Consider the following 166,918-nt stretch of genomic DNA (forward strand, 5'->3'; position numbering starts at 1 on the left):
CCGGTGTTGAGGTCCCAGACCCGTACGGTCTCGTCTTGGCTGCCGGTGATGGCGATGGGTCGGTCATCAAGGTGGCCGAATGCGACCGCGTTCACTGCGTGGGTGTGTCCGGTGAGGGTGGGACCGTGTTGGGTGCCGGTGGTTAGGTCCCAGACGCGCGCTGTCCGGTCGTCGCTGCCGGTGATGGCGATGGGTCGGTCGTTGAGGTGGCCGAATGCGACCGCGTTCACCCATCCGATGTGCCCAGTGAAGATGCTGCGCTGGAAGCTGGTTTTAAGCTCCCATACCAGCATAGTCTGGTCGTCATTGCTAGTGATGACGATAGGGTGGTCGTCCATTTGTCCGAATGCAACCGCATTTACCCATCCTCTGTGTCCAGTGAAAATGATGTGTGGGGTGCCGGTGTTGAGGTCCCAGACCCGTACGGTCCTGTCCCGGCTGCCGGTGATGGCGATGGGTCGGTCATCAAGGTGGCCGAATGCGACCGCGNNNNCGTACGGTCCTGTCCCGGCTGCCGGTGATGGCGATGGGTCGGTCATCAAGGTGGCCGAATGCGACCGCGCTAACTAGTCGAGTGTGTCCGGTGAGGATGGGACCGTGTGGGGTGCCGGTGTTGAGGTCCCAGACTCGTACGGTCCTGTCCCGGCTGNCGTACGGTCCTGTCCCGGCTGCCGGTGATGGCGATGGGTCGGTCATCAAGGTGGCCGAATGCGACCGCGGTCACTGATTCGGTGTGTCCGGTGAGGGTGGGACCGTGTTGGGTGCCGGTGGTCAGGTCCCAAACGCGAGCTGTCCGGTCGTGGCTGGCGGTGATGGCGATGGGTCGGTTATCAAGGTGGCCGAATGCGACCGCGCCCACTGATCCGGTATGGCCGTTTAGCAGGCCGACCATCGCAGGATGGAGGTCACCTCCTATCGACCACTGCAGATCCCATGCCCCCGAGGAAGTAACGGTGTCGGGATCGATACCGATACGAAGGAAGTCACGGCGGATCGTGGCGGCTCGCTGCTTGATATCCGTGGCAGTCCGGTGCTCAGAGGCCGCGTATCGATAGGCGTTGGCGGCGAGGCGAGCTTCAGGGGCCTGGACACTCCAGAGCACCGGCATGAGGTGTTCTGGATCGGCGTTGGGCAGGAAGTCCCGTTGCTGGATCAACTCGTCGAGGAGACCGGCATCAGCGGCGTGCTCGGCGGTGTGCCGTTTGAGGTAGGCGTTCGCGTTCGACCAGTCGGCCTCCCCGGCAGCGTCCATGAGTGCTCGGGTGACGGCTTCCGAGTCTTCGGGTGAGACGCTCAATTGACGATCTCCGTTTCGGCCGGTTTCCGGGGATGGGCGAGAAGATGGTCGACCAGTGATTGGTGGAACAGGCGGTACAGCGTCTCGCCGCTGTCGGGGTCGACCGAGGTGCGCAGGTAGATCTTGATGTCGGTGCTGCGCAGCAGTGCGGCTGTGTCAAGGTCGTCCCCGCCGTTGAAGACCTTGACCGCGAGCAGGCCCGCGATCGAGGCCGGCATTCCTTCGCCTCGGGCGTGAGCCAGCGCGGCCAGGACCGACCTTCGATCGAGTGACGAGTATTCGTAGTGCGATTCGAGCAGGTCCATCTCCAAGACTTGCGGTAGCGTCCTGGGAATGGTCGCCAGAGCCTGCTCCGGTCTGTCGAGGAGACCAGTCCTTTGGAGGTGCCGGGCGTAGAGCTTGGCGACCAGGAACGCCCCATACCCGATGTCCCGATGCGCCGCCGATTCGTCGTCTTCGGCACTCCCGGCCAGCGTGTCCGCCGTCGCCTCGGCGATCCGTTTGGCGTTCAGCGTGATTCCGCCTGTGGGCGGTTCGAGCGCCTTGTGCATGAATTCGGACAGGTCGACATGCAGCTCGTCGGTGGGCGTGCGGTCGAGGTCGTGGGGAGTCGGCTCGGTACTCGCCGTCTGGAGGCGCGTCAGCAGCTGCTTCTGAGCGGTGGTCTCGTTGCGGCAGGCGATGAGGAGTCGGCAGACCGGCCTGCCGTCGTCTCGCTTGGCTTGCTGGAGCAGACCGCGCAGCAGGGTGTCGGCGATCTGCTCCGGTCCTATGGCCTCGTCAAGTGCGTCGACCAACAGTAGAGGAGGCTCATCGAGTGCTTTCAAAGCTGCGATGAGGCCGTCCGGTGTCGGCTCGTCCGGCATCGCCCCCGGCCGAAGTTGGCGGGCGAGTTGCTTCGTGATCGAGGCGGTGACTTGCTCGATGCGCATCTGCCTGGCGTGGACGGCCGCGATCGGGAACGGCAGGCGCGCGTAGTTGAGGGCGGCAGGGTACTGCTTGCGCAGGGCGCGCCCCAACTGCCCGTACTCGGGATTCTCGATGATCTGCGGGTGCTGCGTGAGGACGATCGCCCCCAGCACCGCCGACTTGCCGACGCCTCCGCTGCCGGTCACGATCGCCAGGTTCGACCGGCCCCCGGTGTCGGTGAACCACGAGCCGAGTTCGCGCAGCACGGTGCGGCGGCCGGTGAAGTGCGCGCCCACGCGGTTGTCGAAGTGCTCGACGTCCAAGCCGTCGTCGAGGTACTCGTGCAGGGCGGGGTCGAATTTCGAGCGGCTGTCGCGGCGGCTCGCGACCTTGTCGTCGTAGTTCCGGTTCCGGAAGATCTTCGATGAGGGGTCGGGTATGGCGGAGAACTTGCCGACCAGCTTCGGCCTGGGGCCGTACGTGCCGGTGTCGACGCCGAACCTTCGAAGATGGGTGCCGAACATGTCGCGGAAGGTCTGCATCGACACGTACGCTTCGCCGGGGTCGGTGTTGGTCCTCCCGGCCGCGATGTCGTTCAGCGTCGCGGTGAACGCCCGTGTGAAGACGCCGTCATAGGTCGGTTGGCTCGGTGTCGCAGCCGCCGCTATCCAGACGTGGTCGAGTTGTTCGAGTCCCAAGCGGTCGACCGCCGCCCCCGCTTGGCAGACGTCGATTACCAGCAGCATTTCGCGGTCTTCGGATTGCGCACATGCGGATTGAGCGACCGCGCAGAGGTTCTGGAGGATGGTCCGGTCATCGGTCAGGCCTGATGGGGGAATGAGGTGCAGGAACCCGTCCCTGTCGATCTCGCCGTGTCCGACCACGTGGACGATCTTCAGATCCGTCGATTCGCGCACCTGTCTGCGGAGGTTGTCGAACCGATCGACATCGGCGTCTCCGACCATCTCGATCTGGTCGAGGTCGAAACGCAGCTTGTGCTGAACCACGGTGCCCAGCTCGGTGAGGAGGCCCTCGAACTCCAAGCGGACTCGTGGAGTGGACCGCAGCGGATCGGTTCTGGGCGCGAGCGAGCTGACGTGGATGGCGCGAGGGGGACGCTCCGGCACCGCGATCTCCGAATCTCCAAGGGGCCCTCATGCCACCTTACGGCAGTCCGGCCCGGGGTGCTCGACTCGCGTGCGCGGCTGCGCTGGTCGCGTGCGGTGCGTCCAGCGTGAGTCGAACCGGTGGCGGACAGCGGTGTCGGCTCGAACCGGTGGGGGACAGCGGTGTCGGCCGCCCCCGACCGGGGCCCCTGCCGACATGCCGCGTCCAGGCCCACTTGCAGACGTTGCATAAACTGGTTCGGCATGAGCGAAGGCGTTGTGGACCAGCGGAAACCGCTGAGGAAGCGGTGGTGGTTCTGGCTTGTCGTCGCAGGGATTCCGGCGGTTTTCGTGGCCCTCTTCGTGTGGTTGGCGCTGTGGCTCGTCGTCTCCGACGAGCCGCTCGGGGCCGATGGGGAGCCGACCGACTGCGCAGGCGTCCTGGACACCGCCGGGCTCACCACGCTCCCGGTCGAGCAGTCCGAGGCAGAGTGCACGGAGGGCGGTTTCCAGGACGCGTTCGAAACCGTCGACTTCACCGCGCCGCAGGCGGACGTCGACGCCTGGCTCGCAGACGAGCTGCCCGGCTTCGAACCGGTGACCGAGTCGTGCACGGACGCCGATGCGTGCCTGGAGATCTCGTGGGACGAGCCGAACGCCCCGCAAGACGAGGGCTGGCACCTCGACATCGAGCTGACCGAGCAGGGTGACGGGACCACCGCCGTCTCGGTCATGGTGTTCACGGTCTGACCGCGCCCCACACGGTCCGCGCTCGCGTCGCGTGCGCCCGCGCCGGGATCACCGAGGACGGCATCTACGCACGGTCCGCGCGCTCGAGTCGCGTGCGAGGTCCGGCCGTCCCATGCGCGGAGCGGCCCCGAGGAGGCCGGGCCACCGATGCGTCCGATGCGGGCTCCGCTGGTGCGGATCGCGGGGACGGCGACGCCGGTGCCGTGTCGGCGAGAAATTCCGGTTCGACGCCGGGGTTCGCCTCTCCGACCGATACGGTGGATCGATGAACCGATTCGAAGGCAAAGTCGCCGTCGTCACGGGCGGTGCCAAGGGCATCGGGGCGGCCTGCACGGCCCGCCTCGCGAGCGAGGGCGCGGCCGTCTACGTCGCCGACATCGACGAGGAGGCGGGGAACCGCATCGCCGAGGAGACCGAAGGATCGGTCTACTTCGTCCGGTGCGACGTGTCCAGGCTCGCCGACTGGGAGGCGCTGGCCTCGGCCGCGCTCGACGTCCACGGGCGCATGGACGTCCTGGCCTCCAACGCCTTCACCAGCACCAACGGCGCGCCCCACGAGCTGTCCGAAGAAGACTGGGACCGGACCCAGAGCGGCACGCTCAAGGCCACCTACCTCGGCGTCAAGACCCTCATCGAGCCGCTGCGGGCCGCGCGCGGCGCGGTCGTGGCGATCACCACCGTCCACGCCCACCGCTCGCAACCGGGCTACACCGCGTACGCCGCGGCGAAAGGCGGGCTCAGCGCGCTCGTCCGGCAGCTCGCCGTCGAATACGCACCCGACGTGCGGTTCAACGCGGTCGCGCCCGGCCCCATCTACACCACGCACTGGGCTGGCACGACAGATGAGGAGATGGTCTACGCCGGGAACACCACCCTTGTCGGCCGCGTCGGCCGAGCCGACGAGGTCGCCGCCGCCGTCGCCTTCCTCGCCTCCGAGGAGGCGAGCTACGTGACCGGCGCCGAACTGCCCGTGGACGGCGGCTGGCTCGCCAAGAAGGACTGACCCGCCGCCGGGCCGCTCGCCTTCCGAGGCGGTCGGCGGCGAATCGGCTTCCAGTGAGCGAACGGCGCCCCGGCGGAACCGCCGGGGCGCCGTCGTATGCGAAGGCTCAGTGGCCGAAGGAATCCGAGTCGGCCGCGGCCTCCTCGCCCTTGTCCAGGCCCGAGATCGCGGCGACGTCCTCGCTGCTCAGCGAGAAGTCGAAGACGTCGAGGTTCTGCGCCAGACGCTCCGGATCGCTCGACTTCGGGACCGCCGTCAGGCCCAGCTCCATGTGCCAGCGCAGCACGATCTGCGCCGGGGTCTTCCCGTGGCGCTCGGCCAGGTCGACGATCACCTGCTCTTTCAGGACGTCGACGCCCTCGCCGCCGATCGGCGACCACGACTGCGTCACGATCCCGTGCTTGACGTGGAAACTGCGCGGCGCCTCGCGAGTGACACCCGGGTTGAGCTGGATCTGGTTGACGTCCGGGACCACGCCGGTCTCGTCGATGAGCCGCTCCAGGTGCGACGGTTTGAAGTTCGAGGTGCCGATCGCCTTCACCCGGCCCTGTTCGAGCAGCCGCGCCAGGCCCTGCCAGGCCTCCACGTACTTGTCCTGGGCCGGGTTCGGCCAGTGGATCAGGAGCAGGTCGACGTAGTCCACGCCCAGTCGGTCGGCGCTGCGCTCGAAGGCCTCGGCGGCCAGCTCCACGCCGTGCCACTTCTTGTTGAACTTGGTGGTGACGAACAGGTCCTCCCGGGCCGCCCCGGAGGCCTTGAGGCCGCGGCCGACGCCGCGCTCGTTGCCGTAGTTCTCGGCGGTGTCGACGAGGCGGTAGCCGATCTCGATCGCCTCGGCGATCACGCGCTCGGCCTCGGCGTCGTCCATCGGCCAGGTGCCCAGGCCCAGGCGCGGCATCGCCGCGCCGTGCGGGAGGGTGACGGTAGGTGCGGTCGTCGGTGACATCGTTCAGCCCGTCTACTCGGAATCGCTGTACAGCCCACCATCCTCCTACCGCAGCCCCCCGACGCAAGGGAGGCGTGCCGCAGATCACGCCGCTCTGCGCGGGGATGAGCTCAGAGCTGGTCTGAGTCCGGGGCCGATGAGGGACCACGCCGCTCTGGGTGGGGGACGACCTCAGAGCTGGTCTGAGTCCGGGGCCGCTGAGGGACCACGCCGCTCTGCGCTGAGGGCGATTGCCACCGGGGAGCCGCTCCACGTCGTCGGCTCGATCACGCCGCTCTGCGCGGGAGGCGATCCCAGACCCGGGCGACCCGGATCGAGCCGACGAGATCATGCCGCTCTGCATGCGGGGCGATCGGATCTCTTTGTACCGATGCAAATCGTGTTCTGTACCGGCATGTAATTTCGACGCCATGGAGAACCCCGTGCTGCGCGTCCCGCCCGCTTCGCCCGCGGACGCCCTCGCCTACTTCACCTCGCAGCTCGCCTTCCGCACCGACGTCTCCGACGTCCATGCGGCCCTGGAGAGCGGCGAGCCCGGTTTCACGCTCGTCGACACCCGCGGCCGGGCCGCCTGGGACCAGGGCCGCGTGCCGCAGGCGGTCCACCTGCCCACCGACGACATCGCCGCGAAGGCGCCCGAACTCGTCGACCGCGCCGAACCGGTCGTCGTCTACTGCTGGGGCCCCGGCTGCAACGGCGCCATCCGCGCCGCCGCCGCGTTCGCCCGGGCCGGATACCAGGTCAAGGAGATGCTCGGCGGCATGGAGTACTGGATCCGCGAGGGCCTGCCCGTCGCCACCGACGAAGGCGTCAGCGCCCGCGAACCCGATCCGCTGACCGTTCCCGCCGCCGGAGTCTCCTGCGCCTGCTGAAGCGAGGCATACTGATCCACATGGCCGAACTGCTCGAGATGCCGACCGACTGGACCCGCGCGCTGGCGATCGTGGCCCACCCCGACGACATGGAGTACGGCGCCGCGGCGGCCGTCGCCGCCTGGACCGGCGCGGGCCGCGAGGTCGCCTACCTCATGGTCACCCGCGGCGAGGCGGGCATCGACACCCTCCCGCCCGCCGAGTGCGCGCCCCTGCGCGAGGCCGAGCAGCGCGCCAGCGCCGCGATCGTCGGCGTCGAGCAGGTCGAGTTCCTCGACCACCCCGACGGCGTCATCGAGGGCGGCGTCGCACTGCGCCGCGATCTGGCCGCCGCCATCCGGCGCCACCGGCCCGAGCTGATCGTCACGCTCAACCCCCGCGAGTACTTCCAGCCCGGCGGCTGGAACAGCGCCGACCACCGCGCCGTGGGCGAGTCGGTGCTGGACGCGGCCGTGGACGCGGGCAACCGATGGATCTTCCCCGAGCAGCTCGACGGCGAGCTCGAACCGTGGGCGGGCGTGCGCTGGGTGGCCTTGGCCGCCTCTCCGCAGGCGACGCACGCGGTCGACACCACCGAGACGATGGAGGCCGGGATCGCCTCGCTGCTGGAGCACCGCACCTACATCACGGCGCTCAGCGACGTCGAGCCCGAGACCTACGCCCGCGGCTTCCTGGAGAGCTTCGCCGCCGCGAGCGGCGAGCGGTTCGGCACGCGCTACGCCACGACCTTCGAGCTCATCACCCTCCAGGGCTGAGCGCCGCCGCGGCCCATGGTCACCACACAGGACATATGTCATGACCTGTCCGGTGCTCGGCGCTCGGCGGATGCGGAGGCCCGCGGTCACCACATAGGACATGTATGATGACCTGTCCGCGCTCGGCGGATGCTGCGGTTTACGGTTGCCATACAGGATATATGTTACGACTCGCCCCGCACTCGGACGGCCGTTCGGCGAAGCACCGTCGTTTCCGATAGGTTCGATCCTGACGAAGGACGGAACCGGACCTACACCTGAGGGAGTTCGCATGGCCTTCATCCACCGCACCACCATGACGCCCGGCAAACTGGAGCTGCTCACCGGCTGGCTGCCGAAACAGCCCTGGTACGCGGGCGAGTCCGCGGCGCCGGAACTGGCCAAGGCAGGCGGCTTCCGTCTCGACGACCCCGAAGGCGAGGTCGGAATTGAGTTCATGGTCGTGGCGGACACCGCTGCGCGGGAACCGGTGGCGTACCTGGTGCCGATGGCCTACCGCGGCGCGACCCTGGAGGGCATGCCCGAGGAGTCGCTGATCGGCGTCTCCGAGCACGGCGTGCTCGGGCCCCGCTGGATCTACGACGGCGCCCACGACCCGGTGGTGACGGCGCAGCTGCGCGCCCTCCTGCGCGGCGAGGCGATCCCGCAGCACCAGAGCGAGAGCGACACCCCCGACCCGACCGTCACCGTGCACGGCACCGGCCCCGCCGAGGGGGACGAGGTCCGGATCGAGCGCGTCCTGCGGCCCGGGGAGGCCGCGCAGTCGTCGGGGCATGTCGCTGCCGGATGGACCCGGCCGGACGGGACGGCCGTGCGAGGAGTGTTCGCGACCGTCGCGCAGCGGTAATCGCACAGTGGTGGTCGCACAGCGGTGAGCGCCGACCACTCAGCGGTCGGCCCGGCCCCGCCGTCGTCACGTCGCCGGTGCGACGTCGCCGACGACCGTGCTCGGGCCCGCCGCGGAGGCGGCCTCGACCACGAAGTAGTCGCCGTCGGTCTCCCTGGGCCCGTCGCCGTGGTCGTACTGGCCCGAGAGGATGTACTCGCCGGGCTGCACGGTCTGGCCCTCGACGAGCGTCCACCGGAAGACCAGGTAGCCGTCCTCCTCGAAGACCTCGGCGCGCTCGAAGTACACGTCCGAGGTCGTCCACGAGCCGGTGAACTCGACGTCCGCGCCGATCACGACGTGGAGCTCCACGGTCAGCTCGGTGATCGGCTCGTCGGTCCGCAGCGTCACCTCGCTCTGCGACCAGTAGTCGTTGATGTTGCCGTTGATCCGCGCCCCGCCGGTGAGGTAGTCGACCTCGTCCACCGATTCGGGCCGCTCCGAGGGCTCGACCGCGTCGGACGGCTCGGCCTGCGAGCTCGTCGGCGGCCCGGCCGGGGCGATCCGATCGCCCACGGGGCTGATGACGTAGCCGGCGAACACGATCGCGCCGATGAGCACCACGACCGCTCCGGTGGCGATCGCCAGATGCGGCAGCCGCGAGCGCCGGCGCACCGGCTCGGCCTTGACCGCGGCCGGCTCGGCCATCCCGTCGGCGACGCGGTTCCACATCCGCTCGCCGTCCGGCTCGAAGTCCTCGGCGGCGGCCCGCAGCCGCCCAGGCAGGTCGTCGCTCATTGCCCTACCCCGTTCGGTATTGAGCCCCAAGCGGACCCGCCACGGCCACCGGTGGGCGGCCCCAGTATCTTCCGCAGCTCGGCCAGGCCCTTCGAGGTCTGGCTCTTCACCGTCCCGACCGAGACGCCGAGCGCCTCGGCCGTCTCGAGCTCGGAGAGCCCGAGCGAGTGGCGCAGCACGACGCAGGCCCGCTTGCGGAACGGGAGCCGGGCCAGCGCCCGGCGCACGTCCACGACGGCCGCGATGTTCGGCTCGCTCGCCGCCTCGCCCGGCCGCAGCCAGAACAGGGCGTTGCGGCGGCGCTCGCGGACGGCCGAGCGGATCCGGCTCTTGGCCAGGTTGGCGACGATGCCGCGCGCATAGGCGATCTCGGACGACGAGCGCTCGACCCGGCCCCACTGCCGCCACACTGCTAGCATCGCGTCGGCCGCGAGGTCTTCGGCGGCCGCCCTCTCGCCGAGGAGCAGCCACGCGAACCGGGCCAGTTCTGCGTGGTGCCGTTCGAAGAAGGCGCGGAAGGCGGCTTCTTCTCGAGGGGCGGGGACATCCAACTCGGCCCTCCGGATGCGGGAAGGTATAGGGGAGCCGGATTTTAGCAGCGGAGCGCGCGCGGGCGGAAGTCCGCCCGCGCACGCCCGCTCTTCGGCGCTCGCGCGAGTCGTTGCCGGGCGGTGCGTGCCCGTCGACGCGGCGCCGGTCGCGTCTTGCTCGTTCGCCAGGAGACCTACCGCGTGCCTATGCCCGTCGGTCCCCCGATCAGCTACGGCGATCGAGCCTTCGGCGGACGCGTACGCCTGGATGGCGGCGTTGTCGGGACGCCTCATCTTCATCCGATCCGAAGTCGTTGTGTTTGTGGGTGCGGCGGAGCCGGGTTGCCGCACCTACGGTGCAGTCGCCGCCGGGGCCGCAAAGGTTGCCGCGAATCGGAGAATTTTTTCGCGTCCGCCTCTACTGCGCCCCGGAAAGGCCCGCCGAGCCTCTCGGTGCCCGCCGTGCGGAACGCGCCCGTTCCAGACTGCGGCGGCCCTGCCGCATCGTCACGGCCGGTGCGCCGACTCCATCCCTTCGAGGTGGCTCACCGAGGCGATCTCGACGACCTCCAAGCCCCGCAGCGTCGTCACCGCGCCCGACGGCACGCCCTCCCGCAGCAGCGACTCGGGCACGCCGTCGTCCCCCAGCAGGGTCCGCAGCAGGTCGACCGTCACGCCGCCGTGGCACGCCACCGCCAGCACGGCGTCGCCGCCGCCGTGTTCGACCAGGAACTCCCGGAACCGCGCACCGGCCGCCCTGGACGAGTCCCCGACCGAGGGCACGAAGTCCCGGTCCCGGCTCGCCCGCGACCACTCCTCCAGGAACGCCGCGATCGGCAGGCTCCCGTCCCAGTTCATGCGCTCGGTCAGCCGCGCGTCGGTCCGCACCTCCAGGCCGGAGGCCGCCGCCACCGCCTCGGCCGTCTCCCGCGCCCGCCGCAGCGGACCGGCGAACACGCCCGTCAGACCCGCGCCGCGCAGCCGCTCGGCCGCGAGCGCCGCCTGCCTCCGCCCCCGCTCGGTCAGGCCCGGATCACCGGCCGAGCGCTCCTTCTCGCCGTGCTGCACAACGTAAAAGACCGCCATGGGACCGGATCGTATCGCCGCGGAGGTAAGGCTGTCCCCACCTTTATTCGGCCAGCGCGCGTCACTGTGATCGGGCGAGAAACTCCATAGCGTGGAAGGCATCCGACAGCGCCCCGACGACGCCCCCGGAACCGCAACGCCCCCAAGCGATGACGGCTCGGAACCGCGTCATTCGCTCGACGGCGCGCGACCGCAAAGGCCACCGCACATGAACACCGCTTCCGCACCAGCAGTTCCCCTCCGCTGGCACCGCCCGCTGACCGCCACCGGCATCGGCCTCGCCGCTCTCGCCGTCTTCGCCCTCGCCGCGATGCTCGTCGACGACCGCACGCTCATGGGAGAGTCGGTGTGGGTCAAGGTCTTCAAGTTCTCCTTCGCCTTCTCCGCCTACAACCTCACGCTCGCCTGGCTCATCGGCCACATGACCCGCGCCAGGCGCTTCGGCTGGTGGTCCGGCACCGCGTTCGCCGTCATCAGCGTCTTCGAGGTCGGCGTCGTCGCCATGGCCGCCTCCCTCGGCACCTACAGCCACTTCAACACCTCCGAGGAGCTGTCGAACACGATCGTCCAGGGCGCCTTCCAGTACGGCGTCCCGACCATGTTCATGATCAACATCGTGATGGCGATCGTCGTGCTGTGGCAGCGCATCGGCGACCGCGCCGTCACCGCCGTCATCCGCTGGGGCCTGCTGCTCTCGACCCTCGGCATGGCCGCCGCGTTCTTCATCCTCGGGGTCGCCGAGCAGGAGCGCCGGGTCGCCGAGGACGCCTACGGCGACCCGGTCGAGCTCAGCGCCGGGCACGGCGTCGGCGACCCGGACGGCAACGGCATGTTCCTCACCGGCTGGAGCGTCACCGGCGGCGACCTGCGGGTGCCGCACTTCCTCGGACTCCACGGCATCCAGGTGCTCATCGTGGCCGCGCTGGTGCTCGGCGCGCTGGCCGNCCGCTCGGCCTGGCTGCGCGACGAGCGGGTCCGCGCCCGCATCGTCCACTCGCTCGGCCTGGGCTACCTCGGCGTGTGCGTCACGACCGTCTGGCAGGCCGCCCGCGGCCAGTCCCTGATCGACCCGGACGCCGCCACTCTCGCCGCGTTCGCCGCCTCGGCCGCGGTCGCGCTCATCGGCATCGCCGTCACGATCGCGACGGCCCGCAAGAACGCACCCGCCGAGGAGCAGATCCCGGCGGACTTCGCACGGGAGGCCGAGGCCGTCACCGACGACGACTGGGAGCCCGCCGTCCCGCTCCGCTGACAACGCACGGAAACAGGCCGCAGGCCATGGCTCGACGGGGCCATGGCCTGCGGCCTGCCCGCCGCCGCTGAGATATAACGTTTGCCTAGATCATTGTGCCGCCGCCGCCACGGCCGTAGTCTGGCTGTGGCCCAAGCCCACGGTCCTCTGGAGGCAGACACCATGCAACCGCTCCGTCCCAAGCGCCTGCACCCCGGCGACGTCGTCGTCATCGCCGCCCCCTCGGGGCCCTTCATCCCCAGCCGCCGCGACGAGCTCGACGCCGCCGTCGAGACCGTCAAGGAGATGGGCTTCACGCCCCGGCTGTCCGGCCTCGTCGAATCCGCCGCCAAGCACTTCTGGAACTCCGGGACCCCGGCCGAGCAGGCCGCCGAGCTCAACGCGCTGCTGGCCGACCCCGAGGTCCGCGCGATCGTGCCGTTCGCGGGCGGCAACGCCACCACCGGCTACCTCGACCGGATCGACTACGACGCGGTCCGCGCCGACCCCAAGCCGCTGCTCGGCTTCTCCGACATCACCGCGCTCCACCTCGCCATCCACTCCCAGACCGGCCTGATCGGCTTCCACGCCGACTTCGCGGCCATCGGCTTCGGCGACACGTGGCGCCACGCCGCCCCCGAGCGCCGCACCGAGCTGCTCGAGCTGTACCGCGACCTGCTGACCGGCCGGCTGAACGAGGTCGAGCTGCCCGCCGAGACCGAATGGGAGACCTGGCGGTCCGGCGCCGCCACCGGCCGCCTCGTCGGCGGCCTCCTCGACCGGCTCATCCGCCTCCAGTCCACCCCGTACGCCCTCGCCCCCGAGTGGTTCGACGGGGCGATCCTCTTCTGGGAGGACGTCGGCAGGGCCCTCGGCCACATCTGGAACGACCTCCACACCCTCCGCATGCAGGGCGTGTTCGACCGCGTCGCCGCGATGGTCATCGGCATCCCCACCAGGATCGAGGGGCCGCCCGAGCAGTACGGGCCGGCGACGATCGAGGACGTCGTCGACGACGTCCTGGCCGACTACGACCTCCCCGTCCTGGCGGGGGTCGACTTCGGCCACACTGGACCGAACCTGCCGATGCCGATCGGAGTGGGCGCCGCCGTCGACGCCGACTCGCGCCGACTCCGACTGCTGGAGTCTCCGGTCGCCTAGACACTTCGTGCACACGCGTCGCGCAGGCGGATTTCTATCCGATTTAGTGGTTGCATTCCCATTGACCTTCAGGCACGGTTGGTAGACATGAAGATTCGAACGGCCGGCCCAGCCGATGCGGACGAGATCGTGCAGGTCAAGGTGGCGTCATGGCGCGCGGCCTACAGCGGCGTCATGGACGCCGACGTGCTCGACAACCTGCGAGACGAACCCTCCGAGCCGTTCGTGATGAACCTGAGTTCGCCGCCGCCGTTCTGGCTGACCCTGGTGGCCGAGCGCGGCCCCGACGTCATCGGATCCGTCACGATCGGCTGGGACACCCGGGAGATCCCGCGCGGCGAGGCCGGTCCGGGGCAGCCCGGCGAGGTGTGGAGCCTGTACGTGCACCCCGACCACTGGGGCCGCGGCGCCGGATACGCGCTGATGCGCGAGGCGCACAAGAACCTGGGCGAGTTCGGGCTCTCGCCGATCCGCGTATGGGTGCTCGAGGGCAACGAGATCGGCACGCGGTTCTACGAGCGCTACGGCTTCGTCGCCGACCACGAGCGGACCGACTACGCGATCGGCGAGCACACCTACCCGCTCGTGCGCTACACGCTCCCCAAAGACCGCCTCGTCGACGAACTCGCCTAGGGATCGCCCCGGATCACCGATCCCCACGCCCCGAGCGCCTGCGGCGTCAGTGATTCGACGTCGGCGTCCACGACGGCCGCCGCTGCCGCCGGCGACGCGTGGACCTGCGCCAACGCGATCCTCTGCATGGTGAGTTCGCGGTCGAACCGCAAGCTGAGGCCCAGGTCGTCCAAGGCCTCGAACAGCAGCTGCTCTGCGCGCCGGCAGTGCTGCGGGCCGTTCATCCGCCCTCCGGAATCGTCGTCGGCGCCTCGCTCACTCCGGCAGCCGGATCGTGGCGAGGACCGGCGCGTGGTCGCTGCCGTCCTTCTCGAGCACCTCGAAGTCGCTCACGGCGATCCGCTCGTCGACCAGCACGTGGTCGAGCGTCACCGCGGGCGGGCGCACGAACCCGCCCAGGTAGCCGCCCTCGATCGGGCGCCACGTCGCGGCCAGGCCCTCCCCGGTCGTCTCGGCGGCGTCGGTGTAGCCCCACTCGACGGCCTCGCGCAGCAGCCGGTGGTCGAGCGTCGCGTTGAAATCGCCCGCCAGGACCCACGGCACGTCCCCGACCGGCCGCGGGAGCTGCGCGAAGTCGGCCTCCCACTGCGGGATCCGCTCGGGCCGCGCCGGCGCGGCGGTGTGCACGGCCATGAAGCGCGCCTTCGAGCCGTCGGGCAGGGTCGCCTCGGCGGCGATCTGGTAGAAGATCCCGTCCGGCTCGGAGGACTCGAGCCGCTCGAGCGGGTGGAGCGAGTACAGGCCGGTCCCGACGGCCAGCTCGGCGGGCTCGGCGATGACGTGCGGCATCCGCTCCTCGAGCCCCAGGTCGGCCAGCTCCTCATAGGCGCCCGGCGTGAGCTCCTGGATGCTGAGCAGATCCGGCTCGTAGCGGTCGACCAGCTCGACGATGTACTCCAGGTTCGCCGTGCCCACATAGGCGTTGACCGACAGGACGCGCAGCTCGGCGCCCTCGGCCACGGGCTGCTCGTCGGGGAGCGCGCGAGGGGCGATCACGGCCGCCATGGCCAGGGCGGCCGCGACGGTGACGATCGCGGCCCGCCAGTGCCGCAGCGCCGCCTGGATCCCCGCGCCGATCAGCGCCGCGCCCGCGACGTACGGGACGAACGCGATCGTCGTGACCAGGATCCACCCCGTCTCGAGGCCGAACAGGCGGATCAGCGCGTAGACCCACACCGCGGCCGTCGCCGCCCATGAGCACCACCGGAGGGCGCGGCTGCGGTACCACGGGGTCCGCGCCGCTTTCACCTGCGGCGCTTCGGCTTCGTCGAGTCGCACCGACGCGTCGTCGGTCTGGGGGTCGCTCATCGAGCCGAGACTAGTCGACGTGTCCAAGCCGAGCGCGTCGTCGCGTCGCGCCGACCATGCGGGCGCGGTCGCCGAAAGCCCCGCTGAAGCCCGGCCCGTCGGATCGTTCAGTCGCTCACGGCGTCGACGTCGCGTTCGATCCAGTACCGGTGCAGCCGCTCGGCCAGCTCCCGCGGCCGGCTCAGCGCGACCATGTGGCCGCCGTCGATCTCGTCGGCGACGACCCCCAGGCGCTCGGCGGCGTGGGCCCGCGCGAACGCTGGTGGGAAGCAGTGGTCGTCGCGGCACAGCAGGTACCGGGTCGGCACCTCGGGCCAGGCCTGGAGCGGCGACGGATCGCCGAAGCCGCCGGCCTGGTCCCGCTCGTGCTCGAACGCCTCGGCGACGAGCTCGGGCGGCAGGTCGTTGAAGAACGTGTCGATGGTCTCCTGCTCGGTGCCCATGCGGACGTCGAGCTTGTCGTGCCCGGTGGCGGACCACCACTCGTTCCCGGTCTCGCCGGGCTTCGGGATCATCGCGGCCACCATGACGAGGAGCTCGGCGTCGGTGCGCGAGCAGACCACGGGGGCGACGAGGCCGCCGAAGGAGTGGGCCGCCACGGCCAGGTTCGGGCGGCCCGCGCATTCGGCGAGGACGGCGTCGGCGTACTCGGCGATGCCGTTCGCCTCGTCCTCGATGGGCAGGTCGACGGCGATGACGTCGTGCCCGAGCTCGGCGAGGTGCGGCACGAGCAGGTGCCAGTCCCATGAACTGCCGCCGCCGCCGTGGACGAGGACGAAGGTGGCCGAGGCGCTCGCATCCATTGGCGCTCCCTTTCGAGCCGAGCCGATCCGGATGTCCGCGAACGTACCAGCCCGCACCGACACGAAGGCCGATCCGCTCGCCCGTCCCGCGGCACGGGCGTGGCGCGGCGGCCGGAGCCGCCGCGCCACAGGTGCGGTGTCGTCGAAGGAGCGGACGTCAGCTACAGGAGACCGACGGCCAGTTCCAGTTGCCGTTGTGCCGGATGGTGACGCCGAAGGTGTTGCCGTTGCCGTTGGGCGTGGCGATCATCTGGGTGGCGGTGGGCCAGGTGGGGCTGCAGTTCCAGGTGGCGATGATCCTGGCGGGGTCCGGGACGTTCATGACCACCCTCCAGTCGCTCTTGCCGGAGACGGAGCAGCTGAGGTTGTAGCGGTCGCTCCACTGCTGCCCGCCGGACAGCGTGACGCTGCAGTTGCCGCCCGGGTCCGGATCGGGGTCCGGGTCCGGGTCCGGGTTCCCGCCACCGGAGCCGACCGTGATGTTGGAACTGCCGCTGCTCTGGTAGCCCTCGGTCGCCATGATCATGTAGTAGCTGAAGCTGCCGAGGTTCATGCCGGCGCGCGCCCAGGCGTCGAAGTGCTCGCCGGTGTTGATGGTGCCGGAGCTGCGGTGGTTCTGGCGGACGCTCCAGTACTGCTGGAAGGTCCTGGTGCCCTCCACGGACGGGGCGTTGGTGCGCGTCGACTCGCCAAGCCAGTAGCTGCCGCTGCTGGTGTTGAGCGTGCCGCGGCTCTGGGCGCCGCTGCTGGGGTTGTACGGGCCGTGGGATTCGACGATGTAGTACTCCACCAGCGGGTTGGAGGTCCAGCCGTACAGGGCCAGGTAGCCATTGCTGCCGTGGTTGACGTTGCCGCTGTAGGTGACGGTGCGGCGTCCGCCGTTGGCCCAGCCCTTGCCGCCGACCCAGTTGTTGGTGCCGTTCCACTGGGAGCTGTAGTTCCCGCCGGGGCCCAGGGTCATGGACACCGAGCCTTGCGTGTCGGTCCAGAACGAGTAGTAGTAGCCGTCGTGCGTGCCCTCTTGGTTGGTGGTGATGACCTGCTGAGCCTGGGCGGTGCCGGGGAGCATCATCCCCGTGGCGCCGAGCGCGAGGGCCGCGGAGCCTCCGAGCAGGACGCTCCTGCGGCTGAACGGGCCGCCGCGTGCGTCGTTGTCCATGGACGTCTTCCTCCTTGTGAAGGCCGGCGGGGAGCCGGCCGGCGCGGTGCGGCCCGGCGGCGGCCGGGGCGTGGCCGCCGCGCGTCGTCGCCGCGTGACGCAGTGGTTCTCATCTGGTCGCCGTGAGGGCGACGACCGACCGGGCCGCAGCAGCGACTCGGATCGACAAATGTCTATGTCTATCGATGGGACCAGTATGGAGTGGAGGTGAGGGCATGTCAATAATTTCCGGAACATTTTCGAGAATAGTTCACTCGATTTGGGAGTGACGATGCGCATATAACGCCTGTATATGGACATTATTCGAACAGTAGGCATCGTTTGATATGTATATTATGTCCTATAAATACGAACTGTCTAATTTGTGTTATGTCGAAACTTCCGAAAGAATTCCGATTCGCTTGGCGGCTCCGCGCCGCCGGCACGGGGCGTGATTCGAAGACGCGGCCCGCGGCGCGGGGCCTCCCGCGCCACGGGCCCTGAACGAGGGCCCGCTGCCGCCCCTGCGCCCGGTCCGGCGACCCGCTCCCGGCGGACACGCCGACGGCTCGCGGCGCAGGGGTGCCGTCCTGCGCCGCGAGCCGCGTCTCTGGTTTCCTCTTTAAGCCGTGGTGGCCGCCGCCGGGGCGGCCCCCGCCCCGCTCTCCTTGCGGGACTCGAGGATCTTCTTGGCACTCCTGCCGGTCGCCTCGGTGAGGCCCATGACGAACAGGGCGTTGATCGCGTGGAGGCCGAAGATCAGCTGCCCCGCCGTCGTCCCGCCGACGCTGATCACCGCGATCAACGACTGCACGACCATCAGGCCGAACACGCCCGCCGCCATGCCCACGAGCCTCCCGCCCGCGCGCGACAGCGCCGCGAACAGGATCGCCACCAGCGCGAGCAGACCGAGAAGCCGTCCGTTCATGATGTGCAGCTCGAAGGACTCGGCCGTGTCGCCGGTTCCCAGGGCGCCGTAGCCGGCCAGGAAGATCTGGATCCCGATCAGGATCTGGATCAAGGCCATCCAGATTCGGAAGAATTTAAGCATCGATGGTTCCCATCTCAATCAGGTTGGATTGCATCTGGTCGACGGCCTGCATCACCGCGAAGCCGAAGACGAAGACGGTGGAGTGGTCGGACAGGGCGCCGGCGCGCCACACCGCGACGGCGTCGTCGTCGATCGAGCCGGGGTCGAGCGCCGCCGCCGCCACCAGGCGGGCGCCCAGCGCCGCCCGGTCGGGCAGGTCCTCGATCCCGCCGACCGCGATCGGACCGGTCACCAGCTGCGAGCCCCACCAGCCCACCGACCGCTCGATCGCCTGCTCGGCGCTGTGCGCCACCTGCTCGTCCAGCAGCCTGCGCCCGCAGCTCGCGACCGCCCGCAGGTGCGCGTACGCGCGCCCGACCGGCGATGCGCCGCCCCAGTCGGGAACGGTGAGGTCGAGCGTCGGCCACCGCCCCTTGAGCCACGGCTCCCTCCGGTCGAGCAGCGGCAGGCTCAGTCCCGGCTCCAGGTCCGCCGCCACCGCCTCGCGGACCTGCCGGGACGCCACCGCGCGCCCCAGCTTCGTGGCCGTGACCGGATGCGGCGAAGCGTTGTGCGCCAAGACCTTCACCAGGCGGGTGATGAACTCGAAGACCAGCGCCGTCCCGATGAACCGCGGCGCGGCCGAGGCGCTGAACGGCCCGTCCAGGCTCGGCGCGGCGGCCCACTCGGCGAGGTCGGCGTGCGCGTACGGCGCCCCGCCGTCCCGGACGGCCTCGGCGAGCTCGTGCTCCCCGGCGGCGTGCAGCATGAGCGCGTGCGCGTCGGCGCAGAAGCGGCAGGCGTTCTTGACCGCGATCGTGGTCGCCACGACCTCCTTCGCGGTGCGCTCGGCCGGACCGCCGACGAGCAGCGACTCGCGCAGCAGCGCCCACATCGGCGCGAGCAGTTCGGGAGCGGGGGAGAGCATCATGAACGGCGGGCCGACGGTGATGCCGAGTTCGGCCTTGGCCTGCCGGTAGACCTCCGCTACGAGGCCGTCGGCGGCCTCGGGGAGTACGGGGGTGACGTGTCGGACGGTGGGTGCCATCGCATTGGGCTCCTCGGGTGGGTTCGAGGCACAGGATTTCGCGCCTGCATCGAGAATCCTCTGCCGCGGCGGGGATGTCGTCGGCTCAACGTCGGCAATCCGCCCCCCTGTGTACGTCGCAACGCTGTCGGCCGCGTACGCCCATGGGCGTACACCACTCATGGAACCGCTGGTCGACGCTGCCGTCGGTGGCGCTGCCTAGGATGGAACGATGCTGAAGCGCTTGACCGTCCGGAGGGCGGACATCGTCCTCGGGGCCCTGCTCCTGGCGCTCTCCGAGCTGGCCGCCGTGGTGAGCCACTACTACATCGGCAACCCGCTGCCGGCCTACGCCTGGGTGGTGCTGCTCATCGGGCCGATCGCGCTGGTCTTCAAGCGCGACTACCCGCGCGTCGTGGTCACCATCGCGGTCGTCGCCATGGTCGTCCTCGCCCACCTCGAGCTCGGCCTGCTGCCCGCCGTCCCCGCCCTGGTGGCCATCGCCACCTCGATGTACCTCGGCTACCGCTCCTGGACCGTCACCGTCGTGCTCGCCCTGTCCGCGGTCATCGCCTTCGGCTACTGGTGGTCCGCCGATCGGAGCCTCAACGGCGAGGTCATCCGCAACACCCTGCTGTTCGTCGGCTGGCTGCACGTCGCGATGATCTCCGGTGAGGGGCGGCGCCAGCGCGACGCCTACATCGAGGAGGCCGAGCGCACCAAGGAGGAGGCGGTCAAGCGCAAGGCCGCCGACGAGCGCGTCCGCATCGCGCGCGAGCTGCACGATTCGCTGACGCACTCCATCTCCGTCATCCGCGTCCAGGCCGGCGTCGCCGTCCACTTGGCGCGCAAGCGCGGCGAGCAGCCCGCCGAGGCGCTCCTGGCCGTCGAGGAGGCCGCGAAGGACGCTACGAGGGAACTGCGGGAGACGCTCACGATGCTGCGCGACGACGACGGGCTGCGGCTCGGCCGCGTCAAGGACCTCGCCGAGCGCTACCAGGGGCTCGGCATGGAGATCGGCCTCGAATGCGAAGGCGTCGAAAGCCTCGACATCGACCCGGAGGCGGACCACGCCGCCTACCGGATCGTGCAGGAGGCGCTCACCAACGCCGTCCGCCACTCCGCGGGCGGCCGCGTCGAGGTCCGCATCGGCCGCCTCGGCGAGCTGCTCGACGTCGAGGTCGTCGACGACGGCCGCGTCGACGCCTTCGAGCCCGGCCGGGGCATCACCGGCATGCGCGAACGCGTCGACTCGCTCGGCGGCACGCTCATGGTCGGCCCGGACCCGCGCGGCTTCGCGGTCCGAGCCCAGCTCCCGGCGAAGGCCGAGGCCGGTGCGGAGCGGGAGGCGCTGCAGTGATCCGGGTGCTCCTCGCCGACGACCAGCCGCTCATGCGAGGCGGCTTCCGCGCGCTCATCGACGCCGAGGACGACATGACCGTCGTCGCCGAGGCCGCCGACGGGGTCGCCGCGGTCGAACTCGCCCTCGCCCACCGGCCCGACATCGCGCTCCTCGACGTCGAGATGCCCGGCGGCAACGGCATCCAGGCCGTCCGCGAGATCGCCGCGCTGGAGGCGCTGTCCGGGCTGCGCATCGTCATGCTCACCAACTACTCCTTCGACGCCTACGTCTTCGACGCGCTGCGCGCCGGGGCGGCCGGGTACCTCGTCAAGGACACCGAACCCGAGGAGCTGCTGCGCTGCGTCCGCGCCGCCGCCTGCGGGGAGACCCTGCTGTCGCCGGCGATCGCCGCGAAGCTCGTGGCCGAGTACGTGGCCCATCCCCCGGCGCGGCTGGCCGGGAAGGTCGAGGGCCTGACCGGCCGCGAGACCGAGATCGTCGCGCTGGTCGCGCGGGGGCTGACCAACACCGAGATCGCCGAGCGGCTGTTCATCAGCCCGGCCACGGCCAAGACGCACGTCCACCGGGCGATGATGAAGCTCGGCGTCAGGGACCGCGCCGGCCTGGTGGTCTTCGCCTACGAATCGGGCCTGGTGCAGCCCAAGGGCGCCGAGTGAGGGCTCAGCCGATCCCCGATTCCTCGGCGCTGTCCCCGCTGCGCTCCCCGGCGTTCGCCGAGACGTTGTACTCGGAGCCGAACAGCAGGACCGCGTTGGTGATCCACAGCCACACCAGGAAGACGATGACGCCGCCGAGGGTGCCGTAGGTCTTGTCGTAGTTGCCGAAGCTCGCCACGTACAGGCCGAACGCCGCCGAGGCTACGACCCACAGGACCACCGCCACGATCGCGCCGGGCGCGCGGAAGCGGAACGTCGAGCGCTTCGCCGGGGCCAGCCAGTACAGCAGCGCGACGATCACCACCACCAGGACCAGGATGATCGGCCACTTCACCCACTGCCAGACGGTGACGGCGGTGCCGCCCGCGCCCACCGCCTCCCCGATCGCGGTGGCGACGGCGCCGCCGGTGGCGGCGACGAGCGCGCACGCCGCCGTCAGCGCGCCGACGACCAGCGTCAGCACGACGCGGACGATCAGGACGGTCCACCACTTGCGGGTCTCGCCGGTGCCGTTCACCTCGTTGAGCGCCCGCGAGAACGCGGCGATGTAGTTGGAGGCGGCCCACAGCGCGGCGGCGAGGCCGATCAGGGCCATGACCCCGGCGGTCGCCGGATTGGTCTGGAGGCCGGTGACCGCGTTCTCGATGATGGACATGGCGTCGGCGGGGGCCACGTCCTCGACGCCGCTCAGGAGCTCGCGGGTGGCGTCCTCGTCGAGCATGCCGATGAGCGAGGTGCCCACCAGGATCGCCGGGAAGAGCGACAGCACCGAGTAGTAGGTCAGCGCCGCGGCGTCGTCCAGGCGGTGCTCCGACAGGAACCGCTTCGCCGCGGCCACGAAGGATCGACGGCCCATGCTTCCCACCGTGCCAGCTGGGGGCGGCGTGCGCGCCTAAACGGACGATTCCGTCATCGGCGTCGCCGGTGTCCTCGCCGAGCTGCGTGGTGACCGCCCAGATGACGAAGACGTCGAGCACGATCACCAGCGCTGACCACAGTGGGTACCGCGGTGCGAGGAGGCACTGGTTCACGGCGGAGACGGCCGCGACCACCAGCGCCAGCGCCGCCTTGCCGCGCAGGCGGCCGAGGCGCCCGCCCACCCCGATCAGCGCGAGCCCCAGGACGATCCCGCCGAGGCCGATGCCGAGGTTGACCCAGCCCAGGGCGTCGTCGGCGCGGTACCAGTAGCCGCCGCCCGAGAGGTCGAAGGTCTCGCCGCCGACCGCGTCGCAGCCGAGGAAGAGCTGCGAGACGCTGATGAGGAGCAGCAGGACCCCGGTGAAGGCCGGTACGCCGCGCGGTCGGCGCCGAGGCGGCGGATTCCAGTCCTGGCGAGTCAAGTGCGTCCCTTGCGTGCCGTGAAGCGCTCTGCGGCGGATGGTCGGTGCCGCCTCAGCCTATAGACGAAGCGAGTTCCTATGTGGTCTGGCGCGCCGAGTCCGGGAGGCGTCTCAGCCAGTTGTCCAGCAGGGCGCTGCCGTCCTCGGTGAGGATCGACTCCGGGTGGAACTGCACCCCCTCGACGTCGAGGTCCCTGTGGCGCAGCGCCATGACGACGCCGTCGTCGGTGGTCGCGGCGATCGCCAGCGGAGGGGCGACGGTATCAGGCTCGACGGCCAGGGAGTGGTACCGGGTGGCGGTCAGCGGGTTCGCGCAGCCGGCGAACAGGCCGAGCCCGTCGTGGTGGATCGGGGAGGTCTCGCCGTGGCGCAGCTGCGGGGCCCGCGAGACCGTCGCGCCCCAGTGCTCGGCGATGACCTGGTGGCCCAGGCACACCCCGAGCATCGGGATCGAGGCGGCGAAGCGGTCGAGCAGCTCGTGGCCGAGCTCGGCCTCGTCGGGGCGCCCGGGGCCCGGGGAGAGGAGGATCCCGCCGGGGCGCAGCGCCTCGGCTTCGGCGAGGGTGACCTCGTCGGAGCGGCGGACCTCGACGCGCGCGCCGAGGGCGCGCAGGTAGCTGACGATGGTGTGGACGAAGGAGTCGCGGAAGTCGACGACCAGGACGCTACCCATCGCCCTCCGCAGTCTCGGCGTCATCGGGTGGCGTCGCGGTCTGGTAGTCCTCAGGGTCGAAGCCGGTGTGCTGGCAGTCGACGCCCTGGGTGCAGGTGGGTTCGTCTCCGGCAGGCTGGTCATCGCCGCCCTCCTCGTTCTCGACGGTGCCGCCGACGTCGACGTTGCTCCACGGCATCATGGGGCGGATCGCCGGGAACGCCACGTACCACAGCAGCGCGAAGACCCCCGCCGCCAGTGCCAGCGAGCCTATGAGCTTACCCGGCAGGCCGCCCGGGATGCGCCTCCAGATCCATGAGTACACGTCAGGCCTCCGCGTCGATCGCTTCGTCCGGCATCTCGCCGTCGGGATCCCGCTCGTAGGTCTCCACGAGCTGGGAGTACACGACGTACCGTTCGTAGTTGTCCCACAACGGATGGCAGGTGAACAGGGTCAGCCAGTAGTCGTCCTCGCCGGGCTCGACGCCCGGCTCGCCCGGCACGGGCTCGGTGATCTCGACCTGGGTCTCGTCGACGACGACGTGCTCTTGGACCTCGTAGACGTAGAAGTGGTCCATGGTCTCGATGACGACCTTGTCGCCGGCCTCGAGCTCGCGGATCTTCTGGAAGATCGCGGGGACGTTGTGCCCCGCGAGGGTGAAGTTGCCCTGCTCGCCGGGGTAGGCGCCGTCGAGGTAGCGGCCGGGCGCGTACTCGATGTCGGCCAGGTCGGTGCCCTCGACGATGACCCACGACTCGGGGCGGATGTCCGGCGCCCACATGCGGGCGAAGGCGTCGCCGAGCTCGGGGACGGGGGCGGCGTCGCCGTCCTCCCCGCCCTCGGTGTCCCAGAGGACGTCGAGCTCGCTGGAGAGGTCCTCCTGCTGGTTGTTGATCTCGGCGCTGACGCCGAAGACCTCGTAGGCCGCGTAGAGCAGGACGACGACGCCGAAGGTGATGAGGACCTCGCCGACGCCGCGGACGGTCTTGCGGGTCTTGCCGGCGGCCTCGCCGTCGCGGTGACGCTTGACGGTCTGCTTCTTGCGCGTGGCGGACTCGGCGCCTTCGGGCGCGGGGACGGGGGCGTCCGGGATCTGGGGGAGGATCGCGGTGGCGTCGGGGGCCGGGATGAGGTCGGGCCGGCCTTGCTTCTTGGCCGCCGAGGGCGGCCGCAGCGGCGCGGTCTGGTCGTGCGGAGGGTGCGGTCGGGGCGACGGGCGCGCCGCAGGGTCGGGCGCGGGCACGGTGGCCCGGCCCGCGCTCGGGGCGGGCCGCGGCGGGGAGGAGGAGAGCTCCTCGCCGAAGGGCGACCAGTCCTGATCGTTCACCTGGGAACATCGCCTCCGTCAGATCATGTGTTCGACTCGTTGGGGGATGGTTTCGCAACCATAACGCCCCACGCCATCCTAAGGTGACGCCTCGAATCCAAGTATCGCCCGAACGGGCCCGTGAGCGGGTACCACCGCGCCATCGAGGCGGGCTCCAGGCCCGATTCCACCGAAGAGACAGTCCCGCAGCCGCATCGGACGGCCGCATGGGAACACCCTACGGCGCACCGTCAAATCCGCACCGTCGAACTCGCGAACGGCGCACGCGGTCGTCCCGCGATCCCGGCTCCGAATCGCGGCCCGCCCGACTCCGCTCCGAGCGGTGCGCCGGCGCGCGGTGACTCGACGCCGAGCTCCGCTCGGACACGGATCTCCCGAGCGCTTTCCGGCCGCGACGCCCGAGCGAAGCGGCGCCGCCGCCGCGGGAACGCTCCCGGACCGGCCTGGGGCGTGGACATCGACGAGGCGGGCGGTACCCTGAACTTCGGATATTTCCCTCAATTGGAGAACCGCCGATGCCGAAGTCACGTGTGCGCAAGAAGAAGGTCTACTCGAGCCCTTCGGGAAAGAGCTCCCAGGGCGGCGAGAGCTACAACGATCCCAGCCCGCTGTGGGTGCCGATCACCGCTGTCGCGCTCATCGTGATCGGCATCGGCTGGCTGACGCTGTTCTACCTCTCGGGCATGGCGTACCCCGTCGCCGCCTGGGGCTATTGGAACCTCGCGGTCGGCTTCTCGGCCATGGTCGCGGCCCTGCTGGTCCTCTCCAAGTGGAGATGACCACCGAACCGCGACCTTGAACGCTCGCCGCGCGCGACCTATGGGATGACGACCCCGCCTACAGGAGCTCGAACACCGTCGCGTTGGCCATGCCGCCTCCTTCGCACATCGTCTGGAGGCCCCGCCTCGCGCCGACGTCGCGCATGTAGTGCAGCATCGTCGTCGCCAGCCTCGCCCCCGAGGCTCCCAGCGGGTGTCCCAGCGCGATCGCCCCGCCGCGCGGGTTCAACCGCTCCTCGTCGGCTCCCGTCTCGGCCAGCCATGCCAGCGGGATCGACGCGAACGCCTCGTTGACCTCGAACACGTCGATCTCGTCGAGGTCCAGCCCGGCCCTGCGCAGGATCCGCGCCGTCGCGGGGATCGGCGCGTCCAGCATCATCACCGGGTCCGAGCCGACCGTCGTCGCCGCCGCGATCCGCGCCATCGGCCGCACCCCGAGCCGGCGCGCGTGCGCGTCGGTGGTGATCACCAGCGCCGCCGCCCCGTCCGAGATCTGCGACGACGAGCCCGCCGTCACCGACCCGTCCGCTCTGAACACCGGCTTCAGACCGGCCAGCTTCTCCATGCTCGTGTCGCGCCGGATCCCCTCGTCGGCCACGACGCCGGCCAGCGGCGCGATCTCCGAGGCGAACACGCCCTTGTCGGCCGCCGCCGCGGCCCGCTCGTGGCTGGTCAGCGCGAACGCGTCCATCGCCTCCCGGCTCACCCCGTAGCGCTCGGCCACCAGCTCCGCCGCGACGCCCTGATTGAACGGCACCGCCGCGGCGGCGTCCACGCGGTCGCCGTAGCGCTCGCGCACCGCCGGGCCGTACGGCTCCCCCGCGCCCGTGCCGACGTTCGAGCCCATCGGCACGCGCGTCATCGACTCGACGCCACCGGCGACGACCACGTCCGCGTGCCCGGCCATGACCGCGGCGGCGGCACTGCTGATCGCCTGCTGGCCCGAGCCGCACTGCCGGTCGAGCGTCGTCCCGGGGATCGTCTCGGGCCACCCGGCCGCCAGGACCGCGTTGCGCGCGATGTTCCAGGACTGCTCCCCGACCTGCGAGACGCAGCCGAGCACGACGTCGTCGACCGCGTCCGGCTCCAGCCCGGAACGCTCCAGCGCCGCTCCCAAGGCGTGCGCCGCCAGGTCGACCGCGTGGACCCCCGAGAGTCCGCCGCCGCGCTTGCCGACCGGAGTGCGCGCGGCGGCGAGGACGACGGCCTCAGGCATTGCGGTACACCGGGGTGATCAGGCCCCTGGCCAGCACGTTGAAGGTGATGTTGAACGAGCCGAACGCCATCGACGCGTCGGAGGGCACTCCCACCTTCTGCTGCAAGGCGTGGACGGCGAAGATGTAGCGGTGCGGGTAGTCGCCCGGCGGCGGGGCCGCGCCCGCGAAGCCGGCCTTGCCCGAGTCGGTGCGCAGCTGCACCACGCCGGCGGGCGGGTCGAGGTCGGCGCCGGTGGGCAGCTCGGTGACCGTCGGGTCGAGGTCGAGCATCATCCAGTGCCACCAGCCCGAGCCGGTGGGCGCGTCGGGGTCGAAGCAGGTCACGGCGAACGCGGCGGTCTCCTCGGGGAAGCCCGACCAGGACAGCTGGGGTGAGACGTCCCGGCCCGACAGGTGGGCCTCGGGGAGCGTCTCGCCGTCGGCGACGTCGGCGGACGTCACCTCGAACGATGGAACTTGCGGAAGGAAGTCGTACGGCCAGGGTGCCTGCGGACGGTCGAGCGTCATCGTGTCCTCCTACTGATCGGCGACGGGTGCCGAAAGCCGGGAAGCCATGGCGAACCCGCTGAGGCCCAACAGAGCCCCACTACAGCACACCGTAGCGCCCCGCGCGGCCGGGCGCGGCCAGGGCCGCCGTGCGCCGCGGGCGGCGCGCATGCCGCTCGACGCTGCCGGGGAGCGGCGCATACGCTGGTGGGCATGCCGAACACCGACGTCATCTCATTCTCCAGGGGCGCCCCGTCGCTCGACATCGTCGACACCGAGGGCCTCAAGACCGCCGCGGCCGCCGCGCTCGACGCCGACCCAGCGCGGGTCACCGGCTACGGCACCTCCGTGGGCTACCCGCCGCTGCGCGAGTGGATCGCCGCGAAGCACGAGGTCGAGCCGGAGAACGTGCTCGTCACCAACGGCTCGATGCAGGCCGACGCCTTCCTGTTCGACGAGCTGGTGGAGTCCGGCTCGCCCGTCGTCGTCGAGCGGCCGACCTACGACCGGACCCTCCTGGGGCTGCGCCAGCGGCGCGGCGAGCTGCACCCGGTGGCCGTGCAGGCCGACGGCCTCGACGTCGACGAGCTCGAAGCCGTCCTCAAGGGCGGGGTGCGGCCGAGCCTGGCGCACATCATCCCGAACTTCCAGAACCCCGCCGGTGTGACGCTCTCGGGCGACAAGCGGCGCCGCCTCCTCGAACTCGCGGACGAGTACGACTTCACGATCTTCGAGGACGACCCGTACCTGGACATCCGCTTCCGCGGCGAGCAGTTCCCGACCATGCTCTCGCAGGACGCGCAGGGGCGCGTGGTGTACGCGTCCTCGTTCTCCAAGACCGTGTGCCCGGGGCTGCGCACCGGCTACCTGGTCGGCCCGGCCGAGCTCATCGGCCGGATCGCGAAGGCCGCCACGAACACCTACATCGCGCCGAACATGTTCGCGCAGGCGACGATCTACCAGTTCGCGCAGGCGGGCGCGCTCGAGCGTTCCATCGCCACGGTGAAGGCGGCGCTGGAGGAGCGCGTGGACCAGCTCTCGGCCTCGCTGCGGGCGCACCTGCCGAACGCCGAGTTCGTGGTGCCCGACGGCGGCTACTTCCTGTGGGTGGACCTGGGCGAGGGCGTCGACTGCGAGAAGGTCGCCTCGGCCGCCGCCGACGAGGGCGTGCAGGTCGTCAAGGGCACCGACTTCGTGGTCGACGGCGGGGAGTCGTGCCTGCGTCTGGCCTACTCGGCCGTGCAGGCCGACCGGATCGACGAGGGCGTGCGCCGCCTGGCGAAGGCCGTCGAGTCCGCCCGCGCCTAGGCGTTCCTCGCCGCCGGGAGAGCAGCGAAAGCGCCTGCCGGGGGCCGGGTTCGCCTGCGCCTAGGGGGCGTTGAACGGTCCCGGCCGGCCTGAATCCGGCCCGCCCGTCGAGCCCACCACCACAAGGGCGCCGCTGCGCGGCGCCTGGCCGTGTGCCCGTCGCCCACTGCCACCCGACATCGTGCTCGCTGCGCTCGCTCGGTAAGGGAAGGCTGCGTTGTCGGGGTGCCTGGATCCAACACCGGGCTCTGGCACCCCTCCGCTCTCTTGGCGACGCTTGCGAGCCATGACTTGGCACTGCGAGCGAACAAACGGACTCGGATACCGCCTCGCCCTGATTCACAGGACAGGTCCTGGCCTGTTCGCAAACCCCCGACGGGCGCTATCGGGCCCGCCGCCATCCGAACCGGCTAGCGCTGCGCCCGTTCACTGTGTTGCAGGGGTCCCAGATCCGAACACCGGTATCAGGGAGCCCCTCTACCCCCTTGGCGAAGCTCATGTGCAGCTCGCGAGCGAATGGACTCTGATGCGGCCTCGGCCTGGTACGAAGCGCGGCCTGGAGCGCATCGCCTTGTGAGGCGGTGAACGCCTCACTCGTCGAGGCGGGCCGGGACGGGGAGGGCCTTCCGTCTTCTCGGCGAAGCCCGCGAACGACGAACCGGCAATGCCGGCGAACGGCGCGGCACCGGCTCCCCGTCGGGGCTCGGTGGTCGGCGCCGCCCTCGGCATCGCGGTCCGGTGCCCCGAAACCCGGACTGCCCTGCGAACCCGTGGGAAGTATGTCCACATTGTGTGGATTGGCGGGGTGTCGTCGCGACCGCTGCGAACCGCGTGGGGGCATGGGATGCTCGCCGCCCGCCGCCCATGATCGACACTTTCCGTAGCGACTGCGGCACGCCTTGTCGACGAAGAGTGGCGGTTATGCGACATGGCGTATAACCGCCACGGCCAAACCCTTCACATTGGGCGCACCGGGCGCGAGAATCGTCTCGTGATCGCGGCACTTGCCGCGCGGAAGGCCGTATTCCCGCCCCCATTGGCGCCGGATCGGTGAACTCGCCCACTCCCCCCCGGGGCGAGGCACCGGTCCGGCGTTCAACTTCTCCCAGCGGACCGGGCACTGTGCGGCGCGGTCCGCGCAGCCGGAAACACCTCCGACCGGCGGGTCACGCAGGTCGAGGCATGGCGCGGTGAGCCGCGCCCGAACGGTCCGCGCCCGCTCAGCGGCGCGCGTGCTCGATCAGTTCCTCGTTGATCGCCTCATCGGTGATGCGGGGATTCTGCTCGGTGTCGTCGAGCAGCTCATCAGCCAGCAGCGACTCGCCGATCGTCTCGGTGCGCCGGCGGTACCACATGTACGCGGCGGCTCCGCCCGCCGCGACCCCGGCGCCGATCGCGCCGACCACCCACGGCCACCTGTTGGGGCGCTGCTTCCTCAGGCCGACCTTCGTCAGTACGACGTTGACCTTCGGCGTCGCCGCCTCGCGCGTCCCCCGCGCGGCGGCCACCCCTGCGTTCTTGAGATAGACCGCCCCCTGGGTGAGGTTGTCCTTGACCTCCCTGGCGGGAGTCGTGGAATTCCGGCTGAAACCCATCGTGATAGCCCTCCTCTAGGTGCTCGTAGTCTCATGTTGCACCGCTCTGGGAGACCCGTCGAGGGAAACGGGGGAGAAAGTTGGACCAACCTGACGCGTCTGGCACCATTGACGCCATGACAAAGGCGACTCTGAAGACCAACGTCGGCGACATCAAGATCGACCTGTTCGACAACCACGCGCCCAAGACGGTCGCGAACTTCGTCGGCCTGGCCGAAGGCACCAAGGAGTACACCGACCCCAACACCGGGGCGGCCGGTTCGGGCCCCTACTACGACGGGGTGATCTTCCACCGCATCATCTCCGGCTTCATGATCCAGGGCGGGGACCCGACCGGCACCGGCCGCGGCGGCCCCGGCTACCAGTTCGCCGACGAGTTCCACCCCGACCTGCACTTCGGGCAGCCCTACCTGCTGGCCATGGCGAACGCCGGGCCCGGCACCAACGGCTCCCAGTTCTTCATCACCGTCTCGCCCACGCCGCACCTCAACGGCCGCCACACCATCTTCGGCGTCGTCTCCGACCAGGACTCCCAGGCCGTGGTCGACCAGATCGCCAAGACCCAGACCGGTCCGATGGACCGTCCGGTCAACGACATCGTCATCAACAGTGTGAGTATCGAGAAGTAGATGAGCGACGAGCAGTCGGCCCCGGTCTGCTATCGCCACCGGAATCGCGAGACTTATCTGCGGTGCGTCCGCTGCGACAAGCCGATCTGCGCCGACTGCCGAATCGACGCCCCCGTCGGGTTTCAATGCCCCGACTGCGTCGCCGCGGGCCGGCGCAAGGAGCGCCGGGCCCGCTCGGCCTTCGGCGGGCGCGCCGCCACGGCCTTCGGCGGATCCTCCGCCGGATCGGCCGGCACGGTCACGAAGACCATGATCGGCATCAACGTCGCCATGTTCGTGCTGACGCTCCTCGTGGGCGGCATGAGCGCGGTCGGCGGCGCCAGGACCGAACTCCACAACGCGCTGGCGCAGGCCTCCATTTTCGTGTACCAGGGCGGCTTCTACTCGACTCACATTCCGGTCGAGCTCTTCGGAACCGTATACGACCTCCCCGGCGTCGCGAGCGGCGGCGAGTACCGGCTGCTGACCTCCACGTTCATGCACTACGGGGCCATCCACCTGCTCATGAACATGGTGGTGCTGTGGATCCTGGGCCGGGTGCTGGAGAAGGACCTGGGGTCGCTGCGGTTCCTGGCGGTGTACCTCATCTCGGGTCTGGCCGGGAGCGTGGCGACGTACCTGTTCGCCGCGCCCGAGACGATCAGTGCGGGCGCCTCGGGGGCGATCTACGGCCTGTTCGGCACGCTGATCCTGGTGAACCGACGCCTGAGCCGGGACAACACCGGGATGTACATCCTGCTCGGACTCAACCTGGTGATGACCTTCGCCCTGCCGGGCATCTCGATCACCGGCCACCTGGGCGGTCTGGTCGGCGGCCTGCTGTGCGGAGCGGTACTGGCCTTCACGCCGAGGGAGCAGCGGCGAGTCCTGCACTGGGTCGGTTTCGCCGCGATCCTGGCGTTGATGGTGGCCCTGACGGTGTGGCGCACCGGCGTGATCGTGAGCGAATTCGGCATCACCTGACGCCGAAGCCGCCCTCACGACCGGCTCTCAGTGCCGCCGCTCTGGGGCTGGTGGCGCTTCCGTCCTCGCGGTGTCTTCCGCCCTCACGACCGGCTCTCAGTGCCGCCGCTCTGGGCGCCGATGGTGTTCCCGTCCCTGCGGTGCCTTCCGCCGCTGGTTCGCCGATCACCTCCGCCAGATCGTGGTGCCCTCCTCTCTGCGGTGCCTTTCGCTTCAGCAGCCCTCGGCGGTTTTCAGGCAGTCCGCCCATGCGCGGGCCTGTTGCAGGTCTTCAGGGGTGTCGCAGTCGAACCACGGCGGAGGCCCCGGCTCGTTCCAGTACACCCCCTCCACGCCGATGCCGTTGAACAGGATCCTCGCCGCGTCGCCCGGCATCGCCTTCGCGGCGTTCGCCCGCACCGCCTCGGTGGGCCAGACCCCGCACAGCCACTGCCTGCGCCCCGCGTCGTCGCAGTACACCGCGCCCGCGTCCCTCCCGGCCTCCTCGGCCCGGCGCAGCAGCACGAGCAGCGCCTCGGGGCACATGAACGGCAGATCGCCCGGCAGGATCGCCACCCGCTCACAGCCGGCGGGCACGGCCTCCAGTCCCGAGGCCACCGCCCTGGCGGGCCCCGAGCCCGGCGGGTCCTCCAGCACCGACACCACGCCTTCGGGCAGCGGCTCGGCCGTCTTCGGACGCGCCCCGACCACCACCCGGCGCGCGGCGTCGGCGCAGGCGGTGAGCATCCGCTCGAGAATGGTGCGGCCGTCGACGACCAGTTCGCTCTTGGCGGTGCCGGCGAATCTCCGTGCCCTGCCGCCGACGAGGAAGAGTGCGGCGAAGCCGTCCTTCCCTCGCTCGCCGCCCGAACCGGAGTGACCACTGCCCGCAACGGGGGTGTCTCCCATATCTCCAGCCTAGCCATCGAGAGCCTCGCTCGCTTTCCCGCTGCCGATTCCGGCCAGCGTTCCTGGTGGGATTCCGGCCTGGAGCGCGGCCATCAGCATCTGCGCCAGGCGGTAGTTCGGCCGCGCCCGCAGCGCCAGCTCCAAGGCCTCGAGCGCCAGGACGCCGTTGCCGAAGCGGTAGGCCGCGAAACCGGCGACCGTCGCGGCCGGGGCGACCAGTTCCTCTTCGAGGTGCCGAGCCAGCCAGATCCACAGATCGGTGCGGTTGCCCTCGAAATCGCCGGAGTTGATGCGGTCGATCGCGTGGTCGCGGATGTCGAGATCGCCCAGCGCCAGACCGAGCGCGGCGATGTCGGCGGTGTCCGGCAGCTCGGACGAGGCCATCCACCGGTCGACGGTGCGGAGGTCGCGTCCGCGCTGCTCGGCCCAGTCGAGCTCGGCCTCGGCGAGCAGGGCCGCCTCGACCGCGGCGGTGACGGCGGCGCGGCGGCCCGGTTCGGCCGGGTCGAGCTGGGCGGCCACGGCCGAGCGGTCGGGGAGGGCGTGGCCGCCGGCGACCGCGACCTCGCACGAGGCGGGGGAGGTCTGCGGAACGGGCTTGCCCTCGGCCGGGCAGCAGGTGTCCTCGCAGTCGGGGCTGAACCAGCGGCCGTCGGCGACGCGGAAGCGGTTGAGCGGCTTGATGCCCGCGGCGTCGAAGCGGTGGGCGGCGCGCGCGAGCGCGGCCTCGCCGACCTCCCGCTCGCCGTAGGCGATGAGGACGCACGCGTCGCATTCGTTGCGGCACAGCTGCCCCGTGAGATCCCGCAGGTGCTCGATGTGCTCGGCCGAGCCCGGCAGGTCGACGCGGAAGGTGCACTGGAAGTCGCCCTCGTTGAGGCCGACCACGACGAGACTGTGCTCGGGGTGGAAGCCGAGCAGCAGCGGGATGGTCGTTATCAGGTCGACAGGGCCTTTGATCCTGATTTTCGTCTCTGTCATGTTCATGGCATAAGTGTCGATCTGATGTCAACAGATGGCAAGAATTATTTTTTGGGCTGTGGATAACTCATCGCGTCCTGTGGACAACCTTATATATGAAAAGTCCTTATAAGTGTTCTCTTGCTCTTTGAGCTGTTCCGAGCAGGCCGCGGGCGAGGCGCCGCAGGCCACTCGCCGAGGTCTCGACACGCGTCCCGGCAGTCTCCGCGAACCGCCCTGCGGCATTGAGGCGGACCGCATTCGGGCCGCGAGTCGACGCGCCGCGCTCGCGGCAGCGACTAGGCTGAAAGCTGTATCTCACCGGCGGCGCCGCGGCGGGGCTCGGTGTCGGTGGCCGGGTGTTGAATAGGGCGCAGAACCAGGGAGCATCTCGTGTCGAAGCAGTTCGTCCACCTTCACGTGCACACCGAATACTCGATGCTCGACGGAGCGGCGAAGCTGAAGCCCCTGTTCGCCGAGGCCGAGCGGCTCGGCCAGCCCGCCATCGCCATGACCGACCACGGCAACATGTACGGCGGCTACGCCTTCTACCAGCAGGCCAAGAAGACCGGCGTCAAGCCCATCCTCGGCATCGAGGCCTATCTCGCGCCCCACGACCGCTTCCACAAGAAGCCGGTGTTCTGGGGCGAGCCCAGCCAGCGCGGCGACGACCTCTCCGGCGGCGGCTCCTACACGCACATGACCATGGTCGCCAAGAACTCCGCCGGCGCCCGCAACCTCTTCAAACTCTCCAGCGTCGCCTCCTTCGAGGGCTACTACTACAAGCCCCGCATGGACCGCGAGCTCATCTCGCAGCACGCCGACGGCATCGTCGCCACCACCGGCTGCCCCTCCGGCGAGGTCCAGACCCGCCTGCGCCTCGGCCAGACCGAGGAGGCCTACAAGGCCGCCGCCGACTACCGCGACATCTTCGGCGCCGACAACTACTTCCTCGAACTGATGGACCACGACAACGCCATCGAGAAGCGGGTCCGCGACGAGCTGTACGAACTGGGCCAGAAGATGGGCCTCCCTCCGCTGGTCACCAACGACTCCCACTTCGTCACCGAGGAGCAGAAGGACACCCACGCCGCGCTCCTGTGCGTCCAATCAGGATCCACCTTGGACGACCCGAAGCGCTTCAAGTTCGACGGCGAGGGCTACTTCCTGCGCTCGGCCGAGCAGATGTACGCCGTCCGCAGCGACGAGATCTGGCAGGAGGGCTGCGCCAACACCCTCCTCGTCGCCGAGAAGGTCGAAGGCTACGACGAGATCTTCGCCGTCCAGGACCGCATGCCGGTCATCGAGGTCCCCGAAGGACACGACCAGGGCTCCTGGCTGCGCCACCTCGTCGACGAGGGCCTCAAGGACCGCTTCCAGGGCGGCGAGGTCCCCGCCGAGTACCGCGAGCGGGTCGCCCTCGAACTCGACGTCATCATCAACGCCGGATACCCCTCGTACTTCCTGGTCGTCGCCGACCTCATCAGCCACGCCCGCTCCATCGGCATCTACGTCGGCCCCGGCCGGGGCTCGGCGGCCGGTTCGCTCGTCGCCTACGCGCTCAAGATCACCAACATCGACCCGATCCACTACGACCTGCTGTTCGAGCGCTTCCTCAACCCCGAGCGCGTCTCCATGCCCGACATCGACATCGACTTCGACGACCGCCGCCGCGGCGAGATGATCACCTACGCCACCGAGAAGTACGGCTCCGAGTTCGTCGCCCAGGTCATCACCTTCGGCACCATCAAGACCAAGGCCGCGATCAAGGACGCCGCCCGCGTCCACCACGGCCAGCCCGGCTTCTCCATCGCCGAGCGCATCACCAAGGCCCTGCCGCCGCCCGTCGCCGCCACCGACATCCCCCTGTCCGGGATCATGGACCCCGAGCACCCGCGCTACAAGGAGGCGGGAGAGGTCCGCAGCCTCATCGAGAACGACGGCGAGGTCCGCCAGATCTTCGACTCGGCGCTGGGCCTGGAGGGCCTGATCCGCAACGCGGGCGTCCACGCCTGCGCGGTCATCCTCTCCTCGCAGCCGCTCGTGGACTGCATCCCCATGTGGGCCAGGCCGGACGGCTCGATCATCACCGGCTGGGACTATCCGTCCTGCGAGGACATCGGCCTGCTGAAGATGGACTTCCTGGGCCTGCGCAACCTCACCGTCATCGGCGACGCGATCGAGGCGATCAAGGCCAACCGGGGCATCGAGCTCGACCTCGACACGCTGACGACCGACGACCCGAAGGCCTACGAGCTGCTCGCCCGCGGCGACAGCCTGGGCGTGTTCCAGCTCGACGGCGCGGCCATGCGAGAGCTCCTCAAGCGCATGCAGCCCACCGAGTTCAACGACATCATCGCCGTCAACGCCCTGTACCGGCCGGGCCCCATGGCCGCGAACTCGCACAACAACTACGCCGACCGCAAGAACAAGCGCCAGGAGATCACCCCGATCCACCCGGAGCTCGCCGAGGCGCTGGAGGACATCCTGGCCGAGACCTACGGCCTGATCGTCTACCAGGAGCAGATCATGCGCATCGCCCAGAAGCTCGCGGGCTTCACCATGGGCCAGGCCGACGTGCTCCGCAAGGCCATGGGCAAGAAGAAGGTCGACGTCCTGGAGAAGATGTACGCCGACTTCGAGGGCGGCATGCAGTCCAACGGCTACTCCAAAGAGGCCATCAAGACGCTGTGGGACATCATGCTCCCCTTCGCCGGGTACGCGTTCAACAAGTCCCACGCCGCCGGCTACGCCCTGGTCGGCTACTGGACGGCCTACCTCAAGGCCAACTACCCGGCCGAGTACATGGCCGCGCTGCTCACCAGCGTCGGCGACTCCAAGGACAAGGCCGCGGTCTACCTGTCCGAATGCCGCAAGATGGGCATCACCGTCATGCCCCCGGACGTCAACGACTCCCGCCACGTCTTCCACCCGGTCGGCGAGGACATCCGCTTCGGCATGGGCGCGGTGCGCAACGTCGGCGCGAACGTCGTCACCGGCATCATCGAGGCCCGCGAGGAGAAGGGCGCCTTCACCGACTTCAAGGACTTCCTCCAGAAGGTGCCCGCGCAGGTGTGCAACAAGCGCACCATCGAGTCGCTGATCAAGGCCGGCGCCTTCGACTCCCTCGGGCACTCCCGCCGCGGTCTGGCCGAGGTGCACGAGAAGGCCATCGACGCGATGGTCTCGATCAAGAAGGAGGAGGCCCGCGGCCAGTTCGACCTGTTCGGCGGCATGGCCGAGACCACCGACACCCTCGGCGTCGACCTGTCGATCTCCGACGAGGAATGGGAGCGGCGCGACAAGCTCGCCCTGGAGCGGGAGATGCTGGGCCTCTACGTCTCCGACCACCCGCTCAACGGCTTCGAGCGGCTGCTGTCGGCGAACGCCGACCGGCCCGTCGCGGCCCTCCACGGCGAGGAGCTCCCCGACGGCGCGAACGTCCGTGTCGCCGGGATCCTCCAGAACGTCGCCAAGCGCGTCACCAAGCAGGGCAAGCTGTGGGCCTCGGCCACTCTGGAGGATCTCGCGGGCTCGATCGAGGTCCGCTTCTTCCCCAACACGTACGAGCTCGTCTCCGATTCGCTCGCCGACGACCTGATCTGCTGCGTCAAGGGCAAGCTCGACCGCCGTGACGGCACCGCGCAGCTCATCGCCCAGGACCTCGCGGTGCTCGACACCTCGAGCGGCCCGGAGGCGAACTCGGCGCCGATCACGCTCGCGCTCCGCGCCGCCGTGGTCAATCAGCAGCTCATCGAGAAGCTCTCGGACACCTTCCGCTCCCACCGCGGCGAGGCGCAGGTCCGCGTCCAGCTCGCCAACGGCCCCAAGACGACCATGCTCGCCCTCGGCGACAACTGGCGCGTCCGGCCCTCGGTCGAGCTCTCGGCGGACCTCAAGGCGCTCTTGGGCGCCGGGGCCCTCATCGGATAGCCGCCCTCAGGCGAGAAGGGCCGGCCACCGCTCGGCGGATGATCCAGCAGCGGGTCTACGCCGCCCGGGCCGACTGGCGGGAGTTCTCCCCGGAAGCGCAGGGCGCGGCTTGACGGGCGGCTCGCCCGTCCCTCCGCCACGTCACTCGACCGGTTTGCGGACCAGGACGTGACCGAATTCGAAGCCGCGTTCGCTGTCGGCGGGCGGCTGCTCGATCAGCCTGGCGACTTCGGCGAAGCCCGCCTTGCGCAGCAGCTCCCCGACCCGGTCGACCGACAGCCGGTAGGCGAGCGTGACCTTGTGGTCGAAGGGCCATGCCAGCTGCGAGGAGTCGGTGTCGGCGAAGAAGAGCAGGAGCACACAGCCGCCGGGCGCGAGCACGCGGTGGAACTCGGCGAAGACCGCGGGGAGCTCCTCGGGCGGGGTGTGGATGATCGAGTAGCTGGAGACGAGGCCGCCGAGCGAGCCGTCCTCGACGTCCAGCGCGGCCATCGAGCCCTGCTCGAACCGCAGGCCTGGCTGCTCCCGGCGGGCGATCGCGAGCATCTCGGACGAGAGGTCCACACCGAACACGTCCAGGCCGAGGCCGTGCAGGTGAGCGGTGACCCGCCCCGGGCCGCAACCGAGGTCGGCGACCCGACTCGCACCGGCCTCCTTCACCAGCTCGGCGAAGGCGCCCATCATCGCGCGGGCGAAGGGGTTGCCCCGCACCGCGTCCCCGACGACCTCGGCGTACTCCTCGGCGACGGCGTCGTAGGACGAGCGGGTGGTGCTGATGAATTCGGGTTCGCTCATGACGAGGACCCTACGCCCCGCGTGGGACATGCTCGGGCCGGCCGAGGACGGGCCGGCCCGCCGCGGCGCCCCGCCTACTCGGCGAGCGCTTCGGTGAGGGCGGCCTCGTAGTCCGCCCGCGCGTCCTCCGGCGTCTCGTTGGCGGCGTAGTCGAGGACCACGGACTGCTCGGCGTGGGCGTCCTCGAACGACTCGGCGGCGGCAGCGGCCATCTCGTCGCTCATGTACAGCATCACGGCGACCTGCTGGCCCTCCGCGCCGATGGTGAACGCCTGCACGCAGTCGGTGAGGTCGCAGGACTCGGTGTCGGCGCCGAGGTCGGTGAACTGGCCGTCGCTCAGCTCGGCGCTGGTGAAGGCGTCCACGACGGCCTGGGTGCTGACGGGCGGCTCGAGTTCGGCGGAGGCCGCGGCCGGCATGTTGTCGAGTTCGCCGGAGGACTCCCACTGCTCCTCGACCGACGAGGTGACGGTGTCCTCTCCCGCCTCCTCTTGCTCTGCCGCCGTGGGCTCGTCGGGGGACTCGGGGTCTTCCGCCTCGCCGCAGCCGGCGGCGACACCGAGCAGGGCCGCAGCGGCGGCCGCCATCACCACACGTCGCATATATCGACTCCTATCGAATCGTTGGCTACGCGGATCATATCGGTTGCGATCGATGCCTCGGCGTCCGGGTGGAAGCGGTACCAGTTCGTTGCCGGACATGCCGACGGGGTGCGGGCAGACCGCCCGCACCCCGTCGTCTGCTCTGTCAGTCGAAGACCTCGTCGATGCCGGAGGCGTTCGCCGCGCGCGCGAACCAGCGGTCGACCGTGTCCGAGTCGGTGCAGCCCTCGATCCGCGCCCGAGTCTCGGCGGGCACCTCGATGCCGCGAAGGTCGAGCAGCTTCAAAAGAGACCTGATCTCGCCGCGCCTCTCGCCGCGCAGCTCGAGCTGACCGGCCGGGCTCTCGAGGTACTCCTGGTATGTCAAGCTCATGTAAGCCTCCAGTACATTGCGTGCTTCGTTCGAAAGAAGTCGCCATTCGTCTTCGGGCGGTGTCAGTTCCACTGCGCCCGGCGGGCCGTCCTTCGCATGAGCCGCAGCAGGATCGGCCCGGTCAAGGCGATCAGCAGCGCCGTCGTCACCGCCCGCCCCAGGTCCCAGCCCAGCGAGGTCGCCAGCGAATAGGCCAGGAGCCGCGAGAGGTTCTCGCCGAGCCCGCCGCCCGGGACGTACGCGAGGCTCCCCTGCGTGATCGCGAACGGCCAGAACGACATGTTCAGCAGCAGCCCGAACGCGAGCGACGCGACCACGGCATAGGACGCCAGCATCGCCAGCTCCGCGAACCGCCCGCGCCGCGTCCGCGGCGCCGCCGCGCCCGGCCCCGGCAGCAGCCCCGCCCCCAATCCGACGAAGGCCGCCGCGAACATCTGGTACGGCATCCACGGCCCCACGCCGCCGGTCAGCAGCGCCGAGGCGAACAGGCCCGTGTTGCCCAGGACGAAACCGAAGCCAGGCCCGAACACCCTGCCCGCCAGGATGATCAGGAAGAACACCGTCTCCACCCCGGCCGCTCCGGCTCCGAACGGGCGCACCGCAGCCACCACCGCCGACAGGACCCCGAGCATCGCCACCGCCCGCGCGTCCATGCCGCCCTCCGACAGCTGCACCAGCACCACGGCCGTCACCACCGGCAGCAGCAGCGCGAACAGCCATGGGCCCGAAGTGGACTCGGTCAAGGCCCCGCCGGGGGCGGCCAGCAGCGGCCAGGCCGTCGCCACCAGCCCGAACGCCGCCGCGAGCGCCACCGCCGCCGCGCCCCGCCGACGGACGGCCGGGCGCGGGCTACGCAGGTCCGCCATCGGACGCGTCCAGAGCCGCCGCCACCTCGGCCACCGTCAGCCGGCCCGGCAGGATCTTCTCCACCTGCGGCGCGAACATCGGCGAGGCCGCCACGATCGACCGCGCCGGGCCGTCGGCCACCACCTGCCCGTCCGAGAGGATCACCACCCGCCCGGCGAACTCCGCAGTGAACTCCACGTCATGGGTCGAGACGACGACGCAGTGCCCGGCATCGGCGAGCCTGCGGAGCCTGGCCGCCAGCGCGGCCTTCCCCGGGTAGTCCAGGCCCCTGGTCGGCTCGTCCAAGAGCAGCAGCGGCGGCGCGGCCGTGAGCGTCACCGCCAGGGCCAGCGCGAGCCGCTGGCCCTCCGAGAGGTCCCTCGGATGCGCCTCGGCGTCGACGCCGTCGACCAGGTCCGCCAGGATCTTCGCGCAGGCCCCGGCCGGGGCGTCCCCGTCGCGGTCCGCGGCCTCGCATTCGCCCGCCACCGTCTCGGCGTAGAGCAGATCGGCCGGTTCGGCGGGCACCAGGCCCGCCAGGGTCCGCCGCCGCCCCGGCTTCAGCGCGGCCGGGTCGCCGCCCTCGATCGACACCGTCCCCGCCGAGCGCTTCCCGGTGCCCTGCAAGGCCCACAGCAGGCTCGACTTCCCCGAACCGTTGCGGCCCATGAGCGCGATCCGCTCGCCGCGCCTCGACACGAGGTCGACGCCGTCGACGGCGCGCACGCCCGGGTAGTCGACCGCCACCCCGGCGGCCTCCAGCAGCGGCGGGCCCGCGGGCGGCGGCTCGACCGGCGCGGGCGCCGACGCCAGCCGCTCGCGCAGCGGCGCCGCCTGCCGCCGGGCGGCCCTGATCGTCACCGGCGGCCCCTCCCAGCCGGCGAGCTCGCCGAGCCGGACCACCGGCGGGGCCACCGGGGCGCCCGCCAGCACCTCGCCGAGCGACCCCGCCCGCACGCGGCCGCCTTGCAGCAGCAGCGCCGAGTCGGCGTACTGCACCACCCGCTCCAAGCGGTGCTCGGCGAGCAGGACGGTCACGCCGAGGTCGTGGACGAGGCGGTGCAGCGCCGAGAGCACCTCGTCGGCCGCGCCCGGATCGAGCGCCGACGTCGGCTCGTCCAGCACCAGCGCCGAAGGGCCCGCCACGAGCGCCGCGCCGATCGCCACGCGCTGCCGCTGGCCCGACGACAGGGCGGCCAGGGCCCGGCCCCGCACGTCCGCCAAGCCGAGCAGGTCCACGATCTCGGTGACGCGTTTGCGCATCGCGTCCCGCGGCACGCCCAGCTGCTCGGCGGTGTAGGCCAGTTCGAGTTCCACGTCGTCGGTCACGAAGCCCGCCAAGGGGTCCTGGGCGACATAGCCGACCACGTCGGCCAGGTCCGCCGGGGTCGATGCACGCACGCTCCTGCCCGCCACGGTGATCGCGCCGCTCATCGTCCCGCCGGTGAAGTGCGGCACCAGGCCGTTGACGCACCGCAGCAGTGTGGACTTGCCCGCGCCGGTGGTGCCGACCAGCAGGCAGAACTCGCCTTCGGGGACGTCGAAGCCCACGTCGTCGAGGACCGCGCGGTCCTCGTAGCGGAAGGTCACTCGGTCGAAGTGGATCATCGTGGTCCCGTCTTCGTGGAGGAGGTGGGTGCCAGCAGCGCCGGGGCGGCGGCGAGGAGGACGCCGCAGGCGGCGTACAGCGGCAGCGGCGGCACGGCGAGCGTCGCCTGCGGCCAGAGCGTTCCCGGCTCGGCGACGCCGCTGAGCACGGTGCCCGCCACGGCGGCCCCGCCCGAGAGCAGGATCGCCCAGTCGCGGGCGCCGAAGGCGTCGGTCCGGTAGCGGGTGTGCGGGACGCGCCTGGAGGCGAACGCGATCCCGAAGACCGCCGCGCCCGCGCCCGCCGCCAGGAGCGACCACGCCGCGGGCGCCGGGGTGGCCGTCCCGAGCAGGGCGTACGCCCCGGCGCACAGGCCGAGCAGCCCGGTGAGCAGGAACGCGGAGGTGACCCGGCGCGCCCCGGCCGGGACGCCCGCCGCCCGGCCGTAGCCGCGCGAGGCCATCGCCGCCGCGAGCGCCAGTGACCGGTCCAGCGCGTCGTGCAGGACCGGGACGACGACGGTGCGCATCAGGTTCGCCGGGCTGCGGCCCGTGTCGCCGCGCAGCGCCCTGGCTCTGCGGATCCGCGCCACGCCCGAGACGAGCTGCGGCGCCACCGACAGCGCGACCACCACCGCGACGCTCACCTCGTACAGCGCGGCCGGGACCGAGCGCAGCAGCCGCCTGGGGCTCGCGAGCGCGTTGGCCGCACCAACGCACACCAGCAGCGTCGCCAGCCGCAGCCCGTCCCAGGCCGCCGCCAGAGCGCCCTCGGCGGAGACCGCGCCGCCGAGGCGGAACCCGGCGGCCCACTCCGGCAGCCGCACCGACGGGAGCTCGAACAGGACGGTCGCGCCCTCGGCGCCGCCGAAGACGACGTAGAACATCATGCGCACCGCGATCGCCGTCGCGCCGATCAGCAGGAACACTCGATACGCGCCCGACCACGGCTCGTCGCCCCTGCACCACACGACGACGAGCCCGGAGACGGCGACGACGAGCAGCAGCAGCCACGGGTTCGCGGTGCGGCTGGCGGCGGTGGCGAGGAGCAGCGCCCAGCCCCACCAGGCCACGGGGTGCGCGCCGCGCCGGGCGGCGCGGCCGGGGACGGTGTTCACGCGCGTCGGTCGCGCCGCAGCCGCCAGACGACGAGCCCGGCGATCACGGCGAGGGCCAGGGCCGCGAGCACCCACGTCAGCGACCCGCCGCCTTCAGTGCCCGCCGCGTCGTCGGCGGCGGCCTCCCCGCCGTCGTCGGCCGCGCCCGAGGCCTCGCCCGGGGTGAGGCTCGGCGGGGCCGAGCCGTCGCCGAACACCCAGCCCTCGACGTCGCCGTCGTCCGGGTCGCGCGTCATGGCCCCGCCGCTGGCGTACACCCATTCGCCTTCGGCGTCGGCGTACCAGTACGACCAGGACGCGTCGGCCGGGGGCATCGGGCCGCAGTCGGCCTCGGGGTAGTCGTCGATCCGGCACACCGCGCCGGGGAAGGAGCTCACCTCCGCGACCGCGAACCCGGCCTGCGTGAGCGCCTCGATCCCGTCGGCCGGGTCGGCGGCGCAGCCGACGGCCGCCTCGCCCCGCCCGGAGTCGACCACGACCGTCACTCCCTCGCAGCCGCCGTCCTGGGCTCCGGCCGTCGAAGCCCACGCCGGTGCGGCGACGGCGGCGAGCACCGCCGCCGCACCGACGCGAGCGAGCCGGTCCCGCAGGGGTGCGCGGGTCATTCGCGATCCTTGCCCTCGGCGGACTCGACCCCGGCGCCCCGCCCGCCGCGGCGGGCGCGGACGATCACGAACGCGACGATCGCGAGCAGCACGAGCGCGGCGCCGACGATCACCCACGGCAGCCACGCGTTCGCGCCGTCGTCCTCGTCCGAGGCCGCGTCGCCGGCGTCGCCGGTGCCCGCGTCCTCGGCGGACTCGCATTCGACGGCCGGGACGTCGCGGGCCTGGTCGGAGGCGTCGAGCTCGGCGAGGTTCTGGGCCGACAGCGGGACGAGCGCCTGAGCGGTCGCGAGCAGGCGCGAGGACTCGCCGAACTCGGGGTCCTCGGGGTCGGAGAAGCGGATCGCTCCCTCGCCGTCCTCGCCGCAGCCGATCTGGAGTCCGATGAGATAGGTCACGGACAGCTCCGCGGCATCGGCGGTGTCCTCGGACGTCAGCAGCGCCTGCGCGGCCAGCGCCGTCGAGTTCGCGTTCGCGCCGAAGCCGCCGTCGAAGGAGCCGTCCTCGCCCTGCTGGTCTTGGAGCCACTGGAGCGCGGTCCCGCGCGCCTCGGCCCCGTCCTCGCCGATGGCGGTCAGCGCCGAGACGGCGAGACCGGTCGTGTCGGGGTCGCTGGCGCAGTCGCCGCCTTCGGGCACGGAGAAGGAGAAGCCGCCGTCGGAGCACTGGGCGGCCAGGAGCGCGGCGGCGACCTCCTCGCTCACGCCCTCCTCGGTGCGCGAGAGGCCGAGCGCGGCCCACGACAGCGTGCCGCCGTCCAGGCCCTCGGTCGGCGCGGCGGTGACCTCCTCGGCGAGCTTGACGCCGCCGAAGTCCGAGGGGTCGCCGCCCGCGGTGGCGACGACGTACATGACCTTGCCGGCCGCGCCGAGCGCGATCGGGGCGTCCTCCTCGCCCTCACCGGAGTAGACATAGGAGCTCAGCACGTCCGGCTCGTTGATCCATTCGAGGGAGGCCTGCACCTGGTCGCCGCCGACCTGGGCGGCCATGAGCCCGATGAGCGAGTCGAGGGTCGCTCCGACGTCCGGAGCGCCGTTGAATTCGAAGTGGTCGCCACTGGCCTGGGCGGCGAGCCAGGAGGCGGCGGCCCCGGAGGGATCGGAGTACGGCGCGTCCTGGGCGTGGGCCGCGGAGGCCGGAGCGAGGGCGGCGACGGGCAGGACCACGGCGGCCGCTGCGCCGAGCAGGGCATGGCGAAGCTTGCGGGCCGTGAATCGGCGCGGCCGTGTCGACAGGTGGCGCATTGCCTGACCTTTCTGAAGCGCGGGCGAGGTCTTCGGCAGGCGGCGACGCCGCAAGCGCCTGTAGACCACGACAGGCGTTGACAATGAAAATGGCGGCCGGTGGGCATTCGGGCTCACGCGGGTGGACCGAGCTGAAGAAAGAGGTTGCTCGCTCGGCTGGTGTTCGGAATCGAACCGCGACTACCGCTGCGGGTCAGCGCCGGCTTCCGACCGGACTTCCCCCACAGGACGCCTGTTGAGTTTGGCTTCATTCTGTCCGTCGGTGCTACGGGGTGTCAAGGCGGTGGTGCTGTGAGTGGAGCCCTTCACTGCGTCCCGAGAGGCGGGCGCCCGCTCACAGGTCATTGACCCGTAGCGCCGGGTGTCGATACCGTGCAGACGTGAGCAGAAATAAAAATGCCGATTTGGACAGAGTTCTCCGCGCCGCCACCAGGGCTTTTCTGGAACGCGGATTCGCTGCGACCTCCATGTCGGACCTAGTGGCGGCCACGGGCATGAACCGGGCCGGCCTGTACTCGGCCTTCGGTTCGAAGCATCAGCTCTACATCACCGCGCTCGCCCGCTACCGCGAGGACACCGAGCCGGAGATGCGGGCGATCGCCCGCCGCGCCCTGGATCGGCCTCCCCCTGAACGCCTGGACGCCCCGCGGGTCGTCGGCGACATCCTCGAAGTGGTGGCCAGGCACAGCAAGGAGGGCGGCTTCGTCGTGCGCGCGGCCGTCGAACTGGCCGACGACCCGGCCACCATGCGGCGCGTGCAGGAGGCCTGGTCCGAGCTCGAACGCGACCTGGCGGCGATCCTGGCGCGCGCGAGCGACACCGGGGAGATGGCCGATCAGATCGACCCGGCCCGGCTGGCGAGGACGCTGCTGGTGTTCATCCAGGGCGCGTTCGTCGTCGGGCACGCCGACGAGGACGACGGGCGCCTCGACGACGCCGCGGCCGGCCTGGTCGCGCTCCTCGACCGTCATAGACCCTCGGCCACCGCCGAACCGATACGAAGCCAAGCCCCCAACGACGCCTTACTCAGCGAGTCATAGCGAATCGGCTCCCCCGAATCCAGCAGCTTCTCATAGGGCGCCAGTAGCACCGCCCTCGTTCTGGCCGCGAAGTGCCGTTGCACCGCAGGCAGATCCACATCCTTCCGATGGGCGGGCATCGAGACCACCGAGACCGCGTTCCGCACCAGGTCCCTGCGGCCGGTCTGCTCCAGGTGGTCGAGCATTCGAGCCGCCGTCTCAGCGGAGTCGTTGCGCGCCGACATCGTCACCACCAGCTGGTCGGTCGCGTCGATGGCCGACTGCCAGTTCTGGGCCCGGACGTTGTTCCCGGTGTCGACGACGATGAGCTTGTAGAAGCGCGAGACGGCCTCGCGCAGATCCCCGAAGGCCTGCGAGGTCAGCATCTCCCCGGCCGTGGCCGACTCGTCCGAGGCGAGGACGTCGAACATCGCCCCGCCTTGGGCGCGGACGTACTGCGACAGGTCGCCGACCCGCCCCGTGGGGCCCTTGAAGTGGTCGAGGTCGCGCAGCAGATCGCGGACGGTGCGGATGTGGAAGTCCTGCTGGGCCCGCATCCCGAGGGTGCCCTGGGTCTCGTTGTTGTCCCAGGCCAGGACGTAGCCGCCTCGGTGGCGGCCGAAGGTCATGGCGAGCATGAGGACGGCGACGGTCTTGCCCGCGCCGCCCTTCGGATTGACGACGGTGACCTGGCGCAGGCCGCCGAAGTTGCGCCGCACCGTCTCGATCGCGTGCTGGTGCGCCCGCTCGCGCGGGCTGGGCGGCAGGGCGAGCAGGCCGAAGCTGAATCGGTGGAGCGCGCCGCGCAGACCGGTCTCGGCGACGGGCGGGCGCGGCGGGACGACGCGGCGGCTGGCGAAGTCGTCGGCGGTGACGCCGACGCGCTCGAGCGCGCCCGGCTGGTCCGGGAACGCCCGCACCGGTCCCGCCGGTGACCGCGGATCCGGCGGCGTCGGCTGCCTCACCGGGGCCGCCGGCACGCCGAACGCTTCGCTCTGCGGCCACTCCTCGCGGCGCTGTTCTTGAGCCGGTGGAGCGGCCCGACGATCGCCGCCCGGCGGCTCGGCCTCCGGCCGTCCGTCCGCTCGATCCACGCCGTACTCGTGATCCGCACCCGGCTGTGCGTCCTGGTCCCCACCCGGCTGTGCGTTGTACTCCTGGTCCGCACCCGGCAGCGCGCTGTGCCCTTGGTTCGCACCTGGCGGCGCGCTGTACTCCTGGTCCGCACCTGGCGGCGCGCTGTACTCCTGGTCCACACCTGGCGGCGCGAACGGCGACCACGCTGGAGCATCGGGCCGATGCAGAGGCACGGTGTCCTCTTCGGTGTGCTCCATCGGGCCTCCTCGGGTCGGATGCGGTTACCGACCTATTGTGGCCTATCGGTGCGTGGCCGCGCCGGAACTCCGCGTTGTCGCCACTGTCCGTTTCACAGCAGTCGCGGCTGCTCAGGGCCCGAACGCGTCACGGGAACCATCCCGAAAGGACTGAACAGGCCCTGGTCCACTTCGGCCAGCAGCGGGGAGCCCTCGCCGGTGTGGCTGACGTAGGCCAGATCGCGGGTGCGGCTGAGCGCCACGTACAGCTCCCGGCGGGCCTCGGGCGTGTTCGGCCACGCCTCGGCGGTCATCCCCGTCAGGCACACCACCCGGTACTCCTCGTCGGCGGCCTCGGCGACCGAGATGCCGCCGGGCCCGATCACGGCCAGCTCGTCGTCGTCGACCCCGAGCTCGGCCAGGCGGTCGGTGAGCCGCTCGACGAAGCGCTTCTCGTCCTCATCGTCGACCGCGTAGCACCGGCCGATCCCCGAGCCCTCGAGCGCCGGACGCTGCGGCTGGGTGAGCCTGCCGGGGACGCGGCTGATCGGCTCGATGACCTGGGAGGCGGCGACGAGGACCGCGGCCGGGCTGCGGTGGTTGCGCGACAGGCGCACGACGTGGGCGTGCGAGAACCGCTCGGCGAAGGCGCCGAACGCGGCCGGGCCGCCCTCGCGCAGCGCCGAGTCGGGGTCGCCGGTGGCGGTGACGTCGGCTTCGGCGCCGCGGTGCTCCATCAGCCGCCGGTACAGCCGCATGGGCATGACCGGCAGGTCGTCGATGAACAGGTGCCCCAGCTCCGGCGGCGCCTCGCCCGCGAAGTCGTCGAACTCGGCGACGGTGATCGCCGCGGCCTCGCCGCCGAGGAGGGCGCCCAGCTCCCGGCGGATGCGGGCGGCGCCGGCGGTGGAGGCGGCCAGGACGAGGCACTGCGCGGCGGGCACGCCGAGCTCTTGGACGAGGTAGGCGACCCGCCGGATGAGCAGATGGGTCTTGCCGGTGCCGGGCGAGGCGTTCACGAGCAGCGGGCCGGGCCCGGCCGAGGCGGCCACGCGCTGCATCGCGTCCAGGGAGTCGAGCAGGCCCGCGCCCACCTCGTCCATGCCTGTGAGCAGTGGAGCGGAGTCCTGCCACGGGTCGCGGGACGGTGTGGTGGGCGCCGGGTCGGGCATCGGGACGGCCTCGCGCGCGGATCTGAGGTGCGGCCTGCTCGACCGGCGCCGCTTCTCGGCGGTGGTCCGCATGTCCGCTGACAGCTCGAACAGCGGGGACGCCACCTGTGGTCTCGTTCGTTCATCAGGACGGCGCACCACTGCATCCTCGCAAATGGGAATCGGCGTCGACCAGGCGGCTCCCGGACAGGAGCGGTCGCCGCCGAGCGGTCATCTGGCATTGATCCTGTACAATATAGGATATATCCTATATGGTCAGCCGCCCGCGAAAGGCGGAAGAACCTCCACCGTGGCGCCCTCGGCCAGTGGCGCGTCCTCGTCCCGGGCCGCCAGGCCGTCCACGAGGAGCGTCGAGACCTTCAAGACCCGTTCGAGCTCGTAGCCGTGCCGTTCGGCCAGGATCGTCTTGAGCCCGGCGAGGTCGGCCGCCCGCGCCGTCTCCTCGGCGGTGCCCGAGGCGGCCTTCGCCCCCGCGAAATAGCGGACCGTCACCACGTTCTCGGCCATCTCAGCCCCCGATCGCCGACATCGGGCGGGCGGGCTGGAGGAACGAGGGGTCGTCGATGCCGTGCCCGGGGAGCTTGCCCCACATGGCCTCCCGCCACCGCTCGGCGATCGCCGCGTCGTCCGCGCCCGAGCGGACGAGGCCCCGCAGGTCGGTCTCGCCGCGCGCGAACAGGCAGTTGCGGATCTGGCCGTCGGCGGTCAGGCGGGTGCGGTCGCAGTCGCCGCAGAACGGGCGCGTGACCGAGCCGATGACGCCGACCTTCGCGGGCCCGCCGTCGACCAGCCACGTCTCGGCGGGCGCCGAGCCGCGGTGGGCCGGGTCCGGCACGAGCTCGAAGACAGTGCGGAGCGAGTCGAGGATCTCCGCGGCGGTGACCATCTCCTCGCGCCGCCACACCCCGGCCGCGTCGAGCGGCATCTGCTCGATGAACCGCAGCTGATAGCCGTGGTCGACCGCGAAGCGCAGCAGCTCGGGCGCCTCGTCGTCGTTGACGCCGCGCATGAGCACGGTGTTGATCTTGACCGGGGCCAGCCCCGAGGCCGCGGCGGCCTCCAGGCCGCGGAGCGTCGCCGCGAGCCGGTCGCGTTTGGCGAGCGCCTCGAACCGCTCGGGTTCGAGCGTGTCGAGCGAGACGTTGACGCGGTCCAGGCCGGCCTCGACGAGCGCGCCGGCGAGCCGGTCCAAGCCGATGGCGTTGGTGGTCAAGGAGATCTCGGGCCTGGGTTCGAGTTTCGCGACGGCGGCGACGATGCCCGGCAGCCCCGGCCGCAGCAGCGGCTCGCCGCCGGTGAAGCGCACTTCGCGCACGCCCAGCTCCTCCACGGCGACGCCGACGAGGCGGATCACCTCGTCATCGGTGAGCAGCGTCGGCTTCGGCAGCCACGGCAGCCCGGCCTCGGGCATGCAGTAGGTGCAGCGCAGGTTGCACCGGTCGGTCAGCGAGACCCGCAGGTCGGTGGCCGTCCGGCCGTGGCGGTCGCGGAGGGCGCCAGGCGACGGCTGGCGGGCGCCGCCGAGAGCGGGCGTTCGCGCTGGGCCGTTGGTCGTTGCTGGCATGACTCGAGCCTAATGCGCCTCTGTGACAGGTTCGTAAAATGAGACGCGTTTCCCACTTTCCGGGCGAGATGTCAGCGGTTCGCAAGGTGGCGCGCCCCCAAGCGCCGAGCGGCCCGACCGCCGCGTCCTCCAGTTGACACCCGTCGATATCTCTCATAGCATGACGGGGCCCCGATTGAAAGTTTCATGAATTCACTGAAACTTTCGGAATCCCGAAATCCCTCCTCCTTCGGAGCTGAAGCACAATGAACGATCGAACCCCTTCCCTGCGACGACGCCTGCGCGCGTTCGCCGCCGGAGCGCTGGTGCTGCCCTCGGCGGCCCTCGCGCTCGCCTCACCCGCAGCGGCCCAGGACGCCACCGTCGTCTACTCGGCCGACTTCGAGGACGGCCAGGTCGGCGACTGGGCCCCCCGCGGCCCGGTCACCCTCGCCGTCGAGGACGGCGCCCTGCTGACCACCGGCCGCGAGGCCGACTGGAACGGCCCCTCCCTCGACATCACCGAGCACATCGCCCCCGGCGGGCAGTACGAGATCGCCCTGTCCGCGCGCTTCGCCGACGGCAGCGCCGGCGAGCAGCTCTCCGTCACCGTCCAACGCGAATCCGGCGGCGAGACCAGCTACGACAGCGTCGTCTTCCAGGCCGCCGCCGGCGCCGACTGGACCGAGCTCAGCGGCGAGTACAGCATCGCCGCGCCCGCCGACAAGCTCACCCTCTACGTCGAGTCCCCGACCGTCGAGGCCTCCTACCTCATCGACGACGTCGCCATCACCGAGCTCGCCCCGCCCGGCATCGAAGAGGACATCCCCTCCCTCAAGGACTTCCTCGCCGACGACTTCCTCATCGGCGCGGCCATCGACTCACGCGACATCGTCGGCTCCTACGGCCAGCTGCTGAACAAGCACTTCAACTCCATCAGCGCCGAGAACCACATGAAGCCCGAGGCGATCCAGCCCACCGAAGGCGAGTTCACCTGGGCCGAGGCCGACCAGCTCGTCGAATACGCCGAGGCGAACGGCATGCGCGTCTGGGGCCACGTCCTGGTCTGGCACAGCCAGACCCCCGACTGGTGGTTCCAGTACCCCGAAGGCCACCCGAACGCCGGCGAGCCGATCGGGAACTCCGAAGAGGACCGCCAGATCATGCGCGACCGCCTCGCCGCCCACATGGGCGCCATCGCCGACCGCTACGGCGACCGCATCTGGGCCTGGGACGTGGTCAACGAGGTCATCAGCGACAACAACGCCGAGGTCTACCGCCAGAGCCGCTGGTACGAGATCTTCGACGGCACCTCCTACATCAACGACGCCTTCGACATCGCCCGCGAGCAGTTCGACGAGGCCGGCGCCACCGACGTGAAGCTGTTCATCAACGACTACGGCACCGAGAACCCCGGCAAGCGGGACAACCTCTACAACCTGGTCGAGGACCTCCTCGCCGACGGCGCCCCCGTCGACGGCGTCGGCCACCAGACCCACATCAACCTCAACACCTCGATCCAGCAGATCGAGGACTCGATCGTCAAGTTCGACCAGCTCGGCGTCCTCCAGGTGATCACCGAGCTCGACGTCGTCATCGGCGCCCCCGTCGAAGGCGAGGAGTTCCCCGAGTACGAGGCCAGGCTCATCGAGCAGGGCCACTACTACCGCGACCTGTTCGAAGTCTTCCGCGAGCACGCCGACAAGATCGAGCTGGTGACCGTCTGGGGCCTCCACGACGGCCGCACCTGGCAGCGGTCCCGCGAGACGCCCAGGCCGCTGGAGAGCCCGCTGCTGTTCGACGACCGACTCCAGTCCAAGTGGGCCTACTGGGGCATCGTCGACCCGAGCGTCCTGCCCGAGGTCCCCGACACCGAGGAACCCGAGTACGCCCGCGTGCAGGTCCCGCGCGCCGACACCGCTCCGGTCGTCGACGGCGAGACCGACGACGTCTGGTCCTCGGCATCGACGGTCACCACCGAGGTCACCGTCGAAGGCAGCCCCGACGGCGCCAAGGCCGAGGTCTCGCTCCTGTGGGACGAGACCGCGGTCTACGCCATGTTCGAAGTGGACGACGCGGTGCTCGACGACACCAGCGCCAACGCCTACGAGCAGGACTCGATCGAGGTGTTCCTGGGCCCGGGCAACACCCGCACCGGCGGCTACGGCGAGATGGACGGCCAGTACCGCGTCAACTTCGACAACGTGGTCAGCGTCGGCGCCAACGGCCCCGACGCGGGCGAGCTCACCAGCGCGACCGCTCTGACCGACGGCGGCTACCGCGTGGAACTGGCGATCGCGCTCGCCCCCGAGTTCGCCGAGGTCGGCGTCGAGCAGGGCCTCGAACTCCAGGTGAACGACGCCGCCGACGGCGCGCGCACCGCCGTCCACACCTGGTACGACCCGACCGGCCAGTCCTGGAACACCAACGCCAACTGGGGCATCGCCGAGTTCGTCGAAGAGCTCGACGCGCCTCCCGGCGGCGGTGACGGGGACGGCGACGGCAAGCTCCCGGTGACCGGGCTCGGCCTCGCCGGCGGCATCGCCGCCGCGGCGGCGATGCTCGCGGCCGGAGCGGTCGTCCTGTGGACGGTGCGCCGCCGCCGCACCGCCGCGAACTGGGGCGAGTGAAAGACGCGCTGAGAGCCGCCCTCGACCCTGTTGAGGAGTGTCGGTGATCAGTGAACGGGGCGGCGGCTTGCGCCGCCGCCCCGCGCTCAAGCGTTACCGGTCTTGCTATTCGCATCCGATGCCGTCGTTGTCGGCGTCGAGGTGCGGGCCGAAACCGTGATCGCTCTCGAGGACGGGAGCCGCTCCGGCTGCGCGGGCCGCGTCGCAGTTCTCGTAGGCGAACCCGGAATCCTCGGTATCGGGATCCGCGGTACCGGGCTCCTCCGCCGGCGATTCGCCAGCGTCGTCGTCCGACTCCTCCGCCATCGTTTCGTGGTCGCCCGTGTCGGTCGGCTGGACGTCGACCAGTTCGAAGTTGTGGGCGGTTTCGCGCTCTTGCGTCTGATCTCCGGGCGAAGTCGCGATGACGCCCAGGACGAGCGCCATGACTCCTGCTGTTTCGAGCAGTGCCCGAAGCAATGGGCGATTGCGGTGGGAAAGCTTTTTGTGCCGTCTTTTGTGGATTGACGGCGAGGATGGTGATTGCATCACTACCTCCAATAGCAACGCTGTCGTGCTATTCGAAGATCCCTCTGGGATCCTTCCTCGAACAGGATAGGGCGGCGGCTCGCATCGATCACGAAGATCATGAATTGAGTTCAGTCCTTTGGTCGCGACCGGCGGAGGGGCGCGTTTCGGACGCTTTCGGCACAGGTCGATCATGTCGAAGGCAACCAAAGAACGCGTCGGCCAGGCGTGGAGTCGGCAGTGCTTTGTCTGGTCTCTGGCGATGCTTTGGTATTACCGGTCGTTTGTCGGTTTCCCGTGCCCATGGCTGCTGCGGGCCCCGAGCATCGCCGTGGCGGGTGCCGAGCTGCTGCGCGTTCACGGCCGGGTCCCGCCGGGCCGATCAGGTGTACCCGGCGACCAGTTTCATGAGCTGGGGGCGGAACGACCTGCCGAACAGCGTCGTGTGGACCAGCAGCGGGAACAGCTGGTGGAGCCCGATGCGCTCCTCCCAGCCGTCGGCGAGCGGGCGCACCTCGCCGTACCCGGCGAGGATCGCGTCCAACAGCGGCACCCCGCCCCACAACCGCAGGTTCGCCAGGTCGGTCTCGCGGTGCCCGCCGTGCGCGGCCGGGTCGATCATCCAGGCCCGCTCATATCCCCAGTGGACATTGCCCCACCACAGGTCGCCGTGCGTGCGCGCGGGCGGCTCCTCCGGCCCGGCCAGACCCGGCAGCCGCGCCGCGAGCGCCTCGACGGCGGCGACGTCGGCCGCGTCGAGCGCGCCGTTGTCGCGCGAGGGCCGCAGGTACGGCTCGATGCGCCTGGCGGCGAACCACTCGGCCCAAGTGGCGCCGTCCGGCTCGTTGTCCATGAACGTCTCGCCGATGTAGCCCCGCCACGGCGCGCCGAACCGCTCGGCTCCCGCGCCGTGCATGCGCGCGAGTTCGCGGCCCAGCTCGGCGGCGTGCTCGGCACTCGGCTCGGCCGGCTCGATCCACGGCTCGACGAGGAGCCGCTCGTCGGCGTACAGCACCGGTACCACCGCTTCGCTGGCTTCCGCGAGCCAGCGCAGCCCGTTCGCCTCGGCCGCCAGGTAGTCGCCGCCGCCGTCGGCGATCTTGGCGAACACCGAGGCGCCGTCGTCGAAGGTGAGCCGCTGCGCCGAAGCCCCCGCGAGCACCGGGGAGGCCTGCGGCATCGTGAAGTCGCTCGCCTTCACCGGAGTGGTGCGGATGCGCTGGTGCTCGATGAGCTCGGGCAGCAGCCGCCACCGGTCTGCGTCTGGGGCTCGTTCCACGCGCCCAATCTAGCGGAGGGCGACGCGGCGCCTCCGATGTGCAAAACTCTTCGTGTTCACCCCTCGCCGCCCCGGAGGCCCCCATGCGCCGCACCGCCCGCTGGCTCCCCGTCGCCAACGCCCTGAGCGCCTCGCACGTGCGCCGCCAGCGGGCCCGAGCCGCCCAGGTCTTCGACCGCATGGTCCGCAAAGCGGAGCGGCAGTCCGGGGCCGACGCCGGCATCGCCGCCGAATTCGTCGACTCCTACCGCCTCCTGCTCGGCGAGGTCGCCCGGCAGGAGACCCTCTCGGCGATCGGCTGGCAGGGCTACATCGACGACCTGACCCGCCGCATGACCAACCACCTGCGCGTCGAGCGGCTCATCGCCGAGGACCCCGAGATCGCCGACGAGCCGATCGAGCGGCCCGTCGTCGTCGTGGGCCTGCCGCGAACGGCCACCACCCTCGCCCACAAGGTCCTCCTCGCCCCCGAGGGCAACCGGGCGCCGCTGATGTGGGAGCTGATGAACACCCACCGCGGCGACATCGACCCGCAGCTGCGAGCCGAACTCGTCAAGGACGCCCAGACGATGGCGAGTCTGGCGAGCAAGGCCTCCCCGGTATGGGACCTCATCCACCCGATGAACGCCCTCCAACCCGAGGAGTGCGTCTTCGCCCTGCCCCACGGCTACGGCTTCTACACGCGCTCGGCCATGCCCGGCTACCGGAAGTTCATCGACGAACGCGACTACACCGGCGACTACGAGCACCTCAAGCGCGTCCTCCAGGTGCTCCAGTGGAACCGGCCGAAGCGGCGCTGGGTGCTCAAATGCCCGTTCCACCTGTTCAACCTCGACGTCCTGCTCGGAGTCTTCGCCGACGCGACGATCGTGTGGACGCACCGGGACCCCTCGACCGCCATGGGCTCGTGGTGCTCCCTGGTGGAGACCGGCCGGGCCCTGCACCACCGCCGCTACGACCCCTCGACGATCGGCCCCGAATGGCTGGAGATCCTCTCGCGCGGCGTGGCCGCCGCCCGCGAGGTGCGCGCGAAGTCTTCCGAGGAACGGTTCGTCGACGTCCCCTACCACTCGCTGACGGCCGAGCCGCACACGTTCCTGCCCGGGCTGTTCGAACGGCTGGACATGCCCTGGACCGAGGCCGAGGCGGACAAGCTCGACAAGGCCCTGGCGCGGCCGGGGACACGCCGCGGCCACGAATACGACCTGTCGCGGTACGGCATCGGCCTCGGCGACGTCGAGGCCGCCTTCGGCGACTACGTCCGCCTCGGCACCTGACGGCGAAGGCACCGCGGGCCCCGGAGTCACGAGGCGAGCACAGCGAGCGACGTTCCTCTATAGTGAAAAACGCCTGAATCGCCGATTCGGACCGTTTCCCCCTGGAGGTTCCCCTATGACCCGGCGTGCACCCGACCCTGCGTTCTTCGAAGGGACCCGTGACGACGTCGCGGCGTCCCCGGCCCTCCGATCCACCGGCGGGCACTGATGTCCGGCGCCGACGTCTTCACCATGGACCCCGGCGAGGTCCACAAGTCGGTGGAGATCCTCTTCGACGTCGAATCCGAGGTCGAAGCCCGCACCGGCACCCTCGTCGAGTCCACGGGCTCCCTCGCGCAGGGACTGACCGACTCCCGCACCGCACTCGGCCCGGCACTGGCCGAGGCCGCCGACTGGTGGAAGGTCCTCCGCGCCGGCGGCTTCGCCGGGCTGTGCGGCAACACCGGCGAGTACCTCGCGGTCTGCGCCGAGGAGGCCGTCGAGGTCGACGACTACAACGCGGGCGACTTCGCCTCCTACGCCGACCACGACCGCTACCCGGGCCGGGACAACGCGAACGCCTCGGCCCGCCCGGACTGGTAGGGGACCGCGATGAGCGACCTGACGTGGAAAGACCTCCGAGACCTCGACTGCGCGGCTGTCCGCGACATCGGCGAGCGGTGGAAGACCTATGTGGCCGAGATGGCCGAGCAGTCCGAGCGGCTGCGCGGCGACGTCGTCGACGGGCACCTGAGCGCCGCCGACTACGAGTCCGACACCGCCGACCAGATCCGCGAGCACATCGGCCTCTTCGCGGGGCGGTTCGAGGACGACCTGGCCGACTACGCCGACATCCGCCTCGCCACCACGCTGCTGGAGACCGCCGACGCTCTGGAGGCCGAGCAGAAGGAGCTCAACGAGGTGGTCGGCCTGATCGAGGAGCACGACTTCGAGATCGAAGGCGGGCCCCGCGAATACGAGGTGAACCCGACAGGGCACCTCCACCGCGCGATCTGGCTGCACCTGGACCCGCCGCAGTGGCTCTGCGACCGCGCCGGAGTCGGCAAGCCCTCGGCCTGGTACGACCTGCTCAGCGAGGCCGAGGTCCTCGGCAATCTCAACGACATCTACAACGCCGCGAACGAGCTCTGCGGGCAGTACCAGGACTGGCTGCGAGCGGTCATGTCCCGCGCCCACGACGCCGACGACGACGCGGCCGCTGCGCTCGCGGCGATGCGCGAGAACCCCTCGGAGCTGCCGCCGCAGCTGGGGGCGACCTATGACGAGCTGATCGACGACTACAAGAGCGAACTGAGCGAAGAGGTCGCCGCCGAGATGGAGGCGATCGCGAACGGTGACTCGGACATGTCGCCCGAGCAGGTCAACCGGTGGTGGGAGAACCTGAGCGACGCCGAGCGGGAGGCGCTGATCGCCGAGCATCCGGAATGGGTCGGCCCCACCGACGGCATTCCCGTCGAGGCCCGCGACACGGCGAACCGGACCGTCCTGGACGACCGGATCAGCGAGCTCGACATGCAGATCGCCTCCATCGAGGCCCAGTTGGAGACGCTGAACGGCGACCCGAACGCGGCGGGCATGTACGGGCAGAGCGGCGCCGACCCCGACGAGCTGCGGGCCGAGCTGGAGGAGCTGCGCGAGGACCGCGACGGGCTCGCGGCGTTGCAGGACAGGATCACCGACGACAATGGCGAGCCAGCTATCACTGACAAAACCGGTCAACCCTACTACCTGATGGACTTCGGCACCGAGGGCAGCGGCCAGGCCGTCGTCTCCATCGGCAACCCGGACACGGCCCAAAACGTCAACGCCTACGTGCCCGGCACGACCGCCGACCTGCAAGGGGCTGCGGGCGGACTCATGAACCGCACCGAGACCATGGCTCGTGACGCCCAGTACCTGGCGCCCGGAGAGGAGACCGCAACGATCCTATGGATGGGCTACGACGCGCCGGACACTGTCTTCCCCGAGGCGACCCAGACCGAGTGGGCCGAGGGCGCCGCTGACGACCTCGAATCCTTCACCCAGGGCATCCGCGCCACCGCCGAGGGCGATCCGTCGAACCTGACGCTCACCGGGCACTCGTACGGCACCACCGTCATTGGCGAGGCCGCCGCCACCGAGGGCGTCGACGCCGACAACCTGATCTTCGTCGCTTCCCCCGGTGTCATTGTCAGTACCGCTGATGCGCTCGGTGTCGACGGTGAGAACGTGTACGCGTCCACCAACAGCCTCGATCCCATCTCGCTCACCCCGGACTTCCTGCTCGGTGAGAACCCGACTGAAGGGGTCTTTGGCGGCAGTACCTTCCACAGCGATCACGGGGCCTGGAACGCCAACAACCACAGCACCTACTGGGACGACACGAATACGGCGGGCCGCGACAGTATGGCCAAGATCGTTACGGGGGCGGGGGGCTGAGCGACATGAACTTCATCTCGAACCGGGTGGCGTCTGTGGTGCTCGCTGTGGCCGCCATTCTCGCATTGACCGCCTGCTCTGCCGTAGGAGATGCCTTGAACCAGCCGCCCCAGACCGAGTACACCCAGGCCGAGGCCTATGCCCCCATGGAAGCCGTCGCCGCTGAGGCGGTCGAGTCCCTGACCGACTTTCCCGGATTCGAACAGCGCAGCTGGGGAGAGATGCCGTGCAGTCACAATGGTATCGACGATCCCGACTACACCAACATCGAGATCGACTACAGTTTCTCGCTTGAGGTCTCCGAGACCGACCAGATCCGCGAAGACTACGTAGAAGAGCTGCGGGAATACTGGACCGCGCAAGGATACGAGATTACTCGTGATGAGGAGTCGACTTACGACGATCGTCTTGATCGCAATCTGGTCGTGCGGACTGACGATGGCATCACCCTCTGGTACCGGGTCGCCGGATACGTCGGTCTCGTGATCCAGTCCGGCTGCGTCCCGGTCAGCGACCTTAGCGAGATCGAGTACGTGCCCCCGATCGGTGGCATCGAGCCCGGAGGCGAAGGCGACAAACTCGACCGGTACTTCCCCGACGGCATCCCCACCGACCAGGCCGCGGCCGTCGATCCTTTCGCCAACACGCAGGCCGGACCGGCGCCGTTCGACTCGCCCGGGTCCTACGACAACCTCCTCTGAAACGACTTCCGCCTCGCCGCCAGGACAAACCCTGGGGACGAGGCGGAGGACGCGATGTTCTTAAGCGAGCCGCTCGACGACGTAGTCGATCGCCTCGGTCAGCTTCGCAGTGTCCGAGGGGTCCACGGCCGGGTAGGTCGCGACGCGCAGCTGGTTGCGGCCCAGCTTGCGATACGGCTCGGTGTCGAGGATCCCGTTCGCGCGCAGCACCTTCGCGATCTCGGCGGCGTCGACGCCGTCGAAGTCGATCGTGGCGACCACGTTGGACCGCAGCCGCTCGTCGGCCACGAACGGCTGCGCGAACTCGCGCGAGGCCGCCCACGAGTACAGTGCCCCGGCCGACTCGGCGCAGCGCTTGGTGGCCGACGCGAGCCCGCCCGCGGCGTTGAGCGCGTCGACCTGCTCGGCGGCGAGCACGAGCGTGGCCACCGCCGGGGTGTTGTACGTCTGGTCCTTGCGCGAGTTGTCGATCGCGGTCTTCAGGTCCAGGAACGCCGGGATGTAGCGGCCGGAGGCGGCGATCCGCTCGGCGCGTTCGATCGCGGCCGGGCTCATCAGCGCGATCCACAGCCCGCCGTCGGAGGCCAGGCCCTTCTGCGGCGCGAAGTAGTAGCAGTCGGTCTCGGCCATGTCGACCGGCAGGCCCGCCGCCGCGGAGGTGGCGTCGTGCAGCATCAGCGCGCCTTCGGCGCCGACGCGCTCGACGTCGACGGCCACGCCGGTCGAGGTCTCGTTGTGCGGCGTGGCGTACACGTCGACGCCGTCCTCGGCGCTCAGGTACGCGGCCGAACCGGGCTCGGCGGTGACCACGGTCGGCTCGGACAGGTGCGGGGCGATCTGGACGGCCTTGGCGAACTTGGAGCCGAACTCGCCGAAGCTGGCGGCCTGCGCCTTGTCCTCGACGAGGCCGAAGACGGCGACCTCCCAGAACGCGGTGGCGCCGCCGACGCCGAGGACCACCTCGTAGCCCTCCGGCAGGGAGAACAGCTCGGTCAGGCCGCGGCGCAGCCGCCCCACCTGGTTCTTGACCGCGCTCTTGCGGTGGGAGGTGCCCATGACGGACTTGCCGACCCCGGCCAGTGCGCTCATCGCGTCGGCGGGCACCTTGGAGGGCCCGGATCCGAACCGCCCGTCGGCGGGCAGCAGCTCGGCTGGGATGGTGATCTCGTCGGTCACTTCAGGCTCCGTTCTCGTCGGTCCTCGGCCACCATAACGCCGGTCAGTCGCCCTGCCGCAGCGCGGGGGCCCATGTCGTACCAGGTGGGACGCCGGGCGCGGAGGAGGCGGTGTAGACCTCGCCGTCGACGGCGGTCGCCCACAGCCGCAGGCCGCCCTCGCCGTCGAAGGCGATCGCGGGGCGTCGGGTGAGGACGACGTCGCCGTGGCTCCAGTGGACGTCCAGGGGCTCGGCGAGGCCGTGTTCGAGTTCGCCGAGAGCGAGGGTGACGACGGCCGGGGCGCCGGTGGCGTCGTCGGCGGCGACGGCGACGGTGCCGCCTGCGCTGACCGCGACGGCGGGCGGGAGGATGCCGCCGTCGAGGCGCAGGAGCGTCGGCGTCCACTCCGCGCCGAGCCCGTAGTGCAGGACGACGTCGGCGCTGCCGGCGCTGCGGGAGGCGATGACGATGCGCCCGTCGGGCGCGGCCGCGGCGGCGACGGCGCCGGCCGGGACGTAGCCTGCTTCGCCGCCGACGTGCGGCAGGTCGAGGTCGCGGGTGGTCCAGTCGTCGCCGTGCCGTTCCCAGATCGCCAGGCCCTCGGGGGTGGCGGCGAGGATGGCGATGCCGTCCGCGGTGGCGATGGCGGCCGGGGAGTCGTGGACCATGCGGCCGTCGAGGTGGGTCCAGTCGCCCCATTCGCCGCCGTCCGGCTTGGTGCGCACGTGCACGCCCCGGTCGGGGCTGCGGACGGCGACGACGGTCGCCGCGCCGTCGTCGGCGGCCGTCGGCGGCCCGATGTGGCGCGCGAGGTCGCCGCTCCCGGCGGGGTTGCCCAGGTTCGTCCACTCGCCGCTGTCGAGATCGAGGCAGTGGACGTCGCGGGTGTGGTCCTCGCGGGCGGGGGTGTACTCGGGGCTGACGGCGAAGACACGGGAGCCGGCGACGCCGATCGACGGGAGCAGTTCGGGCCCGCCCGCGTCGTCCCACGACTGGCCGCGTTTGACGCGCAGCCTGCTGCCCTGCACGGTGAGCGGCCGGAGGGCGCTTTCCGCGGTCGTGGCCGCGACGGCGACGGAGTAGCGCGGGTGGGTGGCGATGCCGTAGGTGTCGCCCACGTTGGGGCCGATGACGAGCCGGTCGCCGCAGCCGGCGGGGTCGCCGCAGTCGAAGCCGTCGGCCCAGGCGTAGACGTTGAGGGCCCGGCCCTTGGTGTCGCGGTCGGCGCTGCCGAGGTTGCCCGGCCAGCGGCGGTTGTAGTAGCCGCGCCAGGACTCGACGACGGCGGCCTGCCCCCATTCGCGGACGGCTTCCCAGGCGAACAGGGCGGCGGCGGTGTGGTCGATGTGGTCGGAGTAGCCGGTCTGCTCGGCGCCGAGCTTCTCGCCGACGACCGGGTCGGGGTCGGGGTCGAGCGTGTTGACGACGGCGGGCCGGTAGTGCTCGAGCAGTTCGAGGAGGGTCGCCTGGATCGTCTCGCGGTCGACGGTGGACTCGCCGGTGAGCGGGGAGCCTTCCGGCGGCAGCACCAGGGAGTCCCCGAGGCCCCCTTCCCACAGCGAGAGCAGGCGGGTGAAGTCGCCGGTGAGACGCCCGAGGTTCGTCCACAGCGAGCAGAATATGAGGTGGACTTCGGGCCGGTCGCGCAGGACGCAGATCTCGACCTGCTGGCCCGAGTCGAGGTCGGCGGCCTCCCGGTCCCACTCCGACTCGGAGTCGCCGGTGGCGAGGTGGGCGTAGGCGCGGCGCAGGCCGGTGTTGCGGGCGGCGGCGTAGCCGGCGTAGTCGGGGGCTCTGGCGATGTCGCGGGTGTTGCGCCCGTCGGCTTCGCCGGCGGTGAGGACGACGGTGCAGATCCCGGCGCCGGCGGCGAGGACGCGGGCGATGCGCGGGTTGATGAAGTACAGGCAGTCGTCGGGGTGGGCGACGATCTGCATGTGGACCGGGCCGGTCCTGGGGTGCTCGGGGAGGGGGTGGGCGCCGTTCAGGCTCGAACCCCACAGCGACCAGCCGGTCTCCCCTGCGGCGGCCGCGACGGCGAGACCGGCGATCCCTCCGAACAGGAGTGATCGTCGGCGCAGCACGGAAGGCCGGGGGGCGGGGGAGGACATGGGTGTCTCGTTCGGGTCGTCAGATGGTGTTCCACAGGCATCGTAGCCGAGCCCGGCATGTGCGAGGCCCGCATGCCGCGGCGGCGCGGCATGCGGGCCTCAAGTGCGGTTTCGGGCCTGGCGGCCTACTCCCAACCCTCCACGTCGGAGGGCTTGCGGGGGCCGGGGCCGACGTAGGTCGCCGAGGGGCGCACGATCCGGCCGAGCTTCTTCTGCTCGAGGATGTGGGCGCTCCAGCCGGCGACGCGGGCGCAGGTGAACATGGGCGTGAACAGCTCGGCGGGCACCTCGGCGAAGTCGAGGACCACCGCGGACCAGAACTCGACGTTGGTGGCGAGCACGCGGTCGGGCTTGCGGGCCTTGAGCTCGGCCAGGGCGGCCTTCTCCAGGGCCTCGGCGACCTCGTAGCGGGGGGCGCCCAGTTCCTTGGCGGCGGCGCGCAGCACGCGCGAGCGCGGGTCCTCGGCGCGGTAGACGCGGTGGCCGAAGCCCATGAGGCGCTCGCCGGAGTCGAGGAGGTTCTTGACGTAGGCGTCGGCGTCGCCGCTCTTCTCCACGCCTTCGATCATGTGGAGGACGCGGGAGGGGGCGCCGCCGTGGAGCGGGCCGGAGAGCGCGCCGATCCCCGAGGAGATCGCGGCGGCGGCGTCGGCGCCGGTGGAGGCGACGACGCGGGAGGTGAAGGTGGAGGCGTTCATGCCGTGCTCGGCGGCGGACATGAGATAGGTGTCGACGGCCTTGACGTGGGCGGGGTCGGGCTCGCCCCTCCAGCGGCGCATGAACCGCTCGGTGATGGTCTCGGCCTTGTCGATCTCCGACTGCGGGACGGCGGGGCGGCCGGATCCGCGGGCGGACTGGGCGATGAACGACAGCGTGGTGACCGAGACGCGGGCGAGGTCGTCGCGGGCGGTGTCGTCGTCGATGTCGAGCAGGGGCTTGAGACCCCAGAAGGGCGCGAGCATGGCGACGGCGGCCTGGGCGTCGACGCGCGTGTCGCCTGAGGAGACGGGGACCGGGACGGGTTCGGCGGCGGGCAGGCCGTTGCCGAACTTGCCATCGACGAGCAGGCCCCAGACGTCGCCGTAGGAGGTCTGGCCGACCAGGTCCTGGATGTCGACGCCGCGGTAGCGGAGCGACCCCCCTTCCTTGTCGGGCTCGGCGATTTCGGTCTCGAAGGCGACTACGCCCTCGAGACCGGGCTTGAACTCAGACATCGTTGTACTCCTGAGTGGTTGTCCCTGTGGTTGCCGACCGGGGGCTTCCGGGAGGCGACGGTTCGTAGTTATTGGGGAAATGGTGCCTCAATGCGTTCGGCTACGGAAGGCCGCGCTCCGCGAGGGTGATCCCGTTTCGGGCCCGAAAAGTGGCGCAAAATATGAGACAGGCAAAGTGAGACGGGTATTTTATGGTGTTTTGACTGTTTTCATGGGAGGGTTTCAATAAAGTGTCTTGTCGGGTTCAACGGTTCGCTGCGATCTCCCCCACATCGATATGCGTGCCGCAGATCATCCGCCATGAGCTAACGTCAAAGCACGTCCCGCCCCATCCCGAACGACATGGAGGTACCCCGATGGCGCTGTCCGGCGAGCAATGGTCTATCGCCTACAACGACCACGAGGCGACCATCGTCGCCGTCGGCGGTGGCGTACGCGCCTACACCTACCGCGGACGCCATGTCGTCGCCACCTACGGGGACGAGGAGCTCGCCCCCGGCTGGTCCGGCCACGTCCTCGCCCCATGGCCCAACCGAGTCCGCGACGGCCAGTACGCCTACGACGGCGAGCAGTACCAGCTGCCCATCAACGAGATCCCGACCAACACCGCCCTCCACGGCTTCGTCGCCTGGGCCGAATGGACCGCCTCCGAGGTCACCGACACCTCGGTCACGCTCGAATGCCGGCTCCCCGCGCGGATGGGCTACCCGTGGACGCTCCAGCTGCGCACCCGCTGGTCGGTGGGCCCCGGCGGCCTCCGGGCCGCCCACACCGTGTCCAACCCCGGCACGCGCACCGCGCCCTTCGGCCTGGGCACCCACTCCTACCTGCACGCCGGCGAGCTCGACCGCATCGACCAGGCCACGCTGCACGTCCCGGCCAAGAAGAAGCTGAAGCTCGACAAGCAGCAGATCCCGGTCGGCTCGGGCCCGGCCGACCTCCCCGAGTCGACCGTCCTGGGCGAGCAGGTCATCGACGACGCCTACGGCGACCTCCAGCGCGGCTCGGACGGCAAGGCCGAGGTGCGCCTCGCCGACCCGGTCTCCGGCACGGCCGTGACGGTGTGGATGGACGAGTCGTTCAAGTGGGTCCACATCTACACCTCCGACGGCCTCGAGGGTGGCCGCAAGCGCGGCTCGGTGGCGATCGAGCCGACCACCTGCCCTCCCAACGCGCTCGCCACCGGCGAGGACCTGATCGAACTCGCGCCGAGCGAGGCGTGGTTCGGCGTCTGGGGCATCCGCCCGGAGTGACCCTGAACTGATCCGAGCCGGGGACCGTCGCGAAGCGACGGTCCCCGGCTCGTCTCAACCCGCCACCGAAGGTTATCCACAGGCCCTGCGCCGCAAGGCAAAGCGAATCAATCTCATGTGGAAACTCTCTGAACTGCGGAAACATCCGATCGCTTCGAAGTTATCCACAGGCCAAAAACTTTTCCTTGTCAACCCTTGACGACCCCGTCATGGTTACTCCAGGCAACAAAAAGCACACTCAACGTAGGAGTAGCCATGGCCGCGCCCACACCCGATCGCGCCGCACGAGCCGCGAAGCACACCGGGCCGCAGCGCCCCGCCGCCGAATCACTGCTCGTCACCGGAGACGACCGCCTGGCCGAAACGATCACGCCCCTCGCCGCCGCGGCCGGCCACCCGCTCCACCGAGTCAGAGGCCCCGGCGACGCCGAGACCCGCTGGCGGAGAGCCCCGCTGGTCATCGTCGGCGCCGACGCCGCCGCCGACTGCCTCGCGCACGGTCTGCCCGAACGGCGCGACCTCATCCTGTGCACCACGCTGCCGTGGATCGGCGCCGACCCCACCGGCACGTCCATGCTGTGGCCCCTCGCCATCAAACTCCAGGCCGACCACGTCATCGCCGTCCCCGAAGCCACCGAATGGCTCCTCGACCGCTTCACCCGCACCGCCCGCGACACCACGCACGCGCCGGTGGCGGCCGTCGTGGCCGGACACGGCGGCGCCGGCGCCTCCACGCTCGCACTCGCCGGCGCCACCGCCGCCGCCCGCGACGGCAAGCGCGTCGTCCTGATCGACCTCGACACCACCGGCGGCGGCATCGACACCGCCGCCGGGCTCGACGCGCAGCCCGGCTGGCGGTGGCCGTCGCTCGCGAGCGCCTCGGGCCAGCTCGAACCCGAACGGCTCCTCTCCGGACTGCCGCAGCGCGACGGCCTCCACCTCATCGGCCCCGACCCCCGCGACCGCACCGCCCCCGAGGCCGCCGCGCTCGAACGGGTCCTGCACGCCGCCCGCATCGGCGCCGACCTCGTCCTCATCGACCTCCCGCGCACCCGCACCGAAGCGGCGGCCCGCGCCGCGGCCGCCGCCACCGCCATCGCGGTCGTCAACGGGCCGTCGCCCCGGTCCCGGACGGCCTCACGCGCCACCCTCGCCGAATACGGCCTCTGCGCCACGAACATCGGGACGGTACTGCGCGGCGCGGCCGCCCCCGACCCCGCCCGACCGGCCCGCGGCACCGAACCGTTCGAAGCGATCGACCCGCCGGTGTGGGGCCGGATACCGGACGACCGGCGGCTCCCCGAACGGCTGCGCCGAGGACGCCCCCCGCGAGGCCGCACCGGACGCCGCCTCCGCGAGCTCATGGCCGAACTCACCCGCCCGCGTACCGCCGACGCGGCCACCGACCACGAACGGTCACTCGCGCAGACAGGAGCCGCCCGATGAACCTCGAACTGATCAACCGGGTCCGCCGCCAACTCGCCGCCCAAACCCACCCGGGCTGGCCCTCACCGAACCACCCGGCCGCCAGAGCCGACATCGTCAAGGCCCTGTGCGCCGCCGGAGCCGCCCCGCCAGACCAAACCGGACTGCTCGAGATGTCGGCGGCACTGGCGGCCGACCTCAACGGCGCCGGCCCACTGCAACCGCTGCTCGACGACGCCACCGTCACCGACGTCGTCGTCAACGGCACCGACGGCGTCTGGATCGACCGCGGCGACGGACTCCAGGCCGCCCCGGTCAGCATCGGCGACGCCGATGCCATCCGGTCGCTCGCCTGCCGCCTGGCCGCCGCGGCCGGACGCCGCCTCGACACGGGCAGCCCATACGCGGACGTGCGCCTCCCCGACGGCACCAGGTTCCACGCGATCCTGCCGCCCATCGCCCCCGGCGGCCCCTACCTGTCGTTCCGCACCCACCGCGCGAAGGCGTTCACCCTCTCCCAACTGGTCGACGCCGACACGCTCACCGCCGACATGGCCGACCTGCTCCTGCGAGTGGTCACCGCACGGCTGCCGCACCTCATAACAGGCGGCACCGGCACCGGCAAGACCACGCTCCTGTCGAGCCTGCTCTCGGCCGTCCCCGCCACCGAGCGGATCGTCATCGTCGAGGACGCCGCCGAACTGGCCCCGGACCACCCGCACCTGCTGACACTCGAAGCGCGACCCGCGAACATCGAAGGCGCCGGCGCGGTCGACCTGGCCGCGCTGGTCCGCCAGGCGCTGCGGATGCGGCCCGACCGCATCGTCATCGGCGAATGCCGCGGCGCCGAGGTGAGCGAACTGCTCGCCGCGCTCAACACCGGCCACGACGGCGGCGCCGGAACCCTCCACTGCAACGCCGCGGCCGACGCCCCGGCCCGCCTGGAGGCACTCGCCCTCCCGCACGGCATGCCCAGGGCCGGGCTCCACGCCCAACTCGTCGCCGCCCTGCGCGTCATCATCCACTTGCGACGAAACGGGCGGAAGCGGCAGGTCGCCGAGATCGCCCTCATCGACGCCGGCGACACCGGCGGCGTCCGCGGCCTCGGCGTCGCCACCGCCTGGACCCGCCACGGACCTGGCCCGGCCGCAGGCATCCTCGAACGCCTCCTCAGGGAGCGCGGCGCATGAACGGCATCGCGACACTGCTCATCAGCCGCCCGAAAACCACGGCCGCAGCCGCCGCCGCGACGGCGGCCCTCACCGCCGCCTGGCTCGCCTCGGGCCTCGGCCTCCTCGGCACGCTCACCGCCTCGGCGGTCGCCGCCGCCTACACCGCCGCCGCGGCGACCGCCTGGCGCGGATCGCTGACCGGCAGACGACGCCGCGAAGCCCGCCGCAGCGCCGCCGACACGGTCGCCTACCTCGCGGCCGACCTCGCCGCGGGCACCGACCCGGCGCGCGCGATAGCCGCGATCGAAGCCGACTGGCCGCGCGGCGCGGCCACCACCACCAGACGCCTCGCCACCGCCTGGGTGGTCGCCGCCGAACTCGGCGCCCCCGCCGCCGAACTGTGCCGCAGACTCGCCGAGCACCTCCGCGAGGACGAACAGGCCGCCGCCCGCGCCAGGGCCCAGACAGCCTCCATCCACGCCACCGCCGCACTGCTCACCGCCCTGCCGGCCGCCGGAGTCGCACTCGGCGAAGCGCTCGGCGTCGGCGCGGTCGCCTTCCTCTTCGCGACCCTCCCCGGCCTCGCCTGCCTGGCCGCGGCGATGGCACTGCAAGCGGCAGGGCTCGCCTGGACGAGAACGCTCATCCGATCCGTCGGAGTGGAGGCCGCATGAAACGCACCGCCCACCGCAGGCTCACCGCGAAAGCCCTGAGCCCGCTCATCGGAATCGCCGCGGCACTGGCGATCGGCGGCCCGACCGGGCTCGCGATCGGCATCGCGGCCTGGTGGATCAGCCGCAGGCTGCTGCGGGCCGACCCGGACCGGGCCGAACGGCTGGCCGCCTCCCGGCTCGCCCCGCACTGGCCCTGGACGCTCGACCTCATAGCCGCCGGCATGCGGGCCGGAGCGCCGTTCCCGCAAGCCGCCTCCGCGGTCGCGAACGCCGAGCGGGGCCCGATGGGCGAACGGCTCGCCCGCTTCGCCCAAGCCGTCCACCTCGGCGCCACCGCGGTCGAGGCGGCACCCGAACTGGGCCGGCTGCCGGGCGCCGACCGGCTCGCCAGGCAACTCGACCGCTCCTCCAGCAGCGGCGCCGCCGTAGCCGGAGGGCTCGAACAACTGGCGGCCTCACTGCGAGCCGAGCACCGCACCCAGACCGAAGAACGAGCCGGACGCGCTGCCGTGGCCCTCATCGGGCCGCTGTGCCTGTGCTTCCTCCCAGCCTTCGTCATAGCGGGCATCGGACCGGTGGTGTTCGGCATCGTCGCCGACACCGTCACCACCGGGCTGTGACCGCCCCGGACCCGAGCGAGAACACCACAAGGAGAAAGGCAACCACGATGACCGCCACCGATTCGAACCCGACCGCCGCGACGCGACTCGACCTGAAGCCGAAAGGCGCCGAGCGATGCGCGAGCGCCTGCCGCCTCAAAGCCCGATGCCGCCTCGACGGCCCCGGCGGAACCGACTGCCCGGCGAAGAACCGCCCGGCCGAGACCGACCGCACCGAGCCCGCGCCCCCGAAGAACACGGCATACCAGCCGCAACCGAACAGGCGCCGCCCGCGCCCGAAGGAGGACGAATGGAGCCCGGGACGCATGAAGGGCGTGACGAAACCGAGCTGGGGCGGCAAGTTCGCCTCGAAGATGCGAGGCGAGAGCGGGATGTCGACGGCGGAATACGCCGTCGGGACCTTGGCGGCGGTGGCCTTCGCCGGAGTGCTGCTGAAGGTGCTCACCTCCGGCACGGTCCAAAGCGCCCTGACGGACCTCATCGAACGCGCCCTGTCATGACCGGGGCCCGCAGACACCGGCGAAAGGCGCCGGGCAGGACCCGCCGCACCGCCGAAGAAGCCACCCGGACCAGACCCGACAGGGCCGGTCCGGGCCCGGACGAAACCCGGAGCAGCGGCGCCGAGACAAACCGGCCTCGGCAAGCGGCCCCACGCCCGAGCGGCGGCCCGGACGGCAGCCCCCGCGGCAGAGCGGCCAGGTGCCGGTTCCGTCCACCGCCGCGCGGACCGGGAGACAGCGGCCGCCGGCGGAGCGACGCGCGCCAGCGCGGCTTCGTCACCGCCGAACTGGCCGTCGCGCTCCCCGTCGTCGTGGCGGTGCTCGGACTGTCGATGTGGGCGGTGGCGACGGTGGGGCTGAAGGTCCGCGTGACCGACGCGGCCCACAGCGCGGCGCTCGCGGCGGCGAGGGGCGAGGACCCGCAGGTGGTCGCGGCGGCGTACCTGCCGGACGGGGCCTCGGTGTCGGTCTCGCACGACGGCGACGTGGTGCGGACGACGGTGACCGCGTCGACGCATCCGCTCGGCGCGCTGGCCCCCGCAGTGGAGGTCAGCGCCGAAGGGACGGCGCCGAAAGAACCGGGGCTGCCCGAATGACCGGACGACTCGACCTCACCGGGTCCGCCCGCCACCGGCCGAGACCACCGGTCCCCGGCCACCGAGGCGCGAAGCGAGACCCGAACACCAGAAGCCGCGCCCCGACCGAGGGCCGGAGCTCCGACCGCGAGCGAGCCCCGAACCACGGGCCAGGCTCCGAACACGAGCGCGAACGAGGCTCCGACCATAACCGCGGTTCCGTCCACGAACGAGGCTCGGCGACGGTCCTGGCCGTAGGAGTGGTGGCGACGCTGGTGGTGCTCGCCGGCGCGTTCGCGGCCCTGGGCCAGGCGACCGCCGCGCGGCATCGGGCCCAAGGGGCGGCCGACGCCGCGGCGCTGGCGGGAGCGGCCCGAGTCCTCCTCGGTGACGGAGCGGCCTGCGAGGCCGCGGCGGAATTGGCCGCGGAGGGCGGCGCCGATATCGAACGATGCGTAGTGGAGGACTTGGAGGTCACGGTCACCGTCACGGTCGAACCGTCCGGCATCCCGGCCGCGTTCGGCCCCGCCCGGGCGGTCTCCAGAGCGGGGCCGGTCATGACTCACTGACGACACTCCTGACTCATGGGCGCCACGGCTCATGAGCGACGACGAGACGCACAACAGGGCCGCGGCGGCCCGAGGCCAGGCCGCCGCGACCCGACATATGGAGCCGGTGGAAGGCCGGTGAATGGTCGACTTAGCGGGTCGAGGAGGTGCGCGGGACGCGGTCCCGCGGCCGGATCCCCGCGCGGGCGCGAGCCCGCTCTCGAAATGGGTGCTGGTCGGCGGCGGGTGGGCATGGGGAGGGGAGGCCCCGGAAGGGCCCGGCGGGCGGGCACGCGGGGAGCTTGTCCGCACCGCCACCGCGTTCGACCGGCGTATGGGCGCGCGGGCAGGGAACTCGTCCGCGGAACGACCGAGATCGGGCAGACGCACAGCGGCGGTTCGGTCACATCTCGCATGTTCCCGGGCCCACGGCGGCCGATTCCCGCTCTCTTCTGTTTACACTCGCTGACATGGAGAAACACCGTTCTTCAACCGAGGCCCCCGCGATCCGGGAGCCCGGCGGGCGCACCTACCTCATGTGCCGCCCCTCCTATTACGCCGTCGAGTACGCCATCAATCCGTGGATGGACACCTCGGCCCCCGTCGACACCGCCCGCGCCTGCGCGCAGTGGGAGGCCCTCGCCGAGGTCTACACCGGCCTCGGCCACGAAGTCCTGCGCATCGAGCCCGAGCCCGGCCTCCCCGACATGGTCTATGCCGCCAACGGCGCCTTCGTCGTCGACGGCATCGCCTACGGCGCCCGCTTCCGCCACCCCGAGCGCGCCCCCGAAGCCGACGCCCACGAGAAGTGGCACCGCGCCGCCGGCCGCGCCTTCGTCAAGCCCGAGCACACCAACGAAGGCGAAGGCGACTTCACCTACCTGCCCGGCCGCGAGCTCATCCTCGCCGGCTGGGGCTTCCGCACCGACGCCCGCGCCCACGCCGAGGCCGCCGACGTCTTCGGCCGCCAAGTCGTCTCGCTGCGCCTGGTCGACCCCCGCTACTACCACCTCGACACCGCGCTCGCGCCCCTCGACGACGGGCGGATCGCCTACTACCCCGACGCCTTCGCGCCGGGCAGCCGCCTGCTGCTCGAGCGCCTCTTCCCCGACGCGGTCATCGCCGACGCCGACGACGCCGCCGCGTTCGGCCTCAACTTCGTCTCCGACGGCACCCACGTCGTCGTCAACGCCGAGGCCGCCGGCATGGTCCGCAAGCTCCGCGACGCCGGTTACGAGCCCGTTCCCGTCGACCTGTCCGAGCTGAAGAAGGGCGGCGGCAGCGTCAAGTGCTGCACCGCCGAGCTGCGCCGATAGCGCCGCGCTGACGCCTCGACCGGCTCACACCGCGGCGAGGCTCGGACCGAGGCCCGCCGTGCCGGCCGGCCGCGACTCCCACGACTGCGGGTCGCCGATCGGCCTGTGCGGCGGGTTCTGAAGCTCGTCGATCGGCCCCCTCGGCGGAGCCTGCGCGCCGTCGATCGGCACCGCCACCGCCTGGGGGCGCCGGAAGGCCCGCGCGAGCAGCGCGTCGATCCGCCACACCCGCTTGGCGTGCGAGGCGGGCAGCCAGAAATGCCACCGGTGCGGCGCCGCCGCGCCCGGTCCCTCCAAGACCGTGAAGTTCAGCTCGACGCCCGGCCCGTTCGGGTCGGCCGACCAGCGCAGGTTCTCCACGGCCTTCACCGGCGCGTCCAGGCACGACCGGATCCGTCCGAGCAGCCGCGACTGGCGCGTGACCACGATGCGGCCGGAGGTGAGCATGAGGAGACATTCGCCGCTGGCGAGCCCGTCGGAGCCGATGCAGCCGGTCAGCAGCGCCACCGGCTCGGTCGGCCCGACGTTGCGGCGGAGGAGTGGAACGTGGCGGCTGAGGGTCGCCGTGGTCAGCCCGGCCTCGGCCGAGGAGGCGAGCATGGTGCGGGAGAAAAGGTCCATGTGCTTGTACCCCACAGATATCCGTATGCGTTCGTCACTCTGCGATGCGCTCTCAATACCTGTAACGGAAATCCGCGTATGCAGGTTACGGCTGCGGTTGTGGATTTCGGACACTCACCCCTTCGGGCGAGATCACCGCGTGTTCGGCTGTTCGACAAGGCTGACGCTGCTCGAACCGCCGTCCGAGGAGCCGCCCTGCTCGTCCGGCTCGTGCTCCGGAAGCGACTCGACCGGTACGAGCTCCCGCTCCTCGCGCGGGCCCTCCGGCGACGGCTCGGGTTCGACCGGCACCAGCCGCGGCTCCTCCTCGGCGGAGCGCTCCGGCTCCGGTTCGGCCGGCGGCGTCTCCTCCACCGTCGCCGCCTCGGGTTCGGGCGCCGACAGCGTCTCGGCGCTCGGCTCCGCGCCCTCGCTCGCCGAGGGCTCCTCCGGCTCCCCGCCGGTGGTCTCCTCGGCCTCGATCACGACCCTGTCCTGGTCCCATGCGAGTGCCTCGGCGTCCCCGTCCGCTCCGACCGCGTGCAGGAACACCCATCCCACCGCGGCGAACGACGCGACGGTCCCCGCGCTCGCGCCCACCAGCGCGAGCCACACCTCCCACGGCCAGCGCCCCACCTGGTCGCTGCCTCTGCGGCGCACGACGCGCTCCCTTCACGCCACCCCCGTGCGGCGAAACGCCCGTTCAGGACCGATGATGTCTCGAGTCGCAGCGAGGATGGCTACTCAGCGTCGAATGTCAGCCTACTAATCGTAGTTGGACGCGAGCTGTGAAGCGCGCACGCCACGGCTTTGAGATGCTTGGATACACCGGAATATCAATACGAGGAGGCAACCATGGGCTCAGTTGACCGACCGCGCCCCGCCAAGAAGACGGCCAAGAGCCGTCGGAACTCCGCCTCGGCGAACGAACCAGAGTTCGTCCAACTGCTGACCCCCGAGGGGAAGCGCCGTTCCCATCCCGACTACGACGTGACGTTCACCGACGAGGAGTACCGGGGCCTGTACCGCGACCTCGTCATCACCCGCGAGCTCGACGCCCAGGGCACGGCCCTCCAGCGCCAGGGCCAGCTGGGCCTGTGGCCGAGCCTGCTCGGCCAGGAGGCCGCCCAGGTCGGCTCCGGCCGGGCCCTCAAACCCCAGGACACCGTCTTCCCCGCCTACCGCGAGCTCGGCGTCCAGTGGTGCCGCGGCCTCGACATCATCTCCGCGTTCTCGCTGTTCCGCGGCGTCGACCTCGGCGGACGCGACACGGCCGCCGACCGCTTCCAGATGTACGAGATCGTCATCGCCTCCCAGACGCTCCACGCCGCCGGCTACGCCATGGGCGTCGCCAAGGACGGCGCCGTCGGCGGCGACGACGGCGAGGCCGTCATCGTCTACCACGGCGACGGCGCCACCTCCGAGGGCGACTTCAACGAAGCGCTGATCTGGGCGGGGGTGTTCAACGCGCCGCTGGTGTTCTTCTGCCAGAACAACCAGTACGCGATCTCCGAGCCCAACACCCGCCAGTTCCGCGTCCCGCCCCACCGGCGCGCCGAGGGCTTCGGCCTGCCGGGCGTCCACGTCGACGGCAACGACGTCCTGGCCTCGTACGCGGTCACCGAGGCCGCGCTCGACCGGGCCCGCGCCGGTGAGGGCCCGAGCCTGATCGAGGCCTTCACCTACCGGATGCAGCCCCACACCACCTCGGACGACGCCACCCGCTACCGCGACGAGGCCGAGCTGGACTACTGGAGGGCCAAGGACCCGATCCTGCGCTACCGCACCTGGCTGGAGGCCGAGTCGCTGGCCGACGCCGACTACTTCGCCGCGGTCGACGACGAGGCGGCGGGGGAGGTCCGGGAGCTGCGGCAGCGGGTCATGGACCTGCCCGATCCGGACGTGACCGACATGTTCGACGCCGTGTACACGGAGATGCCCGCGCCGCTGCGGGCCGAGCGGGCGGAGGCGGTCGCCTTCCGCGCGTCGCTCGACGAGGGGAGTGAGTCCTGATGGCGACGATGACGATGGTCAAGGCCCTCAACGCGGGCCTGCGCCGCATCCTCGAGGAGGACGACAAGGCGCTCATCATGGGCGAGGACGTCGGCCGCCTCGGCGGCGTGTTCCGCGTGACCGACGCGCTCCAGAAGGACTTCGGCGCCGAGCGGGTCGTCGACACGCCGCTGGCCGAGTCCGGCATCATCGGCACCGCGATCGGCCTGGCCCTGCGCGGCTACCGGCCGATCTGCGAGATCCAGTTCGACGGCTTCGTCTACCCCGCGTTCGACCAGCTGGTCTCGCAGCTGGCGAAGATCCCGAACCGCTCGGGCGGGCGCGTGCGCCTGCCGGTGGTCGTCCGCATCCCCTACGGCGGCGGGATCGGCGCGATCGAGCACCACTCGGAGTCGCCCGAGGCCTATTTCGCGCACACCGCGGGCCTGAAGGTCGTCACCTGCGCGGACCCGAACGACGCCTACTGGATGATCCGGCAGGCCGCCGCCTCGGACGACCCGGTGATCTTCTTCGAGCCGAAGCGCCGCTACCATGCCAAGGCCGAAGTGGACACGACCGGGGCCCCGCTGGGCCTGCACGACGCCAGAGTCGCCCGCACCGGCTCGGCGGCGACCCTGATCGCCTACGGCCCGACCGTGGACGTGGCGCTGAACGCCGCCTCGGCCGCCGCCGAGGAGGGCGTGGAGCTGGAGGTCGTCGACCTGCGCTCGCTGTCCCCGATCGACTGGGAGCCGCTCGAGGCCTCCCTGCGCAAGACCGGCCGCGCGATCGTCGTCCACGAGGCGCCGGGCACGCTCGGCATGGGCTCCGAGATCGCCGCGCGGCTCTCGGAGCGGTGCTTCTACTCGCTGGAGGCGCCGGTGCTGCGGGTGACCGGCTACGACGTGCCGTATCCGGCGAGCCGCCTCGAAGACGACTACCTTCCGAACCTGGACCGGGTCCTCGACGCCGTCGACCGGTCCCTTGAGTACTGAGGAGCGGGCCATGGGTCAGCAGATCACGTTCAATCTGCCCGACCTCGGTGAGGGACTCACCGAGGGCGAGGTCGCCGCGTGGCTCGTCGAGCCGGGCGGCGAGGTCAAGCTCAACCAGCCGTTCGTGGAGGTCGAGACCGCCAAGGCACTGGTGGAGGTGCCCAGCCCCTACGACGGGACGCTCGCCGAGCACCACGCCTCGGCGGGCGACACGGTCGACGTCGGCGCGCCGCTGGCGACGTTCGAGGTCGAGGGCGCCGAGCCCGAGCAGCGGGGCGAGGACAAGCGCACCCCGAACCTGGTCGGGTACGGCGCCAAGGAGTCGGCGCCGAAGCGGCGCAGACGCAGGCGCGAGAACGGCGAGGCGACGGCGGCGGAGCGGCCCCCGGCGCCCCCCGAGCCGGTCACCCCGCCTCCGATCCCGGCCCCGGTGGAGGCCCCGGTCACGCCCGCCGCCCCGGCCGCGCCGACCCTGGCCAAGCCCCCGGTGCGCAAGCTCGCCAAGGACCTCGGCGTCGATTTGAGCCGGGTCACGCCGACCGGGCCGCACGGCACCGTCTCCCGCGCCGACGTCGAGGCGGCCTCCCGGGCCCAGGCGGCACCGGAAGCGCGTCCGCGCCGTGCCGCGGCCCCGTCGGGCGGCGAGGAGCGCATCCCGATCAAGGGCGTCCGCAAGCTCACCGCGCAGAACATGGTGGCCTCGGCGTTCACCGCCCCGCACGTCACGGTGTTCCTGACCTGCGACGTCACCGGCATGATGGAGGCCGTCGCCGAGCTCAAGGGCCGCCGGGAGTTCGCCGAGGTCAAGGTCTCGCCGCTGCTGCTGGTCGCCAAGGCCGTCCTGCTGGCGTGCCGCCGCCACCCGATGATCAACGCCTCCTGGGACGAGGCCGCCGGGGAGATCGTCGTCAAGGGCGATGTCAACCTGGGCATCGCGGCGGCCACGCCGCGCGGCCTGGTGGTGCCGAACATCAAGGCCGCCCAGGACCTCAGCCTCGTCGAGCTGGCCGAGGCCATGGCCGAGCTGGTGCGCACCGCCCGCGACGGCAAGACGCAGCCGGCCGACATGGCCGGCGGGACGTTCTCGATCACCAACGTCGGCGTCTTCGGCGTCGACACGGGCACCCCGATCCTCCCTCCGGGTGAGTCGGCGATCCTGGTGTTCGGGGCGGTCCGGCCGCAGCCGTGGGTCCACGGCGGCGAGCTCGCCGTACGGCAGGTCACGACCCTCGGCCTGTCCTTCGACCACCGGCTCGTCGACGGCGAGCTCGGTGCGCGGTTCCTCGCCGATGTCGGTGCCTTCCTTGAAGACCCGGGGACTGCGCTGCTCGCTTGGACGTGATGCAACGCACCGATGAATCAATGGCGGTTCTTGGTATTGGGTGTTGTAATTGAGGCACTGAAGCAACGAGGAAACACAACTTCGAAGCTTCATAGTGTCGCCGATTGATGACTGGGAGTCGAGCATCACTCGGTGGCGAATGCCTCGATCGCAACTGAGGCCGCGAACGTTTCTCCTCCCATTGGTGCGGTGGACAGCGCCGAGTCCCCGCACCGCACGGAGACCCTCTCCAGGGGGTTCTCACACCGGCCGGGCGCCGCGTTGCCATGAGGGGTGGGCAACTGCCGGCGCCCGGCCTTTATCCTCCCCCCTTTTTCGCACGCCTCGACGCAATTCGTGTGTAACCCTGTCGAGTGAGCGCGCGCCCTCCTGCTGTACCGTGTGCTTCGTCTGGAGTTCCCCGCAGAACGCCAGGCCGAAAGCACCATTGAGGAGCAGCCGTGACCTCCGAGCAAGGCAACGCGTCAGCGCAGGGCGAGGACCCCCGGGACAGGGCCGACGAGAGCAGCGCCCCCGAGAACAACGCACCCGTAGAGGATGGCGCGACCCAGGGGAGCGCCCCCGAGCCTGCGGCCACCCCTGAATCCGAAGCCGCTCCCGAGCCCCAGCCGGCGACCGAGAGCGCCCCCGAGGCGGCCGAACCCGAGCCGCCCGCCGAACCCGCGCCCGAAGCGGCCCCCGAGCCCGCGCCGGAACCGGCCGCGGCCCCCGCCGCGGAGCCCGCGCCGGAGCCCCAGGCCGAGCAGCCCGAGGCCCCCGAGCCCGCGCCGGAGGCCACCACCGAGCCGGAGCCGGTCGACGAGGGCGTCACCCAGGCCATCCCGACCGCCTCGTCGCTCGACGTCGAGATCCCGCCGGCGCCCGCCGCCGACGCCGCGCCCGTGCAGCAGCCTCCCGCGCCGCCGGAGCCGCCGGCCGCCCCCGCCGAGCAGCCGCCCTCGCCCACCGAGACCACGCCCGAGCGCATCGAGGACGAGGGCACCACGGTCCTGCGGCGCGCCTCGACCGGCGCGGAGCAGCCGCCCGCGCCCGAGCCGCCGAAGGACGTCACCGACGAGGCCACCGAGGTGCTCCCCTCGACCCAGGGCGTCGGCTTCAACCCGCCGGCCCCCTACGGTGACGAGCTCAGCGCCCAGCAGTCCCCGTCGCCGCAGCAGCCGCCGGCTCCGCAGCCGTCCAGCACCGCGTGGCCCTCGCCGCCGCCGAACCCGCTCGGCGGCGTGATGCCCCCGGCCGACGCCGGGCTCTCGCCCGCGCAGCAGCCGCAGCAGGCCCCCGGGCAGGTGCCGCCCGCGGCGCAGCAGCCCCCGCCGCCGCAGTCCGACGACACGCAGCGGCTCATCATCGGCGCCCACTCGCCGCAGAGCGAGCCGCCCCAGCCGCCGATGGGGTCACAGCCGCAGATGCAGCCGGGCGCGTACCCCGGGCAGATGCCGCCCGGCTCCCAGCCGGGGCAGATGCCGCCCGGTTCGGTGCCTCCCGGCCAGGTCCCGCCGGGGCAGATGCCGACCGGCCCGATCGGGCCCGGCCAGTACCCGCCGCAGCCAGGCGGGGGCGGCAAGAAGAAGTGGCTCGTCCCGCTCATCGCGATCCTCGCCGTCGTCGTCATCGGCGGCGCGGTCGCGGCGGCGTACTTCATGTTCCTCAAGCCGCCCGCCTTCGAAGAGGGCGGATGCGTGCGCCACACCGGCGGCGACACGGCCGAGGCCATCGACTGCGAAGAGGCCGTCGACGGCGAGGACTACGAGATCACCGAGAAGGTGAGCGACGGCCAGGAATGCGCCGACGCGGGCCGCGAGACCCTCACCGTCGGCGAGGACGTCTACTGCCTGACGCTCATCGGCGGTGAAGGCGAGGGCGAAGGCGGCGAGGAGCCGACCGAGTCCACCGAAGGCGAGTAGATCGATCTGAAGCCCGGCCCGAGAGCTTCGCTCTCGGGCCGGTTTCGCGTCGGGGACGGCATCGTCCGGGCATACCCGTCCGGGGTCGAGCGGCGGCGGGTCGTCCGAGTCGAGGGAGACGTTCTCCTCCGGCCGGAGACGTGCGCGGACTCCTGGTCGTCCTCCCGCCCGACAGCCCGTCGTCGGTCTAGCGGCGGACCGGGCACCTGAGGTGGAGGGCGCGCCTGCCCTGGACGACGACCGGGTCCTCGAGCAGGATGTGCCCGCCCTGGAGCTTCGAGAAGTAGGGGACGCCCTCGCCGAACAGCACCGGCACGAGGCTGACGCACACCTCGTCCACCAGGCCGAGCGCGAGCGCCTGCTGCGTCACGTTCGCGCTGGCGACGGTGACGTCCTTGTCGCCGGCGATCCGCCTCGCGCGCTCGACCGCGGCCTCGACGCCGTCGACGAACGTCGTCGTCGGCCACCGCTCGGCGGCGTCCTCCGGAGGCCGGTGCGTGACCACGACGACCGGCGCGCCCGCCGGGTGCTTGTCGCCCCAGCCGTCGGCGGTGTCGAACAGGCGCCGGCGGGCGCCGGCGCTCCCGGTCATGACGACGCGGCGGCGCCGAACTCATCGCCCGCGCCGGCCGTCGAGCGTGATCCTCGGCCGGATCAGGGGCCGTTCGGCGGCCCGGGTGGCAGTCTTGGCGGTATGACTGACTCGCGTGTCCGGGCCGCGCGGCTGCAAGGGCGCTCATGGTTGAACACCGGCGGCAGGGAGCTGACGCTCGCCGAGCTCCGGGGCCGGGTGGCGGTCCTCGACTTCTGGACGTTCTGCTGCGTCAACTGCCTGCACGTCCTCGACGAGCTGCGCCCGCTGGAGGAGAAGTACGGCGACGCGCTCGTCATCGTCGGCGTCCACTCCCCGAAGTTCGAGCACGAGCGGGACGCGAAGGCCCTGGCCGCCGCCGTCGAACGCTACGGCGTCGCCCACCCCGTCCTCGACGACCCCGGGCTGAAGACCTGGGACGCCTACGCCGCCCGCGCCTGGCCCACCCTCGTCGTCATCGACCCCGAGGGCTACGTCGTCTCCACCATGGCCGGCGAAGGCCACCTCGAGGCCCTCGACGCGATCATCGGCGAGCTGGTGCGGACCCACACCGCGAAGGGCACCCTCCGCCCCGAAGGCACCCTCTACGTCGCCGACCCGCCAGCCGAGACCGCGCTCCGCTTCCCCGGCAAGGCCCTCGCCCTGCCCGGCGGAGACGTCCTGGTGAGCGACTCGGCCCGGCACCGCCTCGTGCGCCTGGACGCCGACCTGACCACGGTCCGGGCCGTCGTCGGCACCGGCGAGCGGGGCCGCGCCGACGGGGCCGAGCCGCGGTTCAACGAGCCGCAGGGCCTCGCGCTGCTGCCCGCCGATGTCGCCGAACGCGTCGGCTACGACGTCGTCGTCGCCGACACCGTGAACCACCTCCTGCGGGGCCTGCGCCTGTCCGACGGCGCGGTCACCACCGTCGCCGGGACCGGCAGGCAGTGGCGCTCCGACACCGGTGCCACCGCCGCCGGGGAGGTCGACCTCTCCTCGCCGTGGGACCTCGCCTGGTTCGACGGCCGCGTCGTCGTCGCCATGGCCGGGATCCACCAGCTCTGGTCCTTCGACCCGGTCGCGGGCACCGCCGGCGTCTGGGCGGGCACCACCGTCGAGAGCCTCAAGGACGGGCCGCTCGCCGAGGTGTGGATGGCCCAGCCCTCCGGGCTGGCCGCCGACGGCGACCGCCTCTGGATCGTCGACGCCGAGACCTCCGCGCTGCGCTACGTCGAGCACGGCGAGATGCACACCGCCGTCGGCCAGGGACTGTTCGACTTCGGGCACGTCGACGGCCCCGCCGCCGAGGCGCTCATGCAGCACCCGCTCGGCGTCGGCGTCCTGCCCGACGGCCGCATCGCCGTCGCCGACACCTACAACGGCGCCGTGCGAGGCTACGACCCCGCCACCGGCGAGCTCGCCACGCTCGCGAGCGGCCTGGCCGAGCCGAGCGACGTCATCGTCTCCGGCGGCAGGCCCGTCGTGGTCGAGTCGGCCGCGCACCGCCTCGTCGCCCCCGAGCTCGCCGAGGCCGCCGTCGACGGCGAGCGCCACCGCGTCACCCGCAAGCGCACCGCCGTCGCCCCAGGCGAGCTCCGCCTCGAAGTCCTGTTCGAGCCCGCCGCGGGCCAGAAGCTCGACTACAGCTTCGGCTCGCCGATCAAGGTGACGGTCTCGGCCGACCCGCCCCAGCTGCTCGCCTCCGGGGCCGGGAGCGGCGAGGAGCTCGTCCGCGAGGTCGTCCTCGCCGAGGGCGTCGACCGCGGCGTCCTCCAGGTCGTCGCCCAGGCCGCCACCTGCGACGCCGAGGCCGAGCACCCCGCCTGCCACCTCACCCGCCAGGACTGGGGCGTCCCCGTCGAGGTGAGCGCCGACGGCGCCGAGGCGCTCCGGCTGATCCTCCGCTCCTGAACGATGCGGATTTTCGGCCGGTTCGCACTGATTCGCACCGGCGCGGCGTGTCGCCGGACCGCGCGAGAGCCGCGCGCATTAGCTTGACCAGAGCACATCGCTCGCCCAAGGGAGGAAACCCGTGACCGCCGAGGCCGACGCCCGGGAACACTACGCAGCGTACGAGCACTGGCTCGTCCTCAACCCCGCCGACCAGATCGTGGAGGTGGGGCAGCTGTTGGCGCAGCAGGTCAGGACCGTCGAGTACCTCGCGCCGCGGTACGCGGGCACGCTCGCGGACTTCGAACCGGACCTGTCCGGTATTCAGTCGAACGGATAGCCGATAGCGGCCGTTCGGTCGATATTCGGCGAAATCGATCAGAGTAACGTCAGCAGCACGCGAGCGGTGCACCACCCCGCGAACGGGGCGTCGCCCCGCGCGCACCGGTGCATCACGAGCGGCGAGCCGCCTCGGCGCAAAGGGCACTCAACGGGCACTGAGCAACACCGACAACAGACCGCTGAGGCGGCTCCCCCTTCCCGCCGTCCGATTCCGCTACAGGCGGAACCATCCTGTGGACGAGCCCCGCGGCGCTGTCGGTTCGCGCTGCTACCGTCGATGGGTGGAAGCTTTCGAAAGGCCCTTCGGCGGCGACGAGTCCGGCCCCGTCCAAGCCCCGATGCACCCCGCCTGGATCAGGCTCATGCCGTGCAGCATCGAACTGTTCCGGACGGTCCCCTCGCTGAACCCGTTCCCCGCGAACTGGTGGGCCGAGGTCTTCCCCGAGGACGATCTGTGGAACGAGCCGGTCTGGTGCGATCCGGGCGACGTCGACGAGTGGATCGCCGAGGCCCGCGAGCACCACTACGGCGCCTCCCCCGAAGTCATCGAGAAGGAGGCCCGCGAGGAGTACGACCGGGCCACCGCCGAGCGGAGCGAGCGCATCGCCACGTTCACCACCCACTGCGAGCGCACCGGCCTGCCGGTCCCGCACACCGTGCGCGACCTGCTCGAGTTCCTCCTCGCGCTCGGCCTCTACCGCGGCGAGACCCGCGAAGGCCAGCTGTTCGTGGCCCCGCAGCTGTACATCAACCCCTTCGACGTGCTCGCCTTCGGCAAGCTCGAGGCCATCGAGGAGGCCGCCGACCAGCGCGGCGACCTCGAGGAGCTCACCGCCATCGCCATCAGGCGCGTCGGCGGCGTCGAGTACGAGTTCGACGACGAGGGCCGCTTCCTGCTGCCCGGCGGCGCCGCCACCGTCACCGTCCCCGTCGACCTCCTCTCCCTCGGCGACGACGCGGGCGTGCCCGCGCAGGTCGTCCGCGGGATGCTCATGGAGCTCGCCGAGGACGGCGACGTGAGCGCCTCGGTCGACCTGGCCACCGTGCCCCTCGCCGAGCAGTTCGCGCTCACCGCCTCCGACGACCTGCTCGGCGGCTATCCGAACGACGAGCTCCTGCCGCCGGAGCATGCCTGACCACACCTGGTCCGCGAACTCGGCACCGTTCACCTTCAGTTCATCCGTGCGTCCACCGGCGTGCACCTGTATGGCGTTCCATGAGTACAGGACACGTTAACGGCGGTTGAAAAACGGTGATTGGAGTTTGCGTGCCAGTGAACGAGACCGAGCGGCGAACCGAACCGGTCCAGCTCGAGACCAAGACCTCCGGCGGCCCGCAGGCGCGGACCGAGACCGAGACCGTGATCCGGCTCAGCGGCGTCGACATCCACTACGGCAAGGTCCACGCGGTGCGCGACGTCTCGCTGCCCGTGGAGCGCAACCGCATCACCGCGATGATCGGGCCCTCCGGCTGCGGCAAGTCCACGGTGCTGCGCTCGATCAACCGCATGAACGACCTCATCCCCGGCGCCAAGGTCACCGGTGAGATCACCTACCACGGCAAGGACATCTACGGCTCCGGCGTGGATCCGATCGCGGTCAGGCGCCACATCGGCATGGTCTTCCAGAAGGCCAACCCGTTCCCCAAGTCGATCTACGACAACGTCGCCTACGGTCTGCGGATCAACGGCATGACCGACGGCCTGGCCGACCGCGTCGAGCGGGCCCTGCGGAGGGCCGCGCTGTGGGACGAGGTCAAGGACAACCTCAAGAAGAGCGCCCTGGCGCTCTCGGGGGGCCAGCAGCAGCGACTGTGCATCGCGCGGGCGATCGCGGTGGAGCCCGAGGTGCTGCTCATGGACGAGCCGTGCTCGGCGCTCGACCCGATCGCGACGGCGCGCATCGAGGAGCTCATGAACGAGCTCGTCGAGGACTACACGATCGTCATCGTCACCCACAACATGCAGCAGGCCGCCCGCGTCTCGGACTCGACGGCGTTCTACTCGGCCGACGTGGACTCCGCCGGCGAGCGCTACGGCTTCCTCGTCGAGTTCGACGACACGCAGCGGCTGTTCTCCAACCCGTCGGACTCGCGCACCGAGGACTACATCACCGGCCGCTTCGGCTGATCCCGAGGCGCCGCGCGGCGCCTCGCTTCGACGGTCCGCACCGGCCAGGACGCGGCGCGGGCCGTTCCGCAGGCACGCTCAGAGCTCGTCGCCGCACAGGATCGCGCTGGTGAGCCCCTCGACGTTCATGATCTGCCAGAAGAACTCGCCGCCCGAGCACGGCGCGGACTGCTCGTTCGCCTCCTCGTTGCTCATCTCCACCGGCGGGTCCACGGTGACGGTGTCGACCACCTCGTACAGCGCCAGCTCGGAGTCGCACGGCACGCTCCACCAGGTGTCGCTGTCGTCGAAGCAGTCGCCGGTGTCCGGCGTGACCGGCATGCGGCCCTCCGCGTCCGGGTTGCCGAGGGCCTCGACGCAGTACAGCTCCTCGACGTTCGAGGTCGACTCGTCGTAGGTGAAGTACCAGTCCTTCCACGGCTCTCCGAGCTGGAATCCGCCGTAGTCCTCGCCGCACACGTCGTAGGCGGCCTGGACGTCGGCGAGCACGCCCTCGCCGTCGACGGACGCGCCGACGTCGTCGCTGGCCGCGGTGACCTCCCAGAAGGCCTCCTCGCCGTCGCACGGCGTCGAGAGGTCGAAGGAGTAGCCCGAGATCTGCGGTTCGTACGGCAGGCAGAGCCCCACCGCGTCCTCGATCGACGGCGACTCGGTGGTCTCCTCGTCCGCCGTGGGCGATTCGGTGGTCTCCTCGGGAGTCGTGTCCTCTATGGTGCCCGGTTCCGACTCGTCGTCCCGCAGGTACAGGACGAGCAGGACGATCGCGGCGATGAGCACGACCGCGCCGGCGACGGCGAGGCCCACGATGAGTCCCTTGCGGCGCCTGCGCGGCGGCGGCCCGTACTGGTACGGAGAGCCGCCGGGCGGCCCGCCCGGTCCGCCCGGCCCGGGAGGGCCGGGAGGGCCGCCCGGATAGCCGGGCCCTCCGCCCGGGGGCGGGTACGGCGGTGGGACGCCTCCCGGAGGCGGCTGCCCCGGTCCGGGCCCCGGCGGAGGGTACTGCGGCGGGCCCTGGCCTTCCGGCGGCTGGCCGGGACCGGGGCCGTACGGCTGCTGCGGGTCGGGGCCCGAGGGAGGACCGCCGTAGTTCGGAGGCTGAGCCATGGCCTCAGACTATGAGCAATCCTCGTCCGAGGCGGTGGAACCGGCCGAATCGTCGGCGCGGTCCCGCCTCACAGCTCGTTGCCGCAGATGATCGCGGTCGTCAGCCCCTCGGTGTCGGTGATCTCCCAGTAGTACTCGCCGCCGCAGGTGGCCTCTTCGAGCGCCTCCTCCTCGTCCAGGTCCTGCGGCTCGTCGAACACGACCGTGTCGACGACCTCGTAGATCGCCAGCTCGGAGTCGCAGGGCACCGTCCACCACTGGTCGCTGTCGTCGAAGCAGTCGCCGGTGTCCGGCGTGTACGGCAAGCGGCCCTCCGAGTCGGGGTTGCCGAGCGCCACGATGCAGTACAGCGAGTCGACCGTGCCCGAGGAGTACACCCAGTGCCAGTTGGTCCACAGCTCGCCGAGGTACGAGGTCCCGTAGTCCTCACCGCACAGCTCGTAGGCGACCTGGTTGTCCTCCAGGTTCCCGTCGCCGTCGACGGTCGCCTCGACGTCGTAGGACTGGTTCGTGATCTCCCAGAACGCCTCGGCGTCGTCGCAGGCCATCAACTCCAGGCCGTCGCCGGCGATCACCGGCTCGTACGGCAGGCACTGGCCGATCTCGCTCTCGTCCGGGGCCGGGCCGGTGGTCTCCTCGGCGGGGTCGGTGGTCGCTTCGGCCGGGCTGGTGGTCTCCTCCGCGGGCGTGTTGGAGTCGTCGGCGATCGGGTCGCCGTCGTCGCGGTTCGCCACGAACGTCAGCAGCAGGATCGATCCCAGCGCGAGCACGGTGCAGCCGACCACGATGGCGCCGATGAGGGCGTAGTTGCGGGGCTTGGGCTCCTCCGGGCGCGACGGACCTCCGTATTGCGGCTGGAACCCGTAGCCCGAGGGCTGCGGGCGCTCGGGCGGCATGCTGTAGTTCGGAGGAACGGTCATGTTGCCAAGCTATACAGCCGTGTCAACAGTGCCGAGGCGCCCCGTCGCTCAGTAGGAGAAGTCGCAGGCCTTCCACTCGCCGTCCTCGACGACCAGGTCGACCGTGCCGAACGGGGTCTCGATGCCGCTCACGACCATGGAGACCTCGACGGTCGCGCCCTCGCCGGTCTCGGTCGTGTCGCCGGCGACGACGTCGTCGATCAGCTCGGCCGTCTCCCCGAGCGTCTCGGCGACCGTCTCCCCCGTGGCCTCCGGGTCGGCCAGGTACATGCCCGGCTCCGAGCACAACAGCCCTTCGGAGCTCTCGTCGCTCATCCCCATCATGATCTCCACAATGGCCACGGCGACCTCTTCAGGGTCGCCGTCGGGCGTCTCGTCGGCGGCCTCCTCGGCTTCCGAGGTCGCATCGGCGCCCTCGCTCTCCGTGGCGGTGCCTTCGCCACCGTCCTGGTTCACCACGAACGTCACCAGCAGGATCGAGCCGAGCACCAGCGCGGTGCAGGCGGTGACGATGCCGCCGATGAGCGCCGTGTTCCGGCGCGGCGGGCCGCTCGGCGAGGCGTACGGGTGGTGGGGCGTATAAGGCGAATGCGAGGGGTGACTCATACGTCACAGGGTATCGGGCAGGATCAACACCCGCTCGGTCGTGTAGTCCGCCATGGCGGACGCGACGCCCTCGCGGCCCACTCCGGACCCCTTGACGCCGCCGTAGGGCATCTGGTCGGCCCGGAACGAGGGCACGTCGCCGATGACGACGCCGCCGACCTCCAGCTCCCGGTGCGCCCGCATGATCTGCGGCAGCCGCTCGGTGAACACCCCGGCCTGGAGCCCGTACCGCGAGTCGTTGATCGCCGCCAGGCCCGTCTCGAAGCTCTCGACGCTCTGGAGCACCAGCACCGGCCCGAACACCTCCTCGCGCAGCACCAGCGCGTCCTGGCGGACCTCCGAGAGCACCGTCGGCTCCAGGTTCGCGCCCGAGCGGGGCGAGCCGCCGGAGAGCACCTTCGCGCCGCCGTCGACCGCGTCGGCCACCCACGACTCGACCCGCGCGGCGGCCTCGGCGTTGATCATCGGCCCGACCTTGCACGCCGGGTCGTTCGGGTCGCCCGAGGGCAGCGCGCGGACGTGGTCGGTGATCCGCTCGGCCATGTCGGCGAACGCCCCCGCCTCGATGTAGACCCGCTGCACGGCGATGCACGACTGCCCCGCCTGGTAGTTCCCGAAGGTCGCGATCCGCTCGGCGGCCCAGTCCCGCCTCGGGTAGTCCGAGGCCACCAGCACCGCGCCGTTGCCGCCCAGCTCGAGCGTCACGTGCTTGTCCGGGACCTGCCGCAGGATCTGCGCGCCGACCGGGCCCGAGCCGGTGAACGACACCACCGGCAGCCGCGGGTCCTCGACCAGCTGCGAGGCCCGCTGGTTCGGCACCGGCAGCACCGACAGCATCGCCGGGGGCAGGTCGGTCTCGGAGAACAGCGCGCCCAGGTGCAGCGCCGACAGCGGCGTCGCCGGCGCCGGCTTGACCACGATCGGGCAGCCCGCGGCGATCGCGGGGCCGATCTTGTGCGCCACGAGGTTCAGCGGGAAGTTGAACGGCGAGATCCCCAGCACCGGGCCGCGCGGGAAGCGCCGCACGAGCGCCATGCGGCCCTCGGCGGACTCGTCGGTGTCGAGCCGCTGGAGCGTCCCGGAGAATCGCCTGGCCTCCTCGGCGGCCCAGCGGAACGTCGAGACCGCGCGCCGCACCTCGACCCTCGCCCACGCGATCGGCTTGCCGGATTCGGCGGTGATGAGCTCGGCGCACGTCTCGGCCTCTTCGTCGAGGCGGCGCCGGACGTGCTCGAGCGCCTCGGCGCGGACGTGGGCGGGCAGGGCGGCGGCCTCGGGCGCCACCCCGGCGGCGGCCGCGACGGCCGCCTCGACCTGGCCGGCGGTGGCCCAGGACGTGGCGCCGACCGGCGAGTCGTCGTAGGGGTGCGTGACGAAGAATTCCTCCTCGCCGTGCTGCGGCCGGCCGGCCACCCAAATAGGCGAAACGGGACGGAGACGTTGCGACATGGTTCAAGCCTACGGGTTCTCGCCCGCCTATGGCCGCATGAAGGCCGATCGCACCCACTTGCAGCGGATCTTGCCCCGGCAAGGCATGATGGGGCCATGAGTGAACAGCAATCAGGTGCGGGGTATCCGCAGCAGCCCACCTCCGGCCAACCGCAGCAGCAGGGGTACCCGCCCCAGTACGCCTCCCCGCAGGCGCAGTACCAGGCCCAGCAGCAGTACGCGGGCTACTCCCCTCAGGGACCGTCGTTGTTCGACCGCCTCGGCGTCCCCTCGATGCCGGCGATCCTCGGCCTGGCGGGCCTGGGCGCGCTGGTCTTGGCGGGGCTCATCGCCGGCACCAGCGACGGCACGGTGCTCGGCGAGAGCGTCGGCGGCTACCTCCGGGGCATCCAGACCGCCCTGGTCGCCACCGTCGTCATGTTCGCGTTGACGCTCTTCGCCGGTGAACGGCTTCGTCCGCTTTGGAAGACGCTGACGATTGCGGCCGTGTCGCTCTTCCTGGCGTCGTTCCTGTACGACGTGCTGTCGCTGCCCGACGGCGACAGCGGCTCCGACGCCTCGGCGTGGATCGCGGCGATCCTGCTGCTCGGCGCCATCGGCCTGTTCCTCGCCGGTGCGATCATGGCTCCCTCCAGCGCCGAGGCCGCCGCCGCGAAGGCGCAGCAGCAGGCCGCGGCCCAGCAGCAGGCGGCCGCGCAGCAGCAGGCCGGGTACGCCACCGGCCAGGCCGGCGCGCAGCAGACCCAGCAGAACCAGTGGCCCCAGGCCCCGCAGCAGTAGCGGCGACGAACGACGAGGCGGTCGCGACCTTCGGGTCGCGACCGCCTCGTCGTCGTGCTGTCTCGCTGGTCTCCGCCTCGCCTGGAAGGCCTGCGTCCGCCGCCATCGCTGCCCGGGCCCGCCGCTTCGCGACGCAAGGGTCGGCAGACCTGCGCGGGCGCGGAGGGCGGTGATGGCGACGGGTGACGTCGGATGGTGGATTGCAGGCGCCGGATCGGGCCGGGCCCGCGGCCGGTGGGCTCGCGGGCTTCGCCGAATCGGCTAACTTCTTGTCCGGCGGTACCCAGTCGTCCTCGCGGACTTCGTCGTCGTCCGGGTTGTACCGATCGGCATAAGCGGCGTATGGGTCCTCGTCGGGCTCGACGTCCCCGGCATCCTCACGACCGCCCGAGAGCTCGCGCTCGAGCGCGCGCAGGTCGGTGTTCGGAGCATGGTACTTGAGCTTCCGGGCCACTTTGGTCTGCTTTGCCTTAGCTCGGCCGCGCCCCATATGGCTCGACCCCCTCGCACAGAAATCATCGGGGCGGCCAATGCGGCGCCCCGGCATGCTTGCAATCTCTTCGTGGCTCCTACGGTACAACCTTGCGGCGCTCGACTGCATCCCGGCCCATGAGTTGGATGCCACAGAATCTCACCGATCGGACCGCCGATCGCCCTTCGGGAGGGACGCCGCCGGGGCGCGAACGACCGCTCACATCGTGGGACGAGTGACCACGATGTGAGCGGCCCGCGTGACCGTGCGCCACTGCGGTCAGCGGAAGACGCGCAGGCGCTGGAGCCGGCCGACCGCGGCCATCCGCTCCTCGGCGATCGCGTCGGCGGCGGTCACCGGCGTGACGCCCTCGCCCTTGGCCCGGTCGAGGATGCGCGCGGTGGTCTCGCCGATCCTGGCGGTGCGCCGCTCGGCGCGCTTGAAGTCGAACGGCCCGGCGTACTCCTCGGCGACCTGGATGACGCCGCCGGAGTTGACCACGTAGTCGGGGCAGTACAGGATCCCGGCCCGGTCGAGCTCGTCGGCGACGGAGGCATCGGCGAGCTGGTTGTTGGCGGCGCCGCAGACGATCTCGGCGTCGAGGAGCTTCAGCGAGTGCTCGTTCAGCGAGCCGCCGAGGGCGCAGGGGGCGTAGACGTGCAGCCCGGAGGCGATGAGCTCGTCGGTGTCGGCCACGAGCCGCACCTGCGGGAAGTGCTCGGCCGCCCAGGCGCGGGCGGCGTCGGAGACGTCGGTGGCGACGATCTCGGCGCCCGCCTCGACCAGATGCGGCAGCAGGTGGCGGCCGACCTTGCCGAGCCCGGCGACGCCGACGGTGCGGCCGGTGAGGTCCTCGGCGCCCCAGCGGTGGGCCGCGGCGGCCCGCATCGCCTGGAACACGCCGAAGGCGGTGAGGATCGAGGAGTCGCCGGCGCCGCCGTCCTCGGGGGAGCGGCCGGTGACATGGCGCGACTCGCGCGCCACGGTGTCCATGTCCTCCACATAGGTGCCGACGTCGCAGGCGGTCACGTAGCGGCCGTTCAGCGTCTCGACGAAGCGGCCGTAGGCGCGCAGCAGCGCCTCGCTCTTGGCCGTGGCCGGGTCCCCCCAGATGACGGCCTTGCCGCCGCCGTGGTCGAGCCCGGCGATCGCGTTCTTGTAGGACATGCCCTCCGACAGGTGCAGCACGTCGGTGAGGGCGGCCTCCTCGGATGCGTAGGGGTAGAACCGTGTGCCGCCGAGGGCGGGGCCGAGCGCGGTCGAGTGGATCGCGATGATGGCGCGCAGCCCGGAGTCGGGATCGTGGCAGAACACGACTTCCTCATGGCCGCATACGTCGAAGATGCTCATGGCTTGCTCCGTTCTGTGGGCGGCGGGGCCGATGCACGGCTCCGCGAGCGTCGCCGAGGGCCGCCGCCTATGGTCGGCCGGATCGCGGCCGGGGCGTTGTGACATAGCGCGGGTATGGCTATGCCTTCAGTCTAGGTCTGTGGAAGTATCTGCCTCGTGTACGCACCGAACGCGTCGTATCTGCGCGTCTACGAGCCGGCCGGGGCTTTCGCCGACGCCGACTACTGGCGCGCCTACGCCGCCTCGGGTCGCGCGCCCGAGCCCCACGAGGGCCCGAAACGGCGCCGGGAAGAACTCTACGAGCGCATCGGATGGCCCTGGCGGAGTGTCCCCTCCTTCGGGCGCGAGGCCTATGTCATCCAGCGGGGCGAGGACGCCGAGGCGCTGGTGTGCCCGTGGAACCTGCGCTACCGGATCGCCCAGGCCGCCCTGGAGCTGCGGCGCCTGACGCCCGAGCCGGTCGCCGAGGCGCTCGTCCCGCCCGACTTCCTGGCCTCGGCCGCCGAGGTCGTGGCCCACGACGACCTCACCGACCGGCACGAGGCGCCCGCGGACGCCCACGAGCAGGTGGCGTCCTGGTCGGTGCCGCTGCGCTGGTTCGCCTGCGTCCGGCCGGGGGACCGGCAGCTGGTCATCCACCCGCGGGCGACGTGGCTGCGCTACCGCACGCCGATGGCCAAGGCCCGCACGCAGCTGGTCGTGGCGCGCAACCTCATCCGCGCCGAGTTCGGCGAGGAGGCCGACTTCGGCGCGGCCATCGGGGAGACCGTCGAGTGGCTCGAGGGCTTCCACCACGACTCGGTCGTGGAGCTGGACTACGGCGGCCTGGTCACGCGCATGGACTACGAGGAGCTGCGCCGGGAGGACTCGGTCGACCTCACGTGGGAGGCCCTGGACCGGCTCGGCGCGAACGAGCCGGAGGCGGCGCAGGAATGCTATGCGCGCCTAGTGGACCGCTGGCGTGATCGTCGTCTCGGTGAACGCCTCAACTAGCCGTCCACAGTGAGGGGCGGGCCCTCCGAGCTCTGGATTCTCTAATGGAGTGATCACTCGTATGAGTGGCCCGCGCGGAAAGTCCAGTCAAAATCGGCCGTTCGGACTATGTCGGACATCTACGACAGCACGGACGATTGGAGAAGAACGAATCCAGGCTGCGGCAGCCGGTGATTCCAAGCCCGTCTGTGGAGGAGACTAACTATGACGACAGACCTGAACCTTCCGGTGGAAACAGAGGCCCTGCTCACGCCTTCTGAGGTCGCCGCGATGTTCCGTGTGGACCCCAAGACCGTCACCCGTTGGGCCAAGGCGGGGAAGATCTCGGCCATCCGCACCCTCGGCGGCCACCGCCGCTACCGCGAGTCGGAGATCCGTGCCCTGATCAACGGCGACATCCCCGGGCAGCGCGAGCCCGGCGAGTAGCGGGAGGGCCGGGCCACCCTGCCGGCCGCCCGAACGATTGGAAAGCGCGGGCCCTCCCTCAGGGCCCGCAAATCCCGACCGCCGCCGGATTCCGGCGGCGTTTTTTCGTGCCGGCGGGCCGGGAGCGGGCGGCACGGAGCATTGGAAAACGTTGGCCTGGGGAAACGTGACGGTGCCGCCGGGGTCTGAGCGCGCGGTACCTCGGCGGCATCGTCGTTGCCCGGTCGCGGACACCCTGTCCTGCGGTGTCCGCAGCCGCCCTGGTCGCTTTCAGGCGACCGGTCCGCGGTCGACGCGACGTTGTGATGGCGCGAGCCGCGTCGTCGTGTTCCTGGCCGGCCGCGCGGGGGCGGCCTGGGCGGCCGGTGTACCGGCTCTGGCACCGGCGGTGAGCACGGGCCTGACGGCCCGCCCGGCGCCCCGCTTGTGCGAGAAGCGGAGTTGGACCCAGAGCCGCCGATTCAGGTGAATCGGCACCAACCGAGCATCGTGAAGTTCTCTCAATTCTGAGGTTATCAGGGAGAACGCCCGATGTCATCAAGTCGGCAGTTCGAATCGCCCTTCCTCGTCGGTGCCCACGAGCCCGTCGGCGACGAGCTGGGCGACGGCCTCGTCGACCATGCGCCGATCGGGCCAGACCGCGTCGATCCGGTCCCTGCCGACCGGCCCGTCGGCCTCCCGCAGCACCGCCATGATCTCGCCCCGCACGTGCCGGTTCGTCCCCTGGTACCGCTGGCGCTTGCGGCTGGGACCGGCCGGGACCTCCCGGCCCGAGAAGCCGCACACGTCGCTGACCGGGCACGAGCCGCATTCGGCCTTGCGGGCCGTGCACACCAGCGCCCCCAGTTCCATCAGCGCCACCGAGACTCGGGCGGCCGTCTCCGCCTCGGCCGGGAGCAGGGCCTCGGCGGCGGCCAGATCGGCCTTGGTGGTGGCCGTCCCGGCGTCGGCCTCGCCGCCCAGGCGCGCGACGACCCGGCGGACGTTCGTGTCGACCACCGGATGGCGCCGCCCGTAGTGGAAGACGGCCACCGCCGCGGCGGTGTAGACGCCGATTCCCGGCAGCTTCTCGAGCTCGACCGGGTCCGAGGGGACGACGCCGCCGTGCTCCTCGGCGAGGATGCGGGCGCACTCCTGGAGCCGCAGCGCCCGCCTCGGGTAGCCCATGCGGCCCCAGGCGCGCAGCACCTCGGAGGTGGGCGCCTCGGCCAGGTCGGCGGGGGTCGGCCAGCGTTCCATCCACGCCTCCCACACCGGGGCGGCGCGCGCGACCTGCGTCTGCTGGCTCATGACCTCGGAGACGAGGACGCCCCAGGCGGTCGTGCCGGGGCGCCGCCACGGCAGCTCGGTGCGGCCCTGCGCGTCGAACCAGGGCAGGAGCCGCTCGGCGAGGTGGTCGGGTGCGAGCATGACGCCCATTGTCCGCGTGTAGTTCCCCGGTTCCGACTCCAGGGTGCGCTAGCGTCCCGACGTGCATCGTTTCCAGGGGAAGTTCGTGAAGGGCTCGGAGCCGGCGTCGGTGTACTGGCAGCGCCGGGCGATCGTGGCGGGCGCGGCGGTCGTCTTGATCCTGGTCGTCGTGTTCGGTCTCAAGGCGCTCGGCTCGGACAGCGGGGGCGCCACCGCCGAGGGCCAGGCCGAACCGCAGGAGTGGGTCGCCCCGTCCTCGTCCAGCACCCTCAACCGCCCCCAGGTGTCGCCGACGCCCAGTGCCGAGCCGAGCAGCGCCTCGCCGTCGCCGACGGTCCCGGCGTGCGCCGAGGACGAGTTGATGCTCCAGATCGTGGCCGCGTTCGACGAGGTCCGGTCCGGCTCGCCGGTGCCGGTGAGCGTCCTGGTCGCCAGCACCGCGGCCCAGACGTGCGCGGCCGACCTCGGCCAGGTCGCGGTCGAGCTCGCCGCCGGAGCGGACGTCGTCTACTCCACCGCGCACTGCCTGGAGGCGGAGCCGCGGGAGGTGGAGCTGGCCGAGGGCGCGGGCCAGACGGTGGAGTTCGAGCTCGACGGCCTCGCCTCGGAGCCCGGCTGCGCGGGGGACCGCAGGGAGCTGCCCGCGGGGGACTACGAGATGCGGGCGAGGTTCGGCGAGGCCGTCTCGCAGCCGACGACGCTGACGCTCACTTAGATGTACCGGTCGAGGATCGAGACCTCGGCCAGGCGGGTGAGGCTCTCGCGGATGTTCTGCGCCCGCCCCGGTCCGATGCCGTCGACGCCCTGGAGGTCCTCCACCGACACGCCGAGCAGCTCGGGCAGGGAGCGGAAGCGGGAGACGACGCGTTCGACCACGGGCTCGGGCAGGCGCGGCACCTTCGCGAGCATCCGGTACCCGCGCGGGCTCACCCGCCGGTCGAGGACGTCCGCGGCGGCCGGGTAGCCGAGCGCGCGCGCCACCGCGGCCAGGTCGAGGAGCTCGGCGGAGCTCATCTCGTCGACGGTGCGCAGCGCCTTGGGGAAGTCGGCGCCCTCGGGGAGGTAGTCGCGCACGACCAGCTCCCGGTCGGTGTCGACGCCCGCCATGAGCTCGTCCAGTTGGAGCGCGAGGAGGCGCCCGTCGGTGCCGAGCTCGATGACGTGCCCTTCGACCTCGTCGGCGATGTGGCGGGCCATCTCGAGCCGCTGGAGGACGGTGACGGCGTCGCGGACGGTGACGAGGTCCTCGATCTCCAGGCTCGACAGGTTCCCGGCGACCTCGTCGAGGCGCTGCTTGTACCGCTCCAGTGTCGCCAGGGCCTGGTTGGCGCGGGAGAGGATCTTCGTCGACGGCTCCAGGAGGTGGTGCACCGAGCCCATGTACAGGCCGATGGTGTGCATCGACTGGCTCACGGAGATGACCGGCAGGCCCGTCTGCTTCGCGACGCGCTCGGCGGTGCGGTGGCGGGTGCCCGACTCGGCCGAGAAGATCGAGGGGTCGGGCATGAGGTGGACGCCCGCGCGCACGATGCGGGAGCCGTCGGTGGTCAGCACCACCGCGCCGTCCATTTTGCACAATTCGCGCAGCCGGGTCGCAGAGAACTCGACGTCGAGCTCGAAGCCGCCGGTGCACATCGCCTCGACCTCGTCGTCGCAGCCGACGATGACGAGCGCGCCGGTGCGGCCGCGCAGGATCCTCTCCAGTCCGTCGCGCAGCGCCGTTCCGGGAGCCATCGTGGCCAGGGTCGCGCGTAGGCCTTCATCCGGGATCGCCGGCACGAGAACCCCCCATAAGTGGACTAGCTGATCCGGCGGTGCCGGCTGACAGTTCGGTGTCCGGAACCGCTCGGCGCGGCTCGGGGGCTTCGCCGGATCGGGAGGACGAAGCGGACACCGGGTTGATCCCAGTGTACGGAGGCGGCGGCCGGAGGCGGGACCCGGATTTCTCGGGGGCGCCTGAAATGTCCGTCCTTTTGCGCCGGTTCACCCCAATTGATCTGCGCCTTCAACGGTGATTGCCGTCTCAGGAACCGCAGCGGGACCGGCCGCCCCACCGCCCACGGCCGCCCCGCTCGCCGATGCTGGATACAGTTGTCGGGGGAGGTGAACCGGTGCGCAGAAGCTCGGAATGGACCGTCGTCGAACGCAGCTCCCCCACCCGCCGGATCTCCTCACTCGTCCTCTACGCCACCGTGTGCGCCGCCGTCGTGGGCGCGCTCGTGTGGCTCGTCCACACCGAGCCCGACACGCTCGACTCCGGCGAGGCGAACCCGGTGGTGGCCCTGCCGGGCTTCTTCGGCGTCATGGCCGGGGTGGGGGCGGTCTTCTTCCTGATGCCGCTCATCCGGCCGCCGCAGCTGCACGTCAACCACTTCGGGCTGCGCGTGCGCCCCGGCTACGGGAAGGTCCTGCTCATTCCCTGGAGCAACGTCGAGGAGCTGGCCGCGATCACCGTCGGATCGGGCCGCAGGGGCCACTCGTACCTCCTGCTGGCGACCGACGTGTACCTCGGGCGCGGCGGCTCGGACCGGCCCGGCTTCATCGACCGCTCGGTGCTGCGCGAGGCCACCCGCGCCACCGAGGGCCTCGTGGCCGGCTTCGACCTGGCCGTGCGCTGCGGCGACTTCAAGCCCGACGCGCAGCAGCTCCTCGCGAGCCTGACCTCCTTCGCCCCCGGCCACGTCCAGGTCGTCGACCGCCTCTGAGACGCCGAACCGGCCCGGCGGAGGCCGGGCCGGTCGCGAATGCGGCCCGAAGGCCGGTGGCGCTCAGAACTCGAACAGCTCCTCGATGCGCTCCACTGACGCGGCGCGCACCGCCCAGTAGGCGAGTGTGTCCAGGTTCGTGCAACCCATGATGCGTTTGCGGTCGGCATCGGTGTATTCGACGCCCCGCGCGTCGAGCAACATGATCACTATCTCGGCGCGACCCTTGATGCGGCCTTCTTCACGGCCTTCTTCACGGCCTTCTTCACGGCCTTCTTCGAGGCCCTCGGCTTTGAAGTCGTCGCGGAGCCTGGAGGCGTACGGGTAGGTCATGGTCATGATTATCCTCTTCCACGCGGTATAGGCGCAACCATCGCCGAGACCCACGGAGGTGAACTCGGCGAAGAATCGCGCGGTGGTCTCGTCCAGCCCGCCCAAGGCGATGGCGAGCGGATTCAGGGCCTTCTCGATGTCGGGGTCGAGTCGGTGGGTCAGGGCCGCGAACACCGCGAGCACGATGTCCTCGGCGGCGGTCTCGGGATCGGTGATGAACGGCGTGTTGTCCGGCCCCAGTACGAGCGGCAGCACTCGCAGCGAGGGTCTCCGCTTCGGGCCCAGGATGATGGGCCTCCTCGCCCAGTCGGCGGTCTTCGCGCAGGGCGTGACCACCATCAGGCTCACCGGCAGTTCGTACTTGTTCTCCAGGTAGGCGATGTAGTAGGCCCAGCTTCGGAGCTTCTTCTTCGAGGTTCCCGTCTGCGGCTCGATGACGATGATCTCGGCGCCCTCGTCGGTATCCACTTTGAGCACCGTGTCGGCGTACCGCGCCAGCGGCTTGATCTCGGTGAGGTCGCTGTTGAGCACGGCGACGCCGCGCACTTCGGGGAATTCCTCCTGGAGGATGTGGCTCATGGCCTTGGAGAACAGGGCCGGTTCTTCGCGGAATATGTGGTGGAGCGCTTCATGGGGGACATTCGCCATGCGCGTGAAGGTATCGACGGGAGTGTGAGCACTCGTGTATTTCGGCGGCGTGCCGTCGCGTGTCGCACACTGTTCGTAACTGACTTCACATCGTCGTCTCGCGCCGGGAGGCGTTCCCGTGCATGCCGATGGGGGCGCGGGCTTCGCCCGCGCCCCCATCGCGAGTCCGATCAGATCAGCGGGTGGCGGATGATGTTCTCGTCTCGGCCGGGGCCGACGCCGATGACGCTGACCCTCGCGCCGCACAGCTCCTCGAGCCGCTCGATGTAGGACTGCGCGGTGGCGGGCAGCTCCTCGAACTTGCGGCACTCGGAGACGTCCTCCCACCAGCCGTCGTGGTACTCGTAGACCGGCTTGGCGTGGTGGACGTCCGTCTGCGTCATCGGCATGTCGCGCACGACCTCGCCGTCGATCTCGTAGCCCACGCAGATCGGCACCCGCTTGAGCTCGGAGAGCACGTCGAGCTTGGTGACGAACAGGTCGGTGATCCCGTTGACGCGCACCGCGTAGCGGCCCAGGACCGCGTCGAACCAGCCGCAGCGGCGCCGCCTGCCGGTGGTGACGCCGTACTCGCCGCCCCGTTTGAGCAGGAACTCGCCGTGCTCGTCGTGCAGCTCGGTGGGGAAGGGCCCCGAGCCGACGCGGGTGGTGTAGGCCTTGATGATGCCGATGGCGGTGGTGATCTTGTTGGGCGCGATGCCGGTGCCGACGCACGCGCCGCCGGTGGTGGGGTTCGAGGACGTCACGAACGGGTAGGTGCCGTGGTCGACGTCGAGCATGGTGGCCTGCGCGCCTTCGAGGAGCACGTTCTTGCCGGCTTCGAGGGCCTGGTTGAGCAGCAGCCTCGTGTCGGCGATGTAGGGCTTGAGCCGCTCGGCGTAGCCCAGGTACTCCTCGGCCACGGCCGCCGGGTCGATCGCCTTGCGGTTGTAGACCTTCACCAGGATCTGGTTCTTCTCGCGCAGGATCGCCTCGAGCTTCTCGGTGAGGATGCCCGGGTCGAGCAGGTCCTGGACGCGGATGCCCATGCGCGCCACCTTGTCCGCGTAGGTCGGGCCGATGCCGCGGCCGGTGGTGCCGATCCGCGAGGAGCCCAGGTAGCGCTCGACGACGCGGTCGAGGGCCCGGTGGTGGGGCATGATGAGGTGGGCGTCCGCCGAGAGCTTCAGGTTCGAGACGTCGACACCGCCGGCGCTGAGCTCATCGAGCTCGGAGATGAGGAACTTGGGGTCCACCACGACGCCGCCGGCGATGACGGGGACGACCCCCGGGGTGAGGATGCCGACCGGGACGAGGTGGATGGCGTACTTCGTGCCGTCGGGCGTCACGACGGTGTGCCCGGCGTTGTTGCCGCCCTGATAGCGCACGACGTAGTCCATGTCGGCGCCGAGCAGGTCGGTGACCTTGCCTTTGCCTTCGTCGCCCCACTGCGTTCCGACGACCGCGATCGCTGGCATCTGCCCATCCTCCCGGGAACTTGATCACCCGATTACCGTGTAAGCCTACTGGCACGGAGTGACGCCGTGTCCCATCAGGGCCGAGCGCTATGAGTCGGGCCTCGGTCACACATTACCGTTGACGCTTGTGAACGTAGTCGTGCTGTCTCTCGTCGAGGCGAACTGTGCGGACACCGGGCCGCGCACGCAAGTGCTGCACCTGATCGACGAGCTGAAGCGGCTCGGCGCGGATGTGCGCACCGCCGAGGCCTCCACTCCACAGGAGATCGACCCGGTCGTGGAGGACGCGGCGTCCTCCGGCACGCGGATCGTGCTCGCCGCGGACACCGACGAGCAGGTCAACGCGGTGGCCGCGCGCATGGTGCGCCGCCTCGCGCCGGCGCCGAGCGAGCGGGGCGAGGATCTGCCCGCGGGGCGCACGGTCCCCGACCTGCCGCCGCTGGCGCTGCTGCCGCTGGGCTCCGCGCCCGGTCTGGTGGAGCGGTTCGACCTGCCGTCGAAGCCCGCCGAGGTCGCCCGGGCCGCGGTGGAGGGCGCCGTGCTGCGCACCGATCTGATGCGCCACGACGGCGGCGGCGTCTGCCTCGACGGGGTGCGCCTGGGCGGCGGCGACCGCCCGTGGCGCGGCGTGGTCAACCTGGACGACGCGGTGCTGACCGACGGCTCCGAGCAGATCCTGGCGTGCGTGGTGGCGAACGCCGACGGCTACGCCGCGGCCGACGACATGGTGCTCGCCGAGCCGGACCCGGCCGACGGGAGGATCGACGTCGCCGTGGCCATCCCGGTGCTGGTCGGCCGGTGGCGCAAGCGGGTCCGCATCGAGGTCCGCCGCGCCAGGGGCCGGGCCGTGGCCGTCCACCCGAACGACGGCGTGACGTTCATCTCGGACGGCCTGGTCGGCGAGCTCGGGCGCAAGCGCACCTGGTGGGTCGAGCCGGGCGCCGCCGCTTGGATGCGGTGAGTGATCTACTTCATGTAGGGGTGTGAAAAAGCTGGTCGCGGGGGTGGATACCGGCAATCGGTTGCCGTAGCCTTGGGGGCGCACCGACCCTCTTCCAGCAAAGGAGCCCCGCCATGGCGATCGTCTACGGCGGCGATTACAACCCCGAACAGTGGCCGCGTGAAGTCTGGGCCGAGGACATGCGCCTGATGCGCGAGGCCGGCGTCAACCGCGTCAGCCTCGGCATCTTCTCCTGGGCGAAGCTCGAACCCGAAGAAGGCCGCTTCGAATTCGACTGGTTCGACGAGGTCATCGACCTGTTGGCCGCGAACGGCGTCGAAATCTGCCTGGCCACGCCCACCGCCTCGCCGCCGCCGTGGTTCGCCGCCACCTACCCCGAGGCGCTCCCCGTCGACGCCGAGGGCCGCCGCCTCACCCACGGCTCCCGCCAGGGCTTCGACCCGTCGTCGGACGTCTACAAGACGGCTGCTCTGCGGATCACCGAGCAGGTCGGCCGCCGCTACCACGGCCACCCCGCCGTCAAGCTGTGGCACATCCACAACGAGTACGGCTGCCACAACGCCCGCTCCCACTCGCCTGCGGCCACCGCCAAGTTCCGCCTGTGGCTGCGCGAGCGCTACGGCGACCTCGACGGCCTCAACGAGGCCTGGGGCACCGCGTTCTGGTCGCAGGCCTACTCCTCCTGGGACCAGGTCTACACGCCGCTGCCGACGCCGACGATCCCGAATCCCGGCCACGTCCTCGACTTCAAGCGCTTCTCGTCCTGGCAGCTCCTCCAGCTCTACAAGGCCGAGGCCGAGCTGCTCCGCTCGATCGACCCCGACAAGCCGATGACGACGAACTTCATGACCGGCAACCACCCCGACATCGACCTGTGGGAGTTCGCCGAGGCCGTCGACGTCGTCTCCAACGACCACTACCTCGAAGGCCCCGCCGGGCACGTCAACCTCGGCTTCGCCGCCGACTACACCCGCTCCCTCGGCGGCGGCGCGCCGTGGATCCTCATGGAGCACTCCACCTCCGCGGTCAACTGGCAGGGCCGCAACCGTGCCAAGGCGCCCCGCGAGCTGCTGCGCAACTCCTTCGCGCACCTCGCGCGCGGCGCGGACGCCGTCATGTTCTTCCAGTGGCGCGCCTCTCGCCAGGGCGCCGAGAAGTGGCACTCGGGCATGGTGCCGCACGTCGGCACCGACTCCAAGATCTGGCGCGAGGTCCGCGAACTGGGCGCCCGCCTCGGCGAGCTCGACGAGATCGAGGGCTCCAGGGTCCACGCGGACGCGGCGATCCTGTGGGACTACCAGAACCTGTGGGCCCAGGAGCACGAGGCGAAGCCGACCGCCGACCTCGACGTCAAGGCCGTCCGGGAGTCCTGCTACGCGGCGCTGTGGCGCGCGGGCATCACCACCGACGTCGCCCACCCCGAAGGCGACCTCTCGGGGTACCGCCTGGTCGTCGTCCCGGCCGTCTACCTGATGTCCGAGGCCGCCGCGCGGAACCTCAAGCACTTCGTCGCCTCCGGCGGCACCGTGCTCGTCACGCCCTACTCGGGGATCGCCGACGAGACCGACACGGTCTACCTCGGCGGCTACCCGGGGGCGATCAGCGACCTCGTCGGCGTGCGGACCGAGGAGTTCTACCCGCTCATCGGCGAGACGGTCGCCCTCGCCTCCGGCGGCACCGGAAGCGTCTGGAGCGAAGCGGCCGAGGCGAAAGGCGCCGAGGTCCGCGACACGTATCTCGACGGCACGCCCGCCTGGACCGTGAACCGCTTCGGCGAGGGCACCGCGCACTACCTGACCACGTTCGTCGACGACGACACGCTCGACCGCGTCCTCGCCGCGGCGGCCTCCGACGCCCGGGTGGAGCCGGCCGCCGACGCCCCCGTCGGCGTCGAGGTCGTCCGCCGCTCCCACGACGACGGCCGGTCCTGGCTGTTCTGCATCAACCACACCGAGGCCGACACCCAGGTCAAGACCGACACGGCCACCGTCGACGTGCCGGCCGGAGAGGTCGTCGTCCACGCCGAGCACGCCTGAGGCGGTCCGAGCGCCCGAAGGCGCCGTTCCCTTCGGGCGCTCGGACGCTGTGGCCGTGCTCGCCACTGGATCGCAACCCGATCGTTATCTTTGTGAGGCATGCTGGGCTGCACTCGGACGGGTGGAGTCCGGAGATTCGATGCGGATTGAAGGTGGGGAGTGGGAGTGCCCGCGGCGTTCTCGAGTTTCGTGGCCATCGGCGACAGTTTCAGCGAAGGGCTCGGCGACCCGTACCCGGACGGCGACGGCCTCCGGGGCTGGGCGGACCTGTTCGCGCACCGCGCCGCCGAGTTCTGGCCCGACCTCGCCTACGCGAATCTCGCCGTCCGCGGCCGCCTGTTCGACCGCATCGTCGACGAGCAGGTCGTCCCGGCCATCAAGCAGAGCCCCGACCTGGTCTCCTTCGCCGCCGGCTTCAACGACGCCCTGCGCCCGAACTACAACCCGACGCGCCTGGCGACCCGCGCCCACGAGGTGGTCCGCCTGTTCAAGGCCTCCGGCGCCGAGGTCATCCTCTTCACCTGCGCCGACATCACCAGTCACATCCCGGGCACGAAGCTGCTGCGCAAGCGCTTCATCACCGCCAACGACGCCACCCGGCGCGTCGCCAAGCGCCACGACGCAATCCTGGTCGACCTGTGGGGAGACGACGCCTTCGCCGACCCGCGCCTGTGGGCCGAGGACCGGCTCCACATGAACGCCTACGGCCACCAGCGGGTCGCTGCGAACGTGTGCACCGCCCTCGGCGTCGAGCCCGACGAGGACTGGCTCAAGCCGATGCCGCAGCTCGCGAAGGTCCGCCGCGAGGTGAACGGCGCGGCCTGGGCCGGCAAGCACCTCGCGCCCTGGGTCAAGCGCCGCATCACCGGCAAGTCGAGCGGGGATACGGTGGAGCCCAAACGCCCCAAACTCACGCAGGTGAAATGATGCTCCTCTTCAAGCTCGTCGCCGTCCTGGTGATCATCCTGTTCTGCGCCTTCTGGTTCGGCATGCTCATCAAGAAGGGCCGCAAGGGCTGACCTCGCCTCACGCCGCTGCGCGGGGGACGAAGTCGATCGCCGGATCCACCTCCAGCGCACCGGCGAGCCGTTCGAGCAGCGGGATGGTGGGAGTGACGCCTCCGCCCTCGAGGCGCGACAGCTGCGGCTGGGACATGCCCGCGCGTGCGGCCAGCTCGGACTGGCTCATGCCGAGTTCACGGCGACGTTCATAGACCATCTTCCCCAGAAGGAAAGCGCGCCTAGCCGATTCATAGTCCTCGGAGTGCGCGCCGCTGCGGCGCCAGACGGTGTGGTCTCCAGATCCGGGCATTACATCTCCTCCTCGTCTCGATCGTGAATGGCGACCGCGTGCTCATGCCACTCTGTTCGCACTCGGCCTGTGCCCGCCGGGCCCGCTCGACCTCGGAGCGCTCGCGCGCCCGGGTCTTGCGGAAGACGGTCAGCAGCACGATGCGCCGTTTCGGCGCCTACGGCGAGGCTTCGTAGGTGCAGAGCGAGTCGATGGCGACCGCCAGTCGCCGTCCCAGCGGCGTCCATGCCGAACCGGGGACGGTGCGCTCGACCGCGAGCCGGAACGGCCGGTCCTCGTGCACGCCGGTCAGCTGCCAGACGTCGAGGTAATCGCCGTCCCCGGTGTCCTCCACCAGCGGCCGCGGGACGCCGAACGCACCCGCTTCCGCGAGCAGGCCGGGGACGGGGGCGAGCAGCTCGAGGGGTACCCGCTGCCAGGCGGCGCTCCAGGAGATCGTCATCGCGTCCATGGATTCGGATTGGACCAGGCAGCGCGCGGCGCCGTCCGATGAGGCGACGAACCACGCCAGGCGCGGCAAGCCGAAGGGCTCGCTCCGGTCTGAATAGCCGCCCCACCGCTCCGAGTAAAGGGTGAAGTCGGTGTACCGGCCCATCGCTCTCCTTCCTCGGGCTGAATCCCGTACACGATACATTCCGGCCACCGGCCCGCAAAGGCGAAGAGTCCGAACGCCTCCCGTCGACCGCCCGGCCGCCGCATCGTCCTTCGGCGGTGACTCCGCGCCGCGCCAACGAGCCGAACGAGGCGATGTCCCCTGAATCGCTTGTGGGCGAGTGGGAGCGGGACGGCCGGTGGCCCCGAACTCGGGGCGGCGGCTCTGTCCGCCGGCTCGGCGTCACGACCGTCGAACCTATCGGGCCGACGGGCGGCGCCTCCGGTGCGACTCGAGAGCGATGAGCGCGGCGAGGAGCACGATGCACGCGAGATCGAAGTAGACGCTGAACGCCGAGAGGTCCGTCCGCAGCCGTTCATCGGGAAGGATGAGCGCCAGGAAGACCGATTTGGTGGCGATCGCGGCGGCGGCCACCGGAATGCGCGCACGCGCGTCGAAGGCGGCCCAGGCGATCGCCGCGCCCAAGGCCAACTGGAGCGCTCCTCGGTGCTGGAGCAGGGCGATCACCATCGGATCGGTCTCGGTCACCTGGTAGGTCCATTCGAGCGTGTAGGCGTCGATGAGCGCCAGTGCCGGCAGTGCCGTGATGAGCCCCATGAGGAGCAGTGTCGTTCGAACCGCGTGGGACGGCAGTGCGGAGGTTCGCATGCGACTACCTTTCGTCAGTAGAACTGACGATCAGGTTAGCTGACAATATTCGGCCTCGCGCGCTCGGATCAGCATTCGGGTCGGCGATGGACGAACAGCTCCGCGAGCACGGCGTTGAGCGTGCGCCGCTGCGATTCCGACAGCGGAGAGAGGAACTCGGTCTCGGCCGCGGCCAGCGCGGCGGCCGCTTCGGTCAGTCGCCGCGCCCCCCGCTCGGTGCGCATGACCGACTGCTTGCGGCGGTCGGAAGGGTCGCGGCGGCGCTCGACGAGCCCGAGCGCCTCCAGCCGGTCCACGACGGCGACCATCGTGGTGCGGTCGAGCCCGGTCGCGTCGACCAGCTCGCGCTGCGAGCAGCCTTCCCCGCGAATGAAGCCGAGCACGCGCAGCTCCTTGGCGCGCAGGTCGAACGGCGACAGCGTCCGCTCGATGACCCGTTCCGCGCCGACGCCGAGCCGGTGCAGCAGGAATCCGGTCGACTGCCCGAAGATCTCTCCAGCGTCCACGATGCTCCTCCACTGCCGCCCGCCGACGTGCCCGAACGGTCTGCGATGCTACCGGACCGGCGGACTGTGATCCCGGCCCCGCGCACTGAGCCGTCCGGAGCGCGTTCCCGAGATGACGGCCGGGGGTTGCCGTGGCGTTCCGAACCGAGACAGGGCATCATGGATCGGGTGGGACTCCTCCAGCGTCTGTTGGGGCGCCGGGACACGCCTGATTCAGTGCCCGATCCCGCCGCCCAACAGGAACCGACAGCCGAGCCCGAGCCGCCGCCTGAAGAACCTCAGGTGTCCTCGGGTGCTCTCGACGACGCCGCGCCGAACGATGCCGCCCCCGAGACGCTCCAAGCGGAATCTCAGGAGGAGGACGGCATCGCACCGACCGCATCCGACACCACCGAGCCGAGGCCCCTGCTCGTGGCCGTGCCCGACCTCGAACCGGAACCCGAGCCCGAGTCCTGGGCGGCACCGGAGTCCAAGGCGGAGCCGCAGTCCGAGCCGAAGTCCGACGACATCTTCGTGCCCGAGCGCCCCAAACGGGAACTGCTCACCCTGGACAAGCCCGAGCCCCCTCAGCGCCCGCCCGGGACCGGCCGCGACGAGATGATGCCGCGCGAGGAGGACACCGACGCGCTCGACATCGCCGGATCCCCCCGCGCCGCCCTCAGAGAGGCCGGACTCGCCGTTCCCAAGATGCACCAGCTGGTGCGCCGCGAGGACACGACCATGTGGGCCTTCGGGGTCCGCGCCTCCGAGGCCCTCCACTGGTGGCTCGAGATCCGCCAGGCCGCCGAGGAGACCGGTTGGATGCCCGTCCTGCTCGGCGCTCCCGAGGAGTGGCGCGACTCCGGCGAGGCCATCATCCACGAAGGCGACGACGAGCTCGGCCGCGCCGACGGCATCGACGCCGCCGACCTCCTGCACGACAAGGCCGCCGAGGCCGGGGAACCCGCGCGCGGCGTCCCGATCCTGCCCAGGCGCGGCGACAGCGACTTCGCGACGCCGCAGCGCGACGGCCTGATGGGCCTGGTCGAGACCGACGCGGGCTGGAAGATCCCGGCGATGTTCCCGTGGAAGGGCTCGACGAACTGGGAGCTGTACGGCGCCGAGCACGCCGCGATCCTCAAGCGCTGGCACCACCGCTTCGACGCCGAGCTCGTGGCGATGACCTATGACGTGCTGGAGCTCTACGTCCCGCACCCGCCCGGCGCCGACGAGGCGCTCGGCGTGGCGAGCGAGGCCTACGCCTACTGCCCCGACCTCCTCGACTCCGGAGTGCCCACGCTGGAAGACCTCGCCGAGCACATGATCAGGTCCAAGGCGTGGTACTTCCGATGGACGTAGTCCCATCGGAATATGGGCGCAGCCGATGGGCGTAGTCCCGTCGGAACACGGGCGGACGTAGTGAGGTCCTTCGATACGGGCTCTGGGCCGGGTGGACGGTGGTCACTAGTATGCCGTGATGATGCCCATACATTTCACGCTTTCACGGCGTCTCATCGCGGCCACCCTGATATCGGCGACCGCCCTTGGCCTCGCGGCCTGCTCCGATGACGAAGGAGAACTGGACACGAACGGGTCCGAGGCGGCGGAGGAGCAGCCGCCGGCGCAGGCCATCCCCGTGGCGACGGACTTCTTCGAGGAGCAGCCGGAGTGGAGCGCCCCGGTCCCCGCGGACGCCTCCGTCTTCATCGTCGGCGAGCACGTCGTCTGGTACAGCCCCATCCCCGGCACCATCGGCTCGTACGACGCCTCCGGCGCCGAGGCCTGGACCGAGGACATCGAGCCGTTCGGGAACTTGAACGACGACGGCAGCGTCCGAGCCGACTTCAGGATCGTCGACGAGCAGACCGTCGCGGTGGTGCAGCGCGGCGAGTCCGAGGCGGACGGCCTGGACGCCGGATCGTACGTCTTCCGGGTCTGGCTGTACGACGTCGCCACCGGTCTGAGCGGCGAGCCGGTGGACGTCCCCGGTGAAGCCGCCGGGCCGGGAGAGTACGGTCTGGCGTTCCCCGGATCGGACGCCGACGGCGAGCCGTCGACCTACGAGACGGCCTACACGGTCTCGGCGACCGGTGAGGTCACCGAGCACGAGCCGATCGAGGACACCCTCGCGGGCACCCCGGTCCGGGAGGCGCCGAACATGACCGTCGGCGGCACTCCCGTCTTCGACATCGAGCCCTTCGTGACGTCCAGCGAAGACGGGTGGTCCGAGGAGCCGGAGGGCGACTTCGGCACCGGCTTCGGCGGGGACGGCTGGACCTCGATGGACGTCGCGCCGCCGTCGGTCGCGAACGGCGGAACGGCCGCCGAGATCATCGCGGTCGCCGGCGACCACCACGTCCTCGTCAGGTGGTTCGATTCCACCGCCACGACCGACGACGAGACGGCAGTGGAGGTCTTCGGCCTGGTCGACGTCGCCAGCGGCGAGCTCGTGACCGAGCTGGCCTGCGAGGGCGAGACCTACACGGACCACTTCACGGCCCCCGACGCCGGGACGGTCGACGTCAGCGCCGACGGCAGGTACTTCGTGACGCAGGACGCCGTCATCGACTCCCAGACCGGCCAGGTCCACTGCCCCGAGTCCGACCGCTCGGTGGTGCTCCGCGCCGTCGACAGCCAGGGCCGGGCGTTCGGCGACATCGACGTGGACGACGAGGACGCCGAGGCCGTCATGGTCGGTGTCGACGGCGAGGCGACCACGTCGCCGACCGCCGCGGGCGTCTACGCGCCGGTCGGGTTCCTGGAAGGCGACCTCGCCGTCCACTACGACCGCGACGCGGGCATCGTGGCCGCGAACCAGTTGAAGGTCTGACCGCGGCGGCCACATGTCGACGAGCCCGCCGGAGCGTCCGCTCCGGCGGGCTCAGTCCTTCACGCGGCGGGTCTCCTCCATGCGGGGGGCGATGCCGTCGAGATAGGCGTCGAGCGCGTGGCGCATGGCCTCCTGGGCGGTCATGTCCCATATGGTGTGGTCCTCGATGCGCGCGAGCCTGGGGAAGCGCCCAGATTCGACGGCCCGCATCAGGAAGGGCTCCTGTATCTCCCACCATTCCTCTTCGGTGGTGATGGGGCCGCCCCGTTCGGTCGGCGTGTCGTTGGTGAGGAAGGCCAAGGCCGTGCCGGTGACGATGTTCCAGACGGCGTTGATGATGAGGATGGCCTCTTTGTCGGTGACGTCGTGGTCGTCGAACGCGGCCAGTGCGAAATTGATGCCGCCCAGACCGCCGGGGCCGAGGGTGGGGCGGCGCTGGTTGATCTCCAGCATCCACGGGTGCAGGCGGTAGAACTCCAGGCTGTGGTCGGCGAGTTGTTCGAGGATGTGCCGCCAGCCGCGACGTTCGGTCTCGGTGGTGTCGGTGCCGGGCTCGCCGGCCTTGTCGACCATGAGGTCGAGCAGCTCGGCCTTGCCGGGGATGTAGCGGTAGATCGTCATGGTGCCCACGCCGAGCTCGGCGGCCACGCCCCGCATGCTGAAGCAGCTGCCCTCGCGGTCGGCGACGCGGATCGCGGCGTCCACGATCTCATCCACGCTCAGTTTCGGTTTCGGTCCCGGTCTGCTCGGTTGCGGTTCGAGATCGCGCCAGAGCAGCTCCAGGCTGCGCTTGGGGTCACCCGCCCCGGTCTGTGGTGTCGCCATCGGGCCTCATCATAACCCGGTTGCGAACCGGGTACATCGTACGCTATGTTTGAGTACACCGTACCCTATTAAGGGAGACCTTTCAAGGAGACCAGCAATGGCCACCACGACAGTCGAGGCCGAGAATCTCGGCAAACGATTCAAAGACACCACCGCCCTCGACGGGTTCGACGTCTCGGTCGAGTCCGGGACCGTCCTCGGCCTCCTCGGCCCCAACGGCGCCGGCAAGACCACCACCGTGCGCATCCTCACCACCCTGCTGCGCTTCGACACCGGCCGCGCCGCCGTCGCCGGCTTCGACGTCGCCCGCGACGCCCGCCAGGTGCGACGCCGCATCGGCCTCACCGGCCAGCAGACCGCCGTCGACGACCTGCTCTCGGCCCGCCAGAACCTCGTGCTCTTCGGGAAGCTGTTCCGGTTGAACAAGGCCGACGCGATCAAGCGCGCCGACCAGCTGCTCGACCAGTTCGGGCTCGCCGACGCCGCGGACAAGCAGCCCAAGAAGTTCTCCGGCGGCATGAAGCGGCGCCTCGACCTGGCCGCCAGCATGATCCTGGCCCCGCAGGTCCTGTTCCTCGACGAGCCCACCACCGGCCTCGACCCGGCCGGGCGGCGCGAAGTCTGGGAGACCGTCTCCGGCCTCGCCGCCGACGGCACCACCGTCGTGCTCACCACCCACTACCTCGACGAGGCCGACCGGCTGTGCGACCGCATCTCGGTCATCGACCACGGCCGCAACATCGCCGAGGACACGCCCATGGGCCTCAAGCGCCGCATGGGCGCCGACCGCCTCGAGATCGTCGCCGCCGACCCGGTCGACCTGCCCGCCCTGCGCTCCATCGTGGATGCCGTGGCGGGCGGCGGGGCCAAGGTCGACGAGACCTCCGGAAGCGTCTCGGCACCCGTCAGGAACCCCGTCGAGGCGCTCACCGCCGCCGCGAACGCCGTACAGGACAAGAAACTCGACGTCGCCGACATCGGGCTGCGGCGGCCCACGCTCGACGAGGCCTTCCTCGAGCTCATCGGCGAACCCACCGAGAAGGAGGGCGACCAGTGACCACCGCACCCACGCTGACCCCCGAGGAGTCCATCGGCTCCCGCATCAGGTGGACGCTCCACGACTACCGGGCCATCGTCGGCCAGGAGTTCGTCCACATGTACCGCCAGCCCGCCAACTTCCTGTGGGCGCTCGGCTTCCCGATCGTCATGGTCCTGCTGTTCGTCTACGTCTTCGGCTCGGCCATGGACGTCACCGGGCAGGGCGCCGGGGTCGACTACGTCGCCTTCGCCATGCCCGGCATGTTCGCCATGACCATGGCCTTCGGATTCATGAACACCGCCTTCGCCGTGGCCGACGCCAAGGAGAAGGGCTTCGTCGACCGCGTCCGCTCGATGCCGATGGCCTCCTCGGCCGTCGTCGTCGGCCGCAACATCGCCGACACGATCCACGCCGCGGTGGACCTGCTGGTGCTGTTCATCATCGCGGTGCTCATCGGCTGGAGCTCGGAGGGGACGGTCCTGGAGACCGTCGGCGCGTTCGCCCTGCTGCTGTGGCTGCGCTTCGCGCTCATCTGGGTCGGCGTCTGGATCGGCCTGCTGGTCAAGAACGTCGAGCAGGCGGGGAACCTCTTCGCCCTGGCCTTCCCGTTCGGGATGGTCTCCTCGGTGTTCACGCCGCCCGAGCTGATGCCGGACTGGCTGGGGACCATCGCCGTGTGGAACCCGGTCTCGGCCACCGCCACCGCCATCCGGGAGCTGTTCGGGAACCCGCTCCCGATCGGCGACGCCTGGCCCGAGCAGCACGCGCTGCTCGCGGCCATCGTCTGGCCGGTGGTCATCACCGCGATCTTCCTGCCGCTGGGCGTCCGCCGCTTCCGGAACCTCGGCCGTTAGGACCTGAAGGAAACAGGGAACGGGGCCGCGCCGCCACCCGAACAGCGGCGCGGCCCCCACCACCACGGCAAAGCCTCCGAGCCGTGTAACCCAGTCCCTACCAGGCGATCCATTCGCTGGTGGGGTAGTCGCCGCCGATCTCGCTCGCCATGAGCCCCCCGTAGGACAGCGTCCACAGCCGGTCGCCGATGACGAGGCTCCGCACGATCTCGTTGCCGTAGTAGGAGTCGTCCCCGCTCGGCATCTCGTGCTCGATCCAGGCCGCCTCGGTGACGGTGTCGTCGCCGACCTCGAGGACGATCGCGCCCGAGGCCGAGTCGTACCCGTCCCACGCCGGGAGCACCACGATGCCCTCCGGCTCCCAGTACAGGAAGCCGTGCGGGTCCCATTCGGCGGTCGCGCTCGCGCCGTAGAGCTCGTACTGGTCGAGCACGCTCGCCTCCTCCTCGGAGACGTCGAACAGGCTCACCTGGAGGCCGGTCGTCACGCCGTCCTCGGTGGCCTCCTGGCCGACGCCGAGCAGCCGGTCCTCGGCGACGGGGTGCAGGTACGCCGAGTAGCCGGTGATCTTCAGCTCGCCGGTCACGCGCGGGTCCGCCGGGTCGGACAGGTCCAGCGTGTACAGCGGGTCGGTCTCGCGGAACGTCACCACGTAGCCGGTGGGGCCGAGGAACCGGACCGCGTAGATCCGCTCGTCCAGCCCCAGGTCGTCGACCGAGCCGACCTCGGTCAGCTCGTCCTCGCCGATCTCCAGGACCGTCACCGTCGAGCTCGACGGCGCGGCCTCCTCCTCCGGCGCGGCCTCCTCCTCCGGCGCGACGTCCTCCTCGGGGACGCCCCACCACGAGGTGGCGTCCTCGGTGGTCGCCACGCGCAGGTGCCCGTCGTACTCGCTCATCGAGTACTGGTTGAGCAGCGACCCGGGCGCCGCCGACTCGCCCGCCAGGCGCGGCCGGTCCCCGTCGAACACGAAGCGGTAGATCTCGGTCTCCGCCCGCGGGTCCTCGGCGTTCCAGTCGTGGTCGGCGTGGGCGAGGTAGAGGCTCTCGGCGGTGCCGTGGACGGTGCCGCCGTCGGCCATCACCGTCACCGGGTGCACCTCGGACCACGCGCCGTCGGCGGCGAGCGCCAGCACCGACACCGTCGAGCCGCCCTCGAAGCGCTCGGGGTGGGCGATGTCCTCGCAGGAGGGCTCGCCCTCCACGCCGTTGACGCTCCAGCTCGGCAGCCAGTCCGCGAGCTCGGTGGAGCGCACGGCCTCGCGCAGTTCGGAGACCTCGCCGTCGGAGTCGTAGAGCTGCTCCCACAGCGGTTCGACCTGCGGCGAGGACTGCACCGCCAGCCGGACCTGGCCGTCGACCATGCGGGCGTCCAGCATGGAGCCCTCCAGGCTGAACGTGTCGAGCACCTCCAAGCTGTCGGGGTCGAGGCGGTCGATCGTGAACGCCGAGTAGTACTCGCCGCCCTGCTCGCGGTCCTGGGTGTACATGACCAGCAGTTCGTCGTCGCCGAGGAACAGCTGGTGGTTCCAGCTCTCCCAGCCGTACTCGTGCTCGGCGACGACCTCGGCGGTCTGCGCGTTCACCACGCGCACGACGGTGTCGACGACGCTGTAGACGAACTGCCCGTCGGTCTTGACCACGTCGGGCTCGTCGACGCCGGCGACGGCCGTGTTCGTCTCCGAATGGGGCTCGGTGGAGCCGCGGTCGCCGCCCGCGTCCGCGCCGTCGCCGGCGCTCTCGGGGGCCGCGGCGTTCTCCTCCGCCGTGAGGGCCTCGTCCTCGGCGAACTCGAGGCCGCCTTGTTCTTCCATGTTGTGACGCATGTCGACGAGGGTGTCGAGGACGGACTGCTGGATGCCTTCGAGGGCGGCCTCGCAGGTGTCGTAGGAGGCCAGCTGGGCGGAGGCCGGTATCCACGCGGAGTCGGGGTCGATCTGGGCATCGGGCGCCGAGGTGCACGCGCCGACCGCGAGCACGGCGACGGCGGCGCCGAGAGGTGCGAGTGGGTGTCTCATGTACCTTCCGACGCCGCCGTGCCCGAATCGGTTCCCCCCGGCGGCCTCACGAAACCGGAAGGGACCCGACGCCTGTCAGCCCTTGGTGCCTCCCGAGGTCAGGCCGCTGATCAGGTGCCGTTCGGCGAAGCCGTAGAACAGCAGCGCCGGGAGCATCGCCATCATGACGAAGGCGAGCACCTTCGCCGTGTCCGAGGCGTACTGGCCGGAGAACTGGTCCACGCCCAGCGGCAGCGTCCACAGGCTCGCGTCGTTCAACACCACCAGCGGCAGCAGGTAGTTGTTCCAACTGCCGACCAGCGCCAGCACCGAGACCGTCGCCAGCGCGGGCCGCGCCATCGGCAGCAGGATCGTCAGGAAGAACCGCCACGGGCCGGCGCCGTCGATCACCGCGGCCTCCTCGATCTCGCCGGGGATGGCGCGGAAGAAGCTGCGCAGGATGATGATCGTCAGCGGCAGGCCGAACGCGGCCTGCGGCAGTATCACGCCCAGCGGGCTGTCCAGCAGGCCCATCGTCCGCAGGATGATGAACAGCGGCAGCACCGCCACCGCGAAGGGGAACATCAGCCCCGTGGCGAAGAGCGTGAACAGCACCTCTCGGCCGCGGAAGGCGTAGCGGGCGAACGCGAACGCCACCATCGCCGAGGCGGCGACCACGATGAATGTGGTCGCCAGGGCGATCAGCGCCGAGTTGAACGCCTGGCGCCAGAACACGTCGGAGGCGAGCGTGTCGGTGTAGTTCTCGACGTTCCACGGGTTGGGCAGCCCGAGCGCGTTCTCCCGCAACTGCGCGTTGTCCTTGAAACCGCCGAGGAGGGCGAACAGGATCGGCGTGGCGACGAACGCGGTCGTGATGAACGCGGCGATGTAGAACCCGGTGTTGCGCAGCAGGTTGCCGCGCTTGGAGTTGACGACCGGCATCAGCGGTCCCCTCCGTTCGATCCGCCTCCGGTGAGGCCGCCCTGGAGGTCTCTCTTCAGCACATAGCGCTGGTAGAACAGGGCGAAGACGAAGCTGATGAGGAACATGGCGATCGACAGCGCCGAGGCGTAGCCGATCTGGTTGCGCTGGAAGCCCTGCTCGTACATCGTGATGGCCATGGTCTCGGAGGCGTGGAACGGGCCGCCCCCGGTGAGTACGAACACCAGGTCGAACAGTTGCACGGCGCCGATGATGGACAGGAAGATCGTGATGCGCAGGGTCGGGCCCATCAGCGGCAGCGTGATGCGGCTGAACATCTGCCGGTTGGTGGCGCCGTCGATGGCGGCGGCCTCGTAGAGCTCCTCGGGAATGTTCTGGCGCCCGGCCAGGTACAGGATCATGTAGAAGCCGAAGAACTTCCAGGTGAGGATCCCGAACACCACGAACAGCACCAGCGAGCGGTCCGAGAGCCAGCCGATGTCGCTCTCGACACCGAGGGAGGCCAGCAGCGAGTCGGCGAAGCCGCGCCGCTCGGAGAAGATCAGTCTGAACAGGACGCCGGTGACCGCCTCGGCGAGCACATACGGCACGAAGAACAGCAGCCGGAAGATCGTGCGGCCGGGGAAGCGCTGGTGCAGCAGCATCGCCAGGCCGAAGGCGAGCGGGAGCTGGATCACCAGCGACATGGCGATGATCAGGCCGACCCGCCACAGGTCCCCGAGGAAGACGGAGTCCTTGATCAGGTTGGCGAAGTTCTCGAAGCCGATGAAGTCGGTGGGCGGACCGCCCAGGCCGTTCCAGCGGAAGAAGCCCACATACGCCGCGAAGATGATCGGCGCGAGCACGAACAGCAGGAACAGGACCAGGCCGGGGGCTATGAACGCGGCGAGAGTCCCGGCCCCTGGCCGCCCGGCCGGCCGGCGACGGGAGGCTTTCCCGTCGCGGCCGGCCGGGCGCTCCACCGGGGGAACCGGAGAGGTCGTGGGGGCAGCACTCACTGCTCGGCCGCCCAGGCCTCATTGATCATCGCGACCATGTCCTCGGACGAGATCTGCCCCAGGATCACGCCTTCGGTGGCCTCGTTGATGACGCCGCCGATCGCCGGCGGATAGGCCTGGTCGAGGTAGAGCTGCGTGCCGGTGGCCGTGGCCATCGCGTCGACGACGGCCTGGGTGTTGGCGTCCATCTCGGGGGCGATGACCTCGGGGGTGGCCGAGACGGTGGTGAAGCCGCCGTCGGTGACCGCCCTGGTCTGGTTCTCGTCCTCCATCAGGTAGCACATGAAGTCGAAGATCTCCTCGGGCGCGTCGGAGCCGACGGCGAAGCCGTTGCCGCCGCCGAGGTACTCGGTGGGGGCGCCCGCGCCGCCCTCGACCTCCGGGAACGGGAAGAAGCCGAGCGCGTCGCCGAGGCCCCCCTCGATGCCCGAGGCGTCGGCCTGCGTGACCGGGGCCCACTGGCCCATGAGCTCCATGGCGGTCAGGCCCTCGCCCATGTGCGCGGCCTGGCCGTCGGCCTCGCCGTAGGCGGCGGACTCGAAGCCCTCCTGGAACGGCTCCATCTCGGCGAGCTCGGCGAGCATGTCGCCGGCCTGGACGAAGGCCTCGTCGGAGAAGTCCCCGGCCTCGGCCGCGGCGCTCATGCCGTCGAGGCCCGCCAGGCGCATCGCCAGGTAGGTCCAGTAGTAGTGGCCGGGCCACTGCTCGCCGCCGGCGAGCGCGATCGGCGCGATGCCGGCGTCCTTCAGCGCCTGGACGGCGTCGAGGAACTCGGTCCAGGTGGCCGGCGGCTGCTCGATGCCGGCCTCGGCGAAGAGGTCCTTGTTGTACCAGAATCCGACGACACCGGCGTCGAACGGCATGCCGTAGAGCTTGTCGTCGATGGTGTAGGGCTCCAAGGCGATCGGGTTGATCTTGTCGATGCAGTCGAGTTTGCCGGTGAGGTCCTGGACGAGGCCGGCCTCGACCTGCTCGGCGAGCACACCGCCGCCCCAGGTCTGGAAGAGGTCGGGGACTTCGCCGGACTGGGTCGAGGTGCCCATGCGCTCCTTGAACGCCTCGTTCTCGATGGGCTGGACGTCGAAGGTGAGGTCGGACTCCTCGGCCCATTCGTCGGCCATGGCCTGCCAAGTTGACATCATCGGGTCCTGGTTCTGGATGTGCCACCAGACGATGTCGGCGTCGCTTCCGGAATCTTCGCCGCAGGCCGCGGCGGTGGCCGCCAGCGTCACGGCGGCTCCGGCCGCCGCGAGCGCTCGGAACCCGTTAAGGGGTTTGCTCATCGGAGTTTGTTCCTTTCGAGGGATGAAGGGTGGACTCGACCGATGCTTGTTCCAGGCAGAGTGAGGGTACTGAACTCCGAAACTTTCAGAGCAAGTATCGGTAATTCTCGATTTGGTCATAGTACCCATGCGAAGAGAGATTGTGAAGAGGGTCTCCCTTTCCTAAAAAATGGGAAATTTTCATGGGCTATGCGATTGAACGCGCTACACGCCTGAGGCGAACGGGCACACCGGTTCATGCGGTGCGTGAGCGGCGAAACGGGACGCGGGTGACCGGTGCGGCCGGCGGTGCGGCGCTGGGACACGACACGAGGAGGGGCGTGGCGGATGCCGGTGGTGTCGGTCCGCTCCGGCAACCGAGCAGACGCGCACGCCGAGGCGCGGGAGCCGCTGAGGGCCTTGATCCGGGCGTCTGCGGCCGAAGACCCGGGCGTGGGGCGGCGCCGCGTTCGAACATTCGCGCCGGAGGCCGCCGGTGCGCCTCGGCCGCGCCGTCGCCGCGAATGGCTCCGATCCGAGTGCGGCCCGGCGGCCCAGGTGCGGTGCGGTCGCGCCGGAGTGCCGGCCTCGGTGCGGCGCCGCTTCGGGCAGGCGAAAACCTCCGGTGGAAGGCCGGAGGCGTCAGGTCGGGGTGTCGTGCGCTGTGGAGCGGGTGACGGGAATCGAACCCGCTTCTCAACCTTGGGAAGGTCGCATTCTACCAGTGAACTACACCCGCATGCCCCGCCGAACGGGGCCGTGACGAGTATACAAGGCGGGTGTTCTGATGCATGACCGGCCCGTCCGCCGCAACCGGATCGGGGCCGGGCGAAGCCCGGCCCCGATCCGGTTGCGGCGGCACTGGGTACCGGTGTCCTATGCGGTGATTCGCGAGGGCCTCCGCCGCCGTCGGCGGCGCCGATCGGCGAGGAGGCGCGTCCGAGAGACCTGCCCGGTCTCGGCGTGCGCCCCCGGCCCCGGCCGGGCGCCGTCGGAGTCCCGTCGCCGCCGGAGGCCCCGCGTCACCGGATCACCAGGTGGACAGCACCGCGTCGATGTCGTCGGCCAGCGCGCCCACGTTCGTGTACACGCCCGGATTCCCCGGCTCGGCGCAGCCGTAGCCCCAGCTGACGACGCCGACCTGCGCGGCCCGGCCGCCCTCGAGCGACATGAGCGGCCCGCCCGAGTCGCCCTGGCACGAGTCCACGCCGCCGTTCGCCAGGTCGCCGGCGCACAGCATCGACTCGGCGTCGAACTCCGACGGGTACGCCTCGGCGCAGTCCTCATCCGAGACGTGCGGGACCTGGGCGTACCGGAGCCCGGTCGGCGCCTGGCCGTCGTCGCTGATGCCCCAGCCGGCGATTTCGAGGGTGCCCCAGTCGGCCCGGTCCTCGGCGGCGAGCGTGATCGGCTCGGCGCCCGGGATCGGCTCGGCGAGCTTGAGCAGCGACCAGTCCTGGACCGTGGTCGTCTCGTCGTAGCCCTCGGCGACGTGGATGTCGGCGACCTCGTGCACCTGGGTCGCGGTGATGTCGACCGAGCCGTGCCGGACGACCACGTCGCCCGGGGCGCTGTCGGCGGTGCAGTGGGCGGCGGTGAGGACGACGTCGTCGTCGACCAGCGAGCCGCCGCAGTAGTTGTAGGACGGGTCGGCGGCGTCCGCCAGCGCCACCATCCACGGGTACTGGCCCTCGGCGGCCGGTTCGCCGCCGATGATCTGGGTGCTGAAGTCGCCCTGCGAGGGCTCCTCTTCGGCGAAGGCACCGGTCGAGGTCGCCGCCAGGACGGTCGCGGTGAGCCCGGCGGCCGCGAAGGCCCCGATGCGGATGAGTTTTCTGCTGTCGTCGTTCACTCGTGGTCCTTCCGAGTCGAGTGGGTCGAAAGCGGCGGTGTTCCGCGCTTCCGCCCGCAGCCTACGGGAAGTTACCGCTTAGTAGTAGATTTCGGGTGTAACGGCCTTTTTGGTGAATGCGTATGAATGCGCAATTGATACGCAATGCCGACAAAGCATCCTGAAAGGATGGATGTCGGCACTGCTCAGCTCAGCAGCGTGTTGGGCGTGGTGCGGCGGATGTGGACGATCGCGTCGAAGGTCTCGATGAGCGAGCCGGTCGTCATCGCGTGGTCGTCGGCGCTCTGGCCCTCCCCGTAGACGGGGTGGATCATGCGTGTCGTCGCCGGCGCCTCCCGCCATTCGCGGACCGGCCGCGGCGCGCGCGCGTGCAGGTCGATCAGGTAGTCCGCCTCGCGGGCCTCGCCGAGCACCGCGTCCAGCAGCCCTTCGCCGGGCGGGGCGACGTCGACCGGCGCGACCGGGTGCCATCCGCTGTTGACGGCGCCTTCGTGGGAGATCGTGCCGATCGAGACGTACCCGCCGCCCAGGCGCTCGCGCAGGTGCCCGCCCGCGTAGGTGAATTCCGTGGACTCCCCGGGGAGCTCGTAGGCGATCGACGGGGCGGCGCAGGTGTGGATGTTGGCCGCCCAGTAGGCGGTCCGGCCGCCGACGAGGCGCTGCCACCATTCGAGGGTGTCGGCGATGAAGCGCTCGCGGCCCGGGCGCGGTGCGGCGCCGAGGATCGCGTAGTACTCGTGCCAGCCGACGACGGTGCGGGCGTGCCGATCGGCGTACTCCCGCTCGAGCCCGTCGCCGGGGATTCCTTCGACGAGGTCGAGGGCGGCGTGGGCGTGGGCGATGAAGGCGGCGCGCTCGGCGTCGTCGAGCTCCTCCTGGTACCACCAGATGTGGCCGTCGCCGGTGGGACGGATCGGGTCGAGGTGCCCGGCGAGCTCCTCCAGGCGCTCGGGCGCGGCGGCCCCGACGTAGTCGGTCAGCGCGGTGAAGCTCGCTTCGCGCAGCGTCAGCAGGTCGGCCCCGAGGAAGCGCACCTCGTCGCCGGGGTGGGCCTCGTTGCGCTCGCGCATCCACTCGATGACGTCGAGGATCTCCTGGGTCTCCCACAGCTGCGACGACAGGTCCGTCGCCAGTTCGCGGGCGTCGCCCTCGCCGGTGAGGACGAAGCGGTCGATGGCGGCGCCCTGCGCGAAGTCCATTTCGAAGGCGAGCGTGCGGAACCCCATCCGCTCCACCAGGTAGCGCACCATCTTGTGCTTGACGAGGCACTGCTCGCGCGAGCCGTGGCTCCATTCGCCGAGGCCCACGACCTCGGCCCGGCGGGCGATGTGCCCCAAGGCGTCGAGGTCGTCGAGGGACGAGGCCGGGTCGATCGAGCCGATCGGGTCGGCGCGGTGGTCGAGCCAGGCGGTGACGGCGTGGCCGTCGGCGGGTTGCGCCGCGGCCGGGGCCGCGACCGTCGTGGCGGCGGCCGAGGCCGCCGCGAGTCCGAGGAGGTGCCTGCGGGTGAGCTTGCCGTGCGTCATGGTCCGACTCCCTGCCAGATCGAATGTCGTTGCCGTATCCGATCGTGGTGGAGGCCGGCGCGTGCGGGAATGCGCTGCGCGGCTGATTCGGACTACGCCCGCCGACGTAGCCCGCGAGGGAGCCGGGCGGCCTAGTGCTGCTCGCTGCGCAGTTCCTTGCCGAGGTGGAGCGAGCCGTCGGCCTCGGCGTAGTGCCCGAACGGCGTGACGGGCCGGTAGTCGAGGGCCCGGTACATGGCGATGGCCTCCGGCTGGCGCGGGCCCGTCTCCAGGACGATGCGTTTGCGGCCGGCCGCGGCGGCGGAGGCCTCGACCGCGGCGACGATCAGCCGCGCCAGGCCCTGGCGGCGGGCGCTCTCGCGCACGTAGACGCGCTTCATCTCGGCGTCGTCGTCGCCGTTGGCGCGCCAGCCGCCGCATCCGACCGCCTCGCCGTCGGCATCGAAGGCGACGATGAAGTCGCCGTTCGGCGGGTCGAAGTCGCCGATCTCGAGCCGCGTCTCGTCACCGGAGCCGTAGCGGCGGGTGTATTCGGCCTGGAGTTCTTCGCAGAGTGCTTGCGCCAATGCGCCGGTGAAGGGCGTCCTCTCAAGAGTGAACTGCACGCGCCAACTCTGACATGGCCGCGTGCGGCACGGCAACGGCCGCCGTCCGCATCGGAGCCGGTGCCCGCCGCGATTCGCGATCGGCCGCTCCCCCGAACGGCGGTCCGGTGGCCGGAACGCGCCGCCGCCACGGCCGGCACCGGCCGAACAGTCGATCCGCCGTCGTCCTTTTCGTCTTGCATGACTGTCCGAACGCACAGAGATCGAGACGCGCGGTGCGGTGGCCTCCTCCAGGAAGGGAACCAACTCGGCGACCATTACGATCTTCACATCGGAGATTCTCGCAATCAGGTGCGAGAATCTCGATTGACCCGGGCGGCCACGCGGCCCTCGCCGCGCGTCCCCACGGACCGGAACCCGCGGACGCCCGCCGATCGACTGCGGCCCGGAGAACGGCCCGGCAGGAAGGAGGGACTCACCGAGATGCGCGCACCGCTGCAACGCAGCCCCCGCACGGCGCCGGCGGACCAGCCGACCGGCTGGATGTCGCCCTCCGTGCGCTCGGTGTTCACCGTCTCCTTCGTGACCGTCGTCGTTCTGGTCGCCCTCCAACTGGCGGTGCGCGACCAGCTCCACGCGGTGCCGTGGCTGGCCCTGCCGCCGCTGGTCGCCTCGGCGTTCCTGGTCTGGCGCTGGGTCCTGGTCGTCGGCCTGGCGAGCTTCGCCGGCACCTTCGTCTACCTGTGGATCCTCAACGACTTCGACGTCCTGACCGCCTTCGACCATCCCGTCGACTTCCTCATGGTGGGCGCGGCGGTCGCCATCGCGGTGGCGGTGGCGATGGTCCGCGAGCACGACGACGCCCGCCTGCGGCGGCTGACGCAGCTGGCGCTGGTGGTGCAGCAGGCGATCCTGCGGCCCATCGACAGCCGGCTGGGGCCGTTCGACATCGCCGCCCGCTACGTCTCCGCCCGCTCGGGCGCCGAGATCGGCGGCGACCTGTACGAGGCGCTCGACACCAGGTACGGGGTGCGGATGATCATCGGCGACGTCCGCGGCAAGGGCCTGGACGCGGTGCGGCTGTCCTCGACCGTGCTCGGCTCCTTCCGGCACGTCGCCTTCGAGCGGGCCGACCAGCGGTGCATGGTCAACGACCTCGACCACGCCGTGGCCCGCAACGCCGACGACGAGGACTTCGTGACCGCGATCCTGCTCCAGGAGCGCGGCGGGACCCTGGAGATCGTCAACTGCGGGCATCCGCCGCCGATGCTGGTGCGCGACGGCGTGGCCTCCTATCTCGAGCCCGAGTCGATGGCGCCGCCGCTGGGCCTGGGCCCGGCGGCGCGGGAGCTGACGGTGCGGCTCCAGCCGGGCGACCGGATCTTCCTCTACACCGACGGCCTCGCCGAGGCGAGGCAGGACGGCGACTTCTTCCCGATCAAGGACCGCGCGTGGAGCCTCATCGGCCACGGCAACGTGGGCGACGGCCTGGCGTCGCTGGAGACGGCGCTGCGCCGCTGGGTCGGCGGTCCGCTGACCGACGACATCGCGTTGATGCTGCTCGACTACCGGCCGGAGTCCGACTGACGGCGCGGCGCCGCGGTCAGGCGGACGGCGCGGCGGGGCCGCCCGCGGCGACGGCCAGTTCCTCCTCCTCGGGGCGGCGGTCCTCGGCCGCCTGTTCGGTTTCGGCGGGCTGCGTCCGGAAGACCGCGGCCAGTTTCCTGGGCCGGGCGCGGCGGTGGCGGCCCCGGTAGCTCGGGCGGGTGCTCGATGCGATGCGATCGGCGACGGTTCGGATCATCGGGAGGCTCCTTGCGGTGGTCGGGGCACCGGCTCGCGGAGGCTCGCGAGCGGTTCGTCGGTGCCGCCGGGTGTGGCTGCGCTGCGGTGGTGTTCGTTCGGTGGTGTTCGCGGTGCGGCCGCGCGCGGGTGTGCTCGCGCGGACGCGGCCCGGCCGACGGAGCGGGCCCCCTGGCGGGGCCGGCCCGGCGGCTTCGGGCTGGTGCTGGTGTTCGGGCTGCTCAGGCGGTGTTTCCCAGGGCTGCCGGGCGGGACTGCGGTGATCGTTCGGCGGGCGTCGTACAGACGGTCTGTCTCCTAGTTCAACGAAGCACGTCTTTGCTGGTTACGGGACACCCCGAAAATTACAGAACACCTCCGACACGCCGGGTCCGCGCTGGTCGCGGGCGGTTTCCTGCGGGATACTCGACATACCTACTGACGGGTAATATGATGGTGGTTACCACTGAGTAATGGAGGACCCGCAATGACGCACTTCCGCCACAATCTTCGCGATCTCGAGTTCAACCTCTTCGAGGTCTTCGGCATCGACAAGACGCTGGACCACGAGGCCTTCGCCGACCTCGACGCCGCCACGGCCCGGGAGATCCTGGCCGAGCTCGCGCGACTGTCGGAGGAGGAGCTCGCGGCCAGCTACGTCGAAGGCGACCGCAACCCGCCCGTCTACGACACCGCGAAGCAGGCGGTGGCGCTCCCCGAGTCGTTCAAGAAGTCCTTCCGCTCGTTCATGGACTCCGAGTACTGGCGCCTCGACCTTCCCGAAGTGCTCGGCGGGACCCCCTCGCCGCGGATGCTCTGGTGGGCGATGGCCGAGCTCGTCCTCGGCGCCAACCCGGCCCTGTGGATGTACGCCGCCGGGCCCTCCTTCGCCCACAGCCTGTTCATCGAGGGCACCGACGAGCAGAAGGAATGGGCCAAGCTCTTCGTCGAGAAGCAGTGGGGCGCCACCATGGTCCTCACCGAGCCCGACGCGGGCTCCGACGTCGGCGCCGGCCGTGCCAAGGCCTACAGGCAGCCGGACGGCTCCTGGCACATCGAGGGCGTCAAGCGGTTCATCACCTCGGGCGACCAGGACATGACCGACAACATCATCCACTACGTCCTCGCCCGCCCGGTGGGCGAGGAGGGCGTCGGCGGGCCCGGCACCAAGGGCCTGAGCCTGTTCATCGTGCCCAAGTACGAGTTCGATCCTCGGACGGGCGAGCTCGGCGAGCGCAACGGCGTCGTCGCCACCAACATCGAGCACAAGATGGGCCTGAAGGTCTCGGCCACCGCCGAGCTCACCTTCGGCGAGAAGGCGCCCGCCAAGGGCTGGCTCCTGGGCGACCGGCACGAAGGCATCCGGCAGATGTTCCTCATCATCGAGTACGCCCGGATGATGGTGGGCACCAAGGCCATCGCCACGCTCTCGACGGGCTACCTGAACGCCCTCGACTACGCCAAGAGCCGCATCCAGGGCGCGGACCTGCTCCAGTCGAGCGACAAGACCGCGCCACGCGTCCCGATCATCAAGCACCCGGACGTGCGCCGCTCGCTCCTGCTCCAGAAGAGCTACGCCGAGGGCCTGCGCGCCCTGGTGGCCTACACCGGCTCCTGGCAGGACAGGGAGCGCCTCGCGGCGGCCGACGGCGACGAGGAGGCCGCCGAGACCGCCAAGCGCATCAACGACCTGCTGCTGCCGCTGGTCAAGGGCTGCGGCTCCGAGCGGGCCTTCGAGCTGCTGAGCTCGGAGTCGCTCCAGACCTTCGGCGGCTCGGGCTACCTCCAGGACTACCCTCTGGAGCAGTACCTGCGCGACGCGAAGATCGACACGCTCTACGAGGGCACCACCGCCATCCAGAGCATGGACTTCCTGTTCCGCAAGATCATCAAGGACAACGGTGAGGCGCTCATGGCCGTCGCCGCCGAGATCCTGGAGACCACCGCCGACGGGCACGAGGAGCTGGCCGAGGTCCGCGCCAAGGTCCAGCGCGCGCTCGGGGACGTGCAGGGGATCATCGAGGCGCTCCAGCCGGCCCTCATGGGTCCCATGGACGGCCGCCCGAGGGACCTGTACAAGGCCGGCCTGCACTCGCGGCGCCTGCTGCTGGCCGTCGGCGACCTCATGGTCGCCTGGCTGCTGCTGCGCCAGGCCGAGATCGCGCAGAACAAGCTCGACGGCGGCGCCGACGACGACTTCTACCGCGGCAAGGTGGCCGCCGCGAAGTTCTTCTCGCACGAGGTGCTGCCGCGCCTGACCGCGGACCGCAAGATCGTGGAGGCCGCGGACCTCACCGCGATGGACGTTCCCGACGAGGCCTTCTAGCCCCGGCCTCGGACAGGGCCCGGAGCCGCCGCGCGGCGGCTCCGGGCCCTGTCCTGTCAGGCGGTCTCGGCGGTGCCCTCGGTGTCGCCGATGGACATGAACTCCATGTACGCGAACGTGTCGGCCTCGTCGGTGCCGGCGGCGATGTCCGCGAGCGCCGCCGTCAGGCCGTGGAGCGTGCCGCGCACGTATTGGAGGTTCCGCCAGGTGGCGGCATGGAACTCCAGGTACTGGGGGAGGGCGTTCTCGGCCGCCCCCGGCGCGGACCCGAACGCCGGGGCCCGGCTCAAGGTGCCCTCGCGGAGCACCGGGATCACCTCGTTCTCCAGCTCCTCCAGCAGCCCCGCCAGGAACTGCCGGTACTCCTCGAGTGCGGCCGCGTCGAACATGCGCTCGGTCGACATCGTCTAGGTCCTTCCTCGTCTGCTCGCGACCCTCACGCGTACGGGTCGTCCTTGGGGCGCACGTAGCCCCAGATGTTGCCGGTCTCCCTGTTCAGCAGGCGGCCGTCGTCGTCCTTCTCGGCCTCGCCCCCGTCGTCGCCGCGGTTCGCCGCGCCCTTCGCGGGTGGCGCCCCCAGGGCGGAGCCCATCGCGACCGCCCTGGGGCCGCCCGTGCCGCCGGCGGCGGCCGGCGGAGCGGCCGGGGTGGAAGACGTGAAAGGGCTCGCGGTGGTCGTCGAGCCGGCGGGCACCGTCCCGCCGCCGCCCGCGGGCGCCCCGCCGGGGCCGCCGCCGAAGCCGCCGGAACCGCCGCTCGCCAGACCGCCCGGCTCCGACTCCTCGCCTCCGGACCAGGGCGAGTCGTCCGCTTCGGGCTCCTGCGCGGCCGTGGACCCGTCGCCGCTCGGCGGCACCGTGCTCGGGTTCTGCGTCGCCTCGGGGGAGGCCGGGGCGGCGGGGTGCTCGACCACCGGGTCCTGGACGTCCATATAAGACGTGTCGGCCGAGGTGGGGAACGGCCGGTCGTCCCCGGTGCTCTGGAACGCCTGGAGCTCGGCGCTCTGGTCGGTCCGCTTCTGCGCGATCGCCTCGTCGACCGCCGCCTGCCGCTCCAGGTACGCCGCCAGCTCGGCGTCGACGCGGGACCCGTACTGCTCCTTGGCGTCCTCGGCGGCCAGCAGCCGCACCGGCGAGACGAGCGCGCCGAGCCCGCTCAGACGCTCGCCCACCCGCTCCTCGATGAACTCGCGCACCTCGGTGGCCAGGTTCGGGTCGGCGCCGGCGAGCTCGAGGGCCTGCTCGGCCTCCTCGCAGCTCATCAGGATGCAGTCGCCGTGCCACCAGGCCGGGCGCACGTGGATCGCCACCAGATTGCTCCACTCGCCCTCGATGCCGACCATCGGCGCCGGGTAGGGGATCTCGCCCGAGTCGCCGCCCTGGAGCGTGTAGACGACCTCCTCGCGGTGCTGCAACTCGGCGGCGGTGGTCTCGATGTCGTCGAGCACGCCTTCGAGGAGCGACCGCGCCTGGTCCACCTGCGCGGCGAAGGAGTCGAAGTCGTCGCCCGCCCAATGCTCGGAGAGCGTCGCCAGTTTGGACTTGACCAGGCCGGGCCATTCGCCGATGCGTTCGGCCACTTCGCCGGTCCAGCCCTCGCGCAGCCGCTGGAGCGAGAACTCGTCGGCCGATTCGGGGCGCACCGCGCGGATCGCGGACCGGAAGTCCTCCTCGGTGGGGTAGGCCATGTCCTCGCAGCGCGGCTTGAACCGGTGGAGCTGGCCGGGGACCGGCACGGCCGACGCCAGCTGCTGCCAGTCGGCCTCGGCCGGGTGCGCGGTCGGATGCGGGCACGCGCCCGCCGAGCACCCGGCGCGGCTCCCGCCCGCGTCGACCGACGAGGTGTCGCCGAACGCGATCGTCGGCGCCTCGGGGATCTCCACGGCGCCGGTGAAGTCGAAGTCGAAATCGAAGTCGAACTGGCTGTCGCTCATGGCAGCGCACCTCCATCCGGGTTGTCTGGCTGCGGGCTCCAATGGAACGGCGCGCCGTCACGGATCCGTCATGGACGCGGCGGCGCGAGTCGGGGACCGGCCCGTGACGGGAGGGCGCACATTGCTCATGACGCCGCCGGGCGTCCGCCCGGCAAGGGCGCAGACCTCAGGGAGGCAGACCATGACCGTGCACATGGACGTGCCGAAGGTGCGGGCGAGCGGCACCACGCTGCGCACGCTCGCGCCGAGGGTGCGGGAGGCTTCGAGCCGAGTGGAGAGCCCGGCGGCCGCCGCCGCGGAGCAGAACGCCGGCTTCGCCACCGGCCCGGCCGGACGCGACTGGCAGGCCGCGTTCGCGACGGACGTCGCCAGTGTCGAGGAGCGCCAGCTCTGGCAGGGCGAGCAGGTCGTCGGGTGCGCCGACGACGCGGAGTCCAACGACGTCGAGATCGGCGGCCGCTTCAACACCATCGCCGGCGAGATGCCCGCCGGCCGTACGAAATAGGAGACCGCCATGCCCACGTACCGAGAAGCGCTCTCGGCGAACCCCGCGGCGTTCGTCGAGTACGCCGCGCAGATGACCACCGCGGGGTCCGACCTGACCGGGCACCGCCTCGCCTACGGCGAGGAGGTCGCCGCGCTCAACATGCACTGGCAGGACGAGGCCAACAACGCGTTCAACACCGAGGTGGACGGCGTCGGCGCCCACATCGACGGGCTGGTGACGCAGGTGGCCGGCACCGCCGGGCAGCTCAGCGGCGCCGGAGGCGCGATGGCGACGGCGGTGACGGCCCTCAAGACCGCCGACGCCGCGATCCACGCGGCCGGCTTCGACATCCAGCCCGCGCCGCAGGTGACGCTGGGAGCCGCCCAGCGGCTGGCGATCGCGCTGGCCGGGCCGTTCGGCTTCCAGCTCCAGGCGGCGCTCGAGACCGCGGCGCTCGCGGCGACGACGGGCCTCCAGGCCGTCCTCGCCACGCTGAACTCGACGGACGCCCAGACGGCGACCGCGCTGAGCACCGCGGCGGGCGCCTTGCAGCCCTTGGGCTCCAAGACCTCCCCGACAGGGGAGGACATGCAGCACATGACGGCCGAGGACCACTCCGACGCCGGCGGCCCCTCGGAGGAGGAGTCCGGCGGCGAAGAGGAGTCCGAAGAGGAGCAGAGCGGGGAGGAAGAGGAGGAGCAGCCCGCCGAGGAACCGCAGGACCAGCAGGCGCCGCAGGAGCCGCAGACCCCGCAGCAGCCGACGATGCCCGAGACGCCGCCGGGCATGGACGACTTCCAGCAGCCCGAGATGGACGACCCCTGGGCCGATTCCGAGATGCCCGACCCCGAGGACTACTCGGGCGGCCTGGCCTCCGGAGGCGGCCTCGGGGCCGGAGGCGGGCTCGGCGGGGGCGGCCTCGGCCCCACCGGGGGCCTTGCGACGGGCGCCGGTTCGGGCGCGTCCGTCGGCGCCGGTCTCGGCGCCATGGCGGGCGCCGCGCCGTCCGCGAGCGCCGGAGCTCCGGGCAGGAGCGGCATGGGGTCGTCCATGATGGGCGCCGGTGGCGGGCGCGGTGGCGCCGGTGCCGCCGACGACGAGCTGACCCGGGAGTCGAAGCTCCTCGAGGACCCGGAAGAGGACGTCTGGGGCATCGGCGGCGGCGACGACGACCCGTACGCCTGAGGGCGGGAGGCGGAGCGATGGGGAGATCTGAACCGATCACGCCCGGCGGCAGGGTGGTCGTGGCCTTGTTCGGCCTGGTCATCGTCGGTGTGTCGATCATGTGCTTCAGCGGATCCACGCAGGACGAGGACGCTGCCGGGGTCGAATGCGGCAGCCAGGTCATGGAAACCGAGGACACCTGCATCACCTGGGTCGACGGGGTGTCGACCGAGCGGTCCCTCACCGAGCAGGAGGAGCAGAACGGCCGGGAGAACCGGGGCACCGTGATCACGGCCGTGCTCGGCATGGTCGTCGGCGCCGTGGTCTTCTTCCTGTCGTTCGTTCCGGACCAGGGCGGGGGCCGGGCGGTCGCCGCCCCGCCGCCTCCGGTGCCGACGACGGCGAGCCCGCCGCTTGGGAGTCCTCCGCGCCCGGCGGCCGAACCGGTCCAGACCCCTTCGAAGCCGCCGCAGCCGAAACCGCCGCCGCCAGAACCTCCGAAACCGCCGGACCCGGCGAGGACCGTCTCGATATGCAACACCCGTGAGGGCGCCGAGATCGCCGCGAGACTGACCGGTCTCGTCGTGAGCGAGCGGTGGCGGCCGGGGAGCGGGCCCGAGCGCCGGGAGGTTCCGCTGGAGCTGCCGTGGGATGCGATCGCGGCGTTCGAGTTCGTTCGCGCCGGGGACGGCCCGGCGGTGCTGTACGCGCTTCGCGCGGACGGCCGCCCGCGCGAGCGCATCGCCGCGGTGGACCTCTTCTCGCCGGGAATGTGGTCGAAGCTGGGGAGCGCCGTCGAGGAGAAGACCGGCGGCCGGTTGCGCATCGACGCGCCGAAAGCCGACGGCCCGGGCGGGCGCCGCTGAGCTCCCGCCGCGCTTTCGCCGCGTTGTCGCTTGTCCGGGAACAGGTCTCGCGGTACCTCCGAAGTGGCGTCGATGTCGTACTCTCTGTAAGTATCGTTCATCTTCAATATGTCTGGAGGTACCGATGGACTTCCCTCCGATCGATCCGGCTTCGGCGCGGGCGCGGCTCGCGGACTGGAAGGAACGCACCGACCGGATGGCCGCCGACACGCAGGCGCTGGCCGCGCGGGCGCAGGAGCTGAAGGCCACGGCCACCGACCCCGACGAGATCGCCGAGGTCACTGTGGACCACACCGGCAGCCCGGTCGACCTCGTGTTCAGCACCAGGATCAAGCGCGTCCCCGAAGAGGTGGCGGCTCAGGCGGTGCTGGCGGCGATCCGAGCGGCGAAGATCAAGCTCGCCGAGCGTTCCAAGGAGCTCGTCGAGTCCACCGTCGGCGCCGACTCGGCCGCCGGGCAGGCCTTCGTGGCGGGCCTGAAGCGCCAGTTCGGCGAGGACGACCAGGAAGGGCAGCGGTAGATGACCGGTTACGTCGTAGACCCCGAGCAGTTGCGCGCCCATGCGAGCAACCTGGAGCAGTTCAAGACCCGCTTCGAGGCGGTGCAGTCCGCCAGCTCGCACATCGCCCAAGACGACGAGGCCTACGGGCTGCTGTGCGGGTGGATCGCCGGGCTGCTGGAGGAGCGCCACCAGCGCCAGGACGGCCTGGTCGCCCGCGCGGAGTCCAACATCGGCCTGCTCGCCGAGAGCATCCGCGCCGCGGCCGACGCCTATGAGGAGTCCGACAACGACGCCTCGGTGAGCTTCAGCGACTTCACCTCCCAGATCGGCGGGTAGCGATGAACGATTCGCTGGTCGCCGATGTGCAGTCCACGCGCCAGCCGTGGACCGGATCCAGCCTGGCCGACGGCATCGAAGGCCTGGTCACCTCCATTCAGAGCGGCAACTGGGTCTCGGGCACCCTCGCGGGGGTCGGGCTGGGGCTTGAAGTGGTCGGGTCGGTCATGGACCCCTTCAGTGCCCTGCTGGCCAACGGCATCGGCTGGGCCATGGAGTACTTTGAGCCGCTGCGGGAGATGCTCGACTGGCTGACCGGCAAGCCCGATGTGGTCATGTCCCACGCCCAGACCTGGTACAACATGGCCGAAGAGCTGTTCGCGATGTCCGGCGATCTCAAGACCTCGGTCGAGGGCGATGTCGACGAGTGGTCCGGTGCGGCCGCGGACGCCTACTACAACATGATGGGCCACAACGTTGAGGCCATCGGCGGGCTGGGCGCGATCGCCTCGGCGATCGGTTCGGCCACCGAGGGCGCCGGAGCACTGGTGCAGATGACCCGGGACCTGGTGCGGGATCTGATCGCCGACCTGGTCGCGCATGTGGTGGTGTGGGCGGTCGAAGCGATCTTCGTGGTCACGATCCCGGTCATCGCCGCGCAGATCGTGGCCGCGGTGGTCAAGTGGGTCGGGATCGCCATGGAGCTGATCTCCTCGCTGATCACCAGCCTCGAAGCGCTCTCCAAGCTCCTCAACGACTAAGGGCCGGCCATGCGACGAATCCTGAAACTCCTGCTGGTCATCGGTATCGGCCTGCTCACGCAGAAGAAGGGCGACGGCCCGCCCGGCAACACCGGCGGCGAAGGCGGGGACTCCCCACCTCCACAGCAATCCCCGTCCGGCAAGATCAAAACCAGCGAAGGCACCGAGAGCGCCTCGAAAGCCGTGGGAGAGGAGCTGGACAAGGGCGAGCCGTCCGCAGCCGCTTCTCAAAGCGATTCGGATTCGGCTCCGTTGACGGCGAGCTCGGTCTCCCGCGACTACGGAAACGAGGTGGCCTACCCCAGCACGGACCCTCTGGCTCAAGAGGCGCTCGCTTACCGCAGGGGGGTGAAAGGCAATTCCGGCGACAAGAACTTCGCGGCCGCCGAGTTGTCGGACGGCACCACTCTCAGGGGCATCAGCAGTCGCAGCGGCCATTCCGAGGACGACATCCTGAAGCAATTGGACGGCATCAATCAGGAAAGAGCGGAGAACGGCCAAGAGCCGTTGACGATCGATCGGCTGTTCACCGAGCGGCAGCCGTGCTGCAAGTGCGAGGCCACGTTGACCAGCAACGGCATCACGTCAGACCAGGTGGAATACGGCGTCGAGTACTTCGACAAACCGAATGCCACCGATGAAGAGCGGGAAAACTTGAATGCACTCAACGAAGGCATGAGGGCGGTGCTGGAACACAGGCTCAAAGGCGGGAACTTATGATGGACCGGTCGCAGACGACCACAGTCGCAGCAACTGCAAGGAGTGACGAGCATGCCAGCGGACGACCATGTGAACGATGACCTGCGAGCCATGGCGGCCACGGTCATCGATCGGCTGCGTCAATCGGGCATCCACGCGTTCCTGGAGACGGAAGACGAGGACGAACCCGGTGTGAAGGTTCAGATCGATGCTATGGACAATGCCGATCGCGGCGTCTACCTGGAGTGGAGTCCAGGAGCGCAGATCAAGTCCCAAGTCGTGGCGGCCATGATCGCGAAACGCTACACCGACCCGGTCGTCCACCGCTCCGCGCAGGAGAAGAAGACGAAGATCGCCGAGGCCGCCTCTGCGCTGCTGTCGGCCGGTGTCCGCACCGAAGACGCCCAGAACGACTACGCCCCCTATTCCTTGAAGGTCGTCAGCGTCTTATCGGTCGCAGGGTCGTAGGGGAACGTCGTCGTCCTGCGTGAAAACCGGAAGGAAGCTGCAAATGGCGAAGGCGCCCTTTCTCATCCTGCGGCTCACGGAGACGGAGTCCACCGTGACGTACGGATACGGCGAGGACCAGAGACATGTCGAAGGGACCGTGGGGTTCGATCGGGAATCAGGCAGGGTACTGAACAAATCCGACGAGGCCGCTTGCGCCGATATCGTGGCCGGGCTCGTTCCCCCCAAGATGAGGGCGCCAGGCGCAGTGGTGACGAGTGAAGACGTGGATTCCCGGGAAGTATCCGTGCCCGTGCTGCGGGCGCCTGGTGCACGACGCGCCCGGCGCGTTCGAGATCTGTCCGGCCTGCTTCTGGGAGGACGACCCCGTCCAACTGCGGTGGCCAAGGTATCGCGGGGGCGCCAACGAGCCGAGCCTCATCGAGGCCCAGCGCAACTTCCGGGTCTTCAACGCCTCCGAGGAGCGGGCTGCCCACTTGACGAGGCCCCCCGCCGACAACGAGCCCCTCGACCCTGGTTTCAGGCCCGCCGATCCGCAGGTCGACCGCTTCGAGTCACCGGACGACCCGGTGTCCGAATGGCCTTCGAGCCGCACCTCGCTCTACTGGTGGCGGCCCACCTATTGGCGCCGCTGAGGCGCGGCGGCCCGGAGGCGCCGGTCGCGGGGAGTGTCACCGCGTGCGGCAGCACAGCGAGAAGCGTTGTGGAGGCCGTGGACGGCGACAACCGCTGGCCGCCGCCACGCCTGAGTTCGGGACGCCCGGCCCGCAGCAGGACGAGATGACGACCGATCCGCAGATGAGTCCGCAGGACACCGTTCTTCAAGCAATCGAAGAGTACAGGCGGCAGCGAATCGGCCTGAACCGTTTGATTCAACGGATCGATCCGGTCATCGATGGCATACAGCCGGAATCGGTTTGGGATGAAGCCTCTGATCTATGCGCGGAGCTCGATGCGTTCTACGGCCTCGTGGCGACGGATACCGTGATCCGAGAGCATGGGCATGACTTCCCCCTCTCAGCGCAACAGGAGAGCAATGTGGATCGGATACTCGCCGAGTTGTCATCTGCTCTCCGACACGACACTGAACTCGCAAGAGGACTGGAGCACGGCCTTGGGCTCTTTCGGCGCGGCAATCGCCGCCAAGGGTGATCTGCGATGACCACGTACGGTTTTCTTTTCCTTGACCAGATACGGCTGCAAGATGTCGCGGCGGCGGTCGCTTCGGAGTTCGGCGTCCCCGCGGACCGCATCGAGCTCCTCTCCCGGGGAAGAGCGCAATCGCGAGCGGTCGGGCTTCCCGTCGTGCTCATCGAACACGATCCGGATCGCGATGGAGAGCACGTGTCATTCAGCGCCGGGGACGAATTCGCCTCAGCCGTCGGCGACCTTCCAGAGGTCGGCGTCGCCGCCAGGTTGTGCGCGGCTCTGAAGGTTCGCGCGATTCTCGGCGTGCCGAACGCCGCTTCGGACGCGATATGGACGCTTGTCGCCGCCGACGGCTCCTCTGGAATGGTGCTCGTCGACACCGGCGACCTAGATGACGCCCGCTACACCATCACCGGAAAGCTGCAAGAGATAAAAGGGGCGCCCGAGATTCCATTGGTTGAGCTTTCTGCGGATTACAATCCATTTTATACGTGATCCGTGAGTGCGGTCATGACTTTCCGTTGTCGGAGCAACCGGAGCAGAACGTGAACCGAATACTCGCCGAGATTCGTTCACGTCATGTCGTGACGGGTCTGGAGTGGCATGGGCGCCATGTCGACCGGGGTCGGCCGTCGGCAGCCCGGCGTCGTGGAGCGTTCACCTCCGCGAAAGCGAGCAGACAGCGGGCCGTCTGGGATATGACACCTGAGGTCGAGATTGTGTGCATATCACCTCTTCGACCTTTAGGAGGCATCATGGCTACCACTGCGACTCGGCTTCGGCCCGACCGGCGGAAGGTCCGGCGCTTGACGCGCGCCGTTGCCGCCGTCGCGATCGCCGCTGGTATCGGGCTGGGAGGCGGCGCGCTCTCCTCGGCACCGGCTTTCGCCGACGAGCCCACGGCAGCCGAGGACGGCACCGCGGGCATCCAGGCGTTCGCCGGGCCCTTCCTCACATGGAGCGATTGCAATTTCGACCGGGAGATCGCCGAGTACGTCTACGACTACGACACCACGCCGTGCTTCCGCGATCCCGATGGCTGGTACTACCAGTACTTCTGATCGATCGTCGAGGACGTAGTCCTGCACACTGTTGACCTTCCCGGCGGCATCCGGCCGGATGCCGCCGGGAAGGCGCGGATCGTCTCCGGTCATCCCGCGCGACCACCCAGGGCGCGCTCTGTCGCATCCCGAACGGCGGCGGGCGCGAGAATCGCAAGCCCAAGATCGCCATCGTGCGAAGGCTTCGAGCGGCAACCGCTGCACCGCATCGACAAGAACCCCTCTTGTGAAGTCGACACCATCGCCCGCGCCCGCCTCGCGCTCTTCGCAGCGCACAACCTCGCCGCCGCGGGGCGATCACTCAGAGCATATGGACCCTTGCCCGGCAGAAGGCTCGGTTCGACGGCGGTCATCCTCTCCAGTCTCTTGTAGACAATGTCTGCGAGGTGGAGAGTCCTTCACCACCGCGGCTCAGGCGATTCCGGAGCCGGCCTCGTCGAATGATCAGGTGTAGCTCTCCAACAGAGCGATCGTCTGGGCGCTGACGTCGGCGAGCATGGCGTCAGCCGCTTCGAGGTCGTGGTCCGCGGGCATGATCTCGGCGGATATGGAGACTTCGAGGGAGCCCTGGACGAAGCGGTACTCGATCTCCTCGAAGTCACCCGAGGTTCGAGAGGCACGGAAGCCCGCGTCGCCCATGTCGAGGTCGGTGACCGTGTACTCGGTGTCCGCCTCGTATTCCGAGCGGTCCATGTCGAACAGGTCCATCGCTGCCTGTTCCTCACGCCAGCCTGTGGCGGCGATGATGAGCTCGGCGTAGTCGTCGCCGTAGAAGCTGCAGTTCAGGAGCGCATAGCCCTCGTCGTCGTTCGAGGAGGCGGAGTTCTGAGTCGGATCGTGCGGGGCTCCGTAGGCCGTCTCGAAAGAAGTGAGGTCGTAGGCCTCGCAGGTCGCGTCGGTGAACCCTGCCGATGCACCGACTTCGCCCGAGGCGGACGTGGTCGGGTCCTCGGTGGGTTCGTCCGCAGTGGGCTCTTCCGTGGTCGTACTGCCGGTGGTCGGCGCCTCGGCCGCACCGTCGTCGTCCGAGTTCTGCTGGACCATGTAGAGCGCACCGCTCAGGAGGACCATCAGTATCAGGAAGATCGCCACACCGATGAACCACATCTGTTTTCGGCCGCGCACCGGAGGCTGGGGAAGGGGTTGTGGGGGTTGATAGGTCATAGGGGTACTCCGATTTCATCGATCGGTCGCCACCGATGGTAACCGGATCGTGCCAATCGACTCGGTGATCGTATCGAGTGGACGGTCTTGCGGTGAGCGCGGGCGAGCCCGCCGATCGTCTCGGCCCGACGGCCGGGGCAGGTTTGTCGAGAGCGTCCGCCGAGCATCGCCGTATCGACCGAGGACTAGCGGGCGATCGCGCCCGTCGGTCCTCGGGTTCGCGCGGCTGTCACGGTTCTGGTGAGCCGGTGAGCGCCTGCCGCATCAGTCGCTGTGCCTCGTCCACGACCGTGTCGAAGTCGTCGTGGATCTCGGCTTCGGTGTCGGTCAGGTACCGCAGCGCGAAGGCGAGCGCTTCGCGCAGCTGCTTGGGGCCGATCTCGTCGAGCAGGTGCTCTTCGCCGCGAAGGCCGCGGATCACCGCCTCCACTTCGAGGAGGTTCCGCGGCGGCGCGAACCCCGGTCCCGCGTGGCGCAGTTCGGCCATGAACCGGCCGAGCTCGGCGTGCGCGAGCGGCCCCGGCCGGTCGCCGAAACGCCGCCTCAGGCCCACGGACACCACCGCGTGCAGGTACTCGACCGCTCCCCGGTGGTCCCATTCGCTGAACCGTCCGTGCAGCTCGAAGAGCCGTTCGTGATCGCGGAACGCCGGCGCGCGGACAGCCGACTCGCGCATCTCGCCCACGCCGACCGACCGCCGCCCTTGGCCGCCACAGCCGCACGCAGAGCCTCCTCGAACCGCCGCGCGAGCGCGGCGGTCTCCTCTGCGGCCTGTTCATCGGCATCGATGGAGGTGGCCACGTCGTCTATCAAGCTCATTGCGGGGCAGGGCCTCTCAGGAGCCGATCACAGCTCGCCACCCGACCGCGCCGATACCTCCCGGCATGCCGGCAAGCAGTCAGTGTCCGAAGCGTTACTGGACCGGCACACGTCCCGCTGTCCCCGCCGCCCGTTCCGCCACCGCGTCGACGGGTGCGCGGACGCGCTCAGAGCGCCGCTTCGAGGCCGCTCCGGTGCTCCGCCACCCACTGGTGGTCCTCCCGGATCCAGACCGGCGCGCCCAGGTCCCGGATGCGGATCATCGCCGCATCGCCCGCCGCCGCGCCCGCCTCGATGCCGCGCCAGCAGCGGTCCTGCCACCACAGGACGGTCTCGACCAGCCGGGAACGCCGGTCCCGGTCGAGCCCGTAGGCGTCGCAGACCAGCCGCATCCGCCGCGCCGTCTCGGCCAGGTCGGTGACCGGCGAGCCGAGCCGGAGGTGCTGCCAGCACAGGTGCGCGATGTCGTGGATCCGCTCACCGGGCGCGGCCGTGTCCCAGTCGATGAACGCCACCGGCGGCGCGCCCTCGCCATCGTCGGCGTAGACAGTGTTCTTCGGCGACAGGTCGTTGTGGCACACCGTCTCGGCATCGCCCGAGAACGCCGGGTCGGCGGCGAGGTCGTGGAACTCCCGCACCATCACCGCCAACCGCTCCAGGCTCGCGTCCGACTCGGCGTAGGCGGAGCGGTTCTGCTCGATCGCGACATGCCCTTCGATGAAGCCCAGCATCTCCCGGCCGTCCTCGTCGATCCCCAGCAGGCGGGGCGCGCCGCCCCATCCGCGGCGCTCGAAGTGCTCGAGCAGGCGGTGGACGAACGCCGAATGCGGTCCGAGCGGGCGGCGCACGCTGCCGTCCTTCAACACCACTTCGTTGACGAAACCGCCGGACAGGGGATGCTCATCGGCCATCGGACCAGTCTCGCCCCGGAACGGCCCGGCCGCAAGGCACTTTCAGAGCCGTGGCAGGGCGACCGCCGCGCCGCCTCTGCTCCGAAGTGCCGGAGGACATCGCCGACCGCCCGGCCGCACCCGTGTCGAGGACCGCATCGACGGGTGTGCGGTCGCGACGGCTTCCGGCTGAACATCCCCCCGTCCGAGCGCCCCCAGAGGGCCCGGCCAGGCGAGCCGTTCGCGGCGCTCATGGCCCGGCCCCAGGGCCGGGCCATGAGCGCCGCCGATGGTCGGTACACTCCGCGCGTCCGGCCGTTTCACTCGATGTAGTAGCAGTCCTGATACGCGGTACCCGAATCCAGGCCCCACACGCCGTAGTACGGGATCACGTTCCCACTGGTCGTCCTGACGACCATCTCGTACTCGCCCGCCGGGAGCGTCAGTGTCTCCCACACGGCGACCCAGTCGCCGCACTGCGCCGCGCAGTCGCCACAGGCGCCGATGGTGATGCTGCCGGTCTCGGGCCCCGTATACAGCACCTCGAGCTGCAGGTTGGAGGCGTTGCCGATCTCGAGAGTGACCGAACCATCCCCAGTGGACCCGGACGGGCTCGGATCGGAGAGCTCGCCGCCGCTGGAGCGCGCATCGGCGATCGCGTCCAGGATCGCCTGCTCCGCGGCGGCCTCGGCCTCCGCTTCCGCGGCCTCTTCCGCGGCCTCCGCCGCTTCCTCGGCGGCCTCGGCCTCCGCGGCCTCCTCGGCGGCCTCCTCCGCGGCGATCTGATCGAGGAGGTCCTGCGCCGCGGCGGCGTTCGGATCGTCCGGGTAGTCGTCCACGAGCTCCCGCAGCAACGACTCGGCGGTCGAGAGGTTGTCCGAGTCGTAGGCGTCCACACCGCAGGTGAACAACAGACCCGGCAGTTCGGCCGCGGCCTCGGCCGCCACCGCCTCGGCCGTCTCCAGGGCTGCCGAGTCCTCCACCGAAGGCAGAGTCGGAGCGTCGATGAAGTACCGCACCGGCCCCCTCGAGTCGCATTCCTCACCCTCGGGGATCGCCTCCCTGTACGCCCGGTACCCGGCCAGCGCCGACTCCTCCACCAGTCCGGCCGCCTCGGAGTCCGGGAAGTCGGCCAGCACGATCCCATACTGCCCGAACGCGTCCGTGTAGGCCCGGAAGGGGGCGGTGGGAGGGTGCTCGCTCCATAGCGCCTCGGCGTAGTCGAGGTGGGCTCGGGCGAGTTCCTCCCGAACGGTGCCGACCGCGACCGCGTCCTCCTCGGCCAGATACTCCTCGTAGGCCGCGAACGACGCCTCGAAATCGCCTTCCGCCGCCACGCCGCGGGCCTCGGCCAGCAGCTCGCACTGCCGCTGCTGCTCGAGCGCCGTCGCCGAAGCCTCGCTGAAGGCGAGCCCGTACAGCGTCACCAGTCGCCCGTAATGCGAGCGGGCGGTCTCGCAGTCCCCGGCCTCGTGCGCGGCCAGGCCTTCGTCGAGCTCGGCCGCCGCGGCCCAGCGCAGGCTCGCGACGCCCGCAGCCAGGACGACCGGCACCATGGCGGCGGCCGCGATCACCGGCCACCGGGGCCGCCGGGAGTCCGACGGCGACCGCGACGCGAGGATCCAGGTGTGGACGGCCGTCCAGCACAGCCACAGGACGGCGACCGCCGCCCACAGCTGCGGTGCGCGGGCCACTGCGCCCGCGACGCACGCCACGAGGAGCGCCGCTGTGCCCGCGAGGTGCGCGAATCCGATCCTGAACCGCCGCAGGTAGTGATAGCCGAGGCCCAGGCCCGAGAGGTTGAGCAGTACGGCGGTGGCTCCCAGCCGAGTGGGCCGCCGGAGTGTGAAACGACCGTTCGTCATGCCGTCCCCTCCCCGAAGCACCGGGCGACGAGGTCGGCGACGACCGACTCGGCCCGGCGCTGGACGGCCGTGATCGCGGCCGCGGTCTCCGAGGCGAGCGTCTCGCAGTCGTAGTCCAGCGTCGCGTTCGGCACCAGGAACCTGCACGCGGTCAAGCGGCCCTCCAGGTCCGCCTCCACCGTGCACAGCTCGTCCTCGTCGGTGTACTCGATCCGCTCGCTCGCGCGGGCCTCCAGCTGCGCGCGCAGCACCGCGAACCCGGGGTTCTCGTCGCCGCCCTCGTACAAGGCCGCGCCGACCCGCTCCAGGCGGGCCGCCTCGCCGGCGCGCGCCGCCTCGGCCGCCGCCCACGCCTCCACCACCGCCTCGGCCACCACCGGATTGCTGAGCCGGTCGATCGTGGGGCTGAACGCCAGCGAGGTCAAACGCCCGGTGTAGTCCAGGCGCAGCCATACGACCCGCTCGGGGTCGGTACCGTCGAAGGCGGACCGCTGCAGCTCCTCGATCAGCGCCTCGGCCTTCTCGGCGCGCCGCCGCGTCTCCTCCACCGTCTCGCGCGAGGGCGCCAGCTCCAGCGCGCGCATCGCCGAGTCCCGGCTCGGGCCCTCCGGGAGGCGGGCGACCGCGCGCCGCCCGGCCGCCAGTCGCTCTTCGTAGTCGTCGGGGACGTCGAGACGGTCCATCGGTCTTTCCTCTCTCGTGCCTGCGGCGCCACGGCCGCCTCCGCATCGGATCAGGCGAATGCTCGCGCGCCGCCTCCCGGATCCGTCCCCGAACGATCATGGACGGCCCGAGCCGGGCGCCGAGGTCCCCGGCCGTTCACGGATCGGAGGATCCGGTCATCGACATCTATGTGGGACACTGGCAGTGGATGCCCCCAGCAGTAAGGCCGCCTCACATGCCAGTACTCGACGCCCGCCTGCTCGGGCCCTTCGAGGTCCGAGTCGACGGCGAACCGGTCACCATCCCGGGACGCAACACCCGCAAAGTGCTCGTCATGCTGCTCGACGAGGCGAACAAGCCGGTGCAGATCACCGGCCTCGCCCGGGGGCTGTGGGAGGACGCCGAACTCCCCGACAACCCGAAGAAGCAGATCCAGAACATCGTCGGCGAGATCCGCCGGGCCCACGGCCTGCTCAAAGAGCGCCTGAAGACCGTCAGCGAGGACGCCTACCAGTTCAACGTCGCCGACTCGGAGCTCGACGTGCTGCGCTGCAAGGCCGCCGAGCGGCACGCCCGCGCCCTCCGGGAGGCCGGCGACCTCGAAGCGGCCGGCGCGCGGCTGCGGGGCGCGCTCGCCGAATGGCGCGGCCCGGCCCTGGCAGGCATGTCCGGCCACATGGTCGAGTCGATCGCCCGCACCCTGGACGGGGACCGCCTCTCGCTGCTGGAGCAGCGCTTCGACGTCGAACTGGCGCTGGGCGGGCACCACCGGCTGCTCGGCGAGCTCCGCGAGACCGTCCGCCGCCACCCCACCCGCCAGCGCTTCGCCGCCCAGCTGATGCGCGCGCTCCACGCCTCGGGCCGCACCGGGGAGGCCCTGGAGTTCTTCGAGGCGGTCAAGGAGCGGCAGGCCGACAAGCTCGGCTTCGATCCCGACCGCGAACTGCGCGAGATCCACACCCGGATTCTCCAGGAGGACCTCGACACCGCCCCGGCCGCCGCCGAGCCCGTCGCGCCGCCGAAGCCGGCCCGCACCCCGTTCACGCTGCAGGCCGCCCCGCCCCGCTTCACCGGCCGCGGCCACGAGCTCAAGCTGCTCGACGCGGCCCTGGACGCCAGCGCCGACCGGGCCGGGCTCGCCGTCGTCAGCGGCATGGGCGGGGTCGGCAAGACCTCCCTGGCGCTGCAATGGGCCCACAAGGTCGCCGGACGCTTCCCCGACGGCTGCTTCTACTTCGACCTGCGCGGATTCGACCCGGTGGCGCCCGAGACCGGGCCGGGCCCGGCACTCGGCAAAGCCCTGCGCCGCCTCGGCGTCGACCAGCACCAGCTCCCCGGCGACATCGAGGAGCAGGCCGACCTCTACCGCACCATCCTGGCCGGGCGCCGCGTCCTCGTCGTGCTGGACAACGTGCGCGACGCCCAGCAGGTCCGGCCGCTCCTGCCCGCCTCCGCGGGCAGCTTCACCGTCGTCACCAGCCGCAACCCGCTCATGGGCCTGATCGGCCTGGACGGCGCCACCCCGGTCCCGCTCGACGTCCTCACCCACGAGGAGTCGACGGCGGTCCTGCGCCGCTTCGTCGCCGACGACCTCGCCGAGACCAGGGCCGCGAGGCGGATCATCGCGATCTGCGCCGGCCTGCCGCTCGCGCTGTGCCTGGTCGGGGCCTGGGCCGCGGCGAACCCCCGCCTGCCGCTCTCCTCGCTCGCCGACCGGCTCGAATCGACCGGGAACGTCCTCAGGGTCCTCTCCGCCGACGACCCGACCTCCGACCCCAGGACCGTGTTCTCCTGCTCCTACCAGGAACTCGGCTCGCGCGCGAGGAAGGCGTTCCGCCTGCTCGGGCTCCACCCCGGCCCCGACATCACCGCAGCGGCCATGGCCAGCCTCGCCGCCCTCGACCCCAGGCAGGCCGAGGAGGCCCTGCGTGAACTCGCCACCGTGCAGCTCGTCCACGAGCACAAGCCGGGCCGGTTCACCACGCACGACCTGCTGCGCGCCTTCGCCGCCGAACGCCTGGAGGCCGAGGCCGACGCGGCCGAGCGTTCACAGGCCGTCCGGCGGATGCTGAAGCACTATCTCCACACCGCCGATCGCGCCGACATGCACTTGGCGTCCTTCAGGGACCAGCTCGACCTCGACGAGCCGCTCCCGGAGGTGGCGCCCGAACCGATCCGCGATCTGCGGACGGCCCGCAACTGGCTGGCGGCCGAGTACCCGGTGCTGATGGCACTCGTGCGGTTCGAGGTCGACCCAGCGCTCGACAGGCACATCTGGCAGCTCGCATGGTGCCTGGCCGAGTACACCATGGTGCAGCATCGCCCGCAGGACATGATCGACTGCCAGGCGGCGGCGCTCGCCGCCGCCAGGCGGAGCCGCGACGTGTTCGCCGAGATCGTCTCGCTCGGGTACCTCTCAGCGGGCCTGTTCTACCTCGATGACCGCGACGCCGCCATGGCCCGGCTCGACCACGCGATGGCCCTGGCCGAAGAGCACACGATGCCCAGGGCGAAGGGCTTCGTGTTCCACGCGCTGTCGATCTACTCGGGCCGCAACGGGCTGGACAGGGAAGCGATCGACTACGCCACGCGCGCCGCCGAGTGCTTCCACGAGGCCGAAGACAGGGCGGGGGAGACACGGTCGGTGTACGTGATCGGCTGGCACAGCGCCCAGATCGGCGATCTCGACCGGGCGCGGACGTGTTTCCAGCAGCTGCTGTCCGCCTCACGGGACATCGACAGCGCCGTCGGCGTGGCGACCGCCTCGCTCGGGTTCGGCTACGTCGCTCACCGGGAGGGCCGGTTCGAGGACGCGCTGCGGTGCTACGGCGACGCCTGGCGCCTGTTCGGTGAGCACGGCATGGAGGCCGGCTTGGCCTACGTCGCCGAGCACGTCGGCGACACGCGTCTCGCCATGGGCGAGCCGGCCGCGGCCCGAGCCGAGTGGGAGAAGGCCCTGCGTCTCTATCGGGCCTACGGGAACGCCGTGTACGCCGACCAGGTCCAGCGCAAACTCGACGCCGGGGCCGAGGACGGCTGACGCGCGGCTCGGGCTCCGTGGCCCGTGACGTCTTCGGCACCGCCGAGTCGTCTCTTGCCGTGTGGCAAGGCTCGCAACCGCATAGGTGCAAATGAGAAGTATTCTCGTATCCGTGTGGGCACCGGCCCCCGATCGTCGGCGATGCAAGGAGTGATACACCATGGACAGACGTGTGCTCGGTGCCGATGACGCCGTCGCCAGACTCGAAGAGCGCCGGGCCGCCTACGAGCGGACGGCCGCCGCGACCCAGGAGATGGCGTCCCGGATGCAGGCGCTGACGGCGACCGCGAGCGACTCGAACGGGCTCGCCACGGTCACAGTGGACTCCGGCGGCGGCCTGCTCGAAGCCGAGTTCTCCGCGCGCATCCAGCGCGCCGTCCCCGAAGCCGTCTCCCGGGCGCTCATGGAGGCCCTGGCCGAGGCCAAGCGGCGGATCGCGGACCAGACCCAGGAGATCATCGCGGGCACCGTCGGCGCGGACTCCGAGACCGGCAGGGCCGTGGCCCAGAGCCTCCGGGAACGGCTCGGCCCCCCTGCGGAAGGCCGACCGTGAGCGGCGGCATCGAGGTCGACCCCGAGGAGCTGCGCACCCACGCGGGGCACGTCGAAAGTCTCATCCAGCGCTACGAGACCGTCAAGGCGGCCTCCGCGGAGATCACCGCCGCCCCCGACGCCTTCGGGCCCCTGTGCGAGTGGATGGCCGGGATCCTGGAGGAGAAGCACACCATGATCGAGCCCCTGTTCGACAAGGCCGCGCACAACCTCGGCACCCACGTCGACACGCTCAGGGAATGCGCCGACACCTACGAGGAGTCCGACACGACCGCCGCGGGCGATCTCGACAAGCTCTTCGAGGAGATGTAGATGGGCGACAACCCCCTGGTCGCGGACGTCGAGGACTCGCACCACTTCTGGAAGGGCGCGGGGATCGGCGAGGATATCGCCGACGTCGTGGCCGCGATCAAGTCCGAGTCGTGGGTGGACGCCTCGCTCGCCGGCCTCTCGACCGCGATGAGCGCCGTCGGGTTCCTCGACCCGCTCGGCGCCATCGTCTCCACCGGCGTGTCCTGGCTCATCGAGCTGATCGAGCCGCTGCGCGAACTCCTCGACGACCTCACCGGCGACGCCGACGTCCTCACCGCGCACGCCCAGACGTGGACCAACATGGCGAACGAGCTGATGGCCGTCAAAGACGAACTGAGCGGGTTCATCGACGCGGACATCACCGGCTGGAAGGACGATGCGGCCGACGCCTACAAGGCCAACATGGGCAACAACGTGGAGGGCACCGGCGGCCTGGCCCAGCTGTGCGCGGCGATGAGCGCCGCCACCACCGGCGCCGGGACCCTGGTGACCCTCACCCGCGAACTCGTGCGCGACATCATCGCGCAGCTCGTGGCGACCCTGCTCATCCGCCTGCCGGTGTGGCTGGGACTCTGCGCGACCGGCGTCGGCATCCCGGCCGTGGCCGCGCAGGCCGCGGGCATGATCGCGCAGGTCGTCGCGACGGTGATCGAGCTCGTGATCGCCCTCGTCACGAGCCTCCAGGCCCTCCAGCAGCTCCTCGGCAGTTAGGTCCTCATGCGCGCGCTCTTCAAGCTCATCGTCGTGGTCGCGATCGCCCTGGCGCTCGACAAGACCCCCGGGCCCAAACCCGGCCCCAGACCCGGCCCGCCCCGCGTCCGGCCGCATCCCAAAGGCGTCACGTCCGGCGTCGAGGCGACGCGGGCCGCGTTCGACCAGGGCGAGGCGGGCGGCGGGAGCAACCCGTCCGACCCCGGAAACGGAGGCAACAAGCCGAAGAACCCCTGGGACGACCCGGCCTACGAAGACGCGAGATACGACATGACGCGCTTCGGTGAGATGGGCGACGGGACGATGGACAAGGTCTGGGACGGCGACGGCCGCGGCAACGGCGACCACAAGCCCACCTCCACCGAGCCCGGCAAGACGAAGTTCCCGCCCGGCACCACCAAGCAGCAGGTCGAGGCCTGGTTCAAGAGCATCGCCACGAACCCGGACGGCCCGCCGCAGGCCCGCCCGCACGGCGACGGCTGGGTGGTCACCGGCACCCGCGACGGCATCACCTGCGTTGTTACGCTCGACAAGGACGGCAGCATCTCCGGCGGCCACCCGGTCAGCGGCGAAGGAGTCACCACCAACCCGCCCCCGCCGCCGAGGTAGCGGCCCCGATCATGGGAAGCAGCATGGAAGTCAACGATTTCTACCGGCTCAGCAGCCGCATCACCGACGAGCTCGCGCCGAGGATCGGCCCGAGGTACCGCGAGATGATCCTTGTCCACGGCAGGGCAGGGGCCTGGGCCGACGCGATCCCGACGCTCGTCGGCGCCCTCTCCGAGGAGGACGTCGCGATCACCACCGCCCAGAAGGAGGCGCTGCGCGAGCTCATGGTCTTCCGCGAGGAGCCCCTGACCTACCTGGAGCAGATCCGCACCAGCGACTGACGCGGCCGCGCGCCGGCGGCGACACCGGGAACACGGCGGTCAGGCTAGGCGACCGCCTGTCGATCCGATGGCACGGGTTCGGCGGCGGGTTCGCGGCGGCGCACGAGGACGAGCCCGTAGACGAGCAGGACGACGAACAGCGCGATCGACCCCACAGCCGATTCCACGGTCGCGGCGGCCTCCGCCTGCGTGTCGGCCGCGGCGGGCGGGCCGGACAGGCCGGTGTCGACGAAGTCGAAAGCCGCGTGCCACAGGATGCCGATCCAGAGCGTGTTGGTGCGGAGGACCAGCGCGGACAGGCCCACCCCGATCAGGAAGGCGTAGACGATCTGCGGCAGGGTGTCGCTCCACGGGGCGCTGCTTCCGAGCGAGTTGACGATGTGGGCGAGGCCGAACAGGGCCGAGGAGGCCAGCACGGCGGACACGACGCCATGCTCACGCTCACGCCAGGCGTACACCAGCAAGAACAGCACCACACCGCGGACCACGAGTTCTTCGAGGAACCCGACGAAGAACACGTTGACCGCCGCCAGCCCCAGCCACCCGGCGTCGGCGGCGCCCGCGGGGCTCGGATGGGCGGCCACGATCACGGGCAACAGGACGAGCGGCAGCCACCACAACCACATCGACCGCCACACCGGTCGGCTGGTCAGTCCGATCGCGTCGAGCAGGCCCGATCCGGCCACCAGCCACACCAGCACCGCGCACAGCGCCGCCCGCAGGCCCGCGCCGTAGAGCAGCTCCCCGTAGGCGCTCGACCCGGTGTACACGCGTTCGAGCTGCAATGCGGCCATCATCGCGACGACCACCAGCACCGCGATCGCCACCGGATGCCGTTCCAGCGCCCGCCAGCGCAACGGATGGGCCTCGGCCACCGCCCGCGCCCGCTCGGGCGCCATCCGGCCCGTCAAACCTTCGCACGGCCTCTCCACCATGTGGGGGACGCTATCCGAACCGCTCCGAAATGTCCGAAGACTTCATGAATCGAAGCATCCGGCGAGGGCGGCGAGACGCCACGGCGAAGCCGAGGACCGCGAGGCGTCGGCCCGCGATGCGGGGAGGACGCCTCGCGCGTCAGTGCGGGCCCGAGCGGCGGCTAAGCGGTCTCGCTCCCGAACGTCGTCGCCAGCAGCGCGTCCACGGCCGCCTGCCTGGCGTCGGTGCCGGACTCGGGGACGCTCGCCAGCCCGATGAAGCCGTTGACGCCGTCGACGTCGACCAGCACGACCGTGACGTCCTCGTACAGGTCCGTCGTGCTGTCGCTCGACGTCCACGACACGGTCGCCTCCGCCATCACCCCGGGAAGCCCGTCGACCTCGACATCGGTGACCGTCGGATCGGACACCTGGAAGCCCTCCGTGCTCGCGAACGCGTCGCTGTGGGTCCAGGTGTCGAGCGCCGCGATGGCGCTGCCCTGGAGGTCGGCGGGGTCGTACGGGGCGTACAGGTTGGTGGCCAGGCCGACCTCCAGGTACGAGATCCAGTTGGCTTCGTGCTGGATGTAGTGGGAGCTCGCGTCGTCGCTGATGTCGCCGGGCACGCCGGGGCCCTCGAAGTACGCCCACGGCTCGCCGGGCGCGGGCGTGACCGCGCCCAGGGACTCCACGATCAGGGAGTCGCCGTCGGGCGCGGGCGCCTCGCCGTCGTCCTCCTCGCCGCCGCCGCCGTCGGGCGACTCGCCGTCCCCTTCGGGGCTCTCCTCGGCGGGCTCGCTGGTGCTCTCATCGCCCGCGGTCGTGGTGCCCTCGTTGTCGTCGCCGCCCAGGAGCAGGTAGCCGGCGACGCCGCCGCCGACCATGAGGATGAGGACCACGACGATGAGCACGGCCGTGCCGGCCCCGCCCCTGCTGCTCGCCTGCACCGGCGGCGGCCCGTACTGCCCGTAGGCGTCGGGCTGGCCCGGCGGCGGCCCGTATCCGGGCGGCGGGGGAGGGGGGTATGCGCCCTGGCCCGCGTCCGGCTGCGTGTACTGCGGCTGGGGAGCACCGTAGCCCGGGCCGACCTGACCGGGCGCGTAGCCGTCGGCGGGCGGCTGGCTGTTCGGCTGGGGCTGCCCGTACGGGTCGCCCGGCTGGCCTTGCGGGGGGTATGTCATATCCGAATCGTATCCGGGTTTCCCCACGGACGCAGCCGCCGGTGCCGCGGCCATGAGCCGCGCTCCGGGTGAGGGACGACAAACCGGGACGGACGCCGACCGCCCGCCCCGGTTTCAGGGATCCAAAAGTACCCCTCAGTATTCCTGGCCTGTCAAGGCCCGAATCGTTAGCTACCGAGCAGATTCGGGCCGCCACTCGGCGGCACCGCCGCGGCCCCTCAGCTGACGAACACCGCCACCGTCCTGCCCGGGACCGTGAACGTCCCCGTCGCGTCGTCGAAGGCGGCGTCGGCGAACGCCTCGTCGGCCGAGTCGGTCAGCACCGGGTGCAGCTCGGCGCCCGTCCCGGCCAGGTCCTCCACGGTCTGGCCGACCGCCTCCGGCGTGGCGTTGAAGACCACCGTGACCTGCTCGAACGCGTCGCCGGTGCCGTCCATGTCGATCGTCATCGTGATGACGCCGGGCGTCTCGCCCTCGCCCGAGAGCGGGAACGAGACCCGCTCGGCCACCTCCTCGGCGTCGCCGAGGCTGAACGCCGAGGTCGAGGACGCGATCCGCAGCAGCTCCGCGTACCGCGCGCCCGCCAGCTCGATGTCCTCGCACGTCGGCTGCTCCACCTGCGCCAGGGCCTCCTCTGCGAACGGCCACTTGTCCTCGCTCGTCCACGCCGGCGGCAGCCCGGTGCCGAAGCCGTTGCTCGACGGCCCGAACGGCTCGGTGCCCTCGCAGTCCCAGCGGATCGCGTTGAACCAGTCGCCCGAGTCGTACGAGTCCCGGTCCAGCGACTTCGAGCGCAGCAGCTCCGAGCCGGCCGTGACGAAGCCGGTCCCCTGGCTCAGCACCGCCGTCGCCAGGCTCAGCACCTGCATCCGGGCCCGGTCGGTGCCGTCGACGCCGCCGTCGAGCTTGTAGGCGAGGGCGTCGAACAGGATCTCGTTGTCGTGCGCGTCGACGTAGTTCACCGCCTCGCCCGGCTCGGCCGTGTACCCGGCGCCCGCGCCGTTGTAGTCGAGCTCGGCGCCCGAGACGAGCCGCCCGTTCGAGGCGACGAAGGTGTAGTCCGCGAGGTTGCCCGCCAGGCCCAGCTTCGTCAGGTCCCCGGCGTGCAGCAGCGCGGCCAGCTGCTCGTCCTCCGAGCCGCTCGCGCCCGAGCCGTTGTCCCCGCTCCACAGCCCCGAGCCGAAGCCCTGGACCCGCGGGTCCTCGTCGAAGGGGCCGCCGCCGCGCACGGCGTCGCGCATCCGGTCGTTGAACGTCCCGACGCCGGTGCCCGCCATGTTCGCCTGTGTCGCCTGCTCGAACAGGGCGTCCCCGGCGACCTCGCCGAAGTCCCAGCCCTCGCCGTACATCATGATGTCCGGGTCGATCGCGTCGAGCGCCTCGCGGACGGCCAGGATGTTGTCCTTCGGGTGGTGGCCCATCAGGTCGAAGCGGAAGCCGTCGACCTTGTACGCCTCGGCCCACAGCGCGGCCGACTCCACGACGAACTTGCCGAACATCGCGTGCTCGGGCGCGGTGTTCTGGCAGCACGTCGAGGTGTAGACCTCGCCGTTCGGGTCGAGCCGGTGGTAGTAGCCGGGCACGATCCGGTCCAGCACGGACCGCTCGTCGACGCCGGAGGCCGAGGTGTGGTTGTAGACCACGTCGTTGACCACCCGCAGCCCGAGCCCGTTGAGCGCGGCGACCATCTGCCGGTACTCCAGGATTCGCCGCGCCCCGTCGGGCTCGGTCGCGTATGACCCTTCTGGAGCGTTGAAGTGGTACGGGTCGTAGCCCCAGTTGTAGCCGTCCTCGGCGCGGGCCTCGCCGACGCAGGCCTGCTGATCGGGCGAGTCCGGTGCGAAGGAGCCCAGGTCGCAGGCCGGTTCGGCCTGACCGGTCTCGGGGATCGTCGCGATGTCGAAGGTCGGCAGCAGGTGCACGTGGGTCAGACCGGCGTCGGCCAGCTCCGCGAGGTGCCGCACCGCGACCGAATCGGTCTCGGTGAACGCCGCGTACGTGCCGCGCAGCTCCTCGGGGACCGACTCGTCGGCGATCGAGAAGTCGCGGACGTGCACCTCCCACACCTGCGCCTCGGACGGCTCAACCGCCTCGGGCTTGGACAGCTCGTCCCAGCCCTCGGGTTTCAGGTCCTCGTCGTCGAGGTCGACGATCTGGCTGTGGGTGGAGTTCGCCGCCAAGGACACCGAGTACGGGTCGGTGACCGAGTAGGACTCGATCCGCTGCGTGGCCGGATGCCACACCTCGACGGCGAAGCGGTAGTACTTCCTGTCCCAGCTCTGCTTGCCCTTGACCGACCACACGCCGGTGTCCTCGTCGAAGGACATCTCGTGCGGCGTCGGCTCGGCGCCGGGGGTGTCGAACAGCTCCAACTGGACCGAGCGGGCCGTCGGCGCCCACACCGAGACGGTCGGCTTGTTCCCCTGCCACGTCAGGCCGAGCTCGGCGTCGAGCGCTTCGGCGTAGACCGCGTCGAGCGCCCCGGCGGTCTGCACGCCCGTGGCGTACCAGGCGTACCCGGTGTGGTCGCGTTCGACCGCGACGAGCTGCCCGCGCAGCGCCTCCTTCACGTCGGCGTCGACGGTGAAGGCCCGGTAGTCCCAGTACTGCGGGTTCGCTCGGCGCTGCGCTTCGGTCAGGCCGCCCGCGGGCGTCAGCGGGATCGTCTCGAAGTTCCCGGTCAGGGCGCCGTCCTCGACGGCGATGGAGCCGTCGTCACTGGCGAGCAGCTCGAAGACCTTGCCGTCGGTGTCCTCGACGTCCATGGCGACCGTGTCCTCGTCGAGCCAGATCGCGCGCTCGCTTCCCAGGTCGAGGTCCTGGCTCCGGGAGGCCGCCGCTCCCGCCGGGCGCACGTAGCCCTCGGTGGCGGCGGTGATCCACACTTCGTTGCCGTGCTCGGCGAACACGAGCCGCTGGTCGCTCGGGAGGTCCTTCTCCTCGCCGCGGTGGAGGATGTAGGACAGCGCCTCGGCGCCCTCGGCCAGGTCCACCTCGTACACGAGCCCGAAGCGGTCGGCGCCGACCGGTTCGAGTCCGGCGTTCCAGTCGGTCGGGTCCGACGCGCCCTCCCAGGTGTGCAGCACCCAGCCGTCGGTGTCGCCCTCGGGGCGCTGGTAGTGGATGACGGCCTTGCCGTCGGCGGCGGCCCGGCTGTCGTGGGCGCCCGCGGCGGTCACCCACGTCTCGCCGAGCGACGAGGGCGTGAGCACGACGTCGGACTCGTGCAGCCTCGTCTCTCCCGAGTGGACGACGAAGCCCATCTCGGCGTCGACGTCGTCGACCGGCACCTGCCAGTACCGGCCCCACTCGTCGGTCCCGTCGGGCGGTCTCGGTGCCTCCCAGTCGGTGGCGACGCCGTCGGCGAGCGCCTCGCCCCACAGGTGCAGCCCCCAGTCGGTGTCACCCGCGGGAGCGTGGACGGTGACGTGCCCTCTCGCCTCGGCCAGGGAGTGCGCGACCTCGCCGGATCCGGCGCTCAGCCAGATCTCGGAGTTCACGCTCGGGTCGAAGGTCCGGTCGCCGTCGAAGTCCTTGTTCCCCTCCCCGTCGACGACGATGTAGCCGACCTCGTCGGCGTCCTCGGCCAGCTTGAGTGGCGCGAAGCCGCCGTAGGAGGTCTCACCGCTGAACGCGTTCCCGTCGGGCCACACGGTGCTCGACTCCTCGGCGACGTCGCCCCACACGTACAGGCCCCACTGCCCGGGGTCGCCGTCGTAGTGGACGTTGGCCCACAGCGGCGAGTCGCTCCCGGAGTCGGGAGTGGCCACAGTGGTGCTCGCCTTGCCGGAGGCGGTGCGGCCCTCCCGGTCGAGGGCGACGGCCTTGAACTCGACGCTCGCGTTCCCGCTCAGGCCCTTGAGGTCGAGGGCGATCCGGTGGTCCGGTCCGGGCGAGGCGCCGATGTAGGCCCATTCGCCGCCGTCGACGGAGGCGGCGAAGGCGACGCGCGCGAGCGGGTCGCCGCTCACCTCGGCGGTGACGTGCGCGGTGGTGGCCGACTCCGCGGCGACCTCGACGGTCACGGCCGGCCCGTCCCCGGTGCCGATCGCGTCGTCGGCGCGGAAGACCACCGCCGACAGCGGCGGGACGGTGATGGACGCGGCGCCGTCCGCGGCCGTGATCGAGCCGTCCCCGTACACGGAGGTGAAGGCGTCCGAATAGGTCTCGACCTCGACGGTCTGCTCGGTCTCGGAGTTCGAGACCGCCACCAGGTACTCCACGCCCTCCTCGGAGTGGATGCGGGAGAAGGCGAACACGCCGTTCGCGCTCGAGCGCGTGAGCTGGACGCCGTCGCTGAGCGCCGGGTGGTCCTTTCGCAGCTGCCCGAGCTCGGCGATCGCCCGGTAGATCGGGTGCTCGGTGTCGTAGTTGTCCTCGGCGTGCGTGGCGTCGGTGCCGATGAGCTCGTCGTCGAGGTAGTCGGGGACCTGGGAGGCGAACAGGGACTGCCGCGAGTAGTCGTCCCGGCCCGAGCCGGTGAAGCCCTGCTCGTCGCCGTAGTAGACGACCGGCTGGCCGCGGGTGAGGAACATGAGCTCCTCGGCCAGGATCGCCCGGTCGAGCCAGGTGGCCTCGTCGGTGCCCGCGGTGATGGCGGTGCCGACGCGGCCCGAGTCGTGGTTGGACACGAACGTCGGCATGGTGAGCGCGTCGGTGCCCGGGGAGTTGAACAGCGGGTCGGACGCGTAGACGGCGGCGAGCCCCTCGGCTCCGGCCGAGCCGGTGACGAATCCGGTCGCGGCGCCGTTGAAGCCGAAGTCGAGCACGGCGTCGAGCCGGCCCTGGCGCACGTACTCGCTCGTCAGGTTCGCGTCGCCGGAGGAGACCTCGCCGAAGGTGAAGAAGTCGATCCCGCGCGCGTCGGCGGCCTCGCGGATGCCCGCCATGAACTGCGGCCAGAACTCCATGTTCACGTGCTTGGCGGTGTCGATGCGGAAGCCGTCGACGCCGGCCTCGGTGATCCAGTCGGCGTAGACCTCGGTCCAGCCCCGGACGACCTCGGGCCGCTCGGTCCACAGGTCGTCGAGCCCGGCGAAGTCGCCGTACTCGGAGGACTCGCCGGCGAAGGTGGACTCGCCGCGGTTGTGGTACATCGCCGGGTCGTTCAGCCAGTCGGGCTTCCTGGCCTGCTCCTCGCCCTCGGCGAGGACGGGCGTGTACGGGAACGTCTCCGCTCCGAGCTCGGGGAACTGATCGGAGGCGGCGTAGTTCGAGTCGTCGAAGGGCCGCCCTTCGGCGTCGAGGTACGGCTGGTCCTCTTTGGATACGTACGCGTCGCCGTCCTCGGCGTACCCGATGACGTCGGCGGTGTGGTTGACGACGATGTCGAGGTAGATCTTGATGCCGCGCTCGTGGGCGGCGCCGATGAGGCTCTGGAGCGCCTCGTCGTCGCCCAGGTGCGGGTCGACGGCGGTGAAGTCGGTGCCCCAGTAGCCGTGGTAGCCGGCGCCGGTCCAGGTGTCGGAGACCTGCACGGGCTGGTTGACCACGACGGGGGTCAGCCAGATCGCGGTGGTGCCCAGGCCCTCGATGTAGTCGAGGTTCTGCTCCACGCCCGCGAGGTCGCCGCCCTGGTAGAACTGCCGCTGCGTGGGGTCGAAGCCGTGGTCGAGCGCCTCACCGGTGATGCCGCCGGTGTTGTTGGACGCGTCGCCGTCGGCGAAGCGGTCGGTCAGGACGAAGTAGAACTGCTCGGCCGCATCGTCGGGGACGGCGGCGTGGGCCGCGAGCTGGGAGTCGGTGGGCTCGTCCTCCCAGGACGGCTCGTCCTCGGGCGGGTCGTCGGGGGCGGTGCAGGCGGAGAGTGCCAGTGCCGAGACCAGCACCCCCGCCGCGTATCGGGTGGTACGCCGCATTGCGTTTCTTCCTCCGGGGTCGAACGGGGGCACGGAGCCGGTCGGCGGTTCGCGGGCAGCGCCGAAAGCGCGCGACACTCCGTGTGCGCAAGAACATACCACCTATGAAATTTTCTTACAAGACTTCGGCAACGCGTTGCAAAGTCGCTGTGCCTCAGTGGCGCTCGTCCTCGAGGATGCGCTGCGGAATCGACTCGGGGTGCTCGTAGTGGATCGACCCGATCGGCAGCGGGAAGTCCGACCGGCCGAACGGCGCCGAGGCGCCGATGGTGCCGGAGGTGAACTCGCCGACCTCCACATGGCCGGGCTTCACCGCCCGGGCGCGGGTCTTGACATCCTGGTTGGCCTGCTTGCCGGTCTGCTTCACGTCGGTCATGGTCAGGAGTTTATCGGGGGCCTCCCGGCCCGGGCACCGGATCATGCGTGCCTGGCGTCACTCCGGGGCGGCAGCGGAGCACGCGCGCCGCGGCGAGGCGCCCGCCCGTCCACAGCCCGTAGCGGCTGACGGCCCGGTAGCCGTAGCCCGAGCAGGACGGGACGAACCTGCACTGCACCGACACCCGCGGGGAGAGCAGCCTCCGGTAGGCGGCGATGGCGCGCAGGCCGAGCCGCCGGGGGAGCGGGCGGTGGCTCCGCCGGGCCCGTTCGAGGCGCTCTGGGGTGAGCCGGGCGAAGCCGAAGACGGCGGCGATCGCGCCCGGAGCGGGCTCGGAGGCGCCGCCGCAGGCCCGGGAGCAGGTGTTGCAGGGGCCGCCGGGATTGCAGGCGGCCTCCAGCGGGGCGCCGCAGCCGGTGGAGCAACCCGGCTCGTACGCGTTCGAGCAGCCTGACAGATCCACAGGACCGTTCTACACGCTCGCCTCGGCGGCGTTCGCAGTCCAGTCCGGAGTTTCCGCCGCCCGGTGGTCTTCCCGGGCCGCTCGCCGCGTCAGCGGCGCGAATCAGTCCGAATCAGAGCAAAACGTCTGTCGATTGGGGAGTATTCGTCCCGGAAACCGTAAGGAAGTCGATTGCGAACCGTTATGCGGCAAATACACCTATGTCAGGGAATTGACAGGAATGGTTCAGGGCCCGCACAGTCTCGTGTCCCACGGTGAAAGCCTCGGGGAATGAGGGGTTCCCGAGGGGTTATGGACCCGGTGGGACGGTCGCTTCGGACTCATCCTCCACTGACGATCACCGCTGCCCCGTCCCACCGGGACCTTTCAACGACGGTCCCGAGTCTGCACCGCGCCCGCAACCCAGCGCCGTCCGCGCCCCCGTTTCGACCGCCGCCTTCGCGGCGGCATCGGGCCCGCCTCAGCGGTACCGCTCCGGGTCCGGCAGCAGCTCGTTCATCGCGCCCGAGCGGAATCCACGCTCGTCGAGCCGCACCTCCGCGAAGCCCTCGACGGCGGCGAGCACGTCCTTCCGCGCCGCCACGGCCGCCACCAGTTCCGAGTCGATCTCGACCTTCGCCGTGTCGTCGCCCAGGTCCCGCACCCGCAGGTTCCGCACCCGGATGCCCGCCGTCCGCAGCGCGCCGCGCAGCGCCGCCTCCGCGGCGGCCACGCGCTCCAGTCCCGAGGCGGTGACCTCGACGCCGTAGGCGATCCGGCTCGACAGGCACGCCGCGGCCGGCTTGTCCCACGTCGACAGGCCCCACTCCCGCGAGACCGCCCTGATCCGCTCCTTGCCCAGCCCGGCGTCGGCCAGCGGCGTGATCGCCCCGGCCGCGGCCGCGGCGCGGATGCCGGGCCGGAACCCGGCCACGACGTCGTCGGCGTTCGTGCCGGTGGCGACCGCCGCGATCCGGCGCCGCTCCGCCAGCGGCGCCAGGACGCTCATCAGCTCGGTCTTGCAGAAGAAGCAGCGGTCCCCCGCGTTCTGCCGGTAGCCTTCGCGCGCGAGCTCGTCGGTGGCCGGCGCGTGGTGGGCGACGCCCAGCCCGGCCGCGAAGCCGCGGGCGTGCTCGAGTTCACTGCCCGGCAGCGACGGCGAGACGGCGGTGGCGGCCTCGACCCGCTCGGGGCCGAGCGCGCGGACGGCGGCGGCCAGCAGGAACGCCGAGTCGGCGCCGCCGGAGAAGGCGACCAGCAGCGAAGGGAGCGAAGAGAGCCGGTCGAGCAGCGCGTCGACCTGGTCGGGCTGGGAGGTCACCTCACGAGACTACGTCGCGCCGCGCCGTCCGGCGGACGGCGAACCCCGCGATGAGACGCATTCGCGTCCGCCTCGCGGCGCCGATCTCCCGCCCGGCGGCCTCAGCCCAGATCGTCGGCGACGGCGCGGAGCATCTCGGCGATCTTCGCCCCGGTCTTGCGGTCGGGGCGCCGCCCGCGCGAGAGCGGCGGCATGATCTGCTGCTCCAGCACGCCGATCATGTCCTGCAAGAGGCTGTTGAGCTCCTCGGGCGAGCGCTTGGGCTTCTCGGCGGCCGGTGCGGCCGTGCCGGTCTGCGGCGCGGCGAGCACGTGGACGCCCATCGCCTGCACGCCGCGGCGGGTGTCGATGATGCTGTACTCGACCTTCTGGCCCTTGACGAGTTCTTCGGCGCCCTCTGGCAGGGCGTCGCGGTGGACGAACACGTCCTTGCCGCCGTCGTCGCGGGAGACGAAGCCGAACCCCTTGTCGGCGTCGAACCACTTCACTCGGCCACTAGGCACGGCTCAACCTCGAAATTCTCGTCTGGGTGGTACTGACAAGTCCGTCAACTCTAGCGTGGCCGAAGCCGGGGGAGTCAACCATCCGGGCGACTGCCCGCGCCCCGGCGCCTCGCCTCCGCCGCCCCGGGAACACCATCCCCATAGGAATTCTCACGCGGGAGACCTGGCGCCGGCCCGCGGCTACAGGCCCGCGATCCGCGTCTCGGGGACGAGCCCGAGCGCCGCCGCTCCCCCCAGCAGCCGCTCGACCGCCGCCCGGCCCTCCGCGCCCAGATCGCGCGAGAACTCGTTGACGTACAAGTCGATGTGCTGGCGGCACACCGCCTCGGACATCTCCTGCGCGTGCTCGGCGATGTAGTCGCGGCTCGCCTCCGGAGCGGCCCAGGCGTAGTCCAGCGAGGCCCGGATGGTCTCGGTGATCGCCTCGCCGTCGAGCCCGGCCTTGGCGACGATCGCGCCGAGCGGGATCGGCGCCCCCGTCGAGGCCTCCCACCACTCGCCGAGGTCGGCGAGGCACTGGAGCCCGTACTCGCGGTAGGTGAACCGGGCCTCGTGGATGACCAGGCCCGCGTCGAAGCGGCCCGACCGCACCGCGGGCATGATCCGGTCGAACGGCACGACCTCGACCTTGACGTCCTCGCCGCCCAGCTCGTCCATCCACAGCTTGAACAGCAGGAAGGCGGTGCTGCGGTCCGACGGGACGGCGACCGTCGCGCCGCTCAGATCGGACCGGCCGTTCGTGAGCACCAGCGGCCCGCATCCGCGTCCGAGCGCGCCGCCGGCCGGCAGCAGCCGCCACTCCTCGCCCAGGTACGGCAGCGCCGCGTAGGAGACCTTCGCGACGTCGAACTCGCCGTTCGCGCAAGCGGTGTTGGTGACGTCGATGTCGGCGAACGTCAAGCGCACCGGCGGCGCTCCGTCGAGGAGCCCGGCCGCCCAAGCGTGGTAGATGAACGTGTCGTTGGGGCACGGGGAATGCGCCAGGTGGATCTCGCTCACGGCCTCACAGCTCCCTGATCGCGCCGGTCAGCGCCTTGAGCGCCGCGGCCCAGTCCCACAGCTCGACGTCGCGCTCGCCGACGAAGTTGGAGACGGTGCGGATCTCGGCGAACGGCAGCCCGGCCTGCTGGGCGGCGGTGGCGACGCCGAAGCCCTCCATGGCCTCCCCGACCGCCTCGGGATAGCGGTGGGCGAGGTTCGCGGCCAGGCCGTCCGAGCCGGTGATCGAGGCGAGCGTGAGGATCTCCCCGCGGACCCCCTCGACGGCCACGGTCAGGACCGTGTTGCAGCCGATCCGGTTGGTGCCGAAGCCGAGCTCGTCGATCGGCTGGAACCGCCACGGGAGCGCCACGCCGAGCTCGGCGGCGACGGCGTCGGTGGCGATGAGGACGTCGCCGATCTTGGCGCGGCCCTTGAAGGCCCCGCAGATGCCCGCGTTGACGACCACGTCGTAGGCGCGGCCCATCTGGCCGTTCTCGGCGATGGCCCGCGCGGTGGCCGCCGCCGCGGCGGCGGGGCCGACACCGGCCACGAGGACGTCCAGTTCATGGCGGACCGTGCGGCCGGCCTCGATGGCCTCGGCCTCCTCGCTGACCGCGCACACGACGAGCATTCGCATGAGGTCAAACGTACCGGGTCCGCATCGCGGCCCGGGCCCCCGAGACGTGTGAGAAAGGACGGCGTACCGGGCCCCGTCCGGCGGGCGGGCCGCCGCCTTGGCCTATCCTTGAAGACGTGCCTGAGAGCTCAACCGCCACCGCAGCCGCGAAGACCCGCACCCGCAAACCGCGTCTCGACCGCGTGTGCGCCGACGCCGTCGAGCTCGCCAGAGAGGCCGCCGAGGAGGCCGGCGACGCCGTCGGCGAGCACCTGGCCGTCGAGGCCGAGGCCGAGCGGGTCGTCACCCACTACTTCGACTGCACGCTGTCCGGCTACCGCGGCTGGCGCTGGGCCGTCGTGGTCACCCGCGCCCCCCGCGCCAGGGCCGCCACGGTCTCCGAGACCGCGCTGCTGCCCGGCCCGGACGCGCTCCGCGCCCCCGCGTGGGTGCCGTGGGTCGAGCGGCTCGAGGCCGGCGAGGTCGGCACCGGCGAGGTCCTGCCGACCGGCGAGGACGACGACCGCCTCATGCCCGCCTACCTCTACTCCGAGGACGACGCCGTCGAGGACATCGCCTTCGAGCTGGGCCTCGGACGCGAGCGCGTGATGAACCGCGAAGGGCGCATGGAGACCGCGCAGCGCTGGTACGACGGCGACCGCGGCCCGGGCGCCCCGATCAGCGAGGCCGCCCCCGTGCCCGCCCGCTGCGGCACCTGCGGCTTCTACCTGCCGCTGGCGGGCTCGATGCGGGTGGCCTTCGGCGCGTGCGCGAACCTGTACTCCTCGGAGGACGGCAGGGTCGTCTCGGCCGACCACGGCTGCGGCGCCCACTCCCAGATCGCCGAATTCGTCGACACCACGCCGCAGGGCGTGGCCCAGTCCGAGACCATCTATGACGATGAGGGCTCGGAAGAACTCTGACCCCGTCCGCCTATGGCGACGAGGGCTCCGAGGAGCGCTGCGTCCGGAGCGGCCGGTTCACTCGCTCGGCGGCTCAGAGGCGCCGCCGTCGCGACGCGAGGAGAAATGGCGGCGGTCCATGACCACCATGACGGCCGTGCCGAGGAGTCCGAGCACCACGCCGCACAGCGCGCACGCCGCCCACCATTCGCGCCCCGAATCGGCCAGTTCGTCCCGGAACAATTGGGTCAGCGCCAAGGCGATCGTCCACAGTAGTGTCCCGCCCGCGGCGATCGGCGTCATGCGCATCTGCACCGCCTCGGGCGCCGGCAGCTCTGGCGAGCGCTTGACCCGCTCGAACGCGTCACGAGGCGTCGACGATGGCGTGGGCGAAGATCCGGAACTTCCGTCGGGCGACACTTCGCCAATGTACTCTGCGACAGACTCCGCGACAATCCGTAACTCCGACTCGAAAGCGTCGCATGTGCGAATATCGGCCCCCGGTGGTTGTGGTTCGCCGGTAGGGTTGGGCGTACGCTCGGGTGAGCTGGCAATGCGGCGCTGACGAAGAAGACGAGGGGTGGAAAGGCATGAGGCCGGTACGGTTCGTAGCCCTCTCAGAGGACGGTCATGCGCTGGTGCTCGCCGACGAGCTGGGGCGTCTGCTGGCGCTGCCGCTCGACGAGCGGGTCTCGGCGGCCGTCGACGTGCCCGACGGCGGAAAGCCGACGAAGGCCGACGGCGAGGGCCGGCCGGCCGCGAATCAGCCGAGTCCCCGCTCCGCGCCGCCGCGCGGCGCCACGCACGTCAACCTGTCCCCGCGCGACATCCAGACCCGCATCCGCGCCGGTGAGAGCGCCGAGGACATCGCCGCCTCCGCACAGGTCGCCGTCGACCGGGTGCTGCGCTACGCCGGCCCGGTCCTCCAGGAGCGGGCGATGCTCGCGCAGGCGGCCCGCCGGGCCCGTCTGGCCACTTCGGAGCGCGGCGAGCGCATGTCCAACGTGGTCGACGTGAAGCTCGGCGCGCACGGTGTCGATCCCGAGGCGGTCTCGTGGGACGCGTGGCGGACCGAGGACGGCTCGTGGATGGTCCAGGCCTCGTGGTCCTCGGGCAAGACGACGGCGCGGGCGCGCTGGAAGCTCGACCGGGCCCGCCAGACGGTGACGCCCGACGACGAGATGGCGCAGTTCCTCTCGACGCCGGCGCCCAAGCAGGTGCCCGAATCGCTGAACGAGCCCTCCGACCTGGGCATCAGGCCCGGCGAGCCGGTGCGTCCCTCGCGCGATCCGATGCACGGCCTGAGCGACGACGACTCGACCCGGCCCGACCCGCTGCGCCGCGACCGGCTCCGCGAGGTGCTCGAGCGCCCGCTCGACGAGCCGGCCGGGCGCGGCAAGCCGCACGCCGCGCAGCTGGGCCTGCCGGGCACGACCGCGCCGGAGCAGCGCGAGACGCCGGAGGTGCCGTCGCTGGCGGTGCTGCGTCCGGGCAAGCGCTCGGCGGCCGAGGACGACGTGCAGTCCCCGCCGCTGGCCGCGGCCGGCTCGAAGCCGCGCAACCAGCTCCCCGGCTGGGACGATGTGCTCTTCGGCGGAGCCGGAAAGAAGTAGCCCAGCGGCGGAGCCGGGAAGAAGCAGCTCGCGGCGGAGCCGGCGAAAGCGCAGTACAGCGGCGGCCGCCGAGCCGATACGGCGGGATGTTCCGGATATGCGGCCCTCGGTGGTCCCCCTTGTTCAAAGCCATGCCGAGACTGTGGCGGATTGCGATCGCTCGCTCTCGCGGTCCGGCGGCGCGGACGGGGCCGCGAGTCTCGATCGGCCGGGCGCGCTCTTCGGAGTGCGCCCGGCCTTGCCGTCGTCTCCGGGGTGCGCGGCGCGGGAGGGAATGCGACGCCGAGTTCCCGGATCGCTTGAGGGCGTCTCCGGCGTTCGCGGCGGGGAGGGCTTCGTCATATTCACTGGCTAGCCGGCCGGTAAGTAGATAGAATCGGGGACTGTTATGTCCCCCGTCATTGCTCGCCAGCTGCATGAGACGTTCCGCGCGCTCACCTTCCCCGCCTATCGCGTGTTCGCGATCGGGCAGCTGATGGGCACCCTCGGGTTCTGGCTCCAGACCACCGCCATCAACTGGCTCGTCCTCGAGCTCACCGGCGACTCCGGCACCGCCCTCGGGCTCTCCCTCGCCCTCCAGTTCGGCCCCTACCTCCTCTTCAGCCTCCAAGGCGGCAAGATCGCCGACGCCTTCGACAAGCGCGTCATCCTGCTCGCCTCCTCCCTGGCCAACGCGCTCGCCGCCACCGTGCTCGCCGTGGTCGTGCTCTCCGGCGCCGCCGAAGTGTGGATGGTCTACCTCGCCGTGTTCGTCTTCGGCTGCGTCTCCGTCATCGAGGGCCCGGCCCGCCAGGCCTTCTACTCCGAGCTCGTCGAGGGCGACGCACTGCCCAACGCCATCGCCCTCGGCTCGGCCATCTTCAACACCAGCCGCATCGCCGGCCCGGCGGTCGCGGGGCTCCTCATCGCCGTCACCTCCACCGGCACCGTCCTCGCCGTCAACGCCGCGTTCTTCCTCGGCCCGGCCGTCGCCTGCGCCGTCCTGCTGCGCCGCCGCCTGTCGAACCCGGTCGTCCGCGCGGCCGACACCAGCGGCGGCATCCGCGAGGCCCTCCGCTTCGTCGCCGGACGCCCCGACCTCCTCGGCGTCCTGGTCGTCGCCCTGTTCGTCTCGGGCTTCGCCTTCAACTTCCCGATCACGCTCTCGATGCTCGCCAAGACCGAGTTCGTCACCGGCGCCGACACCTTCGGCCTGCTGCTCACCGCCCTGGCCGTCGGCGCGCTCATCGGCTCGCTGGTCTCGGGCCGCAGGCGCGGGCGGCCGGGCGTGTACACCGTCCTCGCCTCCGGCCTGGCCCTCGGGGTCTTCACGACCGCGACCGGCTTCGGGCCCACCTTCGCCTCGGCGATGATCCTGCTGGTGCCCACCGGCTTCGCCATGGTCTACTTCGCGCAGGCCGCCAACCAGCGCGTCCAGATGGGCGTGCGCGGCGACTTCCGCGGACGCGTCCTGAGCCTGTACCTGCTGGTGTTCCTCGGCTCGACCGCCGTGTTCGCGCCGCTGGTCGGCTGGGTGTGCGAGGTCGCCGGGGCCAGGGCCGGACTGTGGCTCGGCGGCGGCGTGTCGATCGTGGCCGTCGTGCTCGCCTACGGAGCCAAGCACCTGCGGCTGCGCCGCCAACTGGCGTCCGCCGTCCCCAGCAAGGCCATGCCTTGACCGTGACCGCCCGCCGGCCGTGTGGGGTGCGTCTCGGCTCCCGCCGCCCCCGGCCGGGGCACGCCCTGAAAGCCCCTCCTGCCGCGGCCCGCCGCACCTGCCGCGACGCCGCGCCCGCGGCCCGCTACGCCGTTCGCGGAGCCGCCAGCTCCCCGCGCGCCGAGCGGACCGCCGTGTTACTTCCCGGAAATTACCGTCTCGTCTGTTGGGATTTCACTGAATTAACAGTCGGCGTTGCTGCGAGGATTAGACGCATCGCGACAACCCCGTCGCGCCGCCTCGACACATCCATCGAGCGCGGCGCGCGCCGATACCCCTAGCAGTTTCTGGAGGGAATCCAGTGAGTGCCACCGTCGCCACCGCAGTCGCCGCCGAGAACGGGACGCGGACGCAGCGCCTCTTCGCCGCGCTGCCGCTCCCGGACAACGCCGTGTCCGACCTCGCCGAAGTGGTGTCCGATCTCAACATCGCCCGCCGCACCGGCACCCCGTCCGGCCGAGGCGGCCGCCCCGGCGTGGGCACCCGGCGACCCGCCCAGTCGAACCGGCTCGTCCGCTCCGCGAACTGGCACCTGACCGTCGCCTACCTCGGCGACGTCGACACCGAGCGGCTCGGCGAGGCATCCGAGGTCCTCGCCGCCGCCTGCGGCGCCTTCGACCCCCTGCGGCTGTGCGTCTCCGGCGGCGGACGGTTCGGCCGCGGCCGCTACTCGGTCGTCTACGCCGGCCTCGACGGCGACGTCGCCCGCCTCGTCCAGCTGGTTCACCGCATCCGCGCCGGCCTCATCGCCGCCGAGCTCCCCGTCGACCAGAAGCAGTACCGCCCGCACGTCACCCTCGCCCGCCCCGGCGACCGCGTCACCAACCAGCAAGCGGCCCAAGACCTGCTGACCCTGCGCCGCTACCACGGCCCGAGCTGGACCGCCCACGACGTCGTACTGTACAAATCGGACTACGGCACGAAGCCCGGCGGCGAGCAGCCGAATTACACCGCTGTGGCGACGATGCCGCTCGGCACCCCCTGAGATCCCCGACCCGCTCGCGCGATCTGGGCGAAAGCCCGGCCCGGGGCCCCCGCGCCCGGTAGAAAGAGTGCATGTCCGCGAGCTCCTCTGCCCCTGTCCGGAACCGGCCCTCGCCCGGGGCGCACCGCCGCGTCGAGCCCGCCATGGGACGGCCAGTGGCCCGGGTCTTCGTGCGCACCGCCGGTCTGACCGCGATCGTCGCCTGGGCCGCGCTGCTCGTGTGGGCCTCCTTCGGCACCGGCGCCAGCACCGGCTCCTCCGGCGTCTACATGATCCTCGGCACCGTCGCCTCGGTCCTGTTCGCGGCGTTCCTCTTCATCACCGCCGCCACCCGCTCCGGCCTGCGCCTCATCATCGTCGCCCTGGTCGTGGCCGGGTGCGCCGCCGCCGCGGGCTGGGCGGTGTACTCGTCCATGCCCGATGCCGGACCGGACGCGTTCATCACCCACCGCTCGGGCGTCGCCGCCCTCGCCTACGGCTTCGGCGTCCTCGGCGGCGGCCTGCTCGCGCTCTCGGAGTTCATCGTCGAGGGCTACGCCGGCGGGCGCGTCGCCGTCCCCAAGACGCTGCGCCGCAAGATCGCCGTGCTCGCCGCCGCGATCGTCGTCCTCTCCGCCGCCGCGCTGGCCCCGGCGATGCAGCTGTGGACCGACCTGGCGAACCAGGACACCCGGGTCGGGGACGCGTCCGAGGCCAGCGCCAAGCCCGCCTTCGACGGCATGACCGAGCTGGCCGGCGTCGAGCAGTTCATCCAGACCCCGTACGGGATGCTCCGCGTCGACCACCCGGCCGAGCCCACGCCGCAGGCCGTCACCCTGCTCGACCCGGACACCGGCACGGCCGCGTGGTACCACCGCCGCTGGAACTGGCTCGCCGCGCAGGAGCCGGTGCTCTCCCACGCCCAGGATCTGGTCGGCCTCTCCGGTCCGCGCGCCGACAACCGCGACGACTACCAGACGCGCGTGCTGGACGCCCGCACCGGCGAGGAGGTCGCCACGGCCGAATTCGACGGCACGCCCGGCGTGCTGCTGGCCCTGGCCGACGACCGGCTCGTCTACACCGGCGTGCACTCCTCGACGTTCACCGCCTACGACTTCACCGGGGAGCGGCTGTGGTCGACCCGCCTGCCCGAGGGCTGCGAGGGCACCGCCGCCCAGATCACCGCCGACCGGCTGGTGATGCTCACCGACTGCGTGCCCGCGCCGAACCGGTTGCGGGCCCAGGACCACATGCTCGCGTTCGCCCTCGCCGACGGCGAGGCGGTCTGGGAGCTCCCCATCGACGAGGCCGCCGAGGTCGTGCCCGAGAGCTTCCTGGTCACCGAGGGCGCGGTGGTCATCGACAGCCGCATTGAGCAGCGCGTCTCCGACGGGCCGTTCTCCGCCAGGCGCTTCGACCACAACCTGATGGCGGTCGACGCCGACGACGGGACGGTGCTGTGGAGCAGCGAGGGCCAGCAGTTCGGCGCCACCCACACCTCGGCGTGCGGCGGGACGCTGCACCTGTCGTACCCGACCGCGCTGGCCGAGGCCACCGGCGGGAACGGCGAGGGCTCGCCGCCGAAGGCGAGCGTGGGCCAGGCCGAGCGGCGCACCGTGCAGCTGGTCGAGTGCTACTCGGGCGGGAACGACGGGGAGGGCGCCTGGCTCGGCGTCATGGCCTACGACCTGGAGAGCGGCGAGCGGCTCCACCGCCAGGCCGTGCACCTGGGCTTCACTCCGCTGGACCCGGAGGTCGCGCGCGGCTGGGCGACGGTGCTGCCCGACAACCGGGCGCTGCTCGCCACCGACCTGTCCCTGGACCCGACGGCCCCGGACTGCCGGCTCTACCAGATCGACGGCGGCGACCCCGTCGAGCTCGAGGCGGCCGAGCAGGGCCTGCCGGAGGCGTGGTGCCGCGACGCGCAGCTGACGACCGTGGCGGGCGGCGTGGCGATCAGCTACGTCAACGGCGAGGACGGGACCAGGGCCGTCGCCCTCATCTCGTAGCGCCCGCGTGGCGCCCGACACCGAAATGATCAAACGATGTGATCAATGACCCCCAATCCGCGCACAAGCCGTGCGCGAAACTGCTGTAAGGTTCTTCGCATGTGTGGAATCGTGGGATACGTAGGACAGCGCACGGCCGTCGACGTCGTGCTCGACGGGCTGCGGCGGCTCGAATACCGCGGCTATGACTCGGCCGGTGTCGCGCTCGTCGCCGACGGCGCGCTCGGTCTGGCCAAGAAGGCCGGCAAACTCGCCAATCTCGAATCGGCCCTCGGCGAGGCCGCCCTGCCGGACTCGACCTGCGGCATCGGGCACACCCGCTGGGCGACCCACGGCGTGCCCTCCGACCGCAACGCCCACCCGCACCTGTCCGCCGACGGGCGCGTCGCGCTCATCCACAACGGCATCATCGAGAACTTCGGGCAGCTGCGCGGCGAGCTCGAAGCCGAGGGCGTCCAGTTCGCCTCCGAGACCGACACCGAGGTCGCCGCGCAGCTCCTCGGCCGCGAGTACGCGCTCGACGGCGACCTGACCGGGGCCATGACCCGCGTGTGCGCCCGCCTCGAAGGCGCCTTCACGCTCCTGGCCGTCGCCTCCGACGACCCCGACACCGTCGTCGGCGCCCGCCGCAACTCCCCGCTCGTCGTCGGCGTCGGCACCGGCGACAGCGCGGGCGAGTACTTCCTGGCCTCGGACGTGGCCGCGTTCATCGCCTACACGACCGAGGCGATCGAGCTCGGCCAGGACCAGATCGTCACGATCGGCCGCGAAGGGCTCGCCATCCGCGACTTCGAGGGCAAGCCGTCCGAGGGCAGGCCCTACTCGGTCGACTGGGACATCACCGCCGCCGAGAAGGGCGGCTACGCCACGTTCATGCGCAAGGAGATCAACGAGCAGCCCGCCGCCGTCGCCGACACCCTCCGCGGGCGCATCGACGAGGCCGGGCAGATCGTCCTCGACGAGGTCCGCATGTCCGACCAGGACTTCCGCGACATCGACAAGGTCTTCATCATCGCCTGCGGCACCTCCTACCACGCCGGGCTCGTCACCAAGTACGCCATCGAGCACTGGACGCGCATCCCCTGCGAGGTCGAGCTGTCCTCGGAGTTCCGCTACCGGGACCCGGTCCTGGACCGCTCCACGCTCGTCGTCGCGATCTCCCAGTCCGGCGAGACCATGGACACGCTCATGGCCCTGCGCCACGCCAAGGACCAGAAGGCTCGCGTCCTGTCCATCTCCAACACCGTCGGCTCCACCATCCCGCGCGAGTCCGACGCGGTCCTGTACACGCGCGCGGGGATCGAGGTCGCCGTCGCCTCCACCAAGGCCTTCCTCACGCAGCTCGCCGCCTGCTACCTGGTGGGCCTCCACCTCGCCCAGACCAGGGGCATCATGTACGCCGACGAGGTGAAGGCCGTCCTCGACGAGCTCGTCGCCACGCCCGACAAGATCGCCTCGCTGCTGGAGGACATGGAGCCGGTGCGCGCGATCGCGCGCGATTCGGCCGCGTTCGGGCGGGTCCTGTTCATCGGCCGCCACGTCGGCTACCCCGTGGCCCTCGAAGGCGCCTTGAAACTCAAGGAGCTCGCCTACATCCACGCCGAGGGCTTCGCCGCAGGGGAGCTCAAGCACGGCCCGATCTCCCTGATCGAGGACGGCACGCCCGTCATCGCGATCGTGCCGAGCCCGCGGGGCCGGTCCCTGCTGCACGACAAGATCGTCTCCAACATCCAGGAGGTCAAGGCCCGCGGCGCGAAGGTCATCGCCGTGTGCGAGGCCGGAGACGACATCGCCGGCGTCCACGCCGACCACGTCATCGCGACCCCGGCCGCGCCGACGCTGCTGGCGCCGCTGCTGACCGCCGTCCCGCTTCAGGAGTTCGCCGCCGAACTGGCCACGGCCCTCGGCCGCGACATCGACCAGCCTCGGAACCTGGCCAAGTCGGTCACCGTGGAATAAGCGCGGCAAGCACTGTGGAATAGTTCCCCCTACGCCCGTCAAGCGGCGCGAGGCGCCCCGCCGCACCGGTGGGGCGCCTCGCGGCTGTCCGCGCCCGAACCGCCGCCTTCCATGCCCAAAGGCGGCGAACCGCGCATCGGGCGCGCAAGGCCCGTGGACGTGGATACACATCGATACACTCGATCCGTGAGAAAACGTACCCTGATCACCGGCGCGCTCGCCGTCACCGCCGCGACCGCCCTGGGCGTCGCGGGAACCGTTGTGGCGCAAGCGCAGGAAACCGGCGACGAAGCGCTCGCCGACGCCATCGACGCCATCCTCGCCGACCCCCGGCTCACCGACTCCCAGGCCGGCGTCGTCGTCGCGGACGCGAACACCGGCGACATCCTCTACGACCACGGCGGCGACCAGCGCGCCGTCCCCGCCTCCAACACCAAGCTCGCCACCTCCGCCGCGGCCCTGGAGCTCCTCGGCGAGGACTACACGTTCACCACTGAGGCCGTCGGCGCCGCCTCGCCCGAGGGCGGCGTCATTGACGGCGACCTTTACCTGCGCGGCACCGGCGACCCGACCATGCTCGCCGAGGACTACGACGCGCTCGCCGCCGAGCTCGCCGACGCGGGCGTGACCAGCGTCGACGGCGACCTGGTCGCCGACGACACCGCCTTCGACGACACGCGGCTCGGCACCGAGTGGGGCTGGAGCGACCTCCAGTACCTGTACGCCGCCGAAGTGTCGGCGCTGACCGTGGCCGCCAATGAGGACTACAACGCCGGTGCGGTCCGCGTCGACGTCGAACCCGGTGCGGCCGAAGGCGAGGCGGCCGAGATCACCATGACCCCCGCCAACGGCTACGTCACGATCGTCAACGAGGCCACCACCGTCGCCGCGGGCGGCGAGACCTCGGTCTCGATCGACCGGGACTTCCACAGCAACGAGATCCGCGTCTCGGGCACCATCGCCGCCGACAGCGCCGGCACCTACGGCACCCGCGCCGTGATCGACCCGGCCGGGCTGGCCGCGTCGGTGTTCGCCGACGCGTTGGCCGACCACGGCATCACCGTCACCGGCGAGGTCCGCCTCGGCGAGGCCGCGCCCGAGGACGGCGAGGTCCTGGCCGGGCACCACTCGATGCCGCTGTCCGAGCTCGTGGTCCACTTCCTGAAGCAGTCGAACAACTCCCACGCGGAGGCCCTGTTCAAGGCGCTCGGCTACGAGGCGACCGGCGAGGGCACCTTCGCCAGCGGCAAGGCCGCGGTCTACGAGGGCATCGAGAAGTACGGGGTCGACACCGGGCCGATCCGCCAGGTGGACGGCTCGGGGATGTCGCGGCACAACCTCATCACTCCGGCGATGGTCACCGATCTGCTGGTGGGCGCCAAGGACGCTCCGTGGTTCGACACGTGGTACGAGGCGCTGCCGATCGCGTGCGAGTCGGATCCGCTGGTGGGCGGGACGCTCGCGGGCCGGATGTGCGACACACCCGCCGCGGGCAACGTGCACGGCAAGACCGGGTCGATGACGAGCGTCTCGGCCCTGTCGGGGTACGTGACCGACGCCGACGGCCGCGAGCTCGTGTTCAGCGTGCTGATCAACGACTACCTGTACTCGACGGTCAAGGACCTCGAAGACCGGATCGCGGCGACCGTCGCGGGCCACAGCGAGGCCGCGACCGAAGCCGAGATCACCACCTTCAGCGAGGCCGACGAGATCGAGATGCCCGAAGAGGACGCGAACGCGCACCTCGAGTGCACCTGGGTCGAACCGGCCGTCTGCTAGCCGTTCCGGACACCGGCCCGGGCCCCGGCCGCTCTCGCGGCCGGGGCCCGCGGTCATCCCCCGGATTCGTGACCGCCGAGTCGGCGGTGACCGCACGGGTGCGGCGCCGACATCGACGATGGCGCCGTCAGAGCGCTGTGGCGACGGTGATGATCGAGCCTGAGGCTTCGGGGTCGAACGCGGTCTTGTCGAAGGCGCCGTAGCGTTGCTGGACGGCGAAACCGGCGGCGTCGAGGTGCCGGTCGAGGTGGTCGGGGCCGATGAAGCGCAGGCCGCAGGAGGCCTTGAGCGGTCGGTCCCAGTAGGAGGCGCTGAAGTACGTCTCGAGCGTGACCACGCCGTGCTCGTCCGGTTCGCTCGCCTTCTGGTGCACGCGCATGGGTTCACCGAGCGGGTCGACGAATTCGAAGGGATGGCCGGAGTTCCAGGTGCGCCATGCCGTCGCAGCCGGATTGCGGGTGTCGAAGACGAACCGGCCCCCGTCGGTGAGGGCTCGGCGGACGGCGGTGAGCGATTCGCGGGTGACGCGGTCATCGAGGAGGCATTGGAAGGCGTTGCCGCTCATGATCGCCAGGTCGAACTCGCCGTTCCAGGGGGCCTCGGCGGCAGCGGCGAGGAGCCATTCGGCCGCGTGGGAGGCGCGCGCTTGGTCGAGCATGGCGGGGTCGGGATCGAGGCCGCACAACCGGCCGTCGTGGCCTTCACCGCGGGCGCGACGCAGGATGGTGCCGGTACCGCACCCGATGTCGAGCACGGTTGCGGCGCTCATGACATGTTCGAGATAGAAGCCTTCACTGGGACCCCAGTGGTTGAGGTGGTCGTAGAGCAAGGCGTCGAGGGTCTCGCCATCGAGCGATGGCGGATCGTAAGCGATCGTCACCGCATCAGTGTGCTCGGCACGGTTTGGGCCCGCAATGACATTTGCGGTACAGCGGTTCAGGGAAGTGCCCAATGGTGGGTCTGCACGCGGGGAGCCACCGATGGTCGACCGCTCGAGGTGCAATTGGGGCGTCATCGAGACCGGCTCTCGATTCCCATGGATGGGTGGGTCCGTCGGCTTCCGATCTGTTTTTTGATTGCGCTTCGGGCGGGCAGCGACAACGAGGGAGGGGGCTTACCCCTTTGGTGTTGACACCGTCCTATGCGGCGATGGCGAGGCTAGCTTGCCGTTGTTCGTAGTCGATCGGTGAGATCTGGCCCAGAGACGAGTGTCTCCGGGTCGTGTTGTAATCGGTGATCCAGGACTCGACCTGGAAGCGAGCCTCCAATGCGTTCGCGAAGGTCCGGCGTCCTTGCAGGACTTCTCGTTTGAGCGTGGCGTTGAACGATTCGGCGAGGGCGTTGTCAGCCGAGGATCCGACCCGGGCCCGCGATTGCATGACGCCAA

The 166,918-nt window shown here is 70.9% G+C and carries 161 protein-coding genes, 1 tRNA gene, 4 pseudogenes and 1 riboswitch; of the genes and pseudogenes, 77 read left to right on the plus strand and 89 right to left on the minus strand.

All coding sequences use genetic code 11. From position 1 onward, the window contains the following. The 4 genes and pseudogenes from YWW_RS38300 to YWW_RS38315 form a co-directional block, all read right to left on the minus strand. Window positions 1-338 (minus strand): WD40 repeat domain-containing protein (locus tag YWW_RS38300; protein ID WP_245595470.1); only part of this gene is annotated, 338 nt, incomplete at its 3' end. Further along, window positions 333-467, minus strand: a pseudogene (locus YWW_RS38305) (hypothetical protein); the annotation flags it as partial. The gene YWW_RS38300 and the pseudogene YWW_RS38305, both read right to left, overlap by 6 nt. After that, entirely contained in the window at window positions 466-591 is a 126-nt protein-coding gene (locus tag YWW_RS38310) for a hypothetical protein (protein ID WP_425402705.1), read from the minus strand. The gene YWW_RS38310 and the pseudogene YWW_RS38305, both read right to left, overlap by 2 nt. After that, window positions 563-892, minus strand: a complete 330-nt coding sequence (locus YWW_RS38315) for a WD40 repeat domain-containing protein (RefSeq protein ID WP_425402706.1) — start codon at window positions 890-892, stop codon at window positions 563-565. The genes YWW_RS38310 and YWW_RS38315 overlap by 29 nt, the downstream gene beginning before the upstream one ends. A 6-nt stretch (window positions 893-898) precedes the next feature. On the opposite strand from YWW_RS38315, the gene YWW_RS37505 reads away from it, so the two are divergent. Further along, entirely contained in the window at window positions 899-1,288 is a 390-nt protein-coding gene (locus YWW_RS37505; protein WP_245595471.1) for a hypothetical protein, read from the plus strand. Window positions 1,289-1,293: 5 nt separating this feature from the next. Here the strand turns inward: YWW_RS37505 and YWW_RS0119815 are convergent, their stop codons facing one another. Continuing rightward, window positions 1,294-3,333, minus strand: coding sequence for a P-loop NTPase family protein (locus tag YWW_RS0119815; RefSeq protein ID WP_155830285.1), 2,040 nt, complete (start codon window positions 3,331-3,333; stop codon window positions 1,294-1,296). A gap of 243 nt (window positions 3,334-3,576) precedes the next feature. Between YWW_RS0119815 and YWW_RS0119820 the strand changes: the two genes are divergently transcribed. Both YWW_RS0119820 and YWW_RS0119825 read left to right on the plus strand, forming a co-directional pair. Then, window positions 3,577-4,062 carry a hypothetical protein gene (locus YWW_RS0119820; RefSeq protein WP_155830286.1) on the plus strand — a complete coding sequence of 162 codons (486 nt, stop codon included), beginning with the start codon at window positions 3,577-3,579 and terminating at the stop codon, window positions 4,060-4,062. A gap of 265 nt (window positions 4,063-4,327) precedes the next feature. Next, window positions 4,328-5,065 (plus strand): SDR family NAD(P)-dependent oxidoreductase, encoded by a 738-nt coding sequence (locus YWW_RS0119825; protein WP_026931473.1) that lies wholly within the window; start codon window positions 4,328-4,330, stop codon window positions 5,063-5,065. 106 nt (window positions 5,066-5,171) lie between these two features. Here YWW_RS0119825 and YWW_RS0119830 read toward each other — a convergent pair whose 3' ends face one another. After that, window positions 5,172-6,011 carry an aldo/keto reductase gene (locus YWW_RS0119830; RefSeq protein WP_026931474.1) on the minus strand — a complete coding sequence of 280 codons (840 nt, stop codon included), beginning with the start codon at window positions 6,009-6,011 and terminating at the stop codon, window positions 5,172-5,174. A 410-nt stretch (window positions 6,012-6,421) separates the two neighbouring features. On the opposite strand from YWW_RS0119830, the gene YWW_RS0119835 reads away from it, so the two are divergent. The 3 genes from YWW_RS0119835 to YWW_RS0119845 all read left to right on the plus strand — a co-directional run bounded on the left by YWW_RS0119835 (window position 6,422) and on the right by YWW_RS0119845 (window position 8,485). Further along, window positions 6,422-6,883, plus strand: a complete 462-nt coding sequence (locus tag YWW_RS0119835; protein ID WP_026931475.1) for a rhodanese-like domain-containing protein — start codon at window positions 6,422-6,424, stop codon at window positions 6,881-6,883. Between the two features lie 20 nt (window positions 6,884-6,903). Then, window positions 6,904-7,638 carry a PIG-L deacetylase family protein gene (locus YWW_RS0119840; RefSeq protein WP_026931476.1) on the plus strand — a complete coding sequence of 245 codons (735 nt, stop codon included), beginning with the start codon at window positions 6,904-6,906 and terminating at the stop codon, window positions 7,636-7,638. 271 nt (window positions 7,639-7,909) lie between these two features. After that, the gene (locus tag YWW_RS0119845; protein ID WP_026931477.1) at window positions 7,910-8,485 is read left to right on the plus strand and encodes a maltokinase N-terminal cap-like domain-containing protein; all 576 of its coding nucleotides are present in this window, start codon (window positions 7,910-7,912) and stop codon (window positions 8,483-8,485) included. 66 nt (window positions 8,486-8,551) lie between these two features. Here the strand turns inward: YWW_RS0119845 and YWW_RS0119850 are convergent, their stop codons facing one another. The 3 genes from YWW_RS0119850 to YWW_RS34345 all read right to left on the minus strand — a co-directional run bounded on the left by YWW_RS0119850 (window position 8,552) and on the right by YWW_RS34345 (window position 10,878). Next, entirely contained in the window at window positions 8,552-9,262 is a 711-nt protein-coding gene (locus tag YWW_RS0119850) for a hypothetical protein (protein WP_026931478.1), read from the minus strand. Next, the gene (locus YWW_RS31735) at window positions 9,259-9,813 is read right to left on the minus strand and encodes a SigE family RNA polymerase sigma factor (RefSeq protein ID WP_051326075.1); all 555 of its coding nucleotides are present in this window, start codon (window positions 9,811-9,813) and stop codon (window positions 9,259-9,261) included. Before YWW_RS31735 ends, YWW_RS0119850 begins: the two co-directional genes overlap by 4 nt. A 486-nt stretch (window positions 9,814-10,299) precedes the next feature. Next, a complete protein-coding gene (locus YWW_RS34345; RefSeq protein WP_051815922.1) occupies window positions 10,300-10,878 on the minus strand; it encodes a histidine phosphatase family protein in 579 nt (192 codons plus the stop codon). Between the two features lie 1,414 nt (window positions 10,879-12,292). Between YWW_RS34345 and YWW_RS0119870 the strand changes: the two genes are divergently transcribed. Beyond that, complete coding sequence (locus tag YWW_RS0119870; RefSeq protein WP_035701890.1) at window positions 12,293-13,270, plus strand: S66 peptidase family protein; 978 nt, start codon at window positions 12,293-12,295, stop codon at window positions 13,268-13,270. Between the two features lie 87 nt (window positions 13,271-13,357). After that, window positions 13,358-13,903, plus strand: a complete 546-nt coding sequence (locus tag YWW_RS34350; RefSeq protein WP_026931480.1) for a GNAT family N-acetyltransferase — start codon at window positions 13,358-13,360, stop codon at window positions 13,901-13,903. Here YWW_RS34350 and YWW_RS0119880 read toward each other — a convergent pair. From YWW_RS0119880 to YWW_RS31760, 6 genes are all read right to left on the minus strand, one after another. Then, a complete protein-coding gene (locus tag YWW_RS0119880; protein WP_026931481.1) occupies window positions 13,900-14,127 on the minus strand; it encodes a hypothetical protein in 228 nt (75 codons plus the stop codon). The two genes, YWW_RS34350 and YWW_RS0119880, sit on opposite strands and share 4 nt — an antisense overlap. 31 nt (window positions 14,128-14,158) lie before the next feature. Beyond that, window positions 14,159-15,211 (minus strand): endonuclease/exonuclease/phosphatase family protein, encoded by a 1,053-nt coding sequence (locus YWW_RS0119885; protein ID WP_051326077.1) that lies wholly within the window; start codon window positions 15,209-15,211, stop codon window positions 14,159-14,161. A 107-nt stretch (window positions 15,212-15,318) separates the two neighbouring features. Continuing rightward, entirely contained in the window at window positions 15,319-16,014 is a 696-nt protein-coding gene (locus tag YWW_RS0119890) for an alpha/beta fold hydrolase (protein WP_026931483.1), read from the minus strand. 157 nt (window positions 16,015-16,171) lie between these two features. After that, the gene (locus YWW_RS0119895) at window positions 16,172-17,173 is read right to left on the minus strand and encodes a glycoside hydrolase family 11 protein (protein WP_026931484.1); all 1,002 of its coding nucleotides are present in this window, start codon (window positions 17,171-17,173) and stop codon (window positions 16,172-16,174) included. Between the two features lie 601 nt (window positions 17,174-17,774). Continuing rightward, window positions 17,775-18,203 (minus strand): DUF6220 domain-containing protein, encoded by a 429-nt coding sequence (locus YWW_RS31755; RefSeq protein ID WP_155830287.1) that lies wholly within the window; start codon window positions 18,201-18,203, stop codon window positions 17,775-17,777. Further along, window positions 18,196-19,230, minus strand: a complete 1,035-nt coding sequence (locus YWW_RS31760) for a carboxymuconolactone decarboxylase family protein (protein WP_051326079.1) — start codon at window positions 19,228-19,230, stop codon at window positions 18,196-18,198. The genes YWW_RS31755 and YWW_RS31760 overlap by 8 nt, the downstream gene beginning before the upstream one ends. Window positions 19,231-19,441: 211 nt before the next feature. Here YWW_RS31760 and YWW_RS31765 point away from each other — a divergent pair, with 211 nt between their 5' ends. Further along, window positions 19,442-20,569, plus strand: coding sequence for a sensor histidine kinase (locus tag YWW_RS31765; protein ID WP_051326080.1), 1,128 nt, complete (start codon window positions 19,442-19,444; stop codon window positions 20,567-20,569). Next, window positions 20,566-21,228: a response regulator gene (locus tag YWW_RS0119915; RefSeq protein WP_026931485.1), complete on the plus strand. Its 663-nt coding sequence runs from the start codon at window positions 20,566-20,568 to the stop codon at window positions 21,226-21,228. The genes YWW_RS31765 and YWW_RS0119915 overlap by 4 nt, the downstream gene beginning before the upstream one ends. A gap of 4 nt (window positions 21,229-21,232) precedes the next feature. On the opposite strand, the gene YWW_RS31770 is transcribed toward YWW_RS0119915, so the two are convergent. The 5 genes and pseudogenes from YWW_RS31770 to YWW_RS34355 all read right to left on the minus strand — a co-directional run bounded on the left by YWW_RS31770 (window position 21,233) and on the right by YWW_RS34355 (window position 24,548). Then, window positions 21,233-22,084: a YihY/virulence factor BrkB family protein gene (locus tag YWW_RS31770; RefSeq protein WP_081687609.1), complete on the minus strand. Its 852-nt coding sequence runs from the start codon at window positions 22,082-22,084 to the stop codon at window positions 21,233-21,235. Window positions 22,085-22,178: 94 nt separating this feature from the next. Then, window positions 22,179-22,568 (minus strand): annotated as a pseudogene (locus YWW_RS38320) (DUF7144 family membrane protein); the annotation flags it as partial. Between the two features lie 76 nt (window positions 22,569-22,644). Then, window positions 22,645-23,241, minus strand: a complete 597-nt coding sequence (locus YWW_RS0119930; protein ID WP_035697644.1) for an anthranilate synthase component II — start codon at window positions 23,239-23,241, stop codon at window positions 22,645-22,647. Further along, complete coding sequence (locus YWW_RS31775; protein ID WP_155830289.1) at window positions 23,234-23,545, minus strand: hypothetical protein; 312 nt, start codon at window positions 23,543-23,545, stop codon at window positions 23,234-23,236. The genes YWW_RS0119930 and YWW_RS31775 overlap by 8 nt, the downstream gene beginning before the upstream one ends. Before the next feature lies 1 nt (window position 23,546). Continuing rightward, entirely contained in the window at window positions 23,547-24,548 is a 1,002-nt protein-coding gene (locus tag YWW_RS34355; RefSeq protein ID WP_051326082.1) for a class E sortase, read from the minus strand. 515 nt (window positions 24,549-25,063) lie between these two features. Here YWW_RS34355 and YWW_RS0119945 point away from each other — a divergent pair. After that, a complete protein-coding gene (locus YWW_RS0119945; RefSeq protein ID WP_026931488.1) occupies window positions 25,064-25,327 on the plus strand; it encodes a cell division protein CrgA in 264 nt (87 codons plus the stop codon). Between the two features lie 58 nt (window positions 25,328-25,385). Here the strand turns inward: YWW_RS0119945 and YWW_RS0119950 are convergent, their stop codons facing one another. Beyond that, window positions 25,386-26,543, minus strand: coding sequence for a thiolase family protein (locus YWW_RS0119950; protein WP_026931489.1), 1,158 nt, complete (start codon window positions 26,541-26,543; stop codon window positions 25,386-25,388). After that, window positions 26,536-27,051 carry a YbhB/YbcL family Raf kinase inhibitor-like protein gene (locus YWW_RS0119955; RefSeq protein WP_026931490.1) on the minus strand — a complete coding sequence of 172 codons (516 nt, stop codon included), beginning with the start codon at window positions 27,049-27,051 and terminating at the stop codon, window positions 26,536-26,538. Before YWW_RS0119955 ends, YWW_RS0119950 begins: the two co-directional genes overlap by 8 nt. A gap of 192 nt (window positions 27,052-27,243) precedes the next feature. On the opposite strand from YWW_RS0119955, the gene YWW_RS0119960 reads away from it, so the two are divergent. Then, window positions 27,244-28,338 (plus strand): aminotransferase-like domain-containing protein, encoded by a 1,095-nt coding sequence (locus tag YWW_RS0119960; RefSeq protein WP_026931491.1) that lies wholly within the window; start codon window positions 27,244-27,246, stop codon window positions 28,336-28,338. 1,220 nt (window positions 28,339-29,558) lie between these two features. On the opposite strand, the gene YWW_RS0119965 is transcribed toward YWW_RS0119960, so the two are convergent. Further along, window positions 29,559-29,933, minus strand: coding sequence for a hypothetical protein (locus YWW_RS0119965; RefSeq protein ID WP_026931492.1), 375 nt, complete (start codon window positions 29,931-29,933; stop codon window positions 29,559-29,561). A 116-nt stretch (window positions 29,934-30,049) separates the two neighbouring features. On the opposite strand from YWW_RS0119965, the gene YWW_RS0119970 reads away from it, so the two are divergent. Together YWW_RS0119970 and YWW_RS0119975 are read left to right on the plus strand one after the other, a co-directional pair. Continuing rightward, entirely contained in the window at window positions 30,050-30,562 is a 513-nt protein-coding gene (locus YWW_RS0119970) for a peptidylprolyl isomerase (RefSeq protein ID WP_035697645.1), read from the plus strand. Continuing rightward, complete coding sequence (locus YWW_RS0119975) at window positions 30,563-31,525, plus strand: rhomboid family intramembrane serine protease (RefSeq protein WP_026931494.1); 963 nt, start codon at window positions 30,563-30,565, stop codon at window positions 31,523-31,525. It begins immediately after the preceding gene. Between the two features lie 213 nt (window positions 31,526-31,738). Here the strand turns inward: YWW_RS0119975 and mobA are convergent, their stop codons facing one another. Continuing rightward, on the minus strand, window positions 31,739-32,413 hold the full coding sequence (mobA, locus tag YWW_RS31785) for a molybdenum cofactor guanylyltransferase (RefSeq protein WP_051326083.1): 675 nt from the start codon (window positions 32,411-32,413) through the stop codon (window positions 31,739-31,741). Between the two features lie 9 nt (window positions 32,414-32,422). Then, on the minus strand, window positions 32,423-33,394 hold the full coding sequence (locus YWW_RS0119985) for a DUF4192 domain-containing protein (RefSeq protein WP_162145977.1): 972 nt from the start codon (window positions 33,392-33,394) through the stop codon (window positions 32,423-32,425). Between the two features lie 372 nt (window positions 33,395-33,766). On the opposite strand from YWW_RS0119985, the gene dnaE reads away from it, so the two are divergent. Next, window positions 33,767-37,306: a DNA polymerase III subunit alpha gene (dnaE, locus tag YWW_RS0119990; protein ID WP_026931496.1), complete on the plus strand. Its 3,540-nt coding sequence runs from the start codon at window positions 33,767-33,769 to the stop codon at window positions 37,304-37,306. A 141-nt stretch (window positions 37,307-37,447) separates the two neighbouring features. On the opposite strand, the gene YWW_RS0119995 is transcribed toward dnaE, so the two are convergent. The 8 genes from YWW_RS0119995 to YWW_RS0120030 form a co-directional block, all read right to left on the minus strand. Beyond that, the gene (locus tag YWW_RS0119995; RefSeq protein WP_026931497.1) at window positions 37,448-38,101 is read right to left on the minus strand and encodes a class I SAM-dependent methyltransferase; all 654 of its coding nucleotides are present in this window, start codon (window positions 38,099-38,101) and stop codon (window positions 37,448-37,450) included. A 74-nt stretch (window positions 38,102-38,175) separates the two neighbouring features. After that, window positions 38,176-38,703, minus strand: a complete 528-nt coding sequence (locus YWW_RS0120000) for a hypothetical protein (RefSeq protein ID WP_155830290.1) — start codon at window positions 38,701-38,703, stop codon at window positions 38,176-38,178. 145 nt (window positions 38,704-38,848) lie between these two features. Continuing rightward, window positions 38,849-39,076 carry a hypothetical protein gene (locus YWW_RS31790; RefSeq protein WP_035697650.1) on the minus strand — a complete coding sequence of 76 codons (228 nt, stop codon included), beginning with the start codon at window positions 39,074-39,076 and terminating at the stop codon, window positions 38,849-38,851. A gap of 62 nt (window positions 39,077-39,138) precedes the next feature. Beyond that, window positions 39,139-39,942, minus strand: coding sequence for an ECF transporter S component family protein (locus tag YWW_RS0120010; RefSeq protein ID WP_026931499.1), 804 nt, complete (start codon window positions 39,940-39,942; stop codon window positions 39,139-39,141). Then, complete coding sequence (locus YWW_RS0120015) at window positions 39,926-41,530, minus strand: ABC transporter ATP-binding protein (RefSeq protein ID WP_026931500.1); 1,605 nt, start codon at window positions 41,528-41,530, stop codon at window positions 39,926-39,928. The genes YWW_RS0120010 and YWW_RS0120015 overlap by 17 nt, the downstream gene beginning before the upstream one ends. Next, a complete protein-coding gene (locus YWW_RS0120020) occupies window positions 41,527-42,627 on the minus strand; it encodes a CbiQ family ECF transporter T component (RefSeq protein ID WP_155830291.1) in 1,101 nt (366 codons plus the stop codon). The genes YWW_RS0120015 and YWW_RS0120020 overlap by 4 nt, the downstream gene beginning before the upstream one ends. Continuing rightward, window positions 42,624-43,232, minus strand: a complete 609-nt coding sequence (locus YWW_RS31795) for a hypothetical protein (protein WP_051326084.1) — start codon at window positions 43,230-43,232, stop codon at window positions 42,624-42,626. The genes YWW_RS0120020 and YWW_RS31795 overlap by 4 nt, the downstream gene beginning before the upstream one ends. After that, the gene (locus YWW_RS0120030) at window positions 43,229-44,476 is read right to left on the minus strand and encodes a prenyltransferase/squalene oxidase repeat-containing protein (RefSeq protein WP_026931502.1); all 1,248 of its coding nucleotides are present in this window, start codon (window positions 44,474-44,476) and stop codon (window positions 43,229-43,231) included. Before YWW_RS0120030 ends, YWW_RS31795 begins: the two co-directional genes overlap by 4 nt. Window positions 44,477-44,557: 81 nt before the next feature. Next, window positions 44,558-44,748, minus strand: a riboswitch (cobalamin riboswitch). A 108-nt stretch (window positions 44,749-44,856) separates the two neighbouring features. On the opposite strand from YWW_RS0120030, the gene YWW_RS31800 reads away from it, so the two are divergent. Next, entirely contained in the window at window positions 44,857-45,516 is a 660-nt protein-coding gene (locus YWW_RS31800) for a TetR/AcrR family transcriptional regulator (RefSeq protein ID WP_281171015.1), read from the plus strand. On the opposite strand, the gene YWW_RS31805 is transcribed toward YWW_RS31800, so the two are convergent. The 4 genes from YWW_RS31805 to moaA form a co-directional block, all read right to left on the minus strand. After that, complete coding sequence (locus YWW_RS31805) at window positions 45,444-46,829, minus strand: MinD/ParA family ATP-binding protein (protein WP_211228630.1); 1,386 nt, start codon at window positions 46,827-46,829, stop codon at window positions 45,444-45,446. The two genes, YWW_RS31800 and YWW_RS31805, sit on opposite strands and share 73 nt — an antisense overlap. 92 nt (window positions 46,830-46,921) lie before the next feature. After that, window positions 46,922-48,085 (minus strand): UvrD-helicase domain-containing protein, encoded by a 1,164-nt coding sequence (locus YWW_RS0120045; RefSeq protein ID WP_026931503.1) that lies wholly within the window; start codon window positions 48,083-48,085, stop codon window positions 46,922-46,924. Between the two features lie 150 nt (window positions 48,086-48,235). Further along, complete coding sequence (locus YWW_RS0120050; RefSeq protein ID WP_026931504.1) at window positions 48,236-48,487, minus strand: MoaD/ThiS family protein; 252 nt, start codon at window positions 48,485-48,487, stop codon at window positions 48,236-48,238. A gap of 1 nt (window position 48,488) precedes the next feature. Then, on the minus strand, window positions 48,489-49,544 hold the full coding sequence (moaA, locus tag YWW_RS31810; RefSeq protein WP_051326087.1) for a GTP 3',8-cyclase MoaA: 1,056 nt from the start codon (window positions 49,542-49,544) through the stop codon (window positions 48,489-48,491). A 245-nt stretch (window positions 49,545-49,789) separates the two neighbouring features. Here moaA and YWW_RS31815 point away from each other — a divergent pair, with 245 nt between their 5' ends. Beyond that, a complete protein-coding gene (locus YWW_RS31815; RefSeq protein WP_051326088.1) occupies window positions 49,790-52,153 on the plus strand; it encodes an endo-1,4-beta-xylanase in 2,364 nt (787 codons plus the stop codon). Between the two features lie 105 nt (window positions 52,154-52,258). Here the strand turns inward: YWW_RS31815 and YWW_RS0120065 are convergent, their stop codons facing one another. Then, complete coding sequence (locus YWW_RS0120065) at window positions 52,259-52,579, minus strand: excalibur calcium-binding domain-containing protein (RefSeq protein WP_051326089.1); 321 nt, start codon at window positions 52,577-52,579, stop codon at window positions 52,259-52,261. 463 nt (window positions 52,580-53,042) lie between these two features. Further along, the gene (locus tag YWW_RS31820; protein WP_051326090.1) at window positions 53,043-53,939 is read right to left on the minus strand and encodes a fructosamine kinase family protein; all 897 of its coding nucleotides are present in this window, start codon (window positions 53,937-53,939) and stop codon (window positions 53,043-53,045) included. Between the two features lie 83 nt (window positions 53,940-54,022). Here YWW_RS31820 and YWW_RS0120075 point away from each other — a divergent pair, with 83 nt between their 5' ends. The 4 genes from YWW_RS0120075 to YWW_RS0120090 all read left to right on the plus strand — a co-directional run bounded on the left by YWW_RS0120075 (window position 54,023) and on the right by YWW_RS0120090 (window position 58,335). Further along, on the plus strand, window positions 54,023-55,216 hold the full coding sequence (locus YWW_RS0120075; protein ID WP_026931506.1) for a sulfotransferase family protein: 1,194 nt from the start codon (window positions 54,023-54,025) through the stop codon (window positions 55,214-55,216). 207 nt (window positions 55,217-55,423) lie between these two features. Then, complete coding sequence (locus YWW_RS0120080; RefSeq protein WP_026931507.1) at window positions 55,424-55,798, plus strand: hypothetical protein; 375 nt, start codon at window positions 55,424-55,426, stop codon at window positions 55,796-55,798. Window positions 55,799-55,807: 9 nt separating this feature from the next. After that, complete coding sequence (locus YWW_RS34360; RefSeq protein WP_051326091.1) at window positions 55,808-57,634, plus strand: alpha/beta hydrolase; 1,827 nt, start codon at window positions 55,808-55,810, stop codon at window positions 57,632-57,634. Window positions 57,635-57,639: 5 nt separating this feature from the next. After that, window positions 57,640-58,335 (plus strand): hypothetical protein, encoded by a 696-nt coding sequence (locus YWW_RS0120090; RefSeq protein WP_155830292.1) that lies wholly within the window; start codon window positions 57,640-57,642, stop codon window positions 58,333-58,335. Between the two features lie 60 nt (window positions 58,336-58,395). Here the strand turns inward: YWW_RS0120090 and serC are convergent, their stop codons facing one another. The 3 genes from serC to YWW_RS0120105 form a co-directional block, all read right to left on the minus strand. After that, entirely contained in the window at window positions 58,396-59,511 is a 1,116-nt protein-coding gene (gene serC, locus YWW_RS0120095) for a phosphoserine transaminase (RefSeq protein WP_026931509.1), read from the minus strand. Window positions 59,512-59,554: 43 nt separating this feature from the next. Continuing rightward, window positions 59,555-61,603: a PIG-L family deacetylase gene (locus YWW_RS0120100; protein ID WP_081687610.1), complete on the minus strand. Its 2,049-nt coding sequence runs from the start codon at window positions 61,601-61,603 to the stop codon at window positions 59,555-59,557. Between the two features lie 125 nt (window positions 61,604-61,728). After that, window positions 61,729-62,817: a citrate synthase 2 gene (locus tag YWW_RS0120105; RefSeq protein WP_026931511.1), complete on the minus strand. Its 1,089-nt coding sequence runs from the start codon at window positions 62,815-62,817 to the stop codon at window positions 61,729-61,731. A 356-nt stretch (window positions 62,818-63,173) separates the two neighbouring features. Here YWW_RS0120105 and YWW_RS0120110 point away from each other — a divergent pair, with 356 nt between their 5' ends. The 9 genes from YWW_RS0120110 to ddaH all read left to right on the plus strand — a co-directional run bounded on the left by YWW_RS0120110 (window position 63,174) and on the right by ddaH (window position 70,900). Continuing rightward, window positions 63,174-64,070 carry an aldose 1-epimerase family protein gene (locus YWW_RS0120110; RefSeq protein WP_026931512.1) on the plus strand — a complete coding sequence of 299 codons (897 nt, stop codon included), beginning with the start codon at window positions 63,174-63,176 and terminating at the stop codon, window positions 64,068-64,070. A gap of 255 nt (window positions 64,071-64,325) precedes the next feature. Further along, the gene (ssd, locus tag YWW_RS34365; protein WP_051326092.1) at window positions 64,326-65,516 is read left to right on the plus strand and encodes a septum site-determining protein Ssd; all 1,191 of its coding nucleotides are present in this window, start codon (window positions 64,326-64,328) and stop codon (window positions 65,514-65,516) included. Next, entirely contained in the window at window positions 65,513-66,685 is a 1,173-nt protein-coding gene (locus YWW_RS31835) for a TadA family conjugal transfer-associated ATPase (RefSeq protein ID WP_035697655.1), read from the plus strand. Before ssd ends, YWW_RS31835 begins: the two co-directional genes overlap by 4 nt. Beyond that, entirely contained in the window at window positions 66,682-67,341 is a 660-nt protein-coding gene (locus YWW_RS31840; protein ID WP_051326093.1) for a type II secretion system F family protein, read from the plus strand. The genes YWW_RS31835 and YWW_RS31840 overlap by 4 nt, the downstream gene beginning before the upstream one ends. Then, window positions 67,338-67,961 carry a type II secretion system F family protein gene (locus YWW_RS0120130; RefSeq protein WP_035704770.1) on the plus strand — a complete coding sequence of 208 codons (624 nt, stop codon included), beginning with the start codon at window positions 67,338-67,340 and terminating at the stop codon, window positions 67,959-67,961. The genes YWW_RS31840 and YWW_RS0120130 overlap by 4 nt, the downstream gene beginning before the upstream one ends. A 353-nt stretch (window positions 67,962-68,314) precedes the next feature. Beyond that, entirely contained in the window at window positions 68,315-68,461 is a 147-nt protein-coding gene (locus tag YWW_RS38055) for a DUF4244 domain-containing protein (RefSeq protein ID WP_211228640.1), read from the plus strand. Then, window positions 68,458-69,057, plus strand: coding sequence for a TadE family type IV pilus minor pilin (locus tag YWW_RS37840; protein ID WP_281171016.1), 600 nt, complete (start codon window positions 68,458-68,460; stop codon window positions 69,055-69,057). The genes YWW_RS38055 and YWW_RS37840 overlap by 4 nt, the downstream gene beginning before the upstream one ends. Next, on the plus strand, window positions 69,054-69,605 hold the full coding sequence (locus tag YWW_RS38325) for an Rv3654c family TadE-like protein (RefSeq protein ID WP_081687612.1): 552 nt from the start codon (window positions 69,054-69,056) through the stop codon (window positions 69,603-69,605). Before YWW_RS37840 ends, YWW_RS38325 begins: the two co-directional genes overlap by 4 nt. A 449-nt stretch (window positions 69,606-70,054) precedes the next feature. Beyond that, complete coding sequence (gene ddaH, locus YWW_RS0120150; RefSeq protein WP_051326094.1) at window positions 70,055-70,900, plus strand: dimethylargininase; 846 nt, start codon at window positions 70,055-70,057, stop codon at window positions 70,898-70,900. A 24-nt stretch (window positions 70,901-70,924) separates the two neighbouring features. Here the strand turns inward: ddaH and YWW_RS31855 are convergent, their stop codons facing one another. Both YWW_RS31855 and YWW_RS34375 read right to left on the minus strand, forming a co-directional pair. Continuing rightward, a complete protein-coding gene (locus tag YWW_RS31855) occupies window positions 70,925-71,521 on the minus strand; it encodes a hypothetical protein (protein WP_211228632.1) in 597 nt (198 codons plus the stop codon). A gap of 132 nt (window positions 71,522-71,653) precedes the next feature. Continuing rightward, window positions 71,654-72,160, minus strand: coding sequence for a hypothetical protein (locus YWW_RS34375; protein WP_026931516.1), 507 nt, complete (start codon window positions 72,158-72,160; stop codon window positions 71,654-71,656). Between the two features lie 195 nt (window positions 72,161-72,355). Here YWW_RS34375 and pdhA point away from each other — a divergent pair, with 195 nt between their 5' ends. From pdhA to YWW_RS34380, 4 genes are all read left to right on the plus strand, one after another. Next, window positions 72,356-73,513 carry a pyruvate dehydrogenase (acetyl-transferring) E1 component subunit alpha gene (gene pdhA / locus YWW_RS0120165; RefSeq protein ID WP_026931517.1) on the plus strand — a complete coding sequence of 386 codons (1,158 nt, stop codon included), beginning with the start codon at window positions 72,356-72,358 and terminating at the stop codon, window positions 73,511-73,513. Then, window positions 73,513-74,487: an alpha-ketoacid dehydrogenase subunit beta gene (locus YWW_RS0120170; protein WP_026931518.1), complete on the plus strand. Its 975-nt coding sequence runs from the start codon at window positions 73,513-73,515 to the stop codon at window positions 74,485-74,487. The genes pdhA and YWW_RS0120170 overlap by 1 nt, the downstream gene beginning before the upstream one ends. Window positions 74,488-74,497: 10 nt before the next feature. Further along, entirely contained in the window at window positions 74,498-75,829 is a 1,332-nt protein-coding gene (locus YWW_RS0120175) for a dihydrolipoamide acetyltransferase family protein (protein WP_026931519.1), read from the plus strand. A 440-nt stretch (window positions 75,830-76,269) separates the two neighbouring features. After that, the gene (locus YWW_RS34380) at window positions 76,270-77,730 is read left to right on the plus strand and encodes a hypothetical protein (protein WP_051326095.1); all 1,461 of its coding nucleotides are present in this window, start codon (window positions 76,270-76,272) and stop codon (window positions 77,728-77,730) included. 187 nt (window positions 77,731-77,917) lie between these two features. Here YWW_RS34380 and YWW_RS31870 read toward each other — a convergent pair whose 3' ends face one another. Then, window positions 77,918-78,322 carry a dihydrofolate reductase family protein gene (locus tag YWW_RS31870; RefSeq protein ID WP_081687613.1) on the minus strand — a complete coding sequence of 135 codons (405 nt, stop codon included), beginning with the start codon at window positions 78,320-78,322 and terminating at the stop codon, window positions 77,918-77,920. Window positions 78,323-78,424: 102 nt separating this feature from the next. On the opposite strand from YWW_RS31870, the gene YWW_RS0120190 reads away from it, so the two are divergent. From YWW_RS0120190 to pstB, 4 genes are all read left to right on the plus strand, one after another. Then, window positions 78,425-80,212, plus strand: coding sequence for an NHL domain-containing thioredoxin family protein (locus YWW_RS0120190; protein WP_026931520.1), 1,788 nt, complete (start codon window positions 78,425-78,427; stop codon window positions 80,210-80,212). A gap of 121 nt (window positions 80,213-80,333) precedes the next feature. After that, window positions 80,334-80,531, plus strand: a complete 198-nt coding sequence (locus YWW_RS0120195) for a hypothetical protein (RefSeq protein WP_026931521.1) — start codon at window positions 80,334-80,336, stop codon at window positions 80,529-80,531. Window positions 80,532-80,814: 283 nt separating this feature from the next. Then, the gene (locus tag YWW_RS0120200; RefSeq protein ID WP_026931522.1) at window positions 80,815-81,669 is read left to right on the plus strand and encodes a DUF6042 family protein; all 855 of its coding nucleotides are present in this window, start codon (window positions 80,815-80,817) and stop codon (window positions 81,667-81,669) included. Window positions 81,670-81,800: 131 nt separating this feature from the next. Beyond that, entirely contained in the window at window positions 81,801-82,661 is an 861-nt protein-coding gene (gene pstB, locus YWW_RS0120205) for a phosphate ABC transporter ATP-binding protein PstB (RefSeq protein ID WP_051326096.1), read from the plus strand. Between the two features lie 78 nt (window positions 82,662-82,739). On the opposite strand, the gene YWW_RS0120210 is transcribed toward pstB, so the two are convergent. From YWW_RS0120210 to YWW_RS0120225, 4 genes are all read right to left on the minus strand, one after another. Beyond that, the gene (locus tag YWW_RS0120210) at window positions 82,740-83,765 is read right to left on the minus strand and encodes a hypothetical protein (protein ID WP_155830293.1); all 1,026 of its coding nucleotides are present in this window, start codon (window positions 83,763-83,765) and stop codon (window positions 82,740-82,742) included. Window positions 83,766-83,833: 68 nt separating this feature from the next. After that, a complete protein-coding gene (locus tag YWW_RS0120215; RefSeq protein WP_155830294.1) occupies window positions 83,834-84,685 on the minus strand; it encodes a hypothetical protein in 852 nt (283 codons plus the stop codon). A 48-nt stretch (window positions 84,686-84,733) separates the two neighbouring features. Continuing rightward, window positions 84,734-85,291, minus strand: coding sequence for a nuclear transport factor 2 family protein (locus tag YWW_RS0120220; RefSeq protein ID WP_026931526.1), 558 nt, complete (start codon window positions 85,289-85,291; stop codon window positions 84,734-84,736). A 3-nt stretch (window positions 85,292-85,294) separates the two neighbouring features. Beyond that, window positions 85,295-86,740, minus strand: coding sequence for an aldehyde dehydrogenase family protein (locus YWW_RS0120225; protein ID WP_026931527.1), 1,446 nt, complete (start codon window positions 86,738-86,740; stop codon window positions 85,295-85,297). Between the two features lie 96 nt (window positions 86,741-86,836). On the opposite strand from YWW_RS0120225, the gene YWW_RS37515 reads away from it, so the two are divergent. After that, complete coding sequence (locus tag YWW_RS37515; protein ID WP_026931528.1) at window positions 86,837-87,520, plus strand: hypothetical protein; 684 nt, start codon at window positions 86,837-86,839, stop codon at window positions 87,518-87,520. Window positions 87,521-87,788: 268 nt separating this feature from the next. Here the strand turns inward: YWW_RS37515 and YWW_RS37520 are convergent. Both YWW_RS37520 and YWW_RS0120240 read right to left on the minus strand, forming a co-directional pair. After that, window positions 87,789-88,010: pseudogene (locus YWW_RS37520) on the minus strand (DUF3073 domain-containing protein); the annotation flags it as partial. 261 nt (window positions 88,011-88,271) lie between these two features. Next, window positions 88,272-89,342: a Glu/Leu/Phe/Val dehydrogenase dimerization domain-containing protein gene (locus YWW_RS0120240; RefSeq protein ID WP_026931529.1), complete on the minus strand. Its 1,071-nt coding sequence runs from the start codon at window positions 89,340-89,342 to the stop codon at window positions 88,272-88,274. A gap of 156 nt (window positions 89,343-89,498) precedes the next feature. Here YWW_RS0120240 and YWW_RS0120245 point away from each other — a divergent pair, with 156 nt between their 5' ends. After that, a complete protein-coding gene (locus tag YWW_RS0120245) occupies window positions 89,499-90,335 on the plus strand; it encodes a DUF8083 family protein (protein WP_035697661.1) in 837 nt (278 codons plus the stop codon). Window positions 90,336-90,539: 204 nt separating this feature from the next. Beyond that, entirely contained in the window at window positions 90,540-90,761 is a 222-nt protein-coding gene (locus YWW_RS0120250) for a BldC family transcriptional regulator (protein WP_026931531.1), read from the plus strand. Between the two features lie 537 nt (window positions 90,762-91,298). Here the strand turns inward: YWW_RS0120250 and YWW_RS0120255 are convergent. Then, the gene (locus tag YWW_RS0120255) at window positions 91,299-92,171 is read right to left on the minus strand and encodes an HhH-GPD family protein (protein WP_051326110.1); all 873 of its coding nucleotides are present in this window, start codon (window positions 92,169-92,171) and stop codon (window positions 91,299-91,301) included. A 61-nt stretch (window positions 92,172-92,232) separates the two neighbouring features. On the opposite strand from YWW_RS0120255, the gene YWW_RS0120260 reads away from it, so the two are divergent. Then, window positions 92,233-92,886, plus strand: a complete 654-nt coding sequence (locus YWW_RS0120260; protein ID WP_035697662.1) for a hypothetical protein — start codon at window positions 92,233-92,235, stop codon at window positions 92,884-92,886. On the opposite strand, the gene disA is transcribed toward YWW_RS0120260, so the two are convergent. Next, complete coding sequence (gene disA / locus YWW_RS0120265) at window positions 92,883-93,905, minus strand: DNA integrity scanning diadenylate cyclase DisA (protein ID WP_211228634.1); 1,023 nt, start codon at window positions 93,903-93,905, stop codon at window positions 92,883-92,885. The two genes, YWW_RS0120260 and disA, sit on opposite strands and share 4 nt — an antisense overlap. Before the next feature lie 377 nt (window positions 93,906-94,282). Between disA and YWW_RS0120270 the strand changes: the two genes are divergently transcribed. Beyond that, window positions 94,283-94,876 carry a hypothetical protein gene (locus YWW_RS0120270; RefSeq protein WP_026931535.1) on the plus strand — a complete coding sequence of 198 codons (594 nt, stop codon included), beginning with the start codon at window positions 94,283-94,285 and terminating at the stop codon, window positions 94,874-94,876. A 63-nt stretch (window positions 94,877-94,939) separates the two neighbouring features. Here the strand turns inward: YWW_RS0120270 and YWW_RS0120275 are convergent, their stop codons facing one another. Then, window positions 94,940-95,857 (minus strand): hypothetical protein, encoded by a 918-nt coding sequence (locus YWW_RS0120275; RefSeq protein ID WP_026931536.1) that lies wholly within the window; start codon window positions 95,855-95,857, stop codon window positions 94,940-94,942. Between the two features lie 170 nt (window positions 95,858-96,027). Continuing rightward, a complete protein-coding gene (locus YWW_RS0120280) occupies window positions 96,028-97,314 on the minus strand; it encodes an adenylosuccinate synthase (protein ID WP_026931537.1) in 1,287 nt (428 codons plus the stop codon). 127 nt (window positions 97,315-97,441) lie between these two features. On the opposite strand from YWW_RS0120280, the gene YWW_RS0120285 reads away from it, so the two are divergent. From YWW_RS0120285 to YWW_RS0120295, 3 genes are all read left to right on the plus strand, one after another. Beyond that, window positions 97,442-98,275: a diacylglycerol kinase family protein gene (locus YWW_RS0120285; RefSeq protein WP_026931538.1), complete on the plus strand. Its 834-nt coding sequence runs from the start codon at window positions 97,442-97,444 to the stop codon at window positions 98,273-98,275. 113 nt (window positions 98,276-98,388) lie between these two features. After that, window positions 98,389-100,311 carry a beta-galactosidase gene (locus YWW_RS31875; RefSeq protein WP_035704773.1) on the plus strand — a complete coding sequence of 641 codons (1,923 nt, stop codon included), beginning with the start codon at window positions 98,389-98,391 and terminating at the stop codon, window positions 100,309-100,311. A 165-nt stretch (window positions 100,312-100,476) separates the two neighbouring features. Further along, on the plus strand, window positions 100,477-101,238 hold the full coding sequence (locus YWW_RS0120295) for a GDSL-type esterase/lipase family protein (protein WP_035697664.1): 762 nt from the start codon (window positions 100,477-100,479) through the stop codon (window positions 101,236-101,238). 99 nt (window positions 101,239-101,337) lie between these two features. Here the strand turns inward: YWW_RS0120295 and YWW_RS0120305 are convergent, their stop codons facing one another. The 5 genes and pseudogenes from YWW_RS0120305 to YWW_RS36525 form a co-directional block, all read right to left on the minus strand. Next, window positions 101,338-101,622 carry a helix-turn-helix domain-containing protein gene (locus YWW_RS0120305; protein WP_051326097.1) on the minus strand — a complete coding sequence of 95 codons (285 nt, stop codon included), beginning with the start codon at window positions 101,620-101,622 and terminating at the stop codon, window positions 101,338-101,340. Continuing rightward, window positions 101,561-101,779: pseudogene (locus YWW_RS38065) on the minus strand (hypothetical protein); the annotation flags it as partial. The gene YWW_RS0120305 and the pseudogene YWW_RS38065, both read right to left, overlap by 62 nt. Beyond that, window positions 101,780-102,217, minus strand: coding sequence for a hypothetical protein (locus YWW_RS0120310; RefSeq protein ID WP_026931541.1), 438 nt, complete (start codon window positions 102,215-102,217; stop codon window positions 101,780-101,782). A gap of 255 nt (window positions 102,218-102,472) precedes the next feature. Next, a complete protein-coding gene (locus YWW_RS31880; protein WP_051326098.1) occupies window positions 102,473-102,883 on the minus strand; it encodes a hypothetical protein in 411 nt (136 codons plus the stop codon). A gap of 68 nt (window positions 102,884-102,951) precedes the next feature. Beyond that, complete coding sequence (locus YWW_RS36525; protein WP_051326099.1) at window positions 102,952-103,389, minus strand: MarR family winged helix-turn-helix transcriptional regulator; 438 nt, start codon at window positions 103,387-103,389, stop codon at window positions 102,952-102,954. Between the two features lie 282 nt (window positions 103,390-103,671). Here YWW_RS36525 and YWW_RS34385 point away from each other — a divergent pair, with 282 nt between their 5' ends. Together YWW_RS34385 and YWW_RS0120330 are read left to right on the plus strand one after the other, a co-directional pair. After that, window positions 103,672-104,727, plus strand: coding sequence for a DUF4253 domain-containing protein (locus YWW_RS34385; protein ID WP_026931542.1), 1,056 nt, complete (start codon window positions 103,672-103,674; stop codon window positions 104,725-104,727). Window positions 104,728-104,845: 118 nt separating this feature from the next. Beyond that, window positions 104,846-106,198 carry a hypothetical protein gene (locus YWW_RS0120330; protein ID WP_026931543.1) on the plus strand — a complete coding sequence of 451 codons (1,353 nt, stop codon included), beginning with the start codon at window positions 104,846-104,848 and terminating at the stop codon, window positions 106,196-106,198. 51 nt (window positions 106,199-106,249) lie between these two features. Here YWW_RS0120330 and YWW_RS0120335 read toward each other — a convergent pair whose 3' ends face one another. Continuing rightward, window positions 106,250-107,023, minus strand: a complete 774-nt coding sequence (locus YWW_RS0120335) for a TetR/AcrR family transcriptional regulator (RefSeq protein WP_026931544.1) — start codon at window positions 107,021-107,023, stop codon at window positions 106,250-106,252. A gap of 97 nt (window positions 107,024-107,120) precedes the next feature. Here YWW_RS0120335 and YWW_RS0120340 point away from each other — a divergent pair, with 97 nt between their 5' ends. Together YWW_RS0120340 and YWW_RS0120345 are read left to right on the plus strand one after the other, a co-directional pair. Further along, window positions 107,121-108,080, plus strand: a complete 960-nt coding sequence (locus tag YWW_RS0120340; protein ID WP_026931545.1) for a daunorubicin resistance protein DrrA family ABC transporter ATP-binding protein — start codon at window positions 107,121-107,123, stop codon at window positions 108,078-108,080. Next, window positions 108,077-108,916 carry an ABC transporter permease gene (locus tag YWW_RS0120345; RefSeq protein WP_026931546.1) on the plus strand — a complete coding sequence of 280 codons (840 nt, stop codon included), beginning with the start codon at window positions 108,077-108,079 and terminating at the stop codon, window positions 108,914-108,916. Before YWW_RS0120340 ends, YWW_RS0120345 begins: the two co-directional genes overlap by 4 nt. Before the next feature lie 97 nt (window positions 108,917-109,013). Here YWW_RS0120345 and YWW_RS0120350 read toward each other — a convergent pair whose 3' ends face one another. From YWW_RS0120350 to YWW_RS37525, 8 genes are all read right to left on the minus strand, one after another. Beyond that, window positions 109,014-110,933, minus strand: coding sequence for a beta-propeller domain-containing protein (locus YWW_RS0120350; protein WP_026931547.1), 1,920 nt, complete (start codon window positions 110,931-110,933; stop codon window positions 109,014-109,016). Between the two features lie 75 nt (window positions 110,934-111,008). Further along, the gene (locus YWW_RS0120355; protein WP_081687616.1) at window positions 111,009-111,854 is read right to left on the minus strand and encodes a carbohydrate ABC transporter permease; all 846 of its coding nucleotides are present in this window, start codon (window positions 111,852-111,854) and stop codon (window positions 111,009-111,011) included. Beyond that, on the minus strand, window positions 111,854-112,816 hold the full coding sequence (locus YWW_RS0120360) for a carbohydrate ABC transporter permease (RefSeq protein WP_026931549.1): 963 nt from the start codon (window positions 112,814-112,816) through the stop codon (window positions 111,854-111,856). Before YWW_RS0120360 ends, YWW_RS0120355 begins: the two co-directional genes overlap by 1 nt. Window positions 112,817-112,848: 32 nt before the next feature. Continuing rightward, window positions 112,849-114,135: an extracellular solute-binding protein gene (locus YWW_RS0120365; RefSeq protein WP_026931550.1), complete on the minus strand. Its 1,287-nt coding sequence runs from the start codon at window positions 114,133-114,135 to the stop codon at window positions 112,849-112,851. Window positions 114,136-114,779: 644 nt separating this feature from the next. Next, window positions 114,780-114,853, minus strand: a tRNA-Gly gene (locus tag YWW_RS0120370). A 291-nt stretch (window positions 114,854-115,144) separates the two neighbouring features. Further along, complete coding sequence (locus YWW_RS0120375) at window positions 115,145-115,966, minus strand: S1 family peptidase (protein WP_051326101.1); 822 nt, start codon at window positions 115,964-115,966, stop codon at window positions 115,145-115,147. 185 nt (window positions 115,967-116,151) lie between these two features. Further along, complete coding sequence (locus YWW_RS0120380) at window positions 116,152-117,492, minus strand: erythromycin esterase family protein (RefSeq protein WP_026931552.1); 1,341 nt, start codon at window positions 117,490-117,492, stop codon at window positions 116,152-116,154. 131 nt (window positions 117,493-117,623) lie between these two features. Beyond that, window positions 117,624-118,097 carry a GNAT family N-acetyltransferase gene (locus YWW_RS37525; protein ID WP_245595474.1) on the minus strand — a complete coding sequence of 158 codons (474 nt, stop codon included), beginning with the start codon at window positions 118,095-118,097 and terminating at the stop codon, window positions 117,624-117,626. 423 nt (window positions 118,098-118,520) lie between these two features. On the opposite strand from YWW_RS37525, the gene YWW_RS31895 reads away from it, so the two are divergent. Continuing rightward, the gene (locus YWW_RS31895) at window positions 118,521-119,624 is read left to right on the plus strand and encodes a PP2C family protein-serine/threonine phosphatase (protein WP_051326102.1); all 1,104 of its coding nucleotides are present in this window, start codon (window positions 118,521-118,523) and stop codon (window positions 119,622-119,624) included. Window positions 119,625-119,640: 16 nt separating this feature from the next. On the opposite strand, the gene YWW_RS0120395 is transcribed toward YWW_RS31895, so the two are convergent. Then, window positions 119,641-119,841, minus strand: a complete 201-nt coding sequence (locus tag YWW_RS0120395; RefSeq protein ID WP_026931554.1) for a hypothetical protein — start codon at window positions 119,839-119,841, stop codon at window positions 119,641-119,643. Window positions 119,842-120,306: 465 nt separating this feature from the next. Between YWW_RS0120395 and YWW_RS0120400 the strand changes: the two genes are divergently transcribed. Then, entirely contained in the window at window positions 120,307-122,145 is a 1,839-nt protein-coding gene (locus tag YWW_RS0120400) for an acyl-CoA dehydrogenase (protein WP_026931555.1), read from the plus strand. Between the two features lie 56 nt (window positions 122,146-122,201). On the opposite strand, the gene YWW_RS0120405 is transcribed toward YWW_RS0120400, so the two are convergent. Both YWW_RS0120405 and YWW_RS0120410 read right to left on the minus strand, forming a co-directional pair. Next, a complete protein-coding gene (locus YWW_RS0120405; RefSeq protein WP_026931556.1) occupies window positions 122,202-122,549 on the minus strand; it encodes a hypothetical protein in 348 nt (115 codons plus the stop codon). Between the two features lie 32 nt (window positions 122,550-122,581). After that, window positions 122,582-124,078 (minus strand): hypothetical protein, encoded by a 1,497-nt coding sequence (locus YWW_RS0120410; RefSeq protein ID WP_026931557.1) that lies wholly within the window; start codon window positions 124,076-124,078, stop codon window positions 122,582-122,584. Window positions 124,079-124,259: 181 nt separating this feature from the next. Here YWW_RS0120410 and YWW_RS0120415 point away from each other — a divergent pair, with 181 nt between their 5' ends. From YWW_RS0120415 to YWW_RS0120470, 12 genes are all read left to right on the plus strand, one after another. Continuing rightward, window positions 124,260-124,583, plus strand: a complete 324-nt coding sequence (locus YWW_RS0120415; RefSeq protein ID WP_026931558.1) for a hypothetical protein — start codon at window positions 124,260-124,262, stop codon at window positions 124,581-124,583. 9 nt (window positions 124,584-124,592) lie between these two features. Next, window positions 124,593-125,750: a hypothetical protein gene (locus YWW_RS34390; RefSeq protein ID WP_026931559.1), complete on the plus strand. Its 1,158-nt coding sequence runs from the start codon at window positions 124,593-124,595 to the stop codon at window positions 125,748-125,750. Between the two features lie 17 nt (window positions 125,751-125,767). Then, window positions 125,768-126,595 (plus strand): hypothetical protein, encoded by an 828-nt coding sequence (locus YWW_RS0120425; RefSeq protein WP_155830295.1) that lies wholly within the window; start codon window positions 125,768-125,770, stop codon window positions 126,593-126,595. Window positions 126,596-126,719: 124 nt separating this feature from the next. Beyond that, the gene (locus tag YWW_RS31905; protein WP_051326103.1) at window positions 126,720-127,115 is read left to right on the plus strand and encodes a YbaB/EbfC family nucleoid-associated protein; all 396 of its coding nucleotides are present in this window, start codon (window positions 126,720-126,722) and stop codon (window positions 127,113-127,115) included. Beyond that, window positions 127,116-127,433, plus strand: a complete 318-nt coding sequence (locus YWW_RS0120435; RefSeq protein WP_026931561.1) for a type VII secretion target — start codon at window positions 127,116-127,118, stop codon at window positions 127,431-127,433. It begins immediately after the preceding gene. 2 nt (window positions 127,434-127,435) lie between these two features. Beyond that, complete coding sequence (locus YWW_RS0120440) at window positions 127,436-128,134, plus strand: WXG100 family type VII secretion target (RefSeq protein ID WP_035697670.1); 699 nt, start codon at window positions 127,436-127,438, stop codon at window positions 128,132-128,134. Window positions 128,135-128,143: 9 nt separating this feature from the next. Beyond that, complete coding sequence (locus tag YWW_RS0120445; RefSeq protein ID WP_026931563.1) at window positions 128,144-128,854, plus strand: nucleic acid/nucleotide deaminase domain-containing protein; 711 nt, start codon at window positions 128,144-128,146, stop codon at window positions 128,852-128,854. A gap of 51 nt (window positions 128,855-128,905) precedes the next feature. Beyond that, window positions 128,906-129,301 (plus strand): hypothetical protein, encoded by a 396-nt coding sequence (locus YWW_RS0120450; protein WP_155830296.1) that lies wholly within the window; start codon window positions 128,906-128,908, stop codon window positions 129,299-129,301. Between the two features lie 257 nt (window positions 129,302-129,558). Further along, window positions 129,559-129,936, plus strand: coding sequence for a CPCC family cysteine-rich protein (locus YWW_RS0120455; protein WP_026931565.1), 378 nt, complete (start codon window positions 129,559-129,561; stop codon window positions 129,934-129,936). 43 nt (window positions 129,937-129,979) lie between these two features. Beyond that, on the plus strand, window positions 129,980-130,453 hold the full coding sequence (locus YWW_RS0120460) for a hypothetical protein (protein WP_155830297.1): 474 nt from the start codon (window positions 129,980-129,982) through the stop codon (window positions 130,451-130,453). A gap of 6 nt (window positions 130,454-130,459) precedes the next feature. Then, a complete protein-coding gene (locus tag YWW_RS31910) occupies window positions 130,460-130,945 on the plus strand; it encodes a hypothetical protein (RefSeq protein WP_035697671.1) in 486 nt (161 codons plus the stop codon). A 260-nt stretch (window positions 130,946-131,205) separates the two neighbouring features. After that, window positions 131,206-131,511: a hypothetical protein gene (locus YWW_RS0120470; protein WP_035704776.1), complete on the plus strand. Its 306-nt coding sequence runs from the start codon at window positions 131,206-131,208 to the stop codon at window positions 131,509-131,511. A gap of 444 nt (window positions 131,512-131,955) precedes the next feature. Here the strand turns inward: YWW_RS0120470 and YWW_RS0120475 are convergent, their stop codons facing one another. From YWW_RS0120475 to YWW_RS0120495, 5 genes are all read right to left on the minus strand, one after another. Further along, the gene (locus YWW_RS0120475) at window positions 131,956-132,636 is read right to left on the minus strand and encodes a hypothetical protein (RefSeq protein ID WP_155830298.1); all 681 of its coding nucleotides are present in this window, start codon (window positions 132,634-132,636) and stop codon (window positions 131,956-131,958) included. Between the two features lie 268 nt (window positions 132,637-132,904). Next, a complete protein-coding gene (locus YWW_RS0120480) occupies window positions 132,905-133,351 on the minus strand; it encodes a hypothetical protein (RefSeq protein ID WP_155830299.1) in 447 nt (148 codons plus the stop codon). A gap of 310 nt (window positions 133,352-133,661) precedes the next feature. Further along, window positions 133,662-134,405 (minus strand): phosphotransferase, encoded by a 744-nt coding sequence (locus tag YWW_RS0120485; RefSeq protein WP_026931570.1) that lies wholly within the window; start codon window positions 134,403-134,405, stop codon window positions 133,662-133,664. Between the two features lie 299 nt (window positions 134,406-134,704). After that, window positions 134,705-136,249 (minus strand): hypothetical protein, encoded by a 1,545-nt coding sequence (locus YWW_RS0120490; RefSeq protein ID WP_026931571.1) that lies wholly within the window; start codon window positions 136,247-136,249, stop codon window positions 134,705-134,707. Next, complete coding sequence (locus YWW_RS0120495) at window positions 136,246-136,932, minus strand: hypothetical protein (RefSeq protein WP_026931572.1); 687 nt, start codon at window positions 136,930-136,932, stop codon at window positions 136,246-136,248. The genes YWW_RS0120490 and YWW_RS0120495 overlap by 4 nt, the downstream gene beginning before the upstream one ends. A gap of 215 nt (window positions 136,933-137,147) precedes the next feature. Between YWW_RS0120495 and YWW_RS31915 the strand changes: the two genes are divergently transcribed. From YWW_RS31915 to YWW_RS0120525, 6 genes are all read left to right on the plus strand, one after another. Then, window positions 137,148-139,952, plus strand: coding sequence for an AfsR/SARP family transcriptional regulator (locus YWW_RS31915; RefSeq protein WP_051326104.1), 2,805 nt, complete (start codon window positions 137,148-137,150; stop codon window positions 139,950-139,952). 160 nt (window positions 139,953-140,112) lie between these two features. Further along, a complete protein-coding gene (locus YWW_RS31920) occupies window positions 140,113-140,505 on the plus strand; it encodes a YbaB/EbfC family nucleoid-associated protein (protein WP_081687620.1) in 393 nt (130 codons plus the stop codon). Further along, window positions 140,502-140,816 carry a type VII secretion target gene (locus YWW_RS0120510; protein ID WP_026931573.1) on the plus strand — a complete coding sequence of 105 codons (315 nt, stop codon included), beginning with the start codon at window positions 140,502-140,504 and terminating at the stop codon, window positions 140,814-140,816. Before YWW_RS31920 ends, YWW_RS0120510 begins: the two co-directional genes overlap by 4 nt. Further along, window positions 140,817-141,527, plus strand: a complete 711-nt coding sequence (locus YWW_RS0120515; protein WP_026931574.1) for a WXG100 family type VII secretion target — start codon at window positions 140,817-140,819, stop codon at window positions 141,525-141,527. Window positions 141,528-141,533: 6 nt separating this feature from the next. Then, a complete protein-coding gene (locus tag YWW_RS0120520; RefSeq protein ID WP_026931575.1) occupies window positions 141,534-142,136 on the plus strand; it encodes an EndoU domain-containing protein in 603 nt (200 codons plus the stop codon). A 23-nt stretch (window positions 142,137-142,159) separates the two neighbouring features. Next, a complete protein-coding gene (locus YWW_RS0120525) occupies window positions 142,160-142,417 on the plus strand; it encodes a hypothetical protein (protein ID WP_026931576.1) in 258 nt (85 codons plus the stop codon). A gap of 44 nt (window positions 142,418-142,461) precedes the next feature. On the opposite strand, the gene YWW_RS34395 is transcribed toward YWW_RS0120525, so the two are convergent. From YWW_RS34395 to mqnB, 9 genes are all read right to left on the minus strand, one after another. Next, entirely contained in the window at window positions 142,462-143,316 is an 855-nt protein-coding gene (locus tag YWW_RS34395; protein ID WP_026931577.1) for a CPBP family intramembrane glutamic endopeptidase, read from the minus strand. 197 nt (window positions 143,317-143,513) lie between these two features. After that, window positions 143,514-144,512 (minus strand): flagellar basal body-associated FliL family protein, encoded by a 999-nt coding sequence (locus tag YWW_RS34400; protein WP_026931578.1) that lies wholly within the window; start codon window positions 144,510-144,512, stop codon window positions 143,514-143,516. A gap of 218 nt (window positions 144,513-144,730) precedes the next feature. Then, entirely contained in the window at window positions 144,731-150,370 is a 5,640-nt protein-coding gene (gene pulA, locus YWW_RS31935; RefSeq protein ID WP_081687621.1) for a pullulanase-type alpha-1,6-glucosidase, read from the minus strand. A gap of 154 nt (window positions 150,371-150,524) precedes the next feature. After that, the gene (locus tag YWW_RS0120545) at window positions 150,525-150,746 is read right to left on the minus strand and encodes a hypothetical protein (protein ID WP_026931579.1); all 222 of its coding nucleotides are present in this window, start codon (window positions 150,744-150,746) and stop codon (window positions 150,525-150,527) included. Window positions 150,747-150,756: 10 nt separating this feature from the next. Continuing rightward, complete coding sequence (yidD, locus tag YWW_RS31940) at window positions 150,757-151,209, minus strand: membrane protein insertion efficiency factor YidD (RefSeq protein WP_211228636.1); 453 nt, start codon at window positions 151,207-151,209, stop codon at window positions 150,757-150,759. 460 nt (window positions 151,210-151,669) lie between these two features. Beyond that, window positions 151,670-152,509 (minus strand): ATP-dependent sacrificial sulfur transferase LarE, encoded by an 840-nt coding sequence (gene larE, locus YWW_RS0120555; RefSeq protein ID WP_026931580.1) that lies wholly within the window; start codon window positions 152,507-152,509, stop codon window positions 151,670-151,672. 101 nt (window positions 152,510-152,610) lie between these two features. Next, the gene (locus YWW_RS38070; RefSeq protein ID WP_026931581.1) at window positions 152,611-153,012 is read right to left on the minus strand and encodes a cold shock domain-containing protein; all 402 of its coding nucleotides are present in this window, start codon (window positions 153,010-153,012) and stop codon (window positions 152,611-152,613) included. A 180-nt stretch (window positions 153,013-153,192) separates the two neighbouring features. Continuing rightward, a complete protein-coding gene (locus YWW_RS0120565; RefSeq protein ID WP_211228641.1) occupies window positions 153,193-154,002 on the minus strand; it encodes a 1,4-dihydroxy-6-naphtoate synthase in 810 nt (269 codons plus the stop codon). A gap of 13 nt (window positions 154,003-154,015) precedes the next feature. Continuing rightward, on the minus strand, window positions 154,016-154,630 hold the full coding sequence (gene mqnB, locus YWW_RS0120570) for a futalosine hydrolase (RefSeq protein WP_026931583.1): 615 nt from the start codon (window positions 154,628-154,630) through the stop codon (window positions 154,016-154,018). Window positions 154,631-154,746: 116 nt separating this feature from the next. Here mqnB and YWW_RS31945 point away from each other — a divergent pair, with 116 nt between their 5' ends. Beyond that, the gene (locus YWW_RS31945) at window positions 154,747-155,532 is read left to right on the plus strand and encodes a DUF3027 domain-containing protein (protein ID WP_081687622.1); all 786 of its coding nucleotides are present in this window, start codon (window positions 154,747-154,749) and stop codon (window positions 155,530-155,532) included. A 57-nt stretch (window positions 155,533-155,589) separates the two neighbouring features. Here YWW_RS31945 and YWW_RS31950 read toward each other — a convergent pair whose 3' ends face one another. Next, window positions 155,590-155,931, minus strand: a complete 342-nt coding sequence (locus YWW_RS31950; protein ID WP_155830301.1) for a DUF2530 domain-containing protein — start codon at window positions 155,929-155,931, stop codon at window positions 155,590-155,592. Between the two features lie 170 nt (window positions 155,932-156,101). Between YWW_RS31950 and sepH the strand changes: the two genes are divergently transcribed. From sepH to dacB, 6 genes are all read left to right on the plus strand, one after another. Then, window positions 156,102-157,124 carry a septation protein SepH gene (sepH, locus tag YWW_RS0120585; RefSeq protein ID WP_026931584.1) on the plus strand — a complete coding sequence of 341 codons (1,023 nt, stop codon included), beginning with the start codon at window positions 156,102-156,104 and terminating at the stop codon, window positions 157,122-157,124. A gap of 388 nt (window positions 157,125-157,512) precedes the next feature. Beyond that, on the plus strand, window positions 157,513-158,781 hold the full coding sequence (locus tag YWW_RS0120590) for an MFS transporter (RefSeq protein WP_081687623.1): 1,269 nt from the start codon (window positions 157,513-157,515) through the stop codon (window positions 158,779-158,781). Between the two features lie 340 nt (window positions 158,782-159,121). After that, a complete protein-coding gene (gene thpR / locus YWW_RS31955) occupies window positions 159,122-159,805 on the plus strand; it encodes an RNA 2',3'-cyclic phosphodiesterase (RefSeq protein ID WP_051326107.1) in 684 nt (227 codons plus the stop codon). A gap of 143 nt (window positions 159,806-159,948) precedes the next feature. After that, complete coding sequence (locus YWW_RS0120600; protein ID WP_155830302.1) at window positions 159,949-161,793, plus strand: outer membrane protein assembly factor BamB family protein; 1,845 nt, start codon at window positions 159,949-159,951, stop codon at window positions 161,791-161,793. A gap of 99 nt (window positions 161,794-161,892) precedes the next feature. Then, window positions 161,893-163,752, plus strand: coding sequence for a glutamine--fructose-6-phosphate transaminase (isomerizing) (gene glmS, locus YWW_RS0120605; protein ID WP_026931587.1), 1,860 nt, complete (start codon window positions 161,893-161,895; stop codon window positions 163,750-163,752). Between the two features lie 186 nt (window positions 163,753-163,938). Beyond that, window positions 163,939-165,531 carry a D-alanyl-D-alanine carboxypeptidase/D-alanyl-D-alanine endopeptidase gene (gene dacB, locus YWW_RS0120610; RefSeq protein WP_026931588.1) on the plus strand — a complete coding sequence of 531 codons (1,593 nt, stop codon included), beginning with the start codon at window positions 163,939-163,941 and terminating at the stop codon, window positions 165,529-165,531. A gap of 127 nt (window positions 165,532-165,658) precedes the next feature. On the opposite strand, the gene YWW_RS0120615 is transcribed toward dacB, so the two are convergent. Beyond that, window positions 165,659-166,411 carry a class I SAM-dependent methyltransferase gene (locus YWW_RS0120615; RefSeq protein ID WP_211228637.1) on the minus strand — a complete coding sequence of 251 codons (753 nt, stop codon included), beginning with the start codon at window positions 166,409-166,411 and terminating at the stop codon, window positions 165,659-165,661. A 259-nt stretch (window positions 166,412-166,670) separates the two neighbouring features. Next, on the minus strand, window positions 166,671-166,918 hold a 248-nt coding region (locus YWW_RS0120620), incomplete at its 5' end, for an integrase core domain-containing protein (protein WP_155830303.1).

It is taken from the genome of Glycomyces tenuis DSM 44171, from assembly GCF_000427885.1.
GTDB classification, from domain to species: domain Bacteria; phylum Actinomycetota; class Actinomycetes; order Mycobacteriales; family Micromonosporaceae; genus Glycomyces; species Glycomyces tenuis.

Coding starts and splice junctions, on each gene's coding strand:
- YWW_RS0120170 (WP_026931518.1), top strand. CDS start 73,513: ATGGCGACGATGACGATGGTCAAGGCCCTCAACGCGGGCCTGCGCCGC.
- YWW_RS0120435 (WP_026931561.1), top strand. CDS start 127,116: ATGACCGGTTACGTCGTAGACCCCGAGCAGTTGCGCGCCCATGCGAGC.
- YWW_RS0120110 (WP_026931512.1), top strand. CDS start 63,174: ATGGCGCTGTCCGGCGAGCAATGGTCTATCGCCTACAACGACCACGAG.
- YWW_RS0120520 (WP_026931575.1), top strand. CDS start 141,534: ATGCGCGCGCTCTTCAAGCTCATCGTCGTGGTCGCGATCGCCCTGGCG.
- YWW_RS0120305 (WP_051326097.1), bottom strand. CDS start 101,622: ATGCCCGGATCTGGAGACCACACCGTCTGGCGCCGCAGCGGCGCGCAC.
- mobA (WP_051326083.1), bottom strand. CDS start 32,413: ATGGGAGACACCCCCGTTGCGGGCAGTGGTCACTCCGGTTCGGGCGGC.
- YWW_RS0120105 (WP_026931511.1), bottom strand. CDS start 62,817: ATGTCTGAGTTCAAGCCCGGTCTCGAGGGCGTAGTCGCCTTCGAGACC.
- YWW_RS0120470 (WP_035704776.1), top strand. CDS start 131,206: ATGGCTACCACTGCGACTCGGCTTCGGCCCGACCGGCGGAAGGTCCGG.
- YWW_RS0120440 (WP_035697670.1), top strand. CDS start 127,436: ATGAACGATTCGCTGGTCGCCGATGTGCAGTCCACGCGCCAGCCGTGG.
- YWW_RS0120410 (WP_026931557.1), bottom strand. CDS start 124,078: ATGAGCGACAGCCAGTTCGACTTCGATTTCGACTTCGACTTCACCGGC.
- YWW_RS31760 (WP_051326079.1), bottom strand. CDS start 19,230: ATGGCACCCACCGTCCGACACGTCACCCCCGTACTCCCCGAGGCCGCC.
- YWW_RS34360 (WP_051326091.1), top strand. CDS start 55,808: ATGAGCGACCTGACGTGGAAAGACCTCCGAGACCTCGACTGCGCGGCT.
- YWW_RS0119830 (WP_026931474.1), bottom strand. CDS start 6,011: ATGTCACCGACGACCGCACCTACCGTCACCCTCCCGCACGGCGCGGCG.
- YWW_RS0120220 (WP_026931526.1), bottom strand. CDS start 85,291: ATGAGTCACCCCTCGCATTCGCCTTATACGCCCCACCACCCGTACGCC.
- YWW_RS0119825 (WP_026931473.1), top strand. CDS start 4,328: ATGAACCGATTCGAAGGCAAAGTCGCCGTCGTCACGGGCGGTGCCAAG.
- YWW_RS0120425 (WP_155830295.1), top strand. CDS start 125,768: ATGGGGAGATCTGAACCGATCACGCCCGGCGGCAGGGTGGTCGTGGCC.
- YWW_RS0120225 (WP_026931527.1), bottom strand. CDS start 86,740: ATGTCGCAACGTCTCCGTCCCGTTTCGCCTATTTGGGTGGCCGGCCGG.
- YWW_RS34350 (WP_026931480.1), top strand. CDS start 13,358: ATGAAGATTCGAACGGCCGGCCCAGCCGATGCGGACGAGATCGTGCAG.
- YWW_RS0120405 (WP_026931556.1), bottom strand. CDS start 122,549: ATGTCGACCGAGCGCATGTTCGACGCGGCCGCACTCGAGGAGTACCGG.
- YWW_RS0120350 (WP_026931547.1), bottom strand. CDS start 110,933: ATGAGACACCCACTCGCACCTCTCGGCGCCGCCGTCGCCGTGCTCGCG.
- YWW_RS0119960 (WP_026931491.1), top strand. CDS start 27,244: ATGCCGAACACCGACGTCATCTCATTCTCCAGGGGCGCCCCGTCGCTC.
- YWW_RS31755 (WP_155830287.1), bottom strand. CDS start 18,203: ATGCTTAAATTCTTCCGAATCTGGATGGCCTTGATCCAGATCCTGATC.
- YWW_RS0120355 (WP_081687616.1), bottom strand. CDS start 111,854: ATGCCGGTCGTCAACTCCAAGCGCGGCAACCTGCTGCGCAACACCGGG.
- YWW_RS31835 (WP_035697655.1), top strand. CDS start 65,513: ATGAACCTCGAACTGATCAACCGGGTCCGCCGCCAACTCGCCGCCCAA.
- YWW_RS0119880 (WP_026931481.1), bottom strand. CDS start 14,127: ATGAACGGCCCGCAGCACTGCCGGCGCGCAGAGCAGCTGCTGTTCGAG.
- YWW_RS37505 (WP_245595471.1), top strand. CDS start 899: ATGGAGGTCACCTCCTATCGACCACTGCAGATCCCATGCCCCCGAGGA.
- pulA (WP_081687621.1), bottom strand. CDS start 150,370: ATGCGGCGTACCACCCGATACGCGGCGGGGGTGCTGGTCTCGGCACTG.
- YWW_RS0120485 (WP_026931570.1), bottom strand. CDS start 134,405: ATGGCCGATGAGCATCCCCTGTCCGGCGGTTTCGTCAACGAAGTGGTG.
- YWW_RS31870 (WP_081687613.1), bottom strand. CDS start 78,322: ATGACCGGGAGCGCCGGCGCCCGCCGGCGCCTGTTCGACACCGCCGAC.
- YWW_RS0120515 (WP_026931574.1), top strand. CDS start 140,817: ATGGGCGACAACCCCCTGGTCGCGGACGTCGAGGACTCGCACCACTTC.
- YWW_RS37515 (WP_026931528.1), top strand. CDS start 86,837: ATGAGTGAACAGCAATCAGGTGCGGGGTATCCGCAGCAGCCCACCTCC.
- YWW_RS0120365 (WP_026931550.1), bottom strand. CDS start 114,135: ATGAGCAAACCCCTTAACGGGTTCCGAGCGCTCGCGGCGGCCGGAGCC.
- YWW_RS0119970 (WP_035697645.1), top strand. CDS start 30,050: ATGACAAAGGCGACTCTGAAGACCAACGTCGGCGACATCAAGATCGAC.
- YWW_RS0120525 (WP_026931576.1), top strand. CDS start 142,160: ATGGAAGTCAACGATTTCTACCGGCTCAGCAGCCGCATCACCGACGAG.
- YWW_RS0120215 (WP_155830294.1), bottom strand. CDS start 84,685: ATGACCGTTCCTCCGAACTACAGCATGCCGCCCGAGCGCCCGCAGCCC.
- mqnB (WP_026931583.1), bottom strand. CDS start 154,630: ATGCGAATGCTCGTCGTGTGCGCGGTCAGCGAGGAGGCCGAGGCCATC.
- YWW_RS0120010 (WP_026931499.1), bottom strand. CDS start 39,942: ATGGCGGACCTGCGTAGCCCGCGCCCGGCCGTCCGTCGGCGGGGCGCG.
- YWW_RS0120015 (WP_026931500.1), bottom strand. CDS start 41,530: ATGATCCACTTCGACCGAGTGACCTTCCGCTACGAGGACCGCGCGGTC.
- YWW_RS0120255 (WP_051326110.1), bottom strand. CDS start 92,171: ATGCTCGCACCCGACCACCTCGCCGAGCGGCTCCTGCCCTGGTTCGAC.
- YWW_RS31855 (WP_211228632.1), bottom strand. CDS start 71,521: ATGGACCTTTTCTCCCGCACCATGCTCGCCTCCTCGGCCGAGGCCGGG.
- YWW_RS0120415 (WP_026931558.1), top strand. CDS start 124,260: ATGACCGTGCACATGGACGTGCCGAAGGTGCGGGCGAGCGGCACCACG.
- YWW_RS34390 (WP_026931559.1), top strand. CDS start 124,593: ATGCCCACGTACCGAGAAGCGCTCTCGGCGAACCCCGCGGCGTTCGTC.
- YWW_RS31915 (WP_051326104.1), top strand. CDS start 137,148: ATGCCAGTACTCGACGCCCGCCTGCTCGGGCCCTTCGAGGTCCGAGTC.
- YWW_RS31875 (WP_035704773.1), top strand. CDS start 98,389: ATGGCGATCGTCTACGGCGGCGATTACAACCCCGAACAGTGGCCGCGT.
- glmS (WP_026931587.1), top strand. CDS start 161,893: ATGTGTGGAATCGTGGGATACGTAGGACAGCGCACGGCCGTCGACGTC.
- YWW_RS0120240 (WP_026931529.1), bottom strand. CDS start 89,342: ATGAGCATCTTCGACGTATGCGGCCATGAGGAAGTCGTGTTCTGCCAC.
- YWW_RS0120545 (WP_026931579.1), bottom strand. CDS start 150,746: ATGACCGACGTGAAGCAGACCGGCAAGCAGGCCAACCAGGATGTCAAG.
- YWW_RS0120495 (WP_026931572.1), bottom strand. CDS start 136,932: ATGGACCGTCTCGACGTCCCCGACGACTACGAAGAGCGACTGGCGGCC.
- YWW_RS0120445 (WP_026931563.1), top strand. CDS start 128,144: ATGCGACGAATCCTGAAACTCCTGCTGGTCATCGGTATCGGCCTGCTC.
- YWW_RS0119835 (WP_026931475.1), top strand. CDS start 6,422: ATGGAGAACCCCGTGCTGCGCGTCCCGCCCGCTTCGCCCGCGGACGCC.
- YWW_RS0120335 (WP_026931544.1), bottom strand. CDS start 107,023: ATGGCGACACCACAGACCGGGGCGGGTGACCCCAAGCGCAGCCTGGAG.
- YWW_RS0119840 (WP_026931476.1), top strand. CDS start 6,904: ATGGCCGAACTGCTCGAGATGCCGACCGACTGGACCCGCGCGCTGGCG.
- YWW_RS0119950 (WP_026931489.1), bottom strand. CDS start 26,543: ATGCCTGAGGCCGTCGTCCTCGCCGCCGCGCGCACTCCGGTCGGCAAG.
- disA (WP_211228634.1), bottom strand. CDS start 93,905: ATGGCTCCCGGAACGGCGCTGCGCGACGGACTGGAGAGGATCCTGCGC.
- YWW_RS31840 (WP_051326093.1), top strand. CDS start 66,682: ATGAACGGCATCGCGACACTGCTCATCAGCCGCCCGAAAACCACGGCC.
- YWW_RS0120030 (WP_026931502.1), bottom strand. CDS start 44,476: ATGCGCCACCTGTCGACACGGCCGCGCCGATTCACGGCCCGCAAGCTT.
- YWW_RS0120395 (WP_026931554.1), bottom strand. CDS start 119,841: ATGATCCGAACCGTCGCCGATCGCATCGCATCGAGCACCCGCCCGAGC.
- pdhA (WP_026931517.1), top strand. CDS start 72,356: ATGGGCTCAGTTGACCGACCGCGCCCCGCCAAGAAGACGGCCAAGAGC.
- YWW_RS37840 (WP_281171016.1), top strand. CDS start 68,458: ATGACCGGGGCCCGCAGACACCGGCGAAAGGCGCCGGGCAGGACCCGC.
- YWW_RS0119995 (WP_026931497.1), bottom strand. CDS start 38,101: ATGAGCGAACCCGAATTCATCAGCACCACCCGCTCGTCCTACGACGCC.
- YWW_RS0120400 (WP_026931555.1), top strand. CDS start 120,307: ATGACGCACTTCCGCCACAATCTTCGCGATCTCGAGTTCAACCTCTTC.
- YWW_RS38055 (WP_211228640.1), top strand. CDS start 68,315: ATGCGAGGCGAGAGCGGGATGTCGACGGCGGAATACGCCGTCGGGACC.
- YWW_RS0120490 (WP_026931571.1), bottom strand. CDS start 136,249: ATGACGAACGGTCGTTTCACACTCCGGCGGCCCACTCGGCTGGGAGCC.
- YWW_RS0119975 (WP_026931494.1), top strand. CDS start 30,563: ATGAGCGACGAGCAGTCGGCCCCGGTCTGCTATCGCCACCGGAATCGC.
- YWW_RS0120100 (WP_081687610.1), bottom strand. CDS start 61,603: ATGTCCTCCCCCGCCCCCCGGCCTTCCGTGCTGCGCCGACGATCACTC.
- YWW_RS31805 (WP_211228630.1), bottom strand. CDS start 46,829: ATGGAGCACACCGAAGAGGACACCGTGCCTCTGCATCGGCCCGATGCT.
- YWW_RS0119945 (WP_026931488.1), top strand. CDS start 25,064: ATGCCGAAGTCACGTGTGCGCAAGAAGAAGGTCTACTCGAGCCCTTCG.
- YWW_RS0120090 (WP_155830292.1), top strand. CDS start 57,640: ATGAACTTCATCTCGAACCGGGTGGCGTCTGTGGTGCTCGCTGTGGCC.
- YWW_RS0119890 (WP_026931483.1), bottom strand. CDS start 16,014: ATGGATGCGAGCGCCTCGGCCACCTTCGTCCTCGTCCACGGCGGCGGC.
- YWW_RS31910 (WP_035697671.1), top strand. CDS start 130,460: ATGACCACGTACGGTTTTCTTTTCCTTGACCAGATACGGCTGCAAGAT.
- YWW_RS0119965 (WP_026931492.1), bottom strand. CDS start 29,933: ATGGGTTTCAGCCGGAATTCCACGACTCCCGCCAGGGAGGTCAAGGAC.
- YWW_RS31880 (WP_051326098.1), bottom strand. CDS start 102,883: ATGCGAACCTCCGCACTGCCGTCCCACGCGGTTCGAACGACACTGCTC.
- YWW_RS34400 (WP_026931578.1), bottom strand. CDS start 144,512: ATGACATACCCCCCGCAAGGCCAGCCGGGCGACCCGTACGGGCAGCCC.
- YWW_RS0120065 (WP_051326089.1), bottom strand. CDS start 52,579: ATGGCGCTCGTCCTGGGCGTCATCGCGACTTCGCCCGGAGATCAGACG.
- YWW_RS0120310 (WP_026931541.1), bottom strand. CDS start 102,217: ATGGGCCGGTACACCGACTTCACCCTTTACTCGGAGCGGTGGGGCGGC.
- YWW_RS31770 (WP_081687609.1), bottom strand. CDS start 22,084: ATGGGCCGTCGATCCTTCGTGGCCGCGGCGAAGCGGTTCCTGTCGGAG.
- YWW_RS0120590 (WP_081687623.1), top strand. CDS start 157,513: ATGTCCCCCGTCATTGCTCGCCAGCTGCATGAGACGTTCCGCGCGCTC.
- YWW_RS31905 (WP_051326103.1), top strand. CDS start 126,720: ATGGACTTCCCTCCGATCGATCCGGCTTCGGCGCGGGCGCGGCTCGCG.
- YWW_RS0120080 (WP_026931507.1), top strand. CDS start 55,424: ATGTCCGGCGCCGACGTCTTCACCATGGACCCCGGCGAGGTCCACAAG.
- YWW_RS31815 (WP_051326088.1), top strand. CDS start 49,790: ATGAACGATCGAACCCCTTCCCTGCGACGACGCCTGCGCGCGTTCGCC.
- YWW_RS0119885 (WP_051326077.1), bottom strand. CDS start 15,211: ATGAGCGACCCCCAGACCGACGACGCGTCGGTGCGACTCGACGAAGCC.
- ddaH (WP_051326094.1), top strand. CDS start 70,055: ATGGAGAAACACCGTTCTTCAACCGAGGCCCCCGCGATCCGGGAGCCC.
- YWW_RS0120600 (WP_155830302.1), top strand. CDS start 159,949: ATGGGACGGCCAGTGGCCCGGGTCTTCGTGCGCACCGCCGGTCTGACC.
- YWW_RS0119845 (WP_026931477.1), top strand. CDS start 7,910: ATGGCCTTCATCCACCGCACCACCATGACGCCCGGCAAACTGGAGCTG.
- YWW_RS0120330 (WP_026931543.1), top strand. CDS start 104,846: ATGATGCCCATACATTTCACGCTTTCACGGCGTCTCATCGCGGCCACC.
- YWW_RS0120450 (WP_155830296.1), top strand. CDS start 128,906: ATGCCAGCGGACGACCATGTGAACGATGACCTGCGAGCCATGGCGGCC.
- YWW_RS0120275 (WP_026931536.1), bottom strand. CDS start 95,857: ATGGCGAATGTCCCCCATGAAGCGCTCCACCACATATTCCGCGAAGAA.
- sepH (WP_026931584.1), top strand. CDS start 156,102: ATGAGGCCGGTACGGTTCGTAGCCCTCTCAGAGGACGGTCATGCGCTG.
- YWW_RS0119870 (WP_035701890.1), top strand. CDS start 12,293: ATGCAACCGCTCCGTCCCAAGCGCCTGCACCCCGGCGACGTCGTCGTC.
- YWW_RS0120130 (WP_035704770.1), top strand. CDS start 67,338: ATGAAACGCACCGCCCACCGCAGGCTCACCGCGAAAGCCCTGAGCCCG.
- YWW_RS34345 (WP_051815922.1), bottom strand. CDS start 10,878: ATGGCGGTCTTTTACGTTGTGCAGCACGGCGAGAAGGAGCGCTCGGCC.
- YWW_RS0119820 (WP_155830286.1), top strand. CDS start 3,577: ATGAGCGAAGGCGTTGTGGACCAGCGGAAACCGCTGAGGAAGCGGTGG.
- YWW_RS38325 (WP_081687612.1), top strand. CDS start 69,054: ATGACCGGACGACTCGACCTCACCGGGTCCGCCCGCCACCGGCCGAGA.
- YWW_RS0120190 (WP_026931520.1), top strand. CDS start 78,425: ATGACTGACTCGCGTGTCCGGGCCGCGCGGCTGCAAGGGCGCTCATGG.
- YWW_RS0119930 (WP_035697644.1), bottom strand. CDS start 23,241: ATGGGTAGCGTCCTGGTCGTCGACTTCCGCGACTCCTTCGTCCACACC.
- YWW_RS0120210 (WP_155830293.1), bottom strand. CDS start 83,765: ATGGCTCAGCCTCCGAACTACGGCGGTCCTCCCTCGGGCCCCGACCCG.
- YWW_RS0120075 (WP_026931506.1), top strand. CDS start 54,023: ATGCGCCGCACCGCCCGCTGGCTCCCCGTCGCCAACGCCCTGAGCGCC.
- moaA (WP_051326087.1), bottom strand. CDS start 49,544: ATGCCAGCAACGACCAACGGCCCAGCGCGAACGCCCGCTCTCGGCGGC.
- YWW_RS0119850 (WP_026931478.1), bottom strand. CDS start 9,262: ATGAGCGACGACCTGCCTGGGCGGCTGCGGGCCGCCGCCGAGGACTTC.
- YWW_RS0119955 (WP_026931490.1), bottom strand. CDS start 27,051: ATGACGCTCGACCGTCCGCAGGCACCCTGGCCGTACGACTTCCTTCCG.
- YWW_RS31790 (WP_035697650.1), bottom strand. CDS start 39,076: ATGAGCTTGACATACCAGGAGTACCTCGAGAGCCCGGCCGGTCAGCTC.
- YWW_RS0119985 (WP_162145977.1), bottom strand. CDS start 33,394: ATGACAGAGACGAAAATCAGGATCAAAGGCCCTGTCGACCTGATAACG.
- YWW_RS0120050 (WP_026931504.1), bottom strand. CDS start 48,487: ATGGCCGAGAACGTGGTGACGGTCCGCTATTTCGCGGGGGCGAAGGCC.
- YWW_RS31920 (WP_081687620.1), top strand. CDS start 140,113: ATGGACAGACGTGTGCTCGGTGCCGATGACGCCGTCGCCAGACTCGAA.
- YWW_RS34395 (WP_026931577.1), bottom strand. CDS start 143,316: ATGGCGCCCGAGCGGGCGCGGGCGGTGGCCGAGGCCCATCCGTTGCGC.
- YWW_RS0120380 (WP_026931552.1), bottom strand. CDS start 117,492: ATGACGCACGGCAAGCTCACCCGCAGGCACCTCCTCGGACTCGCGGCG.
- YWW_RS0120480 (WP_155830299.1), bottom strand. CDS start 133,351: ATGCGCGAGTCGGCTGTCCGCGCGCCGGCGTTCCGCGATCACGAACGG.
- YWW_RS31795 (WP_051326084.1), bottom strand. CDS start 43,232: ATGACCCGCGCACCCCTGCGGGACCGGCTCGCTCGCGTCGGTGCGGCG.
- YWW_RS0120175 (WP_026931519.1), top strand. CDS start 74,498: ATGGGTCAGCAGATCACGTTCAATCTGCCCGACCTCGGTGAGGGACTC.
- YWW_RS0120000 (WP_155830290.1), bottom strand. CDS start 38,703: ATGCGACGTGTGGTGATGGCGGCCGCCGCTGCGGCCCTGCTCGGTGTC.
- YWW_RS31895 (WP_051326102.1), top strand. CDS start 118,521: ATGCGCGCACCGCTGCAACGCAGCCCCCGCACGGCGCCGGCGGACCAG.
- YWW_RS0120280 (WP_026931537.1), bottom strand. CDS start 97,314: ATGCCAGCGATCGCGGTCGTCGGAACGCAGTGGGGCGACGAAGGCAAA.
- YWW_RS0119895 (WP_026931484.1), bottom strand. CDS start 17,173: ATGGACAACGACGCACGCGGCGGCCCGTTCAGCCGCAGGAGCGTCCTG.
- YWW_RS31765 (WP_051326080.1), top strand. CDS start 19,442: ATGCTGAAGCGCTTGACCGTCCGGAGGGCGGACATCGTCCTCGGGGCC.
- YWW_RS0120250 (WP_026931531.1), top strand. CDS start 90,540: ATGACGACAGACCTGAACCTTCCGGTGGAAACAGAGGCCCTGCTCACG.
- ssd (WP_051326092.1), top strand. CDS start 64,326: ATGGCCGCGCCCACACCCGATCGCGCCGCACGAGCCGCGAAGCACACC.
- YWW_RS0120340 (WP_026931545.1), top strand. CDS start 107,121: ATGGCCACCACGACAGTCGAGGCCGAGAATCTCGGCAAACGATTCAAA.